We start from the raw sequence: 226,867 nt of genomic DNA, 5'->3' as shown, positions 1-226,867 counted from the left end.
CGAGCACAGCTCCTCCGACCCGCACCCCGCGGGCACGGTCGAACTCCTCCATGTCACGGCCGGGGAGCTGACCCTCACCGTCGACGGCACGGAGTACCGCGTCCCGGCCGGCGCGAGCGCCTCCTTCGAGGCCAACACGTCCCACACGTACGCCAACACCGGCGACGTGCCGATGGAGTTGGTGATGGCGGTCTCGGTGCCGCCCGTCCCCTGAGCTGCCCGGCCGCCCCCCCGCCTCGCGGCTGTTAGCGTGCGGCCATGCGCGCACCCATCGGACACTTCGACACCGCCATGCCCGCTCCTGACTGCCTGGACGAACTGACCCGCCCGGTCGCCGACGCCGTACGCGACTGGCGCGGCAGCGTCCCCGCCGACCGGATCGTCTACGTCGACACCGATCCGCAGTGGGCCGACACCGCCGTCTTCGTCGAGCACTACGGCCGCGAGCTGCTGGAGCAGTCGGCCAACTGCGTGGTCGTCGCGGGCAAGCGGGGCGGCGAGAGCACCCTGGCCGCGTGCGTCGTGCTCTCCACCACCCGGGTCGACGTCAACGGCGTCGTGCGCCGCCGGCTCGGCGCCCGCAAGGCCTCCTTCGCGTCGATGGAGACCGCGACGGGGGAGACCGGCATGGAGTACGGGGGCGTCACCCCGATCGGACTCCCGGACGGCTGGCCCGTGCTGGTGGACTCGGCCGTCGTCGACCTGCCGTACGTCCTGGTCGGCAGCGGACGCCGGCGCGGCAAGCTGCTGGTGCCGGGGAAGGCGTTCGCCGAGCTGCCCGGAGCGGTGGTGCTGGAGGGTCTGGGCGTGGCCTGACGTCAGACGGTCACGTGGTGGGCCAGCGGCAGATGCGGGTCCGTCTCGCCCGGGGCGGGCGCCGGATCCGCGTGCACCAGGGCCGCGGTGAGCCTCGGCACGGCGTGCAGCAGGGCGTGCTCGGCCTCGACGGCGACCGCGTGCGCCTGCCGGACCGTCGCCTCGCCGTCCACCACGACCGCGACCTCCGCGCGCAGCCGGTGCCCGATCCACCTCAGCCGCAGCTCGCCGACCTCCCGCACCCCCGCGACCTCCCGGAGCGCCCGCTCGGCCCGGTCCACCAGCGCCGGGTCGACGGCGTCCATCACCCGCCGGAACACCTCACGCGCCGCGTCCCGCAGCACCAGCCCGATCGCCGCCGTGATCGCCAGCCCCACGAGCGGGTCGGCGAGCCGCCACCCGAGCGCGGACCCTCCGGCGCCGACCAGCACGGCCAGTGACGTGAACCCGTCCGTACGGGCGTGCAGACCGTCGGCGACCAGCGCGGCCGAGCCGATCGCGCGGCCCACCCGGATCCGGTACCGGGCCACCCACTCGTTCCCCGCGAATCCGGCCACGGCGGCGACGGCGACGGCCGGGACGTGCGCCACGGGCCGCGGGTCGAGGAGCCGGTCCACCGCCGCCCATGCGGCGAAGGCCGCGGACGCGGCGATCGTCAGCACGATCGCGATGCCCGCGAGATCCTCGGCGCGCCCGTATCCGTAGGTGAAGCGGCGCGTGGGGGCGCGACGGCCGAGCGCGAAGGCGATGGCCAGCGGTACGGCGGTCAGCGCGTCCGCGGCGTTGTGCACCGTGTCGCCGAGCAGCGCCACCGACCCCGAGACGGCCACCACGACCGCCTGCACCAGTGCCGTCCCGCCCAGCACGGCCAGCGACACCCACAGGGCGCGCATGCCGCGCGCGCTCGACTCCAGCGCGGGGTCGAGTTTGTCGGCGGTCTCGTGGGAGTGGGGGGTGAGGAGGTGGGCGAGACGGTGGCGGACCGAGGGACGGTGAGGGTGTTCGTGGTGATGGTGATGGTGGTGATGCCGGTCGCTCACGGGGTTCCCCTTCCGGTGCGCTGGAGGTGGACGGACGGCCGCCCACAGGGCCATTATGTGCGTATGAGCGCACGCATGCACCTATCACCTGCGCAGCATGCGCACCCGCGCAGTCCGGGCGAGGAACAGTTCGCGCTCGCCGCCGAACTCCTCGCCCTGCTCGGCGACCGCACCCGCCTCGCGCTGCTGCACGCCCTGACGGAGGGGGAGGCGGACGTCACGACCCTCACGGCGGCGTGCGGGGCGGCCCGGCCGGCCGTCAGCCAGCACCTGGCCCGGCTGCGGCTCGCGGGGCTGGTGAACACCCGCAAGGAAGGCCGCCGGGTGGTGTACTCACTGCGCGACGGGCATCTGCGCCGCCTCGTCGACGAGGCGCTGAACGTGGCGGACCACCGGCTCAGCGACCGGCCGCCGCACGACTGACACGTGCCCTAGTAGCGCGCCGCCGTACCCAGGTACTGCTCCGCGAACGCGGCTGCCGCCGCCGGGGAGGTGAACAGGCGCCGCAGCCGGGCCAGCGTGGTGCCCGCGCGGTAGGGGTCGCCGGAGGCGGCGCCGTGGTAGATGTCCGACAGCCACTGCGAGAACTCCTGGTAGTCCCACACCCGCCGCAGGCACGCCGCCGAGTAGCCGTCCAGCCCGCCCTCGTCGCCCTCGGTGAGCCGTGCGGCGAGCGCGTCGCCCAGCAGGAAGGCGTCGTGCAGGGCCAGGTTCATGCCCTTGGCCGCGATCGGCGCGGTCAGGTGCGCGGCGTCGCCCGCGAGGAACAGCCGCCCGGACACCACGGGCTCCACCACGTAGTCGTGCATGTCCAGCACGCGCTTCTCGATCAGCCGCCCCTCCGTCAGCGGTGGCGCCCCCGCCGCGCCGAGCCGCTCCCGCAGCTCGGCCCAGACGCGCTCGTGTCCCCAGCTGTCCGGGTCGTCGCCGGGCGGGCACTGGAGGTAGTAGCGGGTGACCTCCGGGCCGCGGGCCATGTGCCCGGCGAACCCCCGCGGATGGACGCCGAACACGACGCAGTCGGAGGACGGCGGCGCCTCGGCGAGCAGCGCCAGCCAGCCGATGCCGTAGTCGTGCCGTGCGATCCGGGCCCGCCCGGACGGCAGCGCGTCCCGGGTCACCCCGCGAGCCCCGTCGCAGCCCGCCACGAACTCGCAGTGGATCACCCGGCGTTCGTCCGTCTGCGGGCAGAGGTACGACACCGACGGCCGGCCGGTGTCCAGGTCGTGCAGCCGGACGTCCCGCACGCCGAAGCGGATGTCGCCGCCCCGGGTGTCGGCGTACTCGCGCACCAGGTCGGTCACCAGCAGCGGCTGGGGGTACACGTAGTGGTGCCGGCCCGTCAGGTCGGTGTACGGGAACCGGTGCCGTTCACCGTCGAAGCGGAACTCGCACCGGGTGTGCGCCTGCGCCCGCGTGAGCAGGTTCCCGGCCAGTTGGCGCCGCCCGAGTTCGCGTACCGCCCACTCCTCGACGATCCCCGCTCTCGGTCTCGTCTCGATGAACTCCCGGCTCTCGGTCTCCAGGACCACGCAGTCGACGGCGGCGGCGCGCAGGATGTTGCCGACGGTGAGTCCGGCGGGACCGGCGCCCACGACGACGACCGGGCGGCGCTCGGCGGACGGGGCGTCGGCGTGGGGGGAGGAGGGCGTCACCCGGGCATTATGACGGTGTCCCGTCAGCCACGGCTGGGAGCCGTGACGGACGGGACACCGTAGGGGCGTACAGGGGCCGGGTCAGTGCGCCGGAGCGTCGGTGACCACGACCTCCTCGATGCTGCGCTCGATCTCCTCGGGCTTCGAGGCGGTCGCCTTGGCCCAGTAGTAGATGCCCAGGGAGAAGGCCGCCACCACCAGGATGTCCCACCACAGGGGGATGTGACCCTGGCCGCCGAAGCCGCCCTGCCACGAGATCAGGCCCAGGCCGACCAGGTAGGCCGGCAGCCACTGCGCGGCGCGGAAGTCGAGCCGGGGCGCGTCGGGCAGTTCCTTGCTGGTGGCGTACCAGGCGTAGCCGCCGAGCAGCACGTAGCCGAGGACGATCGCGAAGGCCAGGCGCCACAGGGTGTCCCAACCGGCCCAGTAGATGATCAGGTTGGCGACCACGAAGGACAGCGGGGAGATGACCTTGCCGCCGGGCAGCCGGTAGGGGCGCTCGTGGTTCGGCAGGCGGTCGGCGAAGACGCCGTACGCCAGCGGCGCACCCGCGTACATCAGGACGCTCGCCGAGGTGATGAAGCCGACCAGCTCCTGCCAGCTCGGGAACGGCAGGAAGCAGACCACACCGGTCACGAAGGACATGATGAGGCCGAACCACGGCACGCCGCGCGCGTCGGTCTTGGCGAACGCCTTCGGCGCGTAGCCGTTCTTGGCCAGGCCGAAGGAGACGCGGGAGGTGGCGGTGGTGTAGATCAGGCCGGTGCCGCCGGGGGAGATGATCGCGTCGACGTAGAGCACCCAGCCCAGCCAGCCCAGGCCGACCAGGGTCGCCAGGCCCGCCCACGGGCCGCTGATGCCCGCGAAGTCGAGCTTGGCCCAGCCGTGCGCGAACGAGGCGTGCGGCAGCGCGGCGATGAACACGACCTGGAGCAGGATGTAGATCACCGCGCCGATCGCGACGGACCCGAGGGTCGCCCGCGGCAGGTCCCGCTTCGGGTTGCGGCTCTCGCCCGCCAGCTGGATCGCCTGCTCGAAGCCGAGCAGCGCGAAGATGATGCCGCTGGAGCTGATGGCGCCGAGGACGCCCTTGGCGCCGAACGGCGCGAAGCCCTCCGAGGTGAAGTTCGACCCGTGGAAGTTGCCGGCGGCGATGATGAAGATCGCGCCCAGCGGGACGGCGATCTTCCACCAGGTGGCGGCGCTGTTGGTGTGCGCCAGGGCGCGGACGCCGAAGAAGTTGACGCCGACGAAGACCGCCATGAGGACGACGGCGGTGAGCAGACCGCTGGCCGTCAGCGTGCCGTCGGTGTGCTGAAGGCCCTGGGCCCACTTCCAGTGACCGGCGTAGCCGATCATGGCCTCGACCTCGATCGGGGCGACGGTCGCCGCCTGGAGCCAGGCGAACCACCCGAAGGACATGCCGGCCAGGCCGCCGAACGCGTAGTGCGGGTAGCGGGCCGTGCCGCCGGCCACGGGGAACATGCCGCCGAGTTCGGCGTGCACCAGCGCGAGGAGGACGATCGCGACCGCGCCGATCACCCACGAGATGATCGCCGCGGGACCGGCCACCACGACCGCCTTCTCGGCGCCGTAGAGCCAGCCGGAGCCGATGATGGAACCCACGGAGGCCCACATCAGTCCGATCAGCCCGACGTCCCTCCGTAGACCGCTGGAGTCCTTCGTGGCTTCCGGCACAGCATGGTCGACATTCACCATGTCAAGTGGCCTCTCAGTTTCTGAACGCAGGTTTAACGAGCAATGCCGCCATAGATTAGGGATGCGTTCGAAACAGCAAAAGACTACTTACGAAGTTTTGACTCTTCACCTGGAACGTTGCGGGTCCAGTCTTTGCACAGGTCAGACGGTGCCACGGAATGTTCGTATTCAGACACGGAATGTGAGAAGAGAGTAAGACACCTCAAGACGGCAGGCGCAGCCGGGGAATTTCGATCGCCGGGCACCGGTCCATCACCATCTCCAGTCCCGCCGCCCGGGTCCGCTCGTACGCGGCCTCGTCGAGCACTCCGAGCTGGAACCAGACCGCCTTCGCGCCCTTGGCGACCGCCTCGTCGGCGACCGGCCCGGCGAGGCCGCTGTTGACGAAGACGTCGACCACGTCCACCTCGAACGGGATCTCGGCGAGGGAGGCGTAGCCGGGCTCGCCGTGCACCGTCTCCGCCATGGGGTGGACGGGCACCACACGCTTGCCGAAGCGCCGCAGCACCTCCGCGACGCCGTACGCGGCCCGGCTCCGGTTCGACGAGAGGCCGACGACGGCCCAGGTGTCACCGAGCTCGGACAGGATCCTGCGGATGGTCGCTGCGTCGCCGTACACGTCCGGCCTCCTCGGGCCTCGGGGTGGGTGTCCTCGGCGAAAACGGCGTCCGACGGGCGGTGATTCCCACCGGACTGTCCGAAAGACCCGCCCGGGTGCCCGGTATACCCGCCACAATGTCCCGGATCGCGGCCAAGTGCCTGCATACGGCCGTCCGTCCGCCTACGCTCGGGCCGTGCTGCGCATCATCGACTCCCGCACCGGTGAGCCCGTCGAGGCCGCTCCCGCCCGGCGGGGCCTGACCCGGGTCCAGGCGCACGCCTCGGGCCTCGACGCCTCGGCCCTGCGCGTGCTGCTGGTCGCCGACGTCCTCGTCCGCGCCCTGGAACTCGGCGGCCACCCCGTCTGGGCCATCCTCACCGGAGCCCGGCAGCAGGCGGAGCTCCGCGCGGCCGCCACCACCCTGGGCGTCCGCCCCTTCGAGGACGGCCAGGACCTCGCGGCGGGGCTGGGCGAGGCGCAGGTCATCCACGTGGCGCAGCAGCGGGCAACGGCGGCCGGCGGATCCTCGGCCGGCGGGTCCTCGGCCGACGGGGCCGTCCTGGTGGGGGTCGCTCCGGTGACCGCGCCGGGGCACGGAACCGGACCCGCGGCGCGGACGGCGCCCGGGGGAGACGCCCTGGAGGGCGTCTCCGATCCCGCCGTCCTGCGCCTGGCCCTGCTCGCCGCGCCCCACGCGACGTCCCTGCGGCTCGACGCGGACGCCCTCGACGAGGCGGGCCGCGACCTCGCGCGCTGGCGGCGGGCCGTCGCCGGCTGGGCCAGGAAACCGTCGCGTCCGGTCCCCGAGGAGGTGCGCGGGCGGCTGCGCACCGCCTGGGAGAACGATCTGGACGTACCCGGCGTGCTGCGCGTGCTGCGCTGGGTGGAGGCCGAGCCGGGCCTGCCGGACGGTGCCCGCTTCGAGACGTACGCCTACGCCGACCGGCTCCTCGGCCTCGACCTCGTGCGCGATCTCGGGAGCCTCGCATGACGGCCCGCGCGGGAGCCGGCCCGCTGCGCCGCCTGGTCGTCCTGCGGCACGCCAAGTCCGCCTGGCCGTCGGGCGTCCCCGACCACGACCGCCCGCTGGCACCGCGCGGCCGCCGCGACGCGCCCGCCGCCGGCTGTGCCCTCGCGGCGGCCGACCCGCTGCCCGACCTCGCCCTGTGCTCCACCGCCGTACGCGCCCGCCAGACCTGGGAACTCGCCTCGGCCCAGTGGGGCACCCCGCCCCCGGTCCGGTTCGACCCGCACCTGTACGCGGCCCACGTGCCGGAACTGCTCCAGTCCGTGCGCGAGGTGCCGCCCGAGGTCGCCACCCTGCTCCTCGTCGGGCACAATCCCGGCCTGGAGGAACTGGTGCTCGAACTGGCCGGGGAAGACCTGGACGACGCCCTGGACCGGGTCCGCACGAAGTTCCCGACCTCGGCCATCGCGGACCTCACCTGGTACGGCCCCTCCTGGCGGGACCTGACCCCCGGCGCGGCCCTGCTGACCTCGCTGACGGTGCCCCGGGGCAAGAAGGGCTAGGACCTCCGGGCGCGGGACCTCCGGCCGCGGAACGCCCGTGCGGCTGCGCATAGGCTGGCCGGATGCAGGACGAGTACCGCACAGTCGCCCGCGCGGGCGTGCACGAGACCGAGGTCAACCGCTCCCGCTTCCTGTGCGCGCTCGCCCCGGCGGCCACCGAGCAGGAGGCCCAGGAGTTCGTCGCCGCGGTCCGCAAGGAGCGCGCGGACGCCACGCACAACTGCTGGGCGTACGTCATCGGAGCCGACGCCTCCGTCCAGAAGGCCAGCGACGACGGCGAACCGGGCGGCACGGCCGGCGTGCCCATGCTCCAGATGCTGCTGCGCCGCGACATGCGGTACGTCGTCGCCGTCGTCACCCGTTACTACGGCGGGGTCAAACTGGGCGCGGGCGGCCTCATCCGGGCCTACGGCGGCGCGGTCGGCGAGGCCCTGGACGCGGTCGGCACCCGCACCCGGCGCCGCTTCCGGCTGGCCACGGTCACCGTCGACCACCAGCGGGCCGGCAAGGTGCAGAACGATCTGCACACGGCCGGACGCGAGGTGCGGGACGTGCGCTACGGGGAGGCGGTCACCATCGAGATCGGCCTGCCGGACGCCGACGTGGACGCCTTCCGCGCCTGGCTGGCCGACGCCACGGCGGGCACGGCCGCGTTCGAACTGGGCGGGGAGGCCTACGGGGACGCGTAACGGACATTTCCGGCTGAATGGCAGCTGATGCGGACGGAATTCGATGTCTGTGGTGGATCAGTGGCCGACAGGCGTTAGCGTGGTGGCTGCTGACGACGAGCCGGAGCGTTTTCTTGAGATTGCTGCACACCTCCGACTGGCATCTCGGCCGGGCGTTCCACCGGGTGAACATGCTCCCCGCCCAGGCCGAGTTCATCGGTCACCTCGTCACCACCGTGCGGGAGCGCGACGTGGACGCGGTCGTGGTGTCGGGCGACGTCTACGACCGGGCGGTGCCCCCGCTCGCCGCGGTCGAGCTGTTCGACGACGCCCTGCACCGGCTGGCCGAGCTGGGCGTGCCCACGGTGATGATCTCCGGCAACCACGACTCGGCCCGCCGGCTCGGCGTGGGGGCCGGGCTCATCGGGCGCGCGGGCATCCACCTGCGGACCGAGCCGTCCGCCTGCGGCACACCCGTCGTGCTGGCCGACGCCTTCGGCGACGTCGCCTTCTACGGGCTGCCGTACCTCGAACCGGCCCTGGTCAAGGACGAGTTCGCGGTGGAGAGGGCAGGCCACGAGGCCGTCCTGGCCGCCGCCGTGGGACGGGTCCGCGCCGACCTCGCCGCCCGCGCGCCCGGCACCCGTTCCGTCGTCCTCGCGCACGCCTTCGTCACCGGCGGCGAGGCCAGCGACAGCGAACGGGACATCACCGTGGGCGGGGTGGCCGCCGTACCGGCCGGGGTCTTCGACGGCGTCGACTACGTGGCGCTGGGACACCTGCACGGCTGCCAGACCATCACCGAGCGCGTGCGCTACTCGGGCTCCCCGCTGGCGTACTCCTTCTCGGAGGCCGACCACCGCAAGAGCATGTGGCTCGTCGACCTGGCCGCCGACGGCTCGGTCGCCGCCGAGCGCGTCGACTGCCCCGTGCCGCGCCCGCTGGCCCGCATCCGCGGCGGCCTGGAGGACCTGCTCGCCGACCCCCGGCTGGCCCGGCACGAGGACGCCTGGGTGGAGGCCACCCTCACCGACGCGGTCCGCCCCGCCGACCCCATGGCCCGTCTCACCGAGCGGTTCCCGCACACCCTCAGCCTCGTCTTCGCCCCCGACCGCGCCCCCGACGACCCCGCCGTCTCCTACGCCCGGCGCCTCGCGGGCCGCAGCGACCAGCAGATCGCCGAGGACTTCGTCGCCCATGTGCGCGGCGCGGGGCCCGACGAGCACGAACAGACCGTGCTGCGCGAGGCGTTCGACGCCGTGCGCGCCGAGGACGCGGTGCGGGAGGTGGCCCGGTGAGGCTGCACGGGATCGACATCACCGCCTTCGGGCCGTTCGGCGGGTCCCAGACGGTCGACTTCGACGCCTTGTCCGCCGCGGGGCTGTTCCTGCTGCACGGACCCACCGGGGCGGGCAAGACCTCCGTCCTGGACGCCGTGTGCTACGCGCTGTACGGCGCCGTGCCCGGCGCCCGGCAGGGCCATCAGGGCATGAACCTGCGCAGCGATCACGCCGAGGCGGGCACCCGTACCGAGGTCCGCCTCGAACTCACCATCGCCGGACGGCGGTTGGAGATCACCCGGCAGCCGCCGTGGGAACGCCCCAAGCTGCGCGGCAAGGGAACGACCGTCGACAAGGCCCAGACCTGGCTGCGCGAGTACGACGCCACGGCCGGCGCCTGGAAGGACCTCAGCCGTTCCCACCAGGAGGTCGGCAACGAGATCGAGCAGCTCCTCGGCATGAGCCGCGAGCAGTTCTGCCAGGTCGTCCTGCTGCCCCAGGGCGACTTCGCCCGCTTCCTGCGCGCCGACGCCGAGGCCCGCGGCCGGCTGCTCGGCCGCCTCTTCGACACCCGGCGCTTCGCCGAGGTCGAGAAACGCCTCGCCGAGCGCAGAAAGGCGACCGAGGCCCGGGTGCGGGAGGGGGACGCCGCGCTGCTGGCCGACGCGCACCGCATGCAGCAGGAGGCCGGCGACGCCATGGAGCTGCCGGAAGTGGCCCCCGGCGAGCCGGGCCTCGCCGAGGCCGTCCTGGCCGCCGCCGCCGTGGCCCGCAGCACCGCCCGCGAACGGCTGACCCTCGCCCACTGCCGTCTCACCGCCGCCGAGTCCGCGCAGGCCGCCACCGACCGCGCGCTGACCGAGGTACGCGAACTGGCGCGGCTCCAGGGCCGGTTCGCCGAGGCGCGGCAGCGGGCCGTACGGCTGGAGGAGCGGGCCGGAGCCCATCGCGAGGCGCAGGAGCGGATGGAGCGGGGGCGGAAGGCGGAGGGGGTGGCGCCGGCGCTGGAGCTGCGGGAGGCGGCCGAGGCCGGGCACCGCGGGGCCGCCGCCGCCGAGGCCCGCGCGCGTGCGCTGCTGCCGGAGACCTTCGCGGGCGCCGGCGTGACAGGGCTCGCGACCGCCGCCCGCCGGGCCGCCGAGGAACTGGGCGGCCTGGAGTCCGCGCGCCGGGCCGAGCGGAGGCTCGCCGAAGTCCTCGAAGAGCGCGGGCGCCTGGACCGGCAGGACCGGGACGACGAGGACGTCCTGCGCGAAGCCGAGGGCTGGCTCGCCGACTGGGACGCCGCCCGCGCCGGGCTCCAGGCCCGTATCGACTCCGCCCAGGAGGCCGCGACCCGCGCCGAACAACTCGCCGTACAGCGCGAACCCGCGCGCCGGCGGCTGGAGGCGGCGCGGCTGCGGGACGAGCTGGGCCGGGACACCGACGAGGCGCAGCGGGCGGCCCTCGCCGCCGAGCACCGGGCCCTGGAAGCGCGGGCGCACTGGCTCGACCTCAAGGAACAGCGGCTGAACGGCATCGCCGCCGAACTGGCCGCCGGTCTCGTCGACGGAGAGCCCTGCGCCGTCTGCGGGGCCACCGAACACCCGGCGCCCGCACGGAAGTTCGCGGGGCATGTCGACCGCGAGGCGGAAGAGCGCGCCCTGGCCGCCCTCCAGCGCGCCGACGAACAGCGCGCCGGTGACGAACGGCGCCTCGGCGTCGCACGGGAGGCGCTGGCCGCCGCCACCGCCGAGGCCGGCGACACCCCCACCGTGCAACTGGCCGCCCAGGCCGACGAACTGGAGCAGGAGTACACACGGGCCCGGCGGGCCGCCTCCGCCCTGCACGCGGCGCACGAGGAACTGCGGCTGGCGGAGCAGGAACGCGAGCGCCGCCTGGCCGACCGGCAGCAGGCCAGGGTCCGCGCCGCCGAACACCTCACCCGGCGCGAGGCCCTCGACCGCGAAAGGGCCGCCCTGGAGCAGGAACTGGCCCGGGCCCGGGGCGGTGCCGACAGCGTGGCCGCCCGGGCCGCCCAGCTGGAGCGGCGGGCCGCGCTGCTCACCGACGCCGCCGACACCGCGCGCGCCGCCGATGACGCCGCCCAGCGCCTCAAGGACGCCGACGCCCGGCTCGCCGACGCCGCCTACCGCGCCGGCTTCGACACCCCGCAGGCCGCGGCCGCCGCGCTGCTCGACGGCGCGGCCCACCGGGAGCTGCAACACCGCCTGGATGCCTGGCAGTCCGAGGAGGCCGCCGTACGGGCCGTGCTGGCGGAAACCGACACGGCGGCCGCCGCCCAGCGGCCGCCCGCCGATCCCACCGCGGCGGAGGAGTCCGCGCAGCGGGCCGCCCGGCGGCTGCGCGAGGCCGCCTCCGCCTGCGACGCCGCCGCCCGCTGCTGCGCCGAGCTGGACCGGCTCTCCGCCCGCGCGGCCGACGGCGTACGACGGCTGGCGCCGCTGCGCGAGGAGTACGAGCGGGTGGCCCGCCTGGCCGCCCTCACCGCGGGTACCTCCGCCGACAACGAACGCAGGATGCGCCTGGAGTCGTACGTGCTCGCGGCCCGTCTGGAACAGGTCGCCGCCGCCGCGACCGTGCGCCTTCAGCGGATGTCCTCCGGCCGCTACACGCTCGTGCACTCCGCCGACCGCAGCGGACGCGGCCGCAGCGGGCTCGGGCTGCACGTCGTCGACGCCTGGACCGGCCGCGAGCGGGACACGGCGACACTGTCCGGCGGCGAGACGTTCTTCGCCTCCCTCGCGCTCGCCCTCGGCCTGGCGGACGTCGTCACCGACGAGGCCGGCGGGGTGCGGCTGGACACCCTCTTCATCGACGAGGGCTTCGGCAGCCTCGACGACCAGACCCTCGACGAGGTCCTCGACGTCCTCGACTCGCTCAGGGAGCGCGACCGCAGCGTCGGCATCGTCAGCCACGTCGCCGACCTGCGCCGCAGGATCCATGCGCAGTTGGAGGTCGTCAAGGGCAGAACGGGATCGGCGCTCCGGCAGCGGGGCGTCCGCTGAGGTCAGTGCCCGAGCGGACGCCTGGGCAGGGGTGAGGAGTACACGACGCTGGTGGTCACCGAGCCCAGCGCGCCGATCCGCCCCGAGAGCTCCTCCAGATGGGACATCGACCGCGCGGCGACCTTGATGACGAAGCAGTCGTCGCCCGTGACGTGGTGCGCCTCCAGGATCTCCGGTGTCGCGGCGACCAGGTCGTGGAACGGCTTGTAGTTGGCGTTCGGATACCTCAGCCGCACGAACGCCAGGATCGACAGACCGAGACGTTCGGGGTCGACGACGGCCGCGTACCCCTGGATGACGCCCGCCTCCTCCAGCCGGCGCACCCGCTCGGTCACCGCGCTCGGCGACATGGAGACGGCGCGCGCCAGCTCCGCGTAGCCGGCGCGTCCGTCCCGCTGGAGGATCTCGAGGATGCGCCAGTCGGTGGCGTCCGGGGAATACACGGCCATGTCGGATGGATAGCAGAGGAAACCCCGGCCGATCAAGGGGAAGGGCGTGGATCCTCACTTCAGGAAGCGGGCCAACCGCCATAGATTTTCAGTCATGACCACCGTGACCAGCATGACCGCCGACACCGCCCACACCGCCGACACCGCCCACACCGCCGTGAACCCCGTCCTGCGCGTCGCCCCGGCCGCCCCGGCCACGGCCGCCGCCCACTTCCGCGCGAGCCTCGCCTTCCACGCCGACGTCTCCGACGTGGCCGCCGCGCTCGCCGCCGGCGGCGAGCCCGGGTTCGTCGTCCTCGACTCCCGCTCCACCGAGTCCTGGGACCAGGGCCACGTCCCCGGCGCCGTCCACCTCCCCACCGCGCTCATCGCCGAGCAGGCCGGGCAACTCCTCGACAGGTCCGTGCCGGTGGTGACGTACTGCTGGGGCCCCGGCTGCAACGGCGCCACCCGCGCCGCCCTCGCCCTGGCCGAACTCGGCTACCAGGTCAAGGAGATGCTCGGCGGCTTCGAGTACTGGGTGCGCGAGGGCTTCGAGTTCGAGACCTGGCAGGGCCGCGAGCACCGCGCCGCGGACCCGCTGACCGCACCGGCCGCGGGGAACTGCGGCTGCTAGGTTCTCTGCCCATGGCGCGATACGCGGATCCAGGCGCGGTGGAGTGGGTGGAGTCGGGCGGCGGCCCGCTGGTGGCGGTCCCGGAGGCGGTGCTGCCGTTCTGGGCGGGCGCCGACGGCGAGGACCTGGCCACGGACTACGACCGGGCCTGCGAGGTCGACGGGCACGTCGGTCTGCTCCCGGTCGGTGACAGCGCCGCCCTGGTCCTCGGCGACGAACCGGCGTCCACCTCCTTCCTCCCCGACCACGGCACCTTCGTCCGCTGGTGTGCCGCGGGCTCCGAGGACGAACTGCTGGCCGGTGTCCCCGCCGCCCTCGACACGGCCGTCTGGGAGCACGAGGTCCGCTGGGACGTGCCCGGCCCGGTCCTCCTCTTCGACTCGGCCTGGCCGGGCGCGGAGACGGACCGGACCGAACACCTGCGGGTCCCGCTGGAGCCCGGCCGGTACGCGGTCCGCGCCACCTACGCCAAGCCGGGCCCCGAGACCTGGCTGGGGCTGGTGCAGTTGCAGCGACTCGTGAGGTGACGAGCGGTGCGCCCCGGACGTCGCCGCGGCCCCGGGAAGGTCAGAGCCGGGACACTTCCTCCAGCAGGTCGTCGAGGCCCAGCGAGCCCTGGGAGAGGGCCGCCATGTGCCAGGCCTTGAGGTCGAACGCGTCGCCGTGCCGCTCGCGGGCGTTCTCCCGGCCCCGCAGCCAGGCCCGTTCGCCCAGCTTGTAGCCGATCGCCTGGCCGGGAATGGTCAGGTAGCGGGTCAGCTCGCTCTCCACGAAGTCCGCCGGGCGGCTGCTGTGCCGCAGGAAGAACTCCTGGGCCAGCTCCGGCGTCCACCGCTCACCGGGGTGGAACGGCGAGTCCGCCGGGATCTCCAGCTCCAGGTGCATGCCGATGTCCACGATGACCCGCGCGGCCCGCATCATCTGCGCGTCGAGGTAACCCAGCCGCTCCTCGGGATCGGAGAGGTGACCGAGCTCGTCCATCAGCCGCTCCGCGTACAGCGCCCAGCCCTCCGCGTTGGCGCTGACCCCGCCCACCGAGGCCTGGTAGCGGGAGAGGTCGTCGGCCACGTGCGTCCACTGCGCGAGCTGGAGATGGTGCCCCGGGACACCCTCGTGGTACCAGGTCGAGACCAGGTCGTACACCGGGAACCGGGTCCGGCCCATCGTCGGCAGCCAGGTGCGGCCCGGGCGCGTGAAGTCCTGCGACGGGGCCGTGTAGTACGGGGCCGCCGCACCGCCGGGCGGCGCGATGCGCGACTCCACCTGCCGCACCCGCTCGGCGAGTTCGAAGTGGGTGCCGTCCAGCTCCTCGATCGCGCGGTCCATCAGGCCCTGGAGCCAGTCGCGGACCTCGTCGACGCCCTCGACGTGCCTGCCGTGCTCGTCCAGGTGCGCCAGCGCCACCCACGGCGTCTCCGCGCCGGGCAGGATCTTCTCGGCCTCCGACCGCATCTCGCCGAGGATGCGGTGGAACTCGGTCCAGCCGTACGCGTACGCCTCGTCCAGGTCGAGGTCGGTGCCGTTGTAGTAGCGCGCCCAGCGGGCGTAGCGCTCGCGGCCCACCGTGTTCGGGGCGCCCTCGACGGCCGGCGCGTACACGTCCCGCATCCAGTCCCGCAGCTCCACCACGGCCGCGGTCGCCGCGCGGGCGGCCTCGTCCAGCTCCGTGCGCAGCGCCTCGGGACCCGCCGCGGCGAAGTCCTCGTACCAGCCGCGACCGTTGCCGTCCGTGTCCGACCACTCGGTGAGCTGCTCGACGAACGTGGCCGTGGGGCGCGGCGCCGCGTACAGCTTGCGTTCCAGACCGAGCGCCAGCGACTCGCGGTAGCCCGCCAGCGCGGCCGGCACCGCGCGCAGGCGCTGGGCGATGGCCGCCCAGTCCTCCTCCGTCTGCGCCGGCGTCACGGTGAACACGTCCCGCACCGCGTGCCCGGGCGTGTGCATGTTGCCGACCTCGCGCAGGCCCTCCTCGGCCTCGTGCACCGCGAGCTGGGCGGTGAGCCGCTCGCGCAGCAGCCGTGCGCAGCGGCGCTCCCGGTCACTGTCCGCGCCGGGGCGGCGCTCGGCCTCGTCGAGCCGCGCCAGCGTGTCGCGCGCCAGCTTCGCCCGGGCCTCCTGACCGGCGGGCGAGAGGTCCGGCAGCCTGCTCGAACTCTCCCTGTCGCCGAGGTAGGTACCGATCACGGGGTCCAGGGCGATGAGCTCGTCGACGTAGGCGTCGGCGACCTCGCGGGGCAACGGGCTCTTGGTCTCAGACATGCGGCCCATCCTCGTACGGACCGATCCCGGCGTCACCCCGATTCAGCTGTCGGCGTGCCGGGCGGCAGCAGCGGTCCGCAGTCCCACTGCTGGAAGATCAACCGGGTCTCCACACGGGCCACTTCGCGCCGCGACGTGAACTCGTCCAGGACCAGCCGTTGCAGATCCGTCATGTCCGCGACCGCGACATGCACCAGATAGTCGTCCGGCCCCGTCAGGTGGAACACCGTCCGCGACTCCGGCAGCGCCCGGATCCGCTCCACGAACGGCCCCACCAGCTCCCGCCGGTGCGGTCTGACCTGTACCGACAGCAGCGCCTGAAGTCCGCGCCCCAGCTTCGCCGGGTCGAGCCGCAGCTGATGGCCGAGGATCACCCCCGACCGGCGCAGCCTGGTCACCCGGTCCAGACAGGTCGAGGGCGCGACACCGACCTGCGCGGCGAGGTCGCGGTAGGTGGTCCGGGCGTCGTTCTGCAACAGCCGCAGCAGATGCAGATCCACCGGATCCAGTACGACGGATTCGGCCATGGCCCGAACGTAACACGGAGTACGCAGCCGGAGAACCGTTCGGTGTTCACCCTTCCGCCCATGGACTCAGCGAGCATCCGCGCGCACGACGACGCGCGCACCACGTCAAGGCCACTCGCCACGTCGAGGGCACTCGCCACCGAGGCCGTGCACGCCGGTCGTGACGACCTCGCCCGGCAGGGACTGCACGCCCCGCCGATCGACCTGTCCACCACTTACCCGTCCTACGACAGCCGCGCCGAGGCCGCCCGCATCGACGCCTTCGCCACGGACGGCGCCGAGCCCGTCGGCCCGCCGGTCTACGGGCGGCTCGGCAACCCGACCGTGGCCCGGTTCGAGACCGCCCTGGCCCGGCTCGAGGGCACCGAGGCCGCGGTCGCCTTCGCCAGCGGCATGGCCGCGCTCAGCGCCGTCCTGCTCGCCCGCGGCGCGACGGGCCTGCGGCACGTCGTCGCCGTACGTCCCCTCTACGGGTGCAGCGACCACCTGCTGACCGCCGGTCTGCTCGGCACCGAGGTGACCTGGACCGACCCGGCCGGGATCACCGACGCGCTGCGCCCCGACACCGGACTGGTGATGGTCGAGTCACCGGCCAACCCCACCCTCGCCGAACTCGACCTGCGCGCGATCGCCCATTCCTGCGGAAGCGTGCCGCTGCTGGCCGACAACACCTTCGCCACGCCCGTGCTGCAACGCCCGGCCGAACACGGCGCCCGGCTGGTGCTGCACAGCGCCACCAAGTACCTCGGCGGGCACGGTGACGTGCTGGCGGGCGTGGTGGCCTGCGACGAGGAGTTCGCGCGACGGCTGCGGCAGGTCCGGTTCGCCACCGGCGGGGTCCTGCACCCGCTGGCCGGCTACCTGCTGCTGAGGGGGCTGTCGACGCTGCCCGTGCGGGTGCGGGCAGCCTCGGCGAACGCCGCCGAGCTGGCCCGTCGCCTCGCGGCCGATCCGCGGGTGGCCCGCGTCCGCTACCCGCGCATCGGTGGCGCGATGGTCGCGTTCGAGGTGCACGGCGACCCGCACGAGGTCATCGCGCGGGTACGGCTGATCACGCCCGCCGTGAGTCTGGGCAGCGTCGACACCCTCATCCAGCACCCGGCGTCCATCAGTCACCGCATCGTCGACGCCGAGGACCGGCGGGGCGCCGGTGTCGGCGACCGGCTGCTGCGGATGTCGGTGGGTCTTGAGGACGTCGAGGACCTGTGGGCGGACCTGGACCGGGCCCTCGGGGAGCGGTCCGGGCATCCGGCTCCGGCGGGACACCGGCAGGCGGTGGGCTGAGCCGCGCACCGACGCACGGCCCGGCGGGACGGGCCGTGCGTCGGTGCATGGGGCGGCCGGACGTCAGTCCCGGGTGATCCGCTCCCCGGACGGCCGGTGTGCGGCCTCGCCGTCGTACGGCAGGCGCGAGACGACCGGGGTGGCGTCCAGACGGACGGTGATGACGAGCGTGCCCTCCTCGATCTGGTAGTCGAGGGGGAGGTCCAGCGCGCGCATCGCGGCGACCATGCCGGTGTTGGAGGCCTGCGTCACCGCGTACACACTCGCGCAGCCCGCCTCGACCGCCATGCCCACCAGCCGGCCCAGCAGTTCGCCGCCGATGCCGCGCCGCTGCCACTCGTCCTCGACGAGCAGCGCGACCTCCGTCTCGTCGCCGTCCCACAGCAGATGGCCGAGGCCGACGACGCGGCCGGACGCGGTGTGCACGGCCAGCGTCCGCCCGAAGCGGGGGCTGAGCAGGTGGTTGAGGTAGCGGTCGGCGTCACCGACCGGGCCGTGGTACCGCATGCCGAGGGTCCGGGCGGAGCAGCGCTCGTGCATCGCCTTCGCCGCCTTCAGGTCGCGGGTGTCGGCCCGGCGCACGGTGATGGCGTTGCCCTCGGGCAGCGTCAGCACGTCCTGGCTGCGCGGGATCCGCGGACCGAGCCGGGCGTCCAGCTCCACCAGCGCCCGCGCCCGCGCGAACTCCGTCGGCGTGAACGGCAGATACGGCCGCTCCACGGTGATCACTCCGCCTTCCGGCGCCCGCAACCGCATGACGGTCTCCTCGAGCACCCCCTCGACCGGTACGACCTTCGGGCCGCGCCCACCGCCGACCGGGGTGGCCGGCAGCGAGCGGATGGTGCACCGGCCCAGCAACTGCCGCAGCGCGAGCGGCAGTTCCGCCGCGTCCAGCGCCGTGCGGGCCGCGAGACCGAGCACCCGGGTCGGCGCGTCCACCAGGTCGTGCGCGTCCGCCCGCTCGATCCAGGTGCTCGTGCCCCCGGCCAGCGAGACCGCCCGGCTGATCCCGGCCCCCGCTAGCTCGCCGGGGCCCCGCAGCAGGAACTCGTCCACCGTGCCCTCGGCCAGCGGATGCGTCTGGAGGCTCAGGATGTCGACCCCCTGTCCAGCCAGCGCCGTGCACAGCCGGGCCAGCGAGCCCGGTTCGTCCTTCACCGTCGTCCGCATCCGCCACAGCGCGGTGGACCCGGCCACGGTCTCGGGTGTCGCCGCGGGCCCGCGTGTCGCCGCGTGCTCGACGGACGGCCCGGCCTGCCGCACCTCGGCGGACGGCCGGGCACCGGTATCACCGGCCGGCGGTGCGTGCCCGTGGCGCCGTGCCCACCAGGTGTGGAACCCCGCGGTCGCGGCCAGCGCGATCGCGGAGATCACCAGCAGCGCCGGGCCGTCCGGCCCGTGCCCGACCAGGTTGGCCACCCCGTCCGCCACCGCGACGGCCGTGAACAGGGCGGCGAGCTCGACGAGGTCCCTCCGCCAGTGGTGCACCGGACGTCCGTCCTTCGCGCGTGTCACATCAGACATGTCTCGAGTCATGCAGCCACTGTGAAGGAACGGTGTTGCGTGATCACGAACGCTTTGTGACTGATGGGTAAAGCATGCTTCCGTCCCTTTTCTTGCATTTTCTATGACTCCTCATGCGGCTGCCTCCGCCGCCAGCGCTCCCCGCAGCCGGCGCGCCTCGCCGATCAGCCGCGATGAGCCTCGCCGGGTGGCGAGCCGGTCGAGGTGGGGCACGGGGTCGCAGGCCCCCGTCCGCTCGGCGCAGTCGGCGGCCACGGCCAGCAGATCCCCGAGCCCGCGGGCCGGCACGGTCCCCGCCGGGCCCGATGTCGCCAGGTCGGAGAGCAGTACGGGCAGGGCGTGGCGGAGTATGGACCAGATCGTCGCGTTCGCCCCCGTGGCCGCCGCCGAACGCGCAGCCTCGGCCAGCCGCACCGGCTTCACCGCCCCGCGCCGCACCAACTGCCCGAGGTCCGCGCCGAGCCGAGCCGGGTCGAGCTGCCCGCGCGCGGCGAGCACCAGCAACGCGTCCACGGCGGCGAGCCGGTCCTCCGCATGCCGTGCGCCCAGCCCGTACGCCAGGCACAGGTGCACGCTCTCACCCGCCTCGCCGCCGGACTCGGCGAGCGGGGGGAGGACGCCGGCGGGGCCGCGGGTGTCGCCCGTGGCCGCTCGGGAGAGGTCTTGCACGAGCCGCGCGGCCACCAGCTCGCGCCGTTCCGGGAGGACGGCCGGCCAGTGCAGGTGCAGATCCTGGTTCCAATGGGAGCAGTACCAGCGCTCGCCCGACGACGTCACCGGCCGTCCGAGTCTCTGAAACGCCGGCGGGAAGCCCTCCTGGAGCAACGGGAGTTCACCGACCTCGAGCAGAATCCGCGCCCCCGCCGTCGCGCGTCTGTACGTGGGCAGGGCCGGGTCGGGCGAGCTCAGCCAGCGGGCGAGCCGGGTTCCTTCCGGTGTGCCGAGTGCCGCCGCCCGTTCCGCCGCGGGCGCCGCTGGTTCCGTCCGCCGCACCCGCAGCAGGGCCTGGGCGAAGTCGGCCTGCGAGACCCGGACCCCAAGACGCCGATAGGCGTCCAGACGGTCGACGAGCTCGTCCGGTTCGATTGCTCCCGTGCTCCAGGTGGGTGTCGACAGCAGCAGGGGAAGCGGGTCGGTGCGGAGACGGTGAGCCACCTCCCGGAGGCGGGCTTCGAACGGTCGGGACAGAGCGCTGTGTACGCAGGGGCAGTCGGCGGCTCCATGCAGGGCCGCCGTGTGAAGCGTGGCGGTACTCACTTTCCCCCTCAGTGTCACGAGGAGGAGATCGAGGCCGTACTGCGCGTCGGGAAAGCCCTGCCTGGCGCTGAAGTACGACTCGGTGTGGTGCCGGTGTTCCGCAGCCACGGTGTCCCACCACCGCCGCTCGATCACCGGCTCGAGCGCCTCCAGCAAGGCCTCCCGGTCCCGGTACGCATGGCGCACCAGGCCGTCCACTGTCCGCTCGTACGCGGTCACGTCGTCGTCCGACGCCAGCAGCGCCCCTGTCTCCTCGGCGAGTTCGACCGCCGACTCCGGCACCGGTGCGAGACGGACCGGCGCGGGAACGGGCGGGAGCACCTCCTCGTACACGGTCGGCGCCCGACGGATCTCGGCGATCCCCAGCGCGCGCATCGCCCGGCCGCGCAGAGCCGGGCTCAACTGCTCTGCCTGCTGGGCGATCTCGCCGCGGGCGATGGCGGTGCCGAGCCGTTTCGCATGGCGCTCGACCAGCTTCAGCGCCCGCTCCTGCACCTGGCTGTCCTCGTGCCCGAACACCTGCGCGGCGACGGGCAGCAGCTCGGCCGCGGCGGACGGGTCGCGGGACAGCGCCTTGCCGAGCAGCACGAGCTGGGTCCGCACCAGCTTCTTCTCGGCGCGGAACAGCACGCCCTCGGAGGCCTCGGCCAGTTGTCGCGGGGTCAGCTCCCCGTCGAGTGCGAGGGCCGCGAGCACGGACTGGGCGTGGGAGGCGACGGGTGAGACGGCGTCGCGGGCCAGGGCCGTCCAGTCGGCCGTTCGTGCGCACTGCTCGTCCCGGGTCAGTTCGAGCCGGACCAGCAGCGGGAGGAACACCCGGTGGTCGGTGGGGCCGCCGCCGCGCAGCAGCCGGGCGACACAGGCGTCCACCATGGTCCGGCGGTCCAGCGTTCCCGCCCGGGTGAGCTCCGCGAGGGCGTGCTGCCAGGAATCCGGTCCGGCGCCGAACATCCAACCGATCCCGCGCAGGTCGCCGAGGTCGAAGAGGGCGGCGACGAGCGGGACCAGGTCCGGCTCGCCACGCAGCCGCTCCACCACGCTCTCGCCCCGCCAGGTGGCGGCGATGTGTCCGACCCAGCCCCGCACATAGGCGTCCGTCGCCGGGACGTCGCAGCCCGACCGGTGCACCAGCCCGCACATCAGCTCGTACGGCACGGCCGCCGTCACGGGCCGCCGCGCCAGCCGGTTCGCCACATCGGCCAGCCACCCGTTGTCCCGGCCCTCCAGCACCCGCAGCAGCACCTTGGGGGACGCGGGCGACCAGCGCATGTCGGCCGCGGCGATCCAGCTCGCCGCGGCCGCCGCCCCCGTGTGGCAGGCAGCCCCGGCCGCGTGCAGCGCCGGGTGGACGCGGCGGGCCGTGCCCTCCCAGGGAGCGGCCCGCAACTTCTTGCGCAGCGCCTGCAACTCGGGCAGGCAGGCCCGTCGTTCGGCGTCCGGCATCCCGCCGAGCACATACACGACCTCGGCCGACCGCCCGGCCCGGACCGCCTCCATCAGCGTGTTCACCGCACACCCCCGCCGGCTTCCGTCACGTCCCGCTCCACCGCGGCGCCCCGCCGCACCATCCGTACCGCCAGGGCGTGCTTGCACGGCCCTCGCCCACCCCGGTACTTCGCCCACCACAGACAGCTGCAACGGAGCACCTCCGCCTCCTCGCGCACCCGGTGCGCATGCCCGTCCTCGCCGGTCACCGTCCCGAGGGCACCGTCCAGGACGACGGCGCCGGCGGCGACCAGCGCGCGAGCCGAACGCAGCCGCGGGTTGTGCCGTTCGACGCGCCCGGCGTCGTACGGCAGCTCCCGGTGGAAGTAGGCCGCCTCCGCCGTGTCGTAGCCGACGCGACCCGAGGTGCCGAGCCTGACCAGGGCCGCCCTGACCCGTTCCGGCGTCAGCCCCGAGGCGGCGGCGAGGCCGCCGACCTCGATGCGGGGCTCCCAGGCCAGCAGCACCTCGATGAGCTCCGCGTCCTCGGCGGCCTCGTCGGTGGCGAGCGCGTCCAGCACCCCGCCCTCGCCGGAGAACCCGCGCGAGGCGTCGGGCGACAGCGTCAGGGTGAGCCGCATGCCCGGCAGGACGACCTCCCAGGCACCGGCCGTGGCCGCGGCCGAGCCGCCGGTGACCGCCGGGCCGTACACACGCAGGGCCGTGGCGTGGCGCAGCACCCGCTGGAGCGCCGCCAGGCGCTCCGGACCGGGCAGGCACACCGCGCCGGGCACCGCCCGTGTCGTCGGGCGCAGCCCACGTCCCGCGGGAACCACCCAGCGCGGGCCGCTCCCGGCGCCCCTCGGCCCGCCGCGGGGCAGGGACCGCAGGAACCGGACCGCCTCGGCCGCCGGCAGTTCGGCGCGCAGATCGAACCCGGCCGCTATGACCTGCGCCTCCGCGAAGCCGCGCAGCCACCGGTCGGGGAGCGGCACCTTCTTCTCCACCACCGGACCGTCCAGTGTGGTGACCGCCAACTCCTCCGGGCCCACCCGGAGATGGAGCGGATCGCCGGCCCCGATCCGGGCCAGGGCCTCGCGCAGCGGGTTGTTGACGTCGACGTTCGTCGTGCCATGGCCCACCTCACCGCCGTCGAGGCCGGTCCCGAGGACATCCAGACGCGCGTACACCCCGCCGCAGCCGGAGAAGGACTCGAAGCGCAGCCGGTCGCCGTTGCCCGTCACCACCGGGTCGAGCGAGGCCCGCAGCTGCGGCTGGTAGTACCGGGCGGCCGCCACGTCGGCCACCGCCAGCAGCCCGGCGGCGGCCACCTGAGGCGCGGTCAGGAAGCCCGCGAAGAACCGTGGATGGTCCTCGGTACCGGTGGGCGTCGCACCCCGGGAGGTCTCCAGCCCGAGGCGGGGTCCGCCCGCCGCGGACTCCAGCACGGAGGGTCGCCGATAGGCCACGGCCTGTAGAGATCGCGTCATGGCAAAACCGTAGAGGCGACCACTGACAATCGGCTCCGACCTGCGAAAACGCTTGCCAAGGCGGCGAATTGGGGCCGGAAAAGCGCGCCGCGCACCGGGGGATGACTCCGGTGCGCGGCACAGGGGAAAAGCGTACGGGAGTTACTGGCCGACCCGGCCCGGCTGCAACACCTGCGTGAACAGCACGGTGCCGTCGTACTCCCGCAGCCGCACCGTCAGCTCGCCGCTGCCGCCGTCGATGTCGACCTCGCCGAAGAACTGGTAGCCCTCGGCAGGTGACACGTTCGAGGCGGTCGGCGCCTTGACGAACACCCGGTCGGGGCCGAACGTGCCGTCCAGCGCGTTCGCCGGGAAGGCACCGGCGTTGAGCGGGCCGGAGACGAACTCCCAGAACGGCTCGAAGTCCTTGAACGCGGCCCGCGACGGGTCGTAGTGCTGGGCCGAGGTGTGGTGGACGTCGGCGGTCAGCCACAGCGTGCCGGTGATCCGCCGGTGCTTGATGAACCGCAGCAGCTCGGCGATCTGGAGCTCGCGGCCGAGCGGCGCGCCCGGGTCGCCCTGCGCCACGGCCTCGAAGTTCGCCTTGCCCTCGACCGGGTCGGGCACGACCAGGCCGAGCGGCATGTCCGCGGCGATGACCTTCCACACCGCACGCGACCGGCCGAGCTCGCGCTTGAGCCACTCCAGCTGCTCGCGGCCGAGGATGCCCTGCGGGTCGGTGCTCTGGTTGTCGGGCGAGTTGGCGTTGCGGTACGTGCGCATGTCGAGCACGAACACGTCGAGGAGCGGACCGTGGTGGTGGACGCGGTAGATCCGGCCGTCCGGGCGTCCGCTGATCGTGGAGATCGGGAAGTACTCGGAGAAGGCCTGCCGCGAGCGCAGCGACAGGTCGTCGAGCTTCGTGCCGGCCGGGTAGGGGGTGCCGGTGCCGATGACCTCACCCGGGTACCAGTTGTTGCGGACCTCGTGGTCGTCCCACTGGATGACGTTCGGCACCTGCGCGTTGAACCGGCGCAGAGCGGCGTCCAGCAGGTTGTAGCGGAAGTTGCCGCGGAAGTCGTCCAGTGTGACCGCGACGTGGGACTTCTCGGCGCTGGTGATGTTGCGGTACAGGCTGCCGTCGGGCAGGGCCTGCGTCGACGGGATCACGCCGTCGGCGTAGATGTTGTCGCCGCTGCACAGGAAGAAGTCCGGGTCCACCTTCGCCATGGCGTCGAAGATCCGGTAGCCGCCGATCGACTCGTTGATGCCCCAGCCCTGCCCGGCCAGGTCGCCGGACCAGACGAAGCGCACGTCCTGGCGCCGCCGGTCGGAGGCGGTGCGGAAGGTGCCCGCCACCGGCGCGCCGGTGCGCCGCGGGTCGTCCGGGTCGGCGAGCAGCACGCGGTAGTGGATCTGCTCGCCGGACGGCAGTCCGCGCAGCCGGGTGGTGCCGGTGAAGTCGGTGCCGGCGCCGAGCAGCGGGCCGTGCCATCTGCGGGGGTTGCGGAAGGACTCGGTGGCCGACGTCTCGACGATCATGCGGGCCGGCCGGTCCGAGCGCACCCACACCAGACCGGAGTCGGAGGTCACGTCGCCCGCCTGCACGCCCCAGTCCGCCTCGGGCCGCCCGGACAGGGCGAAGGCCGGTGCCGCGCCGATGGCGGTGGGCAGGGTCAGGGCCGCCGACGCGGCGAGGGAGCCGCGCAGGACGCTGCGGCGGCCGGGGAAGGGTCGGTGGGACATGCGGGGCCTCCAGGGACGGGATCCGGCCAGTGTGCAGAGCCACAACTACTGGTGCGCCGCAGCGCGCACGGAAACCGCAAGTGAACAACTGGCCGCCGGCGGAGGGGAACCGGCGTGCGATTCCGGAGCCCGCCGCTGCGTCGTCCCGTGGCCCCGGCTCCTCGGTTCTCAGCCGGCCAGGGCCTCCGCCATCAGCTGCACGCCCTCGCGGATCCGCGTCGGCGACAGGTGGGCGTACCCGAGGACCAGCCGCACCACGCCGTCGTCGGCGCGCGCGTGCGTGCAGTCGCTCAGCGGACGCACCGCGACACCGGCCGCGGCGAGCCGCCCGGTGAAGAGCTCCTCCGGCCCGTACCGCTCGGGCAGTTCGGCGATGGCGTGCAGGCCCGCGGCGATCCCGGAGACCCGCGTCCCCGGGAAGTGCTCCGCCAGCGCGGCGACCAGGACGTCGCGCCGCTCGCGGTAGGCGCGCTGGCAGCGGCGCAGCTGGCGGTCGTAGTCGCCGCGTTCCAGGAACCGGGCGAACAGCGCCTGGTCGAGGACGGGGTGGCCCAGATCCATGGTCCGTTTGCGTTCCACCAGCTCGTCGGCCAGCCAATGGGGCACCAGCAGCCAGCCCAGCCGCAGCCCGGGAGCGAGGGACTTGCTGACCGAACCCGTGTAGGCCACCCGGTCGGGGTCGAGCCCCTGGAGGGCGCCCACGGGAGCGCGGTCGTAGCGGAAGTCGCCGTCGTAGTCGTCCTCCAGGACGACACCGTCCACGGACCGTGCCCAGTCGAGCAGTTCGGCGCGGCGCCGGGCGGAGTAGGCGATTCCGGTGGGGTACTGGTGGGCCGGTGTCGTCGTCACGGCCCGTACGCCCGAGGCGCGCAGCGGCCCGATCGCGAGGCCCTCGGCGTCCAGGGGCAGCGGCACGGTGTCCAGGCCGGCCGAGGCGTACAGGGCGTCGTGCTGCGGGCTGCCCGGGTCCTCCGCGCCGATCGAGCGCATCCCGCGCGCGTGGAGCGCGGCACCGAGCAGCGCGGTGGCCTGGGCGACACCGGAGACCACCACGATCCGCTCCGGGTCGGCGACCACGCCCCGGCGGCGGGCCAGCAGCTCGGCGAGGGTCGTGCGCAGGCGCGGCAGTCCGCGCGGGTCGGGATAGCCGAGCTCGTGGTGCGGCAGCTCGGCCAGGACGGCGCGCTGCGCGGCGGCCCAGGCGGCACGCGGGAACAACGACAGATCCGGCGTCCCGGGGACGAAGTCCGTACACCCGCCCGGGGAGCGCGGCGCCAGGTCGCGCGCGCGGGGCGCGGCGGACCGCACGGCCTCGCCCACCCAGGTCCCGGCGCCCCTGCCGCTGCGCAGATAGCCCTCGGCGGTCAACTGCTCGTACGCCTCCGTCACCAGTCCCCGCGACACCCCTAGGTCGGCCGCGAGGTCCCGGCTCGACGGCAGGCGCGTGCCCGCCGCCAGGCGGCCCGAGCGGATCGCCTCGCGCAGCGCCGCCTGGAGCGAGCGGCCACGCGCGCGTGCCGGCGCAGAGGCGGCCGGGAGCAGCAGCTCCCACGCGGCGGAGCCGACCAGCCCGCCCGGATTGGTCCCCGATGTCGTCATGGCACTGGACCTTAAACCGGACCGCACGGCTTCCTAGCGTCGCCTTCATGAACGCCACCACCACCCGCGGCGCCCTGCTCGCCGCGTTCGCCTGCGTCCTCGTCGGCGGTTCCTTCACCGCCAACAGCGTCCTCGGCGACTACCCCTACGCGGGCGGCCAGTTCCTCCGCTACGCCCTGGCCTGTGTGCTGCTCCTCCCGCTCACCGGCCGGGGCGTACGCGCACCGCTGCGCGGGCTCGCGCCCCGCCAGTGGGTCCGCCTGGGGCTTCTCGCGGCGGTCGGCATGGTCGGGTTCAACCTCGCCGTCATCGCCGCCGAGCGCAGTGCGGAACCAGCGGTCCCGGGGGTCTTCGTGGGCTGTGCGCCCGTGGTGGTGGCGGTGGTCGTGCCGGTCCTCGACGGGCGTCGTCCCCAGCGAGCCGTCCTGCACGGGGCGTTGCTCGTCGCCGTCGGCGCGTTCACCGTCCAGGGGTGGGGGCGCGCCGACGGCGCCGGGATCGCGTTCTCCGCCTGCGCCCTGGCCGGCGAGGTGGGCTTCGCCGTCCTCGCCGTGCCGGTCCTGCGACCGCTCGGGCCGCGGCTGCTGTCCGCCACGGTCTGCGGTGTGGCGGCCGTCGAGGCGGCCGTGGCCGGAGTCGTCCTGGACGGCGGAGGCTGGCTGCGCCGCCCCGACGGCACGGAGGCCGCCGCGCTGCTGTGGCAGGCGGCGGTCGTCACGGTCGTCGGCTTCGTGTGCTGGTACATGGGCATGCAGCGGATCGGCGCGGAGCGGGCCACGCTGTTCTCCGGGCTCATCCCGGTGGCCGCCGCCTGCACCGCGCCGCTCGTCGGAACAGGCTCCTACGGGGCCGCCCAGGCCGCGGGCAGCGCCCTCGTGGGTGCCGGCGTCGCCCTGGGCTCCGGTGCGTCGGCCGGGTTCCGCCGCCGGTCAGCGACTGCCGTCCAGGATGACGCGCGCGACCAGCGCCGGGTCGTCGTTCATCGGGACGTGACCGCAGCGGGGCAGCCGCACCAGCCGCGCCTTGGGGATGATGCCCTTGGCCCGGACACCCTGGCGGGGCACCAGGAGCCGGTCGCTGGAGCCCCAGGCCACGGTGACGGGAAGGCCGGGGAGGTCGTCGGTGAACCGGACCCCGCTGCCGGACCGGAGGGTGTCGTCGAACCCGGTGGCGTTCGCCAGCGCCAGCGTCTCGGCGACCACGGCGTCGGGTGAGCGGCGGGTGGGGCGGGCGTAGATCGTGCTCGTCAGCGCCACCCGGCCGACCGCCGTGCGGGCCGCCCGCTCGACCAAGGGCAACGGGAGCCGCCGGGAGATCTGGCGCATCGCCAGCAGGATGCCGAAGGCGTAGCGCCGCTCGGCCGCGGACCAGAACCCGGCGGGCGACAGGGCCGTGACGGACCGTACGAGCTTCTCGCGGCCGAGTTCCAGGGCTATCAGGCCGCCGAGCGAGTTGCCCGCGACATGCGGACGCTCCAGTTCCAGCGCCTCGCAGAACGCGCGGAACACGGCGGTCGTGGTGGGCAGGTCGTACGCCAGGCCCTCCGGGAGGGCGGGGGACGCGCCGAAGCCGGGCAGGTCGACGGCGATCACCTCGCGCTCGGTGGCGAGAACGTCCACCACCGGGTCCCAGGCCTGCCGGTGGTGGCCGATGCCGTGCAGCAGGAGCAGCGGTTCGCCGCTGCCCACGCGCGCGTAGGAGACGGTGACGGTCCGCGGGCCGTGCGGGGAGGGGACCGGGAAGGAGACGGTGGCGGACATGGTGCTGCTCCTCGTCTGGTACTCGCTGGACGCCGTGGGTAGACAGCCTGTCAGCAATTGCTACCGACGGGTAGCCCCCAGTACCCCCTATCTCTTCCCCGCTCGGAATCCGGCGGTCAACGGGCTCTGCGCAGCTCCACGTTGAAGTCCGGGTGCCCGAGCGTCCGGTACAGGTTGAGCCACAGCGGGAGGTACATCTCCAGGGCCCGTGCCGACCGGATGCCGCCCAGGTCCAGCACCCGCTCCGCCGGCCAGCCGAACTCCCCGAGCAACGACGTCACCTGCTCCTTGGCGCCGTTGTCGTCCCCGCAGACGAACAACTGGTGCTCGCCCGGCACCCGGCCCGGATCGACCATCACCTGGCAGTTGACCGTGTTCAGCGTCTTCACCACGCGCGCGTGCGGAAAGGCCCGCTGGATCTGCTCGCCCACGCTGTCCGACTCGACGGGATCCAGCCGCGGCTGCCCCTCGTCGAAGGCCAGGGGATTCGACACGTCCACGATCACCTTGCCGTCCAGGTTGCCCGCGCCCGCGGCCCGCAGCGCCTCCAGCGCCACCCGCCCGCCCACCGCGTTCACCACCACCTCGGCGGCCCCGGCCGCCTCCGCGAACGTGCCCGCGCGCGCCAGGACGCCCGCGCCCCCGGCCCACTCCAGGCCGGCCGGATTGTCCTTGCCGCGCGATCCGAGAGTCACCTCGTGCCCCAGCGCCACCAGCTTGCCGGCCAGGGTGCGGCCCACCTCGCCCGTCCCGAGAACCGCGTACCGCATCGGCCCACCTCCCGCGTCCGTTCCGCCGACCGTCGGCGGCCCGCCGAGCATTCTGGCCGGGACACGTGACGGACGGGCCGATTCCGTGCGGACGGCAGGCAGCGCTCCCCGGCCGGGCGATCGGCCGAGCGGACGGCCGAGCGGACGGCCGAGGGCTCAGCCGCGTCCGATAACGCCGTGTGAACGCTTCGCGGTGGACACCTCCGCGTTCCCCATGCGCACCAGGATTGGTCTTGACCAAGGGTGAGGGCCGCCTTATGGTCGCAGATAAGTGCAACAACCTTTAATAAACAAGGGCGCTAAAACGCCGCGGGCCACGGCGATTGCGGAGGACAGGGTGGGGACCACGCAGCTGGAATCGGTGCCGGAACCGAAGTACTGGCACCTCAAGACCGTGCTCAGTGAAGCACTGGACTCCGAGTTCGCCGTGGGCGAGATCCTGCCGAACGAGCGCGACCTCGCCGCCCGGTTCGGCGTCGCCCGCGCCACGCTCCGCCAGGCCCTCGAACAGCTCGAACTGGAAGGACGGCTCCAGCGTCGGCGCGGCGTCGGTACGACCGTGGCACCGCCCCGTGTGGGGGTGGCCGTCGGCACCGAGCAGCAGGCCTGGCCGGGCGCCCCCGGTGACGCCTGGCAGCCCGTCGACTGCGCGGAGGCCGAGCCGCCCGCAGCCGTCGCCGCCGCCCTGGAGACCGGCCCCGACGAGGCCGTGCACATCGTGCGCCGCTCCCGCGTGTCGCACGGCCAGCCGGTCGCCGCCGAGCTGCTCTACGTCCCGGCGTCCTCGGTCCCCGACCTGTCCGGGATCGACGCGCCCTCCGGGCCCGCACACGCGCGTGCCGTACTGCGCGAACTCCAGCACCTGGAGCTGGAGAGCCAGGACCGCGCCGTGGAACTCGGCTCGGCCCGCGCGGACGACGCCAGGGAACTCGACCGGCTCCCCGGTGCCCCGGTCCTCGTCGTCACCACCCGCTTCGTCGCCCAGGGCCGCACCACGGCGCTCTCCGTCGCCACCTACCGCGCGGACACCTGCCGGCTGACCTTCGCCGACTCCGGCGGGGTGGAGATACACCACGGACCCGAGCGCCAGGCCTCCTAGCCCCCGGGCGGACACCGAGCCGGCTGCCGAAGCCGCACGGCCGCACAGCCGCACCCGTCGCGCCCCGGAACCCCTCCGGGGCGCGACGCACACCGCCCCGTCAGCCCGTCAGCCCGTCAGCCCGTCAGCGCCGGGCCGTGACCGTGCTCTCCACCGCGAACAACTGCTCCTCCACATGATCGAGAGCGAGCCGCAGCGCACCCGTCGCCACGGCAGCCTCCCCAAGGAGGGACAGCGTCACCCTCGGCGGGCGCAGGCAGTAGCGCGCGAGCTCACGCCGCAGCGGTTCCAGTACGCCGTCCAGCCCGGCCGCCCAGCCGCCGATCACCACCAGCTCGGGATCGAGCGCGAGGACGAGCGCCGCGACGTCGTGCACGAGCCGCTGGATGAACCGGTCGACGGCGGCCCGGGCCCGCTCGTCGCCCTCGCGCGCCAGCGCGAACACCTCGGCGACCGCCTGCTCGTCCAGCGGATGCAGCGGCTCGTGCGTGGTGGACAGCAGCGTCTCCGGCGTCGCCTCCCGGCCCAGCAGATGCAGCGCGCCGATCTCCCCGGCGCCCCCGCCGTAGCCCCGGTGCAGCCGTCCCCCGATCAGCGAACCGGCACCCGGGCTCAGTCCGGCCAGCACGAACACGACGTCGTCCGACTCGGTCGCGGCGCCCTTCCAGTGCTCGGCGACGGCGGCGGCGTTGGCGTCGTTCTCCACCAGGACCGGGCACTTGAAGGAGCGGCTGAGCCGTTCGCCCAGGCGCAGTCCCGTCCACTGGGGCAACGCGGTCCCCAGCCGCACCCTGCCGTCGGCCTCCACGATCCCCGGTGTGCCGACCCCCACGGCGCGCAGCGAGCCGCGCGCGACCCCGGCCCGCCGCAGCAGCTCGGCCACCGTGGTGCGCAGCCGCTCCAGACGCTCGTCCGCGTCGGCCGTCTCCGAGATGTCCTTGGCCTGGGAGCCCAGGATCCGCCCGTCGAGGTCGGCGAGGAGCGCGGCGACGCGGTGCGCCCCGATCTCCAGGCCCAGCAGATGTCCGGCCTCGGCCCGGAACCGGAACCGCCGCGCGGGCCGCCCCTGCCGCCGGGCGGCGCCCTCCTCGGCCGCCGTCTCCACGACCAGACCGGCCTCGATGAGCCCCTCGACGACGCCCTCGACGGTGGGCCGGGACAGCCCCGTCACCCGGGTGACCTCCGTGAGCGTCGCGCAGTCCGTGGCACGCAGCGCGTGCAGCACCACCGCGGAATTGATCCTGCGCAGCAGCGAGGGATCCCCGCCGGTCAGCCGCCCCACCGTCCGTCCTCCCAGCTCGTGCCCCGTGTTGGGCGGATGGTACTCGGCAGGCCCGACCTCGGCGAGAGCCGGGCGCCCGCGTTCCGGGCGGGCCCTCGGATCAGCCCGGAGCGACGAATCCCGACTCGTAGGCGGCGATCACCGCCTGGGTGCGGTCCCGCGCCCCCAGCTTCGCCAGTACGGCGCTGACGTGCGACTTCACCGTCTCCGTCCCCACCACCAGCCGGCCGGCGATCTCCGCGTTCGACAGCCCCCGCGCCATCAGCCGCAGCACCTCCGCCTCCCGCTCGGTCAGCCGGGCCCGCTCCATCACGGCCCGCGCGGCACGGTCGCCGCCGTCGCCGTGATCGCCGTAGCGTGCGGCGAGCTGCCGTACGGAGGCGGGGAACAGCAGCGACTCGCCCTCGGCGACGAGGCGTACCGCGTGCACGATCTCGGCGGGCCGGGCGCGCTTCAGCAGGAAGCCGTCGGCGCCCGCCCGCAGCGCCTCGTACACGTACTCGTCGTTCTCGAAGGTGGTCACCACGAGGATCTTCGGCGGGCTGTCGACGGTGTGCAGCACCGCGCGTGTGGCCTCGATGCCGTCCAGCAGCGGCATCCGTACGTCCATCGCGACCACATCCGGCCGCAGCTGACGGACCAGCGGGATCACCGCCGCGCCGTCGGCCGCCTCGCCGACGACCTCGATGTCGGGCTGAGCCTCCAGCACGGCCCGCAGACCCGCGCGGACCAGGGGTTCGTCGTCGACGAGGAGAACGGTGACCGGCATCCGGCCAGCGTAGATCAGCGCAGCGGCAGCTCTACATGCACCTGCCAGTCGCCCTCGTCCGGGCCGGTGTGCGCGCGACCGCCGAGCAGGGCCGCGCGCTCGCGTATCCCGCGCAGACCACTGCCCCCGTCGGTGTCCGGGACGCCGGCGGTGAGCGGATTGCGGACCTCCAGCCCGAGGTTGCCGCCGGTGACGTCGACACGGACGCGGACCGGGACCGCCCCCGCATGCCGCAGCACGTTCGTCAGCGCCTCCTGGAGGATGCGGTAGCCCTCGCGGGAGACGGGGCCGGGGACCGTCTCCAGGGGGCCGGTGAAGTCCGCGTCGACCTTCGCTCCGGAGGCGCGGGCGGACTCCAGCAGACGATCCGCGTCCGTCAGGGCCGGGCGGCTGCTCACGGGCCGCCGCGACTCCCGCAGGATGCCGAGCACGCGTTCCAGATCCTCCAGCGCCGCCCGGCCGGTCTCCTCTATGGCGTCCAGGGCGCGGTCGGTGAACTCCGGGTCGCGGGCCGCGCGCGCCGCGCCCGCCTGCACCACGGCGACGGTCAGCGCGTGCCCGATCGAGTCGTGCAGCTCGCGCGCGATGCGCGTGCGCTCCAGGAGGAGCTCGGTGCGCTCCTCCAGTGCGGCGATGCGTTCGGCGGGGGAGGGGCCGAGGAGACGGCGCGCGAGGGCGGTGACCAGCTCGCCGAGGCCGACGACGACGGCGTACAGGGCGATCATGGGCAGCGGGGCGAGCAAGGCGTAGGACCAGTGGGGCTCGGAGATCGGCAGCAGGGGGTTGTTCGTGGGCACGCGCCCGAGCGCCGCTCCGGTCAGGTCCACGGCGAGGAGCGGCAGCCAGACGGTGGCGTAGCAGGCGGCGACCGAGAGCGCCATCCGCGTCTCCAGCCACAGCACCGTGCGGAAGCGGTCCCGCCATGTCGCCGACGGGGCCGTGGAGATGCCCGAGTCCTCCTCACCCGGCGTCAGCAGCAGGTGGGCCTGCACGCCCTCGCCCCTGCGCACGCCCGGGATCAGCAGCCCCACCGGAACCAGCATCAGCGCGGGCACCCACGGCGTGGCCGAGTCGATGAAGATCCACACGCTGACGATCAGCATCGGCACCCACAGGTGCAGCAGACGTGTGTACGTCGTCCCCCGGAGCAACGGGCGCAGAAGGCGGGCCATTTGGTCATCGTGCCAGCCGTCACCGACAGCGGACCTCCCCCGCACGGGGGAGACGATCTCCACCGGCGGGGGAGGCCCCGGCCCCCGGCCGGCGGCGAGGCTGCTGCCATGACCAGCATCGACGTCCAAGACCTCACCAAGGAGTACGGCACCCGGCGAGCCGTGGACCACCTGACCTTCCGTGTCCTCCCCGGCCGCGTCACCGGCTTCCTCGGCCCCAACGGCGCCGGAAAGTCCACCACCATGCGGCTCGTGCTCGGCCTCGACCGCCCGACCTCCGGTTCCGCCACGATCGGCGGCCGGCCCTACGCCACCCTCCGCGAACCCCTGCGCCAGGTGGGCGCCCTCCTCGACGCGCAGGCCGCGCACTGTTCCCGTACCGGCCGCGACCACCTGCGGGCCCTGGCGGCGAGCAACCGCATCTCCCCGCGCCGGGTCGACGAGGTGCTGGAGGAGACGGGGCTCGGCTCCGTGGCCCGGCGCCGCGTGCGGACGTACTCCCTGGGCATGCGCCAGCGCCTCGGCATCGCGGCCGCGCTGCTCGGCGACCCCGAGGTGGTCCTGCTCGACGAGCCGTCCAACGGTCTCGACCCCGAAGGCATCGTCTGGATCCGCGAACTGCTGCGCCGCCTGGCGGCCGAAGGGCGCACGGTCCTGGTCTCCAGCCACCTCATGAACGAGACCGCCTCCTTCGCCGATCACCTGGTCGTCCTCGGACGGGGCCGCCTGCTGGCCGACACCCCGGTAAAGGACTTCATCCACGCGCGCGTGCGGCCCCGGGTACGACTCCGCACGACCGACGGCACGGCCCTCGGCGGCCTGCTGGACCGGCACGGGTACGACGCCTCCCACGGCGAGGACGGGGCGTGGACCGTGCGGCACACGCGCGTGGAGGACATCGGGCGTCTGGTGTCCGAGGCGGGCCTGCCCGTCCTCGAACTCACACAGGAAGAGGCCACCTTGGAGCAGGCCTACCTCGATCTGACGTCCACCGAAGCCGAGTTCGCAGCAGCCCGCCGGGAGGCCTGACCATGTCCTTCGCATCCGCCCTGCACGCCGAGTGGCTCAAGATCCGTACGCTGCGTTCCCTGATCGGCAGCCTGGGCGCGGTCCTGGTCGCCACCGCCGCCTTCTCCGCGCTCGCCGCGGCCGACGCGGACGACACCGACCCGCTGTTCTCGGTCTACTTCGGCGTGAGCTTCGGGCAGATCGCGGCGATCGCGTACGGCACGACGGCCGTGGCCGCCGAGTTCCGCGGCGGCGCGCTGCGGCTGACGCTGGCCGCGGTGCCCGACCGGCGGCGCTGGTTCGCGGCGAAGACCACCGCGATCGCGCTGCCCGCCCTCGTGGTCGGCCTGATCACCGGCCTGGTGACCTTCGCGGTGGGCAAGGCCGTGCTCGGAGCGGGCACGACGGCCGGGCCGACCTGGGGCGAGGGAATGCGCGGCGCGGTCGGCTGCGGCGTCTACCTCACGCTGATGGCGCTGTTCGCCGCCGGACTCGCGGCCGTGCTGCGCAGCGGTGTGGCGACGCTGAGCACCCTGATTCCGTTCCTCCTGATCGTGTCCTTCGTGGTCGGCGATGTCTCCGGCGGCGCAGCGGACTTCCTGCCCGACCGGGCCGGGCAGGTGGTCCTGCACAGCGACTGGGACGGCAGCCTCGGACCGTGGACGGGGCTCGCGGTGACCGCGCTGTGGACGGCGGGGGCGTTGCTGGCGGGGGCGTGGAGCGTGGGTCGCCGGGACGCCTGACCCCGCGCCAATTGTCGGTGGGGCCCGGTTTACTGGATCCCATGAACATCGCACGGCACATCGCCCTCATCGACGAGTTGTGCTTCCGCCCGTTCGCGGTGGAGCACGACACGTCGGGCGTGGGAGAGGAGGGGCCTGGCTATCACGTGGTGGTGTTAGAGAGCGGCCACGGCGGCTGCGGGACGCGGGCGGCGATGGTGGAGCAGTACGAGAAGTACCGCGACGCTCTCTATGAGCGGTTCGCGTCCCGTTGGGGAGAGACCGCTCCCTGGAACACGCAGACCACTCTGCTGCGGACCGGGCAGGAGGAGATACCAGAGCCCTGGGCCTCGGTGAGTGCCCGCGCCCGAGTGGCCTACCTCTGGGAAGCGGAGGGGACGGGCCGTTGGGTCGCGGTCTTCGTCGCCGACCGGGACGAGGCCGACGACGTCCAGCTGCTGGCCGTGGTCACGGAGATCGACCCGCCGTGACCCGTCAGGCCTGCGCTGCCACCCGCAACCGCGCGAACTCCTCCGCCATCGTCTGCGCCGTCCAATGCGCGTTCAGCCCGCTCGGGTTGGGCAGCACCCACACGCGCGTGTCCCCGAAGACCCGCTCCTGTGCCCCCACCTGGGCCTTGGGGTCGTCGAACGCGGCCCGGTACGCGGTCACGCCCACCACGGCCAGCCACCGCGGCCGCAGACGTGCCACCTTGGTCGCCAGCAGGCGCCCGCCCTCGCGGTACTCCTCGGCGCTCAGTTCGTCGGCCCGCGCCGTCGCCCGCGCCACGACGTTCGTGATCCCGAGTCCGTACGACAGCAACTCCCGCTGCTCCGACGGCTTGAAGAGCCTCGGCGTGAAGCCGGACAGATGCAGCACCGGCCAGAAACGGTTGCCGGGGCGGGCGAAGTGGTGGCCGGTCGCGGCCGTCATCAGGCCGGGGTTGATGCCGCAGAACAGCACGTGGAGGCCGGCCGCGACGACGTCCGGTACCAGACGGTCGCGGGCGGCCTCCAACTGCTCGGCGGTGAGGCGCGTCAGAGGATCGCTCCCGGGGTGTAGCCCGCGGCCGCCGGGTGCTGCTTCACGATCTCCTCGATGCGGCCGACGATGATGCCGACCTGGTCGGCGGCGGCGCCCGTGAAGGACAGCTTGTCGGCCATCAGCGCGTCCAGCTGGGCGCGGTCGAGCGGGAGGCGCTCGTCGGCGGCGAGCTTGTCCAGCAGGTCGTTGCGCTCGGCACCCTGCTCGCGCATCGCCAGCGCCGTGGCGACCGCGTTCTCCTTGATGGCCTCGTGGGCGACCTCACGGCCGACCCCGGCCCGCACCGCACCCATGAGCACCTTGGTCGTGGCGAGGAACGGCAGGTAGCGGTCCAGCTCACGGGCGATCACCGCCGGGAAGGCGCCGAACTCGTCGAGGACCGTCAGGAACGTCTCCAGCAGGCCGTCCAGGGCGAAGAACGCGTCCGGCAGCGCGACCCGGCGCACCACCGAGCAGGAGACGTCGCCCTCGTTCCACTGGTCGCCCGCCAGCTCGCCGGTCATCGAGGCGTAGCCGCGCAGGATGACCATGAGGCCGTTGACGCGCTCGCAGGAGCGGGTGTTCATCTTGTGCGGCATGGCGGAGGAACCGACCTGGCCGGGCTTGAAGCCCTCGGTCACCAGCTCGTGGCCCGCCATCAGCCGGATGGTCCTGGCCAGCGAGGACGGCGCGGCGGCCAGCTGCACCAGCGCGGTCACGACCTCGTAGTCCAGCGAGCGCGGGTAGACCTGGCCGACCGAGGTGAAGGCCTGCGAGAAGCCCAGGTGACCGGCGATCCGCCGCTCCAGCTCGGCCAGCTTGCCCACGTCACCGCCGAGCAGGTCCAGCATGTCCTGCGCGGTGCCCACCGGGCCCTTGATGCCGCGCAGCGGGTAGCGGGCCAGCAGCTCCTCGACCCTGCCGTACGCCACGAGCAGCTCGTCGGCGGCGGTCGCGAAGCGCTTGCCGAGAGTGGTGGCCTGCGCGGCCACGTTGTGGGAGCGGCCGGCCATGACCAGCTCGCCGTACTCGGCCGCCAGCTTCGCCAGCCGGGCCAGGACGGCCACCGTGCGGTCGCGCACCAGCTCCAGCGAGAGCCGGATCTGGAGCTGCTCGACGTTCTCCGTCAGGTCGCGGGAGGTCATGCCCTTGTGCACCTGCTCGTGCCCGGCGAGGTCGTTGAACTCCTCGATCCGCGCCTTCACGTCGTGCCGCGTGACCTTCTCGCGCTCGGCGATCGAGGCGAGGTCGACGGTGTCGAGGACGCGTTCGTAGTCGGCGAGAGCCGCGTCGGGAACCTCGATCCCGAGGTCCTTCTGGGCCCGCAGCACGGCGAGCCAGAGCTGCCGCTCCAGCTTCACCTTCTGCTCGGGCGACCAGAGCGTGGCGAGCTCGGCGGAGGCGTAGCGTCCGGCGAGGACGTTCGGGATGCGGGGCTTGGCGGGCGCAGAAGTCACGTGTACGGATTCTACTGGCGATTCGTGCAGGCCAGCGCCACGGCCCGGTTCGGCGGAAGCTACGAGACCCGGGTCACATCGGCGGCATCGCCGGTCTCGGCCAGCTCCGCCAGCACATCCGCGTGGCACGGCTCGGGCGCGCACCAGCAGGCCAGTGTCCGTCCGCGCAGCTCGGCCACCTGGTCGAGCAGCTCGGGCCGCTCCAGCAGATACGCCCGGTACATCGCCATCACCTCGGCCCGGGTGCCGTCCCGTTTCCTCTTCGGGGTGTCGTAGGAGAACGGGTTGTACAGCGGGTGCCGGGGCAGGTCCCAGCCGCCCATGGTCCAGCGGCGCCCGACGTAGACGACGTCCGCGGGGGCGTGTTCCAGCCGGGGGCCGAAGTCGTGGATCCGGCCCCTGACGTTGATCACCCGGGTGGCCATGGAACGGACGTTACGCCGCCGGGCCCTCGTACGGCAGCAGCTCGGGGCGCTTCGCGGGGCGGCCGTCGCCGGAGGAGCGGCCGGTCAGGCGCCGCCCTATCCAGGGCAGCAGGTACTGCCGGGCGAACCGGACGTCCGTGACCCGCCGGGTGACCCAGCCGGGGGGCATGGTCGCCGCCATCGGGGTCCGCCACTGAGGGTCCTCGGCCTCGTGGCCGAGCATCTGCCAGACCGCCTCGGCGACCCGGCGGTGTCCCTCCGCCGTCAGGTGCAGCCGGTCCACGTCCCACAGCCGCGGGTCGGCCAGTGAGGGCGCCCCGTACAGGTCGACCACCAGCGCGCCGTGCCGTTCGGCGAGCTCGTCGACACAGGCGAACAGCTCCTCCATGCGCGGCCGGAACCGCTCGAGGACCGGGCCCTGCCGGCCGGGGCTGCGCATCAGCACCAGCTGCCTGCACGAGGGCGCAAGCCGCTCCACGGCCTCCGTGAGCAGACCCCGGACCCGTCCCATGTCGCACTTGGGCCGCAGCGTGTCGTTGAGACCGCCGACCAGTGTGATCACGTCGGCGCCCATCGCGGCCGCCACGGGTACCTGCTCGTCGACGATCTGCCCGATCAGCTTGCCGCGCACCGCGAGGTTGGCGTACCGGAACCCGGGGGTGCGGGCGGCCATCCGTGCGGCGAGGAGGTCGGCCCAGCCCCGGTAGGAACCGTCGGGGAGCAGGTCCGACATGCCCTCGGTGAAGGAGTCGCCGACGGCGACGAGGCTGGTGTGTGCGGGGTGGGGTGCGGAATTCGTCTGCATGGCGACAGCGATGGTATCCCGGCCCCATACCCGCCGGTCGGTCGCCCTCGACCGACCGGCCCGCCGCCCGGCACCGTCACGCGGGCTGTCCGAACAGCTGCCGCAGTACGTCCTCCATCGTCACCAGCCCGGCCAGCCGCCCGTCCGTGCCGAGCACCGCCGCGACATGCGTACGGCTGCCCCGCATCGCGGTGAGGACGTCGTCGAGGGGTGTGACCTCGCGTACCCGGGCGATGGGCCGCATGTCCCGCAGGCGGAACGCCATGTTCTGGGGCGAGGCGTCCAGCGCGTCCTTCACATGCAGGTAGCCGACGATCCGGCGCCCCTCGTCCACGACGGGGAAGCGCGAGAAGCCGGATTCGGCCGACAGGCCTTCCAACTGCTCGGGCGTGACGCCCACGCGCGCGTACACCACCCGCTCCAGCGGGACCACCACGTCCCGCACCGGGCGGCTGCCCAGCTCCAGCGCGTCGTGCAGCCGCTCCTGGGCGCGGTCGTCGATCAGGCCGGCCTCGCCGGCGTCCTTGACGATCTCCGCGAGCTGGGCGTCGGAGAAGGTCGCCGAGACCTCGTCCCTGGTCTCGACCCTGAGCAGCTTCAGCAGCGTGTTCGCGAAGGTGTTCACCGTGAAGATCACAGGGCGCAGGGTCCGGGACAGCGCGACCAGGGGCGGGCCGAGCAGCAGCGCGCTGCGTACGGGTTCGGCGAGCGCGATGTTCTTCGGCACCATCTCGCCGAGCAGCATGTGCAGATACGTGGCGAGGGTCAGCGCGATCACGAAGGAGACGACGTGGCCCGCGCTCGTGGACACGCCCAGCGCGTGGAACACCGGTTCCAGCAGGTGCGCGATGGCCGGTTCCGCGACCACACCGAGGACCAGCGTGCACAGCGTGATGCCGAGCTGCGCCGCCGCCAGCAGCGCGGACACGTGCTCCAGCCCCCACAGGACGCTCCTCGCACGCCGGTCGCCCGCTTCCGCGTGCGGCTCGATCTGGCTGCGCCGCACGGAGATCAGCGCGAACTCGGCGCCCACGAAGAAGGCGTTGACGACCAGTGTCGCCAGTCCGATCAGCAACTGGACGGCGGTCATCGCACGGCCTCCCGGTGTTCGTCGTCGAGCGGCGCGTGCAGCAGCACCCGGGCGGCCCGGTGCCCCGAGTCGTCCACCACGTCGAGCCGCCATCCGGCGACCTCGACGTGGTCCCCGTTCTCGGGTATCCGCCCGAGCGCCGTCGCCACGAGCCCGGCCAGCGTCTCGTAGGGTCCGTCCGGTACCCGCAGGCCCACCCGGGCGAGCTGGTCGGTGCGGGTGGCGCCGTCCGCCGAGAACAGGGCGCGGCCCTGCTCGTCGGCCCCGGCCGGCGCCAGGTCGGGCGTCTCGTGCGGGTCGTGCTCGTCCCGTACCTCGCCGACGACCTCCTCGACGATGTCCTCCAGGGTGACGACGCCCGCGGTTCCGCCGTACTCGTCGATGACGACGGCCATGGTGTTCTTGCCGGAGAGCCGGTCCAGCAGCCGGTCGACGGTGAGCGACTCGGGGACCAGAAGGGGTTCGCGCATCAGCTGTGCGACGGAGCGGTAGGTCCGCTGCTCGGCGGGGACGGCCAGGACGTCCTTGATGTGGGCGCTCCCGACGACCGAGTCGAGGCTGTCGCGGTAGACCGGGAACCGGGACAGCCCGGTCGCCCTGGTCGCGTTCGCCACGTCCTGGCAGGTCGCCTGGACGTCGAGGGCGACGACCTGGACGCGGGGGGTCATCACGTTCTCCGCGGTGAGGTCGGCCAGGTTCAGGGTGCGGACGAACAGCTCGGCGGTGTCCGCCTCCAGGGCGCCCTGCTTGGCGGAGTGCCGGGCCAGCGCCGCCAGCTCCTGCGGTCCGCGCGCGGAGGCCAGCTCCTCGGCGGGCTCCACACCGAGGCGGCGCACGACGCGGTTCGCCGTGTTGTTCAGATGGGTGATGAAGGGGCGGAAGGCGGCGCTGAACCAGCGCTGCGGGTTGCCGACCCGTTTCGCCATGGCCAGCGGTGAGGAGATCGCCCAGTTCTTGGGCACCAGCTCGCCGACGACCATCAGGAACACCGTGGACAGGGCCGTGCCGAGCACCAGCGCGAGCGAGCTCGCCGCGGACTGCGAGATGCCCAGCGCTCGCAGCGGTCCGGCGAGCAGCTTGGCGATGGACGGCTCGGACAGCATGCCGACCACCAGGTTGGTGACCGTGATGCCGAGTTGCGCCCCGGAGAGCTGGAACGTCAGGCTCCGTACGGCCTTGAGGGCGCCGACGGCACCGCGCTCGCCGCGTTGGGCGGCCCGCTCCAGCTCGCCCCGTTCGACCGTGGTCAGCGAGAACTCGGCCGCGACGAAGGCGCCGCAGGCGAGCGACAGCAGGATCGCCACCAGCAGGAGGAGCACTTCGGTCATCGGGTCACCTCCTTCCCATGGTTGTACAGGGCAGGAAGCGGCGCGCGGTGTCGCCGACCGGGAGGCTCGCCCATGGGCGCGGACTCACAACCTTTCATGCAGGGTCGAGTGATCCTCCAATGGTAAAGGATAGGCAAAAGAATGTGGGGGGTGCGCTCAGCCGGCGGTGAACGGCTTCACCCAGCGCCGCCATTTCTCCTCGGGCGCGTATCCGGCGGCCCGCCAGGCGTGGTGCGCGGTCTCGTTGCGCACCAGCACCATCGCGTCCCCGCGCCGCCCGCCGAGCCGGACGAACCGCTCCTCCGCGGCGGCCAGCAGCGCCGAGCCGATGCCCAGCCGCCGCCGCTGCGGGTGCACCGCCAGCCGGTACAGATGGCAGCGCCAGCCGTCGAAGCCGGCGATCACCGTGCCGACGAGTTCCCCGTCCTTCTCGGCGAGGATCAGCGCCTCGGGGTCACGGAGCACCAGCCGTTCGACACCGCTCCGGTCGTCGCTGATGCTGGTGCCCTCCGCGGCCGTCTTCCAGAAGGCCAGCACCGCGTCGAGGTCGTCCGGTCCGGCGGCCCGTATATGCAGGTCAGTCATGCGATCATCACACCACCGCTGGCGTGGCGGCCCCGTGAATTCCAGCATGCGGACGGCCGCCGCGCGCCTACTCGCCGCGCAACTCCTCGATCACCGGCGCGAAGTCGTCCATGTACGGCTCCAGCACGGTCAGGTACGAGAACCCGTACCGCTCCCGCTGCGCCCGCACCCGCGCGACGATCTCCCGCAGGGTGCCGACCAGCACGATCGGCAGGGCGAGCGCCTCGTCCGCGGTCAACTGCGGCTGGCGGTCGAGGAGTGGCTTGATCACGGCCTCGGGGTCCTCGGTGACCTTCACCATCTGCACGAGCAGGTTCAGTTCGGCCGGCTCCGCGCGGCCCGCCGCGAGCTCCCGGTAGCGGGCCACGCGCCCGTCGAGCTCCTCGGGCGTGAGCGGCGCGATCTTGCCCTCCGTACTCCCGGCGACCACTCGCCCGGCCGTGAACGCGGCGATGTCGGCCCGCTCGGCGGTCAGCCGCAGCACCCGGTCGCCGTTGCCCCCGATCAGCAGCGGTACCCGCGACTGCGCGGGCCTGGGCCGGTGCTCCGCCGAGCCGAGCAGGCGCTCCAGCTCCGCCACGGTGCGGGCGAGGTGGTCCACCCGCTCGCCCGGCGATCCGAACGGCAGGCCGGCCGTGTCGTGCTCCGCCTGCACATAGCCGGTACCGAGCCCCAGTTCGAGACGGCCGCCCGTCAGTGCGTCCGTGGTCGCCACCTCGCGGGCCAGGAGCGCCGGGTTCCAGAAGCCCGCGTTGAGCACGAAGGTGCCCAGCCGCGGCCGCTCGGTCGCCGCGGCGGCCGCGACGAGCGCCGGGAACGGCGCCACCCAGCCGAGGTGATCGGGGACGTGGATCACGTCGTACCCGAGTTCCTCGGCGCGGCGGCACTTGGCGCCCCACTCCTCGGCCGAGGCGGGAGTGAGCAGGTTGACTCCGAAGCGGAACGGACGCGGCATGAACTCTCCTCGGCAGCGGGCGACTTGGGCCTTCGCCGCGATTCCATCACTCGTGCGCGATGGCCGCCAGCACATTCATGCGGGATGCACGCAACGCGGGCAGCAGGGCGGCCACCACGCCCACCACCGCCGAACCGATCACGACGGCGACGATCGTGCCCCACGGAATCGCCAGCGCGGTCATGCCCTGGAGGGCCAGCACCTGCTGTATGCACACGCCCCACACCAGGCCCAGGGTGAGCCCCAGCACCGCGCCGAACACCGCGATCACCACCGACTCCAGCCGGATCATGCGGCGCAGCTGCCGCCGGGCCAGCCCGATGGCGCGCAGCAGGCCGATCTCCCGGGTGCGCTCCACGACCGACAGGGCCAGGGTGTTGACCACGCCGAGCACCGCGATGACGATCGCCAGCCCGAGCAGCGCGTACACGAGATAGAGCAGCACCGCGATCTGGTCGTGGACCAGCTTCTTGTAGTCGGCCTGGTCACGGACCTGCACCTGCGGATACGGCTCGAGCGTCCGCTCCAGGCGCGAGCGCAGCTGGTCCGTGCTGGTGCCGGGGGCCTTGTCGACGTACAGCGCCGCGTCCTGGCCGTCGGGCACGTACTTCTCCGCCGTGGTGATGCCGAAGAACAGCCCGCCCTGCATGCCGAAGCCGGAGCCGCCCTGGTCGGTGAGCGCGCCCACGGTCATGTCGGTGGTCCGGCCGCCCGGGAACTCCACCGGGACGGTGCTCCCCAGGCGGACGTGGTGGTCCTCGGCGAAGTTCACGTCCATGCCGAGGTGCCCGTCGGCCAGCGCCGCCGCGCTGTCGCCGCCCTTGTAGGTGACGTGGGCGACGTCGTCCACCTGCGGGTCGTACCCGGAGGCGGACGTCTTGACCCGCTTGCCGTCCGGCAGCCGTACCGCCACCGGCACGAACCGCTGGCGTACGACGAGACGCACGCCCTCGGTGGCGCGCACCTTGTCGGTGATCTCCTTGGTGAACGGCTGGAAGTTGCCGTTCTGGACGGTGAAGTCGGCGCCCAGCGTCTTGTCGATCTGCTGGTCGAACGACCGGGACATCGAGGCGCTGGCCACCGACATCCCGCCGACCAGGGCCAGACCCACCATGAGCGCGGCGGCGGTGGCGCCGGTGCGGCGGGGGTTGCGCAGGGCGTTGCGCTGGCTCATCCGGCCGACCGAGCCGAACAGCGCCGGGAACGCGCCGCCCAGGACGCGGATCACCGGCCGGACCAGCAGCGGCCCGGCGATGACGGTGGCGACGAGGGTCAGGACGACGCCGAGGCCCAGCAGGGAGGCCGCCGAGGCGGTCTTCGTCGCCGCCGCGCAGCCCACCAGCGCGGCCACACCGGCCGCTCCGACGACGCCACCGACGACGGCGCGCGTCTTCAGCGGCCGTCCCACCCCGGCGATCTCGGCGTCCGCCAGCGCCGCCATCGGCGAGACCCCCGCCGCGCGCCGGGCGGGCAGATACGCCGCGACGAAGGTGACGCCGACGCCGACGACGTACGCCGAGACCGGCGTCGGCCAGCCGATGACCATCTCCGTCGCCTTGAGGTTCATGCCGAACGCGCTCATCAGTTTGATCAGCCCGAACGCCAGCCCGATCCCGGCCGCGAGGCCCAGCGTCGAGCCGACCAGGCCGAGCAGCACCGCCTCGGTCAGCACCGACCGCCGCACCTGCCGCCGGTCGGCGCCCAGCGCCCGCAGCAGGCCCAGTTCGCGGGTGCGCTGGGCGATCAGCATGGAGAAGGTGTTGACGATCAGGAAGATCCCGACCAGGACGGCGATCCCGGCGAAGCCGAGCATCACGTACTTGATCACGTCGAGGAAGCCGCCGAGGGCGGCGGCGGCCGACTTGGCCTGTTCGTCGGCGGTCTTCAGGTCGTACGGGCCGCTGCCGGTCACCCGGCCGACCCGGCTCTTCAGCTCGGCGTCGCTCACGCCTTTCGCCGCGTCCACGGAGATGCTGGTGGCACGGTCGGGGGAGCCGAGCAGTTCCCTGGCGGCGACCGCCGGGTCCAGGAAGACCAGGGCCGCGCCCGGGTTGGTGGTGGTGAACGTGGCGATGCCGACGACCTTCACCCGGAAGGTGCCGGGTGCGGCCTGCACCGTCAGCGTGTCGCCGATGCGCACGTGCTTCTTGTCGGCGGTGTCCGCGTCGAGCAGCGCTTCGTCCGCGCCGTGCGGGGCGTGACCGGAGGTCAGCTTCACCGGGCTGCGGTGGGTGACGTACCAGTCGGTGGCGATGGTCGGGGCGCCGGTGGTCGGCCCCACGGACTTGTTCCGGCTGTCGACCACCACGATGTTCTGCACGGACACGTCGGCATGGGTCGCGGCGACCCCGTCGGCCTTCGCGACCCGGGCCGCGAGCGCGGTGGGCACGGTCTGGACCGCGCCGGTCGGCACGGACGACTTGAGGTCCTCCTTCGGCTCCACCGTCACATCGGCGGAGGTGGAGGCGAAGAGCCGGTCGAAGGTGCGGGTGACCGTGTCGGAGAAGATCAGGCTGCCCGCGACGAACGCCACGGACAGCACGACGGCCAGCGCGGACAGCAGCAGCCGCCCCTTGTGGGCGAGGAAGCTGCGGAGGGTCGCCTTGAGCACCTGGTCAGTCCTCCCCGGCGCCGTCGCGGTCGAACGGGCCGCGCGTGACGTCGAAACGCTTCATCCGTTCGAGCACCGCCTCCGCCGTGGGCTGTTCCATCTCGTCCACGATCCGACCGTCGCCGAGGAAGAGCACCAGGTCGGAGTGGGCGGCGGCGCCCGGGTCGTGGGTCACCATGACCACGGTCTGCCCCAGGTCGTCGACCGCGTCGCGGAGGAACCCGAGGACCTCCAGCCCGGCCCGCGAGTCGAGGTTGCCGGTCGGCTCGTCGGCGAAGATCAGCTCCGGCCGGGAGGCCAGCGCCCGGGCACAGGCCACGCGCTGCTGCTGCCCGCCGGACAGCTGCGCCGGCCTGTGCTTGAGCCGCTCCCGCAGCCCCAGCGTGTCGATGACCTGGTCCAGCCACTTCTCGTCGGGCTTCTTGCCCGCGATGTCCATGGGCAGGGTGATGTTCTCGGCCGCGTTCAGCGTCGGGATGAGGTTGAACGACTGGAACATGAAGCCGATCCGGTCCCGCCGCAGCCGGGTCAGCTCGCGCTCCTTCAGCCCGGTGATCTCGGTGTCGCCGAGCCACACCTGACCGGCCGATACCGTGTCGAGCCCCGCCAGGCAGTGCATCAGGGTGGACTTCCCGGAGCCCGAGGGCCCCATGACCGCGGTGAACCGGCCGCGCTCGATGTCCACGTCCACCGAATCCAGGGCGAGCACGCTGGTCTCGCCCGAACCGTACGCCTTGGTCAGCCCCCGGGCGCGGGCGGCGGTCCCGTCGCCGGGCGCCCGGCCGGGCGCGTGCTCCGTAGCAGGTGTGGACAAGGCCGCCTCCTCGCTCGCCTGGACCTCGTGACTCCTAGTCCCGGCCGAGCGTAGTGTGACGGGGCGCACACCCGGTATCCCCCATGGGGCAGAGCGGGTCTCCGCCTCAGGTCGCACCCCGGCTACCGGTGTAAGGGGCACTCTCCACCCGGGGGAGGAGAGCCGGGGCGGCCCGCCCCAGGGGCCCGAGCCGTCAGCCGGGCGATCACCGCTCCCCGGGCCGCCAGGCGGTACCCAGCACACAGTACGAAGTGGGCAGCCTCGGCCCCTTCTGAGGCATCAGCACCTCGCGGTACGGGCCCAGCTCGAACCCGGCCGCCCGCAGCGCCGCGACCGGCTCGCGGGACAGATGACAGCCGCCGTTCAGCACCGGCCACACGGTCCCGTCCAGGGCGCGCTGGGTGAGCGTCATCGCCCGGCCGCCGCCCCGGCCGTGCTCGAAGAACCGGACCTCCCCGCCGGGCCGCAGCACCCGCCGCACCTCGCCCAGCGCACGCGGCACGTCCCGGACGCTGCACAGCACCAGCGACAGCACGACCGCGTCGAAGGCCTCGCTCTTCACCGGCAGCGCCTCCGCCGCACCCGGCACCACGTCCACCGGCACCTCCGCGCGCAGCGCGGCCCGCACCGCCAGCTGCCTGAGCATGCGCTCGGGTTCGATCGCGACGACCTCCGCGACCGCACCCGGATAGTGCGCGAAGTTCAGACCGTTGCCCGCGCCGATCTCGATCACCCGCCCGGACAACCCGGCGAGCATCCGCTCCCGTACCCCGGCCAGGCCCAGCCTGGTCTCGGCGCACGCGCTGACGCGGGCGTAGTAGCGGGCGAAGAGCGGGTGGTGGACGGCATCCCGTGCCACCTTGCCGGAGCCGATGGAGCGCAGCCGCATGGAGACCTCCCGGAGAGGACGGGCCTACGGGGATTGTCCCCCGTACGGGCCCGTCGCACCCCCGCGTCCTCGCACGGCTCCGGGACACGGCTCGTTCCAGGACACGGCTCTACGAGATGAAGTCGCGCACCTGCTCGTACACGCCGTGGTCGTCGTTCATGTCGGTGTGCGAGATGCAGCCGACGTCCACGTTGGTCGCTCCGCTGAGCAGCGCCGAGGAGTTCGGGACGACCGCCGCGTCGCAGTCCGACCAGTAACTGGCGTACGACACGCTGCCGGGCGTCTCGTCACCGGAGTTGAGCGCGGTCAGGAAGGAACTGCCCGTCTGCATCTCCTTGCAGGACGTGTACAGCCACCCGCACAGGGAGGCGACGGAGGTGCCGTGGTTCACCCCGGCGACCGACACGAAGTCGTCGACGTAGGACGTCCCGCCGAGGTTCTTGAGGTAGTAGCGGCCGCCCAGCGCGCCCATGGAGTGGACGACGATGTCCACCTTCGAGGCGCCGGTCTTCGCCAGCACGGACTTCACCTCGGTGGCCAGCTGTTGGGCGGTGGTGGCGTTCGACTGAGTCCAGTCGTACGACCATGCGAACAGCTGCGAGGAGGAGTAGCCGTCGGCCTCGAAGTCCGCGACCCAGTCGTTCCAGCTGCTCGCCGAACCGCTGAGCCCGTGCACGAACACGACCGGGTTGTGACTCGCCGCGTGGGCCGGGGCCGCGGTGAGGGGGAGGGACAGCAGGAACGATGCGGTCACCGTCGAAACGGCCGTGGCGATACGACGCTTATGGCGTTGCATGAAGCCTCCTGAAACGGTGGGGTCGCCAGGAGTGTCGGGAAGGGTCTACGCGCGCCGCATCGGCGAAGTCGCCAGTCTTTACGAGTCAACTGACCCGCCAGTAACATCGATGGTGTGGTGACGCCGGTGAACCCCCCACCTCTGGACCGCACTTCGCCACCGCCGCTCCCCGACGCGGGGCCCGCCCCGTCCGCGGGCGTCCGCGCGCGGCTGCGGCACGTCGCGTACGGCGATCCCCGCGCCGTCGCCGAACTCCTCCCGCGCCTGACCGAACGGCAGGCGGCAGGCCTCGACCCGCTGCCCACCGGGCCCGCCGCCGTCGCGCCCCGGCTGCTGCGTGCCCACCGCCAGGAGATCCGCTCCCTGCCCGACGACACCCGGCTGCTGCTGCTCCTCGCCGCGGCCGACCAGCATCCGGTCGCCACCCACGCCTTCCTGCGCGCCGTCGCCGCGGCCCGTCTCGACACCCGGCCGCTGGAGGCCGCCGACGTGCCGGGCGTCGCCCACGCCACCCTCGACGGGGTGGAGTTCCGCGACGCCTGGACGAGGATCGCCGCGTACGAGGCCGCGTCCCCGGCGGACCGGCGCGAGGCCCACCGGCTGCTCGCCCGGGTGCTGAGCGGCAAGGGTGAGGCGCCCCGCCGCTCCGGGCACCGGGCCGCGGGCGCCCTCGGCCCCAGCGCGCGCCTCGCCGCGGAACTCCGCACGTCCGCCGACCGGGCCCGGGCCGCCGGCGACACGGCCCTGGCCGGTGCGCTCGCCGAACGCGCCGCCGCCCTCTGCGCCGACCCGGGAACCCGGACCCGGCTGCTGGCCGGCGCCGCCGCCGACGCCTGGCGCACCGGCGACGCGGACCGGGCCCGCACCCTGGCCGCCCGCACCGACGACCCCGCCCTGAACGGAGCCCTCGCCCTGCGCGCGGGCAACGCGGCAGAGGCCTTCGACGCACTGCTGACGGCGGCGATCCGGCACGGACGAGCGGGAGTTCCGGCCCAGTACGGTGCTGCGAGAGCCGGGCGGGGCAGCGCGGGCCGACTGGTCGGGTACGACAGCGCACGGACCCCGCTCCAGGAACGTGGCGCGGGCCGGGTGGGCGAGGTCGTGGAGTTGCTGGCCCTGGTCACCGAGGCCGCCGTCTACACCGGGGACCTGCGGCGGTGCCGGGAGGCGTTCCTCGTCGCCCACTGGCTGGGCGTGCCGCCGCCCGGCGCGCTCGGCGGGCTGGCCGTCGCGGTGGAGGGCCGCTACGAGGACGCCCGGGACCTGCTCAAGCGGACCGCCGGACGGTGCGGGCCGGGCGGCGACCCCACCCTGCTGGTCCACGCCGGCATCGCCGCCCTGATGCTCGGCGACCACACCCGCGCCGCCACCGCCACCCTCCGCGCGGCCACCGCGGCCCGGACCCGGGGCACGCTCGCGACCGTCGCGCAGGCCATGGAGTTCCGTGCCTACGCCGACTTCTGGACCGGCCGCTCCCGCGCCGCCGAGGCCGCCGCCCGGGAGGCGCTGGAGCTGGCGTACGCCACCGGGCAGGACAACGGCGCCTGCCATCTACGGGCCGCCCTGGCCATGTTCGCGGCGGTCACCGGCGACGAGGAGGCCTGTCGCGAGCACGCGCGGGCCGCCCGCTCCGACGCCCTGGCGCGCGGACTGGGCCTGCCCGCCGCCCTCGCCCAGTGGGCGCTCGCCTTCCTCGACCTGACGGGCGGCCGCTTCCCCGCGGCGGCGGCCCGGCTGCGCGCCCTCGCCGGTTTCGGCCCCGGCCACGGACACCGCGCCATCCGGCACCTGGCCACGCCGCACTACGTGGAGGCCGCCGTCCGCACCGGCGACACCCGCGTCGCGCGCGCCGCCCACGCCGACTACCACCGCTGGGCGAGCGCCGTCAGCAGCCCCGACGACCTGGCCCTCAGCGCCCGCTGCCGGGCCCTGCTCGCCCCCGGCGCCGAAGCCGTCGACCACTACCGCACCGCCCTCGACCTGCATGCCCGCGGCACCCGGGACTACGAACGTGCCCGCACGGAGCTGCTGTTCGGCGGCGCGCTGCGCCGGCTGCGCCGCCGGAGCGAGGCCCGGGACCGGCTGCACAGCGCCCTGGAGGCGTTCGAGTCCTTCGGCGCCCCGCACTGCGCGGCCCGCGCCCGCGAGGAACTCCGCGCTCTCGGAACCCCGTTGAGCCCAGCGCCCACCCCGCGGACCGACCCGACCGCGCGACTGACGGCCCAGCAACTGGTGATCGCCCGCATGGCCGCCGAGGGCGCCACCAACCGCGAGATCGCCGACCGCCTCGCCCTCAGTCCCCGCACGATCGACCACCATCTGCGCGGGGTCTTCGCCCGGCTGGACATCCGGTCGCGGATCGAACTCGTACGGCTGCTCGGGGACGACGCCCCCGGCAGCCGTTGAGGCACCCGCTCAGGGAGCGTGGCGCACCCGGAACGCCTCCGCGTCCCATGTCCCGGCCAGCCGCGGCGCCAGCCAGCCCGGCGCCATCGCGACGAACTCCTCGGGCGGCAGCGCCCCGGCCCCGGCGGGCAGCGCGCCCAGCAACGGGACTCCCGCGGCCTCCGGGAGATCGGCGAGATTGCAACGGCAGGCCAGGTCGGGGGAGCCGGGCCAGCTGCCGATCACCACGCCCAGCAACTCGATCTCCCGGGAGCGCAGCTCGCGCGCCGTCAGCTCGGTCGTGTTCAGCGTGCCCAGCCCGGCCGAGGCGACGACCAGCACCGGCGCGTTGAGCAGCCGGGCCGCGTCCGCGAGCGTGCCGCCCGCCGCGTCGAACCGGACGAGCAGCCCGCCCGCTCCCTCGACCAGCACCAGATCGTGCTCCGTGGCCAGCTTGGCGGCGGCCTCGGCCACCTCGTGCGGATGCACCGGCGCCATGCCCGCCCGCCGCGCCGCCGTGCCAGGAGCCAACGGCTCCGGATACCTGGCCAGTTCGGCCGTCGTCACGGCTCCCGCGAGCCGCGCGACCTCGTCGGCGTCCCCGCGCTCGTCGGGCCGTACACCCGTCTGCGCGGCCTTCAGCACGGCGACCGACCGCCCCGCCGCCACCGCGGCCGCCGCCACCGCGGCGGTCGTGACCGTCTTGCCGACCTCCGTGCCCGTGCCCGTGATCACCAGTACCGGCATCTCATCCCTCCCGCGCCGCCGCGCACACGGCACGCGCGATCCGCGCCACGTCCGCGTCGCCGGTGACGTACGGCGGCATCGTGTAGATCAGGTCGCGGAAGGGCCGCAGCCACACGCCCTCGCGCACGGCGGCCCCGGTGGCCGCCGCCATGTCGATCTCGTGGTCCAGCTGTACGACCCCGATCGCGCCCAGGACCCGTACGTCCCTCACACCCGGCAGCCGCGCGGCCGGAGCGAGCCCGTCGCGCAGACCCGCCTCGATCCGCTTGACCTCCGCGAGCCAGTCCTGCCCGAGCAGCAGTCCGATGGAGGCGCAGGCCACGGCCGCCGCCAGCGGATTGCCCATGAACGTCGGCCCGTGGGCCAGCACCGGCACCTCGCCCCGCGAGATGCCGTCGGCCACGCGCGCGGTGCACAACGTCGCCGCCATCGTCATGTAGCCGCCGGTCAGGGCCTTGCCCACGCACATCACGTCCGGGGTCACGGCCGCGTGGTCCGCCGCGAACAGTGCGCCGGTGCGCCCGAAGCCGGTCGCGATCTCGTCGAACACCAGGAGCACGTCGTGCGCGTCGCACGCCTCGCGCAACGTGCGCAGATACGCGGGGGAGTGGAACCGCATCCCGCCCGCGCCCTGCACCACCGGCTCCACGATCACGGCGGCCAGCTCACCGGCGTGCCGCTCGATCAGATCGTGCAGCTGGCCGGCGTAGGCGTCCTCGTACTCCGCCGGCGGCGCGTCCGCGAACACCTGGCGCGGGAGCACCCCGCCCCACAGCTCGTGCATCCCGCCCTCGGGATCGCACACCGACATCGGCTGCCAGGTGTCGCCGTGGTAGCCGCCCCGCCAGGTCAGCAGCCGACGCTTCTCCGGGCGGCCGAGCGAACGCCAGTACTGGAGGCACATCTTGACCGCGACCTCGACCGACACCGAACCGGAGTCGGCCAGGAAGACATGCTCGAGCCCCTCCGGCGACATGTCGACAAGGAGCTTCGCGAGCCGTACGGCGGGCTCGTGGGTGAGCCCGCCGAACATCACATGGCTCATCCGCCGCAGCTGCGAGCGGGCCGCCTCGTTCAGGACCGGGTGGTTGTAGCCGTGGATCGCCGACCACCACGAGGACATGCCGTCGACCAGTTCACCCGAGCCGTCGGCGAGCCGGAGCCGGACCCCGCTCGCCGACTCCACGACGAGCGGCTCGACACGCCCGGGCATCGGACCGTACGGATGCCACACGTGCCGCCGGTCCAGCTCCAGCAGCTCCGGCACGCTCGGGCCGGACAGGTCAGGCATTGGGCGCGAGGTCCGTTCCGGCACCCCGGCGGCGGACGGCGACGAGGTCGGTGCGGGCCTCGCCCGTCACCGTGGCGGACGCGGCCGTACCGCAGACGCCGCCGCCCTCATGGGAGCCGCAGCCCGCGTCCGCGTGCGACCCGCAGCCGGCCTCCGCGTGCGACCCGCACCCCGCCTCCGCGTGCGAACCGCAGCCGCCCCCGGCCGTCGCGCGGTGCTCGGGCAGCGTCACCTCACCGGCGCCCTCCACCTCGAACCCGGCGTCCGCGATCATCTCCAGGTCGGCCTTGCCCGCCTGGCCCTCACTGGTCAGGTAGTCGCCGAGGAAGATGGAGTTGGCCAGGTTCAGGGCCAGCGGCTGCATGGTGCGCAGGTGCACCTCACGGCCGCCCGCGATGCGCACCTCGACGTCCGGGCAGACGAACCGGACCATCGCCAGGATGCGCAGACAGCGCTGCGGGGTGAGGTGCCACTCCGTGGCGAGCGGCGTGCCCTCCATCGGGATCAGGAAGTTCACCGGCACGGAGTCCGGGTCCAGCTCGCGCAGCGAGAAGACGACGTCGACCAGGTCCTCGTCGCTCTCGCCCATGCCCGCGATGAGACCCGAACAGGCGGACAGGCCGGCCGCGTGCGCCTTCTGCACCGTGTCCACCCGGTCGGCGTACGTGTGCGTGGTCGTGATGTCCGCGTACGTCCCCTCGGAGGTGTTGAGGTTGTGGTTGTACGCGTCCGCGCCCGCCTCGCGCAGCCGCTCGGCCTGGCCGTCGGAGAGCAGGCCGAGGCAGGCGCACACCTCGACCTCCTCGTTCTGCTCCTTGATCGTCCGGATCGTCTCGGACACCCGGTCCACGTCCCGGTCCGTCGGGCCGCGCCCGCTGGCCACCAGACACACCCGCTTGGCACCCCCGGCCAGGCCCGCGGCCGCCGCCTTGGAGGCGTCGCCGGGCTTGAGCCAGGTGTACTTGAGGATGTCGGCCTTGGAGCCGAGCCGCTGGGAGCAGTAGGAGCAGTCCTCGGGGCACAAGCCGGACTTGAGGTTGACCAGGTAGTTAAGTTTCACGCGCCGGCCGAACCAGTGCCGGCGCACCTTGCCGGCCGCGGCCACCACATCGAGTACGTCGTCGTCGGAGGTGGCCAGTACGGCGAGTGCTTCCTCGCGGGTCGGCAGCTCGCGCCGAAGCCCCTTGTCCACCAGCGTGTTCAGCAGGTCCATGAGGTCCGATCCTGTCCTACGTGACCGCTCCGGGCCAAGGAGAGTTTGCACAACGGAGACTGGTTGCTCGTGTGGGTATTGCCACATCCTGGGCGGCTGGGCGTCCGGCTAGTGTCTGTCCACTGCCTACAAAATCCCCGGAGGAGCCATGGCGTTCGGCTGGATCGACGACCAGGCGGAGCTGCGCCGCCGCGCCGGACTGGTACGCACCCTCAGGCCCCGGGTCGCCGACTCACCGCTCCTCGACCTCGCGAGCAACGACTACCTGGGTCTGGCCCGTCATCCCGAGGTCACCGAGGGGGCCGCGACGGCGGCCCGGACCTGGGGCGGCGGCTCCACCGGTTCCCGGCTGGTGACCGGCACCACGGAACTGCACACCGAGCTCGAGCGCGAGCTGGCCGAGTTCTGCGGCTTCGAGGCGGCCCTGGTGCTCTCCTCCGGCTACGCCGCCAACCTCGCGGCCGTCACCACGCTCGGGCCGCACGGCTCCCTGATCGTGTCCGACGCGGGCAACCACGCCTCCCTCATCGACGGATGCCGGCTGGCCCGCGGCACGACCCAGGTCGTCGGGCACGCCGACCCGGACGCGGTCCGCAAGGCCCTGGACACGCACGAGGGGCCGGCGATCGCCGTCTCCGACACGGTGTTCTCCGTCGACGGGGACGCGGCCCCGCTGGCCGCGCTCGCCGAGGCGTGCCGGGCGCACGGTGCCGGGCTGGTCGTGGACGACGCCCATGGCCTGGGCGTCCTGGGTGACGGCGGCCGGGGAGCCCCGTACGAGGCCGGGCTCGCCGGCGCAGAGGACGTGGTCGTCACGGTCACCCTGTCCAAGTCGCTGGGCAGCCAGGGCGGTGCCGTCCTCGGGCCGGCCCGGGTGATCGACCACCTGGTCAACGCGGCACGGACGTTCATCTTCGACACGGGCCTCGCGCCCGCCGCGGCGGGCGCGGCCCTGGCGGCCCTCAGGCTGCTGCGCCGCGAGCCGGAACGGGCGACGAGGGCGCGTGAGGTGGCCGCCGAACTGCACGCACGCCTGACGGCCGCGGGGCTGGAGGCGGTGCGTCCGGACGCCGCTGTCGTCTCCGTGCGTGCCCCGTCCCCGGAGGGGGCCGTGCGCTGGGCGGCCGACTGCCGGGCGGCAGGCCTGGCCGTGGGCTGCTTCCGTCCTCCTTCCGTGCCCGACGGCATCTCACGGCTCAGGCTGACCGCCCGAGGGGACCTCTCCGGGGCCGAGATCGAACGCGCTGTACGAGTGATCGGCGAGACGCGACCATGAGTCGGCGTGACACGGCCGTGCGCCGCCTGGACGGAATCTGATCGGAACCGATCAGAAGGTCATCGGAGCGTGGCGAGGAACCCCGCCCAGCTCCCGGGGGAGAAGAGCAGCGCGGGGCCGGCCGGATCCTTGGAGTCGCGCACGGCGAGCAGTCCGGTCCAGGGACCGGAGTGCGGCCTCGCCGTCTCCACGCAGTTGTTCGCTCCGGTGCTGTAGCTGCTGCGCAGCCACCGCACGTCGTGCAGCTCGGTGCTGGAAGGTACGTTCCGAGGCAGTGCAGACATGGTGCCTCCTTACGCGCCGTCACTTATCCCGGCGATGTAATCCAACGAGTCCTCGGGTGAAAGGGCGTGGATCTGAAGGGAGTTGAAGGCCTCCGAGTAGGCCCGGAGGTCTTCTTTCCGTTCGAGGTAGAGGCTACTCGTCAAGTGGTCGAGAACAACCACATCCAGATCAGAAGTGCGCGGAAATGAGAAGATAACGAAAGGGCCGGTGATACCGATATGCGCCCCGGCGGAGAACGGCAACACCTGGAGGCGCACTTGCGGCAGACGTGCCGCCTCGGTGAGCCGCTGAAGCTGCCGCGTCATCACGTCCGGCCCGCCGACCTCCCGCCGCAGCACTCCCTCGTCCAGGACGGCGCTGAGCTCCAGCGGTGGATCCGACCGCAGCACGTCCTGCCTGGCCAGCCGCACCTCCACCAGCGCGTCCAGCCGCTCCTCCATGTCGTCGGCACCCTCGCCCACGGCCGCCCGGGTGACGGCACGGGCGTACTCCGGCGTCTGCAACAGCCCCGGGACCACCGATGTCTCCAGGGTGCGCATCCCGCTCGCCTGCGACTCCAGGCTGATGAAGTCACGGTAGGTGGGCGGCAGGACCCCCCGGTAGGCGTGCCACCAGTGGTGCCGGCCGCCGCCTTCGTCCGATCCCGCCAGCACCATCAGCAACTCACGAAGCTGGCCGTCCGTCACTCCGTAGGCATCCAGGAGTAACCGCACATCGGCCGATTTCACCCCGCTGGCGCCCGTCTCGATCCGGCTCACCTTCGACTGGTGCCAGCCCACCAGACGCGCGGCCTCACCGCTGGTGAGGCCGGCACCGGTGCGCAGCGTGCGCAGTTCGTCGCCCAGTTTCCGGCGGCGCACCGCGGGACCGTTCTGCATGGGCCACTCCTTACTCGCCATTACTCCTTACGTGCCACTCGAATACGGTCTGCCGTCGCAGAGTTCACCGCTTCGAGCGACAGATATATGCATATCTTGGTGGATCCCACCCGCTGGCCGGCGCGCTGATGGCAGTCTGGCGATGAAGCACCAGTCCGGGACCGTACTCGAACCATCCGCTCCGTGTCGGACTCCGGTCCCGTGGGAAAGGGACGACGTCGTCATGGCAGACCATCTGGAAGCATCCGTCACTCTGCCGAGCGATCCCGCTTCGGTGTCCGCGGCCCGCACCTATGTCGTGGGCACCCTCGCGGAGTGGGGCCTTCCATCGGACACCGACGTGGCCGACACCATCCGGCTCATCGTCTCCGAACTCGCCACCAACGCCGTACAGCACACCTTCGGGCAGTCACCCACCTTCACGGTGGACCTCGTGCTCGACTGCGACGAACACCTGCGCATCGGTGTCACCGACAGCCATCCCCGTCTCCCGAGGAGACTCCCCGCGGCCGTGCAGCAGGACAACGGACGCGGCATGGTCATCATCCGCTGGCTGACCGTCGAGTGCGGCGGCAGGCTCAGGGTGCGGCGGACCCGCGAGGGTGGCAAGACCGTCCTCATCGAGCTGCCGTGGGCGGTGCCGGCCCGGCCGGTCACGGCAGCGGGGCAGCAGGAGCCCTAGGGCCGGTGCGGGGCGCTCCGGCCCCGCACCGGCCCCGACACGGCGCCGTACGGCCACGCACGGCCCCGGGGGTGGCCCTGCACCCGGAGCCGTGCGAGGCGTGACGGCCGGTCAGCTGACGCGGCCGTACCAGACGCTCCTCGTCCAGATCTTCTGCAGCTTCACCACGTCGCCCGTCTTGGGGGCGTGCCAGATCTTCCCCTTCCCGGCGTAGATGCCGACGTGGTAGACGTACGACCCCGAATGGAAGAAGACCAGGTCTCCGGCCTTGCGGTTCTTGGCCGAGATGTGGTGGGTCTTGTTGTACTGCTGGGCGGCCGTCCGGGGCAGGCTCTTGCCCGCCTTCTTGAACGAGTACAGCGTGAGCCCGGAGCAGTCGAACCTGCGCGGCCCGGTGGCGCCCCACTTGTACGGGGAGCCCTTCTTCGAGGCCGCGATCTGGAGCGCCTTCGTCGCCGGGGTGGCGGCAGCGGCGTCGGGGGCGACACCGGGTACCGCTATCGAGCCGCCGACGGCGGCGATGGCGAAGGCCGAGGCCGTACCGGCCCGGACCATGAGCGACGGGACACGATTGAGCGCAGTCATGCGCAACCCTTCGTCAGCCGCCTGTGAAGGATGACCTGTCGGATTCGGGCTGGCGAAGTTGCCCGGCCGCGTTGCCGCGGCTTCACCCCAAGGGCTGCTCGGAGGCGAACAGATGTCCGCTCCGGCGACCCGTCTTGCTTGGGTCCTCCACTCCTGCCGATCCACTCCTGTCGACCGGTCATCCGGGCGGCGGCAGGACTCGGCGTCCGCTCGGATCGCCCCGCCGTTGTGGCGGGGGCTTGTCGTCAGACAGGGATCTTCGCCCACAACTGTCTGAAAATCCCAACGGAACCAGGGATTTGTGGTGTTACTCACCACTCGCCCGTTCGGGTGGACAGGTGTGCGTTCGAGCCGCTGACGGGACAGCCGCGCACCCTCCGACCAGGGCGGAAGCCTCTCCCGACGCTCATCGGCCGGGCGGTTCGCGCAACTTCGGAGACCCTGGAAAAGGATGCGCAGCTACTCCGAACGTGGGTACGTCTTTTGGGCCGTTTCGACTCAGACCCGAGCCCGCAAGCGTCAACCGGCGCCGTCCGGGGGCACGGTGACGCGTGCGGTACGGCGCTCGCCGTCCAGCACCCTGAGCGCCCGGGCCAGGGTGGCCGCGTGCAACTCCGTCTCTCCCCGCTGGTGCATCAGCGTCAGCGCGTCGCGCAGTTCCACCGCCTTGCGCACCAGCGCCTGGGCGGCCCGCAGTCCACGGTAGGTGTCACCGTGCTGCGCCGGGTTGATGCGTCCCAGCAGGTCGACCACGTCCAGGTAACGGTTGATCAACTCGCCCTCGGCGCGGGTCAGGGCCGGCAGCGGCGGCAGTTCCGGTGGCAGCATCGGCGGCTCACCCCGCGTCCGGAGCGGCGGTGCGCGAGGCCCTGCTGCTGGGAATGATCCCGTCCACCAGCCCGTGCTCCAGCGCGCCCCGGGCGTCGAGCATCAGATCCCGTTCGAGGTCGGCGTGGACCTGCTCCGGGGCACGGCCGGTGTGGTGGACGAGCAGTTCCTCCAGCAGGCCGCGCATCCGGGTCAACTCCTCCGCCTGGATGAAGAGGTCACTCGGCTGACCCTGCGTCGGCTCGGGCAGCGCCGGCTGCTGGAGCACCACCCGCGCGCCCGGCAGGGCGAACCGCTTGCCCGGCGTACCGGCCGCGAGCAGCACCGCCGCGGACGAGGCAGCCTGCCCCAGGCAGATCGTCTCCACGTCGCAGCTGATGTACCGCATCGTGTCGTAGATCGCCGTCATCGCGCTGAACGAGCCGCCGGGGGAGTTGATGTACAGCGAGATGTCCCGGTCGGGCGCGTCGTGCTCCAGGTGCATGAACTGCGCCATGACGTCGTTGGCCGAGGCGTCGTCGACCGGTGTCCCGAGGAAGACGATCCGCCCCTCCAGCAGCTTCGAGTACGGATCGAGCGTGCGGTGACCGGTGCTGGTGCGCTCGGTGAACTCGGGCAGGACGTAGCGGGCGAGCGGTCGGGTCATGGCATACCCCTCCTCACGGCAGAGCCGTCTCCGGTGGACCGGCATCTGTAAGAAATGTACAGGACGTACGTGACGTTATGATGGGGGTATGGCCTACGAGATTCCGGTGACGCAAGCCAGGGCTGAACTCGCCGACCTGATCAACCGCGTGGTGTACGGGGGTGAACGCGTCGTCGTGACACGGCACGGCAAGCCCCTCGTCGCCCTCGTCTCCGCCGCCGACCTGGAGCGACTGGACGCCCTCGACCAGCCGGAGGACGAGCAGATGATCAGCTCCGTCTCCCGCGTCCAGGAAACCGCGTCCGCTCCCGGCGAACGCCGACGCTTCGGCATCGCGGCGGAACATCGGGGGCACGACCGCGCCTAGGGGCTGCGAAAGTCCCGTTGTCCGCCCGATGGGCGAGCCCGGCGCCCGCCGCGATGGGGGTGCCCCTGCACGCGAGTGTGATCGAGTGTGGGGGAGGCCTGGTGCCGCAGGCTGTGCGTGCTCTGGGGCCCCCGCCGACGGCTGGGGGAGGGACTCGCGCAGCCGGCCCTGGCGGGGCGTGGCCGGCGCGTCGTCAGCCGACGGGGGTGAGCGTCCTGTCGACGTGGGGCTCGCTGCTCGCGGCCCGTGTCCTCAGCGCCCCGCCGACCAGTACCGCGCCCAGGCCGAGCGCCGCCCACCAGGTCAGGGTGAGGGTCGGCACGGTCGCCGCCGCGCCGTCGAAGAAGGACACCGAGCGCAGCAGCGTGGCCCCGGCGCCCGGCGGCAGCCACTGGCCGATCGTCCCGGCCGGCTCGGGCAGCATCTCGGGAGCCGAGGAGGCTCCGGAGAACGGGTTGCCGAACAGCATGACCACGCCCGCGGCGACACCTGTCCCCGCCCGGCCGACCAGGGCCGCCAGTCCGGCGACGGCGGCGCTCACCGCCAGCGTCGACAGCGCCAGCGCCGCGGCCTCCGTCCACCAGTCGCCCGTGAGCACCCCCAGCCAGCTGTCCGCGATCCCGGCCGCCGCGACGCCCACCAGGGCGGCGGCCGCGACCAGTGCGCCCGCCGCGCGCGCCCCGCGCAGACCCAGCAGGGTCACCGCCGAGCCGGCCGCGATCCCCGCCATGGCGAGCGGCAGCACACTCGCCGTCAGGGCCGCGCCGCGCGGGTCCTGTGCGGGAGCGGCGACGACGTCGACGGTCCGGATCGCCGTGCCGTCCGCGGCGGCCCGCTCCGCCACCGCCTGCCGGAGGAACTGGGCGACGACCGGGCTCGCGGCCGACGCGGTCAGGAGTTCCGGGCCCTTGGGGGTGACGACCACCGCGCCGTACACGGACCGGTTCTCGATGGCGTCCCGGGCGGCGGCCTCGTCCGCGTAGTGGTGGACCTCGAAGGCGCCGTCCCGCTGCCGCAGTTGCCGCTCCACCGGAGCCGTCGCGGCGGCCGGGCCGGCCACCCCGACCGGCAGGTCGCGAGGTGCGGTACGGGCGGCCGGCCAGGCGAAGGCCCACAGGGCGAGGGTCGCCAGGACGGGGGCGAGGACGACGGCGGCGATCAGACGGCGGGCGGGCGCCCTGGTCGGGGCGTCGGAGGCGGTCGGCATGGGTTCTCCCGTTAAAAAGAAGGATCGTTCGTTTTAGGGCGGCCACCACCGTGCGCGCCCCGGTGAGGGCTTGTCAAGAAGGAACGTTCGTTTTACGTTGTGGACCATGGCTCGCGTATCCCAGGCCCACCTCGACGCCCGCCGCCGCCAGATCCTCGACGGCGCCGCACTCTGCTTCGCCCGCAACGGCTTCCACGCCACGTCCATGCAGGACGTACTGAAGGAGGCCGACCTCTCCGCCGGCGCCGTCTACCGCTACTTCAGCGGCAAGGACGAGTTGATCCGGGCGATCGTCGGCGAGGTGCTCGAGGTGCTGCGGGAGACCTACGAGGGGGCGGCCGTGGAGACCCCGCCGCCCCTGCCCGACGTACTGATCCCCCGCGCCCTGCGGCAGCTCAGAGAGGTCAGACCGGGGCTGCTGGAGGGCGGGGAGTGGGTCTTCCCCCGGCTGATGGTCCAGGTGTGGACCGAGATCCTGCGCAATCGCGAACTGGCGGACCTGGTGCACGTGGGGTACGACCGTGTCCGGGTCGCCTGGACGAGGCTGGTGGAGAGCTACAAGTCCGCCGACCTGATCGCCGCCGATGCCGACGCGGACGCCATGGCCCGGGTGCTGATCGCGCTCGCGCAGGGATACGCCGCACAGCTCGCCGTCATCGGCAACCTGCCACCGGGGACCCTGGAGGAGGGGCTCCGGGCGCTGATGAGCATGCGGGACCCGCGCCCGGCCGTCTGACGATCAAGCCTGTCCGACGATCAGAGCCTGTTTAACGTGCCGGAAACCCGGTCCAACTAGCCTGCCGCTCCACGCCACCAGGGACTTCGGCCCGTGGCCGCGGCAACCGGACCCCGCACGGTCCGGAGCGAGGACTGTGAGGTGGGACGTGCAACTGACCCCGCACGAGCAAGAGAAGCTGCTGATCCACGTGGCGGCCGACGTGGCCGAGAAGCGCCGGGCCCGAGGGCTCAGGCTCAACCACCCGGAAGCCGTCGCCCTCATCACCTCGCACCTCCTCGAAGGCGCGCGTGACGGCCGTACCGTCGCCGAACTCATGTCCTCCGGGCGCAAGCTGCTCACCCGGGACGACGTCATGGAAGGCGTCCCCGAGATGATCCACGACGTCCAGGTCGAGGCCACCTTCCCGGACGGCACCAAGCTCGTCACCGTCCACGACCCGATCGTCTGAGGGGCCGTCGATGACTCCCGGAGAGATCCTGTTCGCCGACGGCCCGGTCGTATGCAACGAGGGCCGCGAGGTCACCCGGATCACCGTCCTCAACGCCGCCGACCGGCCGGTCCAGATCGGCTCCCACTACCACTTCGCCGAGGCCAACCCGGGCCTGGAGTTCGACCGTGCCGCGGCGCGCGGCAAGCGCCTGAACGTCGCCGCCGGCACCGCCGTGCGCTTCGAGCCCGGTATCCCCGTCGACGTCGAACTCGTCCCGCTCGGCGGCGCCCGGATCGTGCCCGGCCTGCGCGGGGAGACCGGAGGTGCCCTGGATGCCTGAGATCTCCCGCGCCGCCTACGCGGACCTGTTCGGCCCGACCACCGGTGACCGGATCCGGCTCGCCGACACCGACCTGCTGATCGAGATCGAGGAGGACCGTTCAGGCGGTCCCGGACTCGCCGGTGACGAGGCGGTCTTCGGCGGCGGCAAGGTCATCCGCGAGTCCATGGGCCAGTCGCGCGCCACCCGCGCGGAAGGCACCCCCGACACCGTCATCACCGGTGCCGTCATCGTCGACCACTGGGGGATCGTCAAGGCCGACGTCGGCATCCGCGACGGCCGGATCACCGGGATCGGCAAGGCCGGCAACCCCGACACGATGGACGGCGTCCACCCCGACCTGGTCATCGGCCCCGAGACGGAGGTCGTCGCGGGCAACGGGCGGATCCTCACCGCCGGCGCCATCGACGCCCACGTCCACTTCATCTGCCCGCAGATCGCCGACGAGGCCCTCTCCGCCGGCATCACCACGCTGGTCGGCGGCGGCACCGGCCCGGCCGAGGGCTCCAAGGCGACCACCGTCACCCCCGGCCCCTGGCACCTGGCCCGGATGCTGGAGGCGATGGAGGCCTACCCGCTCAACATCGGCTTCCTCGGCAAGGGCAACACCGTCTCGCACGAGGCGATGCTGTCGCAGATCCGCGGCGGCGCGCTGGGCCTGAAGCTGCACGAGGACTGGGGCTCCACGCCGGCCGTCATCGACGCCTCGCTGACCGTCGCCGACCGCACCGGCATCCAGGTCGCCATCCACACCGACACCCTCAACGAGGCCGGTTTCGTCGGCGACACGCTCGCCGCGATCGCCGGGCGCGGCATCCACGCGTACCACACCGAGGGCGCCGGCGGCGGGCACGCGCCGGACATCATGACCGTGGTCTCCGAGCCGCACGTGCTGCCCAGCTCCACCAACCCGACACGGCCGTTCACCGTCAACACCGCCGAGGAACACCTCGACATGCTGATGGTGTGCCACCACCTCAACCCCGCCGTCCCCGAGGACCTGGCCTTCGCCGAGTCCCGGATCCGGCCGTCGACGATCGGCGCCGAGGACATACTGCACGACCTGGGCGCGATCTCCATCATCTCCTCCGACTCCCAGGCCATGGGGCGGGTCGGTGAGGTCGTCCTGCGGACCTGGCAGACCGCGCATGTGATGAAGCGCCGGCGGGGCGCGCTGCCCGAGGACGGGCGGGCCGACAACCGGCGCGTGCGGCGGTACGTCGCCAAGTACACGATCAACCCGGCGCTCGCGCAGGGGCTGGCTCGGGAGATCGGCTCCGTGGAGAGCGGGAAGCTCGCCGACCTGGTGCTGTGGGAGCCCGCCTTCTTCGGGGTCAAGCCGCACCTCGTCCTCAAGGGCGGCCAGATCGCGTACGCGCAGATGGGCGACGCGAACGCGTCCATCCCGACGCCGCAGCCGGTACTCCCGCGGCCGATGTACGGGGCGATCGGGCGGGCGCCCGCCGCCAACTCGTTCAACTTCGTGGCGCCGCTCGCCGTCGAGGACGGGCTGCCGGAGCGGCTGCAACTGGGGAAGCGCTTCGTCGCCATCGAGTCGACGCGGGGGGTGACCAAGGCGGACATGAAGGAGAACGACGCGCGGCCTCGTGTCGAGGTCGACCCGGACAGCTTCGCCGTGCGCATCGACGGGGAGCTGGTCGAGGCGACACCGGCCGCTGAACTGCCCATGGCCCAGCGTTACTTCCTCTTCTGATGTCCAGGGCAGCGCTTCTCGTCCTGGCCGACGGCCGGTTTCCCGCCGGGGGGCACGCGCACTCCGGCGGGGCCGAGGCGGCCGTCAAGGCCGGGCGGCTCTGCGGGGCCGCGAGCCTGGAGGACTTCTGCCGGGGGCGGCTGCACACCGTCGGGCTGGTGGCGGGTGCGCTCGCCGCGGCTGCCGTGCTCGGGGTGGATCCCGGGGAGTTGGACGCGGCGGCGGACGCGCGGACTCCGTCGCCCGCCTTGCGGGGGGCTGCTCGGCGGCTGGGGCGGCAGATGATGCGGGCCGCGCGGGTGGCCTGGCCGGCCGGGGAACTGGACGCGCTGGCGCGGGAGTTTCCCAAGGGTGTCCATCAGCCTGTGGTGCTGGGGGTCGTCGCGCGGGCGGCGGGGCTGGGGGCCTTGGACGCGGCGTACTGTGCGGCGTACGAGAGTGTGAGCGGGCCCGCTACGGCGACGGTGCGATTGCTGAGTCTCGATCCGTTCGATGCGACGGGGGTGCTGGCACGGCTGGCGCCGGAGGTGGACCGTGTCGCGGACCGGGCGGTGGAGGCGGCTCGGCGAGCGGCCGAGGAGGGGGTTGACGTGTTGCCCGCGTCGTCGGCGCCCTTGTCGGAGGTCGGGGCGGAGTGGCATGCGGCCTGGCCTGTGCGGTTGTTCGCGTCCTAGGTGTCTCGCCCCCGCCGCCCCTGCCCTTTCCCGTCCCCAGGGGCTCGCCCCTTCGACCCCACTGGGGGCTGCCGCCCCCAGACCCCCGCTTCGGCCTGAACGGCCTCGTCCTCAAACGCCGGACGGGCTGAGAGTGGCTGGACCGGGCTGAAAAGCACACCGGTGCGAACGTCTGGAGCCGTTTCCATGCATCTTGACCACTCCCACCCTCACGCGACCCCCGCCCTCAGCGCCGACGCCCACCGCCCCGACGGTGCCCGTCGTGCGCTGCGGATCGGGCTCGGGGGGCCCGTCGGGTCCGGGAAGACCGCCACTGTCGCCGCGCTGTGCCGGGTGCTGCGCGATGAGTTGTCGTTGGCTGTCGTCACGAACGACATCTACACGCGGGAGGACGCCGAGTTTCTGCTCAGGGAGGCTGTGTTGCCGCCGGAGCGGATCGCGGCTGTGGAGACGGGTGCCTGTCCGCACACCGCGATCCGGGACGACATCTCCGCCAACCTCGAAGCCGTCGAGGACCTGGAGGAGGAGGTGGGGCCGCTGGATCTGATCCTGGTGGAGTCCGGTGGGGACAATCTGACCGCGACCTTCTCCAAGGGGCTCGTGGACGCGCAGATCTTCGTCATCGATGTCGCCGGGGGCGACGACATCCCGCGCAAGGGCGGTCCGGGGGTCACCACGGCCGATCTGCTCGTGGTGAACAAGACCGACCTCGCGCCGTACGTGGGCTCCGACCTGGCGCGGATGGCCGCCGACGCGAAGGCGCAGCGGGCCGAGTTGCCGGTGGTGTTCCAGTCGCTGAGGAGCGCGGCGGGCGTGATGGATGTGGCCGAGTGGGTGCGCGGGCGGCTTGCCGCGTGGGCCGCGTGACCGCGACCGGGGTGCGGGCCACCGCGCGGATCGTCGCCCGGGACGACGGGCGGGGCGGTACCGCGCTGCCCGTGCTGGAGGGGGAGGGGCCGCTGGCGCTGCGCCGGACCCGGGGGAGCGGGGCCGGGGCGCGGGTCATGCTCGTGGGCGCGATGAGCGGACCGCTCGGCGGGGACCGGTTCGCCGTTCAGGCCGAGGTGGGGGAGGGCGCCCGGCTGCACGTGGGGTCGGCCGCGGCGACCATCGCGCTGCCGGGGCAGGGGAAGGGGGAGGCCCGGTACGACGTCCGGCTCCGGGTGGCCGAGGGGGGCGAACTGCGCTGGCTGCCGGAGCAGTTGATCTCCGCGCGGGGCAGTGAACTGTACGTCACCACCCGCGTCGATCTCGCGGCCGGGGCCCGGCTCGTGCTGCGCGAGGAGCAGGTGCTGGGGCGGGTCGGGGAAGAACCCGGGCGGCTCACCAGCCGTCTCACGGTGCGGATCGCCGGACGGACCGTGCTCGACCAGGAACTGGCCTGCGGGCCCGGGGCCCCGGGCGGCTGGGACGGGCCCGCCGTGCTGGGGGGACGCCGCGCCGTCGGACAACTCGTCGTGGCACGACCGGAGTTCGTGCGGGAGCCGGTGGCGGCGCGGATGCTGGGGGAGGGGGCCGCCGTGGCGCCGCTCGCCGGGCCCGCCGTACTGGTCACCGCCGTCGCGGCCGACGCTCTGCGGCTGCGGCGGGTACTGGACGAGGCGGACGAGGCGTGTTCCGCCAACGGGACGTGATCATCCGGTTATCGGATTGGTAAAGAAGGTCAACGACCTCTGTTCTCAGGTGGCTCACAGCCGCGAGGATCCCCGTGACCATTCGCAGCAACGTACGGGGAGGGGCCCACTTGAGGGACATCAGACCGAAGAAGCGTGTGCTGGCGCTCGGTTCGGCCGGAGCGCTCGTCACGGCGACCCTGCTCGCCGGCGCCGTCTCGGCGCCCACGGCCGGTGCGGCCGAGCGGCACGGTCAGGACCGCGAGGCCCGCGGTGCCGCGATCGCCGCGGACCGGGCCGCCAAGGCCGGGATCGACTGGCAGGACTGCCCCGCCGACTGGGGGTTCGAGAAGCCGATCCAGTGCGGCTGGGTCTCCGTACCGGTGAACTACGCCGAGCCGAACGGCAAGCAGATCAAGCTCGCAGTCGACCGCATCGGCAACACGGGGACGAAGGAGGAGCGCCAGGGCGCGCTCGTCTACAACCCCGGCGGCCCGGGCGGCTCCGGCATGCGCTTCCCGCGCCGGGTCACCACCAAGAGCCCCCTGTGGGCCAACACCGCGAAGGCGTACGACTTCGTGGGCTTCGACCCGCGCGGCGTCGGCCACTCGGCACCCATCTCCTGCATCGACCCGCAGGAGTTCGTCAAGGCGCCCAAGATGGACCCGGTGCCGGACACCGAGGCCGACAAGACCGCGCAGCGCAAGCTGGCCCGTGAGTACGCCGACGGCTGCTACGACCGCAGCGGCGGCATGCTGCCGTACATGACCACGCCGAACACCGCCCGCGACCTGGACGTCATCCGTGCCGCGCTCGGTGAGAAGAAGCTGAACTACCTCGGCGTCTCCTACGGCACCTACCTCGGCGCCGTCTACGGCACGCTCTTCCCGGGCCACGTCCGCCGGATGATCGTCGACAGCGTGGTCAACCCGTCCCGCCAGAACATCTGGTACCAGGCCAACCTGGAGCAGGACATCGCCTTCGAGGGCCGCTGGAAGGACTGGGAGGACTGGGTCGCCGCCAACGACGCCAGCTTCCATCTCGGCACCACCCGCGCCGCCGTCCAGGCCAAGTGGCTCCAGCTGCGCGCCACCGCCAAGAAGAACCCCATCGGCGGGGTCGTCGGCCCGGCCGAGCTGATCTCCTTCTTCCAGAACGCCCCCTACTACGACTCCTCGTGGGTGCCGACGGCGACGGTCTTCGGCAAGTACTTCGCGGGTGACACCCAGGCACTGGTCGACGCCGCCGCCCCGGACCTGTCCGACACCGCGGGCAACATCACCTCGGAGAACAGCAACGCCGTCTACACGGCCGTCGAGTGCACCGACGCCCAGTGGCCCACCAGCTGGCGGAAGTGGGACCGCGACAACACGCGGCTCAACAAGGACTACCCGTTCATGACCTGGGCCAACGCATGGATGAACCTGCCGTGCGCCACCTGGCCGGTCAAGCAGCAGACCCCGGTGCACGTCAAGACCCACAAGGGCCTGCCGCCCGTCCTCATCGTGCAGTCCACGCGTGACGCCGCCACCCCGTACCAGGGTGCCGTCGAACTGCACAAGAGCTTCAAGGGCTCCCGCCTGATCACCGAGAAGGACGCGGGCTCCCACGGCGTGACCGGCCTGGTCAACCCGTGCATCAACAACCGGGTGGACACCTACCTGCTCACCGGCAAGCTGGACACCGCGGACGTCACCTGCGCTCCGCACGCCACGCCCAAGCCGTAACCGCATCCGCCACGGCGACGAGGGGCGGCCGGATCTCCGGCCGCCCCTCGGTCGTGCGGTGTCAGCTCAGCGGCAGCCGCGGGAAGCGGCGTTCCTTCTCCGCCCGGGCCGCGGCCTGTTCCGCCTTGACGACGGCCGCGTACTGGTCGACGTACTCCTGCTCGGACAGCGTCAGGATGGCGTACATGATCTCGTCGGTGACCGCCCGCAGGATGGCCTTCTCGTTCTCCATGCCCGCGTAGCGCGAGAAGTCGAGGGGCTTGCCGAAGCGGATGACGATGGGGTGGACGTGCGGGACGACCCGGCCCGGCGGCTGTGCCTCGAAGGTGCCGATCATCGCGCAGGGAATGACCGGTACCCCGGCCTTCATCGCCATCACCGCGACTCCGACCTTGCCCTTGTAGAGGCGGCCGTCGTGCGAGCGGGTGCCCTCGGGATAGATGCCGAGCAGTTCCGCCTTGCGGAGCACGCCGAGGCCCTCGCGGATCGCGGCCTGGCCCGCGTCCTTGCCCGAGCGGTCGACCGGGATCTGGCCCGCGCTGCGGAAGAAGAACGCCGTCAGACGGCCCTTGACGCCCGGTCCGGTGAAGTACTCGGCCTTGGCGAGGAAGGTGATGCGCCGTTTGAGGATGGCCGGCATCAGGAAGTGGTCCGCGAAGGACAGATGGTTGCCGGCGACGATGGCCGCTCCGGAGGACGGCACGTGCTCGAGGCCTTCGATGCGGGGCCGGAACACCAGTCTCAGCAACGGCCCCAGCAGCACGTACTTGAGCAGGCGGTAGAACAAGGGGTCGCTCCTCACTCTGACGGATCCGCTCAACCGCCGCGTTCCAGCAGGTCAACCGGCGCGTTGTGGGGTGTCAGTGTAAGTGGCGACGCAGGTGTGCGGAACGGGGCCCGGCCGCATCGACGCCGAACCCGTTCCGGCATCCTGACGGATGGTCAGGCCGGTCAGTAGGAGGAGCTGCCCGAGGAGCCACCCCCTCCGCCGGAGGTACCGCCACCGACCGTGATGTCCGCCTTCATCCCGAGTCCCTTGTGCCCGTCCACCGGACAGTACAGCTCGTAGGAGCCCTTTTTCAGCATGACCCTGAGCTGCGCCGACTGGCCCGGCTCGAGATCATGGGACAGCCGTGTTTCGCCGCCCGGCCCCTCGATCTCCAGCGAGTGCACGGTGTGCCCGCCGTTCTCGGCGACAAAGGTGTGGTCACCCGCCTTGAACGTCTTCGACGACAGGGTCAGCTTGTACTCGGTCAACCGCACGGTCACCGTCGTACCCGCCGCCTTGCCGGCCTGCGGCGGGGTGGCCGCGGACCCGGTTCCCGCGCCACCCGACCCCGAGTTCCCACACGCCGTGAGCACAGCGGCCAGCGCCAACGCGCACGCCCCCGCCGCCGCTCCGCCCCGGCCGGGTGTCACAGCCATGGCCGGTCCTCCTCGGTCAGCGTCGTGAAAAGTCGGCCCCGGCCGAGACCGGTTCGCGGTGCGACCTGTACGGCAGTCCCGGTCGGGCACCATGGGCGATCCGGACGCCCAGCCAGGCGAGGAACGCCAGGACGAAGAGTCCCTCCACGAGCAGGGACAGCGGGCCGTACGGAGACTCCCAGCCGGGCTCGTAATAGCCCGCCGGGAGGCCGACGGTGCGCGACAGCGCAAAACCGAGGATCATGCCGAGGCTGACCAGGGTCCCGGTCAGCCAGGCGGCCAGCGGGCGCTTCATGACGACGAGCCCCGCCGCCACCGCGAGCATGACGGCGCTGCCCACCGCGAACAGGACGCCGATGTAGAACATCTCCTCCAGGTGGTCGGGGACGAGAAGCGTGTGCAGCACCGTATTGCCGACGGCGCAGCACACGCCCAACCCCGTGAAAGTGGCTTCGGCTGCATGGGTATGCATCGCGCCCCCAGGTGTTCCGTACATCAGTTTGTCGGGAGGGGACGTTTTGTCCCCTGTCAACTGATACGGACAGCAGCCCTCGACGGATTGCGGTTTCCGTGAACCGCGGAACCGGGAACCTCAGTTCTGCCGTACGAGCACCCGCTCCAACGCGCCCAGCGCGGATCGCAGTTCCTCGGCCGTGATGGTCAGCGGCGGAGCCAGCCGGATCGTGGAGCCGTGGGTGTCCTTGACCAGGATCCCCTCCCGCATGAGGCGCTCGCTGACCTCGCGGCCGGTGCCGATGGCGGGGTCGACGTCGACGCCCGCCCACAGCCCGCGCGAGCGGAAGCCGGCCACGCCCCGGCCGACCAGATCGGCCAGTCCGTCGCGCAGCACGACGCCCAGCTCCGTCGCCCGGCGCTGGAACTCGCCGGTCTCCAGGAGCTCGACCACGGCCGTGCCGACGGCCGCCGCGAGCGGGTTGCCGCCGAACGTGGAGCCGTGCTCGCCCGGCCGCAGCACACCGAGCACCTCGCGCCGGCCCACCACGGCCGACACCGGCACGATCCCGCCGCCCAGCGCCTTGCCGAGCAGCAGCACGTCCGGGACGACGTCCTCGTGCTCGACCGCGAGGGTGCGGCCGGTACGGCCCAGGCCCGACTGGATCTCGTCCGCGATGAACAGGCAGCCCTTGCGGCGGGTCAGCTCACGGACACCGGTCAGATAGCCCTCGGCCGGGATGACGACCCCGGCCTCGCCCTGGATCGGCTCGATCAGCACCGCCGCCGTCGTCTCGTCGACGGCCTCCTCCAGCGCGGCCAGGTCGCCGTACGGGACGATCCGGAAGCCCGGCGCGAAGGGGCCGAAGCCCGCCCGGGCCGTCTCGTCGGTGGAGAAGCCCACGATCGTCGTCGTACGGCCGTGGAAGTTCTCCGCCGCGACCACGATCGTCGCCCGGTCGGCGGGGACGCCCTTCACCTCGTACGCCCACTTCCGGGCCACCTTGATGCCGCTCTCCACCGCCTCGGCGCCGGTGTTCATCGGCAGCACCATGTCCTGGCCGGTCAGCTCCGCGAGCCGCTCCGCGAATCCGGCGAGCCGGTCGTTGTGGAAGGCGCGGGAAGTGAGCGTCAGCAGGTCCAGCTGGCGGTGGGCGGCCTCGATCAGCGCGGGGTGGCGGTGCCCGAAGTTCAGCGCCGAGTATCCGGCGAGCATGTCGAGGTAGCGGTTGCCCTCGACGTCCTCCACCCAGGTGCCCTCGGCCCGTGCCACCACCACGGGCAGGGGGTGGTAGTTGTGCGCGAGGACGGGCTCCTCCGCACGGATCAGGTCGGCGGACGTGCGCGTGCGCGCGGGTGCGGTCATCAGCGGATCTCCTGGGTGCAGCACTTGATGCCCCCGCCGGCCTTGTGGAACTCCGACAGGTCGACGGGGACGGGGACATAGCCGTGGGCGGCGAGGCGCTCGGCGAGGGCTTCGGCGCGGGGCGCGATGAAGACGTTCCGGCCGTCGGACACGGAGTTCAGGCCGAACGCCATCGCGTCCTCCCTGGTGGCGAGCACCGCGTCCGGGTACAGCCGGCGCAGCACCTCCCGGCTGCCCGCCGAGAACGCCTCCGGGTAGTAGCAGATGTTGTCGTCGTCCAGCACGAACAGCGCCGTGTCCAGGTGGTAGAAGTACGGGTCCACCAGGGTCAGGGCGATCACCGGGTGGCCGAGGAACTCCTGCGCCTCGCGGTGCGCCTCGCGGGTGGTGCGGAACCCGGTGCCGGCGAGCACGTAGCGGCCCGTCCACACCAGGTCGCCCTCGCCCTCGGACACGGACTCGGGGCGGTACACGTCGTAGCCCGCCGCCTTGAACCAGGTGTCGTAGTGGGTCGACTCGGGGCGCCGCTCGGGAGCGTGGAAGAGGGAGCCGAAGACCCGGCCGCCGACCACGAGCGCCGCGTTCGCGGAGAAGACCATGTCCGGCAGGCCCGCGACCGGCTCGACCGAATCGACGCTGTGACCGTGGGCGCGGTAGGCACGGATCAGCGCCTGCCACTGCTCCCGGGCGAGATCCACGTCGACCGGCCGGTCGGGATGCATCCAGGGGTTGATCGCGTACTGCACCGCGAAATGTCTGGGTTCACAGACGAGAAAGCGCCGAAGGCGCGGCACACGGCTCTCGCGCACAGAGGGTTTCCTCCGGTTTCCTGCGTGTCACTGAGGGGTGACTCAACGGTAGGAAGGGAGGAAGACGGACGACAAGGAAGAAAGACTGCGTGTCTGAGCAGCATCGTTGCGTTCTTCTGGGGCGATACGCAGGAGTGGTGCGCATGCACGGGGTCATTCCGGTGCCGCGTGGGTGGCTCCCGCTTCCGGGCTTTCCGGGAGGAGATGGGACAGCACCATCACGCTGATCGTCTTCCGGATGAACGGTTCCGTGCGGATCCGCTCCAGCACCTCCTCGAAGTGCCCCACGTCCCGCGCCCGCACGTGCAGCAGCGCGTCCGCGCCGCCCGTCACGGTCATGGCGGCCGTGATCTCCGGATGGTTGCGGACCACCTCCGCCAGGCGCCTCGGCGGCGCCGCCCCCTCGCAGTACACCTCCACGTACGCCTCCGTGCGCCAGCCCAGCGCCGACGGCTTCACGGTGGCCGTGAACCCCGTGATCACCCCCGTGTCCCGCAGCCGGTCCACGCGCCGCTTCACCGCCGTGGCCGACAGCCCGATCGCCGAACCGATCTCGGCGAAGCTGGTCCTGGCGTTCGCCATCAGCGCGGTGACGATCTTCCGGTCGAGCTCGTCGAACGGGGCGGTCCTGCTGTTCATGTCGGCACTGTATCCAGCGGGAACGTCCACGCCCGGCACATGTCCAGGCATGCGGATTGCTCCTAGACTCCACGTTCATGCTGCGCGCCCTCGCCGTCGACGACGAACGCCCCACGCTCGAGGAACTCCTCTACCTGCTCAACGCCGACCCGCGCATCAGCAGTGCCGAAGGAGCGGGGGACGCCACCGGGGCGCTGCGCCGCATCACCCGCGCCCTGGAGTCCGGGCCGGCCGGGCCCGACGCCATCGACGTGGTCTTCCTCGACATCCAGATGCCCGGCCTCGACGGCCTGGAGATGGCCCGGTTGCTGACCGGGTTCGCCCGGCCGCCGCTGGTCGTCTTCGTCACCGCCCACGAGGACTTCGCCGTACACGCGTTCGATCTCAAGGCGGTCGACTACGTACTCAAACCCGTCCGCAAGGAACGCCTGGCCGAGGCCGTCCGCCGGGCCGCCGAACTGCGTGGCACCGCCCCGCCGATCCCCGTGCACGAACCCGACCCCGACCAGATACCCGTCGAACGCGGCGGCGTGACCCGCTTCCTCGCCGTCGACGACATCACCCACGTCGAGGCGCACGGCGACTACGCCCGGCTGCACACCGACCGCGGCAGCCACCTCGTCCGCATCCCGCTGTCCACCCTGGAGGAACGCTGGCGCGCCCGCGGCTTCGTCCGCATCCACCGCCGCCACCTCGTCGCCCTGCGCCACATCGGCGAGCTACGCCTGGACGCCGGCACCGTGTGCGTCCTGGTCGGCGGCGAGGAACTCCAGGTGAGCCGACGGCACGCCCGCGAGCTGCGGGACCTTTTGATGCGCCGGACCGCGGGGTAGGGAGGCGCAGTGGAGCCCACCGAACGCCGTGTCACCGTCACCGGACCGCCCCGCCGCATGCGCAGGGCCTCCGGCTACTACCGGCCGCGCACCGAGATCGACGAGCTCACCACCCTCGGCCACACCTACGTCCGCTCCCTGATGCGCACCCAACTGCGCGCCGCCCTCACCGGATTCGCGGTCCTCGTCCTGCTCGTCGGCCCGCTCCCGCTGGTCTTCGCGGCCGCCCCCGACGCCCGCCGCCTCGCCTGGGCGGTGCTCGGCTTCTGCCTGTACGCGCCGCTGATCCTGCTCGCCCGCTGGTACGTGCGCCGCGCCGAACGCAACGAGCGCGACTTCGTACGCCTGGTCGAAGACCGATGACCGGCGCAGACCGATGAACTCCGGTTACGCCGTCCCCGCCGTCGCCCTCGTCGTCGTCGCGACCGTCCTCGTCGGCGCCTTCGGCCTGCGCATCTCCCGCACCACCTCCGACTTCTACGTCGCCTCCCGCGCCGTCGGACCCCGCCTCAACGCCGCCGCCATCAGCGGCGAGTACCTCTCCGCCGCCTCCTTCCTCGGCATCGCGGGGCTGGTCCTCGTCCAGGGCCCGGACATGCTCTGGTACCCGGTCGGCTACACGGCCGGCTACCTCGTCCTGCTCCTCTTCGTCGCCGCCCCGCTGCGCCGCTCCGGCGCCTACACCCTGCCGGACTTCGCCGAGGCCCGGCTCGCCTCGCAGGGTGTGCGACGGCTGGCCGGGGCCTTCGTGGTCGGCGTCGGCTGGCTGTACCTGTTACCCCAGCTCCAGGGCGCCGGGCTGACACTGGCGGTGCTCACCGGGGCTCCCGACCCGCTCGGCGGGGTCATCGTGGCCGTGGTCGTGGTGGCGACCGTCGCCGCGGGAGGCATGCGCAGCATCACCTTCGTGCAGGCCTTCCAGTACTGGCTCAAGCTCACCGCCCTCCTCGTCCCCGCCCTCTTCCTCGTCCTCGCCTGGCAGGCCGACGGCGGCCCGCGACCCGCCTTCGCGGAACCCGCCACCTTCCGCGAGCAGCGCACCGTCCTCGTCGACGACACCGTCGACCTCCGGCTCGACAGGCCGCTCACCATCACCGTCCGCGGCACGGTCGACGGCCGCCCCCACGACGACACCCGGCTCCGCCTGCCCGCGGGCACCCACCGCATCGAGGGCGGCACCCGGCTCACCTTCGCCCGGGGCACGTCCGTCCCCGCCGCCGACCGGGGCGGCAACGGCGGCATGTCCACCTCCCTCGCGACGAGCCGCGAGGAACGCCCGCTGTACGCCACGTACGGGCTGATCCTGGCCACCTTCCTCGGCACCATGGGCCTGCCGCACGTCGTCGTCCGCTTCTACACCAGCCCGCACGGCGGCGCCGCCCGCCGCACCACGGTCGCCGTCCTCGCCCTGATCGGCGGCTTCTACCTGCTGCCGCCGGTCTACGGCGCCCTCGGCCGCCTGTACGCCCCCGAGCTCACCCTCGGCGGCGACGCCGACGCCGCGGTCCTGCTGCTGCCCGGCCGCATGATCGGCGGTGTCGGCGGCGACCTGCTGGGCGCGCTGGTCGCGGGCGGTGCCTTCGCCGCGTTCCTGTCCACGGCCTCGGGGCTGACCATGGCGGTCGCCGGGGTGCTCACCCAGGACGTGCTGCCCTCGCGGGGGGTACGGCACTTCCGGCTGGGCACGGTGCTCGCCATGGCCGTGCCGCTGGCGGCGAGCATGCTGGTGGGCGGGCTGCCGGTGGCGGACGCCGTGGGGCTGGCGTTCGCGGTGTCGGCGTCCTCCTTCTGCCCGCTGCTCGTCCTCGGCATCTGGTGGCGGCGGCTGACCCCGCCCGGCGCTGCCGCGGGCATGCTGGTGGGTGGCGGCTCGGCGTTCCTCGCCGTCGCCGCGACCATGGCGGACTTCCCCGGCACCGGACCGCTGCACGCCCTGCTCGCCTGGCCCGCCCTGTGGTCCGTGCCGCTGGGGTTCCTCACCATGGTGCTGGTGTCCCTGGCCACCCCGGCCCGGGTACCGCCCGGCACGGCGGCGATCCTCGCGCGCTTCCACCTGCCCGAGGAACTGCGCGCCGAGGTGACGGCGTGAGCGGTTTCCTGGCGGGGCTCTGTGTCGCCGTGCTGCCGCTGCTGGCGGCCGGCTTCTGGCTCGGACGGCGCACCGCCCGCCCCGGGACCCTCGGCGATCTCGGCACCCCCGTCGAGCACGCCACCTTCCAGACCCTGCACACCGCCACGCTCGCCGCGCCCCCGCTGCGGGCCGGGCTCACCGAGGAGACCGCCCGCAAGTCGGTGCGCGGCCTGCGCACCCTGCTCGGCACGGACGCGCTGTGCCTCACCGACCTGGAGGAGGTACTGGTCTGGGACGGAGTGGGCGGTCACCACCGCGCGGAGGTCATGGAGCGACTGGCGGGGCCGCTGGAGACCGGCCGGGGCGAGGCCTTCCGGCTCAGCTGCGCCACCCCCGACTGCCCCGTCCGCTGGGCCGTCGTGGCGCCCCTCACCGTCGACGACCGGGTGCACGGCGCGCTCGTCGCCTGCGCCCCGCGAGAGTCGGCGGTCCTGGTCCGGGCGGCCGGCGAGGTGGCCCGCTGGGTGAGCGTCCAGCTGGAGCTCGCGGACCTCGACCGGTCCCGGACCCGGCTCATCGAGGCCGAGATCAAGGCCCTGCGCGCCCAGATATCCCCGCACTTCATCTTCAACTCGCTCGCGGTGATCGCCTCGTTCGTGCGCACCGACCCCGAACGGGCCCGCGAACTACTGCTGGAATTCGCCGACTTCACCCGCTACTCGTTCCGCAGGCACGGCGACTTCACCACCCTCGCCGACGAACTGCACGCCATCGACCACTACCTGGCGCTGGTCCGGGCCCGCTTCGGCGACCGCCTCTCCGTCACCCTCCAGATCGCCCCCGAGGTGCTGCCGGTCACCCTGCCCTTCCTGTGCCTTCAACCCCTCGTGGAGAACGCCGTCAAGCACGGCCTGGAGGGCAAGGCCGACGCCTGCCACATCCAGATCACCGCGCAGGACGCGGGCGCCGAGGCGCTGGTCGTCATCGAGGACGACGGCGTCGGCATGGACCCCGGCCTGCTGCGCCGCATCCTGGCCGGGGAGGTCGGCCCCTCGGGCGGCATCGGCCTGTCCAACGTCGACGACCGGCTCCGCCAGGTCTACGGCGACGACCACGGCCTCGTCATCGAGACCGCGGTCGGCGCGGGCATGAAGATCACCGCGCGGCTGCCGAAGTACCAGCCCGGCGTGCACTGAGGACCGCCGGGCGTGCACCGAGGATCACCGGACTCGGACTCAGGGGCTCTGGGTCACGATCATCGCCAGCGTGAGCAGCCCCAGCACGACCCAGCCGAACCACAGCCAGCCGTTGCTGCCGAGCGCCACCGTGTAGGCCGTCACCACGACGAGCCCGCCGACGGTGAGCACCCCCATGGCCTTCGTGGAACCGTTCGTGGAACCGGGCATCGCACCAGCCTCCTCAGGGTCCATGCCCCCATGGTGCCCCGAACGGCCCGGCTACGGCATACCGATGACTCAGCTCTCGCGCGCGTTCAGTGAGGCCAGATAGGCGTTGTACGCCTCCAGTTCCTGGTCCCCGTTGCGGTCGGCGGCCCGGTCCTTGCGCTTGGCCTGCCGCTGCTCGGAGCCGTACCACTGGAACAGCAGCGCGATCAGCACCAGCACGGACGGGATCTCGCTGAACGCCCAGGCGATCCCGCCGGCCGCGTTCTGGTCGGACAGCGCGTCGATGCCGAGCGAGGCGGGCGGGTTCCGGAACGTCTCCACCATCGGCGTCGAGGCCATCATCAGCGCGATCCCGAAGAACGCGTGGAACGGCATGCCCGCGAACAGCTCCAGCATCCGCAGCAGGTACCCGGGCCGGTGCGGCCCCGGGTCCACACCGATGATCGGCCAGAAGAACACCACACCCACCGCGAGGAAGTGCACCATCATCGCGACGTGCCCCGTCTTCGAGCCCATCAGGAAGTCGAAGATCGGCGTGAAGTACAGCGCGTACAGGCTCGCGATGAACAGCGGGATCGTGAACACGGGATGTGTGATCACCTGCATGTACCGGCTGTGCAGCAGTACCAGCAGCAGCTCGCGCGGACCCTTGCGGCCCTTGCCCGCGACCGGCAGCGCGCGCAGCGCCAGGGTGACCGGGGCGCCCAGCAGGACCAGGATCGGCGACAGCATGCTGATCACCATGTGCTGGACCATGTGCACGCTGAACATGACCATGCCGTAGTCGTTCAGCCTGGTGCACATCATCAGCCCGATGGTCAGCACACCCACGGCGTACGACACGGTCCGGCCGACCGGCCAGGCGTCACCGCGCCGCCGCAGCCGTACGACGCCCCACCCGTACAGCCCGAGCCCCACCAGGCAGGCAACGAGGAAGAACGGGTCCGCCGACCACTGAAGACCCCGCCCCAGCGTGAACGGCGGCAGATCCATGACCATGCCGTGCCCGCTGTGATCCATCCGCCGGCTCCTGATTCGTGGGGGTTGTACGCGTCTGTCCGCCCCCAAGAGTAGAACCGCCCCCGGTCACGTCCGCGACCGGGGGCAGAGAGGTCCACTCGGACCGGAACGTCACAGAACGCACTCCGCCTCGTCGTACCGCTCCGAGGGCACGGTCTTCAGCGTCTTCACGGCCTCGGCCAGCGACACCATCACGATGTCCGTACCGCGCAGCGCGGTCATCTTGCCGAACTCCCCGCGGTGCACCGCCTCCACCGCGTGCCAGCCGAAGCGCGTGGCCAGCACCCTGTCGTACGCGGTCGGCGTGCCACCGCGCTGCACATGTCCGAGGATGACCGGCCGCGCCTCCTTGCCGAGCCGCTCCTCCAGCTCGACGGAGAGCTGCCGGGCGATCCCGGCGAAGCGCTCGTGGCCGTAGATGTCCTTGCCGCCCTCGTCGAACTCCATGGCACCGGGCTTCGGCTTGGCGCCCTCGGCCGCCACCACGATCGCGAACCGCTTGCCCGCCTCGAACCGCTCGCCGACCTTCCGGGTCAGCTCGTCGATGTCGAAGGGCCGCTCCGGTACGACGATGGCGTGCGCGCCGGCCGCCATGCCGGAGTGCAGCGCGATCCAGCCGGTGTGGCGGCCCATGACCTCCACGATCAGCACACGCTGGTGGGACTCGGCGGTGGTCTTCAGCCGGTCCAGGGCCTCGGTGGCGACGCCGACGGCCGTGTCGAAGCCGAAGGTGACGTCCGTGACAGCGATGTCGTTGTCGATGGTCTTCGGCACGCCCACGATGGGCAGGCCGCTGTCCGACAGCAGGCGGGCCGCCTTCAGCGTGCCCTCACCGCCGATCGGGATGATCGCGTCGAGACCGAGCTCCTCGACGTGCCCCTTGGCCCGCGCCACACCGTCCCTCAGGTGCTCCGGACGGACCCGGGAGGAGCCGAGGATGGTACCGCCGCGCGCCAGGATGCCGCCTACGGCGTCGAGGTCGAGCTTGAGGTAGTCGCACTCCAGGAGGCCCTTCCAGCCGTCCCGGAATCCGATGACCTCGTCGCCGTGGTCGGCGACGGCACGGTGCACGACGGACCGGATGACGGCGTTCAGGCCGGGGCAGTCGCCGCCGGACGTGAGGACACCAATGCGCATAGCCCGAATACCTTCTAGACGTGGGCCGGGGACCGGACCACGCTGTCCGGCTGGAACCCGGCCACCCTACCGGCGTGTGGGGGTGGCTCCGTAGCAGGCGTCCGCCTGCTGGACGTGCCCGCACATGTGAGCGGACAGGCTGTCAGGCGGGCCTGCGGACAACCTTGACGGAGGGCGCTTGAAGGCGACTTCAGTACCTCTAGACCGGGCCTCGGGACTACCGGAGCGGGAACCGCCTAGGCGGGCTGCTGCGCGGCCGCGATGCGCTCGTTGCGGAGCGCCTCGTACCACCGGTCGTCGATCGGCGGCAGCGCGTTGACGTCCAGCGCCAGCTTCAGCAGCAGGTCTGCGATCAGCGGGTTGCGGGCGAGGGCGGGCCCGTGCATGTACGTACCGAAGACGGTGTCGTTGTACGCGCCCTCGGTGCCGTCGCCGGTGCCGTTGCCCTTGCCCAGGCGGACCTGGGCGAAGGGGCGGGCGGTGGGGCCGAGGTGGGTGATGCCCTGGTGGTTCTCGAACCCGGTCAGCTGGGGCAGGCCCAGGCGCGGGTCGATGTCCGCGAGGACGTCGCCCACGCACCGCTCGCCCTCGTTGCGCACCGTGGTGACGTCGAGCAGGCCGAGGCCGGGCTCCCGCTGGCCGAGGTCGTTGACGAACTCGTGGCCGAGGATCTGGTAGCCGGCGCACACCGCGAAGACGATCGCGCCGTTCTGCACCGCCTGGTACAGGTGCCCGTCGCGGCGCAGCCGCTCCGCGGCGAGCCGCTGGGGCCGGTCCTCGCCCCCGCCGATCAGGTAGATGTCGCCGGAGGTCGGGATCGGCTGGTCGCTGCGCACGTCGAGCCGCGCCACGTCCAGACCGCGCTGCCGCGCCCGCCGCTCGATGACCAGCGCGTTGCCCTGGTCGCCGTAGGTGCTCAGCAGATCCGGGTAGATCCACACCAGCCGCAGTTGGTTGTCGCTCATCAAGTGATCGTCCTTCGTGGTCAGTTGCCGACGCGGCGGCGCAGGTCCTGGAACGCGGTGTAGTTCGCGATGACCTCGACCCGGCCCGGCGGGCACATCTGCACGGCCTGGTCCAGGTTTTCGCAGACCTGGAAGTGCTGGTTCGCGACCTCCAGACGGACCGCGAGGTCGAGCTTCCGGTCGCCGATGACGAAGATCGGGTGGCCGGTCAGCCGCGTGTAGTCGACGTCCCACAGCCAGGAGGTGTCCGTGCCGTCGGCGCCGCGGGCGTTCACGGAGAGGATCACCGGGGCGGGCGGCGGGTCGATGAGCGAGAACGTCTCCAGCCAGCCGGCCGGGTTCTTCGCCAGCAGCAGACGCAGGTCACGGCCCTCGAACTGCACGACGTCGTAGCGTCCGGCGACCGCCTGCACCTGGTACATCCGCTCCAGGGCGACCTGCGGCGGCACCCCGAACACGGCGGCGACGGCCGCGGAGGAGGTGGCGTTGGCCTTGTTGGCGCGGCCCGGCAGCTGGAGGTGGATCGGCCAGGCGGAGCCGTGCGGGTCGAGGACGTGGTCCCCGGACAGCGCCCAGCTCGGCGTCGGACGGCGGAAGCCGCACTCGCCGCAGAACCAGTCGTCGCCCGGCCGCTGCATCACACCGCCGCAGGACGGGCAGGACCAGGCGTCGTCCTTCCACATCTGCCCGGCCGCGACCCAGATCACATTGGGGGAGGAGGACGCGGCCCACACCACCAGCGGGTCGTCGCAGTTGGCGACGATCACGGCCTTGGTGCCGGCCAGGCCCTCGCGCCAGTTCTCGGCGAGCATCCGGGTCTCGGCGGCGCGGTCGAGCTGGTCGCGGGAGAGGTTGAGCAGCGCGATGCACTTCGGGTCGGTGTCCCGGGCCACACCGGCCAGGTACTTCTCGTCGACCTCGATGACGGCGAACTTGGCTTCCGAGCCGCCCGCCAGCGCCGAGGTGATGCCGGCCGGCATGTTGGCGCCGAGCGCGTTGGACACGACCGGGCCGGCCGCCCGCAGGGCCTCGGCGATGAGCCGGGTGGTCGTGGTCTTGCCGTTGGTCGCCGAGACCAGGACGACGTCCAGGTGCTGGGCGAGCCGGGCGAGGAGGTCGGGGTCGAGCTTGAGTGCCACCCGGCCGCCGATCACCGATCCGCTGCCGCGCCCCGCGGCGCGGGACGCCGCCGCGACCGCCTTGCCCGCGGTCACCGCCAGCTTGGCCCGCGGCGTGAGCGGGTCCGAGTTGCCTGCCATCAGTTCTCGATCCTCCTTGCGTACGCGCCGCGCCTGAAGCCAACCGGCAACGTGGTGAGGCCTCAGCCTATCGAGATCCACTCACGTGCCCGAACCGCGGCCCACGTCTGCGCGGCGGGTATGGGCCGAAGGAACCGTACCCTTGCCGCCATGCGACAAGGTTTCATCCCGGGCGCCCGAGGGCGGGTCCGGCCTCTCACCCTGCTCGGCGACCCGGTACTGCGCGAGCCGTGCGGGGACGTCACGGACTTCGGCCCCGAGCTGTCGGCCCTCGTGGAGGACCTTTTCGCCACGATGTACGCGGCGCAGGGTGTGGGCCTGGCCGCGAATCAGATCGGGGTGCCGTTGCGGGTGTTCGTCTACGACTGTCCGGATGACGACGATGTGCGCCATCTGGGACATGTGGTGAACCCACGGCTGGTGGAGGCGGACGGTGTGGTGATCCGGGGCCCGGAGGGCTGCCTGTCCCTGCCGGGGCTGGAGGCGGGGACGGAGCGGTACGACCACGCGGTCGTCGAGGGCGGCACGGTGACCGGGGAGCCGGTCACCGTGCACGGCACGGGGTTCTTCGCCCGGTGCCTGCAACACGAGTACGACCACCTGGAGGGCAGGCTGTACGCGGACCATCTGACGGGCCGGCGCCACCGCAGGCTGATGCGACAGGTGGCGCGGGCGTCGTGGGGGAGATGACCGGACCGGGACGGACCGGTGCGGGGGTCTCAGAACCCCGGACCGCCGATCTTGTCCCCCGCCGCCGCCAGGCGGCCCCACAGCAGGTCGGCCAGGCTGCGCACCAACTCCGCGCGGGAGCACGGGCGTTCACCCAGCCACCAGTCGCCCGCCGCATGCATCATCCCGACGATCCCGTGCCCCCACACCCGGGCCAGCTGCTGACCTCCCGGGCCCAGGTCCAGCCGGTCCTCGATGACCTGGGCCAGCTCCTCGCCCATCCGCCGCAGCAGCGGAGCCGAGTGCTTGCCGACGTCGAAGCCCTGGTCGCCGCCCTGACCGCCCTCCGAGGGGTGCATGAGGAAGCGGTACACCTGGGGCCGGGCCTCGATGGCGGCGAGGTAGGTGTCCAGCGTGGCCTCGACCCGCTCCCGCCGTTCCGCGGGGGCGTCCAGCGCGGCCCGCAGCGAATCGAGCAGGGCGTCCGTGTGCCGCTTGGCCAAGGCGGCGTAAAGGCCGCCCTTGTCGCCGAAGTGGCGGTACAGGATCGGCTTGGTGATGCCCGCCTCCGCGGCGATGGCGTTCATCGAGGCCTGCGGGCCGTCGCGGAGCACCACCCGGTCGGCGGCCTCCAGCAGCTCGCGCCGTCGGCGGTCGGCTGATCGCTGCTGATCGGTCCGCTGTGTGGTGTCCATGTGCTCTCCCCACCCGTGCTGATTCGGTGACGCCAGCGCAAACTAACACTGAAGATGCCCCTGACATCGAACGGGATGCCGAGGAGCTGTCTGGAGTTGACTTTTCCTACCGACGGGTAACAGACTCCTGTTACCGCTAGTAACACGCACGTGCCGCCGCTGGAGGGGACATGGCCGAGTTCACCATGGAGCTCAACGACGAACAGAAGGAGGTCCGGGACTGGCTGCACGGCTTCGCCGCCGACGTCATACGGCCCGCGGCCGCCGAATGGGACGAGCGTGAGGAGACTCCCTGGCCGGTCATCCAGGAGGCCGCGAAGGTCGGCATCTACTCCCTCGACTTCTACGCGCAGCAGTACTTCGACCCCACCGGGCTCGGTATCCCGATGGCCATGGAGGAGCTGTTCTGGGGTGACGCGGGCATCGCCCTGTCCATTGTGGGCACCGGCCTGGCCGCCGTGGGCGTTCTCGCCAACGGGACCGAGGAACAGATCGGCACCTGGATCCCCCAGATGTACGGCGACGCCAATGACGTGAAGGTGGCCGCCTTCTGCTCCTCCGAGCCCGACGCCGGCTCCGACGTGGCCTCCATGCGTACGCGCGCGGTGTACGACGAGGCCAAGGACGAGTGGGTGATCAACGGCACGAAGACCTGGGCGACCAACGGCGGCATCGCCAACGTCCACGTCGTCGTCGCCGTGGTCGACCCGGAGCTCGGGTCCAAGGGCCACGCCTCCTTCATCGTCCCGGCGGGCACGCCCGGTCTCTCCCAGGGCCAGAAGTTCAAGAAGCACGGCATCCGCGCCTCGCACACCGCCGAGGTCGTCCTGGAGAACGTCCGTGTCCCCGGCTCCTGCCTGCTCGGCGGCAAGGAGAAGCTGGACGAGCGCTTCGCCCGGGCCCGGGAGCGGGCCAGGCAGGGTGGCGAGCGAGTGAAGAACGCGGCGATGGCCACGTTCGAAGCCTCGCGGCCGGCGGTGGGCGCGATGGCGGTGGGCACCGCCCGGGCCGCGTACGAGGTCGCCCTCGACTACGCCATGACGCGGGAGCAGTTCGGCCGCCCGATCATCGACAACCAGGGTGTCGCCTTCCAGCTCGCGGACATGCGGACGCAGATCGACGCCGCCCGGCTCCTCGTGTGGCGGGCGTCCTGGATGGCGGTCAACGGCAAGCCGTTCACCGCGGCCGAGGGCTCGATGTCGAAGCTGTTCGCCAGCGAGACCGCGAAGACGGTCACCGGCCAGGCGATACAGATCCTCGGCGGCAACGGCTACACCAGGGAGTACCCGGTGGAGCGCATGCACCGCGACGCCGCGATCTACACCATCTTCGAGGGCACGAGTGAGATCCAGCGCCTGGTGATCGCCCGGACGCTCGCCGGGATGCCGATCCGGTAGCGCCGTGGTTCACCGGTGCCGCAGGGGCGTGAGCTGCTCGATGTCGTAGCGCTTGCGCAGCGCCTCGATCGCCTCGTGGTCCGGCGGCCCCCCGTCCCCCAGGATCTCGAGCAGCTCCTCGAAGTAGCGCTCGTGGTCCGGGGGAGGGGAGGCCTGGAAGAACATCCGCGCCGGCGCCTCCGTCGGGTTCGCGAACGCGTGCGGGCACCCCGGCGGTACGACGATGACCGTGCCCGGGGTCGCCCGGACCACCCGGTTGCCCGAACCCGACTCCCACTTCTGCCAGTTGTCGGGGGTGCGGACGCGTGGCTCGAAGGCGAGGACGTCCAGCTCGCCCTCCAGCACGTAGAACAACTCCTCGCTGCGGGAGTGCACATGGGCGCCCACGTCGAAGCCCGGCGGGACCTCCACCTCGAAGGTGGAGGCCGTCCGTGAGTGCGTGCCGGTCACCTTGAAGGTCACGCGCTGGGCCGGGGTCTGCACCACCCGGCCGTGGCCCGGTGGCACCAGCAGCCCCTCGGTCGCCGTCATCGCAGCCTCGCCTCGTCCTCGGTCATGCCGCGCCTTCGTCCTCGAAGCTCCAGCGGCCCAGCGTCATCTCCGCGGTGATGCCGGGGCCGAATCCGGCCAGCAGCCCGCGCGCCCGGTGCTCGGCGCCGCCCTCGTCGAACAGCCTGCGCAGGGCGTCCAGTACGACGGCGCTGGCGATGTTGCCGTACTCGGTGAGCGTGGCCCGGCTGAAGCGGAACGCGTGCGGTTCGACCTCCAGGAACGTGCTGAGGTCGTCGAGTATTCGGGGACCGCCCGCGTGGATGATGTAGAAGTCCAGGTCGGACGCGTCCCAGCCGTGCGTGCCGGCCAGGGCCTGAAGGGCCGGGGCGAGTGGCTCCATGGTCGCCGGCACCCGCTTGTCCAGCAGGAAGTGGAAGCCGGTGGCCCGGACGTCGTACATGATCCAGTCCTCGGTCTTCGGGATCAGGTACGAGCCGTTGCGCTCGAGCTCCACGCCGGTGCCGCCCCGGCCGCGGACCACGGCGGCGGCGATGCCGTCACCGAACAGGCCGTTGGAGAGCAGCGATCCGACGCCGAGGTCGGTGGGCTGGTAGCAGAGCGAGCAGAACTCGCATGCCACGATCAGCGCGTTGGCCTGGGGGTAGGCCGTGCAGAAGTCGTGGGCCCGGTTGATCGCGGCGCCACCGGCGGCACAGCCCAGCTGGGCTATGGGCATCTGCCGGGTGGTGCTGTCGAAGTCCATCTCGTTGATCAGCCATGCCGTGAGCGAGGGCATCATGAAGCCGGTGCACGAGACGAAGACGATCACGTCGATGTCGCTGGTGAGCAGCTCCGCGTCGTCCAGCGCGCGCTGGATCACCGCGGGGACCCGGGCCTTGGCCTCGGCCTCGTAGAGCTTGTTGCGCTCCTCGAAGCCCGGGTGCTTCAGGGTTTCCTCGATCGGCTGCACGATGTGCCGGGTCTTCACGCCCGTGTTCTCGATCAGCCGGAGAGCGAGCGGCAGCTGTGGGTGGTCCGCGTGACGGGAGCGCGCCAGCTCCAGCGTCTCCTCCATCGTGATCACGTACTCCGGAACCGACACCGAGGGTTTGCACAGAGTCGCCATGAACCGTGCCTGCTTTCGCCGTCCGGCGGGCTTTCACCCACCGGTCAGAAGGTGGTTCACCTCAGGGGGTGGTCCATCCACGATCACCCGAGTGAGCGACGATCTCGCGTCGGACTACTCCAGACCGGTGACCCCCTGCCCTACGGCGCACCCCCGCTGCTGTGGGCGATACACGCGACATCGATCCGATCGGCCAGCTTCGCCAGCTCGATGGTCAGCGCGGCAACCGTGTCCTCGTCGAGGCCGTCCTCCCCGGCCTCCACGAGACGCAGCCACCGCCCACCGACCGTCCGCAGCAACTTGCTCACTTCGGAGGCAGCCACCTGCAAGGTCCCGCGGTCGTCGACGATCAGAGGCAGAGTCACTTCGCGGTTCACAGACGGGATGGTAGTCGTGCAACCGTCATGCACCCTGCCAAACGGTCGTGATGTTGCAGAACTCCCGGATTCCGTGCCCGGACAGCTCACGTCCGTACCCCGACCTCTTCACACCACCGAACGGAAACGCCGGGTGCGACGCGGTCATGCCGTTGACGTACACACCGCCGGCCTCCAGGTCCCGGGCGAACCGGTCGACCTCGGCCTCGTCGCGCGTCCACACGTTCGAACTCAGTCCGAACGGCGAGTCGTTGGCGATGAGCACCGCCTCGTCCAGGTCACTGGCCCGGTACAGGGTCGCCACCGGCCCGAACGCCTCCTCGCGGTGGATCCGCAGCTCGCGGGTGATGCCGGCGAGGACGGTCGGCGCGTAGTACCAGCCGGGCCCCTCCGGCCGCAGGCCGCCGCACAGCACCTCGGCCCCGCCGCGCCGGGCGTCGTCGACCAGTTCCTCCAGATCGGACCGCCCCTGCTCGCTGGCGAGCGGCCCCACCTCCGTTTCCTCCTCCAGCGGGTCGCCGACCTTGAGGGCCTTCATGCCCGCGACGAACCGCTCGGTGAAGCGGTCGTAGACGTCGGTGTGCACGATGAACCGCTTCGCCGCGATGCAGGACTGCCCGTTGTTCTGCACCCGCGCGGTCACCGCGACCTCGGCGGCGCGGTCGATGTCGGCGGACGGCATCACGACGAACGGGTCGCTGCCGCCCAGCTCCATCACCGTCTTCTTGATCATCTCTCCGGAGGTGGAGGCGACCGCCCGGCCCGCGGGCTCGCTGCCGGTGAGCGTGGCCGCCTTCACGCGCTCGTCGCGCAGGATGTCGTCGACCGCGCCCGAGCCGATCAGCAGGGTCTGGAAACAGCCCTCCGTGAAGCCCGCCCGGTGGAACAGGTCCTCCAGGTAGAGGGCGGTCTGCGGGACGTTGGAGGCGTGCTTGAGCAGGCCCACGTTGCCCGCCATCAGGGCCGGGGCCGCGAAGCGGATCACCTGCCACAGGGGGAAGTTCCACGGCATCACGGCGAGCACCGGGCCGAGCGGCCGGTAGCGCACCCGGACGCGGGAGGCCCCGGAGTCCTTCACGTCGGACTCCGCGGGCTCCTCGTCCGCCAGCAGTTCCTCGGCGTGCTCGGCGTACCAGCGCATCGCCCTGGCACACTTCGCGGCCTCCGCGCGGGCCTGCTTGACCGGCTTGCCCATCTCTGTGGTCATGACACGGCCGATCTCCGGCTGGTCCTCGTCGAGGACGTCGGCGGCCCTGGTCAGCAGACGGGCGCGTGCCGCGAAGGGCGTCGTCCGGTAGGTGCGGAACGTGGCCTCGGCGAGCTGGAGCCGGCGCTCCAGTTCTTCCTCGCCCATGGCCTCGTACGTCTTGAGCGTCTCACCGTTCGCCGGGTTCACCGTCGCGATGGGCATGGCTGACCTCCCTCGGAGCAGGGCTTGATACGACCTTCCCGCGCGGCGGTCGGCGCCGCAACGCGGAGCGGACGTGTCCGTCCGGGCGGGCCGCGGGGCGGCTCACCTGGGGTCCGAGTGCTCCGCCAGCCGGTCCAGAAACGCGGCCTGTGCCGTGACGATCAGCGCGCGGGCCCGGTCCAGGCCGAACCACCGCACGCGGTCCAGCTCGGGGAACTCCTGGCGGCGGCCCGACCTCGGCGGCCACTCCATGGTGAAGGTGCCGGGCTCGATGGTCTCCGGGTCGAGGTCGGCCTCGACCGCCCAGGCCGTGACGATCTTGCCGCCCGTCTGCCGGACCTCGCCCAGCGCCACGGCCTCCCCGTCGGGCGGCGGCAGGCCCAACTCCTCCCGGAACTCCCGGCGGGCGGCGTCCCAGGCGGGTTCTTCGGGCCCGTACTCGCCCTTCGGGACGGTCCAGGCGCCCGCGTCCTTCTTGCTGTAGTAGGGGCCGCCCATATGCCCGAGCAACACCTCCAGGCCGCCGTCGATGTGCCGGAACAACAGCAGTCCGGCGCTGCGCCGGGGCGCGGTCGGGCTCACGGCCTCACCTCCGGGTGCGCGGCCAGCAGCGTCTCGACGGTGTCCGCCTCCTCGGGGCGCTTGTCGTCACGGTAGCGGACGACACGGGCGAAACGGAGGGTGACGCCGGCCGGGTAGCGGGAGGAGCGCTGGAGGCCGTCGTAGGCGATCTCCACGACGAGTTCGGGGCGTACGGTCACCCCCCAGCCGTGCTCCCGGACCGCCAGCCCGGCGAGCCGCTCGGTCTGCCAGGTGAGCATCGCGTCGGTCATGCCCTTGAAGGTCTTGCCGAGCATGGCGAAGCCGCCGTCCGGGGTACGGGCGCCGAGATGCAGGTTGGACAGCTTGCCGGTGCGCCGGCCGTGGCCCCACTCGGCGGCCAGGACGACTAGGTCGAGCGTGTGCACGGGCTTGACCTTCAGCCAGGACGCGCCGCGCCGGCCCGCGCTGTAGGAGGCGTCGAGAGCCTTGAGGACCACGCCCTCATGGCCGCGGGCGAGGGTGTCGGCGAGGAACCGTTCGGCCTCGGTGACGTCCTGCGGCCCGGACACCAGCGTCCGGCGCACCCGCATCGGCTCGGGCACCAGCCGGGCCAGCTCCGCGTGCCGCTCGGCGAACGGCAGGTCGAGCAGGTCGCGGTCGCCGACCGCGAGCGCGTCGAAGAAGACGGGGGAGACGGGCACCTCCTCGGCGGCCTTCGCCACGTCCACCCGTGAGCCGACCCGGCCCGCCGTCTCCTGGAAGGAACGGGGCCGCCCGGCCGCGTCGAAGGAGATCACCTCGCCGTCCAGGATGAACCGCTCACCCGCCAGTTCCAGCGCGGCCGAGGTCACTTCGGGCAGCCGGTCGGTGATGTCGTCGAGGGTGCGGGTGACCACCCGGATCGTGGCCCCGTCCCGGTGGACCTGCACGCGGATGCCGTCCAGCTTCTCCTCCACCGCGCAGGCGCCGAGCTTCCCGACCGCCTCGGCGACCGACGAGGCGCTGTGCGCGAGCATCGGCAGCACCGGCCGGCCGACGGTCAGCCGGAAGCGGTCCAGCGCCCCGGGCCCCTCGGCGAGCAGCGCCTCGGCGACCGTCTGGAGCGAACCGGCGAGCATCACCGCCCGCCGTACGTCCGCCGCGTCCGCGCCGGTCGCCCCGGCCAGCCCCTCCACGGCGACCGCGTCCAGGGCGCCCTGCCGTACCTCGCCGGTGATCAGCCCGAGCAGGAAGCGCTGCTCGTCCTCGGTGGCCGCGCCCATCAGCTCACCGACGAGCCGCGTCCGTTCCGCCTGCGAGCCGGGCCCGGAGACCTTGCCGAGTTCGGTGAGCCGGGCGTCGGCCTCGGCCACGGTGAGGGACGGCTCGGCGGCGGGCGGGACGCGGCGGGAGAGCACCTTCCAGCCGACCCCGAGCCGTCCCTGCGGCAGCCGTCCCGCGAGATACGGGATGACGATCGGCACGTCGTCCGCCTCCGCCTCCCGGAACAGCTCGGCGAGCAGGGCGGTCTTCCGGGACCGCGCCGAGGTGGCGGCGACCTCGCGGGACACGTGGGCGAGCCGGGACAGCAGCATGCAGCCATGGTGCTACGGGGCCGCCGGGGCTACACCCCCACGGCCGCGTCCAGATCGGCGAACAGCAGCTCGCCGTTGATCGCCGCGCCCGCCCGGTAGCCCCGGCCGGCCGCGTTGATCACCTGCTCCGCGAACCCGCTCGCGTTGCCCGCCGCCCACAGTCCGGGCACGGTCGTCAGGCCGCGTTCGTCGATCACCGGGTAGCTGCCGAAGGGCGTCTCGGTCAGCTCCGCGCCCAGCGCGGCCAGCAGACCGGTCTGCGGCACGGCCCGGGGCGCGACGAAGAGCACCTCGCGGTCGTGCACCGACCCGTCCGCGAGCCGGACGCCGGTCAGCCGGTCGTCGTCGGTGAGCACCTCGGTCACCTCGCCGCGCACCGTCCGGACCCCGGCCGCCGCCAGTCTGCGCAGGTCGTCGTCGGTGAGGAGCTCCTCGGCGACCTCGTGCAGGAACAAGGTGACGTCCTTGGACCACTGGCTCACCATCAGCGCCTGGTGGACGCTCATCGGCGTGCCGGCGAGGACGCCGAACGCCCGGTCGCGCACCTCCCAGCCGTGGCAGTAGGGGCAGTGCAGCACGTCCCGGCCGAAGCGCTCGGCGAGGCCCGCGACCGGCGGCAGCTCGTCCTTCAGGCCGGTGGCGACGACCAGCTGCCGGGCGTGGACGGTCCGCCCGCTCTCCAGCCGCACGGTGAAGCCCGTCCCCCTGGTGGCTTCCACCGCCCGGTCCCGGACCAGTTCCACGCCGTACCGCGCGGTCTCCTCGCGGCCGACGGCCAGGAACTCGGCGGGCGGCATGCCGTCGCGCGACAGATAGCCGTGCATGTGCGCGGCGGGGGCGTTGCGGGGCTCGCCCGCGTCCACGACCAGGGTGCGGCGCCGGGCCCGGCCGAGGACCAGGGCGGCGGACAGGCCGGCCGCGCCGCCTCCGACGACGACGACTTCGTAGGTGTTGTCCTCGTGGGTGTTGTCGCTGTTCTCGGTCATGGGGGGACGGTCACACCCGACCTGCCACGTTGACAAACCTTGTTGCCGGTTCTGCAATAACGGCCATGACGACCGATGACGTACTGGCCGAGGTGGGCCCGAGGCTCCGGCGTATCCGCAAGGAAAAGGAGGTGACCCTGGCCGCGCTCTCCGAGTCGACCGGGATCTCCGTCAGCACCCTCTCCCGGCTGGAGTCCGGTCTGCGCAAGCCCAGCCTCGAACTGCTGCTGCCGATCGCGCAGGCCCATCAGGTGCCGCTGGACGAACTGGTCGGCGCGCCGCCGGTGGGGGATCCGCGGGTGCGGTCCGAGCCGATCGTGCGGTACGGGCGCACCCACTGGCCGCTGACCAGGCAGCCCGGCGGGTTGCAGGCGTACAAGGTGCTGGAACCGCAGCGGGAGCCGGCCCCGGACCCGCGCACCCACGAGGGCTACGAGTGGGTGTACGTGCTGTCCGGACGGCTGCGCCTGGTGCTGGGCGAGCACGACGTGGTGCTCACCGCCGGGGAGGCCGCCGAGTTCGACACCCGGGTGCCGCACTGGTTCGGGTCGACGGGGGAGGGCCCGGTGGAGTTCCTCAGCCTGTTCGGTCCGCAGGGGGAGCGGATGCACATACGGGCGCGGCCCCGGAAGGCGTGACGCACGTGACTGTTCCCCGATCGGCAAGCGACCGCTTAGTATGCAGTCGACCCCGTCGGACGAAGCAGTCGTGTGGAGGCACCCGCATGCAGGCATGGCAAGTGCACGAGAACGGCGAGCCGAGCGAGGTGATGCGGCTGGCCGAGGTGGAGCGGCCCACGCCCGGCGACGGCCAGGTCCTGCTGAAGGTGCGTGCCGCCAATATCAACTTCCCGGACGTGCTCATGGCCCGGGGCCACTACCAGGTACGCCCGCCGCTCCCCTTCACGCCGGGCGTGGAGATCTGCGGCGAGACCGAGGACGGACGGCGGGTGATCGCCAACCCCGCGCTGCCGTACGGCGGGTTCGCCGAGTACGCCGTCGCGGACGCCGCCGCCCTGCTGCCCGCGCCGGACTCGCTGGACGACGCCGAGGCCGCCGCCCTGCACATCGGCTACCAGACGGGGTGGTTCGGCCTGCACCGCCGGGCCGGGCTCGAAGCCGGTGAGACGCTGCTGGTCCACGCTGCCGCAGGAGGGGTCGGCAGCGCGGCCGTGCAGCTCGGCAAGGCGGCCGGCGCCACCGTCATCGGCGTGGTCGGCGGCGCCGACAAGGCCGCCGTCGCCCGCGAGCTGGGCTGCGACGTCGTGATCGACCGGCGTGCCGAGGACGTCGTCGCGGCGGTCAAGCAGGCCACCGGCGGCCGGGGCGCCGACGTGATCTACGACCCGGTCGGCGGTGAGGCGTACGCGCAGTCCGCCAAGGCCGTCGCCTTCGAGGGCCGCATCGTGGTGGTGGGCTTCGCCAGCGGCAGCATCCCCAGCCCGGGCCTCAACCACGCCCTGGTGAAGAACTACTCGATCCTCGGCCTGCACTGGGGCCTGTACAACACCAAGAACCCCAAGCTCGTCCAGCACTGCCACGAGCAGCTCACCGAGCTGGCGGCCCGGGGCGCGATCAAGCCCCTGGTCAGCGAGCGGGTGCCGCTGGCCGGCGCGGCGGCGGCCGTGCAGCGGGTCGGTGACGGGGTCACCATCGGCCGGGTCGCCGTCGTGCCGTCCCTGGAGAACGGAGCCGCAGCATGACCGACGCAGCCGAACTCAAGCGCCGCACCGAGGAGTTGCTGGCCGCGCACCCGCCCGCCGGCACCGACCGGCTGGACTTCCTGCGGGCCCGGTTCGACGCGGGGCTCGCCTGGGTGCACTACCCGGAGGGTCTCGGCGGGCTGGGCGCGCCGCGATCCCTTCAGGGCGTGGTGGACGCCGAGCTGGAGGCCGCCGGCGCCCCCGACAACGACTCGCGCCGCAACGGGATCGGGCTCGGCATGGCCGCGCCGACGATCCTCAAGTACGGCACTCAGGAGCAGAAGCAGCGGTTCCTGCGGCCGCTGTGGACGGGCGAGGAGGTCTGGTGCCAGCTGTTCAGCGAGCCGGGCGCCGGGTCCGACCTGGCCGCACTGGGCACGCGGGCGGTGCGTGAGAGCGACGAATGGGTCGTCAACGGGCAGAAGGTGTGGACGTCCGGCGCGCACAACTCCCGCTGGGCCATCCTCATCGCCCGCACCGACCCGGACGTGCCCAAGCACGCCGGCATCACCTACTTCCTCTGCGACATGACCGACCCCGGCGTCGAGGTCCGCCCGCTGCGGCAGATCACCGGCGAGGCCGAGTTCAACGAGGTCTTCCTCACCGACGTCCGCATCCCCGATGCCCATCGCCTCGGCGAGGTCGGCGACGGCTGGCGGGTCGCGCAGACCACGCTGAACAACGAACGCGTCGCCATCGGCGGCATGCGGCTGCCCCGTGAGGGCGGCATGATCGGCCCGGTGTCCAAGACCTGGCGCGAACGCCCCGAGCTGCGCACCCACGACCTGCACCAGCGGCTGCTGAAGCTCTGGGTCGAGGCCGAGGTCTCCCGCGTCACCGCCGAACGCCTGCGCCAGCAGCTCGTCGCCGGCCAGCCCGGCCCCGAGGGCGCCGGCATGAAGCTCGCCTTCGCCCGCCTCAACCAGGAGATCAGTGGCCTGGAGGTGGAACTCCGCGGCGAGGAAGGCCTGTTGTACGACGACTGGACCATGCGCCGCCCCGAGCTGGTCGACTTCACCGGCCGCGACGCCGGCTACCGCTATCTGCGCTCCAAGGGCAACAGCATCGAGGGCGGGACCACCGAGGTCCTGCTGAACATCGTCGCCGAGCGCGTCCTGGGCCTGCCCGCCGAGCCGCGCACCGACAAGGACGTCGCGTGGAAGGACCTGTCCCGATGACAACACAGCCCGATCTGCTGTACTCGGAGGAGGAAGAGGCGCTGCGGGCCGCCGTACGGGACCTGCTCGCCGACCACTGCGACGCGCCCGGTGTCATCGCGCGTACCGAGTCCGACACCCCGCACGACCTCAAGGCGTGGAAGGCCCTCGCCGAGGGCATGGGCCTCGCGGGCCTGCTGGTGCCCGAGGTGCTGGGCGGTCAGGGCGCCACGCACCGTGAGGCCGCCGTGGTCCTGGAGGAGCTGGGGCGCGCCGTCGCCCCCGTGCCGTTCCTCACCAGTGCCGTCGTCGCCACCGAGGCACTGCTCGCCTGCGACGTCGCCGACGACCTGCTCGCCGAACTGGCGTCGGGGCGCAGGACCGCAGCCCTCGCCGTCGCGCTGCACGTCGCTCCGGGCGGCGCCTTCAAGGCCGTACGCCACGAGGACGGCCCCCTGTACGGGGAGCTGACCGGCATCGCGGACGCGGCGGACGCCGACGTGCTGCTGGTGCCGGCCGACGACGGCGGGCTGTACGCCTTCGACGTCCGCGCCGACGGCGTGACCGTCACCCCGCAGATCTCCTTCGACCTCACCCGGCCGCTCGCGACCGTCACCCTCGACGGGGCGGTCGCCCGCCGGATCGGTGACGCCGAACCCGCCGTACGCCGCGCCCTGCGCGCCGGGGCCGGGCTCCTCGCCTCCGAGCAACTGGGGCTCGCCGACTGGACGCTGACGGAAACGGTGCGCTACCTCAAGGAGCGCAAGCAGTTCAACCGGCCCGTCGGCGGGTTCCAGGCGCTCAAGCACCGGCTCGCCCAGCTGTGGCTGGAGGTCGTCAACCTCCGTGCCGCCGCCCGCAACGCGGCCGACGCGCTGGCGACCGGCGAGTCCGCAGAGGAGGCGGCCGTGGCGGTCGCCGTGGCCCAGGCGTACGCGGCGCCGGTCGCCGTCCACGCCGCCGAGGAGGCGCTCCAGCTCCACGCCGGTATCGGCATGACCTGGGAACACCCCGTCCACCTGTACCTGAAGCGGGCCAAGGCCGACTCGATCGCCTACGGCACGGCGGGCGCCCACCGTGCCGCGGTGGCCGAACTGGTCGACCTGCGCGCTCCCTGACGTACACGAGGGAAAGCCCGCCCCACCTGGGGCGGGCTCTTTCGTGTGCCCCGCGGGGAGGCGGTGAACGCCCAGCGGCAGTCAGGCCAACTCCTGTCAGGCACAGTCTCTTCGGTGGCCGGTGGACCTCATACTCACTGAGGTCCACACGGCCCTCACAGGGAGGCATGACATGGCCCTCACCACCCGTCGCAGAGCCCTCACCACCCTCGGCGCCGCCCTCGCGGGTTCGCTCGCCCTGCCCGGCGCGCAGGCACTGGCGGCGCAGCGGAAGCACGGCCCGCGTCCGCTGTGGCGTGCCCACGCGCACAACGACTACGAGCACCCCCGCCCCCTCTTCGACGCCCTCGACCACCGCTTCGGCAGCGTCGAGGCCGACATCTTCCTCGTCGGCGACCAGCTGCTCATCGCCCACGACGCCACCGAGCTCGACCCGTCCCGCACCCTCGAGTCCCTCTACCTCGACCCGCTCGCCGCCCGGGTGAAGGCCAACCACGGTTCCGTGTACCGCGGTTGGCGCCGACCGGTGCAGCTCCTCATCGACATCAAGACCGAGGGCTCCTCGACGTACCTCGAACTCGACCGCCACCTCCTGCGCTACAAGCACCTGTTCACCACCTACGCCCACGGACGTGTCCACCCCGGGCCCGTCACCGCCGTGATCTCCGGCGACCGCGCCGCCCGCACGCCCATGGAGGCACAGAGCGTCCGCCGGGCCTTCTACGACGGCCGGCTCACCGACCTCGGCAGCGCGGCGCCCGCCTCCTTCATCCCGCTGATCAGCGACAACTGGACGCTCAACTTCAGCTGGCTGGGCGACGGCCCGTTCCCGGACGCCGAGCGGCAGAAGCTGCGGAGCATCATCACGGAGGCACACGCCCACGGGCAGCAGGTCCGGTTCTGGGCCACCCCCGACACGGCCGGTCCGGCGCGGGACGCGCTGTGGACGGAACTGCTCGCCGCCGGCGCCGACTACTTCAACACCGACGACCTCGCGGGACTGGAGGCGTTCCTGGACGCCCACCCGAACTCGTAAACATCACACGAACGGGGGACATGTCGGCTCGCGGGGCGAACCCTCCGCTACGCCACACTTGCGGGCGAAAGCCGCGATGTGGATGTGGCGGAGGAGGTTCGCGATGGCCGTTTCGATCTCTGTGGTGCTGCTGTTCCTGATCATGGCGGTGATCTTCATTCGCAATGGCGCACTGAAGATCTCCCATGCCCTGGTCTGTGCCCTGCTCGGCTTCTACCTGGCCAGCACGAGCATGGCCCCCACCATCCACAGCGGGCTGGCCGCGACCGCCGAGCTGGTCGGCAGCCTGCGGCCATGAGCCGTCCGCGCGTCACGGCGCCGAGAAGACCCCGATGCCGTTGGGCACGGGGCGCTCGGCGCCACCGCTCGGGTGATTGCGCACCGACACCGTGTCGGCCCCCGGCTCGCGCGCGACCAGCTCGGTCGAGCCGCCACCGTCCAGGCTGAACGCGTCGACCGAGCCCAACGCCCGCATCTCGTCGGCCACTTCGGCGATCGTCAGACCACTGCGGTAGGCCGGCGCGCCGTCGAGCGCCAACAGCAGCAGCCGGCGCCCGCCGCCCGCGATGCCCACGGCCGTGCGTACGGCCGAGGTGACGCGGTCCAGCCCGGGCAGCGGCTGCCCGCCCCGCAGCACCGGATAGCCGCCCAGCGCGAAGCGGTACCGGACCCCGGATCCGGACGCCACCAGCCGGTACCGCACGGTCACCCGCTCGCCCGTGGACAGCTTCCGCAGCCGCTGCGCGCCCGCCTCCCGGCCGACCAGCACCGTGGTGCCCGCGGCGATGGGACCGCTGCCGGGCTTGTCGGAGGCGGACAGCACGCGATTGTGACGGACCGTCACCTCGTAGGTGTCCGTGCTGCACGGGGCCGCCCGGTCGGTGTCCGTGCCGCAGGTGGCGCGGACCCGGGAGGCGCTGCCCCACCGCGCGGTGAACGCGCCGACGGAGTCCACCGGCAGCGCGTACTGGTTGAGCCCGCCGAGCGGCAGCCGGCCCCCGGGCGTGCCCACGGAGCCTTCGAGGCGGAGCCGGTCCAGGCGGGCCCGCCGGTCGGTGCCCACGCCGAGGACGTCCTCGGTGGTCGTGCCGGGCGGCAGCGCGGGGCCGAACCGCTGTCCGGCCGGGACCGCCGCCTTGAGCACCCGGCCGTGCGCGATCGCCGGTCCCACCGTGGCGCCGGTCGCCTCGACGCCCGGGTGCTGGGTCTCGGTGATGTTGAAGAAGTCGCCGTTGACGCCCGCGACCGCGCCCGCCGTGTCGGCCAGCTGGGAGACGGGGGCGCGGGCGGCCACCGCGCCCGGGTGGAGCAGGTCCAGGTGTACGTGCTTGTCGCGCAGGTCCACGGTCAGCAGGTGGGCGTGGGTCATGCCCTTGGCCGCGGGAAGGTCGAACTGCTCGTAGGTGACACCCGGCGCGATCTCGGTGCCGGTGCCCCGTACGGCGGCGGCCGGTGCCGCCCCCGTCAGGGCGGCACCGGCCAGCACACCGAACGCCGTGAGAACCGTGCCGACCGCTCTGCCCGCCGCGTACCGTTTCCGACGACGCGTCACTGTCCCCCCTGATGTCTCGTCAAATGTCCCAGGACTCAGGGGAAGTGCACCAGACCGCGGTGTCCGGCGCGGTCGCTACGCGTCGACTACGCGAGAACGGGTGAGAAAACGCACCCCCTCGGGTGCCTCCAGGGAGAAGCCGCTGCCCCGTCCGGGCACCACGTCCACGATCAGCCGGGTGTGGCTCCACACCTCGTGCTGGCTCCTCGACATCCAGAAGGTCACCGGCTCGTCGACGCCCTCGACCGTCAGTTCGGCCAGCAGCACGTCGGAGTCGCCGGTGCGGAACTCGCCGTCCGGGTAGCACATGGGCGCGCTGCCGTCGCAGCAGCCGCCGGACTGGTGGAACATCAGCGGCCCGTGCTCCGCGCGCAGCCGGCGCAGCAGATCGGCGGCCTGCGGGGTGAGTTCGACGCGCGGCGCTGTCTTTTCCTGGTCCATGGTCACCGTCCCGGAGCCTGGGAGTGCTGGCTGACGCCCCAGTCTCACGGCTCGTCGGGCAGGCGTCCAGGGGCGGTCCGCGCGTGCTCGGCCACCGCGATCGTTCCCTGGGCCGCGGCGCACAGGGTCTCCCGGCCCTCCGCGTCGGCCGTGAACACGTCGCACCGGCAGACCGCGAGGGTGCGACCGGCCCGGACCACTTCGGCGCGGGCCCGCAGGAGCGTTCCCCGGGCCGGGCGGAGGTAGTCGATGGTGTAGCCGGCGGTGATCAGCCGGGGGCCGAGCACGGAGCCCGCGGCGAAGGTCAGGGTGTTGTCCGCCGCGTATCCGAGGACTCCGCCGTGCACGAAGCCGTACTGCTGGAGCAGTTCGGCCCGGATGTCCAGTTCGAGCTCGGCCGAGCCGTCGCCGAACGCCGTCAGCCGGGTGCCGAGCAGCACGCTGAAGGGCTGCCCGGCCAGGGCCTTCCGGGCGTGTTCCAGGTCCAGGGTCTCCACGGTCTCCCTCGCGGTCCGGTTTTTCACTTCACTAGTGAAGTCAGGCTGGCGCGGGCACGGTCCGTCTGTCAAGATCGGCCCATGTCCGAGCCGCCCGACCAGCGACTGTTCTTCCTGTTGCAGCGCGCCGCGCACCAGTTGCGCACCGCCGCCGACCGGCGCTGCCTGGCCGCCGCGGGGGTCACCACGGCCCAGCTCGGCGCGCTGTACGCCGTGCGCGACACACCGGGGGCGACCCAGGGGGAACTCGCCCGCACGCTCGGCCTCGGGGAGCCCGCCGTCACGGCGCTGGCCCGGCGGCTCACCACGGCCGGGCTGGTGGCCAGGAACCCGCACCCGCGCGAACACCGGGCCGTCGCCCTGGAGCTGACCGACGCCGGAGAGGCCGCCCTGACCGCCGCGCAGCCCGAGGTCGACCGGTTCAACGCCGAACTCCGCGGCCTGCTGGGGGACGACGGGTTCGGCCGGACCGCCGCCGCACTGCACCGCCTCGCGGACTGGGACGCCTGAGCGCCCGTACCGAGTCAACCCCCGGGCGGCGGAACCGGCTTCGTCCAGTCCGGATCGGCCCACCGGGCCCCGTCCGCGGGGCCGGGCAGGTCCGGGCGGTACCCGGGCTCCCGTTCCCGGCGGAGCCGGACGCTCGCGTGGAGCACCGCGTCCGCGGGCACGGGACGGGAGCGCCGGCCCGCAATGGTCCATAGCGGGCCGTTGGTGTGGACGGCGGCGGTGGCGAAGTCCTCGGTCAGGGCGCAGGTCCTGGTGTAGGCGCCGGGGCGGAACAGCAGATCACGTGTGACGCCGTCGGTGATCCACTTCAGGGCGATCGTGGAGAGCAGCGGCTCGCCCTCCTCGTGCACGAACGTGCCGCCGACGTCGGAGTGCACCCCGGCGAACCAGACCTCCTCGACCGTGCCCGGCCGGGGCGTCACCAGGTACTCCCGGAAGGGCCGGCGCCTCTCGTCGAGGGACACGGCGTGCCGGACACGGGCGGCGTTGGGCAGCAGGCGCGTGTACGGCCAGCGCAGGTCGCCCAGGCGCAGCAGACCGGCCGCCTTCACGGTGTCCCAGACGCCGAGGCAGGCGACCGGAAGGGCGTGGTGCGAGACCTGCCGTGGATCGTTCCGCTTGACCTCCGCCCACAGCGGCTCCAGTTCGGTCCGCCGGCAGAACGCGTGCGAGAACCGCGCGACCTCCCGCTCGCTCTCGCCGATGTCCTGGTTGAAGGCGTACTTCGCCACGGCGTAGGGCACCAGGTTCTCCGCGCCGGGGCGCATCAGTCCGGGCTTGTTCAGCATGCCCACCAGGGCCCGGGCGGTGTAGGCGCCGCGGCTGAAGCCGAAGACGTACACCAGGTCGCCCGGCTGCCAGTGCCGCATCAGATACGTGTACGCCTCGGCGAGGTTGGCCCGCAGTCCGGTGCCGAACGCCAGACCGCAACCGCGGGACAGCGCCCGCCCGGCCGGCCCGTGCGCGGTGGCCGAGGACATGGTCCCGACCCCGGGGTCGTAGTAGAGCAACTGCCGCGCGGGATCGTCGGCCTCGAACATCTCCAGCAGCCGGACCACGTTGGTGGGATGGCTCGCGCCCACCTGGTTTCCGGTGCCGTCGAGGCAGACGACGATCCTGCGCGGCATCGCGGGACCCCGGTCAGCCGGCGCGCCGGCCGGATGCGGAGTGCTGCCCGGGAGCGATCTGCCGCGCGAAGGCCTCCAGCGCGACCGGGCTCTCCGGTGGCAGGACGGCCATCTTGCCCTGTTCCTCCGCCTCGGCCAGGGCGTGCGCCGCCTCGCTGCCCTCGGGCACGAAGGCCAGCCGTACATGCCCGTCACCGGAGCCGCGCCGGTCCACCGGGGCCACGGCACCGTGGGTTCCGTCGGGCAGGGTGACCCACAGCTGGAAGTCGTCGAACCGGATGTAGTCCGCGCCCTTCACCGGCCACGGGTAATGGTGCTCACCGGGCGGCACGGTGGGCAGGATCGCCTGGTGGTTGGCGTGGCTCAGCGGCACGCACGAGTTGAACAGGGAGTCGGTCCACGCCTCGACGCCCTTGGCGTCCTTCACCGGGGTGCGCAGCAGTTCCTCGGCGCCGTCGTACCCGAGTTCCGCCAGCGCGGGCAGGGTCAGCGGGAAGGCGTCGACGAGTTCGGCGGCCTCCTGCCGGAGCCGGTCCACCTTCGCGGGGTCGGCGCAGAACTGCATGCTCCACTCGATCCCGACCCGGGCGCGGTACATCCGCCAGCCCCGCGCTCCCTTCACCCACAGGCTGCCCCCGTGGTGCATCTCCCAGTGGTCGGCACCCACCGGACGCGGCCCGTACGGCAGTTCCTCGTCCGTCGCCTGGGCGAGGATCTTGTGCGCCGTCCGCTTCGCGGCCTTGAAGAAATCGGAGTCGAAACGCGGTGGGTGGTCGACGAGACGAATCTTCCACGGATGGTTCTCGGACTCGACGCCGCCCGGCCGTACGTCGGCCATGACTGACCTCCTCGGCAGAGTCCCCCTGCCTCCATCGTGCGCCGCTCACCGGCCCGCCGCGACTCGGCCGGAAGGGTCATGTGCCGGTGCCGAGCGGCCGGCGCTGCGCGGCACAGTGCGCCACGTACAGCCGTACCGCGTCGTGCAACCGGTAGCGGACCCCGCCGTCCCGTCCGGCCTCGGCGACATGGATCATCTGGCGGTGGAGCAGGTCCTCGAGGAGGTCGACGGCGAGGTCCGGGGACGGCGTCACCCGGGCCAGCATGTCGTCCACGCCGAAGTCGCCCCGCACGGGCTGGAGTCGGCGCAGCGACTCCTTGAGCGGGGGCGGCAGCAACCGGTGGTAGGCGGTCACGCTCGCCCGCAGGGACAGGTCCCCGACCCGCAGGAACGGGACGCGGGCCCGCTCGTCCGCGAGACGGTCCGCGAGGTCGCGCAGGGAGCGGTGCGGCCGGGCCGTGAGCCACAGACCGGCGATGTGCAGGGCCAGCGGCAGCCCGGCGCAGGAGCGCAGGATGCTCAGGGCGGCGGACCGTTCCGCCCGGGTGCGCGCGATCCCGACCAGGTCCTCCAGGACGCGGTGGGCGTCCGGTTGCGCCAGGGCACCGACCTGGTGACGTAACTGCCCGGGAAGCGCGGGCAGTTCGCGCCGCGCGGCCACCAGGACGGCGCTGCGCGCCTCGTCCACGAGCAACGGGCGGACCTGCGCCTCGCTGTCGACGTTGTCGAGGACGACAAGGACGCGGCGCCTGCTCAGCGCGTCCCGCAGCCGGGCGGCGGCCTCCTCCGCGCTGTCCGCGGTCGACGCCGCGCCGAGGGAGCGCAGCACGCGGCGGACGAGGGTGTCCGAGGTGAAGGGGAGGGAGGAGGCGGGACTCAGGTCCACGAAGACCTGCCCGTCGGGGAAACGGGAGCGCACACCGTGGGCGGCCCGCAGGATCAGCGAGGTCTTGCCCGCGCCGGGCGGTCCGACGACGACGGCGGGCCCGCTGGTCCCGCGGCCGTCCTCCCCGCAGAGCCGGCCCTTCAGGGAGGTGATGAGCCCTTCCCTGCCGGCCAGCCGGTGACGGGGCGCCGCGGGGAGTTCCGCGGGCACCGGGCCGGCCGGACCGCAGGGGCGCGGCGACCTCAGCAGCCGTGCGGGCGGCAGGCCGAGGGCCCGGGCGAGAAGGAGCAGGGACTGTGTGCGGGGGCGGGCGGTGTGGGCGGTCTCGAGGTTGCGGATCGCCCGCACACTCAGTCCCGAGCGCTCCGCCAGTCCCTCCTGCGTGAGGCCCAGCGCCTCACGCGCGTCGACCAGAGCTGCCGCGAGCGTCTCCGGGTTCGGCGTTTCGGTCACGACAAGCCCATCTTGTTGTGCGGTCCCGGTCGGGGGTGCGTCAACCGTGACCTGTTGCTGTGCGGTCCCGGTCGGTTGCTGTGCGGTCCCGGTCGGGAAATGGGTCAACCATGTCCTGCTGTTGTGAGGTTCCGGTCAGGGCCGGCGTCAGTCGTGTCCTCGGTCCGCGGGACGCATCAGCGCGGCCACGAACTTGTACCGGGAGCCGCGGTACACCGAGCGGACCCACTCCACCGGGGTGCCCTCGGCGTCCCGCGAGTGCCGGGAGAGCAGCAGCATCGGCAGTCCCACGTCGGTGACCAGGAGCCCGGCCTCGCGCGGTGTCGCCAGCGAGGTCTCGATGGTCTCCTCGGCCTCGGCGAGACGCACTCCGTACACCTCGGCGAGGGCCGTGTACAGCGAGCCGCAGGTGGTCAGCGACTGTCTCAGGCCCGGGAAGCGGCGCGCGGACAGGTGCGTCGTCTCGATCGCCATGGGCTCGCCACTCGCCAGCCGCAGCCGTTCGATGCGCAGCACCTTGTCGCCGACGCCGATCCCGAGCAGTTCCGCGAGTTTCGCGTCCGCGGCGACATGGCCGATGTCCAGCATCTGCGAGGCGGGGTCGAGGCCCTGGGCCCGCATGTCCTCGGTGTGCGAGGTGAGTCTGAGCGTGCGGTACAGCTTCGGCCGGGCGACGAACGTGCCCTTGCCCTGGATGCGGTCCAGCCGTCCCTCGCCCACGAGTTCCTGCAACGCCTGCCGGACGGTGGTGCGTGAGGTGTCGAACCGTACCGCGAGCAGCCGTTCGGCCGGCATGGCCGAGCCGGGTCTCAGGGCCTCGGTGATCTCGAGGATCTGCTGCTTGATGCGGTAGTACTTCGGCACGCGCGCGCTGCGACCGGGCGCCCCGCGGTGCTGGACGCTGCTGGCGTCGATGGTCATGACCTGCCTTCCCGGCTCACTCGGCGGTCTCCCGTTATAGCCCCCAACTGCCCTATGGTCTAGTCCAACCAGAGGGGCGCCGCGCATGCCGCGCACGCGGTCCGCCGGCCGTCCGGTGACTTTCTCGTAACGGACCGCACGGCTTCCCGAACCACCCTTGACACCCCTAAAGGTCTAGGCCAAGCTCCACCGTACTGGTCTACACCATTAGTGGCCAGGTCCCGAGTCCCACGTGCGGCAGCGGCATACGCAGGTCACGGCAGGGGGCGTGGGGGGTCAGTGGCATCCCTGAGGAGGGTGGCGTGAAGCGCAAGCTGATAGCCGCGATCGGTATCGCAGGCATGATGATCTCCGTCGCGGCGTGCGGCGGCGACGACGGCGACAGCGGCAAGAACGCGGGACCGGACAGCTTCAAGGGCCAGACGCTGCGGGTCTGGACGATGGACGGATCCGCGCCGGCCCAGTGGACCAAGGACGTGCAGGCCGCCTTCGAGAAGAAGACCGGCGCCAAGCTGAAGTTCGAGATCCAGAAGTGGGACGGGATCCAGGAGAAGATCACCACGGCCCTCTCCGAGGACAACCCGCCGGACGTGCTCGAGGTCGGCAACACCCAGACCCCGGCCTACGCGGCCACCGGCGGCCTCGCCGAACTCGCCGACCTCAAGCAGCAGATCGGCACGGACTGGACCCCGTCCGTCTCCCAGTCCTCCGTCTACGACGGCAAGCAGTACGCCGCGCCCTGGTACTTCGCCAACCGCGTCGTCATCTACAACAAGAAGATCTGGGCCAAGGCCGGCATCAAGTCCACGCCGAAGACCCGCGACGAGTTCTACAAGGACCTCGAGGCCATCGGCAAGAAGACCGACGCCGACCCGATCTACCTGCCGGGCCAGAACTGGTACTTCTTCGACGGCCTGACCATCGGCCAGGGCGCCGATCTCGTGAAGAAGGACGGCGACAAGTACGTCTCCAACCTGGCCGACCCCAAGGTCACCCAGGCCATGGAGATCTACAAGAAGTACGCCTCCTACTCCACGGCCCCCAAGGACAAGGACGAGGCCACCCCGCAGCAGGCCGAGGTGTTCGCCAAGGGCAAGACCGGCGCCTTCATCGGCATGGGCTGGGAGGCCGGCACCGCCGTCACCGCCAACAAGTCCATCGAGAAGGACCTCGGTTACTTCACCATCCCCGGTGAGACGGCCGACAAGCCCGAGGGCGTCTTCCTCGGCGGCTCCAACCTGGCGGTAGCGCAGGGCAGCAAGAAGCAGGCGCTGGCCAAGGAGTTCCTGAAGATCGCCCTGAACGACAAGTACGAGGGCGAGCTGGCCAAGCTCAACGGCGTCATCCCCAACAAGGCGTCGCTCCAGACCAACCTCAAGGGCAACGCCGTGGCGGAGGCGGCGGCCCCGGCGGCCGCGGCCGGCGGCACCACCCCGCTGATCCCCGAGTGGGCCTCCGTGGAGAACACCCCGAACCCGATCAAGTCCTACATGACCGCAGTGCTGAACGGTAAGTCCCCCGCGGACGCCGCCAAGCAGGTGGAGGGCGACATCAACAAGCGTCTGGCCCAGCAGAACTGATGACCCGCGCCGGGGGCGCCGCATGTCGCCCCCGGCTCATTCGTGTCGTTCGTACGGCCGGTACCACTCATACGGCCGGTACGGCCATGGAAGAGATGGCAATTCATGTCAGTGCAGACCGAAGGCACGGACACGGCCGGGGAGCCCGCTGTCCGCAAGGCCGGGGCGCCGGTGCCCCCGAGGGGTGAGGCACGCGGGGCCGGCCGCCCGGCCCGGCGCGGTGCCGCCGCTCCCTACCTGCTCCTGCTGCCCGCGCTGCTGGCCACACTGATCCTGCTCGGCTGGCCGCTGGTGAAGAACGGCATGCTGTCGTTCCAGAACCTCAACCCCCGGCAGCTCATCCAGCACCTCACCGAGTGGAACGGCGTCGAGAACTACAAGTCCGTGCTCAGCGGCTCGGACTTCTGGCACGTCGTCGAGCGCTCCGTGGCGTTCACGGCGGTCAACGTCGTGCTGATCATGCTGTTCGGCACCCTGATCGGCCTGCTGCTGGCCCGCCTGGGCAAGAAGATGCGGCTGACGCTGTTGCTGGGGCTCGTCCTCGCCTGGGCCATGCCCGTCATCGCGGCCACGACCGTCTACCAGTGGCTGTTCGCCCAGCAGTTCGGCGTCGTGAACTGGGTGCTGGACAAGCTCGGCTGGCACTCCATGGCCGACTACAACTGGCTCGGCGGCCAGTACTCCACCTTCTCCGTGGTCATCCTGCTGATCGTCTGGCAGTCGATCCCGTTCGTGGCGATCAACCTCTACGCCGCCACGACCACGATCCCCAAGGAGCTGTACGAGGCCGCCGCGCTGGACGGCGCCGGCGCCTGGAAGAGCTTCACCTCGGTGACCTTCCCCTTCCTCAGGCCGTTCCTGTACGCCACGACCTTCCTCGAGGTCATCTGGGTCTTCAAGTCCTTCGCCCAGATCTTCGCCATCAACTCCGGCGGCCCCGACCGGCTCACCGAGACCCTGCCCATCTACGCCTTCGTCGAAGGCGTCGGCAACCAGCACTTCGGGGTGGGCGCGGCGATCTCGTTCCTCACCATCCTGGTGCTGCTCGTCATCACCTCGTACTACCTGCGCATGGTGCTCAAGCAAGAGGAGGACGAGCTGTGAAGCGCTCACTCTTCGGCCGTATCTGGCCCAACGCGACCGCCCTCGTCCTCTTCGTCGGGTTCGCGTTCCCCGTCTACTGGATGTTCGCGACGGCGTTCAAGCCGGCCGGCGACATCATCGCCGACAACCCGGTGTGGTTCCCGACGGACATCACGTTCGCCCACTTCACCAAGGCCGTGCACGCCGACCACTTCTGGACCCTGGTCGCCAACTCCGTCATCGTCACGGTGTGCTCGGTGGTCTTCTCGCTCGTGATCTCGCTCTTCGCGGCCTTCGCCCTGGCCCGGATGCGGTTCAAGGGGCGGCGCGGCCTCATCGTGACCTTCATGCTGGCGCAGATGGCCCCTTGGGAGGTCATGATCATCGCCATCTACATGCTGGTCCGTGACAACGACATGCTCGACAGTCTCGTCCCGCTCACCGCCTTCTACACGATGATGGTGCTGCCCCTCACGATCCTGACCCTGCGCGGCTACGTGGCCGCGGTGCCGAAGGAACTGGAGGAGTCGGCGATGGTCGACGGCTGCAACCGCGTCCAGGCCTTCGTGCGGATCATCTTCCCCCTGCTGGCGCCCGGCCTGATGGCCACCTCGCTGTTCGGCTTCATCACCGCGTGGAACGAGTTCCCGCTCGTCCTGATCCTCAACAAGAGCATCGAGAAGCAGACCCTGCCGATCTGGCTGTCCCAGTTCCGCACCGCCTTCGGCGACGACTGGGGGGCCACGATGGCGGCGTCGACGCTGTTCGCGCTGCCCATCCTGATCCTTTTCATCGTTCTCCAGCGCAAGGCCGTCAGCGGCCTGACCGACGGCGCCGTGAAGGGATGACACCCCCGATGACCACACTCGCCACCGGCAAGGACACGCTGACCCGCGACGCGCTCGCCGTGTTGCAGCCGGGCTTCGCCGGCACCATCGCGCCGGACTGGGTGCGCCGCCGACTCGGTGAAGGGCTGGCCTCCGTCGCCCTGTTCGGCCGTAACGTCGCCAGCCAGGAACAGGTCACCGGCCTCACCGCCCAGTTGCGGGCCGAGCGGGACGACCTGCTGGTCGCCATCGACGAGGAGAGCGGCGACGTCACCCGCCTCGAGGTCCGTACCGGCTCCTCCTTCCCCGGCAACCACGCCCTAGGCGCCGTCGACGACCCGGACCTCACCCGAGGTGTCGCCCGCGAGCTGGGCCGCCGCCTGGCCGCGTGCGGCGTCAACTTCAACTGGGCGCCGTCCGCCGACGTCAACGCCAACCCCGACAACCCGGTCATCGGCGTACGCTCCTTCGGCGCCGCCACCGACCTGGTCGCCCGGCACACCGCCGCCTACGTCCAGGGCCTTCAGTCCACCGGCGTCGCCGCCTGCACCAAGCACTTCCCCGGCCACGGCGACACCAACGTCGACTCCCACCACGCCGTGCCGCGCATCGACGTCGACGCGGACACCCTGTACGAACGGGAACTGGTGCCGTTCCGCGCGGCCATCGAGGCCGGCACCCGCGCCGTCATGAGCGCGCACATCCTCGTCCCCGCCCTGGACGCCCAGCACCCCGGGACCCTCTCGCGCCGCATCCTCACCGAGCTGCTGCGCGGCGAGCTCGGCTACGAGGGGCTGATCGTCACCGACGGCATGGAGATGCGGGCCATCTCGGGGACGTACGGCCTGGAGCACGGCGTCGTCCTGGCGATCGCGGCGGGCGCCGACGCGATCTGCGTCGGCGGCGGACTGTGCGACGAGGGCACGGTGCTCAAGCTGCGGGACTCGCTCGTCGCCGCCGTCCGCTCCGGCGAACTGCCCGAGGAGCGCCTGGCCGACGCCGCCGCCCGGGTACGGCGGCTGGCGCGCTGGACCGCCGAGGCGCGGCGCGATCCTCAGGCCGCGGCCGAACCCGCCCCGGAGATCGGCCTGGTCGCGGCACGCCGCGCGCTGACCGTGACCCGCCCGGGCCCCGCCGCACCGCTCACCGAGCCGGTGTACGTCGCCACCTTCAACCCGGCCGCCAACATCGCCGTGGGGGACGAGACGCCCTGGGGCATCGGCGCCGAGCTGGAGCGCTCGCTGCCGGGCACCACGACCGGCTCCTTCACCGGCGCCGACGCGGGCAGCGCCGCCCTCGAGGCGTCGGGCGGCCGCCGGATCGTCGCCGTGGTCCGCGACGAGCACCGGCACGACTGGATGCGCGCGGCCCTGGACGTCCTCCTCGCCGCCCGCCCGGACACCGTCGTGGTCGAGATGGGCGTCCCCCAGGCACCGCCGCGCGGCGCCCTGCACATCGCCACGCACGGCGCCGCCCGTGTCTGCGCCGTGGCGGCGGCGGAGCGGGTGGTCGCGGGCTGACGACGCGGTACCGAAGAGCGCCGGCGGGGCTTCGTGCCCGCCGGCGCTCACTCATGTCCAACGGCCGACGCTTCCTCAGTGGTGCGGTTGCGGGCGGGCGCCGCCCTGGAGGCGTCGGGCGACCGTGGGGTCGTCGCGGTGGTCGAGCGCGTCGTCGCGGGCTGACGACGCGGTGCCGAGAGTGCCGGCCGGGCTTCGTGCCCGCCGGCGCTCACTCATGTCCAACGGCCGACAGGCTCCTGCACCGTTGCGGTTGCGGGCAGCGCCGCCCTGGGCAAAGCCACGCACGGCGTCGGCCGTGTCTGCGCTCACCTTTGTTCAACGACCGGCACTTGACAGGCAGTTGGCGGCAATTCGGCCATGATTCGTTGAATCGGGAAGTGGTCTAGTCCAAGGTGAGGGCACGTCAGTTCGATCAACCCGGAGTCGCCGTATGCCGACGCCTGACCGTCACCGCCACCTCTTCCGAGCGGCATCGGACCGCCCCTACTTCAGCGCGGACGGCGAGACGTACCTCGCACAGACGCCCCTGAGAGACATCGAGAAGCCACGGCCGCTGCGCGTGCTGTCCGAGGCGGACCTCGCCTTCTGGCAGACGTACGGCTACGTCGTCGTCCGGGACGCCATCTCCCCGGGCGCCGCCAAGAGCCTGCTGGAATTCGCCTGGGAGTTCCAGGGACTCGACCCCGACCGCCCCGAAACCTGGTACGAGGAGCGGGAGTTCCGCTCGGACCTCGACCGCGACCTGCACGTCTACGGCTTCGTCGAGGCCTACCACCACCAACTCCTGTGGGACAGCCGCCAGACCGAGCGGGTCCACGGCGCCTTCGCCGACGTGTGGGACTGCGAAGAGCTGTGGGTCACGCTGGACCGGCTCAACCTCAACCCGCCCAACCGGGGCACCCGTTCGCGCTCCCTGATCGAACCCACCGCCGAGGGCTTCGACATCGAGCTGCACTGGGACGTCGACACCACCCTCGGCGTACTCCCGCAGCGCGTCCAGGGCATCATCGCCCTCACCGACACCCGCCCCGAACTCGGCGGCTTCCAGTGCGCGCCCGAACTGTTCCGGCAGTTCGACGAATGGCGGGTGGCCCAGCCCGCCGGCCGCGACCCGATCCGCCCCGCGATCGACCGCTCGGAGTTCCCCGTCGTACGGCCCGACCTCCAGGCCGGCGACCTGCTGATCTTCAACGGACTGCTGGCGCACGGCGTGGCACCGAACCTCTCCGACAACGCTGTCAGAGCCGTCCAGTACCTGTCGATGATGCCCGCCCTGGAGGAGCACACGGACCTGCGCGCCTCCCGCGTCGAGTCCTGGCGCACCCTCAGCACCCCCGACTGGAACGCGACCCTGCTCGGCGACGCCCGCGAGCCCGAGGCCCTCCGCTACGGCCCCGCCGTCCTCGACGGCCTGGGCCGCAAGCTCCTCGGGCTGGACTCCTGGCACGGACAGGGGGACGAGCGGTGAGCCCGGGGACCGGCACGCACCGGATCTGCCTCGCCCTTCCCACCAACCGCGCCTGCGCCCCGACCCTGGCCGCCGTCGCCGAGGAGGCGGCCCACGCGGCCCGCCACTTCGACGCCGAGGTGCATCTGCTGGTCCTCGACTCCTGCGACGAGCCGACCCGGGCCGAGCACGCCCGCGTCCTGGCCGCACTGCCCCCGGTGGCGGGACGGACCATCCACCACCTCGACGAGGCCCGGCAGCGGGACTTCCTGCGGGAGGTGATCCACCGGACCGCTCCCGCCGACCCGGACCGGATGCTCGACCTCATGCTCCCGTCCGGCGTCTCCTACGGAGCCTGCACCAACCGGGCCTTCCTGATCGCGAGCGCGCTCGGCTGCCGGTCGGTGCACCGCCGGGACTCCGACAGCGCCTACCAGGCGGCGGACGGCGAGCCGGTGTTCCCCGTGCACCACGAACTGCCGTCGCTGGGCATGCGCGCCGCCGAGGCCGCGCCGGGCGTGTCGGAAACGGACCTCGACCCCGCGCATGCCGACCGCCCGGTGTCACTGGCCGGCGCCTCCTTCATCGGCGAACTCTCCGTGGACATCGGCGAGATACAGCGCCTCGACGATGACCTCTACCACGAGGTGGTCGGCCTCTGGGCGCCCGGTGACTGGTCCGAGGAGCGCAAGCGGGACCTGGTCGCGGAGTCCTTCAAAGGCGCCGGCACCGACCCGTTCACCGAGGACCACTCGACACTGACCCTGGTCGACCCCATGCGGGTCGACATGTGCAACATCGCCCTCCACCACGAGGTGTACGAGCGGGTGCCGTTGCCACCGGCCACCGACACCATCGGCAGCGACTACTTCCTCCTCCACCTCGTCCACGACGCCACGCTGCCCGGGGTCCTGCACAACCGCCACATCGAGAACTTCCACACCCCGGAACGGCGCACCGACTCCGGCTTCCTCGCCTACCAGACGCGGTTCGTGAAGTTCCTGCTGTCGATGCTCTACTTCCACCACGTCTACGACCGGATGGCGGAAGCGGGCGCCGCCCTCCTCGACGACCGGCACCGCGTCCGGGCCGACGCCGTCGTGGGCTTCCTGCGGGAGAGCACCCGCCTGGACCGGTCCGAGAACGTGTGGCGGCTGGACCGTGTCGACAACGCGTACCGCAAACTCGGCGGCAGATACGCGGCCTTCGCCGACCTGCTGGCGACGCGCCGCGAACGACTGCTGGACGAGGCCGGCCGGGACATCGAGGACTTCGCCCTGCTGATCGAGGCCTGGCCCTCGCTGGTCGACGCGGCGCGGGCGACCGGGCTCGGGGACGCGAGCGGGGAGACCGGACCCGGGGGCGCGGACCGGTGAGCGGGGACATGTCCGCGCCGCTGTCCGCCGCGCTGTCCGCCGCCTCCGAGGACACCGTCGTCTTCGACCAGCTCGGGATCGAGGCCCAGTACGACGCCCTCGTACGGGAGTTGCCCGGTGCGGCCATCCGCTTCGCCGTCAAGGCGTGCCCCGTCGACGAGGTGCTGACCTGCCTCGCCGACCGGGGTGCCGGCTTCGACGCGGCGAGCCCGGCCGAGATCACGCAGGCGCTGCGGACGGGCGTAACCGCGGACCGTGTCCACTACGGCAACACCGTCAAGTCCGACACGGCGATCGCCGAGGCGCACCGGCTCGGCGTCCGGACCTTCGCCACCGACAGCGTGCAGGACGTGGCCGCGATCGCCGCCCACGCGCCGGGCGCCCGGGTGTTCTGCCGCCTCGCCACCAGCGGTGAGGGAGCCCTGTGGGGCCTGAGCCGGAAGTTCGGCTGCTCACCGGACGACGCGGTACGGGTGCTGACGGCGGCTCGGGACGCCGGCCTCGTACCGGCGGGCCTGTCCGTGCACGTCGGCTCCCAGCAGATGACGGCCGAGGCCTGGCAGGACGCCTTCGACACCCTCGCCGAGGTGCTCGTGGCACTGCGCGGGCGGGAGATCGTGCCGGACCACGTCAACCTCGGCGGCGGCCTGCCCGCGCTCGGCTACCTCGACCGCTGGGGCCGCAGGCTCGAACCCCCGCTGGACAAGATGTTCACCGTCATCCGCGAAGGCATGGAACGACTGCGGGAGACCGCCTCCGCCCCGCTCGACTTCGTCATGGAGCCCGGCCGTCACCTGGTGGCGGACCACGGCGCCGTCCGGGCCCACGTGTACCGGATGACCGCACGCCTGCGACCGGACGGAGCCGCCGACCACTGGCTGTACCTCAGCGTGGGGAAGTTCAACGGGCTCTACGAGATGGACCAGTTGGGCTACGTGCTGGCCTTCCCCGGCCACGCGGGGCGGAACGAGACGGAGTACGTCGACGCCGTCGTCGCCGGCCCCACCTGCGACAGCGACGACACCTACGGAGCCGGACACCACCGGGTGCGCGTGCCGGGCGACCTGGCCTCCGGCGACCCGGTCTGGATCCTGTCCGCCGGCGCCTACGCCACCAGTTACATGGCCCAGCACTTCAACGGCTTCCGCCCGCTTCCGTACGACGTCGCACGCATCCGCCCCGTCGCCGGCGCCGACTGGCCGGCCGTGGCCGCCCTGGAAGCCGCCGCGTACGCGGACTGCTCGCTCTCGGAGGGCCAGGACGCGCTGGAGTCCAGGGGCCGCAGCTCACCGGACACCTGCTTCGTCCTGGAGCTCGGCGGCCGGATCGCGGGCTACGTACTCGCCCTGCCCTACCCGAGGTTCCGCTACCCGGACCTCACCAGCCCCGAGGACACGGTCTTCCGCTCCAGCAACCTCCACCTGCACGACCTCGTCGTCGCCGAGGACCTGCGGGGCCGCGGACTGGGCACCCGGCTGCTGCGCCGGCTGACGGCCACCGCGGGCGCGAGCGGCTTCGAGCACATCTCGCTGATCGCGGTCGGCGGCATGGAGACCTACTGGCAGGCCCACGGCTACCGGCCCCACCGCGAGGCCGGCCCCCCGCCGGGCTACGGCAGCGACGCGGTGTACATGTCCACCGGGCTGCGTACCAGCGGCCCGCACGACGGCGAGGAGCCGGGCTGATGCAGATCACGCAGATGCTGAAGCACAAGCCACCCGCCCACGACGGATTCCGCCGCGAGAAATGGGCGATCGCGGCCCTTTTCTGCTTCCTCGGCTTCCAGTACGCCACCTGGGCCTCCCGGCTCCCGGCACTGAAGACCAGGCTGGACCTGACCGAGCAGGAACTGGGCCTGCTGCTCATGGCCTGCGGCGCGGGCGCCGCCGCCTCCTTCCCGCTCGTCGCGTTCCTGACCCGGCGACTGGGCTCACGGCGCCTGGCGCTCGGCTCCGCCCTGTGCCTGGCCGCGCTGCTCCTGGCCCTGTCCGTGGCGCCGAACTACCCGACGGCGCTGCTGGTCGTCTGCTGCGACGGCGTCGCCGTCGGCTGCCTGAACGTCGCCATGAACGCGCAGGGCGCCGCGCTGGAGACCAAGTACGGCCGCACCGCCATGTCCCAGCTCCACGCGACCTTCAGCGCCGGACTGCTGGGCGCGGCGCTCCTGGCCTCCGGCGTCAACACGGTGACACCGTCCGTCACGGCCCACTTCGCGGCGGCCTCCGTCCTGCTGCTGGCGCTGCTCGGCTGGGCACGGTCGCGGCTGCTGACCGACGGGCCGCCGGAGCAACGGCCACAAGAGCCGAGGGCACGCCGCTCCGGACTGACGCCGCCGTCCCGCATGACGTTGTGGATGGGCTGCGCCATGGCGTTCGGCACCATCACCGAAGGCGCCATGAACGACTGGTCGGCCCTCTACCTGAAGGACGTCGTCAAGGCCTCACCGACCGTCGCGCCGCTGGGCATCGCCGTCGTCTCGGTCATGATGCTGCTGGCACGCGTGTGGGCCGACCGCTGGCGCAGCCGCTGGGGCGACGGCCGGGTCGTCCGCGTCGGCGGCGCCGTCGCCGGCCTCGGCCTGGCCCTCGCCCTCGCGGCCGGCGGGGTAGTGCCCACGCTGGCCGGTTTCGCCTGCGTCGGTCTGGGGGCGGCCGCGATCACCCCCTGCGTGTACGTCGCCGCGGCGGCGCACGGCCCGGACGCGCTGGCCCTGGTCGCCGCGATGGGCACCACCGGCCTGCTGGCCGGCCCCGCCCTGATCGGCTTCATCGCCGGCGCCGGCGACCTCACCCTCGGCATGTCCGCGGTCGCCGCCTCGGCCCTGATCGTGTCGCTGTGCGCGCTGCGGATCCGGTGGGGGGCCGTTTCACCGGACGCAGCTCGTGGCGCCGGGGCCCGGCCCGAGCCGCTGCACGGGAGTTGACGCCGGGCGCCCGGCGGTGGGCCGCCGACGTCGCCAGCGGCCGTCCGGGTCGTCTTCCGCGGGAGCGGCCCGCGACCGGAACTCCTCGTCGTGGCTGGACGAGCGCAGCCGCACGATCCCGGGTGGCAGATGCTCGTAGAAGCAGAGCGCCGTGCCGGGCCGCAGCCTGCGCAGGACCGGTCTCCCGACGCCGTCCAGGCCGGCGCCGTCCAGGCCGGCGTCCGGGGCGGCCGCGAGGGGATCCTCGCGCAGCAGTTCGTTGACGAGCGCGGAGGTCTCGGGATCACGGTTGCCCGACAGAACCAGCAACGCCGAGTGGTTGTTGGCGATCGTCCTGGCCTCGTACACGTTGAATTTGGCGATCATCTGAGAGATGTCGTGGAACACCGTGACGAGCTGGACCCCCGTGCCGGCCGCGGTGGTCGCCAAGGTGTCCAGGTTCCTCAGCGGCGCGATGTTGCCCGCCTCGTCCAACAGGATGAGCAGCCGGTGGGAGGCGCCCGCGGCGTGCCGCTCGTACGCCTCGTGCAGCACCCGGCGGATCAGCCCCACGAACAACGGTGCCAGAACCTCCTGGTCGTCGGGCGGCGCGCACAGGTACAGGGTGTGGGACCGCCCGTCGAAGAACTGGTCGACGTCGAACAGGGAGCTGCGGGCCGAGCGGACGGCACTCGACTCGTAGACGGACAGGGAGGTCATCAGCGTGCCGTAGATGCTGCTGAGCGTGCGCTCCTCGAGGGCCTGCATCCCGGACCAGGCGAGCCGGCCGGCCGGGTCGCCGGCATCCAGGTAGTTCTCCACGGCGAAGACGTCCCGGCTCTTGACCCACTCGTAGACGTCACCCATCGTGCCGCCGGACACAGCCGCCGCGTGCAGATGCGGTGCCAGCAACTGCGCGGCCAGGTTGTACCAGAAGTCCGACTCGCGCAGCCCGCCGGGCTTGGAGCCCACCTCCGTCAGCCAGTGTGCGGACTGGACTGCCCCGCTCCAGTCCCGCGAGTCGGGCAGCGGGTTCCACTGACAGGTCGCCGGCCCTTCGTAGAGCTTGCCGGTGGGCTCGAATATCTGCGCTCGGCCCAGACCGGCGCGGTGAACCATGGTGCTCGCGATCACATCGGTGCGGACGGAGGTCACCAGGGCCGGACCGTCCCAGTCCAGAAGGGTGGGAATGACGACACCCGTGGTCTTGCGACTGCGCTGGGGCCCGAGGACCAGGACCGGACGGAACGGGTAGGCGGCGACGGCAGTGCCGCCGTAACCACCGATGACGACGCTGTTCGGCCGTCCGGCGTGCTCGGCCAGGGTGCTGAGGTCCTCCGGCGGCGCGGGGGCGGGGGGCTGCTTCGGTCCCTCGGGCTGTGCGGCGCACTCCGGCGCGGACGGGCCGGGCCCGGGGGTCGGCAGGGTCCGGTCCCTGGCCTGCCCCAGCCGCAGGGCGACCGCCTCCGCGAACAGCGCCTCGTGGTCCCTGACACCCACCTTGCGCAGCGTTCTGGACAGACTCTCCAATGCCTCCGCCAGATCCTCCCGGTAGGCCGGGTCGTCCAGGGCCAGAGTGCGCAGGAAGTCGACGACGAGCGTGTCCGCCACCACTTCCTCGGCCTCGTGGCCCAGGGCCGCGTGGGCGGCGGAAGCGGCCTGCATCAGTCCCAGGACCAGCCGGGCTCCGTCCGGCCAGGTCACCATGACCCGGCGGCCGATCCGCTGCCCCTCCTCGGCGAGTTCCGTCACCTGCTCGAACGCCTCGTGAGCCAGACGCAGCAGGACGATGCCGCACATGAGGGTCAGCGCGAGCGGCGCCCCGAACGAGGAGAACTCCGGGTCGGCCGAACGGCACACGTCGATCGCCTCGGTCAGCAGGGCGTCGGCGTGCTGCCAGTCGACGTCCTCCAGGACTCCGGCGGCGGTGAAGAGTGTCTGGGCGAAGTAGTGGGAGTTGCCGTCCGGATTGTCGGCGACGAGGTCACGGGCGAACTCCACCGCGTCGCGCGCCAGCTCGGCCGCCTCCTGCGCGTTCTCCTCCTTCCCCACGGCCGCCAGCATCAGCATGGCGTTGATCTGGATGGGCAGGTAGGCGCTCGCGTTGTCCTGCGTCAGCTCCCACGCCCACTCCGCCGCGGTGATCAGCTGGTCGACCGCCTCAGCCGCCCGGCCGTCCTCGAGGAGGATCGGTCCGGCCAGCAGGTACACCGACAGCAGCGGCGTGGTGAACATCGACTCGTACCGCGTCGAGAGGCCCTCGTAGATCTCGGTCGCCGTGCGCACCGCGTCGACCGCGGTCGTGAGGTCCTTGCGGGCCCAGGCCACGGTGGCCACGGCCGTTTCCACCATGGCCCGGAGGTGCTCCAGCTCTCCGGAACTGTGCGTCATGTAGTCGGCCGCCCGGCCCCGCGCCGCCAGAGCCGCTTGCCACCCGCCTTCCAGGTCGCCGTGCGAAGTCCGCATCGTGGCCAGCATGCACTCGGCTCCGACGAGTTCGGAGAGCCCGTCGATGCCTCCGGAGCGGTCGGTACGGGCCCGCAGCAGTTCGACCGCACGCTCGATGCCGGCCAGTGGTTCCGGACGGCCGGCGATGCCGAGCAGCACGGCCTGGGACATCAGGGCCGAGGCGACAGCCAGGTCACCGTCGGGCGCTTCGTCTTCCCACAGCTCCTCCAGGATGCGCACCGACTCGTCCATCGAATCCAGGGCCTTCGGCAGATCCCGTACGTTCACCAGGGTGAGCGCCAGTACGCCCAAGGCCTTGGCCAACTCCTCGCGGACCTCCGGTCCGTCGTCCGCGTGGGCGCGCAACAGGTCCACGGCCTCCTGCGCCAGCGTGCGGGCCTCCGCGACCCTGCCGACCCGCAGCACCGCGCGTGCCTGTGCCGAAGCGCCGCTCAGCAGCGGTACGGGAGGCTGACCGTCGGCCACGAGACGGGTGGCGCCCAGGGAAGCGCCTTGTTCGACCGCGTGCACTTCGTGCGGGTTGCGTACTCCGCGGTGTTCCAGGAGGGCCCGGATCACGCGTGCCTTCCGGATCGTCTCGCCGACCGAGTCCAGGTGTTCTTTGGCCTGTTCGTGCAGCGTGATGGCCAGGTCGGTCAGTTCGGGCCACCCGACCGGGAAGACGGGGTCGGACCGGCGCAGCAGTTCCGCGGCCGCCTCGGGCACCGGAGCGGCCGCGAGGGCCTCGGCAAGAGTGCGGGCCAGCGAACCATGAGGGCCCGACGCGGTCGCGGCCCGGTCGCCGTCGGTGCGCCGGGTGGCCAGGGCGACCGCCTCGTCCACCAGGGTCGACAGGTGGAGTTCGAGCAGCCGGCGCAGTGCCTCGTGGCTTCGGCCGGAGGAGGACAGGACAGGACTCGTCGTCATCCGGCGCAGCACCTGGATGCTGCGAACCCGCTGATGCGGTGTTGAGCAGTGCCGGAACACGTGCGACAGGCGCTCGGGCGCGAGCAGGTACCGGCCGATGAGGAACTCCCCCAGGAGGTCCGGCTGCACCGGTGAGAGGTACTCCTCGTCGACGCCCGCGTACAGCTTGTGCAGCACCTGTGCCGCCCGTTCGCATGTGTCCTCGGAGGCTTCGGCCAGTGCTTCGCTGCCGCTCAGCAGCATCGCCGCCTCGTGCCGGTCGGAGGCGCCCGCCAGGGACGCCAACGCCACCAGTTCACCGGCGTCTTCCTCCTCGAGGCCCGGCTCGATGGTCCGGAACCGGTGCTGCCAGTAGCGTTCCCACTCCCGGTCCAGGAGACCCTGGAGCAGCCGTTCGGCGAAGGTGGGTGGTGCGGCGGGCGGAGCTCCGGGCGGGCACGTGGCCGGCGGGGGGTGCGGTTCCTCGGCGGTGGACCGCAGGTCGAGGAGCGCCCGGATGTGAACCAGCAGCGGAAGCCCGAACTCCTCGTCCTCCAGGTCCGGCTCGGATTCCGGCAGGGGCACGCCGAGCCGGACGGCGAACGTACCGGCCGCGGCCTCGTAGTGGCGCCTGCGCGTCTCCGCGTCCAGCGGGCGATGGGCCAGGTCGACAGTGAGGTCCGGGAGGCTGCGGCCCAGCTGCACATGACTGCGGAGCCTGTTCATCCAGGGCCCCTCGGCACTGCGGGCCAGGAGCAGGATCCGTACCCGGTCGAGGGGCTCCGGACGGAGGCGGGTCAGTGAGGTCAGCAGCCTTTTGATCTGCGGTACCCGGGCTTCGGCGTAGTCGAAGATCAGCAGCAGGGGACGGGTGATCTGCAGCCGCCGGGCGTGCGCTGCCTGGGACACGGTGACCAGTCCCGCTCTCCAGCCGTCCGCTCTGGCCACGAGGTGCAGTTCGTCGGCGAGCCTGCTCTTGCCGCACCCGGCCGGTCCGTGGACGAGGGCGACCCGCAGTCGGTCCGGGGCGTCGAGGAAGTCGGTGCGCAGCTGGGCGAGTTCCGCACGGTCGATGAAGGGCACCAGCGCGTGCCGGGCACTGGTGAGTTCGGCCAGAGAGTGGGGGAGCCGCTCCTCGACCAGGGGGCTCAGCGGGGAGGTCGGCGAGCTGATCTGGATGGCGAGCCGGTCGTCGACGCGGTACCGGGCCAGTTCGGCCAGACCGGTGGCGGGCGTGTGCCTCCACGCGGCGGGCAGGCAGGCGGCGAAGTCGGGATCCGTCTCGAGCGCCGAGTGGAGGGCTACCGCCTGGAGCCTCCCGTCGAAGTTGGCGTTGTCCTGGGTCACCACCCCGACCAGGTAGGTGCCGTCCGCGAGCACCGGGGACCCGGACATTCCCGCCCAGGGACTGTGCTGTTCGAGCCGCCGGGGCAGGGCGGAGCGCACGTTGATCGACAGGAGGGAGGGATCGGCGATGGGGGGCAGCAGTTCGCCGGGCACCCATTCGGGCAGCCTGGTGCTGTCCGGCTGCCGCTGGGCGCGGGGAAAGCCGGCCAGTTCGACCGATGTGATGCCTGCCGTTCCGTCCCCGTCCGGTATGCCGAGCAAGGGTGTGACCACCCCGTCGAAGCCGGCGCCACGGCTTGGGGAGTCGTCCTCCTCGTCCGAGCCGGCGTCGTCGGACAGGCGCAGTACGGCCAGGTCGAGGTGTCGGTGCCGTCCCGCCACCGTCACCGGCGTCCAGGGGGTGTCCTGTCCCGGGCGGCGTATTTCGAGAACGGCGTCCGTCCGGCCGGGGGTGGCATCGTCGGCGGTGGCGGGGGCGGCGTCAGCGACGCAGTGAGCGGCCGTCAGTACGGTCCGACCGTCCACCAGGTATCCGGTACCGGCCCGCACCAGGGGCTGCTCACCTTCCTGGGGCCGGACCTCCGTCCTTCTGATCAGCACGAGTTGACGGGTGAGGAGAGTCATACGAGTTCCTGCGCATCTCGGTCCGGCCGGAGCAGCCATCTGCGGGAGTAGTAGTCGGTGAAGGTGACGGCGAAGTCGATACGGTCGTCGGCCGCGCAGTCGCCCGGCAGGCGGTAGCGCAGGTCACGTGACTTCCGCGCGGGTACGTACGCCACGTGACACGTGCCGCCGGCCTCGTCATTGACGAGGAGTTCCACCTGGCAGTCGGTGATCGGATCCTCGCTGAAGTTCGTGATCGTCGCGAAGACGAATCCGCCGAGCCCGCTCCTGCCCGCGCCGGGGAAGAACCGTTCGACGTTCGTACGCACCCGGAGGTACTGGCGTTTGCGGTCCTCGAAGCGCTCCATCGACTCCGTGAGCGTCTCGAGCCGCTCGAGCGCGTCGTCCAGTACGGTGCGGAGCTGCTCCAGATCCCCGGTGATTTGTTTGAGAGTCTTTTCCTCTTCCTTTTCGTACCGCTGCACGGTACGGACCAACGTCGCGATCAGGTCCTTTCTTGCGGCGAGCGCTTTTTGAAAGAGCACGGTCACGGAAAGGAAGATCACGAAGGTCCACTGCATTTCTGCGGATATCACGGGCGCCCCCCTGCGCACCGACCGGAAGTCTGTGTGTCCGGCCTTCGGAACGATCCGCTACATCTCGTCGTCCACCGCGGTGGGTCCGGTCGGACCGCTGGAATTCAGCTTCAGGGTGATCTCGTGCGTGGCCTTGCGGCCGCTCTCCCGTTTGCCGTCGGAGTTGACGAGGCCGAACCGCAGACCCCCGTTCAGCCCCCGGGTCCGCGACAGTTCCACGCCGAACACGAGTGTGATTTCCCCGACCGTGAATCGCACGCCCTTGTCTCCGGTGGTCGCCAACCGGAGTTGCGCTTCCGCGATTTGATCACGGAGAAGAGTGATGGCGTCGGCAAGATCCAGAGCGTCTTGCAGCGCGTTATCCGTGTTGTTCATGTCCCCCCTTGCCAGTCCTGCTCGCGTACCCTACCCAGGGAGGTACTCGTTCACCCTGAAGGCGGTGAATTCCTGACATGGCGAACCGCGCCACATGTTGGGGGAGTGACGACTACTGCTGATGAATCGCGGAAAGCGTTCCCTCGGGTGTTCCACGTCGAGCACCCGGTGGTGGCCGGTGTTCCGTGCCGGCGATCTCGCGCGGCCACGTGGGCGGGCAGGCCGTCACCGACTCCTCCTGCGCCGGCCGGTGAGGGTCAGGTGGTCAGCCCACCCGCGGCGAGACGATCACTCATATCGCTCACCAATCCCTTACCGGAACGCTCGGCCTTGACGACGAGCGCTTCGAAGGCCCTGAGGCGACGGAACGTCTCGGCGTACGCCGTCTGCCTCTCCAAGGGAAGCTGCAACACCTGGAGACGCCGGATGTCGACCCGGGACGAACTGGAGGCGTGGGTGCCTGCCTGGCGCCCGTTGGCCGGTGCGCGCAGACAGCCGGCGAGGAAGTGGGCGTCCAGCTTCTCCGGGTCCACCCGCAGGGCGTGGAGCTGAGGGCCCAGGGCCACCGGTGGTCCTTCGTGGACCCACGCCTTGAAGGCCCGGATCACTCCGGCGACCACGACGTCACCTTCCTCGGCGACGGCGTGCGCCGAGTCGGCGGGCAGTACTCCGCCGGGAGCGCCGTCGTGCAGCAGGTCCGCGACGGTGAGGAGCGGCACGGTGGCCCCGCGAGCCGGTGTCACCGACTCCAGCGGTTGTTGTCCGGCTCGCAGTGTCAGGGCGCCGGCTTTGACCAGGTCTCCCACAGTCGCGGTGGTCTGCGGGGCACCGGCCTCGAAGCCGAGCACGGAGAGGTGCCGCGCGTGATCGGCCAGATCGGTCAGCAGCGATCCGAACTCGTCCCAGTTCGCGAGGAGTTCCTTGCTGGTAGGTTCCGCCGTCGATGCGGTGTAGCGCCCCGGGGTGACGTCCACTTCGTCGTCCAGCAGATCCAGCAACGGGACTCGGACCGCTCCCTCCGGCGGGTCCTGGCCCGGGTGGTCGAGGGTCGCCATCGCGGTGAGGACGAATGAGCCGAGAGAGCCCCAGTCGGGGCTCGGCTCGCGTGAACCGGGTCTTGCGAAGCGTGTGGCATCCACCAGGAGAGCGTCCTGGCTCGGGGGAGCGGCAGAGCCGTCCGCCGCTGCCTGGAGGATCCACAACTGCAAGGACACACTGTGCGGTTGGGCGCTGCCCGGAGGCAGGGACACAACCGCCCGGAGCGCTCCGGTGCGCAGCAGCGAACCACGGATACGGCGGCCCGCCTTGCGCGACGCGACCGCCGGAGGAAGAACGACCACGGCGGACCCACCGGGCTTGAGGTGGGAGAACAGGTGCTGCACCCAGGCCAGTTCGGGTTCGGTCCGCGGGGGCAGCCCATGGGTCCAGCGCTGGTCGGTGGCGAGCTCCTCGTAGCCCCAGTCGCGTTCGTTGAACGGAGGGTTGCAGAGTGCGATGTCGGCCTTTATACCTCCGAAAGGATCCTCCCGCAGCGCGTCGGCCGTGGCGACACGGGTACGGATGTCACGGTCCTCCGTGACGAACTCGAGCCGGGCGGACGCCAGCGCGGCCAGCGCGGCGTCCAGTTCGCAGGCGAGCAGCTCCAGGCCCGGACGGCCGTACTCCTGCGCGGTCGCGGCGGCCAGGTGTCCCGTACCGCACGCCGGATCGAGGACGGTGAGTCCGTCCTTCTCCGGGCCGATCCGGACGGCGAGGGCGATCCGGACCATCAGTGCGGCCAGTTGCGGCGGCGTGGTGCTGAGCTGCCGGACATGGGTTTCCAGCCACCGTTGCAGCAGGAACTCGAAGGTCTCGCGCGGCCCCTCCGCCCGCCCCAGTTTCGCCGCCTCGGCCACCAAGTCCCGGGTCTGCGCGGAGAGTTCGGGATGGGCGATCCGTGCCTTGGAGGAACGCATCCGGCGAGCCGCCTCGGCGACGGCCAGCCCCGACTCGTTCCTGCTGCCCAGCGCCTCGAAACGCGGCCAGAGGAGCTCCCGACCGCCGATGTCCCTCAGCTTCCCGTTGTCCCGCAGCCACTGTTCGACCTCGCCCAGCGAGAACTGCGGGCTGACGTCGGTGCCCCCGATCCGCATGGGGAAGGAGTCGTGGCGGCGGCGCCAGTTGCTCACCGCGGCTCGCCCGACACCTGCGATCCGGGCGATCTCGGCCAGGCTGACGGGTACGGCGTCGGGGGTACTCATCGATCGGTCTCCGAGTCACTTGCGGCTGGGCTGGTCGGCGTCCCCAGTCGCCGTACTGCTGGGAAGGCTACTACCCTCATTGACTTTGTTCACAGAGGTCGCGTTCCACTGTGATGTGTGGGAAATGTGGAGGCCAAGAAAGATGCCGGGTCTCGCGCCGGGATTGGTGCTCAGTGACCGCTATCGCCTGGAGTCGGGACTGGGGCAGGGCGTGATGGGGCAGGTGCGGCAGGGAGACACGGGCGGCCGCGCGCCTGGATCATCCGAACGTGGCGACGGTCCGTCGCCGCTCAGCTGTGCTCGGGACTGTCCGCCGTCCATGCGGCCGACCTCGTCCACCGTGACCTGAAGACGCAGAACATCATGATCCGGCGGGACGGCATCGTGAAGATCCTGGACTTCGGACTGGTCAAGCTGCGTGACTTCCGCGTCGCCCACCGGATTTCGCAGGGCCTCCCCACCAATCAGGTAACGACAACTCCGCCAGCGGAACTCGCGTCAGCAACTTCTGCCGACTGAGCCGCGCCTCCGTGTGCTGGTCGATCGTCTCCTCGCTCAGCGGCGGGCAGTGCTGCGCGAACAGTGCCCGCGCCCGACCCTCCGTCTGCAACAACCCCGGCACGACTCGACCGGGGCGACTTGCTCCAGGGAGTAACCGATGGCCTCCCCGAGCTGCTGCTGGTTCAACCCGCCCGCTTCCGCGGATGCTGGAGGAGCACGCCGTACGCCGACCACACGCCAGGCAGATCCGGCGCCTCCTCCTTGGCCTTCAACGCCCGCCCGCTCCGCCCGTCCCGTACCGCCTTCACGCGCCCACGCCCGTCCGTCCCGAAGTGCATCCCGCTCCACGCCCCCACCGGGTCATGTTCAACGCGGCCCGGATCAACGGGGACACGATCAGAACCCGTACAACGCCCGTACAACCAAGAAGACGGCCAGCCACCCACCCCGTACGACGACACCGACGTACGGCCGTCGTACCTGGTCAGCGGACCATGCATCCGCCCGTCCTGACCCGGTGACACGGCATCAGCCCACCGACGAGGCCCCGCCGCCCCGTACCCCCACCCACCACCTGGCCCTGCGCTTCAGCAACACCAGACGCGGCGCCCGCCTGGCCCGCCAACTCGCCGTTCAGCAGTTCACCGAGTGGACCAGCCTCCCGCACGACTCGGACCCCGCCCGAACCGTCGCCCTCGTCACGGCCGAACTCGCGGCCAACGCGTTCCGCCACGGCAGCCTCCCCGGCCGCGACTTCCGCCCGGTGCTGCTCCTCCTGCCCAGCGCCCTCCGCATCGAAGTGACCGACACCCGCCCTGAGTGCCTGCCACCGCGTACGACACCACAGCCCGCCGACGAGACGTCGGGCCGAGGACTGCTTCTCGTACAGGCGTACGCGGACCGCTGGGGTTCGTAGCGGCTGCCCCCTCGCCGGGCACAGTTCCGGCCGGAGCCTCCGCGACGCCGACGAAGGACACCGTCAGCGATTGGCGTAGTGCTCCGCCAGCTTCTCGATCTCCCGGGTCCACAACACCACGTCGTCGCCCGCCCGCTTGTACGGCGCACGCCCGGCCAGCTTGAAGAAGCCACCGGACGGCCAGCCGCTGTCCTTCAGCACCACGAGGGCCGACAGCAGGGGCAGCGATCCGTCCGGGCTCTCCCGGACCGAGGCATCCTCCAAGAGGTAGGGCATGGGGCCGTCGTGGGCGGGGACGTGATGACCGAGCCGCGCCAGTTCGCTGCTGAGGTCGCCGTACGGAATCGGCGCCGCGCCCTGGCGTGCCCGTGAACGAAGGATCTCGATCACGGCCTCCAGAGCCTGTTCGTACTCCGGTGTGCCCTTCTGCATGCGCCCTCCCGGCCTCGGACACCGACGAATGCTGAACCTATGCCACCGGCCGCTCGACCGCGGCCCGAATGCGGGAAAATGACGCTCGCCCCTTGTGAACTCAGTGCATGGATCACCATACTGACGTCGATTAAACGTCGCCCGCCCTCTCGGCAGGCAGGCGCGCGTGGCCCGGGGGAGATTCGTGAACGGCTCAGACAGCAGACTCGTGCAGACCGCGGTGATCGGGAGCCGGAACTCCGGACGCGCGATCATCCTGCCGACGGACGCGGACGAACTGACTCGCTGGCGCCGAAGCCACCCCGCCTACACCTACTGGTGCGGCACCCAGCTCGGTGGTTGCGGAAACGAGCTGTCGGACCGTCTGTACCGCGACAAGGTCTGCCACTTCGCTCACCGGCCCCACACCTCCTGCCACCGTACGGCGACCGGTGCGGCCAGCGCGGACCACCTCTTCATCAAGGACGACCTCGCCAGATGGACCGGACGCAACAGGCTGAAGGGGCGGGCCACGGCACGCGACCTCGGTTCCGGCCCCGGAGACGCCGTCGACTTCCGGGTCGGCGCGGCCGGACAGCAGCATGTGCGTTTCCAGTTCAGCAGGCTCGCGCACGCCGAGTGGCAGCGGGCCCGCCGGCGGCTCTCCAGTGAATCGGCCACCCTCGACTGGGTCTTCGGTCCGGGCACGGCCCAACCGGAGACCATGGAGGAGCTGTACGACGAGTACGGATACCTGCTCCGCTTCCGCTTCGAGACGCATGGTGCGGTACGGCGGATCCGACTCAGGGCGGAGGACCCCCGGCGCAGCACCGACTGGGTGCCCCTGGACGACTGTGCGATGACCCCTGCGGGACTCCGGATCCCGGGAGTGGAGCCGCGCCGCCGCTCGGGTACCGCCCCGGCCGCCGAGGCGCGAGCCGGGCGCGGGGCGGCGCCGGTGCAGCGGTCCCGAGAGGAGCAGGTGCTCGCGCTGAAGGACGCACTGGTGAGCGCCGCGAGGTTCCGGACCCGGCCCACCTGGGAGGCGCTGACCCGAACCGCCGGAAGCGACCTGCTCGGGCTGTCCGTCCCGGACCGCGTCGGTCTGCTGGTCGCAGTGGAGCGGACCGGCGGCGGTGAGGGCAGTCCGCTGCTGTCGGCGCTGATCAGGACCGGGGAGAGCGACCCGCCGGCCTACGTGGGGGACGTGGTCGCCGCTGTCGGGTGCGAGGTTCCCGCGACGGCGGCGGTACTCAAACGGTGGTGCCAGCGTGAGGCGGACCGGGCGTTCGCCGTGTACGGGGTACCGTCCCGTACGGCCCCGCCGCGGCTGCCGCTCACCGCGGACGGTCAGCTCGGCGCACAGCACAGTGCGGAGCCCGCTCAGCGCCAGACCATCGTGCACGTCCAGGGCGGCCTGGTTCGACAGCCCGCGGCCCGGCCTAAGCCGGAGCGCCTCGCCGGTGCTCCCCTGCTCCGTGACACGGAGATTCGGCACGCCCTGCGCAGCGCACGGCAGAGACGCGGCCCCAGGCCCAGGTACGCCGCGGCTCTCATGACGCGGGCGGAAGAGGCACTGACGAGACTGCCGGAACCGCAACGCACCGAGCTGGTCGCCGAGATGGCTACGACCCGCCGCTGGCTGGACAGCCGACCGGACACACCGGCACGGAAGCCGAGGCGGAGCCGACGCTCCAAGGAGACGGGGGACGCGAAGAGGATCGCGGCGGCGAAGAAGTCGGAGCGAGCGAAGAAGACGCAGCGGGGGAAGAAGGCGAAGAACCCTTTGCAGGGTGCACGTCCCCTGCCCGGAGTCGGCGACGCTCCACCGAAGAAGAGGGCGAAGTGAGCGCCGTTTCCACCGCGAACCACCGCCCCCGGGGCCTCCGGAGCCGTGCGGGCCCGGCGAATCCGGCTGAGATCACGGCGGGAAGCTGCAAGGAGTTCCTCGTCCAGCGGCGCACACTCATGGCCGCGATCATGCGGGACTGCTTTCAAACACTCTGATACCGGGGGCGATGACATGACTCTCTCTGCTTACGAACAACAGGAGTGGGACAAACTCCAGAAGCGAAAGGCGGCTTCCCTCGGCAAGGAGGCGAGGAGGATTCTTCCGCAGTCGGCCCGGGACCGACTCGCCTCGCTCGGCCAGAAGGTGAAGAGCGCCCCGGGCGCCGACAAGGTGGCCGCCGCCTACAGCGGAGCGGCAAGAGGTCTCGGCAAGGCTGTGGGAGACACCGCAAGCCGGACCGTGAGCAAGAAGCGTGTCGTCGAACAGTATCGACGTGCCGGACACGACGTCGCCGGGTTGGACGAGATCAGTGAGCTCGACCTGCGGGTCGTCGACGAGGTCACCAGGCACAACCTGCTTCGGTACGGCCACGCGCTCTCGGCAGCGGCAACCGGCCTCGGCTCCGCCGCAGCCGTGACAGGCGGCGAGTTGCTCGTCGGCGCCGGAACAATCGCCGGCGCGGGTGCGGGTGCCGCACCCGGATTCGGAACCGTGGCCGGGGCGATGGCCGCCGACACTGCGATGATGCTCGCCCTCTCCGCTCGAACGGTCGCCGCCACAGCTCTCTACTACGGCTACGACCCAAGCGATCCCGAAGAGGAAATCTTCGTGATGTCCGTGATCGCTCTGGGAATGTCCACGGGCACATCGGCGAAGACGGCCGCTTACGCCGAACTGTCTCAACTCACCCAGTTGCTGGTGAGGAACGCTCCTTGGGCCAAGTTGAACGAGAAGGTTCTCACCAAGATCGCCCAGTCCTTCGCGGCGAAGTTCACGCAGCAGCTACCGAAGAAGAAGCTCGGGCAGTTCGTGCCCATCGCCGGCATGGCTGTCGGCGCGGGGCTGAGCTACATGCTCATCGATCGGATCGCCGTTTCGGCGCGCGACGCGTACCGCGAACGTTTCCTGATCGAGAAATCGGGCGGTGACCTGACCGGTGACTTTGACTTCAGCGACGCCGACCTCGCTCAGGACGATGACGCGATCGGCGTGATCGAACTGCTCCGGGAGGAGGATGCGCTGCCGACGTCCACCTCGTCCGACTCCATGGACCAGCCGGACAACTGAGCTCGGTGGACCGCGAGCCGGGCACAGGGCTGGCCGTTGCGGAGGTGGGCGGGTGTGAGCAGGGCCTGCCGCGGACGGCCGGTCTCGGTCAGGGGTGCGTCACGGTGAGGCATGAGGGCCTTTCGGTTGGCCTCCGTCACCAACCTCCGTGGACAGAAGACCTAATCCTCCAGACGAATCGGCATCAGGATCGAGAAGGCCGGCTCTTCTTCGGGCCGGCGGATCGCGAGCGGAGCCGTGGGGGCGCCGAGGTCCAGGATCAGCTCGTCCCGATCGCCGGCGGCGAGCGCGTCCAGCAGGAACTCCCGGTTGACGCCGATGTTGTCCCGGTCGTCGTCACCGTCCTCGCACACCGTCACCGTGCCGTCGTCCGCCATCCTGAGCACGCTGACGTCCCAGCGCTCGCCGTCCTGCTCGCGCAGCTGCCTCGCGCGGACCGGACCGGTCTCCAGCGCCTCGCGGAACGCGGCCACATCGACGAGGGCCCGGCGGCCGGCCGGCAGTTGGACCAGGCGACGGTAGTCGGGGAAGTCGTGGTCGAGGCACTGGCCGACCGTCTGACGGTCGCCGGACTCCAGCGACACGCGGTCACCGTCCACGGCGAGCCGCACCGGTTCCTCGCCCTGCAACAGCGCCCGCATCGCATCGGCGAGGGGCAGCGGCACGACGGCCTGCACGCGGGGGCCGTCGTACCCGGTGGTGGCGGCCCGGGCGACGGCCATCCGGTAGCGGTCGGTGGCAACGAGGTTCAGTCCCTCGCCCTCGATGTCGAACAGGACACCGGCGAGCATCGGCAGCTCCGGGTCCGAACCAGCCGCGAAACGGACGGCGTCCAGTGCGGCGGCCAGTTCCGGCGCGGGGACGGACAGCTGGACGGTGGCGGTGCGGATCGCAGTCATGGGGTTCTCCCTGTGCTCGAGTAGTGCTCGGAGCGTGGAGAACTCGCTGCGCGCATCGGACAGGCCCAGTTCCAGGCGACGCAGGTGCGCCTGGAGGAGCCCCCGCACCAGTTCCGTGTCCGTGCTGGACCAGCCGGCCAGTACCAGCCGGATGTCCGCCAACGGCATACCGGCCCGGCGCAGACGGGCCAGCACTCGGGCCTCCTCCAGCTGCCCGGGGTCGTACCACCGGTAGCCACTGACCGGGTCCACCCAGGCGGGGACCAGCACACCGGCGCGGTCGTAGAACCGCAGCGCACTCACGCCCAGTCCACTGTCCCGCGCCATCTCCCCGATGCTGCGCATCTCGCTCTCCACACCCGGAACTCTGCTCCCTCGACAAGGTCGAGGGTCAACCTCGGCCACGACCGGGGATGTGCCACTCAGGCCGGACAGCCGGCCTGCGTGGTGGCCGTGCCCCAACGGACCATCATGTAGTGGGAGCCGCCGATCTCCGCCACGGCGTAGCGGGAGTACGGCCAGGCGCTTCCCGCGCTCTCCCGCTCACTCACGAGAGCCCGGCACGCCTCTCCGGCGGCCATGTCCGCCCAGGACTCGACCTGCTGCTCGTTCCACTGCACGTAGTCCGACCAGACGTACATCGCCGAGTTGGCGGGGTCGAAGCCCACCTTGATCTGCCCGTTGCCGAGCACACGATCCGTTCCCAGCGTCTGACGCATCCCGTTCGTGCCCGCGATGATCTTCCTGGCGGCGCCGTCCGCGACCCTGATCTCCGCCTGGTCGGTGCTGGGGATCATCGCCTGCCCCAGGCCGTCGTCGTCCGGCTGCCAGTCCTGCGAACCGTCCGTGTCCTGCCCGCTGCCGTTGTCGGCGGCCGACTGGCAGCCGGTGTCGGCGACGAAGTCGTCCTGCCAGGTCACCTGGGGATCCTGACCCTGTTCCTGCTTCACCATGACGTACGTGCGGTACGGCAGGTCGGGGTGCAGGCGGAGCACGACGTCCCGCAGTGTCATGCACATCAGCCTGGCGATATCCGTCTCCGCGTAGAGCGACCCCTGTTCGTCGGAGGCCAGCCGGTACGAGAGGTAGACCTCGCGGCGCGACTCGTGGAACCGCACGGTCTCCGGTGTGAAGTCGGCGCCGTCGCCGAGGTACTGGGCCTCCACGCCCTCGTCGTGCAGAACCGCGCGCGCCACGTCGTGCTCGCCCGCGCCCTGGGCGGCTCGCGCCTCCTGCCAGCTCGCCGCGTTCGCCTCGCCGCTGCCGGAGACCTGTTGCTTCGCCGCCGGGTCTGCCTTCGCGGTGCTCGCGGAGGCCTGCGCGGACCTGGTCGAGGCGGGCGGCGACGCCGCGGACGTGGAGGGGCGGTGGCCGTTTCCGGTGTCGCCGGGCAGCAGCGCCGCCACTCCTCCGGCCAGTCCGCCGACGACGCCTGCCGCCAGGACGAGGGCGCCGGCCAGTCGCTTCTTCGTACGGCCCCGCTCCCTGGGAACCTGCCACGTGGGGTCCTCAGCGGGTGGTACCTCCCAGACTGCCGTGATCATGTCCACGGCCGTCGCCGGCACTGCGTCGTCACCAGTCACCTGGGTAACCTGAGAGGCCAGCAGCGCCGTGCACTCCTGGGCCGCTTCGGCGGCTGACGGGCGGTCACCCGGTTCCTTGGCCAGCGCCTTCTCCACGATCCGGCGCAGTGCCGCGGAGACACCGTCGAGGTCGGCGTCGCCCGACATCACGCGGAAGGCCACCACGTCAGGTGCGCCGGCCCCGAAGGGCAGCCGTCCGGTGGCCGCATAAGCCACGAGCGCTCCCCACGCGAACACGTCACCCGCCGACCCCGCGCTGCCCTGGCGGTACTGCTCGGGACTGATCCAGCCGGGGGTTCCGGTCATGACCCCGGTCCGAGTCACACTCGTGCCGTCGGCTGCGTGCGCGATGCCGAAGTCCAGCACCCGGGGGCCGGCAGCCGTGAGGAGGACGTTCTGCGGTTTCACGTCACGGTGCACCACTCCCACGGCGTGAATCGAGGCCAGCGCCTGTGCCGTGGCGGCCGCGAAGGCGTACAGGCTCCCGCCCGTGAGCGGGCCGTGAGCGAGTATGTGCTTGTTCAGCGTCGGCCCCGGAACGTAGGTGGTGGCCAGCCACGGTGTCGGCGCGTCAGGATCGGCGGCGAGCAGCGGGACCAGGTGCGGTCCGGTGACGCGGGAGGACAGTTCCACCTCGCGCCGGAAACGAGCCCTGAACTCCGGCTCCTGGGCTTGCTCCGGATGAATCACCTTCACCGCCACGCGCGTTCCGTCGGACGCGACTCCGGCGTGGACGGTGCCCATGCCTCCGGCGCCGAGGCGGCCGACGATGCGGTAGGGGCCTATGTGGGAGGGGTCGCCGGGTCGCGCCGGCTGGACTCTTCCGGTGGGGCCGTTCTCACTCACGAACTCTTCCTTGAACTGTGGGTGGCCCGAGGTCCGGGACGGTACGGCCGGAGTCTTCACTGTCAGCGGTCCCCTCCCCGGCCATCGGCCGAGAATTCTTGTGAACTCAGTGCATGAACAGCATACTGGCGGCGTTCATGTCACCTGATCCGCTTCGCCATGGGAACGAGCCCGGACGCGGCGTGCAGGGGGGGAGAGTGGAGACCGTGCGCGTTGATGAGGGTGGAGCCGCCAGGGCGAGGTTCCTCCAGTTGGGATGCAGTCCCGATGACGCCGACGTTCTGGTGCGTGCGGGAATCGATCCTGACATCGTCGGCACTCATGCCCGTGACGCCGTGAGTTTCGCTTCCGCCGCCGTCCACCACGGTCTGGCCGACCCCAACCGCTATCTGGAGGCCGTGGGCGGTGACGCCGACGAGGCCTGGGAGGCGTGGGCGAAGGACTCTGTGGAGGGCCCCTGGTACGAAGGGGACGACGAAGACGATGACGACGACGCCGTCCATGGCTGGCTGAGTGCCCACATCGGCGGCGTCGCCCCGGGGGAGTACACCATCGAGCTGTACGACGATCTGGGAATGCCGGGTAACGCCACTTACGTGGGCGCCCTGAGGTTCTCCCTGCCCGTCACGGTCGCCGCCGAGTCACCGAGCGACCGGGATGCCCGTGTCATCAAGGCGGCCACCGAAGAGATCGCCGACTACGGATACATCCCGGGTTCCGACTTCTACGGCAGCGGTGACAGCTTCAGCGTGCAGGTCCGTGCGAGTGATCGCGCCCTGGAGTGGGTCGAGGAGCAACGGCCGCCGGCGGAAAAGCTCGAGCTGCTGCTTGCCGGGCTCCAGGGCCTGCTGGACGAGCCGGCGACCGTTCGCACAGGCCGCGGCCGGCCGCGCATCGAAACCACCCCGAAACCGCGACCGGGCCTGCCGGACCGGGCCCTGGAAGCAGACGCAGGGACCTCGATCCTCGACTGGGACGACCGGGAGGCGTTCCTGGAGGCGCTCGCCGCACAACAGCCGGACCGCGTTGTGGTCGAGCGGTACCAAGGCGGCTGGGCCGGGCGCCTTGACGGAGCGGAAGACCTGGAGCATCCCGGTCTGCGCGGCCTTGAGGAGGCGCAGGCCGAGGCGGCGCGGCGCGAGGGCGAACTGAGCGGCTTCTCAGCCGTGTTCCGCTCCGGCGCCGAAGCGCACCGCTACCGGATCCAGGCCGACTGGGCCGAGGAACTGGATCGGCGCCTGGAGGTGTGGGAGCAGGACGTGAGGGCCGTGCGGGAGGAGCAGGCCCGGTTTCCCCACCTTGAGCAGTGGGGAACGCGTCTGTGCGAGGCCCTTCTGGACGACGAGCAGTTCCTGGCCGCCCAGACGACCCCGGCCCAGGACCGTCGGGGCGCGGACCTCGCGCGCAGCATGTTCGGCTCCGACTGCCCCGTGAACTCCGTCTACATCCGGCGCGCCCTCGCCCAGGCACGGGCCGGGCGGGCCGACCTCCTCGTCGAGCGGCGGCGGACACGGTGGCGGGCTGATGTTCCGGCCTGGGCGGCACGACTGGCCGCCTCGGCGGACTTCCAACGGGGCACGACCGCGGAACGTGCCATGCTCGCCAGTAATCTCCTGTACGCGCACCATCCCGAGGCCGACACCCCCGAACTCGTCCGCCTGCTTCGCACGGCGGCTGCCGACCTCCTGGCCTGACACGGCACGACGGCCCTCGGGTCACCAGCCGGGGTAGCGGTCCCACCAGTGCGGGTCCCAACCGGCGCTGTACTCGCTGCCGCTGGGGGAATCGGTGAGCTGGGCGACGAGGTCGCGGGCCAGCGTGTCCAGTACCCAGGCCAGCTCGTGGCGGCTGACCAGTTCGACGGGCAGCGCCTCAGCGCCATGCGCGGCTCCGAGCAGCGCCCCCGCCACGCATGCCACCGAGTCGCCGTCCGGAGCCTGGGCGGCGAAGCGCAGGGCGGCGTCCACCTGGGCTCGGTCGGGGAAGGAAGCGGCGACGTACAGGCCGCCGAGCAGGGCCGAGGGCGCGGTGGGGTCCGGGGCCAGGTTCGCGAGCCGTGCCGGGTCCGCGGGGTGGTCGTCGGCCTGCTGGAGCGCCGCGTGAAGCCGTTCGCGCTCATCGGGTGTCTGGTCGGTGCCAGCAAGAGCATGGAGGCCCTCCAGCAAGGCCTGCTGCACCTGTGACTGTGGGCCGAAGAGGCTCGCCTGCATGTGCGGATCACTGGTCAGGCAGTGGCTTGTCAGCACAGCCGCATGAGCTGCCGCGGTCTGTGCGGCTGGGTCTCCGTGGGTGAGGGCGGCGAACTGGCGGGCCTGCTCTGTCCAGTACCCCCGGTCATGGCCGGCGATCGCCACGGCGACGGGCAGGGCACGGGTGAGCGCGTGACAGCCGCGGCTGCTCGTGGTGGGCCTCTCCACCGTGCCTTGCTCGATCCCGGACAGGGCGGTCACGGTCGCCGGTGCCGAACCGCGGCGCTGTGCCAGCACCGGCACCTCGGCGAGCCAGCCGTCCGGCCACGCCGTGCCGCCGCCGGCTGGGGCCCAGCGGCGCCGTATCCGCTCGGCCTCGATGCCCTGGAGAGCCGCCCACCGGCCATAGGCGTGCCACACCACCGACGGGGGATGGCAGAGGCCCTTGTGAGCGCCGCGTACGAGAGCGCGGATCGTGCCCTCCGCGGTGAAGCAGGCCAGCTGGGTGCTCACCCCGGCGCGCAACGGGCCGTCGGCCGGCAGCCTGCCCCGGGCGGCGCCGAGCGTGTCGCCCAGCGCCATACCGAGCAGCATTCCGCGCACCCGGGACAGTGCCCTCTTGTCTGCCAGGAACCCTGCCTTGCGTCCCTCGTGGGTGTCGCGCGCTGCCGGTTCCTCCCGAGCGGCTGCCGCCGCCGTCAACTCGTATACGGCATCCTGTAGTTGAGGATGCTCCGACAGCTGCCAGCCGCCCACCAGCACCTCGCGCAGTTCCTTCAGCGCGGTCTCGGCGTCTGCGCCGGTGGCCAGGTGGCTGTACACGGCGGCGACGGCCGGGGTGCGGCTCTGGCCGGCCGCGCAGTGGAGCAGGACCCGCTTGCTGTCGCGGCGCAGCCGCAGCACCTCACGAGCGGCCTGGTCCACGACATAGTGGAGGCTGGCGTTGTCCCCGTCGCGGTCCACCAGCCAGACGCGCACATGCTCCACGTCGGCCCGGCGCAGAACGGGCTCCGTGCCCATGCGGCACAGGGACACCACCGCGTGGACGTCGACCGGCTCCGCGCCCTGGAGCAGGGCCAGGTTGCCCAGCAGTACGCCGGAGTCGCGCGGGTGGGGGACGGCGAGGCCGCGGGGCGAGCCGGGCGGAAGGGGCATACGCGCCACGGATGGCCAGCCGTCGCCGTCGTCGTGTCCGCCCTGGGCGGTGAGTACCGCGAGCCGGACCAAGTCCGGAGCGGTGAGACCGGGCCAGCCATGGACGGCCCGCTGCCATTCCAGCGGGATGCCGGAGCAGCCCCAGCGCGCGCCGAGCAGGGCGCCGGCGATCGCCGCGACGGTGTCCGTGTCCGTACCGGCCCGGACCGCTGCCTCAAGTGCGAGTCGAAGGTGCTGGGCCGGGAAGACGCCCTCGGCGGGGTTCGACTCGGGGACCGGGATGCGGCTGATCGCCGACCAGGCGGCCTGGAGCGCGTGGACGACCCAGCCGTTGCGAGAGAAGTGGTGCGGCGGATGGGCCTCCGCCTCGTCCAGCCGCCGCGCCCACAGTCCTCGGCGTTCCGCGGGCAGCAGGTCGAGGCCGGCACGCACCCCGTCGAAGGTTCCGTGCAGGACGGCGGTGCGGATGCCGGAGCACCACAGCACGCAGGCGTCGGCACAGTCCGGGTCCGGGTGGGTGAGCGCGCTGACGGCGACGGCGGCCTCGGCCATCACGGCAGCGTCCCCGAGGTGGGCCAGGGCGACGATTCCGGTGCGCATCAACGAGCCGTTGCCCGCGCTGCGGTCGTTCTCGGCGGTGAATCCGCGGGCCGTTTCCAGCAACGCCTCGCCCGGCGCTCCGGGTGCCCGGGCGGCGGTGTTCAGGACGGCGTCGGTCTGGGAGCCGACGTCACTGGCGCCCTCGCTCAGCCAGTGCTGGAAGTTACCGGCCACCCCGTCGAGAGCCTGGGCGCTGCGCAAGTCGGCTCCCGTCGCTGCCACCTCGGCGATGCAGACCTGCATCTGGGTGTCGTCCGAGTACTCGCCGGGCTCGTACGGTCCAAGGCCGCCGCCGATCATCTGCGGCTGCTGGTCGTTCCTCAGTGTCGCCTGGAACTCGTACGGCACGCCCAGCGCGTCGCCGACGGCCGCGCCCAGCAGCACGCCTGCGGCACGGTCGGTGCCCCGCGCGTCCAGGCGGGGATTGGGTACGTGCTTGCTGGCCATGAGGGCTCCAGACGGTCGGCGGGCGCGCGGCAGAAAGGCCGGACGGCTGATGGGCGAGGGGGACGGTCCCGTTCGGGGCCACCGGTCAAGGGCACAGCCTCCGGCCGAAGCTGACGACATGTCTTCGGTGACTGACTGTGCGCCAGCGTGGCACACCGGTTCCATTATCGTCAATTAGACGATAGATGGTTGCAGGCGAGCGCCGGCGTGGAACGATTTCTCCTATGACGGCCGATCAGGTTCCGGAGAAGCCGGGGGCCCAGCTGAGTCGCAGGCCGGCGCTTTCCGCCAGTGCGGCCCAACGGGCCGTAGACGGGGGTTTCTCCAGTACCAGCATCGGATGTATGACGGTACGGGGGTACACGGTCACGCAGCGCGGCCGCCCTGGCGTTGGTGAACGTGGTGAGCAGGATCCGGTCACCCTCGCGGCCGGTGCGCAGCAGATGCCGTACCCGGTGCAGCGCGACGACGGTCTTGCCGGTGCCGGGACCACCCGTCACCTGGGCCGGTCCGTTGAAGCCGGGGTGGTAGGCGAACCGGCGCTGGGCGGGGTGGAGGAAGACGCGCCAGCGGGTGAAGTCCTCGGTGAGGATCCGCTCCAGCTCCCCGGGGCCGGTGACCTCCACGATGCGGTCGGGCGTGTTGAGAATCGTCTCGCTGAGGGTGACGGCCGGCCGGTCCTGAGCCGTGCGTACCGTCTGCCCGCGCGGAGCGATCAGCTGCTCCCAGACGTCCTCGGCCGAGTAGTCGGCAGCCAGGTACTCCAGTACCTCGTACTGGTCGGCGGGCATCATGGGCGGCGCCAAGACTGTCAGGTCGTCGGCCGTGACGCACACGCGCGCCAGTCGCAGGACCTGCTCGTCGATGCCCAGGTCGCGCAGCACGGTGTCGGAGTGCTCGGCGAACAGACGCGCCGGGGTCTCGACCGCCTTCGTCTCGAAGTAGGTCTCCATCTGTTCGAGGGCCTCGACATTGCGCACCTCCAGGCCGCCGGTGGCGCCGTTGACCGAGTAGGCGCGCTTGCAGGTCCAGTTGATCGCCTCGTCGTGCGGTGCGACCCGAAGCAGCGTGTACAGCTCGCTGCCGTCGTCCGGGGCGAGGAGGACCCCCGGCAGAACCTGGTGACGCGGATCGTGCGGATCCGGCGGTCGCGCGCCCCTTCGAGCTTCTCCAGATGCATCCCTTTGCCGGCATGGAGCTGAGGCACGGTCAGGCTCCGGAACATCTGGATCGCGTCGTTGACCTCCTTCTGGACCGGTCTCTGCAAGGAGATCAGATCCGCGACGAAGTCGTCGGAGAGGGCGAGACGGGGCATGGGCATCCTCGGGTCGCGGGCGGGCGGGGGCGAACACCACAGCCTGGAGACTGATCGGGACGGCCGGTCACGGGCACCTTGCGGCACGCGTGACCAGTCAGGAGCCCCACCGGCCCACCGGCCACGGCGTAGGGATGAAATCCATTTCACCGACGGGTAGGGTGGATATCCACACGGTGAAAGGACACGGATACCCCGTGGTGACGATCCAGGACGTGGCGCGAGCTGCCGGAGTATCCCCGGCGACCGTCTCGCGCGTCTTCAACGGCGGCAAGGTCACAGCGGCACGCGCCCTGTCCGTGCGCCAGGCCGCGGAGGCGCTCGGCTTCTCGCCCAACCGGTTGGCGCGGTCGCTGCGCACACAGCAGTCCAGCGTGATCGCCCTGATCATCCCGGACATCGAGAACCCGTTCTTCACCTCGCTGGCCCGCGGTGTCGAGGACGCCGCGCAGCGCACCAGTCTCTCCGTCGTCCTGTGCAACTCCGACGAGGACACCGGCAAGGAGCGCCGCTACCTGGAGGTGGCGCTCGGTGAGCAGATGGCGGGCGTGATCGTGGCGGCGGCCTCCCAGGACGAGACGGACCTGGGGCCGTTGATCGCCCGTGGCGTGCCCGTGGTCGCCGTAGACCGCCGGCCGCGCGACGCCGAGGTGGACGCGGTCAGGGTCGACAACCAGCACGGCGGCGAGGTGGCCACCCGCCACCTGCTGAAGGCCGGCTACCGCAGGATCGCCTGCGTCACCGGACCCGAGGGGGCCTCCACCTCCGAGGAGCGCCTGGCCGGCTACCGCGAGGCGTTGCACGCCGCACGGGGCGAGGCCGTGGCCGACAGCGCCTACGTACGGCACGCCGACTTCCGGGTCGAGGGCGGCCGGGCGGCGATGCGCGAGCTGCTGGCGCTGCCCGAGCCGCCCGACGCCGTGTTCGTCGCCAACAACCTCATGACGATCGGTGTCCTCGACGCCCTCGACGAGGCCGGCCTCACCCCGCCCGGCATCGGTGTGCTCTCCTTCGGCGACGTTCCCTGGGCGTCGCTGGTACGGCCCTCGCTGACCGCCGTCGAACTGCCCTCGTACGATCTGGGGCGCACCGCGGCCGATCTGCTGCTCCAGCGCATCGACGGCAGCACTTCGCCGCTCCAGACCGCGGTGCTGCGCACGAAGCTCCAGGTCCGGGAGAGCACGGCCGGTCCCGCCGGGGACTGACAGCCTGTCCCGCGGCGGACGGCGAACGCGGGGTCGCACCGGTCACTCGGCCGGTGCGGCCCCGCGTTCGCGTGCCGGGGCTACTTGATGCCGGACGTCTTGACCGACTCCACGATCTGCCGCTGGAAGACGAAGAACAGGATCAGCATGGGCAGCGCGGCCACGGTCGCCGCGGCGAGGATGTAGTTCCAGTTGGAGCCGTACTGCGTCTGGAACGAGGCGATGCCGAGCTGGACCACCGTCAGGGCCTGGTCGTTCGTGGCGACCAGCGGCCAGACGAAGGCGTTCCAGTTGGCGAGGAAGAAGAAGATCGCCAGGGCCGAGAGGACCGGTCGGGAGACCGGCAGCACGATGTTCCAGTAGACCCGCCAGTGGCCGCAGCCGTCGATGACTGCCGCCTCCTCCAGTTCCTTCGGCAGCCCCAGGTAGAACTGGCGCAGCAGGAAGATGCCGAAGGCGTTGAAGATCGCCGGGATGATCAGGCCGGCATAGCTGTCGAGCAGGCCCAGCTGACGGGCGACCAGGAACAGCGGGATCAGCACCACCGGCGCGGAGACCAGCAGGGTCGCGAAGATCGCGCCGAAGAGCTTCTCACGGCCCGGGAAGCGCAGCCGCGCCAGCGCGTAGGCGGCCATCGAGTGGAAGAACAGCGCCGCCACGGCGATCACCGCGGAGATGAAGAAGCTGTTCCACAGATAGCGGCCGAACGGTACCTCGGTGAAGACGTAGACGAAGTTGTCGAAGGTGAAGTCCCGTGGGATCAGGTTTCCGTCGGTGACGGTGGCACGCGTCTTGAAGGACGACGTGACCATCCACAGCACGGGAAAGATGCTGATCAGCGACAGGACGACGGCCAGGACCGTCAGTCCGGCGCGTGCAGCCGGCGGCCGGCGCCGGCCGGCCTGCGGCTGTCGAGTGCGGAACCGAAGTCGTCGACGGCCTCCTTCTCCATGTACGGGGTGAGGTCCGCGAGGACGCCGCCGTTGTAGTACCGCAGGAAGTCGCCGGGGGAGAGCAGGAAGATGTCCGGGCCCTGGCCGGTGGCGAAGGCGGACGGCAGCTTGAATCCGTTGAGGTAGGTCGGTGTCGGCAGGTGGACGAGGTCGATCCGCGCCTTGTGGGTGGCGTTCCACTTCGCGACCATGTCGACGAACCACTTGGACTGCGCGTTGAGTGCCGGGTCGGGCGAGCGCTGGGGTCCGTAGAAGTTCCAGAACTGGAGGTTGCCCCCCTTCGCCTGGGCCGTTCCGCAACCGGTGAGCAGGGCCGGGGATGCCACGGCCGCCCCGGTGCCCGCCATGGCGGTGAGGAAGCGGCGGCGTGAGGTGCCGAGGGAAATTGCCTGGCGCCCGGTTTCGTTGCCGTGCTGGAGCATGCGTGCGCTCCCGTCGGAGTGGGATGGGGCTGGGCAGAGCGGATCCTGGGGGGCGGGTCTGGACGGGGCGGCCCCTCGCGGCGAGGGGCCGCTTCGCCCGGGGAACGGATCCGGGAAACCGGCGCGCTCCGCGGCGGCCGGTCCCTCGAAGCGACGCGCCGAGCGGCGGTCAGTCGACTTCGAGCGTGAGCAGGTCCGGCGCGGCCGGACGGGACGCGGAGACCGGAGCGTCCAGGTAGAACAGCGAGGTGCTGGCGATGTCGTCGCTGGTGTGCCGGTAGCGGTGCGGCAGACCGTTGCCCTGGCCAGGACCGATGCCGAGGCTCTGCACGGTGACGCGGAGGTCCTGCGAGAAGCGGATGGGGTCCAGGACGTGCCAGCGGTACATCCCGAACCGCTGCTGGCTGCTGTACAGCCCGTCCGGGCGCAGGATCTGGTTCAGGCCCAGGTACGGGGTGGTGTAGGCGGTGTAGCCCTGGCCGGGGACGTCGAAGTTCCAGGCGCCGCCGAAGTAGTCCTCGGTGCCGGTGCCGCAGATCGTCGGGAACTCGTCGTCGCCGTCGAGGTGGAACTTCAGCTCGCCCTCGCCCCACCAGCCAGGACTGTTGACGCCCCAGGCGATGTAGGTCCCCACATAGCTGCCGGCACCGGTGACACCGTCGAGCAGGGTGTGCACCTCGCCGAACGGGACCGGGTGGCTGCGGCGCCACTGGGCGTGGAACCAGGAGGCGTCCTCATCGACCTCGTCCAGCTCGTAGTCCACCTGGTAGTAGAGCGTGACCTTCTCGGCGGTCAGGTTCGAGCGGGACCTCGACGGCCGGCTCCTCCTCGTCCTCCCAGTACATCCGCAGCAAAGTGCCACGCCAGGCCTTGTGCGGGTCGGTGGTGCACCACAGGTGGCGAATGGTGCCCGGCCCCTCGATGTCGGCGAGCACCGCCGTGGTGCCGGGGGCGATGTCGATGCTGGGGGAGATCTTCCAATCCGGCCCCAGCCTGCTCGCCGCCACCGTCCCGGTGCCCTCGGTGGCACGGCCGCCGCCGGACTTCGCGCCGGTGAAGTTCTCGGCGCTGATGGAACGGCTCACGGCACGCGTCCGGCGGGACAGGCCGTCGAGTCCAAAAGCCGTCATAGTGCCTTGCCCTCGCGTCTGAAATCCTTTTCACCGGAAGGTAGGGCCGGCCTCGGAAGGTGTCAAGAGGTCGGGCGTACGGGTGCTTTCAAGGGCGGGAGGGAGGTGGCGCAATGCCTGTTATTTGCGGTATTTACGCCCAAAGCGACCACTTGCGTGCGCACTCTTGACGTTGAAATCGATTTCTGTCAGCGTGCTCACCATGCTTCGCAACGCAGTCATCGGTGTGGACATCGGCACCTCGAGCAGCAAGGGCGTCCTCGTCGGTCTCGACGGCGCACTGATCCGCTCGGCCGTACGGGAGCACACCCCCGCAAGGCCGGGCCCCGGCCGCTTCGAGATGGACGCTTCCGTGTGGTGGCGCGAGTTCGCCGAACTCGCCCGGCAGCTGACCGCCCCCGGCGACACCACCGTGATCGCCGTCGGGGTCAGCGGCATGGGCCCCTGCGTCCTGCTGACCGACGAGTACGACACCCCGCTGCGCCCCGCCGTCCTGTACGGCGTGGACACCCGCTCGGTCCACCAGATCGAACGCATCGAGGCACGGCTCGGGGCCGACGAGATCATCCGCCGCGGCGGCTCCGCCCTGACCACCCAGGCCGCCGGGCCGAAGATCGCCTGGATCGCCGAGGAGGAGCCGGAGCTCTACGCGCGAGCCCGCCGCCTCTACATGCCGAGCTCCTGGCTGGTCAGGAAGCTCACCGGGGCCTATGTGCTGGACCACCACTCGGCCAGCCAGTGCACCCCGCTGTACGACACCCTCGCGGGCGAGTGGTACGCCCCCTGGGCCGCCGAGGTGGCCCCGGGCATCGATCTGCCGCGGCTGCAATGGTCGGGCGAACAGGCCGGCACCCTCACCGTAGAGGCCGCCCGCGCGACCGGCCTTCCCGTCGGCATCCCCGTCACCACCGGCACCATCGACGCCTGGGCCGAGGCCCTGAGCGTGGGTGCGCAGCACACCGGTGATCTGATGCTTATGTATGGCACCACCATGTTCCTCATCCACACGGTGCCCAAGCCGCTCACCAGCCCGTCCCTGTGGGGCACGGTCGGCGCGCTGCCCGGCACCCGCAACCTGGCCGGCGGCATGGCCACCTCCGGCGCGGTCACCAACTGGCTGCGCGACCTGTTCGCCGGCGGCGACCACACCGAACTCACCCGCCTGGCCGCCGAGTCGGGCCCCGGCGCCAACGGCCTGCTGATGCTCCCGTACTTCTCCGGCGAGCGCACCCCGGTCATGGATCCCGACGCCCGCGGTGTCATCGCGGGGCTGACCCTGTCCCACACCCGCGGTGACCTCTACCGGGCCGCACTCGAGGCCACCGGTTTCGGCGTCCGGCACAACATCGAGGTCATCGAGGCGGCCGGCGGCGACATCCGCCGGGTGGTCGCCGTCGGCGGCGGCACCCAGGGCGCCCTGTGGACACAGATCGTCTCCGACATCACCGGCCGTCCGCAGGAGCTGCGCACCACCACCATCGGCGCCAGTTACGGCGGCGCGCTGCTGGCGGCACAGATCGTCGGGGACGCCTCCATCGACGACTGGAACCCGGTGCGCGAGACGGTGACGCCCCGCACCGAGCACACCGCTCGCTACGACGAGTTGTACGCCCTCTACCGGCGGCTGTACCCGCAGACCTCGGAGACCGTCCACGCCCTGGCGGCACTGCAGGAGCGCTGACCCCTGCCTGCGGTCACGCAGGCCATCACCAGGTGCGGGTGTGCCCGCCCCCGTCTGCCGCGGGCACACCCGCACGCCGGTGCACACCACCGGCGCCCCACACCCACCCACGCCACCGCGACCGCCGGACCCGGCCGACGGCGCTGCCGCCGCGCACCCCACCGCACCAGACGGAACGACCTGCCGACGGGGATGGCCCCCCAGCCTGCCGACCCACCGGTCCCCACCCCCGGGACCGCACGCACACCCAACGGAGCCCCCATGACCGCCTACGCCCTGCCCGAGCCCCACCAGCCACCCGCCGCCCTGCCGCACACCGTCTACACCGTGACCAGCGGCGACCTGCGTCCCTCCGCCAACATCACCTGCTGGCCCACTCAGGAGAAGCTGGAGAGCGACCTCGCCGCGGCCCTCACGGACCTCGGCTGGGAGGTCCGACGCGGCCACGCCGTCGACGAGAGCAAGGGACACGGCTTCATCGACAGCCAGCGCGCCGGCATCGAGGTCTTCAAGGACCTGCCCGTGGACGCCCCGCTGATCGTCGTCGAGGCCGTCTGGCAGTACAGCCACCACGTCCTCGCCGGCCTGCGCAGCCACCGGGGCCCGATCCTGGTCGTCGCCAACTGGAGCGGTGAGTTCCCCGGACTGGTCGGCCTGCTGAACCTCGCCGGCAGCCTCACCAAGGCGGGGCGCGACTACTCCGTCCTGTGGAGCCCCGACTTCACCGACGACTGGGCCCGCGACGGCCTGCGCACCTGGCTCGAGACGGGCAATCTCGACCACGACACCACCCACGTCCGGGCCCTGCCGGCCCTGCCCCAGGACCCCGAGACCGAACTCGGTGTGGCCCTCGCCCGGCAGCTGCGCGAGGAGAAGGCGATCATCGGCGTCTTCGACGAGGGCTGCATGGGCATGTACAACGCCATCATCGACGACGAGTTCCTCAACCCCCTCGGCATCTACAAGGAGCGCCTGTCGCAGAGCGCCCTGGTCGCCGAGATGCAGAAGGTCTCCGACGACGAGGCCCAGGCGGTCCGCGCCTGGCTCGACCACGCAGGCATGAGATTCCACACCGGTACCGACGAGGCCACCGAACTCACCGACGCGCAGCTGATCAGCCAGTTCAAGATGTACATAGCCGCGCTGCGCATCTCCGACGACTTCGGACTCGACGCGGTCGGCATCCAGTACCAGCAGGGCCTCAAGGACACCGTCCCCGCGAGCGACCTCGCCGAGGGCCTGCTCAACAACGTCCAGCGCCCGCCGGTGCTGAGCCGTGACGGCGCCCGCGAGCTCTACGCCGGCGCGCCGCTGCCGCACTTCAACGAGGTGGACGAGGGTGTCGCCGTCGACTCCCTCGTGACCAACCGCATCTGGACGGCGATGGGTCTCGACCCGGCCACCACGCTGCACGACATCCGTTGGGGCGAGGACTACGAGGGCCGGTTCGTCTGGGTCTTCGAGATCTCCGGCTCGGTGCCCGCGTCCCACAACGGCGGCTACCACAAGTCGTACAGCATGCGGCAGCCCCCGATGTTCTTCCCGCTCGGCGGCGGCACGTTGAGCGGTGTCTCCAAGCCCGGCGAGATCGTCTGGTCACGCGTGTTCCTGATGGACGGCCGCCTGCACGTCGACCTCGGCCGCGCCACCTCGATCGAGCTGCCCGAGGAGGAGACCCAGCGGCGGCTCGACGCCACCACTCCCCAGTGGCCGATCATGCACGCGGTCCTGCACGGCGTCTCCCGCGACCAGTTCATGGCCCGCCACCGCGCCAACCACCTCAACGTGGCCTACGCCCCCGACGCGGCGACCGCCGACAAGGCACTGCGTGCGAAGGCCGCTCTCTTCGCCGAGCTGGGCGTCGAGGTGCACCTGTGCGGAGACGTGGCGCTGTAGCAGGCACCGCGGGCGCGGGCGCCATGCCCGACGCGTGCGCCCGCGCCGAGACTTCGCGGTGCTCCGCCCCCCTTGCTCCCCGCACGGGCGGAGCACCGCGAACCAGCACGTGAACGACTGAGCAGAGCCTCGACCCGGGCGCCACCGCCGGCGCTTCCCGGTCACGAAGCGGGGCGCAGTGACCCTCCGCCCTGCAAGGCGTACGTGCGGCCGCCCAGGTCGTCGTTCGCGCCGAGAGTGGGGTCGTACGTGACGGTGTGACCGTTTCCGGCGATGTTGGCGATGGTGTCGCCGGAGATTCCGCCGGGGTCGGAGAAGGCGGTGATCGCGGAGTCGGCGGTGACGTTCCAGCTGCTGCCGGCGTCAAGAGTCAGCGCGGTACCGATCGCTCTGCCGGACAGGGCCGTTCCTCCCGTGAGAGCGACCGAGGCATTGCCGCCACCCGTGGCGACCACGTCTCCGGTCAGTTCCCCGCCGAGCGCGGTGAGAGTGGCTGTGCCGCCGTTCAGCACGGTGAGGAGGCGGCCGTCGGCGGTGATCGCCGCGCCGTCCTGGACGGTGAGGGCCGCGTTGGTGCCGTCGACGCGGAAGGCGTCGCCGCCGCCCGCGTCCAGCGAGCCGCCCCGGACCGTCACCGTGGCGGAACCGCGCAGCGTGCCGCCCGCGCTGTTGAAGGCCCGGATGCCGCCCGCCGCGCCGGTGGCGGTCACGTGGTCGAGGGTGAGGGCGTTGGCGCCGTCCACGGTGGCCGCGTAGTCCTCCGCCGAGTCGATCGTGGTGCCGGAGGCGATGAGCGTTCCGGTGGAGGCGAGGGCGGGCGATGAGGGGCCGGTGGCGGTGGCGGTGCCGCCGGTGAGGGTGAGCCGGGCGTCGGCCAGCGTGGCCGCCGCGGCGGCGGACTGCTCCCCGGTCGTGCTGACGTCGACGTCCCGCAGGCTCATCGTGGCGCCGAGATTGGCGTCGGCACCGTTGGAGTAGCTCCCGGAGGTGGTGACACGGCCGCCCGTCACGGACAGGGCCGAGCCGTCGTTGGTGACGAAGACCCCGCCGGCGCCCGTCCCGTCCGTGACGACCTCGCTGTCGGAGAGATCGATCACGGCGCCGTACTCGGCGAGCACCGCGGCGTTCTGGCCGTAGACGCGGCTGTTGCCGAGATCGGTGGTGTCGCCGGACTTGGTGACCGTGGAGCCGCCCAGATCGAGGGTGCCGCCCGAGACCAGTACGGCGTTGATGTCGGCGGCGGTGGTGCCGTACTGCCGGCCGGTGAGGGAGACGGTGCCGCGGCTCTGGTTGTACGTGCCCGGTGCCGCGTCCCGGGCCACGGCCGGTACGGCGCCCGGGAGCACACTCAGGGCGCCGACGAGCAGACCCATGGCGGGGACGGTGGTGCGTAAGGGCCTGGGGAGCAGGTGAGCCACGGCATGTGCCTTTCTTGTCCCCGCGCGGGGACGGAGAGCCGAAGGAAGCGGGCGTGCGCGTCGGTCACGCCCACCCCGGTCACGTGATCGAACACGGTGATTCTTCCAGCCGAGGCCGGCCCCACCCACGGCCCGGCGGCAACAACAGACCGCTCAGCTATCGACGTTCGGCATGGCAGCCATCCGGCATGGGCATAGCTCCTCTCCGGACAGGGGCTGAGTCGGCAGCACCCGGAATCTGCGCGGGACGGCGTCCTCCCACGATGGCGGTGCCGCCCGAGGACGGCGGCACCGCCGGCGCGCCGTTGGTGTCTGGAAGAAGCCGAGCGTCTTCGGCGAGTACGGCACCAGGAGGTTCTTCGTCTGCTGGTGGTACACAGCTCGCGGCGTCAGGCCACCGCGGCGCTGGTGCCCTGAGGCAGGCCGTAGAGGCCGGGGATCGGGACCGATGCGATCGACACCCGGTGGCCGTCGCCGGCTCGCATCGACTCCAGTACGGCGTCCGACACGGCCGCGGTCAGGTACCCGTCCCACGCCGTAGCCAGCCCGAACTCCGAGGGATCGCGCCCGGTTTCGAGCGACGACACCCAGGCCCGAAGCTCACCGCGATATGCCTCGGCGTACTTCAGCGTCGCGTCGGGCGGCAACCGGGTGCCGAGTGCCCGGTCGTGGCGGACCGTCGTCGGCGCGGCCGTGTGCAGTTCTCGGGTGCCTTCCTCGCAGACGAGCTCGCAGCGGACCTCGTAGCCGTACTTGGCGCTGACGAAGAGCTCAAGCGTCGTGAGGACCCCGTCCTCCGTTTCGAGCAGGACGAACTGCGGATCCTGACGGGCCGTCCTTGTCGAGCTCCTTCCGCCGTGCCAGGGGACCGACTTGATCCCGCTGCCCAGCAGCCAAGGGACGAAGTCGAACTCGTGCACGGCCGAGGCGTTGATCGTGTGCTCGGATCCACCGGGGTAGGCGTCCACGTTCCGGTGGACGCAGTGCAGCATGAGGGCCGGCCCGAACTCGTCGGAGGTGACCGTCTGCCGCAGCTCCACGCACCCCGGGTCGAACCGCCTCATGAACCCGAGCGTCACACGGGCCCGGTTGGCCGTCCCGGAGAGGGAGGCTTCGAGGTCCAGCACTTCCAGACATTCGGCCGCGGTCGGCGCGAGCGGCTTCTCGCACAGCACCGGCTTGCCCGTCCGCAGGGCCGCGAGAGTCAGCGGGACGTGGAATCGGTCCGGTGCCGCGATGATCACGGCGTCGACGGCGGCGTCGGCTATCGCGGCTTCCGGGTCCTTCACGTACCTGGCGGTCGCCGAACCGGTGACGCCGACGCACTGCGCCGCCCGATCGGCGTCGATGTCGGAGACGACAGCGAGATGCGCGCCCTTGATCTCCTGCTCGATCCGCCGGGCGCGGTCTTCACCCATAGGTCCGGCGCCGATCACGGCCACTCCAAAACTCACAGCGCTTTCCTTTCGAGCATTGCTTCACAGGACACGAGCAAGCTCGTGTTCCAGGGCGTCCAGTTCGGCTCCGCCGGCCATCAGCCGGGTGAGCTCGTCCACGGCGATGTCCGGCTTCTCGTACAGGCTGAGGCTTGTTCCTCGCTTCAGCAGGAGGAACCTGTCGCCGACCGGATAGGCGTGGTGGGGGTTGTGGGTGATGAACACCACCGCCAGTCCGCGGTCTCGCGACCCTGGCCACCGGCCTCGGGCCGGAGGCATTCATCCCGCCGACCTGGCGGCACGATCTCTCCCACGACAGCGGTGCTACCCGCCCCTTGGGGCACACACGCTGCTGCCGGCGCAGCCTTCACCACCGCGCTCGCCGACGCGCATGAAAGGCTCGATTCAGTGAGAGGAAGGCCTCACTCCAACCTTTCAACCTCAGCGGCACCCCCAATAACTGCCTTGTCGGAGCAGGGGAGTTGGTGTGTAGTGACCTCGCACATCATCGTCCAAACGGGAGAAGAGAGTGATCAGAATCAGACGCCTGCTGGCGTCGATGACCGCCGCCGGAGTCGCGTGCATGCTGAGCGCGGCCCCCGGGGCCGCCGCAGGGCAGCACCACGCGACGGCGCCGGGCGCCGCGTCGGCGATGGGCGCCGCGTCGGCGATGGGCGTTTCGGCACTGTCGTTCAGCTCCAAGTCGGTCGACGCCACCTCAGGGTCGGCCACCATCGAACTGAACTGGACTATGACCTCGTCCAATCCGAACGCCTCCGGCTTCGGTGGCGACATCCACATGCGTCGGATGAACCCGAAGACCGGCGCCTACATCGGCACCGAACTCGCCGTCGGTTTCGACTCCCAGGGTTCACCGTCCGGCGACGTCACCATCAAGGCCGGTTCCACCCCCGCCTCGACTACGTACACATGGACCATCCCCGTCCCGCAGTACGGAGCCACGACGAAGACGACCTGGGCGGTCGAGGAGATCCAGGGTGGTGACGGCGCCGGCGACTCGATCGACTGGACCGCGCCCCAACTGTCCGCGTTCCCACGCACCTTCATCGCCGGGACCATGGTGGACCAGGGCTCTCCGAGCCTCGACCAGATCGCCCTGGCACAAGGTATGCAGGCCACCGTCTACGAAGCCCCCGGCCAAGGTGCCACGCTGCGGTACCAGCTCGACAGCCAGGAGAACAAGTCCGGCGTGTATGGCGGAACGGTTGTGGTCACCGGCCCGGGCGGCCGTACAGCCCGCGGATCGTTCGCCATCGGCTGGGACTGGAGCGAGGGCTACCAGGGCTGCGGCTACATCGACTGGAAGCAGCGGCAGGTGCTCGACTGCGCCGTGCCCCTGTCGTTGCCGGCAGGCTTGCCAGAGGGCGACTGGAAGGTCACGGAGGTGGACCTGACCAGCAACGCCGGAGTCACCCACGCCTACACCGGGCTGTCCGAAGCCGCGGTGCACGTGACCTCCGACAGTGTTCTGTCGGCGACTGGCTTCGCCTTCACCCCGAGCCAGATCGACAGCTGGCACTCGCCCATCGCGACCGCACAGCTCTCGCTGCGGCCCTCAGGCGCCCTGGGCGGGGTCAGCTCCGTCCAGCTGACGAACTGGGGAAACAACGCCCATCAGTGCACCCAGCTGTCCACCACCCCGACTGTGCAGGCGGACGGCACGGTCACCGTGCCGGTGCGCGGGCTGCGAGGCCAGTTCAGCTGCCGGCTCACCGGCCTGATCATCACCGACGGTCACGGCGACCAGGCCGTGTACGGTTCATCGCTGGGCGCCCCGGACATCGATGCCACACTGACCAACACCCCTGACACCGTGTTGCCCACAGTGGACACGGTCACCATCACCCCGGATACGGTCGCGGCCAACGACACCCGGACATGGATCAAGCTGACGATCGACGTGTCCGCCTCCACGGCCGGGGTGAACGGCCTCGACCTGTACCTGGTCGACGCCTCCGGGCACGCCGACCCGATTCTGAGCGGTGGTGTGTCCACCACCTTCTCAGGTCCGATCGATGAGTACTTCACGCTGCCGCAGGGCACCGTACCCGGCCTGTACACCATCGGCTTCAGGCTCCAGGACCAGGGCAACAAGATCGTGAGCTACGGCCTGCCCGGCAGCAGCAGCCAGCCGATGCCCGGTGGACCGGTCACCCTTAGAGTCACCGACCCGGCAACCGCCGGCTGACCATTCGGGACAGGCTCCAGGGTTTCACCTGTTCTGTCACGTCAGTGCGAGGGGCAGGAGAGTGGACCGAGAGCAGGCACGCAATAGGGCCCACAGCGCGCTGGAACGCTTGCTGCCTTCTTCCCCACCGAACTGCCTGACGAGATCACCACTTCAAGGCCTTCGGCACTCCGGCAACACGCTGGTCTCGATGGCTGAGGCCAGCACGCTGGAGTCGACGATGTGCGGGAGTCGCAGCGGCTCGCAAACTGCGCAGACCAGTCAGTACATGATGGGCGACCGTGGCCACGTGAGCGTTCGTCGGCCGGGGCCGCGATCCGCGAGGGTGGCGGATAGGCCCAGGACAAGGGGGCGCTGAGCCTGCGCGGACCCTGACCACACATGTCGAACCAAGCCCACACACGCCTGAGGTCCGGTTCAGCTAGAGGCCCATCCTGAACCGGCCCTTCCCTCTGTGCCCCCGGCGGGATTCGAAGTCAGGCCGTGGGGTTTTCGGCGGGGAGCGGCGGGCGTACAAACGGGGTGCATCGCTCGTTACAGGCTCCCATGGCATGGAAGTTGCGACGTGCCTCAGTGAGACTCAGCAGGCCGTTTGGACCACCTCGAACCCGGTCTGCGTCGTGGTCGTCCTGCCCGTCGTCCTCCCAGAAGCACACAGGACAGATCTCAGATTCGCCCCGCTCGTCGAGCGTCAGGAAGCCGCAGCAGGGGCAGCGGTACGGGCCATCCTCGGGCTTCCCGCTGAAGTGTCGGGCTGTGTGCAGGGGCGTTCACCAGCGTTCTTGAGCGGCTGGCGCGCGGACGGTATCGGGCTCCAGGCCTCGTCTGAATAGCTGCAATGGGGCTGAATAAGACAGAAACTGAGACAGACTGGCGAGCAACTATGCCGCGGACTCGCCTTCGACTTCATAGGCCGTGCCGATCACATGGTCCATAACGACCCGTGTGTACTCCCACAGGGCTGCCAAAAAGTCCGTTACACCGAAGGCGCGGCCATCGGGCGTGACGACGTGGACTTGAACCGTGATGTTGTACCGCCCCTGAATGGACTTGATACGGCCGCTAGTGCCGCGGCAGGCAACGTTTGCCCGTCAAGGAGCGGCGTCCGGTGCGTGCTCTCGGCGTGCCGGGTGCGAGCCCTCGTACTGGATGTACTTGGGCTTGTGCCCGGTGCGGCGAGAGTGCGTGCCGGGCGTCGCGACGGGGCGAACGTTGCCTGTCGCGGCACTAGTCCCCGCCCCCTGCGGATCACGCTCTACGGCTGGACTTCCAGGTCACGCTGGTACCAGGTGCCCGACTTACCGCCGAGGTCGGCCGGGTCGGCCGGTCCAACCGGGACGAACCCGGCCTTGGTCAGTACCTTCTGGGACGCGACATTGCCGCGGGAAGTGGCCGCCCGCAGTGTCCGCAGCCCGTGCCGAGCCGCCGCCAGCCGACACAGCTCCCGGACGGTCGCGGTAGCCACGCCGCGGCCGGCGACGTGCTGCGCGACCCGGTAGCCGAGTGCGGCAGTGCCGTCTTCGAAGTCGTACAGGTTGAACCGGCCCAGAACCGAGCCATCCTCCGCGACGAGCACGTAGAAGGCGCAAACGCCGGCCTCTTGCTCAGCCAGCAAGGCGCTGTGCCGGTCGGTGAACCGGCCGAAGAACTCGTCGCCGCGGTCGGAGACCGAGGCAGCGAAGTAGGCACGGTTCGCCAGCTCGAACGCCAAGACCGCCGGGGCATGGCCGGCATGCAACCGTTTCAACTCGGGCACCGTCCGACTCTACCCAGGTGGTTCGTTGTTCCGGTCATGGTGGGGATGGATTGGGAGTAAGGACGTTTTTCGACTCGCTGCTCAGAAGTGCGCCCAGAAGGGCGCCTGCCGGGCATCCGCCCTGGTCAGGCGCCCTTTTTCTGCGTCTAGAAGAAGCCCAGCTTCTTCGGCGAGTACGAGACCAGAAGATTCTTCGTCTGCTGGTAGTGCTCCAGCATCATCTTGTGCGTCTCGCGGCCGATTCCGGACTGCTTGTAGCCGCCGAACGCCGCGTGCGCCGGGTACGCGTGGTAGCAGTTCGTCCAGACGCGGCCCGCCTGGATCGCGCGGCCCGCGCGGTACGCCGTGGTGGCGTCGCGGGTCCACACGCCGGCGCCGAGGCCGTACAGGGTGTCGTTGGCGGTCTTGATGGCGTCGTCGAAGTCGTCGAAGGAGGTCACGGAGACGACCGGGCCGAAGATCTCCTCCTGGAAGATCCGCATGCGGTTGTCGCCCTCGAAGATGGTCGGCTGGACGTAGTAACCGCCTTTCAACTCCCCGTCGTACTCGATGCGTTCACCGCCGGTGAGGACTTTGGCCCCCTCCTGCCGGCCGATGTCCAGGTAGGAGAGGATCTTCTCCAACTGGTCGTTGGAGGCCTGGGCACCGATCATCGTGTCGGTGTCGAGGGGGTGGCCGGGCTTGATCTGCCGGGTGCGGGCGACAGCGGCGTCGAGGAACTCGGCGTAGTTGCCGCGCTGGACGAGGGCGCGGGACGGGCAGGTGCACACCTCGCCCTGGTTGAGCGCGAACATGGTGAAGCCCTCGAGGGCCTTGTCGCGGAAGTCGTCGTCGTGGGCCCAGACGTCGTCGAAGAAGATGTTCGGTGACTTGCCGCCGAGTTCCAGTGTGACCGGTTTGATGTTCTCGGAGGCGTACTGCATGATCAGCCGTCCCGTCGTGGTCTCCCCGGTGAACGCGACCTTCGCCACGCGCGGGCTGGACGCGAGAGGCTTGCCCGCCTCCACGCCGAAGCCGTTGACGATGTTGACCACGCCCGGTGGCAGCAGGTCCGCGATCAGGCTCATCCAGTAGTGGATGGAGGCCGGGGTCTGCTCGGCGGGCTTGATGACGACCGCGTTGCCCGCCGCGAGCGCCGGGGCGAGCTTCCAGACCGCCATCAGGATCGGGAAGTTCCAGGGGATGATCTGCGCGACGACCCCGAGCGGCTCGTGGAAGTGGTACGCCACCGTGTCGTCGTCGATCTCGCCCAGCGAACCCTCCTGCGCGCGGATCGCCCCCGCGAAGTAGCGGAAGTGATCGATGGCCAGCGGGATGTCGGCGGCCAGCGTCTCACGCACCGGCTTGCCGTTCTCCCAGCTCTCGGCGACCGCCAGCGGTTCGAGGTGGGCCTCCATGCGGTCGGCGATCTTCAGCAGGATGTCGGAGCGCTCCGTCACCGACGTGCGTCCCCAGCCGGGAGCGGCCGCGTGCGCCGCGTCGAGCGCCCGCTCCACGTCCTCCGCGGTGCCGCGGGCGATCTCGGTGAACGGCTGCCCGTTGACCGGCGAGGGGTTCTCGAAGTACTGCCCCCGGGCGGGCGGCACGTACTCGCCGCCGATGAAGTGGTCGTAGCGCGCCTGGTAGGAGACGATCGCGCCCTCGGTGCCGGGCGCCGCGTAACGGGTCATGCTGGTCTGCCTCCCGATGAAGCGCTGCCCGCCGTTGGGCAGCTTCCCGCGCGAGGCTAGGAACCGGAACGTTGCGAGGACGTTGCGCGGCCCGTCAGCGCGCTGCCCGACGGGCCGGAGACGCCGGTTCCGCCGTCAGCTCCGACTCCAGCGCCGTGAGCCGCGCCCGTACCGCCGCCGTCGGTCGTACCGCCACGAGCGCCCGCCACACCTCGAGGTCCTCCTCGCCCCAGGGAGCGTGCGCCCAGTCGGCCAGCAGATCAGGGTCGCGGCGGGCGATCAGCGCGGCCCGCAGCCCGTCGGCCAGGCGCCGCCTCAGCCGTACCACCGCAGGCGCCTGCGAGGCGGGCAGCAGCGGGCCCGCGTACGCGGCCGCGGCCGCCGTCACCGAGCCCGCCCGCAGCCGCCGTTCGGCGACGGTGACATCCGACTCGACCGGCGCCGTCAGCCGGTACGGCCGGGACGCGAGCAGCCCCGGGCCGAGCAGCCTGCGCAGCCGGGCCAGTTCGGCGCGCAGTGTCACCGGCGGCACCGACTCGTCCTCGTACAGTGCGCACAGCAGTTCGTCGCCGGTCAGCCCCTCGGGATGGCGGGCCAGCAGCACCAGCAGTTCGCTGTGCCGGCGGCTGAGGACGATCCGGCGGCCGTCCAGCCGGAGCGTGGCCTCGTCCCGGCCGAGCGCGGTCAGCGCCGGCGCCTCGTCGGCGGGCCCCGGCGGCGCGAGCAGGGCGAGCTGCGACTCGGCGGCGCGCGCCACCGCCTGTACGAAGCCCAGGCTGTGCGGGTGTGCCAGCCCGTCCCCACCGGTGATGTCGACCGCGCCGAGCACCCGGCCGGTGTACGGATCGTGGACCGGCGCGGCCGCGCAGGTCCACGGCTGGACCCGCCGGATGAAGTGCTCCGCCGCGAACACCTGCACCGGCCGGTCCACGGCGACCGCCGTGCCCGGCGCGTTCGTCCCGACCGCGGTCTCCGCCCAGCGCGCGCCCGGGACGAAGTTCATCCGGTCCGCCCGGCGCCGGGTCGCCGGATGACCCTCGACCCACAGCAGCCGGCCGTGCGCGTCGCACACCGCGAGCAGATGCTCGCCGTCCGCGGCGAACGGCCCCATCAGCTCGCGGACCAGCGGCATCACCCGGGCCAACGGATGCTCCGCCCGGTAGGCGCCCAGGTCACCGTCGGTCAGTTCGACGCTGGCGGTGCCGTCCGGACCGACGCCGGCCCGTGCGCTGCGCCGCCACGAGTCCGCCACCACCGACCGCACCGGCCGCGGCACGGTGCCCGCCGTGGTGAACGTCTCGTGCGCCCGGCGCAGCGCCCGGACACGCTCGGCGGGGTCGGCCCCCGGCTCGAGGGCCATCCAAGGATCGGTCAACGCGGCCTCCCGGACGACGATGCGGCTGGGGACATCGTCACTCGGGGTGGTGACCCGGACAACCGGTCAGGCGAAGTTGACCAGTCTGATGTAGCGCACCCAGTCCCAGTTCGGCCCCGGATCGGTGTGGTCTGTCCCCGGTACCTGGTAGTGGCCGATGATGTGGGCCCGGTCCTTCGGGATGGCGTACGTGTCGCAGACCGCCGCCGTCAGCTTCGCCGACTGCTCGTACAGGGCGTCGGTGAAGTAGGCGGGCTGGTCCACCCAGCCCTCGTGCTCGATGCCGATGCTGCGGGTGTTGTAGTCCCAGTTCCCGGCATGCCAGGCGACGTTCGCCTCGCGCACGCACTGCGCGATGTGCCCGTCGGCGGAGCGCACCAGATAGTGCGCGGACACCGCCTTCTGCGGGTTCTGGAAGATGGCCAGGGTGTCGGTATAGGTCTCCTGGGTGACGTGGATGATCACGCGGTCGATCGTGTAGGTGCCGGGTCGGCCGGACACCGTGTAGTTGGAGCTGGTCGCCGGCTGCCACTCGGCGCTCGGGTAGTCGACGGTTTCGGCCTCGGCACCGGCCCGCGTGGCGGGAAGCAGCGCGTAGGGGACGGCCGCGAGGGCCGCGCCCTTGAGCAGGTGTCGTCTGGTGGGCAGTGATCTGTGCCGGTCCATGCTGGGGTTGCCTTCCGGAGTGGGGGGTGGGGGAGCGGGCTGCGGAGTCGGGTCACGGTCGGTCGCGGAGGACCGCGGCCGTTTCGCGCAGCCGTGCGTGCGGCCATTCCTCGCGGATCTTGGCCACGCACGTGTAATCGGTGTCGCACACGTTGGCCAACGGCGATTCGACCGCCCGGGTTGCGAACTGATACGCGTCCAGCCCAGCGAACCCGTAGCCACCTCGCGCAACACGACCGCGTCGCGCCGCCGCCCGTCAGACGTCTCCCCCGACATGTGTTTCCCCCGTCCGGATGTGTCCCCTCGTCCGCCTCTCCACGCCGTCACCTCGAGCCGCTGGCGGCTGCGCCTCGCGTGAATCACGGTACGGCGCTTGCCGGTTGGGCAGAAGGACGCCGGACTTTTCCGTGGATGACGCAGGAGTTGGGGACAACTCCGCCACTCGATCGAGTGAACTTGTCCCGGGACTCGGCCGGTTCCGGCCCTGTGACGGTCCTGTGACCGGAGGAGTGGCTTCCACCACAGCCCGCCGAGGTGGCGTACTGATCCACTCGGCGGATGCGTACCGCCCCCGCCATCGTGTCGGCTGCCGTCGCCGGCGTCCTGCTGCTGCTCACCTCGTGCTCCCGGGCCACCGGTCTCGCGGTCCCGTCTGACGGTCCCTCGTGCGGTGCGCGACTCTCCTCGGGACCGGCCGCGACCGCCGAGCCCTCCGCCGGCGCGACCGGCGATGTCCGCATCGACGACCCGGGCGGCGACGGCACGCACGACTGCGTCCGGTTCCAGGTCACCAACCACGCGACGAAACCGTTCACGTACACCATCGGCTTCGCCTTCGTCTCCGACGCCGGGGCACCGTCGGCCGACACGTACCGGATCGTGCCGAACGTCCGGCCCGGCCGGACGGTGACCGGCACCGTCGGTACGAGCGACCTGCCGCCGGGTGCGCGGGGCTGGTCGGGGGTGCGCATCACGAAGGTGCGCGGCGTGCCCGTCGACGAGGCACCCGCTCCGGGCGGTCCCTGCCCGTCCTCGGGGCTGCGCCTGTATGCCGACGAGGGCGATGCCGCCATGGGCCTCCGCGTGGTGGGCCTGCACCTGGTGAACTGCGGGCCCCGGCCCCAACGGCTCACCGGCTACCCCCGGCTGAGCCTCCTGGACGAGGACCACCGTCCGGTCGACGGGGTGCGGATCCTGCGGGGCGGCTCGGCCATCGCGTCCGGCACCGGCGCGGACGGCCCGGCCCGGCCGCTCTCCCTGAAGCCGGGCCAGAGCGCGCACGCAGGTCTGGTGTGGCGCAACACCGTCCTGTCCGGCACCGCGGTGAACGTCCCCTACGTCAGGGTCTGGGCGAAGCCGGGCGCCTCGCCGGTCATGGTGACACCGGAGCTGGACCTGGGCACCACGGGGAAGGTCGCCGTCGGTCCCTGGAAGCGGGACGCCTAGGGACTTTCGCAACAGGCCTTAGATGAGGGGCTCACCCTCCCGCAGGCAGACGACGGTGCCGGACAGGGTCGCCCTGCGCAGCGCGATGAGGGTGGGGAGACGCGCGGTGAGCGGTGTCTCGGCCAACTCGTCGACGGCGAACAGCCCGTAGCCGTCGTGCTCGAGGCTGAGCCGGACGCGTGCTTCGTCGTCGAGGGTGCCGCCGTGGAAGTAGCAGTCGAGAACCGGTCCGGTCCCCAGGACGTCCACCCGGTGGTCGACACCGATGAGAGTGGGGATCGCCCCCAGTTCGATGCCGGTCTCCTCCAGCATCTCCCGTCGCGCCGCCGCCCACGGATCCTCGCCGTGGTCGACCATTCCGCCCGGCAGCCACCATGTCCCTGCTGTCGGCTGGCCGGGCCCGTACCGCAGGAGCAGCATGCGGTCGCGGGCGTCCATCATCACGATGCAGGAGGCCAGAAGTGCCTGCGGCTGGGTCTTGACCCATTCCTCACGAGGTATCCATGCCGCCACGTGTGCCCCCTCGCTCCTCCGCTCCGCTTCGCTCCTCAGCTTCGTTCCGCCACCGCCGCCGGATCGTCCAGGACGGCGCGTATCACCGAGTGCGCGGCGCCCAGCAGCGGTCCTTCGGGGCCCAGGCGGGACACAGACACCGGGCAGGCGGGTCCCGCGGTGCGGCTCGCCAGTTCGGTCTCCAGGGAGGGCAGGAGCCAGGGCGACAGCCCTGCCAGCGCGCCGCCCAGGACGACGGAATCGGGGTCGAGCAGGTTGACCGCCCCGGTCAGGGCTATACCGAGGGCCGTGCCGGCGTCGCGGAGCGCCCGCCGTACGTCCGCGTCCCCCTCCTCGGCCCGCCGGGCGAGCAGCCCGACGAGGTCCTCACCCGGTTCGAGCCCCGCCGCGCGCAGAACCGCTTCCTCACCGGCGTACTGCTCCAGGCAGCCCCGCCCGCCGCACGGGCACCGGGGTCCGTCCGGGCGGACCGGCACATGCCCCAGTTCGCCCGCGAATCCCCGTGTCCCGCGCAGCAGTCCGCCGTCCACGACGACCGCGGCGCCGATGCCGATCTCCGCCGACACGTGCAGGAAGTCGCCGGGTGTGTCCGCCCCGAGCCAGAGCTCCGCCAGCGCACCGAAGTTGGCCTCGTTGTCCACGGTCAGCGGTATGCCCGTGGGCAGCAGGGCTCCGAGGTCGGCGTCGTGCCAGTCGAGGTTCGGGGCGCGTACGACCGTGCGGGCGTCCCGCGCCACCAGGCCGGGCACGGCGACCGCCAGTCCGGCGGGCCACAGGCCTTCCCGCTCCGCCTCCGCGACGACCCGGCGGACGAGCGCGTCGAGCTCCTCGAGCACCGGTCCGGGCGCTCGGCCACGGTTCGCGCGGTGCCGGACGGCCCGGACCCGTACCTCGCCGCGCAGGTCGACCGCGCACACCGCGAGGTGGTCGACGCCGACCTCCGCCCCGATCCCGGCCGGCCCCCGCCCGCTGACCGCGAGCGCCGACCCCGGCCGGCCCACCCGGCCGGGGCGCTCCGGACCCAGCTCGTGCAGCAGTCCCCACCGGACCAGCTCGTCCACCAGTGTCGACACCGCCGCCCGCGTCAGGCCGATGCGCGAGGCGACCGCGGCGCGCGAGAGCGGCCCCTCGGCGTTGACGGCGTGCATCACCCGGGCGAGGTTGCGGCGGCGCATGCCCTGCTGTGTGTCCGGCAGAGCCCGGCCAGGGCCGGCCGGGCGGGCCTCGTGCAGCGGTGCGCTCATGCCTCCCCCAGTCCTCGGTCCGTCTTTCCGTTCAGTGTGTCGTTCCGTCGGTGCGCCGGCCCGTTTCCGAGCCGCCGTGGTCCGGACGACGGACGGTCAGCGGCCGTCCGTCCCCCGCTCCAGCAACGGCGCCGCGTCGGAGAGTACCCCGGCGATCCGGGCCAGCGTCTCCTCGTCCCGCTCCACGGCGTCCAGCACCGGTCCGGCCGTGGTGTTCCAGCGGCGGGCGACCGCGGCCGGGTCCTCACCCGTCAGCAGTCCGGCCGCCTGCGCCGCGGCGCCGAGCGCGACCAGCTCCCGGGCCTCGGGCACCTGCACCGGCCGCCCCGACAGACGCCGGACCGTCTGCTGCCAGGCCGCGCCCCGGGCCCCGCCGCCGATCAGCAGCAGCGGCTCGGTGCGGTCCGCGTCCTCGTCGAGCACCAGGTCGAGCGCGCCCAGCAGGGAGTGCACGGCACCGTCGTACGCCGCCTGTAGGAGCTGCCCGCCGGTCGTGTCCTGGCGCAGGCCGTGCAGCAGGCCGGAGGCGTTCGGCAGGTTCGGGGTGCGCTCGCCGTCGAGGTAGGGCAGGAGCGTCACGGAGGTGCCGGGCTCGACGGCCTCACGGTCCAGGCCCAGCAGGGCCGCCACGCGGTCGACCGCGAGGGTGCAGTTCAGGGTGCAGGCCAGCGGCAGCCAGTCGCCGTGGGCGTCGGCGAATCCGGCGACGGTGCCGCTCGGGTCGGCCGGACGGTGCCTGGAGACGGCGTACACGGTGCCCGACGTGCCCAGACTGAGCACCGGCGTGCCCGGGCGCAGCCCCAGGCCAAGGGCTGCCGCCGCGTTGTCGCCGGTGCCGGGAGCGACCAGGGTTCCCTTGGAGAACGGCAGGTCGTGGCTGTCGCGGACCGTTCCGGCCACCTCGCCCGGCCGCACCACTCGCGGCAGCAGTGCCGGGTCGAGGCCCACGTGCGCGAGGATCTCCTCGTCGTACGCCTCGGTCCCGGACGCCCACCAGCCCGTCCCCGAGGCGTCGCCGCGGTCGGTGGTGCCCTGCCCGGTCAGGTGGCCGGTGAGGTAGTCGTGGGGCAGCCGTACGGCCGCGGTGGCGCGGACCGCGTCCGGCTCGTGCTCGGCGAGCCAGGCCCACTTCGTGACCGTGAAGGACGCACCGGGCACGCTGCCGGTCCGCTCCGCCCAGGCCTTCGGGCCGCCCAGCTCCTCTACGAGCCGGCGGGCCTGCGGCGCCGAGCGCACGTCGTTCCACAGCAGCGCCGGGCGCACCGGCTCACCCCGGGCGTCCAGGGTGACCAGTCCGTGCTGCTGGCCGCCGATCGACACCGCGGCCGCCTCGTGGGCCGCGTCCCCGCACTGGTGCAGCGCCGTGCACAGGGCTTCCCACCACTGGCGGGGGTCGCTCTCCCGGCCGGCGCCGGAGGAGACCGTGTGCGGCGCCTGGCCGCTCGCCACGATCCGCCCGGTGGCCGCGTCGACGACCAGGACCTTGGTGGACTGGGTGGACGAGTCCACCCCGACGACGAGCGGACCCTCGGCTGCTGACATCGGGCTCTCCCTCTTTCCGCGGCTCGCGGGATCTGGTCTCGAGATCCGACCTCGAGAACATCTTGTCCCTTCCCAGGGACGCGAGCGCATACTAATTTGTAAATCGCCATGACGAAATAGTCGCAAGCGAGCCAAGCGAGCAAGGAGCCGCGGCATGAGCTACCAGCCCACCCCCGAGCACAGGTTCACCTTCGGCCTGTGGACCGTCGGCTGGCAGGGACGGGACCCGTTCGGCGACGCCACGCGCCGCGCCCTCGACCCGGTCGAGACGGTGCAGCGCCTGGCCGAACTGGGCGCCTACGGTGTGACGTTCCACGACGACGACCTGATCCCCTTCGGGTCCTCGGACACCGAGCGCGAGTCGCACATCAAGCGCTTCCGCCAGGCCCTGGACACGACCGGCATGACCGTGCCGATGGCCACCACCAACCTCTTCACGCACCCGGTCTTCAAGGACGGCGCGTTCACCGCCAACGACCGCGACGTGCGCCGTTACGCGCTGCGCAAGACCATCCGCAACATCGACCTGGCGGTCGAGCTGGGCGCGAAGACGTACGTGGCCTGGGGCGGCCGGGAGGGCGCCGAGTCCGGCGCCGCCAAGGACGTGCGCGTCGCCCTCGACCGTATGAAGGAGGCCTTCGACCTCCTCGGTGAGTACGTCACCTCCCAGGGCTACGACCTGCGCTTCGCCATCGAGCCCAAACCGAACGAGCCGCGCGGCGACATCCTGCTGCCCACCGTCGGCCACGCGCTGGCGTTCATCGAGCGCCTCGAGCGGCCGGAGCTGTACGGAGTCAACCCCGAGGTCGGCCACGAGCAGATGGCCGGGCTGAACTTCCCGCACGGCATCGCGCAGGCCCTGTGGGCGGGCAAGCTCTTCCACATCGACCTCAACGGCCAGTCCGGCATCAAGTACGACCAGGACCTCCGCTTCGGCGCCGGTGACCTGCGGGCCGCGTTCTGGCTGGTCGACCTCCTGGAGAGCGCCGGTTACGACGGTCCCCGCCACTTCGACTTCAAGCCGCCGCGGACCGAGGACCTCGACGGCGTGTGGGCGTCGGCGGCCGGCTGCATGCGCAACTACCTCATCCTGAAGGAGCGTGCGGCCGCCTTCCGTGCCGACCCGGAGGTCCAGGAGGCGCTGCGCGCCTCGCGTCTGGACCAGCTGGCCCAGCCGACCGCCGCGGACGGCCTCCAGGCGCTGCTCGCCGACCGCACGGCCTTCGAGGACTTCGACGTGGAGGCGGCCGCCGCGCTGGGGATGGCCTTCGAGCGCCTCGACCAGCTGGCCATGGACCACCTGCTAGGGGCGCGCGGCTGAGCGCACACACGCGCGCGTAACCGGTGACGCGTACGCGAGCGTGGCGCTGACCTTCCCGCGCGCGGAATGCTCCGGAACAGTGCGGTCCATGGTGTGAGCCGGTGTCAACTTCCGTGCGCCGGTCGCCCGATTAACCGCATGAGGCGATGGTGGACGGTATGACCACACCATCCGTACCGCCTCCGCCGCCCGGACCGCCGGGCGGCGGTTTCGGACCGCCTGCCGACAGGCCGGGCCCCGGCCCGCGGAGGCGCCGGGGTCCGCTCTTCGCCGTCCTGGCCGTACTCGCGGCGGCCGTGGCAGTCCTCGCCGTCGTCCTGATGGCCTCCGGGGGTGACGGCTCCCCGGACGACCAGCGGCCGGAGAGCACGGCCACTTCCAGCGGCTCCGCGTGGCCCTCGTCGGGTCTGCCGACTGAACTGCCCAGCAGGCTGCCGTCGGGCCTGCCCTCCGGGCTGCCGAGCGGTCTGCCGTCGGGGTTCCCCAGCGTGCTGCCGAGCGAGGTGCCGAGCGATGTGGAGTCGCTCATCACCTCGCTCCCGGACCTGCCCTGAGACCGGCTGCCCGTCAGATGCCGTCGGGCAGCCGGACGTACGTCACCGTCGTCTCGACACCGCTGTCCACCAGCCGGCCCTGCGCGTCGAAGGCGCCCGCGCCGTCCGTCATCCCGAAGTCGTTGTCGTTGATGAGCGCCAGCGTGTCGTCGTCCACGCGCGCGATGCCCTCGATCTTCCCGGGCACTCCGGCGACCTTGCCCAGGTCGACGACGAGGCGCTTGGTGAGCACTGGGACGCCCGCGGTCGCCGGGTCGTCGAGCTGCTCCAGGGACGGAGACGTCGTGTCGTCGTCCCAGGGACCACCGAGGATGTCCGACTTTCGCTGGAGCTTCACCAGCTGGAGCCGGGCCGCCTTGTCGGTGCGCTCCTCCACCAGGAGCCGGTCACGGCCCACGGCCACCACGGAGGAGATCTTGAGCTCCGACGTGTCGTCCTCGCTCGGGTCGACCACGTTCACCGGGTCGAACCGGTAGGCGTACTCGGCGGTGGCCGCCTTCTTCCTCGGCGAGAACCGCAGCAGCCGGGTCGTCCGCGACGCGTCCCCGGCGTCCGCGTCCGGCAGCGAGAGCGGGCTCTGCAGCGCTATCACGAGATCACCGCCGGGCAGCTGGGCCAGCCCTTCGAAGCCGCGATTGATCTTCCGGTGCAGCAGCACCGACGGCAGGGCCTCCACGACCGGGTAGTCCGTGCCGGTGAGACCGAGCCCTCGGGGCACGTAGCGCGTGAGCACCTTCCCGCGCGCGGAGACGTGGATCAGGGACGGGCCGTACTCGTCGACGAGCCAGAAGGTGCCGTCCTCGGCCCGCACGATCCCCTCGGTGTCCAGGCCGTTCGGGTTGTACGACAGCTGCGTGGCGGCGTCGTAGGTGTACGGCGCCTCGTCGCGGCCCTGCTGGTTCGGCAGCCCGGTGACGGGCTTTCCGGAGGATGTGGTGATCGGGACGGCGTCGATCACCTTGACGGTGTCGCCGGACACCCAGACCTTCACGATCGCCGGGTCGAAGCCCGGTAGCGGGAAGGTGCGGCGCTTCTTGCCGGCGACCTTGATCTGGCCGTTGGGGCCCCGGTCGGAAACCGTCCAGTACTCGCCCTTGCGGCCCGCCGGATAGATGTCGCTGCCGATGCCGCCGAGGTCGATGCCCCGGTCGTCGTCCACGCTGCCGGGCAGCAGCCCGTTGCTGAACGCGCCGAGGGGGATGTCGCCGAGCGTGGCCGTGCGGGTGACGTACGCGTCCCCCGAGGGTGCCGCCGCGGCCGTACCGGCCGCCACGAGAGCGGCCGCCAGGGCCAGCGGCAGACCGGTCGCGACGGTGCGGTGGACGCGGCTCCGGCTGGTGGTGTGCGGGGACATCCTGCCTCCTGGTGGGCAATTTCGCTGACGCGGCCAGATTTGGGCCCACGGCGAAACCGTGCACGGCCGGCAGGTGAACACGGGGCGTCGCCCACTCGTCGGCTTGCGCGGGAAGGCGGTGGTTATCGGCTTTCGGGGGAGACGGTCCTCAGGGGTGCGTAAGGGCCGGGCCTCAGGGACGTCTCAGGGTTACGGTCTGGAACCGTGGGAAGCGCGGGCCCGTTCTCACATCAGAGAGCGGCAGTGGCCGCAGAGGAGGCGACGCTCATGTCGAACAACGCGAAGATCGCCGCAGGAGGTGTGGCGGTCGGGCTCATCCTGCTGATATGGCTGCCCTGGTGGGTCTCGTTCCTGATCGTCCTGGGAGTGCCGGCGGCCGCGTACCTCGCGCTGGATCCCTCGCAGCGACGCAGGCTGCGCCGCGTCACGCGCAAGGAGATCGGCCGCTGAGGCGAGTCGACCACAGTGCCGTCCCCGGGCCGGCCGACGGTCCGGTCCGCGGACGGCGATGAGCCGAAGGCCGCAAATTCACTTGCGCCGTTGATCACCGGAGGACCACGATGACGGCCATGACGTATGGAAAGGAGGCCCAGCGACTCCACGGTGAGCGCTGATGGCCGGACACGAGGCGTCGCAGACGCCGTCCCGACAGCCCCTCCCTCCGCAGGCGCCGCTGACGCCTGCCTGGCTGAGGGCCCACTTCGATCCCCTGCCGTTCCCGGAACGCATGAGTGCCCTGGCGCGCTACGCCCGCACTCTCACCCCGGACGCCTACGAAACCCTGCACCACGCCCTGGACACCGGCGACCGCGACGAACGGCACACCGCGCTGTTCCTGGCCGTCGTACGGCGTGATCTGGAACGAGTGGCCGATGCCCTTGCGGATCCCCTGCTCGGGCGCCGGGCCCGCGCGGCCGCCATCCGGCTGCCGGTCCCCGAACACGCCCTGGAACGACTGGCCCTGAGCGAGATCAGGGCCATCCGTCACGACACTTTCCGGCTGCTCAGGCTCAGCCGTCGGCACGCGCTCGCCGCCCGGCTGCTGCCTCGCGTGCACGAGCGGCACGGGGTGCGTGACGCGGCCGCGTTGCTGCCCGCGTGCCCCGCCGAGACCGCGGCGGCCTGGCTGAGCCGCTTCGATCCCGCCCAGGGTGTTCTCAACTCCCTCGCCCGCACCGCACCGAGAGCCGTGGCCGGGTATCTCGCCGCACGGTTCGAAGGGTGTCCGCGGCAGGCGAGGCACCGCTTCATGACCCGGTACCGCGCCGTCGCCTCGATCGCCGCCCATCGCGATCCCGGCACGGCACTCCTGCTCATGGAACGGGCGCCGGCCCTGCTCACCTCCCCGGGGGTCCTCTCGGCGCTCCGACGACCCGCCGAAGCGGCGGCCATCCTGCGCGCGGCGGAACCCGACGAGGACGGCCGGCTGCCCCAGCACTCCGTACCCGCCGGGCCACTACCGCCCTCCGTACGGCGGGCACTGCGCGAACTGCCCGCCGAGGACCTAGCGTTCCTGGCCGAGCGCTGTCCGGCCACCGGCAGCCGCATGCGCGGCCCGGAACGTCGTGAGGTCACCCCCGACGGGCTGCTGGCGCTCCTGCCGGCGGCGGACCGGCGAAGTGTCGCCGAGCGCCGGTTCCCCGGCGGCAGACGGCTGTGGAGCGCCCCGCTCAGCCTGTTCGCCGCCCTCACCCCCGCCGACCGCGCGGAACTGCTCCGGCCCCGGCTGGACCGCCACAGCAACCGCCCCTGGATCCAGGCCCGGCTGGCCGCGGCCCTGCCGCTGGCCGACGCCGAACCGGTGCTACGGGAACTGACGTCGAACCACCGGTCCCACCACCGGGCCCCGGCCTGGCCGGCGCTGCTGGCCTGCGCGGAACTCGAGGGGGACCCCGATGAGTTCGCCCGGATCGCGGCCGACTGCGAACGCGCCTGGCACGACCAGGCGGACGTACGCCGCTGGACCCTGGAGCAACTCGCGGGTGCCGCGCCGCGGCTACTGGCCGCCCTGCCCGAACGCGTGCTGCGCGACGCCGTGCTCACCACCGTCCAGTCGCGGGACACGACACCGGCCTGCCTGGCCGCCGCCGAGCGGCTGCTGCGCCGCGTCGTCGAACAGGCCGCACGGGCCGGCCTGCGCGACCGCGCCACTCATGTGGCCGGACTGCTGGGCCAGGTCGTGCTCGCGGCGCCGCACGCCCGCGCGGTGACCGCCCTGAGCGTCGACGAGGAGGCGGCCCGGGCCATCTGGGAGGCCACCTCCGGACCGGCGCGGAACCGGCCCGACGTCACCACGGCGCTCGCCGAACTCCTCGCGCACCGGCTCGCCGCCCTGCCCGCCCTGGACTCCGCGGCCCGACAGGTCGCGCTCACCTGTGACGACCCGGAACTCGCCGCCCGTGCCGCGGCGGTCTGGGTCCGGCCGAAGCACCTGCGGGAGAGGCGCTGCGCCGAACTCGTCGCCCTGGACGCCACCTTCGCGACCCTGCCGATCGTCCTGCGGACCCTCGCCGTCCGGCGCACGGACCTCCTGGACACCGTCCTCGCGGCCGCGCGAGAACGGTTCACCGGGCGGGTACGGCCCCGCCCGGCGCCCTGGGCGCCCAAGGTGCACCCTGGGGCCATGGGCCGGTGGCTGCCCGGCCAGCGGGACGCGTGGGCCGAGCACCTCGCCCGCGTGGCCGCCGACGAAACCGCGCCCCTGCGCACCCGTGCCGACGCCGCCGCCCTGCTGAGGGATCCCTGGCGGCTGACGGCACTGGCACGGGAGGCTCCGCAGCCGGTGGCCGCGGCGGCACTCACCGCCCTCGGGGACGCCGACCAGGCCACCGACCGCACGCCGGAGGCCGCCCGCGCCGAACTGCGGGACCTCCTGCTGCGGCACGCCGCGACCGGAGGAGTGCGCGGACGGGCCGCACTGGCCGCGCTGCGGCGGCTCCTGGAGCAAGTCCCCGACCGCGACGCCGTGGCCCTGCTGGCGCCCGTCGCGGCGGCCACCGACGCGCCCGTGGGCACGCGCAAGGAGGCCGTCCGCGCCCTCGGCGCCCTGGACGGCGCGTTCGAGGCTCTCCTGGCCGCCTGGGACGCTCCCGGACAGCACCCGGACGTCCGGGCCGTACTGGCCCGCGTGCTGCTGCCCGACATCGACCGCTCCGGCGTTTCGGACCGGCTGCGCGCGGCGGCCGACGAACCCGCCGTACAGGACGCCGTCGTGCACGCGCGCGTGCAGGCGGTCCCCGGCACCAAGGGCGAGCCGTACAGGGCGTTCCTCGTGCGGCTCGTCGAGGAGGGTGGCGAGGACGCCGTGGTGGCCGCCTGCCGGGCGCTCGCGGGCTGGCTCACCCCCGAGGCCACCGACGCCCTGCGCGCGCTGTCCGAGGTGATGGCGGACCCGGACCGGCCGCACCGGGTCTGGCAGGCGGCGGCAGAGCAGTTGATGTTCTTCCCGCCGGGACCGGCCGCGGAAGCCGCCGCCCGCAGCGCATTCGACGCCATGGCCGAGCGGGTCCGCGCCGACGATCCTGAAGCACGCGTCGAGGCGTTGCGGCGCCTGCACCAGTGGTGCGAGGCCATACGGCAGGGCCTCGGACGCGGCAAGGCCCTGCATCTCCTGGACGGTCTGGCCGGCACGCTGGAGTCCGTCGGGCTGCAGACCGACGCCGCACGCCTCAGCTGGGAGGCCGCGGTGGAGGCCGTGCGCCACGGACTCCATGAGGAGCACCGGTGGAACCGTTTGGCGCGGTTGTGCGAAACGAGCCCGGGACGCATCCCTGGCATCACCGACTACGTACCCGTGGACCTGGACCGGCCGCCCACGCGCGCGGCCCTGCTCGCCGCCGCTCGCGGTCTGCGCACGCGTGCGACGGCCGCGTCCGGGGCGCTCGCCCTGGCGCTGGTCCGGGTCGGCGGTCGCAGAACGGACTGGGCGGAGCCGTGGCGGGCCGAACTGGCAGCGCTCAGGGCCCACGAGGACCCGGACATCGCGATGGAGGCCCTCCTGATCGACCCGGACAGGAGCGGGTGACCCGCACCGCCGTCGGCACCTGGCACGGCGCCGACGGCGTCAGTTCGGCCGTACCGCCAGCTTGTCGAGTGCCTCCAGCAGACCGGGCAGCTCCGGGCCCCGGCCCACCGGCAGCACCTCGCCCGGTTCGTCGTCGAGCAGCACGAAGGCCATGTCATCGGTGCGGGCCACCATCGACCAGCCCGGGCCGTCCGCGCGCAGCGTGCGGGCGTCCCCCGGCGCGAACGACGAGCGGACCCTGCCGAGCGGCGGTGGCGTGTCCACGTACGCGCGAGCTTCGGCCAGGGCACGCCGGATGCCGCGGTGGCCTTGGGGCGGTGTGTCCGCCCCGCCGCCGTCCTGCGTGTCCGCTCCGTCGTCACGCGCGTCCCCTGGGCCGTCCTGTGCCGGTCCGGAGCCGTCCGGTGTCGGGAAGTCGGCATCGTCGATCTGCCCCCGCCACATGGCCCACTGGGAGGCGATCTCATCGGCGCCCAGACGCCGCTGGGCCGGGCCCCAGGAGGTGGTGTCCGGCGGGGTCAGCACCGGCCGGTCCACGGCGTCGGGGCCGGGGTCGTGTGGCGCGGGCACGTTCGGAGCGGCGACGGCGACCGCCAGGGGCCAGCCGGGCAGAGCGGCGACGACCGTGCGCTCGTCGGGCGACAGCTCGTACTCCATGCCGCAGTCCCAGGAGGCGATCGCGACGGCGACCAGCGAGACGTCGTCGATGACGACCGTCCAGCGAGCGCCGTCGCCGTCCTGGCCGAGCACCAGGCCGTAGCCGTCCGCGTACGGCGCCAGGCCGAGCGCGGCGCACGCCTCCGGATAGTCGTCGCCCAGCACGCTCGGAAACTGCGCCGGCGTCAGCAGCACAGCCGTGAGCACGTAGAGCGCATCGTCCGCGGCGGCGACGGCCTCCTCTTCCGTCCCAGGCATCCCAGCCTCCCCAGTGGTTCGTCCAACGGCGCGCACCCTAGTGCGAGGGGAACGCCGTTGTCACGACTGCCACCACGCGGAGCTGCAGGTATCCACCTGGACGGGGCGAAATGCCGCTCGCCGGGCTCGGATCAGGCCACAGGCAGCCCCAGCAGGTCACGGGCCACCTTCCGCGGTGACTCGTCGCGTTCCCGGGCCAGCGCCATGACGGCCCGGCACGCCAGCTCGCTCACCCCGAACGACAGTGCCTCCGGCGACACCCAGGACGCGGCCTCGTCGATCCGGTCCTGGTCGTCCTCCGCGCGGGCCGACACATAGGCGGCCGCGGCATCGAACAAGTTGTGTGTGCGTTTTTCACCGTCCCCACCCGTCTCCGCGCGCCCCGAGACGGCCGGCCGGGCGATCTTCTCGCGGATCCTGCCCCACATGCGGACCACCTTCCCCTGAGTGGCGTCTCTTGCTGATCGTCCATCCGTCGTTGCTCAACGTAGAGATGGAGCCGCGGTGGCAAAAGAGGGACAACGCGGTGAAGCGGCCTTCCCTCCTCGCGCGTACCCCGCTACGCGCGGCGGCTGCCGAGCCTGTCGAGTGAGGCAAGGGTCTCGCGCAGCCAGGCGAGTTCCGCCCGGCTCGTGGCCCGGGCGACGGTGAGGATGCCGCGCCGGAACGGATCGTCCAGCTCCTCCGCGCGCAGCGGCCGGTCGCCGTCGTAGAAGAAGCTGGCCGGCTCCTCCAGGAAGGCCAGTCGGCGCCGCAGCACCTCGGCCTGCGCGGCCGGGTCCTCGAGGTGCCGGAGAAACGCGAGCACCGTGAACCAGCGGTTCTCGTCGGTGATGTCGCGCGGGGCCGGTTCGGCGAGCCTGTGCCGCAATTCGCGCCTGCCCTCCTCGGTCAGCGTCAGCACGTGGCGCGGCGCGGCCACGGAGCCCGGCTCGGTGGCACGCGCCAGCAGGCCGGCCTTCTCCAGACGCTTGATCGCGGGGTACAGCGTGCTCTCGGCGATGGGCCGTACATGGCCCGTCAGCGCAGCGATGTGCTTGCGCAGGACGTAGCCGTGCAGCGGGGCGTCGTACAGGAATCCGAGGATGGCGAGCTCCAGCATGCCCGCATTCTCTCCCAGGTCCGCTGTATGTCGTAGCGCTCGTATATCCGGTGGCGGGTATATCTGTTCCGTAATACATCGTGACCGAGGTATTGTCGGATGCGCCGACCGCCGCCGCGGCTGTGACCAAGGAGGACCTGATGAAGCACGCCGAGTTCGATGACAGGGGAAACCGCGTCCGCTGGACCGAGACCCCGGGTGCCGAACCCGCGCGCGTGTACCTGCACGGGCTGGGGGCGGCCTCGGCCGTGTACCACGCGCACATCGCGGCCCGGCCCGAACTCGCCGGCCGGCGCAGCCTGTTCGTCGACCTGCCCGGGCACGGCGTGAGCGACCGACCGGAGGCCTTCGGCTACACCCTGGAGGAGCACGCCGACGCCGTGGCGGCCGCGCTGGACGCATCGGGCGTGACGGGAGCCGAGCTGATCGGGCACAGCATGGGCGGCGCCGTCGCACTCGTGCTCGCCCACCGGCGGCCCGACCTGGTCTCCCGGCTCGTCCTCACCGAGGCCAATCTCGACGCCTTTCCGCCGGCCGCCGCGGGCAGCAGCGGAATCGCCTCGTACGAGGAGGAGGACTTCGTGGCGGGCGGGTACGCGCGCGTGCTGGAGAGGGTCGGCCCGCTGTGGGCGTCGACCATGCGGCTGGCCGACCCGCGCGGACTGCACCGCAGTGCCGTCGGCCTGAGGCGGGGCTCGGACCCCGTGATGCGCACCATCCTGGAGGGGCTGGGGATCGAGCGCGTGTATCTCCAGGGCGAGCTGAGTGGTGAACTGCCCGGCAGGGAGCGGCTGGAGGCGGCGGGGGTGCGCGTGCGGACGGTGCCGGCCGCCGGCCACAACATCATGTTCGACAACCCCGACGCGTTCGTGGCGGCGGTCGCGGGGACGGATTTGCCCCGTGCCACAGCCTGAGGCCGGGCGACAGGAGCTATCCCTCGCGGACCGCCAGCGCCAGGAAACGGGCGTCCTCGTCGACGTACGACCTCATGCGCCATCCGGAACCGGCCAGCAGTGGCCTCAGATTGCCCTCGGCGCGCAGGTCGTCCTGGGTGATGCGACGGCCCTGGCGGTCTGCCAGCGCGGCCCGCCCGATCGGGTGGAACAGAGCCAGGGTGCCGCCGGGCCGCACCACGCGCGCCAGTTCCCGGAGGTTCTCCGACGGATGCGGCAGGTGCGCGATCAGGCCCGCGCCGAACACGGCGTCGAACGACCGGGACCGCAGGGGCAGCGCGGCGACGTCGGCCAGCAGCAGTCGCGCGTGACGATCCCGCCCCGCCCGTACGGCGGCCCGCAGCATCGCCGGTGTCAGGTCGACCCCGATGACGACGCCGGACGGCCCCACGGCCGTGCGCAGCGGCGGCAGAGCGCGTCCCGTGCCGCAGCCGGCGTCGAGCACGTGGTCGCCGCGGCGCAGCCCGAGATCGGCCACGGCGGCCGCGTAGGCCGGGCCGTCGTCCGGGAACCTGCTGTCCCAGTCGTCCGCTCGGGCGGTGAAGAACTCCTGGACGTGTGTGTGATCGTCGCTCATGGTGCGCATGATCCCTCACTTGTATGGAGGGGCGCCCTGCGCGCATGTTCGAACGTGACGCGATCGTTCCGGCGCACGTCTGTGCCAGATTCCGGCACCTTTCGAAATGCGCCCCCTTTGTACGCCCCTGCCGGGGCTAGCGTTCCGGGGCCATGGGACACCTGGACCACGCCTCCCTCGGCTGGCTGACCCCCGCGCTGTCGTACGTGATGGCCTGCATCGGCGCCGCCCTGGGACTGCGCTGCACCGTCCGCGCGCTCGGCACCACCGGCCGGGCGCGCCGCAACTGGCTCGTCACCGCGGCCTCCGCGATCGGCACCGGCATCTGGACCATGCACTTCGTGGCCATGCTCGGCTTCAGCGTCAGCGGCACCGACATCCGCTACGACGTGCCGCTGACCATCCTCAGCCTCCTGGTCGCCATGATCGTCGTCTGCGCCGGCGTCTTCGCCGTCGGCTACAGCCGCGACCGCACCCGCGCCCTGCTGCTCGGCGGCCTCACCACCGGGCTGGGCGTGGCGAGCATGCACTACCTCGGTATGGCCGCGGTGCGGCTGCACGGCGACGTGACCTACGACCCGGTACTCGTCGGGGTCTCCGTCCTGATCGCCGTGGTCGCCGCGACGGCGGCCCTGTGGGCCGGGCTCAACATCAAGTCGCCCATCGCGGTCACCGTCGCCTCGCTCGTCATGGGAGCGGCCGTCAGCAGCATGCACTACACCGGCATGTTCGCGGTCCGTGTGCACGTCACTCCCTCCGGCGAGGTCCTGCCCGGGGCCACGGCGATGCAGTTCATCTTCCCCCTCGCCGTCGGCCTCGGGTCCTACCTCTTCATCACCTCGGCCTTCGTCGCCCTCTCACCGACCGCCGGGGAACGCGAGGCATCCGCCTCCGCCCAGCGTCCGGTGCACAACCCGGCCGGCTGACCGGCCTCCCGCCGCAGAGCGGGCCCACGACCCACTTCCGAGCGAGAAGGCCATGCGTACACCCCGTAGGACCACCCCAGGCGCCCAGACGCCGTCCCCGCCGCCCGCGCGCGGCCGTCGCGCCCATGCCGGACGACCCGCCGACGAGGACCCCGACGACACCCTCGGCCAGGCCCCGGACGGCGCTCCCACGCGCGCGGCACGCAGGCGGCTCCGGCCCCGGACCGTACGGGCCAAGGTCGTCTGCCTCCTGATGGTGCCCGTCGTGTCCCTGCTCGCCCTGTGGGCGTACGCCACCGTCAGCACCGCCCAGGACGTGTCACGACTGCGCCGGTCGCAGCGCGTGGACGCGGAACTGCGCACCCCGCTCGCAGACGCCGTCACCGCCCTCCAGGCCGAGCGCGCGGCCGCCGTGCGGTACGCGACCGATCCGGCCACCGGACAGGGCGGCGAACTGCGGACCCTCGCCGGCCGCACCGACCGGTCCGTGGCCCGGCTGCGGCTCGGTGACGACAACACCGTCGCGGACAGTGAGGAACTGCCCTCCGGTGTCGCACAGCGCCTGGACGCCTTCGTCACCGGGGCCGAGCACCTGGGCCCACTGCGCACGGCGGTGCTCGACCGGCGCGCCGGCTGGGAGGAGACGTACGGGCAGTACACGCGGACCATCAGCAGCGCCTTCGGAGTGGACGGCGCCCTCACCGGCATCCAGCAGGCCGACCTCGGCTCCGACGCGCGCGTGCTCCTCGAGTTCTCCCGCGCGCAGGAGGCACTGGCACAGGAGGACGTCGTACTCGCAGGCGCCCGCCTCGCGGGCGGTCTCACGGGCGAACGACTGCGGCTGTTCACCGGCGCCGTCGACACGCGCCGCACACTCACCGACACCGCCGTCGCCGACCTGCCCGATGCCCAGCGCGGCGCCTGGCAGAAGCTCGCCGCGAGCGGCGCCTACACCAGCGTCGGCACCCTCGAGGACAAGATTCTGGCCGCCGGCCGGGGCGTCCGCGCGGTCGACGCGGCTCCGGCAGCCGACTGGGAGACCGCCCACGCGCGCGTGCGGGACGGAATGCGGGCCATCGGAACCGACGCCGCGAGCACCGTCGCGGGCCGGGCCGATCCGTACAGCCGCGGCCTGCTCACCCCGGCCGGCGCCGCCGTCCTCTTCGGCCTCGCCGCAGTCGCCGCCTCGCTCGTCATCTCCGTACGGATCGGACGCGCCCTCGTGGTCGAGCTGGTGGGCTTGCGCAACGGCGCACTGGAGATCGCCCGCCGCAAACTTCCCGAGGCGATGCGGAGACTGCGCGCCGGAGAGGACATCGACATCCGGACCGAGGCCCCTCCGGAGCCGCCCGCCGAGGACGAGACCGGCCAGGTCGCCGAGGCCCTCAGAACGGTGCACCGCGCCGCCCTGCGCGCCGCCGTGGAGCGAGCCGAACTCGCCAGCGGCATCTCCGGGGTCTTCGTCAACCTCGCCCGCCGCAGCCAGGTCCTGGTGCACCGCCAACTGAGCCTGCTGGACAGCATGGAACGCCGCTCGGACGACCCTAACGAGCTCGGCGACCTCTTCCGGCTCGACCACCTCACCACCCGCATGCGACGCCACGCGGAAAGCCTGATCATCCTCTCCGGGGCGGCGCCCGGACGGGCCTGGCGCATGCCCGTCGCCCTCACCAACGTCGTACGCGCGGCCGTCTCCGAAGTCGAGGACTACGCGCGCGTGGAGGTGAGGCAGCTCCCCGAGGCATCCGTCGTCGGCGCCGCCGTCGCCGACCTCACCCATCTGCTGGCCGAACTCGTGGAGAACGCCGCCCAGTTCTCACCACCCCACACGCGCGTACGTGTCACGGGCGAACCCGTCGGCAACGGCTACGCCCTGGAGATCGAGGACCGCGGCCTGGGCATGGGCCCCGAGACGCTCGCCGAGGCCAACCGGCGCATCGAGCAGTCCGAGGCGCTCGACCTGTTCGACAGCGACCGCCTGGGCCTCTTCGTGGTCAGCAGGCTCGCCGCGCGGCACAGCGTCAAGGTGCACCTGAGCACCTCGCCCTACGGCGGCACCACCGCCGTGGTCCTGGTGCCCACCGCCCTGCTGCACAGCGGCGCCGCGGAAGCCGCCGACCGTTCGGCGGCCGGCCCGGAACCGGCCGAGCACCCGGCGTACGCGCGCGTGTCCGGCGTCCGCTCACCCCAGGAGGCCGCGGCCGTGTCCGCCGACCGGCCCGTCCTCGCGGCCACCGGCCGGCCCCCGGCAGAACCCGCGTCCGAAACCCCACCCCCGGGAGTCACCACCTTGCGGCTGCACCGCCCCCCGAACGACTCCGAGGGCTCCGACGACCTCCCGCGCCGGACACGGCAGGCGAGTCTGGCACCCCAACTGCGCGAACACCGCCCCGAGAAGCCGTCCCCGGCCCCGGACGCGCACAGCGAAGACCGGCGCACCCCCGAACTGGTGCGGGACCGCATGGCGGCCTACCGCGACGGCTGGACGCGCGGCGGCGGCAGGCGACCCGGCCGCGGAGCCGCCCCCGGTCCCGAAGCGGGCAGCGACAGCAGCGAAGGAGACCTCGCATGATCCAGGACCCGAGCATGAGGGCCGCCATGGGGATCCCCCCGCTCGAGCGAAGCCGAGAGCGGGGGAGGTCCGGCGAACTCGACTGGTTGCTGGACGACCTGGTGACCCGCGTGGGCGACGTACGGCACGCCGTGGTGCTGTCCAACGACGGCCTGGCCGTGGGCGCCTCCACCGGCCTCGCGCGCGCGGACGCCGAGCACCTCGCCGCCGTCGCCTCCGGCTTCCACAGCCTCGCCAAGGGCACCGGGCGGCACTTCGGAGTCGGCGGCGTCCGCCAGACCATGGTGGAGATGGACGACGCCTTCCTCTTCGTGGCCGCCGCCGGAGACGGCTCCTGCCTCGCCGTCCTCACCGCGGTCACGGCCGACATCGGACTCGTCGCGTACGAGATGGCACGGCTGGTCAGGCGCGTCGGCGAACACCTGTACACGGCCCCCCGGGTCGCCGCGCGGCCGCCTGCCGCCGGATGAACGGAGAGGGCGGTCGGCACAGATGACCGAGGACACCGCGGACGCCTCGCGGGAGCAGGGCAGCCAGTGGTACGACGGCGAGGCCGGACCTCTCGTCCGTCCCTACGCCATGACCGGCGGCCGCACCAGACCCGGCCCCACCGGAGTGCGCTTCGACCTGATCGCACTCGTCACACTCGACCCCGGCGGCCTTCCCGCCGACGGTGATCCCGCGCTCGGCCCCGAGCACCACACGCTCGTCGACCTGTGCCGCACGGAAACCCAGTCGGTCGCCGAACTCGCCGCGGGCGCGGACCTTGCCGTGGGCGTGATCAGGGTGCTGCTGGGCGACCTGCTGGACCTGGGTTGCGTCACGATCAGCCGCCCGGTACCCCCTGCGCAATTGCCCGACGAACGCATTCTGCGCGAGGTCATCGCGGGATTGCGGGCGCTGTAGATGACAGTTCACCACCCACCGCACCCATGCCGCGCCGTCGGCCGCGACTCCCACCCCCGAGAGAAGTGATCATGGTCTCCGAGCACCCCGACGCCACGGACGGCGGGACGTCCGCCCTGGCGCTGAAGATTCTGGTCGCCGGCGGATTCGGCGTGGGCAAGACCACCCTGGTCGGCGCGGTCAGTGAGATCCGCCCGCTGCGCACCGAGGAACTGCTCAGCGAGGCCGGGCAGTTGGTCGACGACACCGACGGTGTGGACCAGAAGGTCACCACCACCGTGGCCATGGACTTCGGCCGCATCACCATCCGCTCAGACCTGTCGCTCTACCTCTTCGGCACACCGGGCCAGGACCGCTTCTGGTTCCTGTGGGACGAGCTGTCACAGGGTGCCCTCGGAGCGGTGGTCCTGGCGGACACCCGGCGGCTGGAGGACTGCTTCCCGGCCGTGGACTACTTCGAGCACCGGCACATCCCGTTCGTCGTGGCCGTCAACTGCTTCGCCGGCGCCCGCGCCTACGGTGCCCACGACGTCTGCCGCGCCCTCGACCTCGACCAGGGCACGCCCGTGGTCCTCTGCGACGCCCGCGACCGCGACTCGGGAAAGGAGGTGCTGATCCGGCTCGTCGAGTACGCCGGGCGGATGCACACCGCCCGGCTGCTCGACTCGGTGGGCTGACCCGCCGACGGCGGCCTCAGCCCGTCATGTCCTTCACCGCCACCACGTGGTCCACGGTGACGCGGACCAGGAGCTCGCCCGGAACGCCGTTGCGCGCACCGAACTCCTCGGCGCGTTCCTCACCCATGTACCGAGCGGCGATCCGGGTCGCCCAGTCCCGGACCTCACCGAGGTCCTCGGACAGCCGGGCGCGGCCGCTCAGCGTCACGAAGTGGAAGGGCGGCCGGTCGTCGTCCACGCAGAGCGCGACACGCCCGTCACGGGCCAGACTCCGCCCCTTCACGGTCTCCTTGCCCGTGTTGAAGACCACTTCGTCGCCGTCCAGCAGGAACCAGATCGGCGCCACGTGCGGACTGCCGTCGGCGCGCACAGTGGACAGTTTGCCGGTGCGGGTGCCCTCGGAGACGAACGCCCGCCATTGCTCATCGGTCATCTTCTGTGCCATGCCCCCATCCTCCTTGCCCGGACGGCGGTCGTGGGGAAGGCTGGCGGGGAAGTTCCTCCAGCCAGGGGGGAGACGTCACACGGGGAGAGACGGAAGATGGCGCAGAACCAGGGACTCGGGTGGCTCCTGGACGACCTGACCGGGCGCGTGGAACAGGTACGGCACGCGCTGGTCCTGTCGAACGACGGTCTGGTGACGGGCGCGAGCACCGGCCTCCGCCGCGAGGACGCGGAGCACCTCGCCGCCGTCGCGTCCGGACTGCACAGTCTGGCCAAGGGTTCGGGACGCCACTTCGGCGCGGGCAGAGTCCGCCAGACGATGATCGAGTACGACGACGCCGTACTGTTCGTCACCGCGGCCGGCACCGGCAGCTGCCTGTGCGTGCTCAGCGGCGCCGAGGCCGACATCGGTCAGATCGCCTACGAGATGACGCTGCTCGTCAACCGCGTCGGCGAGCACCTCGGCGTGGACGCCCGACAACCCGGACGTGAACCCAAAGAAGACCTCTGACCTGCGAGTTCACTCGCCCGTACGGAGTTATCCACAGGCTTGCCCCGAGATTCGCCGGACCGGCTACGGTTTTTTCACGGCGAGCGCGGACGGCGCGAGCCACCGACTCCACGGGGGAGACGACCATGTCGGGCAACACCATCGAGGCCCCGCGTCACCTGACCTGCACGCCCAGCCGTGCCGCTCGCGAACTCGGCCTCAAACGCGGTGAATTCGACCTAGCGGTACACCTCGGCCGGATCCGTACCGTGCCCGACGAGGGAGGAGGCGGGGGCCGCCGCGTCGACCGGGCCGAGATCGAGCGCCTGCGCGGGCAGGACGGATTCCCGGAGTCGTTCCAGGAGAGCGTCAGGGCTGTGGGCACCACGGAGGGCGCGGCGCTGATGGAGGTGTCGGCTGCCAGGTTCACCCGGCTCGCCCGCCTCGGCCTGGTGGTACCGGTCAAGTTCTATCTGAACCGCTACCGTGCCGTGGTCTGGCTCTATCTGGCGGAGGAACTGCGGAAGTTCGCGGCGGACGAACGGAACGCCCGCCTGCTGACCGGCCGTACGCCTCAGGATCTGCGCGATCGGCTGGAGGACGGGCTGGACCTGCGGGCCCGCACCTGGCGCGGACGTCACCTCGGATTCCTGCTGCGCCAGGCCGGCGATCCGTGGGAGCGCGCCGGCGCCGTGGCCGCCTTCCTCGACCCCGTGCACATCTCGGACGTGATCAAGGACCCCTACGAACGGGCTCATGTGAACCGGTTCCGGCCGGGGCCGCCCGCCCACGGCGCCCCGGGCTCGCCCTCGGCGGATCTCGCCGAGCGGATCATGACGGCGGACGACCCGGACGAGGTCGGCTGGCTCCGCAGCGATCTGGCGCAGACGGTCGACGAGGCTCGTGCCCACCGGTCCGCCCCGCGGCCGACGCCACGCCAGGCCGTGCCCGCACGACCCCCGGCCCCGCCCGCATCACATCCGGCCCCGCCCGCACCGCACTCGCCCCCACCCCCGCCCGCACCGGACGCGGCGTGCTCGCCGAAGCCGTCACGCGGACTCCGGGGCTGGCTGCGCCGCAGAAGCCCCCGGCCCACGGAGCACTGAGCAGCGGCCACCTCGGCTACAGCGACCGCAAGGACCTGAACAGCCCTTCCTGGACGACCGACACGAGGAGGCGCCCCTGTAGGTCGTAGATCCGGCCGCGGGCCAGACCGCGGCCCCCTACCGCGATCGGGGACTCCTGGTCGTACAGGAACCACTCGTCCGCGCGGAACGGCCGGTGGAACCACATCGCGTGGTCCAGCGAGGCCATGTCGAAGTTCCGCGAGCCCCACAGCGGCTCGACCGGGATGCGGACCGCGTCCAGGAGAGTCATGTCGCTGGCGTAGGTGAGCGCGCAGGTGTGCACCAGCGGGTCGTCGCCCAGCGGGCCGACCGCACGCATCCACACCGCGCTGCGCGGCTCGGCGCCCTCGATCTCCTCGGCGTGCCAGCGCAGCCCGTCGGCGTAACGGATGTCGAAGGGCTGGCGGCGCGCCATCCGCTCCAGCTGCTCGGGCAGTGCGCCCAGGTGCTTGCGGATCTCCTCCGTGACCGTCGGCAGGGATTCCGGGTGCGGCACCTCGCGGGCCGGCGGCAGCTGGTGCTCGAAAGGTCCTTCCTCAGGCTTGTGAAAGGAGGCGGTCAGATTGAAGATCGTGCGGCCCTGCTGCACCGCGGTGACCCGGCGCGTCGTGAACGACCGGCCGTCCCGGACCCGTTCCACCTGGTACACGATCGGCACGCCCGGGCGGCCCGGACGCAGGAAGTACGCGTGCAGCGAGTGCACAGGACGGTCGCCGTCCGTGGTGCGCCCGGCGGCGACCAGCGCCTGGCCTGCCACCTGCCCGCCGAAGACCCGCTGGAGGGACTCCTGCGGGCTCAGTCCACGGAAGATGTTGACCTCGATCTGCTCCAGGTCGAGCAGGTCGACGAGTCTCTCGGCCGGATTCGTCATGGGTGGGAGTCTCCTGTGGTCACAGCTGGCCGACATCGGTGACGCGGACGACCGCACGGCCCTCCGCGTCGGAGGCCGCGAGATCGACCTCCGCGCCGATGCCCCAGTCGTGGTCGCCATTGGGGTCGTCGAAGATCTGGCGGACGCGCCAGAGTTTGTTCTGCGGGTCCTCCTGGATCACCAGCAGCTTCGGACCGCGGGCGTCGGGACCGGTGCCGAGGTCGTCGTACTCGTCCCAGTACTTGTCCATCGCCTCGCCCCAGGCCTCGGCGTCCCAGCCCGAGTCGGCGTCCAGCTCACCCAGTTCGTCGACCTTGTCGAGGGCGGCGAGCTCCACGCGGCGGAACATCGTGTTGCGGACGAGCACCCGGAAGGCACGCGCGTTGGTGGTGACCGGCTTGACCTCGTCGGCCTTCTCCTGAGCCTCCTCGGCGGTCATCTCCTCCGGGTTGGCCAGCTGCTCCCACTCGTCCAGCAGGCTGGAGTCGACCTGGCGCACCATCTCGCCGAGCCATTCGATCAGGTCCTGAAGGTCCTCCGACTTGAGGTCGTCCGGAATGGTGTGGTCCAGGGTCTTGTAGGCGCTCGCCAGGTAGCGCAGCACGATGCCCTCGGTGCGAGCCAGCTCGTAGAAGGACACCAACTCCGTGAAGGACATCGCCCGTTCGTACATGTCGCGGATCACGGACTTCGGCGACAGCGGATGGTCGCCGACCCAGGGGTGGCTCTTGCGGTACGTGTTGTACGCGTGGAAGAGGAGCTCCTCCAGGGGCTTGGGGTAGGTGACGTCCTGGAGGCGCTCCATGCGCTCCTCGTACTCGACGCCGTCCGCCTTCATCGCGGCCACGGCCTCGCCGCGCGCCTTGTTCTGCTGCGCGACGAGGATCTGACGCGGGTCGTCCAGGGTGGACTCCACGACCGACACCATGTCGAGGGCGTAGGACGGCGACTCGGGGTCCAGCAGCTCGAACGCGGCGAGCGCGAACGTGGACAGCGGCTGGTTGAGGGCGAAGTCCTGCTGGAGGTCGACCGTGAGGCGGACGATGCGGCCCGTGGGGTCCGGCTCGTCCAGCTTCTCGACGATGCCGCCGTCCAGCAGCGAGCGGTAGATCGCGATCGCCCGCCGGATGTGCCTGAGCTGCTGTTTGCGCGGCTCGTGGTTGTCCTCCAGGAGACGACGCATCGCCTCGAAGGCGTTGCCGGGCCGGGCGATCACCGACAGCAGCATCGTGTGCGTGACCCGGAAACGGGACGTCAGCGGCTCCGGCTCGGAGGCGATCAGCTTCTCGAAGGTGTTCTCCGTCCAGGCGACGAAGCCCTCCGGCGCCTTCTTGCGCACCACCTTGCGGCGCTTCTTCGGGTCGTCGCCCGCCTTGGCGAGTGCCTTCTCGTTCTCGATGACGTGCTCGGGCGCCTGCGCGACCACGAGCCCCGCCGTGTCGAAGCCGGCCCGGCCGGCCCGGCCCGCGATCTGGTGGAACTCACGGGCGCGCAGGGTGCGCACACGGCTGCCGTCGTACTTGGTCAGAGCCGTGAACAGCACCGTGCGGATGGGCACGTTCACGCCGACACCGAGCGTGTCCGTGCCGCAGATGACCTTCAGCAGACCGGCCTGTGCCAGCTTCTCCACCAGGCGCCGGTACTTGGGGAGCATGCCGGCGTGGTGGACGCCGATGCCGTGGCGGACGTACCGGGAGAGGTTGCGGCCGAACTTCGTGGTGAAGCGGAAGTTGCCGATCAGCTCGGCGATCTGGTCCTTCTCCTCGCGCGAACACATGTTGATGCTCATCAGCGCCTGCGCCCGCTCCACGGCCTGCGCCTGGGTGAAGTGCACGATGTACACCGGCGCCTGCCTGCTCTCCAGCAGGTCGGTGAGCGTCTCCGTGAGCGGGGTGAACTTGTACTCGTAGGAGAGGGGGACCGGGCGGGTCACCGAGCGGACCACCGACGTGGGGCGGCCGGTGCGGCGGGTGAGGTCCTGCTCGAAGAAGGAGACGTCGCCGAGCGTGGCCGACATCAGGACGAACTGCGCCTGCGGCAGTTCGAGCAGCGGGATCTGCCAGGCCCAGCCGCGGTCGCCCTCCGCGTAGAAGTGGAACTCGTCCATGACGACCTGGCCGACGTCCGCGTCCTTGCCGTCACGCAGGGCGATGGAGGCGAGCACCTCGGCGGTGCAGCAGATGACGGGCGCGTCGGCGTTCACGGAGGCGTCGCCGGTGAGCATGCCGACGTTCTCGGTGCCGAAGAGCTTGCACAGCTCGAAGAACTTCTCCGACACCAGCGCCTTGATCGGGGCCGTGTAGAAGGTGACCTCGTCCCGGGCCAGCGCGGCGAAGTGGGCGCCCGCGGCGATCATGGACTTGCCGGAGCCGGTGGGCGTCGACACGATCACGTTCGCACCCGAGACCGCCTCGATCAGCGCCTCCTCCTGGTGGGGGTAGAGCGTGAGACCGCGCTCCTGGGCCCACGACTCGAAGGCTTCGTACAGGGCGTCGGGGTCGGCGGTCGGCGGCAGCTGATCGATGAGGGTCACGCACCCATCTTGCCTGGCCTTCCGGCCTATGAGGGAATCGGCTGCGAGCAGGAAGATCACGGCAGCTACGCTGTGTCGCCGACGGAGCGTCATCGCACCCGGTCAACTGGACAGCGGCACACGAGGAATGGGGCGGGCAACGGCCATGATGGGACCAGCACACTCACTGTCGGGGGCCGCCGCCTGGCTCGGCGTCGGAGCGGCAGCCGCCGCGGCGGGCCACCCGATGCCCTGGCCGGTGCTCCTGGTCGGCGCGCTGATCTGCGCCGGTGCCGCGCTGGCTCCCGACCTCGACCACAAGGCGGCGACCATCTCGCGTGCCTTCGGGCCGCTCTCCCGCTGGATCTGCGAGATCGTGGACAAGCTGTCGTACGCCGTCTACAAGGCGACCAGAAAGCAGGGCGACCCGCGTCGCTCCGGCGGGCACCGGACGCTGACGCACACCTGGCTGTGGGCGGTCCTGATCGGCGGGGGCTGCTCGGCGGCGGCGATCACCGGGGGCCGGTGGGCGGTGCTGGCGATCCTGTTCGCGCACATGGTGCTGGCCATCGAGGGTCTGCTGTGGCGGGCGGCCCGTGGTTCGAGCAGCGATGTCCTGGTCTGGCTGCTGGCCGCGACCAGCGCGTGGATCCTGGCCGGCATCCTGGACAAGCCGGGCAACGGTTCCGACTGGCTGTTCACCGCGCCCGGGCAGGAGTACCTGTGGCTGGGGCTGCCCGTCGTGCTGGGGGCGCTGGTGCACGACATCGGGGACGCGCTGACCGTCTCCGGCTGCCCGATCCTGTGGCCGATCCCCGTGGGCCGCAAGCGCTGGTACCCGCTGGGACCGCCGAAGGCGATGCGGTTCCGGGCGGGCAGCTGGGTCGAGCTCAAGGTGCTGATGCCGGTGTTCATGCTGCTCGGCGGAGTGGGCTGCGCGGCGGCGCTCAACGTCATCTGACGGGCTCAGGTCATCCGACGGGCCCAGGTCATCCGACGGGCTCAGGCCGGCTCGCCGCCCCCGCTCGGAGTGGATCCGCCGCTGGACCCGGCGTCCGCCCCGCCGTACCGGCGCTCGAAACGCGCGACGCGTCCCTCGGTGTCGACCGTGCGGGCCTGGCCGGTGTAGAAGGGATGACTCTCCGAGGAGATCTCCACGTCGACGACCGGGTACGTCTCCCCGTCGTCCCATTCGATGGTCCGGTCGCTGGTCGCGGTGGACCGGGTCAGGAAGGCGTACCCGGCGGCGCGGTCGCGGAAGACGACCGGGTGGTAGTCGGGGTGCTTGTCCTGCTGCATGGCGGCTCCTCGCACGGGGCGGTCGGCAGGCGTGCTGCGTCGGGCTCAGCCGTAGGTGTCCTCGTCCACGATGTGCATCGCGGCCTCCTCGGCGGAGGCGGCGGCGCCGTCGATGCCGACGTCGGTCGCGACGAGGGCGGCCTCCTCGTCCTCGTGCGCCCCTTCGTCGGGGGCCACGAGACGGCCGGAGCGGAGGTCGCCGACCTCGTTGTCCAGGGGTTCGCCGTCGGTGTCCTCGACGTCGCCGATACCGTCGCCGTCGGGGGCGGTGAGGTCGGGCATCTCCTCGGCCAGGCGCTCGTCCAGGGTCTCGCCCTGCCGGCGCTCGCCCGCCGTCACGCCCGCGTGCTCCACCGCCCACGGCCGCTCGGGAGGGGACCAGCCGCGGTCCAGAGGGTCGTCGACACCGTCGTCGACGAGTGTGTCCTCCGCGTCGAGCAGTCCCGCGTCGTCCTGGATCTCGGACGCATCGGGCTGGTATACGTCATCTCCCCATCCGTCGGTGCTGTCCACGGGTACCTCCAGCTGCTGGGCACGGCTCGTTCTCACCGCGTCCGGCGACGGCCCGCCGGGATGCGGGGCACAGGACTCACCCGGCGTGAACCGGACGGTGACCCGACGGTTCCCGGGCGCTCCCCAAGCCGGTGCCAATCTCCAGCCTTCCACCCCGGTTCGGCACCGCGCAACGGCACAGGTCGCGGCCCGAGAGTGCACACCCCGGCCCCGGCCCCGTGCCGTCCGCCGACAGCGCGCACGGCCCCGCCGACCGTGCCCCCGGCCGCCCTGCCTCCCGCGCGATCACCCGTGCCAGGAACGCCACAGCGCCGCGTACGCGCCGTCCGCCCCGACCAGCTGATCGTGGCTGCCCAGCTCGCTGATGCGGCCGTTCTCCACGACGGCGATCACGTCGGCGTCGTGCGCGGTGTGCAGACGGTGGGCGATGGCGACCACCGTGCGGCCGTCGAGGACGCGGGCCAGGGAGCGCTCGAGATGCCGTGCCGCGCGCGGGTCCAGGAGCGAGGTCGCCTCGTCCAGGACCAGCGTGTGCGGGTCGGCCAGCACCAGCCGGGCCAGCGCGATCTGCTGGGCCTGCGCCGGGGTGAGCGCCAGCCCGCCCGAGCCGACCTCGGTGTCCAGGCCGTCGTCCAGCGCCCGCGCCCAGCCGTCGGCGTCGACCGCGCCCAGGGCGGCCCACAGCTCGGCGTCGGTGGCGTCGGTGCTGGCCAGCAGGAGGTTGTCGCGCAGGGAGCCGACGAACACGTGGTGCTCCTGGTTGACGAGGGCGACGTGCGAGCGAACCTGCTCGGCGGCCATCCGGGAGAGTTCGGCACCGCCCAGGGTGATCCGGCCTTCCCGGGGAGCGTAGATGCCCGCGAGCAGCCTGCCGAGCGTGGACTTGCCGGCCCCCGAGGGCCCCACGAGAGCCAGCCGGGTGCCGGGCGCGACCTCCAGCGACACCTTGCGCAGCACGTCGACGCCCTCGCGGTAGCCGAAGTGCACCCCGTCAGCCCGCACGTCGCGTCCGTCCGGGTCCGGCGCGGCGTCCCCGGCGGCCGGCTCGATGTCGCGCACGCCGACGAGGCGGGCCAGCGACACCTGGGCGACCTGCACCTCGTCGTACCAGCGCAGGATCAGGTTGACCGGGTCGACGAGCATCTGCGCGATGAGAGCACCCGTGGTGAGCTGCCCCACCCCGATCCAGCCGTGCAGCACGAAGAACCCGCCGACCATGAGGACCGAGCCGAGGACCGTGACATGGGTGGCGTTGATGACCGGGAAGAGCACGGACCGCAGCCAGAGGGTGTAGCGCTCCCAGGCCGTCCATTCCTTGATCCGGCGCTCCGACAGGTCGATGCGGCGCTCGCCGAGGCGGTGGGCCTCGACGGTGCGGCCGGCGTCCACGGTCTCGGCGAGCGCGGCGGCCACGGCGGCGTACCCGGCGGCCTCCGAGCGGTAGCCGGAGGGGGCCCGCTTGAAGTACCAGCGGCACCCCGCCACCAGCAGTGGCACGGCCAGCAGCACGGCGGCGGCCAGCGGCGGCGCGGTGACCACGAGCCCGCCGAGCAGCAGTACGGCCCACACGACCCCGATGGCCAGCTGCGGTACCGCCTCGCGCATCGCGTTGGCGAGCCGGTCGATGTCCGTGGTGATACGGGAGAGCAGGTCGCCGGTGCCGGCCCGCTCCAGTACTCCCGGCGGCAGCCCGACCGACCGGACGAGGAAGTCCTCGCGCAGGTCGGCCAGCATCCGCTCGCCGAGCATCGCCCCGCGCAGCCGTACTTCGCGGACGAACACCGCCTGGACCGTCAGCGCGAGCACGAACAGGCCGATGGTCAGGCCCAGGTGCAGTTCGCGTGCCCCGTCGGAGACCCGCTCCACCAGTCCGCCCACCAGGTAGGGACCTGCCATGGAGGCCACCACGGCGACGGTGTTGACCGCGATCAGGATCCCGAAGGCGCGGCGGTGCCGGCGGAACAGTTCGGCCACGTAGGCGCGTACGGTCGCCGCGGCGCCGACGGGCAGGGTGGTGGCCGTCGTCGGGGCCGCCGGGTCGTAAGCCGGTGGCGCGACGCCGATCATGCGCTCTCCTCGATCTCTTCCAGTGCGCCCCGCAGGGCGGCAGTCTCGTCGTCGGTCTCGCGGGTCACGACGGCCCGGTACCGGGGCTCGGTGTGCACCAGCTCGCGGTGCACACCGACCGCCACGACCTCGCCGTCGTGCACGAGGACGACCCGGTCCGCGTGGTCCAGCAGCAGTGGCGAGGAGGTGAGAACCACCGTCGTGCGGCCGGTCCGCAGCCCGCGCACCCCCTCCGCGATCCGTGCCTCCGTGTGGGAGTCGACGGCGGAGGTCGGCTCGTCCAGGACCAGCACCTCGGGGTCGGTGATCAGCGACCGGGCCAGCGCGAGCCGCTGGCGCTGCCCGCCCGAGAGCGAGCGACCGCGTTCGGTGATGCGGGCGTCCATCGGGTCGGTGGCGTCCAGGGATCCCTGGACGAGGGCCTCCAGGACATCTCCGCACTGCGCGGCGGCCAGCGCCGCCTCCGCCGCGACGGCACCGGACGCCGGCACGTCGAGCAGCTCGCGCAGCGAACCGGACAGCAGTACCGGGTCCTTGTCCTGTACGAGGACGGCGGTGCGGGCGCTGTCCAGGGGCAGCTCGTCCAGCGGCACCCCGCCGAGCAGCACCGAAGGGCCCGGCTCGGTGGCGTGTCCGCCCAGCCGTTCGGCGAGCCGCCCGGCCGCGTCCGGGTCCCCGCAGACCACGGCGGTCAGCCGGCCGGCGGGCGCGAGCAGACCGGTTTCCGGGTCGTACAGCTCACCGGCCGGAGTCTCCGCCGCGCGCGACCCCCCGGCGTCCGTGGCGCGTTCCAGGGACAGCACGCGCGCGGCCCGTTTGGCCGACGGGCGCGAGAAGGAGTACGCCATGGCGATCTCCTCGAAGTGCCGCAGCGGATAGGCGAGGATCATCACCGAGCTGTAGGCGGTGACGAGTTCCCCGACGGTGATCCGGCCCGCACGGGCCAGGTGGACGCCGTGCCAGACGACCGCGATCAGCAGCAGCCCGGGCAGCAGCACCTGGATCGCGGCGATCAGGGACCACATCCGGGCGCTGCGCACGGCAGCCCGCCGTACCTCCTGGGAGGCGCTGCGATAGCGGTCGAGGAACAGCTCCTCGCCGCCGATGCCGCGCAGCACGCGCAGGCCGGCGACGGTGTCCGAGGCGAGTTCGGTGGCCCGCCCCGCCTTCTCGCGCTGCACGTCGGCGCGCCGCGTCGCGCGGGGCAGCAGCGGCAGCACGGCGAGCGCCACCACGGGCAGACCCACCGCGAGCACCACGCCGAGCGCGGGCTGGTAGAAGAGCAGGGCGACGCAGACCACGACCACCGTCAGCGCGGCCGCGGTGAAGCGCGAGACCGCCTCCACCAGCCAGCCGATCTTCTCCACGTCACCCGTGGAGACGGCCACCACCTCGCCGGCCGCGACCCGTCGGGTCAGCGCGGAGCCCAGCTGTGCGGCTTTGCGGGCCAGCAGTTGCTGGACGCGGGCGGCCGCCGTGATCCAGTTGGTGACGGCGGCCCGGTGCAGGAAGGTGTCGCCGACGGCGATGCCCGCGCCGCACAGCGCCATCAGCCCGCCGGTCAGGGCGAGGCGCGTACCGGAGCGGTCGACGACGGCCTGCACGGCGAGTCCGACGCAGAACGGCAGCGCGGAGACGGAGACGAAGTGCAGCAGGCCCCAGGCCAGCGACTTCATCTGCCCGCCCAACTGGTTCCGCCCGAGCCACCACAGGAATCGGGGACCCGAACGCGTGTCGGGGACGCCCGGGTCGGGATACGGAAGGTCTTGAATTTGCATGGCGTATGACGTCCCAGTGGCTTGTGTCGGGGGGAGTCGGGGGAGTCTGGGGGAGAGAGAAGGCAACAAACCGTGAAAGGTTCGCGTCGCAGCGTGGTCGAAAGCAAACGGTTTTCCAGGAGGGCGATGCGGGTGTGATGTCCGGAACCCTGCGCTATCAGCGGGTACGGAGTGTCACCATGGTCCAGTGCAGACGAACGGCGTGCGGCGCGCGACGGTCCTGGTGGCGGCGCTCGGAACCTTGCTGACTTCCCTGACCGCCCTGGCCGCCCTGTCATCTTGTGGCTCGGCGAATGACGGCGGAGCCCGGACCGCCGGGGACCGAGGATCCGCCGGTGACCGAGGAGCCCCCGCCCGGAGCTGGCATGGCAGCCCGGCCGCTGTCGGCACCACCCGCTTACCGGGCGTCGGCGAGGGGCTGCATCGGCGGATCCCCGCGGACTCCGGCCAGGTCGTGGTCGTCTACGGCCGAGGCAAGGACTCGGCCGACGCCACGCTCGTGCTGTACACCAGGCGGGCCACCGGCTGGGAACGGACGCGCAGTTGGCCGGCGCACAACGGCAAGAAGGGCTGGACCGTCGACCACCGCATGGGGGACAACCGCAGCCCCGTCGGCGTGTACACGCTCTCCGACGCGGGCGGTGTGCTCGACGATCCCGGTGCCGGACTGCCGTACACGCGGGACCAGTCGTTCGCGGCCCCGCGCCAGTGGGACGAGTCGCACTGGCACGACTTCGACTACGTCATCGCCATCGACTACAACCGCATCAAGGGCACCCCGCCGAACGACCCGGCCCGTCCCGAGGGCGAACGGAAGGGCGGCGGCATCTGGTTGCACATGGACCACGGCAGTGGCACGTCGGCCTGCGTCAGCGTTTCGAAGGAGGCCATGGAGTACCTGCTGCGCGCGCTCGACCCGGCCCGGCATCCGGTCATCGTCTTGGGGGACCGGGCGGACCTGACGGCCTGATCCGCGCGGGCCTCATTGCGGCCGGGCCCGACTCCCCGTAGAACACCGGCCATGAGAAGCCGGATAGTCATGTCCATGCTCGCCGGGTTCACCCTCCTGGCGGGCGTCCTCCTGGGAGCGGCTCCCGCCCGATCCGCCGACGTCCCCGCCGAGTTCGGCACGGACTGGCACGACCCCGTGACCGCCGCCCCGCCCGTCACCGCACCGCACACCAGATCCTGCCGCGTCACCCTCGCCGAGGCGCAGTTCCGGGACTTCACCCCGTACAAGGGCACCTACACGCCCCCGAAGGGATGCGGCGACCGCTGGAGCAAGGTCGTGCTGCGGCTCGACGGCAAGGTGAAGGGCCGTCAGTACGACCGGCTCGGCTATCTGCACGTCGGCGGCGTGGAGATCCTGCGTACGTCGACACCGGAGCCGTCGCCGGACGGCATCGAGTGGTCCGTGGAGAAGGACGTCACGCGCTACAGCTCCACCTTCCGCGAGCCGAGGGACGTCGACATGCTCATCGGGAACGTCGTCGACGACACGTACACGGGCGTCATCGACGTCAAGGTCACGCTGACCTTCTACGCGGGCCGCCCCGCCGCCACCGTCCCCGACCGCGTCCTCACCCTCACCGACACGGACGCCGGGACCACCCTCACCACCCCGCGCAACAGCGAGCGCGTCGTCGCCGAGGTGTACGCCACCGGATCCGGCGGCGGCTGCGAGGAGTTCTGGTACCTCGCAGCCCCCGACCCTTCGCCGTACTCCTGCAAGGCGGCCGGCGGCCCCTACCGCGAGGTGCAGGTCAAGGTCGACGGCCAACTGGCCGGAATCGCCGCGCCGTTCCCGCACGTGTGGACCGGCGGCTGGTCCAACCCCTTCCTCTGGTACGTCGTCCCGGGCCCGCGCGCCTTCGACGTGCGGCCGGTCGAGTACGACCTCACGCCCTACGCGGGCATCCTCGACGACGGCCGCCCGCACCGCGTCGAGGTCTCCGTGGTCGGCGTCCCCGCGGGACAGACGGGCTGGAGCGCTCCCGTGAACGTCCTCGTCTGGCAGGACGCGGGCCGGGCGCACGTCACCGGCGGGCTCACCGTGCACAAGGAAGGTGATGTCAGGAACTCCTCGACCTACACGCCCGGTTCGGACCACCGCGTGGACACCGACGCCGGTCACCGGCTCACCGTCGCCGGATACGTCGACACCTCGCACGGCCGTGTGACGACCACCGTCGGCCGGACGCTGGCCAGCACCTCCGTGCACCGGTGGACCGACGGCGAGACGACGGACGGACTCGACGCCACCTGGACGGACGACGAGTCGGTCACGATCGACGGACGCGGACTCGCCCGGACGACGCACACGCACCGGACGTACACGATGAGCGGCACCACCGCGACCGGTGCCGACAACCGGCTGCGCACGGTGCTCACGCTCGGCGACCGGGCGGCGGTGGCCGAGACCCGCGGCGGCAGGCGCACGGCGTGGTCGCGGCTCGACGACACGTACACCGGCGACGCCACGTACACCCTCGACGTCCCGCGCGACCAGCGCCACGCGGTCGGCACGACGAGCGAGCGCTACCGGCTCCACGGCTCGGGCGGCTGTTACGACCGCTCCCTGACGGCCGTCCAGGGGGTGCTGACCGAGGACGACAGCGGCTGCTGAGCCGTCTTCGGAAGGCCGTGGGCGGACTCGGCCACGGCCTTCCGGCCGCTCGGTGACGGTCGTGTGGCGCCTCGCCCTCGGGTGCGAGGCGTTCAGCAGCGCCCGGCCGTCGCCCCGTCCACCAGTGTGTCCAGCAGGTCGCCGAGCACCTCGCGCTGTTCGTCCGTCAACGGCGCGAGGATCTCCCGCGCGGCGGACCGGCGTGCGCCGCGCAGTTCCTCGAGGGCCTTGCGACCGTCCTCCGTCAGCTCTATCCGGGTGACCCGCCGGTTCGTCGGGTCGGCCACCCGGCGCACCCTGCCGCTCGCCTCCAGCCCGTCGACCAGGGTGGTCACCGCGCGGGGCACCACCTCGAGGCGCTCCGCGAGGTCGGCCATGCGCGGCGGAGAGCCGTAGTGCGCGAGGGTGCGCAGCAGCCGCGACTGGGCCGGGGTGATGCCCAGGTCGCGCTGTTCCAGATGGCGCTTCTGGATGCGGTGCACCCGTCGCGTCAGCCGCAGCAACTGCTCGGCGAGCAGGCCCTCGGGGTCGGGGGTGGTCATACGGGAACAATATCAGGATGCCGTTCATTGTGAGTATAGGTAACAATGACCTGAGAACCGTCAGTCGTCGTCGGCCGGTCCTGAAGCGGTCCCGCCGCCGACGCCCGCTCACCTCCGTAGGAGCCCATGCATCCCGACCGTGAAACCTCCTGGACCCCGCCTGCCGACGCCAGGGAACAGCCCCGGCAGGTGCGTCGCATCCTGAAGCTCTTCCGCCCCTACCGCGGCCGGCTCGCGATCGTCGGCCTGCTGGTCGGCGCCTCGTCGCTGGTCTCGGTCGCCACGCCGTTCCTCCTCAAGGAGACCCTCGACGTCGCGATCCCCGACCGCCGCACCGGACTGCTGAGCCTGCTCGCGCTCGGCATGATCCTCAGCGCCGTCCTCAGCAGCGTCTTCGGCGTGTTGCAGACCCTGATCTCCACGACCGTCGGCCAGCGCGTCATGCACGACCTGCGCACCGCCGTCTACGGCCGCCTCCAGCGCATGTCGCTGGCCTTCTTCACCCGCACGCGCACCGGCGAGGTGCAGTCCCGCATAGCCAACGACATCGGCGGCATGCAGGCCACCGTGACCTCCACCGCGACTTCGCTGGTCTCCAACCTCACCAGTGTGGTCGCCACGATCGTCGCGATGGCCGCCCTCGACTGGCGCCTCACCCTCGTCTCGCTGCTCCTGCTGCCGGTGTTCGTGTGGATCAGCCGCCGCGTCGGCAACGAACGCAAGAAGATCACCACCCAGCGCCAGAAGCAGATGGCCGCGATGGCCGCCACGGTCACCGAGTCGCTCTCCGTCAGCGGCATCCTGCTCGGCCGCACCATGGGCCGCGCCGAGTCCCTGACGGCGTCCTTCGCCGGGGAGTCCGAGCGGCTGGTCGACCTGGAGGTGAAGTCCAACATGGCCGGCCGCTGGCGGATGGCCGTCATCACCATCGTCATGGCCGCCATGCCCGCCGTCATCTACTGGACCGCCGGAGTGGCCCTCCAACTGGGCGGCCCGCAGGCCTCGCTCGGCACGATCGTCGCCTTCGTCTCCCTCCAGCAGGGCCTGTTCCGCCCGGCCGTCAGCCTGCTGTCGACCGGCGTGCAGATCCAGACCTCGCTGGCGCTGTTCCAGCGCATCTTCGAGTACCTCGACCTGCCGATCGACATCACCGAACGGGAGCGGCCCGTCCACCTCGACCAGGTCAAGGGCGAGGTCCGCCTCGAAGACGTCGAGTTCCGCTACGACGGCAAGGGCAGGCCCGTCCTCGACGGCGTCGACATCACCGTCCCGGCGGGCGGCAGCCTGGCGATCGTCGGCCCGACCGGCGCGGGCAAGTCCTCGCTCGGCTACCTGGTGCCCCGGCTGTACGACGTCACCGGCGGCCGCGTGACCCTGGACGGCGTCGACGTCCGCGATCTCGACTTCGACACCCTCGCCCGCGCGGTCGGCGTCGTCTCCCAGGAGACGTACCTCTTCCACGCCTCCGTCGCCGACAACCTCCGGTTCGCCAAGCCGGACGCCACCGACGAGGAACTGCACGCGGCGGCGAAGGCGGCCCAGATCCACGACCACATCGCCGCCCTGCCCGACGGCTACGACACGGTCGTCGGCGAGCGCGGCCACCGCTTCTCCGGCGGCGAGAAGCAGCGGCTGGCCATCGCCCGCACCATCCTGCGCGACCCCCCGGTGCTCCTCCTCGACGAGGCGACCAGTGCGCTGGACACCCGTACGGAGGCCGCCGTCCAGGAGGCCATCGACGCCCTGTCGGCCAACCGGACGACGCTCACCATCGCCCACCGCCTGTCCACTGTTCGGGCCGCCGACCAGATCGTGGTGCTGGACTCCGGACGCGTGGCCGAGCGGGGGACGCACGAGGAACTGCTGGAGCTGGACGGGCGGTACGCGGCCCTGGTCCGCCGGGACGCGCAATTGGAACCGACCAGCTGAAGATATGTCGGTATTAATCCATATATGCGGTGATTGTGACGGTATGCCAGCTACCGTGCCCGCATGCAGACGAACACTCCGCCACGGAGAACCACCCGACTGACACGCCGGGGCCGTATCGCCCTCGTCGTGACCGGCGCCGTCCTGGCCGGCACCGCCGTGGCGGTGCCGCTGCTCAGCCTGCACGACGAAATCAGCACCACCCGGACCAGGAGCCTGGTGATCCCGGAAGGCTCGCGCGCGAACCAGGTCTACGAGGCCGTCGACAAGGCACTCGCCCTGCCCGCGGGCACCACCAGGAAGTCCATCGGCAAGACCACCCTGAAGCTGCCGAACGAAGCCCAGGGCAATCCGGAGGGCTATTTCTACCCGGCGACGTATCCGATCCGCGAGAAGGCGACCCCGCTGTCCCTGCTCCAGTCCATGGTCGACACCGCCAACCGGAGGTTCAACGGGGCGCCGGTCGCCGCCGGTGCGCAGCACCACGCGATGAACGTCTACCAGACGGTCATCGTCGCGAGCATCGTCCAGGCCGAGGCCGCCTCCAAGGACGAAATGGGCAAGGTGGCCCGGGTCATCTACAACCGGCTCGAGCGCGGCATGCCGCTGCAGATGGACTCCACCATCAACTACGCCCTGGACCGCAGATGGGCCCGGACGACCACGGACGACACCCGTATCGAGAGCCCCTACAACTCCTACCAGCGCATGGGTCTGCCCCCCACGCCGATCGACAGCCCCGGCGCGGAGGCGATGCACGCGGCGCTCAGCCCGGAGCCGGGCGACTGGTTGTACTTCGTCACCGTCAAACCCGGCGACACGCGCTTCACCACCGACTACGCCGAGCACCAGCGCAACGTGGCCGAGTTCAACGCGATCCAGCAGAACGAGACGCTGCCGTCGAGTCCGGGCCGGTCCCCTAGCTCCTCGCCGAGCGCGCCCGCGCAGCAGCCCCAGTTCCCGCAGTCCCCCCAGTGAGCGGGCGTGTGGTCACGCGGCGACGGGCTCCGCGGCCAGCAGCCTCCTGATGTCCCGCACGGCCGCGCGTCCCGCCCGGTTGGCGCCGATGGTGCTGGCCGAGGGCCCGTACCCGACGAGGTGGATACGCGGGTCGTCGACCGCGCGCGTCCCCTCGACCCGGATCCCGCCGCCGGGCTCGCGCAGCCGCAGCGGCGCCAGATGCTCGAGGGCGGGGCGGAAGCCGGTCGCCCACAGGATGACGTCGGCGGCCACCTTTCGCCCGTCCCGCCACTCCACGCCAGCCGGGGTGACGTGGTCGAACATCGGCAGCCGGTCCAGGACGCCGTCCCGCAGCCCCTGTCGGACGGCGTCGTTGAGCGGCAGTCCCGTGACCGAGACCACGCTCCTGGGCGGCAGTCCCTGCCGCACCCGCTCCTCGACCAGCGCGACCGCGGCCCGGCCCGCTTCCTCGCCGAACGGCCCCTCACGGAAGACGGGCGGCCGCCGGGTCACCCAGGTGGTGGCGGCCGCGTACGGGGCGATCTCCAGCAGGTGCTGGGTGCCGGAGGCGCCTCCGCCGACCACGACCACCCGCTGCCCGGCGAACTCCTCGGGTCCCGCGTACTGCGCGGTGTGCAACTGCCGTCCCCGGAAGCTCTCCTGACCGGGGTAGCGCGGCCAGAACGGCCGGTCCCAGGTGCCGGTGGCGTTGATCAGCGCCCGTGTCGACCACGTACCGTCCGAGGTCTCCACCAGCAGTCGCCCGTCCTCGCCCTCGCGGACGGCACGTACGTCGACGGGCCGTCGCACCCGCAGGTCGAACGTCCGCTCGTACGTGTCGAAGTACTCCCCGACGACCTCGGCCGACGGCCGCGCCGGATCGGCGTCCGTCAGTTCCATTCCCGGCAGGGAGTGCATCCCGTGCACCTTGCCGTACGTCAGCGACGGCCACCGGAACTGCCAGGCGCCGCCCGGAGCGGGGGAGTGGTCGAGCACGACGAAGTCGCGGTCCGGCTCGAAGCCCGTGCGCCGCAGGTGGTAGGCGCCGGCCAGACCCGCCTGTCCGGCGCCTATGACGACCACGTCGACCTCACGCGTGTTGTTCACGTTTGGACGAACATCGAGGTGGCTGGGGATCTTCCCGGACGGGCGACCGGTGACGTGTGAAACCCGGCCCATGGGTCAGGATGGGGGTATGCCAGATGCCTTCACCACGCGAGTGCAGCAGGTCGCCACCGGTTCCCGGGAGCGGGTCGTGGACCTCACCCGCGACTGCGAGGCCTTCCTCGGCGAGGTGGCGGCCGGCCGTGACGGCCTCCTGAACCTCTTCGTCCCGCACGCCACCGCCGGCATCGCCATCATCGAGACGGGCGCCGGCAGCGACGACGACCTCCTGGCCGCCCTGCACACCCTGCTCCCCGCCGACGACCGCTGGCAGCACCGCCACGGCAGCCCCGGCCACGGCCGCGACCACGTCCTCCCCGCGCTCGTCCCCCCGCACGCGACCCTGCCGGTCATCGGCGGACGGCTGGAACTGGGCACCTGGCAGTCGGTGTGCCTGGTGGACACCAACAGGGACAATGCCAACCGTCAGGTGCGGCTGAGCTTCCTGGGCTGAGCGAGATCGGCAACGTGAGGGCCCGTACGACGGGTTGGTGGCCGCAGCCGTGGACCGGCTAGGCCGCAACGTCGTGGACTGCCTGAACACCGGCTCCCGCAAACAATGGATGTATGGGTTTGGGTTTGGCGAAAAGAATGAGACAGGGAGCGCACTGAACCGGGCGACGTGAAACGCACCGCGGCTTGTTGGGCGGCGGCGTCTCGACGTCGCCGCCGCCCCCAACACCAGGTCGGCTCCGCGACGCCCTTTCGGGCAGGCGCAGGAGACCGAAGGGAAGCGACGTGGGGGTACGGCCGCGGTCGCGAGGGGAAATTTCCTCCCGCTGCGTGCAACCTTCCGGGGGGTGTGTACGTCTTGAATACGGCAGACGTATGCCGGACTTTCTGACTTCGATTTTGTCTTCAATTTCTTCGCGGGCGCTGGCACGTAAATAAATCAGACTATACGATTTATGCATGCATGACCCGGAAACGCGGTCGGTTCAGAAAGACGGGAAAAGCATGCTGCGTCGCGTTGCCATTACCGGGAGATCTCTCCTCATGGTCGAAATGATGGCGGAATCACTCAATCGGGAGGGGGATATTGATGTGGTGGCGTGCGTCAGCGGCTACCACAAGCTGATCGAAGCCGTGGAGCGCACGGATGCGGACGTCGCGCTGATGGACCCGGACAGGATGGACGGGGACTGCCTGACGACGACCGGTGAGTTACGCAAGATACGTCCCCTGTGCGGGGTGGTACTGACCGTGGAGACTCCCACGCGGACCTTCGTGGACCGCGCCCTGCGAGCCGGAGTGCTGAGCATCGTCCCCAAGAGCGCCGGACTGCGCAGACTGATCGAGTCGGTGCGCGGTGCCGCCTCAGGGCAGGTGGTCATGGATCCGCGGCTGTTGTCCGCCGCAGGCGCGGAAGGTGGTCCGTTGACCGACCGGGAGGCGGACGTACTGCGGCTCACTGCTTCGGGAGCGTCGGTCAAGGAGATGGCGGAGGAGCTTTACCTGTCGACGGGAACCATCCGTAATCTGGCCTCGGCGGCGATCAAGAAGCTCGACGCCCGCAACCGCTACGACGCGGTGCGCATAGCGACCGAACGATGTTGGATCTGACCGGCTGACCAGCAGAGGCATCCGCCGATTCCCGGAGGTGGGTCGTCCCCGGGAACCGGCGGCGGCGCTCACTGTTCGCGGCAGAACTCGTCGATGGGATAGCCGACATGGCGATCGGCCGTGGGCAGGTGGCCGAGGATCCTGTCCCCGGGGCGCAGTTCCGTGCTGTTGAGCACCGCGCCCCCCGGACCGAGCACTCTGACGTGCCAGTCGTCCTGCAGGATGAGGTTCACCGTCTGCCCACCCGGCGCCACCGCGTCGACGGAGATCAGCGGCCGGGTCTCGATCTTGACGCCTCCCACGCTGACCACACGGGTACGCCCCTGCGTGTCGACGGCCAGCACCTTGCTGCCCGCGACCAGTTCGCTCAGGTACTGGGTACGGCCATGGCTCGACACCGTGTAGGAGTGGATCGCGCCCGCGTTGACCCTGAACGGCCTCGTCGGCATGTAGGGCAGGGGATGGGTCTCGCTGACGCAGAGGACCATTCCCTTCGAGTGCGAGCCGACCAGAATGCCCTCGTCCTTTCCGAGGTAGCTGCAGGTGTCGACGCAGGCCCGTTCGCCCATGCCGATGTGGGCGGTCGCCGTGACCTCCAGTTCGACGAGCGGGATCTCCCCGGTGGCCGGCCCGGCGGCCTGCTTCAGTGAGAACCGCCGGTGCGAGATCTCCGAGCTTGCGTATGTCAAGCCAGCACAGCTTGTTGTCCACCACGCTGGTGTCCCCCTGTCGTGTGGTCGAATTCCCCGGCCGGCAAACGGTGTACGAGCCGCGCCACCCGCCCGGCCATCCGCTGCGGGTCCGCGGACTGGAAGATGTTGCGCCCCATCGCGACGCCCAGCGCACCGCCGGCGAGGACCTCGCCGACGTATTCGAGGACGCCCTCCTCAGTGGTCCGTGGCGGCCCCCCGGCGACGAGGATCGGGACGGGGCAGGCCTGGGTGAGAGCCAGCAGGTCGGGCATGGCACCCGGGAAGGACGTCTTGATCAGGTCGGCCCCGAGATCGGCCGCGATCGTCACCGCATGGGCCACGAGCACGGGATCGTGCGGATCGGCGACGCGTGGTCCGCGGGGATACATCATGGCCATCAGCGGCAGGTTCCAGCGGTCGCAGGCGTCGGAGACCCTGCCGAGGTCGGCGATCTGCCGGCGCTCGTCGTCGGAGCCCAGGTTGATGTGCACGCTCACCGCGTCCGCGCCCAGGCGCAGCGCCTCTTCCACCTCGGTGACCATGTACTTGGCGTCCGGGTCCGGCGCCTGCGCCGTGCTCGCGTTGAGATGGATGATCAACGACATGTCGGCGAACCGTTCCGGACGGATGTGCCGGACGCTGCCCTTGTGCACCACGATCGCGTCGACCTGGTGTCGGACATCACCCACGCCGCCGGCCCGGTCCGCCGCTGGGCCCTCCACGACCGTCCGGAGCTGCGTACCTGGGCCTCGGACCGGCTCACGGTGCTCGGCGACGCCGCGCACCCGATGCTTCCCTTCATGGCGCAGGGCGCGAACCAGGCCGTCGAGTACGCGGTGGAACTGGCCGCGCTGCTGGCCGGCGCCCGCCGCGACGACATCCCCGACGTGCTGGCCCGGTACGAGAGGGCCCGCGCACCCACGTACGGCAGCCGTTCAGCAGGGCTCCCGGGCTCATGCGGACGCCATGCACTGGCGGCGGGCCTGACGGGACTGCGCGAACGAGCCTGGCTCTACGGCCACGAGGCGGGGACCGTCAGCGAGGGGAGAACGCGCGGCTGACATCGGGCCCGGGGTGTCGGAGAGCGTGACTCGCTGGTGTGGGCGAAGTGATCCCCGGTGTTATTCAATGAGATGTGCGGTCAGGGGTCTCCTGGCCCCGTCGCACGGATCCGAGTACGGCCCCGGCGCTGTGCCGGGGGTTGCTGAGGGAGCCGCATGGACTCCACACCCTCTCCCTCGTCCTCTTCGGCGTTCGACCTGGTCAGCGGCGCCTTGGGGCGCTACATCCCACGCGGTGGAGCGGCAGCGGCCGCTGGTGCCGGCGCGCAGGGAGACCGCACCACCCGCCAACGTGTACCCGACAACCCGGCAGCCGGCCGCCAGGATCAGATTCTGGGCGCGGTCAACCTGGACAAGGACCTGAAGGTCACCCGCTGCAATCTGGACGCCCCCGTGTTCGCGGGTCTGGGGGCCGTGACCGGGAGCCCCTTCGTCGATCTCCTGCCCCCCGGGGACGTACCGACGGTCACACGGCGGTTGCGGCAGGTCCTGGAGACCGGCGAGGCGCACGTCGCCCGGATCCAGCGCCTGCGGCGCGGCGACGGTTCGGAGCTGGTGGTCTCGCTGAGCATCCTGCCCGCCGCGGCGCCTCAGGAAGGCCTGACCGTCTCGGTGATCGCCATGGCCACGAGGCTGCACCTGTACGCCGCCGAGACCGCGATCGGCACCTCGCTGGACATCGGCGAGACCGCGCAGTCGCTGGCGGAGTCCCTGCTGGCGTGGGGAGACGTGGCCGCCGTCGACCTCGACTTCGCCGTGTGGACGGGCGAGGGAGTCACCGGGCAGGCGCAGGGGCGCATCCGGCTACGGCGGGCGGCCCTCGTGCCGGACCGCGCGTGGCCCGAGGGCTATGTGACTCCGGGCGACGATCTTCCCAGCGACGCGAGTCGCCTGCTGGCGCAGGCGGTACGACGGGACGACGCCCCGCAGGCCATCGTCATACCCGACCGGGAGTCGGTCGAGCGGGTGCTCGGCAGTCCGCGCGTGATGCGTGCCCTCGTGCCCGGTGACCGGTCGGCGGGTGTCGCGTGCATACCGCTGGTCCTGGACAGCGCGCCGCCCGTGGTGCTGGGCGTGGCGGAGGTCTGGCGGCGGGCGGACTGCCCCTTCCGCGACAGCGAGCTGTTCGACCTCCAGGAACTGGTGGCCAGGACCGCCCATCACGTCGACCTGGCCCGTCAGCACCAGCGCGAGCACACGCAGGTGCTGGCATTGCAGCGCAGGCTGCTGCCCCGGGCCGGCGGCGACACCATCGAGATCGCCAGCGTCTACCAGCCCGCCACCCCGGACAGCGCGGGCGTCGGCGGCGACTGGGTGAACAGCTTTCCGCTGCCGGACGGCCGTACCGCGCTGGTAGTCGGCGACGTCGTCGGGCACGGCCTGGGTGCCGCTGCAACGATGGGCCAGCTGAGCATGGAGGCCCGTGCGCTGCTGTCCGCGGGTCTGGCGCCCGACGAGGTGCTGGAGCACCTGGACGAGACCGTGACGCTGCTGGACGAACCGGAGGCCGGGCTGGCGGCCGGCTACAGCGCCCTCGGGTCGACCTGCTGCATCGCCCTCTACGACCCGGTCAGCCACGATGTGGCGCTGTCCAGCGCCGGCCACCTCCCTCCGGTCCTGGTGCCCCCGGACGGGCGCGCGGGCCCGCTCGCGGTCCGTCCTCACCCCGGCCTGGGCGCCGAGTTCGCGCTGCGGGAGCCGTTCGAAGTGCACACGTTCGGCGCTCCCCCGGGTTCCCTGCTCGCCCTCTACACCGACGGCCTGGTGGAGGATCCGGCCGTGTCGATCGACGAGGGCATCAGCAGGCTGGCGGACGCGGTGTCCACCGTGCATCCCTGGGACGCGCTGCCGCAGGCCGCACGGCGCGTCGTCTCCGTGCTCGCGCCCGCTCACCAGCGCGACGACGTGACCCTGCTGCTCGCGCGCATGATCGGCTACCGCAAGTGGGACACCGCGACCTGGCGGCTGCCCGCCCGCTACGACGCGCCCGCCCGTGCCCGCGCGCAGGTCTCCGCGCTGCTGCGGCAATGGGGCAGCAGGGACGACACCCGGGACACCGTGCCGCTGCTGGTCAGCGAGCTGGTCACGAACGCGGTGCGCTTCGCCACGGGTCCGATCACGGTACGGCTGATCAGGTCAGGTCACGGTCTGCTGTGCGAGGTGGGCGACACCGGCAACGGCAACCCACGTCTGGGCCGGGGCGGCCTCCTCGACGACGGCGGTCGTGGCCTGCACATCGTGCACAGGCTCACCACCCGGTGGGGGGTGCGGTGGACGGACACCGGCAAGGTGGTCTGGGCGGAAGTCGCGAGGTGACGCGGACGGCCCCTTCGCCGGTACGGGGGGCGCGGGCTCGCGCTACAGCCATTCCCCTTCCAGGGCGGTGGCGGTGAGACCCGGTGCCGCGGCGTACAGGACGGCGCGACTGCCCGGCTTCTGCCCGGCGTCGTGCGCCCGCCGCATGATGTCGAACACGGCGGCGCCTCCGCGGTTGCCGCTGGTGTAGCTGTCCCGGCTGTGGTCCAGCAGCCCCGACGGCCACGCGTCGGGCATCGTCTGCTCCATGTACTCCAGCACCCGGGTACCGCCGGGGTGCGCGAGCAGCACGTCGGGGTGCCAGGAGTCGGGGTGGTCCTGGTAACGGAGGCGCAGCCACTCCCACATCGCGGTGACCGTCTCCTGCACGGCGCGCGGCCCGCGCCGGTCCATCACGAAGTGGGTGCCGTCCGCCCGCGTGTCCAGGCGGTGCAGGTCCTGGGTGCCGGGCAGGGTGTGGTGCCAGGCGGCGTCCAGACGCAGCACCGACTCGCGGCGCCGGCGGCCGGTGACCACCATGGCGACCGCGGTGTCGGCGAACAGCAACCGGACGATCAGGGACTCGAGCGTGTCGTCCGCGGGCTGGTAGGTCGTGCTCAGCGCCTCCGCGATCACGACCAGGACCACCCGGTCGGGGTCCGCGGCCACGAGATCCGCCGCCAGCGCCAGGGAGCGGGTCCCCGCTATACAGGCCCACTGCGTGGCCGGCAGCAGCATCACGTCGTTGCGGAGCCCAAGCTTGTTGGCCAGGGCGATGTCCAGACCCGGCAGGGCCGGGGTGGTGGAGTGACTGGTGATCAGGCAGTCGACGTCCGCGGTGTCCAGCGCGGCGATCTGGAGCGCCCCGCGCGCCGCCCGCTCCCCGTAGGACTGCACGGCCTCCCAGGCCGGCGCGGTGCGCTCCTGGACGGTCTGGGGCGCGGGTATCGCCTCAAGTGCGGCGATCACGCGGTCCACGTCCTGCTGGGCGAACCCGTCGCGTGCCAGCGCCTCTTGGGCCGGCCCGATGCCGACATCCCGCAGGCCGCCGCCGTTGCCGGGCGCGACGGCGGTCTCCAGCGGCAGCATCCACCCGCGGGTCTCGATGCCCGTGCCGGCCGCGATGCCGTCGATCCGCGGCGCCCACGCCGCGTGCGGATGCCGGTCGCGCACCTCCGCCACGATCTGGCTGGTCCGAACGGCGTGCTCGCCGTGTATCACGGCAGGAGGACAGAGGTAAGCGGACATGATGGGGCACCTTTCCGAGGGGGAAGGGGGGAACGGGCGGTAATGTCGCGAATGCTGTGGCCTGGGTCACTTTGAGAGTTCGTGCCCAAGAGGTTGCCGTTAGGCTCCACTTCGGGAGTCGGTATCCGCAGCGAGCATGGACGATAAATGGACATTTCCGCTGTGATGCAGGCAACTCGGGCAGCTTTTTAGGTGCGTGACACGGCACACATAGCTGAAACAGGGGCCCTCGGAGCGGTTGCGCAAGCCTTGCCTGACGCGTCGTCGGTCAGGACGTCCTTGCCTCGTTCCGCGAATGGCGCGACCGACGGTGGAATTCGCCCGTGCGCGGGCCGCCGCGCGCGGGGTGCCGACCGGGCGCGCGCCCGCGGTGCAGGTGTCGCGGCTCAAGGCCGCGGGCGCGGTGGTGCTCGGTGTGGCGTACGACTTGATGCTCCGCCGCGCGCCACGAGCTCCACCGCTACGGCTGGGGGCGGGTCTTCGCCGAGTTCGACGCCGTGGTGTGTCCGATCACCCCCCACTCCCGCGTTCCCGCACGACCGTGGCGCGCTGCCGGGTGTCTGACGACGCTCTCGCTCACCGCGCCGTGCGGGAACGGCGGTCGTCAGCGGCGCGGACGCTCCAGGGTGAGCAGCAGGCCCTCGACCGCACCGGGTCCGATACGGCCCTTGACGTCGGCGGACGTGATCGCCTTGAGGGCCCAGCCGTCCTCGGCGTGCTTGTTCAGAACCTTCTCCAGCTTGTCGCTGTCCAGTGCGTCTCCGATCAGTGACTCGCGGAAGGTGACGACCTTGTATTCGAGTGCGTAGGGGTTGCTCATGGCTGGGGCCTTCCCGTGGACGGGTGGATGGACTGCCTGACAGAACGCGGGACAGCCAATCACCGTTCGGTGTCGTCCCACACGGCGGGGTGGGGGTCATGCCATGGGGGAGGGGAGGGCAGGGGTTCGTCGTGTCAGCGCTGCGCCGGCGCGTCCCAGCGGACGCGCAGCGCCGGGGGTTTGCGGAAGACCAGGCCTCGGGGCGCGCCGGGCGAGGACGGGTCGAGCCGCAGGCCGGGGAGACGGTCGAGGAGCGCGCGGAGGCAGGCGCGGGTTTCCAGGCGGGCAAGGTGGGCGCCCAGACAGAAGTGCGGGCCGTGCGCGAAGGCCAGCTGGAGGCGGGAGTTGTCCCGTCGCAGGTCGAAACCGTCGGGGTCCTGGAAGGTCTCGGGGTCGCGGTTCGCGCCGGCGAGCGAGACGACCACCAGATCACCGCGCCGCACGTCGGCCCCGCCGATCGTCACATCGGCCGTTGCGTAGCGGTCCACGACCGCCGCTGCGGGTTCCAGGCGGAGCGATTCCTCGATCGCCGCGTCGAGCAGGTCCGGATCGGCGCGCACGAGGGCGAGTTGACCCGGGTGTGCCAGCAAGTGCAGTACGACGTTGGCGATCATGCCCTCGGTGGTCTCGATGCCGCCGAACATCAGCACGGCGGCGTTGGCGACCACCTCCGGCAGTTTCAGGCGCTTGCTCTCGGCCGCCGTGACCAGCAGCGACGCGTCGCCTCCGGCTGCGACCGTCGCCTCGACGCTGCCGCGCAGCCGGTCGTACGCCGCCGCCCCGGCGGGGTTCGCCGGCAGCCCGGCGGTGATGTCGGAGACCGCGCTCACGATGGCGTCGTACCAGGACAGCACCGCCTCGGCGTCCGCGCCGACCAGGCCCAGGGCTTCGGCGACGACGGCGACGGCCAGCGGCCCGGCCACCTCCCGGCGCAGTTCGGCGCTGCCACGCGGCCGGATGCCTTCCACGAGCCGGGCGGCTTCCTGTTCCACGAATCCGGTGAACCGGTCGTGTACGTCCTGCGCGCGGAACGGGTCGGTGAAGGGGCTGCGGTGCCGCTTGTGCTCGGCGCCCTCCACGGAGAGCATGCTCTGACCGACCACCTGGGCCGTGGAGAAGCGGGGGTCGTCCACCGTGAAGGTCGTCGCGTCGCGCATCACGCGCAGTGCGAGATCCCGCCGGGTCACCAGCCAGCCGCCGAGCACGGGGAGCCACGAAACCGGTTCGTGGGCGCGCAGCAGGGCCAGCCGCGGGTGGGGGTCGTCCTCCAACTCCGTGAGCGTGGTCGCGGAGCCGAGCGGAAACCGGCCCGCTGTCACCATGGAAGCTCCCTCTGTTCCCGTTCCTGGGGTTCCGGTCTCTTTTCCCGGAGCCCACTCAGAGCGTATGCGTCTCCAGTGGTGTGTTGTGGCTAGCCGCTGAGGTAGGCGAGTTCGGGGAAGTGACGCCGGTAGGCGTCCAGCAGGCGTTTCGCGACGGCGTACGAGTCGATCAGCGGGTGGATCGTCAGCGCCCTGAGCGCGTGGGCGCGGTCCGCGGTGGTGGCGGCGTGGATCACCGCCCGCTCGGCGGCCTTGACCGCGTACACCAGGCCCTGGCCGTGGTCGGGCAGCGGGGCTCCGGCGATGGGCCGGGCGCCGTTGGCGTCCACGTGGCAGGGGACCTCGATCACCGCGTCGTCGTCCAGGGCGGGGATCCGGCCGCGGTTGCGGACGTTGAGCACGAGAGTGGTGCGCTCGTCCAGGGCGATGGCCCGCATGAGTGCGAGGGCGACCTGTTCGTATCCGCCGGATTCCAGGTCGCAGGAGTCCCGCTCGCCCATGCCGACGGCGTCGCGGTTCTCGGCCATGTAGGTGGTCTCGCGCTCCAGGCGGGTGGCGTCCCACGCGTTCCAGGCGGCGCGGGGAGCGGGTGGGTCGACGGCGACGGTGCCCAGGGAGTCGTAGAAGCGCTGCTGCTGCGAGTGGAGGAAGGCTCCGCGCGTCTGGTCGGCGGCTCGCGCGGAGCCGACCGACTCCCGGTGGAAGTAGTAGTAATGCAGGTACTCGTTGGGCAGCGCGCCCAGCGTGCGCAGCAGGTCGGCGCCGAAGAGCTTGCCCTCCTCGAACGAGGTCAGCGCGGCCTCGTCCGCGAACAGGGACGGCAGCAGATCCCGGCCGTCGGCGTACAGGCCGCACAGCCAGCCGAGGTGGTTCAGGCCCACGTAGTCCAGGCGGGTGCGGGCCGGGTCGACGCCGAGCGCGCCGGCCACGCGCCGGCCGAGGCCCACCGGAGAGTCGCAGATCCCGAGCACACGGTCGCCCAGGCGGGCGGTCATCGCCTCGGTGACCATGCCCGCGGGGTTGGTGAAGTTGATGACCCAGGCGTCGGGTGCCAGGGCGGCGATGCGACGGGCGATCCCGAGCGCCACCGGGATGGTGCGCAGCCCGTAGGAGATGCCGCCCGCGCCGACGGTCTCCTGGCCCAGCACGCCTTCCTCCAGGGCGATCCGCTCGTCCGCCGCCCGGCCGGCGAGCCCGCCCACCCGGATGGCGGAGAACACGAAGTCGGCCCCGGTGACCGCCTCGTCCAGGTCGGTGGTGACGGTGACGGCGGGCGGGTCGGGGTGCCCGGCCGCCTGGTCGGCGAGGACCCGGCTGATGGTCCTCAGCCGTGAGGCGTCCAGGTCGTACAGGGTCACGTCGGTGACGCGTCCTTCGCCCCGGTCGCCCAGCAGCGCCCGGTAGACCAGCGGGACCCGGAAGCCCCCGCCGCCCAGGATCGTGAGTCTCATACTTCGACCACCTCAACTCCCGCCTCGCGCAGCCGATTGCAGGTCTTCTCGTCCCCCGGGGCGTTGGTCACCACGATGTGGAGCTCCTCCGGGCCGCACACCCGGGCCATGCCGGTGCCGGGGAACTTGCCCGCGTCCGCCAGCAGGACCACCTGGGCGCTGGCGGCGATCATCGCGCGCTTGACGGGGACCTCGACGGCGGTGGTGTCCAGTACCTGTCCGTCGGGGCGGATCCCGCTGGTGCCGAGGAACAACCGGTCGGCGTGGACCTGCCGCAGGTTGTCCTCGGTGAGGAAGCCGACCAGCGAGCGGTACTCGCGCCGGACCACTCCGCCCAGCAGGATCAACTGGACGTCCTTGTCGTCCTGGAGCTCCTCGTAGACGGCCAGGTTGCTGGTCATCACCGTCAGGGACCGGCCGTGCAGATGGCGGGCCACACGGTGGGCCGTGGTGCCGATGTCGAGCAGCACGGTCTCCCCGTCCATGACGAGGTTTGCGCACCAGGCGGCCAGGGCGTCCTTCGCCTCGGCGCGGATGCCGGCCACGTCGGCGAACGGGTCGTCCTCACCCACGACGGGGGCGGCACCGCCGTAGACCCGCTTGAGCAGTCCCTCGTCCTCCAGTTGCGCCAGGTCCCGCCGGATCGTGGCCTGACTGGCCCCGATCTTCTCGGCCAGGGTGACCACCGTGGTGGGCCCGTCCGCGCGCAGGACGCGCAGGATCAGCTGATGTCTTCGGTCAGCGAGCATGCGGCAGACCATACTCGCGAACTCGCCAAACTCAAGCAAAGTCGCGCACGAATGTCTTGATACCTGCTTGACCCTTGTCAAACCCGCGCACCGGGTGCACTCTCTTGCGTAATTCGGAGCCCAGGTCCGGACCCCGCTCCGGTCGGCCGAAGCGGACGAACGGTGCATTACGCCATCCCGGACGCGTCGGCACCCTCTGGGAGGACCAGGTCACACACCCCGGGTGGCCGAAGAGTTCCCACCACGCCGATGCTCTTCGGCCACCCGGCCCACGCCGCGCCCCTCCGCGGCCCACCACTCACAGGTCCTGTCGGACATGCCGGACACCCCGAACCCGCCGCAATCTAGGAGAAGATCGTGGACCTTTCCCGCAGACGATTCCTTCAGGCCGCCGCGCTCACGGCCGCCGCGGCCGGCGCCACCGCGGCGTGCGGCGGCGCCTCCGGATCCAGCGGCGGCAAGCACAGCAAGAACCTGACCCTCTGGTACTGGTCCGGAGGCCTGAGCGACGAGGTCGTCGCGGACGCCAAGAAGCACTTCTCCGACATCACCCTCAAGACGGCCGTGGTCGGCGGTGACTTCAAGACCAAGCTGCTCACCGGCCTGCGGGCGGCCCAGTCCGCCCCGGACATCACCGGCGTCAAGGGCGAGGACATCGCCTCCTTCCTGCCCAACGCCGACCGCTTCATCGACCTGAACACCCTCGGCGCGGACAAGCTGGCCCCGCAGTACCTGTCATGGAAGCTGAAGCAGGCCACCACGCAGGACGGCAAGCTCATCGGCTTCCCGATCGACATCGGCCCGTGCGCCACGTTCTACCGCGAGGACCTCTTCGCGAAGGCGGGACTGCCCACCGACCCGGCCAAGGTCTCCTCCGAACTGTCCACCTGGGAGGACTACTTCAAGGCCGGCGTCGAACTGCACAAGGCCGTGCCCAAGACCTACCTGATCAACAACATCGGCTCGGTGTTCTCGATGATCATCGGTCAGGGCACCCAGCGGTTCATCGACGAGAACAACAAGTTCATCGGCGACCAGGACCACATCCGCACCGCCTGGACCACCGCCGTCAAGCCCTACACCCTCGGCATCGACGCCAAGATCAACGACAACACCTGGAACGCGGCCATCAGCGGCGGCACCCTGGGCACCGAGCTCGGCGCCGCCTGGCACGCCCTGGACATCAGCAACGCCGCGCCGGGCGGCAAGGGCAAGTGGCGGGTGGCGAGCCTGCCCGGCGGACCGTCCAACCTCGGCGGGTCCTTCCTGGCCATCCCCGCGACCAGCGGCAACCCCGAGGAAGCCTTCAAGATCATCAGCTGGATCCTCAGCCCTGAGAACGAGGCCCGGGGCTTCACCGACGCGGCCCTCTTCCCGACCGCCCCGGCCGCGTACAAGCTGCCGGCGCTGACCGGCGGCGACCCCTACTTCGGCGGCCAGAAGACCATCGAGATCTTCGGCCCGGCGGCCCAGAAGATCCCCACCGCCTACGAGGCCCCGGCCGACGCGGCGGTGTCCGCGCCCTACTTCAGCGAGCTGACCAGCATCGAGGCCAAGGGCAAGGACCCGGACAAGGCATGGAAGGACGCGGTCAGCCAGGCCAAGCAGATCGCCCAGCGGCAGGGAGTGAAGTGAGATGTCGTCAAGCCCGGTAGCCGGCCCGGCCCCCACCGGACCGACCTCCGGATCCGACACCGGAGCCACCGGAGTCAGCGGAGTGGCCGGAGCCGTCGGAGTCACCGGCCGATCGGCTTCCGACCGCCGCGCCGGCGGTCCGGGGCGGCACCGCCGCCGGATCCGCCCGGTGTCGGCCGGGGCCCGGCCCCGGCCGCGGCGGCGGGTCGCCAGGTACTGGCCGCAGTACCTGGCCATCTCGCCGTACTACCTGATCTTCTCGGTCTTCATGCTCTTCCCGGTGATCTACACCGTATATCTGGCGTTCCAGAAATGGGACGGCATCGGGGAGATGCACTTCGTCGGGTTCCAGCAGTTCCGCTTCCTCTGGGATGACCCGGTGTTCTGGCTGTCCATCCGCAACACCCTCGTCATCTGGGTGCTGTCCACGGTGCCGATGCTCTTCCTCGCGCTGGTGCTGGCGGTGCTGGTGAACTCCACCAAACGGTTCACCGCCTTCTACCGGGTCGCCCTGTTCATCCCCAGCATCACCTCGCTGGTGGCCATCGCGATCTTCTTCGGCGCGATCTTCAGCAACAACTTCGGCCTCATCAACGCCATCCTCAGGGCCCTGCACCTGTCGGCCGTGCCCTGGATGAGCAACGAGTGGACGATCAAGCTGGTGATCGCGGCGCTGATGACCTGGCAGTGGACGGGCTACAACGCCATCATCTACCTCGCCGGCCTACAGGCGATCCCCTCGGAGGTCTACGAGGCCGCCACGATGGACGGGGCCGGCCCGGCGAGGGTCTTCTTCTCCATCACGATCCCGCTGCTGCGCCCCATCATCCTGTTCACCGTGGTGATCTCCACGGTCACCGGCTTGCAGAGCTTCACCGAGCCACAGGTGCTGTTCGGCAGCGAGGCGGCGACCAACCCCAACTCCGGCGGGCCCGGCCAGGCCGGTCTGACCACGCTGCTGTACTTCTACCACCAGGCCTTCGACAACAACGACTTCGGCTACGGGGCCGCGATCGTCTGGGCCTTCTTCCTGCTGATCCTGCTCATCGTCGTCATCAACTGGCGCCTGGTGCAGCGTAAGGAGCGACGGTCGTGAAAGGCCTGAACAGCTTGAACCGGAAGCGCCTGCGAGGGCTGAGCCTCCATGCCGTCCTGATGACCGGCGTCCTCATCTCGGTGTTTCCGTTCTACTGGATCGTCGTCATGGCCACGAACACCTCGCAGGACATCTACCGTTACCCGCCGAAGCTGTGGTTCGGCGACAACCTGCTGACCAACCTCCATCACCTGTTCGACCGGATGAACTTCTTCGGATCGCTGTTCAACACGGTGATCGTCGCGGTCTGCACGACGGCGCTGGTGCTGTTCTTCGACTCCCTCGCGGCCTTCGCCTTCGCCAAGTACGAATTCCCCGCCAAGAAGTTCCTGTTCGGCGTCCTGCTGTCGATGTACATCCTGCCGACCCAGCTGGCGATCATCCCGCAGTACGAGATCATGGCCCAGCTGGGCTGGCTGGGCACGCTCAAGGCCCTCATCGTGCCGGCCGCCGCCAACGCCTTCGGCATCTTCTGGATGCGCCAGTACACCAGCAGCTCAGTCCCGGACGAACTCCTGGACGCCGCCCGCATCGAGGGCGCCGGCTTCTTCCGCCTCTACTGGCACGTGGTGCTGCCGTGTGTGCGGCCGGCCCTGGCGTTCCTCGGCATCTACACCTTCATCGCCGCCTGGAACGACTACATCCTGCCGTTGGTGATGCTGGTCAACCCCGACCGCCTCACCCTCCAGGTGGCGCTGGCCCAGCTGTACGCCGGACACTCCACCGACTACAGCATGGTGATGTCCGGGGTGCTGCTGTCGGTCATCCCGCTGGTGATGGTCTTCACCTTCTTCGCCCGCGGATTCATCGCTGACGCCACCAAGGGCGCCTTGCGCTGAGGGGCGGGCGCGCGGTGCTGTCTCACGCACCCCACGCCGCCGCGCACAGCGCCCGGTCCACCTCCTCGGTGTAGAGGGCGGCGGCCAGCCAGGCGCGGGCGAAGCGGGCCGTGTCGGCCGGGAGCAGGCGGCCGAAGGGGTCGCGGGTGCGGTCCGCGGCGGCGGACCGGAGCTCGTCGAGCAGGTCGCCCGCCGTCGGCAGGCCGTGGTGGCTCAGGCGTCGGCCGTCGCCGTCGCCCTCCCCGGGGAAGGCCAGCACCCGGCGCCCACCGGAGGCCGCCTGCTGGACGCGGCGGCGCAGCAGGTGGAGCGGGGCTTCGTCCGGGGCGGGGACGGCCGGTTCGGCGGGCGGGGGCGCCTCGGTGGGCAGGTCGGCCTGCTGGAGGCGGTCGAGGCCGAGGTCCACGTGCGTGCCCGGACGCGTGGGGTGTTCGGCGGCGAGCAGCAGGGCGCGGGGCTGCGGGGCCGGTGTGAGACGGGCGACGATCCGAAGCCGGCTGCCGCGGGCCGTGGCCAGCAGGCGGAGGTTGTCGCGGTGGGGGAGCGCGGGGTGGTCGTGGGCGGCGGCCAGCCGGAGTGCGCGGCCGTCGCAGTCGGCCAGCAGGCAGTCGCCCGCGGCCTCGCGGACCTTGCCCTTGAGGGTGACGTCCAGGAAGAGCAGGTCGTGGTCGTCGTTCAGGGCCCGCCCGACCTGGTCGGCGACGGGCACGGCCCAGAGCCGGTCCAGGGGCTCGTCGCTCCAGCCGGCGCCCGACGCGCGAACCGCCCGTACCGCGGCACCCGCGCCCAGCCGCCCCGTCGGCGAGACGGTGGCCCCGGACACCGCGAGGCCCGCCCGTGACAACTCGCGGTGGGTCAGGGCCGTGTCGCCGATGCGCACGGCACGGTCCGCCGCGCCCACGGCCCGCCCCGAACCGCCCGGGGCGACGTCCGAGACCGTGCACAGACGGCCGTCGGCGTCGGCGGTCCAGGTGACGGCGCCCGCGTAGCCGGTCGTGGTGAGGACGGGTTCGGAGAAGAGGCCGTACAGACGCAGCGAACCGTCCGGGGTGTACGGCTGCCGCACGGTGCCCCGCAGGGCCGCCAGGTCCGGGCCGGTGGCGGACGGCAGGCGGTGCGTGACGGACAGGGCCTCGCGCAGCGCGGCGACGAGGTCGGCGAGGCGGTACGCCGGATCGGCCGAGCGGGCCGCGCGCACCGCCGTGACCGTGGAGACCGCCGAGGCGGCGGCCCGGGGCAGGCCCGCCAGCCGTGCGGTGTGCGCGGCGCGCAGCAGTTCCGCCTGGAGCACCGCGCCCGCGCCGTCCGTGCCCGCGTCCAGCACGGCCGCGGACGCGTCGTGCACGGCGCGTGCGGCGGCGCGTTGGCCGGTGGTGGCGGTTTCCGGTTCCGCGCGGGTTTCCGGTTCGGCGGGGGTTTCCGGTTCGGCGGGGGTCTCTGATTCGGCGGGAGTCTCTGGTACGTCGGTGGTCTCTGCCTCGGCGGCGGCGTCGGCGATCGGTGCCGCCGACGCCGCCGCGGCGCGGTGCAGACAGGCGGGGGCCAGCAGGCATCCGCAGCGGATCGCGTCCGCGCTCGTCACCGAGCCGCCGGGGGCGTGGAGTTCGAGGTGGGTGTCGTCGTCGACGGCGATGCGCACGGTGTCGCCGTCGACGACGGTGGGCCGGGCGGCGAGCTTGGTGACGCCCGCGTCGAGCCGCTTGCGCAGCCGGGGCGACAGCGCCCCGACGAGCTCGGCGGTCACGCCCGGGGCGACCGGTGGGAGGTCCGGGTTCATGCGATCTTCTCCCCTACCCAGCGGGCGAGTTCGAGCGGGCTGAGGGCGGCGACGGGCATTCCCGCGGCGACGAGCTGTCCCGCGACGCCGGTGGAGTACCTGGGCCGGCCGGTGTCGTCGAGGCTCGCGCAGCCCAGGACGTGGCAGCCGGCCCCGACCAGGGCGCGGACCTCGGCGAGCAGCCCGCCGAGCGGGTAGCCCTCCTCGAAGTCGCTGACGACCACGACGAGGGTGCGGGACGGCACGGTCACCAGTTCGCGGGCGTGCCGCAGCCCCGCCGCGATGTGCGTCCCGCCGCCCACGCTCACCTCCAGCAGCAGCGACAGCGGGTCCTCGACCTGGCCGGTGAGGTCGATGACCTCGGTGGAGAACGCCAGGAAGTGCGTGGACAGGGTGGGCACCCCGGCCAGCACCGAGGCCGTGAGGGCGGCCCAGACCGTGGACGCCTCCATGGACCCGGACACGTCGGTGACCAGGATCAGCCGCCAGTCGGCGGCCCGCCGGGCACGCGTGCGGAAGACGGGCCGCTCGGGGACGACCTGGACCGTGCCGTCCGGTCCGCGCCGCGCGGTCGCCAGGTTGGCCCGCAGCGTACGGGGCAGGTCGAGACCGCCGCCCGGGCGCCGGCTGGGGCGGGGCAGCGCCGTGCCGTGCAGGGCGGGCCGCAACCGCGTGGCCAGTTGCCGGGTCAGGGCGTCGACCAGACGCCGCACGAGCGGCCGCAGCGCGGCCAGCCGGGCCTCGGGCAGCCCGCCCGCATGCCGCAGCACACTGCGCAACAGGTCGACCGAGGGCCGTACGGCCTCGGGGTCGAGCTCGGCGAACACGTCCCGCCGGCCCGCCGCGGCGGCCGCCGCCAGCACCTCTTCCCGGATGCCGGGCCCGAACAGCGCCGCCAGTTCCTCCGACCACTCCCGCACCCCGGGATACGGTGCCTCCCGCCCGCCCCGCCCCCCGCCGGTGAGGTCGCCCCGGCTGCCCTCGCCGCGTCCCCTGCCGTACAGCTCGTCCAGCGCGGTGGCCAGGGCGGCGGCCTTCCGGGGCAGTTGGTCCTTGCGGCGGCCCAGCAGCAGACGCCAGCGGTCGGCGGGGGCGAGCCGGTCCGGCTCCCCGTACGTGTCAGGGGAGGCGGCCGCTCCGGTGACGGACCCGGCGGTGACGGGCCCGGCCTCCTCCCGCCGGCTCGTGGGCGGCGGCAGCAGCTCCATCGTCCGCAGCAGCTCGCGGGCCGCCAGGTCCGCGCGCGTCCAGGTGGCGAGGGCCGCGGGGTCGATGTCGCCGGTGTCCGCCAAGTGACCGGTGTCCAGCCGCTCTTCCACCGCGGCCAGCAGGCGGTCGCGGGCGGCCGGGCTGAGCGTGTCGAACCCGCCCCGCAGCGCGGGCAGCCGGTCGAGGAAGTCCTGGTCGCCGAGCTCCGACACACGGGTGAGCAGGGGCTCCAGAGCGGGAGGCGCGGCCTCCAGCAGCTGCCCGGCGGCGGTCAGCAGTCCGGTGAGCCGGGCGGCCAGCGCGGACCGGGACTCGGGATCGCAGGCGGTGTCCACCCAGGAGGCCACGCGCCGGCCGAGCACCCGTGCGTCCTCGTGCCCGAGCAGCACGCGTACGGCCCCGGCGGCGCCGCGCATCAGCGGGGAGCCGTCCGCGGCCAGGCGGGCGAGGGCGTCGGTGAGCCGGATTCCGCCCAACTGGTCGGCGCGGTGGGCGAGGGCCAGCAGGGCGTGGGCGTCGGCCGGATCCTCCGACCCGGTGAGCCCGTCCACCTGGCGCACCGCGGCGGCGGTGAGCAGCTCGGCCACGGCCACCGCCCGTGCCGTGCGCTCCTCGTCGGGGCCGAGCCCGGCGACGTGCCCGGCCCGCAGCCGGTCCGACAGTGCCAGTCCGGCGAGGAGTTCGGGCAGGGTGCCGGTCTGCGGCAGCACCTCGGCGGTGTCCGCGAGCCGCTCGTCCGCGAGACCGGGCAGCCCGCACTCCGCCGCCTGCTCCAGACCGCGCAGGGCCTGCGCGGCGGTGGGCCCGCCCTCGGCCCGCTCGGCGTGCCGCCGCTCGCGGAGCAGTCCTTCGGCGGCCTGGGCCGGGGTGACCCCGCGCACCCCGGCCGTGGCCAGCATGGCCGCGGTGGCGGGCGTCCAGCGCACCTCCCAGCGGGAGGTCAGCGCCTCGGCGCCGCCCGCGCCGACGACATCCTTCGCCTCCGCGTACGGCACGCCGCACACCGTCAGGCGGCGCAGCAGGAGTTCGCGCCGGCGGTCCGGATCGGAGCGCAGCGGGTCGAGGCGCAGATCCCGGGCCGCACCGGACGGACCGGCCTCCGGCCCCGGCAGGCCCAGCGCCGACAGCTCCGCCTCCACGGCGGGGGCGAGGCCGCTGCGCGGCGCGCCGGGTGCGGGGCGCCCACCGCGCGTGCCGACGAGCACCCGCTCCATCGCCTGGGCGACGGCCCGGCCCCTGCCGTACGGCTCGCCCTGCGCCAGCACCGTCTGCACCGCCTCGACCAGCTCGCCCCGGCCCGCCGCGGGCAGACCGCGCAACCGCGCGAGGTCTCCGGCGAGCCGGGTGATCTCCCGCGCGTCCGCGGGCCCCGACGGATGACCGAGGGCACGCAGCTGGGCGCACACCCGAACGGCCGCCCGGGTCAGCGCCTCCTCCAGCGCGGCCGGATCCCCCGCCGCCTCGAGGACCAGGTGCTGCCACTCCGGATCGCGGATGCCCGCGGGGTAGCCGGAGCGTTCGTCCAGCAGGGCGTAGGTGTAGGGGATGAGCGAGGTCGTCCATTCGGGGCCGGCACCGCTCTCGACCGGGGCCGCCGAGTGCGGCCCGGTCCCCTCGGGCGAGGACACCAACGCAGGTGCGTGGAAGGCACCGACGACCACGGCCGCCCGCTCGCCGTGCGCCGTGGCCTCGGCCAGGCGGGCGCGCATCCATCGCTCGCGCCGCAGGTCCACCTCGGGAACCCCGCCCGAGGCCGCCGCGTCCTCGCGCAGCGCCCACCCCGTGAGCAGCGCGGCCCGGCGCACCGCCTCGGGCGGCGAGCCCGGCGCGGTGGCCTCGACGAGACGGTCCCACAGGTCGTCGCCGGGGCGGCCGGTCAGCCGCGACCGCAGGGCCACGGCGAGACCCGGCCCGCCGGCCGCCGCTCCCCGGTCCCGCCGGTCCTCGCCCCACGCCCGGTCGGCCAGCGGCAGATCGCAGGCGAGGACCGGGATCTCGTGGCGGGCCGCCCAGCGGACGGCGGCCAGTTCCGGGGAGAAGTCGGCGAAGGGGTAGAAGGCCGGGCCGTCTCCGCCGCCGCCGGGCGCGGCGGCGAGGGCGACCGGGGCCCGGGTCTCCTCGTGGCCGAGCCAGGGCAGCCACTCCTGGAGTTCGGCGGGGAGTTCGACGAGCAGCACGTCCGGCTTCGCGGCGTCCAGCAGCGCCGGCACGACCGCGGCCAGGGAGGGCGCGTGGTGCCGTACGCCGATGAGGTAGGGCGCCGCCGGGTCGGTGAGAGCCGCGAGGGCCTCGTCGGGGGAGGGGGAAGGGGAGGGAGAGGCGGGCACGGCCGTCAGCCCTCCAGGACCGTGCGCAGGTCCCACAGGGTGCGCCAGGTGGCGGAGCCCTGCTCGGCGCGGCGCCGCACGGGTCCGTCCCAGTAACCGCGCAGCCGGGCCGCGTCGGCCGGGTCGTCCTTGCGGACCACGCCGAGCAGATGTCCGGGCAGCAGCCCGAGCACGTCGCGGTCCCCCGGGAAGTAGGCGGCTGCCAGCCCCAGCGCACCCGCGACGGACACCGCTTCGGCGGTGCTCATCACCGTGGAGGGCCGCTCCACCTCCCAGCCCTCCGCCGACCGGCCCTCGCGCAGGTCACGGAAGGCGGTGACCAGGGCCTCCAGGACGGCGTCGTCCACCTGGAAGGGCACCCCGGCCCGTTCGACGGCGGCCCGCGCCTGCCTTCGCACCAGCGCGGTCTCGGCGTCGAGGTCGGGGATCGGGCCGACCGTCTCGAAGTTGAAGCGCCGCTTGAGCGCGGCGGACATCTCGGAGACGCCCTTGTCCCGCAGGTTGGCGGTGGCGATGAGGTTGAAGCCCGGCGCGGCGTGCGCGAGGGCGTCCTCGGTGCCCGTCAGCTCGGGGACCGCGATGCGCCGCTCGGAGAGCAACGACACCAGCGCGTCCTGTACTTCGGGCAGGCAGCGAGTGACCTCCTCGACCCGTCCGATGGCCCCCCGGCGCATCGCGGCGAGCACGGGCGAGGGCACGAGCGCCTCCCGGCTGGGCCCCTTGGCGAGCAACAGGGCGTAGTTCCAGCCGTACTTGAGCTGGTCCTCCGTCGTGCCCGCGGTGCCCTGCACGACCAGGCCGCTGGTGCCGCACACGGCGGCGGACAGCAGCTCCGACAGCATGGACTTGGCGGTGCCGGGCTCACCGACGAGCAGCAGGCCGCGCTCACCGGCGAGCGTGACCACGCACCGCTCGACCAGCGCGCGGTCGCCGACGAACTTGCCCTCCACCACCAGCCGGCGCGGCACGCCCTCGGGCGCTTCCGCGTCGTCGGGCAGCCGCAACGCCCGGCCGTCGCTGCCCATGACGAACGTGACGACGGCGCGCGGGGTGAGCCGCCACGCGGGGGGACGCGGCCCGTCGTCGTACGCGGCGAGGAAGGCCAGCTCGGTGGCGTACCGGTCCTCGGGCGGGACGATCTGCCGGGTGGCGTCGGGGACGAGGGTGGTGGTCATCGGCGCTGGTCCTCAGGGGCAGTGGTACGGGTGGTGGTCAGGGGAGTCGTGGTGTTCGAGCCGGGGCTGCTCATCGGCTGCCCGTCGTGGGCGCTCATCGGCGGCGCCCCCCGCGCGTCGCCCGCGTGGTCAGCTCCTCGTACGCCGGAGCGTCTCCCGCGCGTACCCGGTCCCAGGCGCGGGCGAACAGCTCGGGCACCGGCAGCGGAGGTACGGCATGGCCGTTGCGGGAGACCGGGTAGAGCCCTTCCTTCCAGGTCTCCACCGGCAGCGCCGGGGACTTGAGGTCGTGCCAGCCGCACGGCAGGAACAGGGTGCGCCCGGCGCGCGGCCGCTTGGCCTCCACGACCAGGTCGGTCGCGGCCAGCTCGGCGCGGGCCTTCTTCAGACGGGCGGGCTTCCAGCCGGTCCAGCGGGCGCGGTTGCGGTCCGTGGGGTCGGGCAGGGCCAGCAGTTGCAGGTAGAGCGCCGCCGCGTCCTCGCTCAGCCCCTGGGTCCGCGCGACCTCGGCGACCAGCGCGGGCACGCTGAGGGTGGGGTCCTGGGCGTGGCCGGTCGGTCCGTCCGCCTCGACACCGGCCGCGAGGGCCCGGTCGAGCTCGTCGCCGAGGATCGTCCGCAGGGCCCGCAGGCCGTCGCCCCGCGCGGGGCCGACCAGGCCTTCGAGGAGCAGCAGGACGTCGTCGTCCGGGCCGGTGAGCGCGGCCGGGCGGACCCGGACGTTCTCGCTGTCGCCGTACCAGGGGCACAGCACGAGTGCCTCGGCGACCGGGGTGCGCCCGTACGCGTCCGCGCCGCCGGTGGCGGGCAGCCCGTACGCCTCGCGGAGTCCGACGGCGGTCGGTCCGCCCTTCTCCGCCCAGGAGACGTCCAGATCGAGCAGCAGCTCCGGGTCGGTGAGCCGGCGGCGCAGCGCGGCCAGGCCGTCCGGCAGGGCGGCGCGCAGCGGATGCCCGTACGGCAGGTGGTAGGCGAGCGTGGACAGGGCGGCGACGGCGCCGGTCAGGTCGTACCGGCTCGGGATCGCCGTCGGGTCGGCCCAGGCCAGTTCGCCGTCCTGGTCGGGGCGCTGGACGGTGGTGCGGCTCAGCCAGGGCGTGTGCCCGGGGTTGAGCACCGCCTCGGCGGCACCGGGGGTCACGGGGAGCTCGGCGGCGAGCTCCTCGGTCAGGCGTACGAGCGTGCCGTGGCGTTCGGCCCACAGCCGGCCCGCGGCCTCGGTGTCCGGCCCCGAAGCCCACAGGCCGGCCGGGTCCTCGGGCAGCAGGGCGGCGACGAGCGCGGCACGGTCGTCCGCGCCGAGCGAGGCCAGCATGCCTTTGCCGAAGTCCACCTGACGCGGCTTCAGCCCGATGGTGGTGAGCACCTCGGCGTCGGGACGGTCGGGCAGGCCGGCGAGCAGCACGGTGGCCTGCACGGGGCCCAGACCCTGGCGCGTCGCGGCGGCCAGCGCGGCGGGTGCCTCGGCCTGCCAGGGCACCGCGCCCTTGTCCCGGATCAGCCGGGTGAGGGTGGCCAGCCGGTCGGTGGAGATCTCCGGCGTGTGCCGGGTCTCCCTGTCCAGCGTGAAGTGGGCGACGGCGCCGAACGCGCCGGTCGGGTCGTGGTCGAGGGCCAGCCAGTTGACCCGGTCGCGCTGGGCGTCGATGCTCTGGCAGCCGAGGACGACCACGGTGCGGCCCTCGCGGCGCAGCACCTGGCCTGCCCGCTGCTCCTTGTCGTGCGGTTCGCTCAGCACGATCTCGCGGAGCGTGTCCCCGCAGGCGGTGACGAGCGGGCCCTCGGTCATCGCCTCGAACAGCAGGAGCAGCGCCTCCCGCTCGGTGCCGGGCAGGGCGGCCGAGGCGGCGCGGAGGGCGAGCGGGCGCAGCACGGACAGCAGAGGCGTCCACACCATGCCGATGCCGGGGATCGTGTGCTCGTCGCTGCGCCAGCCGTCGCCGAGCACGGCGAGCCGCTCGCGGTCGGGCAGTTGCTTGCCGTCGGCGGGGCCGCCGGACAGCACGTGGTTCACCGACCGGACCTGACGCAGCACGCTCCACCGCTGCCCGCCCCACCACGAGCCCAGGCGGGCGAGGCCGGCGGTGGCGACGTGCAGCGCTTGGTCGTCGCCGAGTTCGGGACCGTAGTCGGCGAACATGCCCTCGGTCCGCCGGCGGTCCGGCAGCGGCCGCTCCACGGGCGGTGCCGCGAAGGCGGCGGCCGACTCGGCGATCCGCAGCGCCGTACGGACGAGGGCGGCGACGCCGATGAGCATCCGCTCGTCGGCGAGGCCGGGCAGGGCGCGGGACACGGCCTCGCGGGCGACCTCTTCGGCGGTCGGCACGCCGAGCCCGCCGTCGCCGCCCGGGCCATGGGTGATGCGCTTCCGGGCCTCCGCCTCCCGCTCCCGCCGCTCGGCCAGCGCCGCGGCCGTGACCCGCTGCACCTCGTCGACCTGCTCGTCGGTCAGCGCGCGCAGCACGGCCGACGACCGCTCGTCCCGGGGGCGCAGGGCGTGCCAGAAGGCGATCGGCGGCACGAGCCGGGTGCCCGCGGCGAACTCGCCGCCCTGTTCGAGCGGTGACACCCGGCCGAGCATGCCGGTGTCCGAGGTGTCGTCGCCCGCGAACAGGGCGAGCTTCGGGAAGACCTGCGCGACCACGGGCTCGGCTCCACCGGGCAGCCTCAGCCCGCCCAGCGGAACACGGCGCCCGTGCCCCCGCTCGGCGGCCAGGGTGACGGTCCGGCCGTCCGGGGTGCCCGCGGTCGTCACCGCCTCGGGCCCCTGCCCCTCGGTACGCACCCAGCGGCCCAGGACCGTGCCGTCGGTGCCGAACGGGCTGTTCTCCAGGCCCGGTCGCAGCGGCAGCACCTCGCAGTGGGCCGGCACCAGGGACGCGTCCTCACGGATGCCCGACTGGAGGAAGACGGGAAGTGAGGCCCGGCCGTGCGTGCCGGTGGCCGGGTCGTACTCGAGCCACACCGTCTGCCGGCCCTGCCTGCCCTGCCGCCAGTACGTGGTGCCGTCGCCGATGACGGCACGGCTGGGCGGCAGGACGGTGTCGCCGGCGTGCAGGGTGCGCCCGCCGGTGGCCCGGCCGCCGTCGGGCAGCGGGATCGAGGGCGTGTCGGTGTCGTGGCTGGACCAGTAGCCGGTGATCTGCTCGCCCGTGAGCGGGAACACCTCGGCCGGCCGGGCGGACCAGTAGCCGGACTGCTTGCTGCCCTGCCGCCACATCACCAGCAGTTCGCCGTCGGTGTAGCGGAACCGGGGGCGCTGCCAGCGGTCGAGGTCGTCGGGCAGGCGCAGTTCGTGCTCGAGCAGGATCTCCTCGGGGCCGACGACGACCGCCTTGCGCCGGCGGGCGAGGATCAGCGCGGGCCAGGCCTCGGTGACGGACAGCGTGTCGTCCTCGCCCTTCCTGGGCTTGCCGTCGAGCAGCCGCAGCCCCTCCTCCAGGGCGGGCCAGCCGAGTTCGTCGAGGATGCCCGCGCGCAGCGTCCGGCCGAGCAGCGGCGCGACCGCGTGGCGCGCGATCCGGGCGACGGCGTCGGGGCTGACCTCCCGGGCGACGGCACGGAAGGGCCGCAGCCGGTCGAGGGCCGCACGGGCGCCGGGCAGACCCACCGCGCGCGTGAACTCCCCGGCCGCCTCGTCCAGCCACTCGCGCAGCACGTCACCCAGCACGGGATGGGCGGCCAGGGCGGTCATCACCTCGGACGTCGCCCGCTGCCCGTTGCCCAGCGTGCCGATGGCCCGGTGCAGCAGACGCCGCAGGCGCGGGTCCGCCGCGGTGGCGGTCAGATCGCGCCTGCCGGGCGCGGTGGTGTCGGGCAGCCAGCGCTCCAGGGCCAGGTACACGTCCACCCCGGCGCCGGGCACGGCGAGCGGGACGTCCTCCGCCGCGCACAGGTCCAGCAGGTCGAGGTCGGCCCCGGCGTGCCAGCGCCCGGTGAACAGGTCGACGGGCCGTCCGGCGGCGCGCAGCCTGGGCGCCATCCGCTCGACGAGCGCGAGGGTGGCCGGGGAGCGGCGGGTGTAGGCGCTGCCGTGCTTGCGGTGCAGCGCCCAGCGGCCGAGCCAGTCGGCGGCGTCGACGCCGGGCCCCGCGTCGGCCGCGTCGGCCGCGTCGGCGTTTTCTCCGGTCAGCAGCCGGTCCGCGCCGCTCTCCGCCAGCAGCGTCAGCCAGAACTCGTCGTCCTCGACGTCCCGCCCCAGCCCGGCCGGCATGATCTCCAGGAGCCGGGCCCGGATCGCCGGCCGCTGTTCGGCGAGGACCGGCAGGGTGGCCCGGTAGGCGGTCCAGAAGGAGGCGGGCGCGCGGACGGCGGCGGGCGAGGCGAGCAGGTCCGCGAGGAGGTCGCACTCCTCGGCGACGCGGGGCAGCCCGGCCGCCTTGATCAGACCGCGCGCGTCCTGCGGCAGCGAGGCGTACGGCGGCATCCCGGCGGCGCAGCGCTCCACCGACAGCTGCCGGAACTGCGCCCACGCCGCGGCCGGGTCGAGCCGGCGCGCGAGGTCCTTCACATGCTCCTTCAGCGCCTTGACCGTCAGTGCCCCGGCGAAGGCGAACTCCAGGAACACCGCCCGCTGCCGCTCCTCGTCGACGGCCAGCGCGTGCACCCGCTCGGCCTCGCGGGCCTTGCCGAAGAAAGCGGCGGCGTACGTGGTGTTCTCGTGCTGGAGGAAGACCCGGGCGGCCTGCTCGTAGAAGGTCGGCAGGAAGTGCGGCACGGCCCGGCCGAGCCGTACGCCGAGCGCCTCGAAGCCGTCCTTGGCGTTGCCCGGGCGGGACTTGGCCTGGCGGGCGAGCCGCTCCACGTCCTTGACCAGGGCCAGCGCGTGGTGCCCGTTCGCCGGGTCGTTGACCAGTGCCCAGGCGGGGAAGCCCAGGGTCTCCCGGCGCACCTGCCCGACCTCGGGCGTCTCCGGCTCCCGGGTCAGGCCGAGGAACTCCAGCGCCAGGTCCTCGGCCTCGCCGAGGGTGCCGGGCACGAGCCGGACCACCTGACGGTCGTCCAGGGCGGGGTGGGTGTAGGTACGGACGGTCAGGGTGTCGGCGTCCTCGCGGACGGTGCTGCCCGGGGGCAGGACGGCGCCGGAGTCCAGCAGCGCGGCGACGGTGGTCTCGTCGTAGGTCGTCATGCCGCCTGCTCCTCGTCCTCGATGTCGCGTCCGGCGTACAGCGCGGCCGCCATGCGCATGCCCTCCGACCAGGCGACCGGCCCGACCTGACCGAGCTTCAGCGCCCGGCCGCCGGTGTCGGTCCACATCAGCGGTCCGGTCTCGGTCTCCTCGTAGCCGTCGTAGTCGCCGATCCACACCCGGGCCTCGATCCCGCGGCCGTCCTCCAGCACGGAGCACACCGCGTTGCCCCCGCGGACGCGGTAGCCCAGCTGGGTGGCCCGGCCGTGCAGGAAGCGCAGCTCCTTGAAGGATCCGCCCGCGTACTCCTCGACCTGCGTACCGTCGGCGTCGACGGCGGCCGGGCGGGGGAACACCTCGCGGAAGAGCTGCTGGGCCCGCTGCTCCACGCCGAGTTCGACCGCGAACTCGCGCAGCTCCTCCAGGTCGTCGAGGAGCACCGGGTGCGGGATGCGGACGAGTCCGGGGGCCATGCGCACGGTGTCGCCGTCGAGGTCGACCAGGCCGAGGCCGCGCCCCGCGTCGGCGTCCCGCAGGAATCCCGCGACCGTGCCGTCGGCGCCGGTGACCACGAGGTCGCGCAGGGCGGCCTGCCAGGCGGGATCGGGCCACACCCGGGCGATGACGGCGAGGGGCACCGGAAGCGAACGGACCATCCACTTCTCGACGTCGGCCAGGCACTGCCGCTCGTGCCGCTCGAGCCACTCGACGAGCTGCCGCAGTCCCACGACCGCCGGTTCGTCGGCGAGTTTGGCGGGGACGGACTTCAGCCGCCGCCCGGACGCGTTGCGGCACACCACCTTTCCGGCTTCCAGGGCGACCTCGTAGTCGCCCGCCCGCACCCACCCCATACGTGCCTCCCCGCACCGCAGTGATCAAGTGACGGGAACTCTAGGACAGGGCACTGACAACGCCGTCCGGGCGGGGTGGTCACCAGCGGGGCAGCCGTGGCTCGTAATCCGGGTGGAGCCTGCGCATGTACCCGGTGTCGTCGCGGTCGCGTACGCCGGAGTCCACGTACAGCCGGTGCAGCCGGTCCAGGGCGTCGTGGTCGAGCTCCACCCCGAGGCCCGGGCCGGCGGGGACCCTGACCTCGCCGTCGCGCAGTTCCAGGGCGCCGGGGAGGATCACGTCGTCGGCCGAGTTCCACGGGTAGTGGGTGTCGCAGGAGTGGTCCAGGTTGGGGATCGCCGCGGCGACGTGGGTCATGGCGGCGAGGCTGATGCCCAGGTGCGAGTTGGAGTGCATGGACAGGGCGATGCCGAACGCCTCGCAGACGGCGGCCAGTTCGCGGGTGCGGCGCAGTCCGCCCCAGTAGTGGTGGTCGGTGAGCAGGACCTGGACCGCGTCCTGTTCGACCGCGGGCCTGAGGTGTTCCCAGGCGATCACGCACATGTTGGTGGCGAGCGGCAGCGGCGACTCGCGGGCGACCTCGGCCATGCCCGGGATGCCGCCGGTCGGGTCCTCCAGGTACTCGAGGACGCCGTCTAGTTCGCGGGCCACGTACCTCGATGTCTCCACCGTCCAGGCCGTGTTGGGGTCGAGGCGCAGCGGCTGTCCGGGGAAGGCCTCCGCCAGTGCCCTGATCGCGGCGATCTCCTCGTCGGGCGGGAAGACACCGCCCTTCAGCTTGAACGAGCGGAACCCGTACCGCTGTTGCATGAGCCGTGCCTGCTCGACGATCCCGGCGGGGTCGAGGGCCTCGCCCCAGTCGTCCCGGACGGCCGCGCGGCCGTCGAGCGCGGGATGAGCGTCGTACTTGTAGAAGAGGTACGCGGCGAAGGGCACGGAGCCGCGGACCGTGCCGCCGAGCAGGTCGCCGACCGGGCGTCCGAGGAGCCTGCCCTGCGCGTCGAGGCAGGCCACCTCGACGGCCGAGGTGGTCCAGCCGCGTTCGTGGGAGCTGGGCACGGCGGGCAGCAGGGCGGTGTCGATCGCGGCGGCCACCGCGGTCGTGTCGAAGACGTCCATGCCGACGACGGTCTTCGCGGCGGCCCGGAGCCGCTCCAGGCGGGCCTCGCCGCCCGGTGACTCGCCGAGGCCCACGGTGCCGTCCTCCAGCACCAGTTGGAGGACGATGCGCAGCGCCAGGGGTTCGTGCACCCCGCCGGAGTTGAGCAGCGGCGGGTCGCGGAAGGCGATCGGGGTGACGATCAGTTCGCGGATACGGGTCGTCTCCGTGGTCATGCCCGCAGCACCTCCGTTTGTGTATATGAATGCACTTCACACATCTAAATGAGCGGCCAAGCTATGGACCACTTCATCCGTATGTCAAGACATGGCCGCGAGGCTTCACGGGTGTCACACGGACAACACGACGCCCCCACCGCCGGGTGATCGGCGATGGGGGCGTCGGTGAAGGGAGAGCCGGAGCGCTCGGTCTCAGGGGCGCGGGCGCTCGGTGCCTTCGGCGTTCTTCTTCTTGATCCGCGCCGTCTCCTTGCGGACCTCCGCCTGGGTGGCGCGCTCCTTCTCCAGCCACTCGGGGCCGGCCTGCTTCAGCGCCTCGATCTGCTCGGTGGTGAGCGCCTCGGTGACCCCGCCGCGCGCGAGACCCGCGATGGACACGCCCAGCTTCGCCGCGACCACCGGGCGGGGGTGCGGGCCGGTGCGGCGCAGCTCCCGCAGCCACTCGGGCGGATCGGTCTGGAGCTGGTTCAGCTCGGCGCGCGTGACCACACCCTCCTGGAACTCGGCGGGGGTGGCGGGGAGGTGCACACCCAGCTTCTTCGCCGCCGTGGCGGGCTTCATCGTCTGGGTGGTCTGCTGCGACTTCATGAGGTCAAGGGTATCGGCCGGGTGGGGGACGTCCGAACACGGCCGGTAACCTGGCGGACGTGACAGACTCGCAGGAATCACCGTCGTTCCGGCTCGCGTACGTCCCCGGAGTGACTCCCGCCAAGTGGGTGCGGATCTGGAACGAGCGCCTGCCCGACGTCCCGCTCGACCTCCTCCAGGTGACGGCCACCGAGGCGTCCGACGCGCTGCGGACGGGCGCGGCGGACGCGGGATTCGTACGGCTGCCGGTGGACCGTACGGTCTTCAGCGCGATCCCCCTCTACACCGAGACCACGGTGGTCGTGGTCCCCAAGGACCACCTGATCACGGCGGCCGAAGAGGTGTCCCTGGCCGACCTCGCCGACGAGGTCCTCTTCCACCCCCTCGACGACGTCTTCGACTGGGACAGCCCGCCCGGGGAGCCCGCCTTCGAGCGCCCCGCGACGACCGAGGACGCCGTCGAACTCGTCGCCGCCGGCGTCGGCCTCCTCGTCGTCCCCCAGTCGCTGGCCCGTCTGCACCACCGCCGCGACCTCACCTACCGGCCGGTCGTGGACGCCCCGCAGTCGAGCGTCGCCCTGTCCTGGCCGGAGGAGGCCACCACCGACCTCGTCGAGGACTTCATCGGCATCGTCCGCGGCCGCACCGTGAACAGCACGCGCGGCCGCACCGCCCAGCCCGAGACCCCGCCCAAGCGCAAGCGTCCGGACCCGGCCGCCGCCAGGCAGAAGCCCACAGCCGGCAAGGCGGCCGGCCGCAACCCGAAGAGCCGTTCCGGCGGCGCGAAGACCCCGAAACGGGGAAAGCCACGACGGCGGTCGTGACCGGCGAGCCCCACAGCAGCCTGCCCGCGCGACCGGCTCACCGGCCCGCGGAACGCTCGCCCTCCCACAGGTCCGCCATGGCCAGCACCAGCGCGATCAGCACGAACCCGAGAGCGGTGGCCAGACCCAGCTCCAGCGCCCCGGCGACCTGCCCGTGGCCCGCGAGGTGGGCGAAGTACACGGAACCCACGGCCGCGATGCCCGCCGCGGACCCGATCCGCTGCCCGGTCTGCAGCACGCCCCCGGCGGCACCGGCGCGGCGGACCGGGACGCGGCCGAGAGTGAGCGTGGTGTTGGGGGAGACGGTCAGCCCCGAACCGATCCCGGCGACGAGCAGCGGCAGCGCGGCGGCCAGGGCCACGTCCCGCTCCGGGAGGAACTCCACGGCCGCGACGGCCCCGAGCAGCCCCAGCGCCACGGCGCACAGCCCGTGGACCACCAGTATGCGGCCGTAACGGACGACCAGCCGCCCTCCGGCGAGGGCGGCGACCGCCGAGCCGACCGCGAACGGCGTCGCGGCCGCCCCGGCGGCGAGCGCGCTGTAACCGAGGCTGTTCTGGAGGAACAGCGTGTAGACGAAGAAGACCGAGGTGAAGCCCGCGAAGTACACGAGGCTCAGCAGCGCACCCAGGGAGAACGACGGCCGGGCGAACAGCCGCAGATCCACCAGCGGCGCCCGTCCGAGCCGTCCCTGCCGCCGCTCCCACATCCAGAACGCCACCAGAAGCAGCACGGCCACGGGAACGAGCGCCCACTTGCGCCGTCCGGGCCACTGCTGTTCCTGCACCAGGGGCAGCATCAGCGTGAGCGCACCGGAACCCAGCAGCAGCACGCCGCGCACGTCGAATCCCTCCTGCGGGCCCACCCGCGGCGGGGTCCGGGGCAGTAACCGCAGCGCCGCGGCGAACACCGCCACGCCGATCGGCAGATTGACGTAGAACACCCAGCGCCAGGCGTCGTCGCCGCCGGACGCCTGGATCAGCAGGCCGCCCGTCAGCGGACCGACCGCGGTGGAGACGGCGACGACGCTGCCGAACATGGCGAACGCCCGGGCCCGCTCGGCGCCCTGGAACATCTGCTGGATCAGCCCCGAGCTCTGCGGCGCGATCATGCCCCCGGCCATGCCCTGGAGCAGCCGGAACATCACCAGCCAGCCGGCGGCCGAGGACAGCCCGCACGCCGCCGAGGCCAGCGTGAACAGGGCCACCCCGATGAGGAAGGTCTCCCTGCGGCCCCGCAGATCCCCCAGCCGGCCCGCCGGCACCAGCATCAGGCCGTACGTCAGGGCGTACCCGGAGGCCACCCACGACAGGTCGGCCTGATCGGCCCCCAGCCCCTGCTGCATCGACGGCAGGGCCACGTTCACGATCGACGTGTCCAGGAGGGTCATGAACCCGGCGGTGAGGCACACCCCGAGCGCCAGCCAGCGCCGGTCATCGACGCTCGGCTCGGACGACCGTGCCTGGACTGTGGTCATGGCGCCACGCTGGCATGCCCGGCCGTCCACCGCACGGGGAGCGGGGCCGGTCAGGTGGTCGCAGCCCGCCCAGGTGAAGTCCCGGAGACCGAGCTATGCGCGGGTGGCCCTGCCCACCGACTCCACCAGCGGCAGCAGCCGGTGCGCGACGCGCTCGCGCAGGGCCACCTCCGTGCGGGTGCGCACCACACCGGGCAGGCTGATCAGCTTCTGGATCACGTCCTCCAGGTGCTCGTTGTCCCGCGCCACGACCCGGGTCAGCAGATCCCCGCCACCCGTGATCGAGAACGCCTCCACGATCTCCGGTACGGAGGCCAGCGCGTCCCCGACGTCGTCCAGGTGGCCCTGGGTGACCTCGATGTGCACGAACGCCAGCACCGGGTGGCCGAGCGCGGCGGGGGAGAGCGAGGGGCCCGTCCCGGTGATCACGCCGTCCCGTTCCAGACGGTCCAGGCGGGCCTGGAGCGTGCCGCGGGCGACCCCGAGGATGCGGGCGTACTCGCGCACACTGGTGCGCGGCTGCTCCAGCAGCAGCCGCAGGATGCGGGTGTCGAGCTCGTCCACGGTCATGATGTACGACTGTACCAATGGCTCAGCGATGCCCGGTCGGCGTATACCGCGCGACCTGCGCCGATGGCCTCGCGGCGAGCACGGGAAGGGGATCTGTGTTGGGCCAATGGCTCAGTGACGCAGCCAACACTTGAGCCAGTGACCTCGTTGATGCTCTCATGGGCGTGTCGATGGCGCTGCGGGTCTCCGCGGCGCCTTTTGTGTGCCGGTACGTCAAGGGGTGGGAAGCAGTGCTGAAGAGGGTGTTCATGGCTCCGGACCCGGGGCGGCTGCGGCTCAGGTTCGCCGCGCGGGCCGTGCTCGGCATCGGACTGGCGGTCATGGTCTGCGGTCTCGCCGGACACTCCCTCGTGGGCGCCGTGACCGGCGGGCTCGCCGCGCTGCTCACCCTGTTCACCGTCACCGACGCCACCGTGCGGGGACAGGCGGTCACGACGGCGCTGCTGCCCGCCGTGGGCCTGCCGGTGCTCGCCGCGGCGGCCGGACTGCACGACCACCCGGTGGCGCGGGACCTGGCCTTCCTCGCGGTGGTCGGGGCGGGCGTGTACGCGCGCCGTTGGGGGCCGCGGGGCCACAGCCTCGGCGTGTTCGCCTTCATGACGTTCTTCGTGGCCCAGTTCCTGCACGCGACCCCGGGGCAACTGCCCGAGCTGTACGCCGCGGTCCTGCTGACCGTGCTCACCGCGGCGGCGGTGCGCTTCGGGCTGTGGTGCTACGAGCGGCGGCTGCCCCCGGCCCCGGTGCCCGCCGCACCCGGCGGCGGCGGACTGGCCCGTGTGACCACCCGGCAGGCGATCCAGGCGACCGCCGGCTCCGCCTTCGCCCTCGTCGTCGGCCAGCTGGTGTCCGGGCAGCGCTGGTACTGGGCCGTCGGCGCCACCTGGTGGATCTTCGTGAACACCGCCTCACGCGGCGAGACGCTGGTCCGCGGCTTCCGCCGGGTCCTCGGCACGTTCATCGGCATCGCCCTGGGACTGCTGGTCGTCCTCCCGCTGCACGGGGCGCCGCTCCCCACCGCCGTCCTCGTCGCCGCGTCGGTCTTCGGCATCTTCTACACCGCCGCCGTGTCCTACACCTGGATGATGCTCTGGGTGACGCTGCTCGCCGAACTCCTCTACGGCCTCCTGGGCGTCCTCAGCCCCGGCCTGCTGGCCCTGCGCCTGACGGAGACCGGCGTCGGCGCCGTCGGTGCCGTGCTGGCCGTCCTGCTCGTGCTGCCCGTCACCACCCACACGACCACCGACGCCTGGATCCAGCGAGCCCTGCGCTGCGTGCACACCTGCACGGCGGAGGCCGCGGCCCGCCTCGCGGGTGACGGGACGGCGGACCCGGCGCTCCGCGTGGCCGAACTCGAGCGGCTGCTCGGCCGGGTACGGCTCTCCGTCGCGCCGCTCGTGCATCCCCTGAACCCCATGCTCGGCCGCAAACGGCGCGCCCGCCGGGTGCTCGCCCTGCTCGACGACTGCGCCCGGGAGATCCGCGGCCTGGTCGTGGTCGCCGCGGACCCGGAGGCCTCCCACGACGCCCGGCTGGCCGCCGCCTGCTGGCGCGTGGAGGCGGCCGTCGAGGCGCTTACCGAGGGCGGCACCGGGCACGTCACCCAACCCGCCGAACCGCCCGCCGAGCCCGCCCTGGCCCACCTGCACGGCCTGGAACGCGCCCTGTCCGACCTGGCCGAGCCCTTGCGGACCCCGCCGGGGGCGGGGCTGGTCGGGGCCTGAGGGCGCCGCGCCACGGTCCCCTCTTGGTCTAGACCGCTGGGGATCGACTGCTACCGTCGGGCCCAGCGGGCATGCGCGGGCGCGGCGAGAAAGGGGCAGCGGTGGCAGAGGGCGGCACGCGGCGGCGGAGGGCGTTCATCGGGTCGTTCACGGCGGCGGGCGGGCCCGGGATCGTGATGGCGGCGGTTCATCCGGAGAGCGGTGCGCTGAGCCTGCTCGGCAGCGTCGGCGGCGTTCCCGACCCGTCGTACCTGGCCCTCGCACCGGGCGGGGACACGCTCTACGCGGTCAGCGAGACCGCCGAGGGAGCGGTGGCCGCCTACCGGGTGCACGGCGAGCGGCCCGAGCTCGCGGGTTCCCCGGTGCCGGTCGGCGGCAGCGGGCCCACGCACCTCAGCGTCCACGACGGCCACGTCCTGACCGCCAACTACGGTTCCGGCAGTGTCACCGTCGTCCCCGTGCGCGCCGACGGCACCCTTGAGGCCGCGCCCTCCGGACACCTCCAGCACACCGGTTCCGGCCCGCACCACAAGCGCCAGCGGGGACCGCACGTCCACCAGGTGCAGTCCGCCCCCTGCGGCCGCTGGGCCGTCAGCGTCGACCTCGGTACGGACTCGGTCCGGGTGTGCACGCTTCGGCGGGGCACCCCGGCGGTGCACCGCGAGTTCGCGCTGCGCCCCGGTTCCGGCCCCCGCCACCTGGCCTTCCATCCGGACGGCCGGTACGCCTACGTCGTCAACGAACTCACCCCGACCGTCACCGTCTGCCGCTGGGAGGGCGACAGCGGCTCCCTGCAACCGC

Annotated in this window: 200 protein-coding genes, 8 pseudogenes and 1 riboswitch (2 of these 209 cut by a window edge); of the genes and pseudogenes, 87 read left to right on the top strand and 121 right to left on the bottom strand. The window is 72.2% G+C overall.

Annotation, left to right across the window (positions count from 1 at the left end; translation table 11 throughout):
* Together ABZ915_RS16140 and ABZ915_RS16135 are read left to right on the top strand one after the other, a co-directional pair.
* Positions 1-214, top strand: the 3' end of a protein-coding gene (locus ABZ915_RS16140) for an XRE family transcriptional regulator (RefSeq protein ID WP_361802191.1). Its footprint begins 359 nt before the window's first position; only the last 214 of its 573 coding nucleotides appear in the window; its start codon lies beyond the left edge, outside the window; its stop codon occupies positions 212-214.
* Positions 215-258: 44 nt separating this feature from the next.
* Complete coding sequence (locus ABZ915_RS16135; protein WP_361802188.1) at positions 259-816, top strand: YbaK/EbsC family protein; 558 nt, start codon at positions 259-261, stop codon at positions 814-816.
* Positions 817-818: 2 nt separating this feature from the next.
* Here ABZ915_RS16135 and ABZ915_RS16130 read toward each other — a convergent pair whose 3' ends face one another.
* On the bottom strand, positions 819-1,856 hold the full coding sequence (locus ABZ915_RS16130; RefSeq protein ID WP_361802185.1) for a cation diffusion facilitator family transporter: 1,038 nt from the start codon (positions 1,854-1,856) through the stop codon (positions 819-821).
* A gap of 63 nt (positions 1,857-1,919) precedes the next feature.
* On the opposite strand from ABZ915_RS16130, the gene ABZ915_RS16125 reads away from it, so the two are divergent.
* A complete protein-coding gene (locus tag ABZ915_RS16125) occupies positions 1,920-2,279 on the top strand; it encodes a metalloregulator ArsR/SmtB family transcription factor (RefSeq protein ID WP_361802182.1) in 360 nt (119 codons plus the stop codon).
* Between the two features lie 8 nt (positions 2,280-2,287).
* On the opposite strand, the gene ABZ915_RS16120 is transcribed toward ABZ915_RS16125, so the two are convergent.
* The 3 genes from ABZ915_RS16120 to ABZ915_RS16110 all read right to left on the bottom strand — a co-directional run bounded on the left by ABZ915_RS16120 (position 2,288) and on the right by ABZ915_RS16110 (position 5,849).
* Entirely contained in the window at positions 2,288-3,511 is a 1,224-nt protein-coding gene (locus tag ABZ915_RS16120; protein ID WP_361802179.1) for a 4-hydroxybenzoate 3-monooxygenase, read from the bottom strand.
* A gap of 81 nt (positions 3,512-3,592) precedes the next feature.
* Positions 3,593-5,230, bottom strand: a complete 1,638-nt coding sequence (locus ABZ915_RS16115) for an APC family permease (RefSeq protein ID WP_361802176.1) — start codon at positions 5,228-5,230, stop codon at positions 3,593-3,595.
* A gap of 202 nt (positions 5,231-5,432) precedes the next feature.
* Positions 5,433-5,849 carry a CoA-binding protein gene (locus ABZ915_RS16110; RefSeq protein ID WP_361802173.1) on the bottom strand — a complete coding sequence of 139 codons (417 nt, stop codon included), beginning with the start codon at positions 5,847-5,849 and terminating at the stop codon, positions 5,433-5,435.
* A gap of 175 nt (positions 5,850-6,024) precedes the next feature.
* Between ABZ915_RS16110 and ABZ915_RS16105 the strand changes: the two genes are divergently transcribed.
* From ABZ915_RS16105 to ABZ915_RS16085, 5 genes are all read left to right on the top strand, one after another.
* On the top strand, positions 6,025-6,822 hold the full coding sequence (locus ABZ915_RS16105; RefSeq protein WP_361802170.1) for a hypothetical protein: 798 nt from the start codon (positions 6,025-6,027) through the stop codon (positions 6,820-6,822).
* A complete protein-coding gene (locus ABZ915_RS16100) occupies positions 6,819-7,361 on the top strand; it encodes a histidine phosphatase family protein (RefSeq protein WP_361802167.1) in 543 nt (180 codons plus the stop codon). The genes ABZ915_RS16105 and ABZ915_RS16100 overlap by 4 nt, the downstream gene beginning before the upstream one ends.
* Positions 7,362-7,423: 62 nt before the next feature.
* Positions 7,424-8,050 (top strand): YigZ family protein, encoded by a 627-nt coding sequence (locus ABZ915_RS16095; RefSeq protein ID WP_361802164.1) that lies wholly within the window; start codon positions 7,424-7,426, stop codon positions 8,048-8,050.
* A 113-nt stretch (positions 8,051-8,163) separates the two neighbouring features.
* Positions 8,164-9,327 (top strand): exonuclease SbcCD subunit D, encoded by a 1,164-nt coding sequence (locus ABZ915_RS16090; RefSeq protein WP_361802161.1) that lies wholly within the window; start codon positions 8,164-8,166, stop codon positions 9,325-9,327.
* Entirely contained in the window at positions 9,324-12,317 is a 2,994-nt protein-coding gene (locus ABZ915_RS16085; RefSeq protein ID WP_361802158.1) for an SMC family ATPase, read from the top strand. Before ABZ915_RS16090 ends, ABZ915_RS16085 begins: the two co-directional genes overlap by 4 nt.
* Positions 12,318-12,319: 2 nt before the next feature.
* On the opposite strand, the gene ABZ915_RS16080 is transcribed toward ABZ915_RS16085, so the two are convergent.
* The gene (locus ABZ915_RS16080) at positions 12,320-12,766 is read right to left on the bottom strand and encodes an Lrp/AsnC family transcriptional regulator (protein WP_361802156.1); all 447 of its coding nucleotides are present in this window, start codon (positions 12,764-12,766) and stop codon (positions 12,320-12,322) included.
* A 112-nt stretch (positions 12,767-12,878) separates the two neighbouring features.
* Between ABZ915_RS16080 and ABZ915_RS16075 the strand changes: the two genes are divergently transcribed.
* Positions 12,879-13,382, top strand: coding sequence for a rhodanese-like domain-containing protein (locus tag ABZ915_RS16075; protein WP_361802485.1), 504 nt, complete (start codon positions 12,879-12,881; stop codon positions 13,380-13,382).
* A gap of 11 nt (positions 13,383-13,393) precedes the next feature.
* Positions 13,394-13,909 (top strand): immunity 21 family protein, encoded by a 516-nt coding sequence (locus ABZ915_RS16070; RefSeq protein WP_361802153.1) that lies wholly within the window; start codon positions 13,394-13,396, stop codon positions 13,907-13,909.
* A gap of 40 nt (positions 13,910-13,949) precedes the next feature.
* On the opposite strand, the gene ABZ915_RS16065 is transcribed toward ABZ915_RS16070, so the two are convergent.
* Both ABZ915_RS16065 and ABZ915_RS16060 read right to left on the bottom strand, forming a co-directional pair.
* Positions 13,950-15,641, bottom strand: a complete 1,692-nt coding sequence (locus ABZ915_RS16065) for a DUF885 domain-containing protein (RefSeq protein ID WP_361802150.1) — start codon at positions 15,639-15,641, stop codon at positions 13,950-13,952.
* A gap of 32 nt (positions 15,642-15,673) precedes the next feature.
* Positions 15,674-16,168 (bottom strand): Lrp/AsnC family transcriptional regulator, encoded by a 495-nt coding sequence (locus ABZ915_RS16060; RefSeq protein WP_361802147.1) that lies wholly within the window; start codon positions 16,166-16,168, stop codon positions 15,674-15,676.
* A 60-nt stretch (positions 16,169-16,228) separates the two neighbouring features.
* On the opposite strand from ABZ915_RS16060, the gene ABZ915_RS16055 reads away from it, so the two are divergent.
* Positions 16,229-17,452 (top strand): PLP-dependent transferase, encoded by a 1,224-nt coding sequence (locus ABZ915_RS16055; protein ID WP_361802144.1) that lies wholly within the window; start codon positions 16,229-16,231, stop codon positions 17,450-17,452.
* Between the two features lie 63 nt (positions 17,453-17,515).
* Here the strand turns inward: ABZ915_RS16055 and ABZ915_RS16050 are convergent, their stop codons facing one another.
* From ABZ915_RS16050 to ABZ915_RS16030, 5 genes are all read right to left on the bottom strand, one after another.
* Positions 17,516-18,988, bottom strand: coding sequence for a GNAT family N-acetyltransferase (locus tag ABZ915_RS16050; RefSeq protein ID WP_361802141.1), 1,473 nt, complete (start codon positions 18,986-18,988; stop codon positions 17,516-17,518).
* A 99-nt stretch (positions 18,989-19,087) separates the two neighbouring features.
* A complete protein-coding gene (locus ABZ915_RS16045) occupies positions 19,088-21,742 on the bottom strand; it encodes a DUF6493 family protein (protein WP_361802138.1) in 2,655 nt (884 codons plus the stop codon).
* Positions 21,739-23,148 (bottom strand): SWIM zinc finger family protein, encoded by a 1,410-nt coding sequence (locus tag ABZ915_RS16040; protein ID WP_361802136.1) that lies wholly within the window; start codon positions 23,146-23,148, stop codon positions 21,739-21,741. The genes ABZ915_RS16045 and ABZ915_RS16040 overlap by 4 nt, the downstream gene beginning before the upstream one ends.
* Positions 23,149-23,289: 141 nt before the next feature.
* Positions 23,290-24,873 carry an alkaline phosphatase D family protein gene (locus ABZ915_RS16035; protein ID WP_361802133.1) on the bottom strand — a complete coding sequence of 528 codons (1,584 nt, stop codon included), beginning with the start codon at positions 24,871-24,873 and terminating at the stop codon, positions 23,290-23,292.
* A gap of 168 nt (positions 24,874-25,041) precedes the next feature.
* Entirely contained in the window at positions 25,042-26,472 is a 1,431-nt protein-coding gene (locus tag ABZ915_RS16030) for a PLP-dependent aminotransferase family protein (protein ID WP_361802130.1), read from the bottom strand.
* Between ABZ915_RS16030 and ABZ915_RS16025 the strand changes: the two are divergent.
* Positions 26,463-27,308: pseudogene (locus ABZ915_RS16025) on the top strand (DMT family transporter); the annotation flags it as partial. The gene ABZ915_RS16030 and the pseudogene ABZ915_RS16025 sit on opposite strands and share 10 nt — an antisense overlap.
* Before the next feature lie 93 nt (positions 27,309-27,401).
* On the opposite strand, the gene ABZ915_RS16020 reads toward ABZ915_RS16025, so the two are convergent.
* Positions 27,402-28,232 carry an alpha/beta fold hydrolase gene (locus ABZ915_RS16020; protein ID WP_361802127.1) on the bottom strand — a complete coding sequence of 277 codons (831 nt, stop codon included), beginning with the start codon at positions 28,230-28,232 and terminating at the stop codon, positions 27,402-27,404.
* A 116-nt stretch (positions 28,233-28,348) separates the two neighbouring features.
* Positions 28,349-29,002, bottom strand: coding sequence for an NAD(P)-binding domain-containing protein (locus ABZ915_RS16015; RefSeq protein WP_361802124.1), 654 nt, complete (start codon positions 29,000-29,002; stop codon positions 28,349-28,351).
* A gap of 337 nt (positions 29,003-29,339) precedes the next feature.
* Between ABZ915_RS16015 and ABZ915_RS16010 the strand changes: the two genes are divergently transcribed.
* Positions 29,340-30,101, top strand: a complete 762-nt coding sequence (locus ABZ915_RS16010; RefSeq protein ID WP_361802121.1) for a GntR family transcriptional regulator — start codon at positions 29,340-29,342, stop codon at positions 30,099-30,101.
* A gap of 124 nt (positions 30,102-30,225) precedes the next feature.
* Here the strand turns inward: ABZ915_RS16010 and ABZ915_RS16005 are convergent, their stop codons facing one another.
* From ABZ915_RS16005 to ABZ915_RS15995, 3 genes are all read right to left on the bottom strand, one after another.
* Positions 30,226-31,383 (bottom strand): ROK family transcriptional regulator, encoded by a 1,158-nt coding sequence (locus tag ABZ915_RS16005; RefSeq protein ID WP_361802118.1) that lies wholly within the window; start codon positions 31,381-31,383, stop codon positions 30,226-30,228.
* Between the two features lie 100 nt (positions 31,384-31,483).
* Positions 31,484-32,152 (bottom strand): response regulator transcription factor, encoded by a 669-nt coding sequence (locus tag ABZ915_RS16000; protein ID WP_361802115.1) that lies wholly within the window; start codon positions 32,150-32,152, stop codon positions 31,484-31,486.
* Between the two features lie 14 nt (positions 32,153-32,166).
* Positions 32,167-33,324: a histidine kinase gene (locus tag ABZ915_RS15995; protein ID WP_361802112.1), complete on the bottom strand. Its 1,158-nt coding sequence runs from the start codon at positions 33,322-33,324 to the stop codon at positions 32,167-32,169.
* A 108-nt stretch (positions 33,325-33,432) separates the two neighbouring features.
* Between ABZ915_RS15995 and ABZ915_RS15990 the strand changes: the two genes are divergently transcribed.
* Genes ABZ915_RS15990 through ABZ915_RS15980 form a run of 3 tightly spaced genes read left to right on the top strand, consistent with a single transcriptional unit; the run spans position 33,433 to position 35,545 of the window.
* Complete coding sequence (locus ABZ915_RS15990) at positions 33,433-34,353, top strand: ATP-binding cassette domain-containing protein (RefSeq protein ID WP_361802109.1); 921 nt, start codon at positions 33,433-33,435, stop codon at positions 34,351-34,353.
* Positions 34,354-34,355: 2 nt separating this feature from the next.
* On the top strand, positions 34,356-35,075 hold the full coding sequence (locus ABZ915_RS15985) for an ABC transporter permease (protein ID WP_361802106.1): 720 nt from the start codon (positions 34,356-34,358) through the stop codon (positions 35,073-35,075).
* Positions 35,076-35,116: 41 nt separating this feature from the next.
* Complete coding sequence (locus ABZ915_RS15980; protein ID WP_361802103.1) at positions 35,117-35,545, top strand: hypothetical protein; 429 nt, start codon at positions 35,117-35,119, stop codon at positions 35,543-35,545.
* Positions 35,546-35,549: 4 nt separating this feature from the next.
* Here the strand turns inward: ABZ915_RS15980 and mug are convergent, their stop codons facing one another.
* The 12 genes from mug to ABZ915_RS15920 form a co-directional block, all read right to left on the bottom strand.
* The gene (gene mug / locus ABZ915_RS15975) at positions 35,550-36,095 is read right to left on the bottom strand and encodes a G/U mismatch-specific DNA glycosylase (RefSeq protein WP_361802482.1); all 546 of its coding nucleotides are present in this window, start codon (positions 36,093-36,095) and stop codon (positions 35,550-35,552) included.
* The gene (gene purB, locus ABZ915_RS15970; RefSeq protein ID WP_361802100.1) at positions 36,092-37,534 is read right to left on the bottom strand and encodes an adenylosuccinate lyase; all 1,443 of its coding nucleotides are present in this window, start codon (positions 37,532-37,534) and stop codon (positions 36,092-36,094) included. The genes mug and purB overlap by 4 nt, the downstream gene beginning before the upstream one ends.
* A gap of 59 nt (positions 37,535-37,593) precedes the next feature.
* Positions 37,594-37,959: a DUF4326 domain-containing protein gene (locus ABZ915_RS15965; RefSeq protein WP_361802097.1), complete on the bottom strand. Its 366-nt coding sequence runs from the start codon at positions 37,957-37,959 to the stop codon at positions 37,594-37,596.
* A 10-nt stretch (positions 37,960-37,969) separates the two neighbouring features.
* Positions 37,970-38,764 carry an SGNH/GDSL hydrolase family protein gene (locus tag ABZ915_RS15960; protein WP_361802094.1) on the bottom strand — a complete coding sequence of 265 codons (795 nt, stop codon included), beginning with the start codon at positions 38,762-38,764 and terminating at the stop codon, positions 37,970-37,972.
* A gap of 76 nt (positions 38,765-38,840) precedes the next feature.
* Positions 38,841-39,854, bottom strand: coding sequence for a hemolysin family protein (locus ABZ915_RS15955; RefSeq protein WP_361802091.1), 1,014 nt, complete (start codon positions 39,852-39,854; stop codon positions 38,841-38,843).
* Positions 39,851-41,182 carry a hemolysin family protein gene (locus ABZ915_RS15950; RefSeq protein ID WP_361802088.1) on the bottom strand — a complete coding sequence of 444 codons (1,332 nt, stop codon included), beginning with the start codon at positions 41,180-41,182 and terminating at the stop codon, positions 39,851-39,853. Before ABZ915_RS15950 ends, ABZ915_RS15955 begins: the two co-directional genes overlap by 4 nt.
* Before the next feature lie 156 nt (positions 41,183-41,338).
* Complete coding sequence (locus ABZ915_RS15945; protein ID WP_361802085.1) at positions 41,339-41,815, bottom strand: GNAT family N-acetyltransferase; 477 nt, start codon at positions 41,813-41,815, stop codon at positions 41,339-41,341.
* Between the two features lie 19 nt (positions 41,816-41,834).
* Positions 41,835-42,722, bottom strand: a complete 888-nt coding sequence (locus ABZ915_RS15940) for a TIGR03621 family F420-dependent LLM class oxidoreductase (RefSeq protein WP_361802082.1) — start codon at positions 42,720-42,722, stop codon at positions 41,835-41,837.
* 46 nt (positions 42,723-42,768) lie between these two features.
* Positions 42,769-45,333: an ABC transporter permease gene (locus ABZ915_RS15935; RefSeq protein WP_361802079.1), complete on the bottom strand. Its 2,565-nt coding sequence runs from the start codon at positions 45,331-45,333 to the stop codon at positions 42,769-42,771.
* Between the two features lie 4 nt (positions 45,334-45,337).
* Positions 45,338-46,147, bottom strand: a complete 810-nt coding sequence (locus tag ABZ915_RS15930) for an ABC transporter ATP-binding protein (protein ID WP_361802076.1) — start codon at positions 46,145-46,147, stop codon at positions 45,338-45,340.
* A 205-nt stretch (positions 46,148-46,352) separates the two neighbouring features.
* Positions 46,353-47,036 (bottom strand): class I SAM-dependent methyltransferase, encoded by a 684-nt coding sequence (locus ABZ915_RS15925; RefSeq protein ID WP_361802073.1) that lies wholly within the window; start codon positions 47,034-47,036, stop codon positions 46,353-46,355.
* A 109-nt stretch (positions 47,037-47,145) separates the two neighbouring features.
* Positions 47,146-47,832: a triacylglycerol lipase gene (locus ABZ915_RS15920; RefSeq protein ID WP_361802070.1), complete on the bottom strand. Its 687-nt coding sequence runs from the start codon at positions 47,830-47,832 to the stop codon at positions 47,146-47,148.
* Positions 47,833-47,949: 117 nt separating this feature from the next.
* Here ABZ915_RS15920 and ABZ915_RS15915 point away from each other — a divergent pair, with 117 nt between their 5' ends.
* The gene (locus ABZ915_RS15915; protein ID WP_361802479.1) at positions 47,950-50,238 is read left to right on the top strand and encodes a LuxR C-terminal-related transcriptional regulator; all 2,289 of its coding nucleotides are present in this window, start codon (positions 47,950-47,952) and stop codon (positions 50,236-50,238) included.
* A 9-nt stretch (positions 50,239-50,247) separates the two neighbouring features.
* Here the strand turns inward: ABZ915_RS15915 and bioD are convergent, their stop codons facing one another.
* The 3 genes from bioD to bioB are packed head-to-tail and all read right to left on the bottom strand — an operon-like array spanning position 50,248 to position 53,468.
* Positions 50,248-50,964, bottom strand: a complete 717-nt coding sequence (gene bioD / locus ABZ915_RS15910; protein WP_361802067.1) for a dethiobiotin synthase — start codon at positions 50,962-50,964, stop codon at positions 50,248-50,250.
* Between the two features lies 1 nt (position 50,965).
* The gene (locus ABZ915_RS15905; RefSeq protein ID WP_361802064.1) at positions 50,966-52,255 is read right to left on the bottom strand and encodes an adenosylmethionine--8-amino-7-oxononanoate transaminase; all 1,290 of its coding nucleotides are present in this window, start codon (positions 52,253-52,255) and stop codon (positions 50,966-50,968) included.
* Positions 52,248-53,468, bottom strand: coding sequence for a biotin synthase BioB (gene bioB, locus ABZ915_RS15900; protein ID WP_361802061.1), 1,221 nt, complete (start codon positions 53,466-53,468; stop codon positions 52,248-52,250). The genes ABZ915_RS15905 and bioB overlap by 8 nt, the downstream gene beginning before the upstream one ends.
* A 148-nt stretch (positions 53,469-53,616) precedes the next feature.
* Between bioB and ABZ915_RS15895 the strand changes: the two genes are divergently transcribed.
* Positions 53,617-54,744, top strand: a complete 1,128-nt coding sequence (locus ABZ915_RS15895; RefSeq protein ID WP_361802058.1) for an 8-amino-7-oxononanoate synthase — start codon at positions 53,617-53,619, stop codon at positions 54,742-54,744.
* A gap of 59 nt (positions 54,745-54,803) precedes the next feature.
* Here ABZ915_RS15895 and ABZ915_RS15890 read toward each other — a convergent pair whose 3' ends face one another.
* Positions 54,804-55,028: a DUF397 domain-containing protein gene (locus ABZ915_RS15890; RefSeq protein ID WP_361802055.1), complete on the bottom strand. Its 225-nt coding sequence runs from the start codon at positions 55,026-55,028 to the stop codon at positions 54,804-54,806.
* Between the two features lie 9 nt (positions 55,029-55,037).
* Positions 55,038-55,907 (bottom strand): helix-turn-helix transcriptional regulator, encoded by an 870-nt coding sequence (locus ABZ915_RS15885; RefSeq protein ID WP_361802052.1) that lies wholly within the window; start codon positions 55,905-55,907, stop codon positions 55,038-55,040.
* Positions 55,908-56,130: 223 nt separating this feature from the next.
* Here ABZ915_RS15885 and ABZ915_RS15880 point away from each other — a divergent pair, with 223 nt between their 5' ends.
* Positions 56,131-56,589, top strand: coding sequence for an ATP-binding protein (locus ABZ915_RS15880; protein ID WP_361802049.1), 459 nt, complete (start codon positions 56,131-56,133; stop codon positions 56,587-56,589).
* Positions 56,590-56,700: 111 nt separating this feature from the next.
* Here ABZ915_RS15880 and ABZ915_RS15875 read toward each other — a convergent pair whose 3' ends face one another.
* From ABZ915_RS15875 to ABZ915_RS15865, 3 genes are all read right to left on the bottom strand, one after another.
* Entirely contained in the window at positions 56,701-57,174 is a 474-nt protein-coding gene (locus tag ABZ915_RS15875; protein ID WP_361802046.1) for a C40 family peptidase, read from the bottom strand.
* Positions 57,175-57,177: 3 nt separating this feature from the next.
* A riboswitch (cyclic di-AMP (ydaO/yuaA leader) is annotated at positions 57,178-57,389 on the bottom strand.
* A 304-nt stretch (positions 57,390-57,693) separates the two neighbouring features.
* Positions 57,694-58,002, bottom strand: coding sequence for a hypothetical protein (locus ABZ915_RS15870; RefSeq protein WP_361802043.1), 309 nt, complete (start codon positions 58,000-58,002; stop codon positions 57,694-57,696).
* Positions 58,003-58,009: 7 nt separating this feature from the next.
* The gene (locus ABZ915_RS15865) at positions 58,010-58,648 is read right to left on the bottom strand and encodes an ATP-dependent Clp protease proteolytic subunit (protein WP_361802040.1); all 639 of its coding nucleotides are present in this window, start codon (positions 58,646-58,648) and stop codon (positions 58,010-58,012) included.
* Between the two features lie 88 nt (positions 58,649-58,736).
* Between ABZ915_RS15865 and ABZ915_RS15860 the strand changes: the two genes are divergently transcribed.
* Positions 58,737-59,015 carry a type II toxin-antitoxin system Phd/YefM family antitoxin gene (locus tag ABZ915_RS15860; RefSeq protein WP_361802037.1) on the top strand — a complete coding sequence of 93 codons (279 nt, stop codon included), beginning with the start codon at positions 58,737-58,739 and terminating at the stop codon, positions 59,013-59,015.
* Positions 59,016-59,208: 193 nt separating this feature from the next.
* Here the strand turns inward: ABZ915_RS15860 and ABZ915_RS15855 are convergent, their stop codons facing one another.
* Positions 59,209-60,222, bottom strand: coding sequence for an ABC transporter permease (locus ABZ915_RS15855; RefSeq protein WP_361802034.1), 1,014 nt, complete (start codon positions 60,220-60,222; stop codon positions 59,209-59,211).
* A gap of 106 nt (positions 60,223-60,328) precedes the next feature.
* Between ABZ915_RS15855 and ABZ915_RS15850 the strand changes: the two genes are divergently transcribed.
* From ABZ915_RS15850 to ABZ915_RS15815, 8 genes are all read left to right on the top strand, one after another.
* On the top strand, positions 60,329-60,958 hold the full coding sequence (locus ABZ915_RS15850) for a helix-turn-helix domain-containing protein (protein WP_361802031.1): 630 nt from the start codon (positions 60,329-60,331) through the stop codon (positions 60,956-60,958).
* A gap of 148 nt (positions 60,959-61,106) precedes the next feature.
* Positions 61,107-61,409, top strand: a complete 303-nt coding sequence (locus ABZ915_RS15845) for an urease subunit gamma (RefSeq protein WP_361802028.1) — start codon at positions 61,107-61,109, stop codon at positions 61,407-61,409.
* Positions 61,410-61,419: 10 nt separating this feature from the next.
* A complete protein-coding gene (locus tag ABZ915_RS15840; RefSeq protein WP_361802025.1) occupies positions 61,420-61,731 on the top strand; it encodes an urease subunit beta in 312 nt (103 codons plus the stop codon).
* Positions 61,724-63,445 (top strand): urease subunit alpha, encoded by a 1,722-nt coding sequence (locus tag ABZ915_RS15835; protein ID WP_361802022.1) that lies wholly within the window; start codon positions 61,724-61,726, stop codon positions 63,443-63,445. The genes ABZ915_RS15840 and ABZ915_RS15835 overlap by 8 nt, the downstream gene beginning before the upstream one ends.
* Positions 63,445-64,119, top strand: a complete 675-nt coding sequence (locus ABZ915_RS15830) for an urease accessory UreF family protein (protein ID WP_361802019.1) — start codon at positions 63,445-63,447, stop codon at positions 64,117-64,119. Before ABZ915_RS15835 ends, ABZ915_RS15830 begins: the two co-directional genes overlap by 1 nt.
* A gap of 186 nt (positions 64,120-64,305) precedes the next feature.
* Complete coding sequence (gene ureG / locus ABZ915_RS15825; protein ID WP_361802016.1) at positions 64,306-64,986, top strand: urease accessory protein UreG; 681 nt, start codon at positions 64,306-64,308, stop codon at positions 64,984-64,986.
* A complete protein-coding gene (locus tag ABZ915_RS15820; RefSeq protein ID WP_361802013.1) occupies positions 64,983-65,753 on the top strand; it encodes an urease accessory protein UreD in 771 nt (256 codons plus the stop codon). The genes ureG and ABZ915_RS15820 overlap by 4 nt, the downstream gene beginning before the upstream one ends.
* Positions 65,754-65,863: 110 nt before the next feature.
* The gene (locus tag ABZ915_RS15815) at positions 65,864-67,459 is read left to right on the top strand and encodes an alpha/beta hydrolase (RefSeq protein WP_361802010.1); all 1,596 of its coding nucleotides are present in this window, start codon (positions 65,864-65,866) and stop codon (positions 67,457-67,459) included.
* Positions 67,460-67,520: 61 nt separating this feature from the next.
* Here the strand turns inward: ABZ915_RS15815 and ABZ915_RS15810 are convergent, their stop codons facing one another.
* The 6 genes from ABZ915_RS15810 to ABZ915_RS15785 all read right to left on the bottom strand — a co-directional run bounded on the left by ABZ915_RS15810 (position 67,521) and on the right by ABZ915_RS15785 (position 72,151).
* On the bottom strand, positions 67,521-68,246 hold the full coding sequence (locus ABZ915_RS15810; protein WP_361802007.1) for a lysophospholipid acyltransferase family protein: 726 nt from the start codon (positions 68,244-68,246) through the stop codon (positions 67,521-67,523).
* A 164-nt stretch (positions 68,247-68,410) separates the two neighbouring features.
* On the bottom strand, positions 68,411-68,884 hold the full coding sequence (locus ABZ915_RS15805; protein ID WP_361802004.1) for a cupredoxin domain-containing protein: 474 nt from the start codon (positions 68,882-68,884) through the stop codon (positions 68,411-68,413).
* A gap of 16 nt (positions 68,885-68,900) precedes the next feature.
* Entirely contained in the window at positions 68,901-69,356 is a 456-nt protein-coding gene (locus ABZ915_RS15800; protein ID WP_361802001.1) for a hypothetical protein, read from the bottom strand.
* Between the two features lie 120 nt (positions 69,357-69,476).
* Positions 69,477-70,703 (bottom strand): ornithine--oxo-acid transaminase, encoded by a 1,227-nt coding sequence (rocD, locus tag ABZ915_RS15795; RefSeq protein WP_361801998.1) that lies wholly within the window; start codon positions 70,701-70,703, stop codon positions 69,477-69,479.
* A complete protein-coding gene (gene ddaH, locus ABZ915_RS15790) occupies positions 70,703-71,512 on the bottom strand; it encodes a dimethylargininase (protein WP_361801995.1) in 810 nt (269 codons plus the stop codon). Before ddaH ends, rocD begins: the two co-directional genes overlap by 1 nt.
* A 153-nt stretch (positions 71,513-71,665) precedes the next feature.
* Positions 71,666-72,151, bottom strand: coding sequence for an Lrp/AsnC family transcriptional regulator (locus tag ABZ915_RS15785; RefSeq protein WP_361801992.1), 486 nt, complete (start codon positions 72,149-72,151; stop codon positions 71,666-71,668).
* Between the two features lie 77 nt (positions 72,152-72,228).
* Here ABZ915_RS15785 and ABZ915_RS15780 point away from each other — a divergent pair, with 77 nt between their 5' ends.
* Genes ABZ915_RS15780 through ABZ915_RS15765 form a run of 4 tightly spaced genes read left to right on the top strand, consistent with a single transcriptional unit; the run spans position 72,229 to position 76,251 of the window.
* Positions 72,229-72,984, top strand: coding sequence for a LytTR family DNA-binding domain-containing protein (locus ABZ915_RS15780; protein WP_361801989.1), 756 nt, complete (start codon positions 72,229-72,231; stop codon positions 72,982-72,984).
* 57 nt (positions 72,985-73,041) lie between these two features.
* On the top strand, positions 73,042-73,347 hold the full coding sequence (locus ABZ915_RS15775) for a hypothetical protein (protein ID WP_361802476.1): 306 nt from the start codon (positions 73,042-73,044) through the stop codon (positions 73,345-73,347).
* A gap of 13 nt (positions 73,348-73,360) precedes the next feature.
* The gene (locus ABZ915_RS15770) at positions 73,361-75,073 is read left to right on the top strand and encodes a cation acetate symporter (protein WP_361801986.1); all 1,713 of its coding nucleotides are present in this window, start codon (positions 73,361-73,363) and stop codon (positions 75,071-75,073) included.
* On the top strand, positions 75,070-76,251 hold the full coding sequence (locus tag ABZ915_RS15765; protein ID WP_361801983.1) for a histidine kinase: 1,182 nt from the start codon (positions 75,070-75,072) through the stop codon (positions 76,249-76,251). Before ABZ915_RS15770 ends, ABZ915_RS15765 begins: the two co-directional genes overlap by 4 nt.
* A gap of 39 nt (positions 76,252-76,290) precedes the next feature.
* Here the strand turns inward: ABZ915_RS15765 and ABZ915_RS15760 are convergent, their stop codons facing one another.
* The 5 genes from ABZ915_RS15760 to ABZ915_RS15740 all read right to left on the bottom strand — a co-directional run bounded on the left by ABZ915_RS15760 (position 76,291) and on the right by ABZ915_RS15740 (position 80,842).
* Positions 76,291-76,461 (bottom strand): hypothetical protein, encoded by a 171-nt coding sequence (locus ABZ915_RS15760; protein WP_361435722.1) that lies wholly within the window; start codon positions 76,459-76,461, stop codon positions 76,291-76,293.
* Positions 76,462-76,530: 69 nt separating this feature from the next.
* Positions 76,531-77,481 (bottom strand): cytochrome c oxidase assembly protein, encoded by a 951-nt coding sequence (locus ABZ915_RS15755; RefSeq protein ID WP_361801980.1) that lies wholly within the window; start codon positions 77,479-77,481, stop codon positions 76,531-76,533.
* A 111-nt stretch (positions 77,482-77,592) separates the two neighbouring features.
* On the bottom strand, positions 77,593-78,618 hold the full coding sequence (locus ABZ915_RS15750; RefSeq protein WP_361801977.1) for a 6-phosphofructokinase: 1,026 nt from the start codon (positions 78,616-78,618) through the stop codon (positions 77,593-77,595).
* A gap of 236 nt (positions 78,619-78,854) precedes the next feature.
* Positions 78,855-79,583, bottom strand: coding sequence for a glutamine amidotransferase (locus ABZ915_RS15745; protein ID WP_361801974.1), 729 nt, complete (start codon positions 79,581-79,583; stop codon positions 78,855-78,857).
* Between the two features lie 20 nt (positions 79,584-79,603).
* Positions 79,604-80,842, bottom strand: a complete 1,239-nt coding sequence (locus ABZ915_RS15740) for a MurT ligase domain-containing protein (protein ID WP_361801971.1) — start codon at positions 80,840-80,842, stop codon at positions 79,604-79,606.
* 150 nt (positions 80,843-80,992) lie between these two features.
* On the opposite strand from ABZ915_RS15740, the gene def reads away from it, so the two are divergent.
* A complete protein-coding gene (gene def / locus ABZ915_RS15735; protein ID WP_361801968.1) occupies positions 80,993-81,532 on the top strand; it encodes a peptide deformylase in 540 nt (179 codons plus the stop codon).
* 29 nt (positions 81,533-81,561) lie between these two features.
* Here the strand turns inward: def and ABZ915_RS15730 are convergent, their stop codons facing one another.
* Positions 81,562-82,206, bottom strand: coding sequence for a TetR family transcriptional regulator (locus ABZ915_RS15730; RefSeq protein WP_361801965.1), 645 nt, complete (start codon positions 82,204-82,206; stop codon positions 81,562-81,564).
* 170 nt (positions 82,207-82,376) lie between these two features.
* Between ABZ915_RS15730 and ABZ915_RS15725 the strand changes: the two genes are divergently transcribed.
* Positions 82,377-83,603, top strand: a complete 1,227-nt coding sequence (locus ABZ915_RS15725) for an acyl-CoA dehydrogenase family protein (protein WP_361801962.1) — start codon at positions 82,377-82,379, stop codon at positions 83,601-83,603.
* 9 nt (positions 83,604-83,612) lie between these two features.
* On the opposite strand, the gene ABZ915_RS15720 is transcribed toward ABZ915_RS15725, so the two are convergent.
* The 7 genes and pseudogenes from ABZ915_RS15720 to ABZ915_RS15690 form a co-directional block, all read right to left on the bottom strand.
* Positions 83,613-84,134: a cupin domain-containing protein gene (locus tag ABZ915_RS15720; protein WP_361801959.1), complete on the bottom strand. Its 522-nt coding sequence runs from the start codon at positions 84,132-84,134 to the stop codon at positions 83,613-83,615.
* Positions 84,135-84,156: 22 nt separating this feature from the next.
* Positions 84,157-85,227: pseudogene (locus tag ABZ915_RS15715) on the bottom strand (type III polyketide synthase); the annotation flags it as partial.
* A 134-nt stretch (positions 85,228-85,361) separates the two neighbouring features.
* Positions 85,362-85,598, bottom strand: coding sequence for a DUF6213 family protein (locus ABZ915_RS15710; RefSeq protein WP_132854892.1), 237 nt, complete (start codon positions 85,596-85,598; stop codon positions 85,362-85,364).
* A gap of 25 nt (positions 85,599-85,623) precedes the next feature.
* A complete protein-coding gene (locus ABZ915_RS15705) occupies positions 85,624-87,009 on the bottom strand; it encodes an NADP-dependent succinic semialdehyde dehydrogenase (protein WP_361801956.1) in 1,386 nt (461 codons plus the stop codon).
* A 102-nt stretch (positions 87,010-87,111) separates the two neighbouring features.
* Positions 87,112-87,591, bottom strand: a complete 480-nt coding sequence (locus tag ABZ915_RS15700) for an NUDIX domain-containing protein (RefSeq protein ID WP_361801953.1) — start codon at positions 87,589-87,591, stop codon at positions 87,112-87,114.
* Positions 87,588-89,126 (bottom strand): ATP-dependent DNA ligase, encoded by a 1,539-nt coding sequence (locus ABZ915_RS15695; RefSeq protein WP_361801950.1) that lies wholly within the window; start codon positions 89,124-89,126, stop codon positions 87,588-87,590. The genes ABZ915_RS15700 and ABZ915_RS15695 overlap by 4 nt, the downstream gene beginning before the upstream one ends.
* Positions 89,127-89,155: 29 nt before the next feature.
* Positions 89,156-90,112 (bottom strand): NAD(P)/FAD-dependent oxidoreductase, encoded by a 957-nt coding sequence (locus tag ABZ915_RS15690; RefSeq protein WP_361801947.1) that lies wholly within the window; start codon positions 90,110-90,112, stop codon positions 89,156-89,158.
* A gap of 65 nt (positions 90,113-90,177) precedes the next feature.
* Here ABZ915_RS15690 and ABZ915_RS15685 point away from each other — a divergent pair, with 65 nt between their 5' ends.
* The 6 genes from ABZ915_RS15685 to ABZ915_RS15660 all read left to right on the top strand — a co-directional run bounded on the left by ABZ915_RS15685 (position 90,178) and on the right by ABZ915_RS15660 (position 95,423).
* Positions 90,178-90,750, top strand: coding sequence for an XRE family transcriptional regulator (locus ABZ915_RS15685; RefSeq protein ID WP_361801944.1), 573 nt, complete (start codon positions 90,178-90,180; stop codon positions 90,748-90,750).
* 86 nt (positions 90,751-90,836) lie between these two features.
* Positions 90,837-91,814, top strand: coding sequence for an NADPH:quinone oxidoreductase family protein (locus ABZ915_RS15680; RefSeq protein WP_361801941.1), 978 nt, complete (start codon positions 90,837-90,839; stop codon positions 91,812-91,814).
* The gene (locus ABZ915_RS15675) at positions 91,811-92,992 is read left to right on the top strand and encodes an acyl-CoA dehydrogenase family protein (RefSeq protein WP_361801938.1); all 1,182 of its coding nucleotides are present in this window, start codon (positions 91,811-91,813) and stop codon (positions 92,990-92,992) included. Before ABZ915_RS15680 ends, ABZ915_RS15675 begins: the two co-directional genes overlap by 4 nt.
* The gene (locus ABZ915_RS15670; RefSeq protein ID WP_361801935.1) at positions 92,989-94,089 is read left to right on the top strand and encodes an acyl-CoA dehydrogenase family protein; all 1,101 of its coding nucleotides are present in this window, start codon (positions 92,989-92,991) and stop codon (positions 94,087-94,089) included. The genes ABZ915_RS15675 and ABZ915_RS15670 overlap by 4 nt, the downstream gene beginning before the upstream one ends.
* Before the next feature lie 172 nt (positions 94,090-94,261).
* Positions 94,262-95,125 (top strand): phosphatidylinositol-specific phospholipase C/glycerophosphodiester phosphodiesterase family protein, encoded by an 864-nt coding sequence (locus tag ABZ915_RS15665; protein ID WP_361801932.1) that lies wholly within the window; start codon positions 94,262-94,264, stop codon positions 95,123-95,125.
* Between the two features lie 103 nt (positions 95,126-95,228).
* Positions 95,229-95,423 carry a hypothetical protein gene (locus tag ABZ915_RS15660; RefSeq protein WP_132854882.1) on the top strand — a complete coding sequence of 65 codons (195 nt, stop codon included), beginning with the start codon at positions 95,229-95,231 and terminating at the stop codon, positions 95,421-95,423.
* A gap of 12 nt (positions 95,424-95,435) precedes the next feature.
* Here the strand turns inward: ABZ915_RS15660 and ABZ915_RS15655 are convergent, their stop codons facing one another.
* The 3 genes from ABZ915_RS15655 to ABZ915_RS15645 all read right to left on the bottom strand — a co-directional run bounded on the left by ABZ915_RS15655 (position 95,436) and on the right by ABZ915_RS15645 (position 97,642).
* Positions 95,436-96,677, bottom strand: coding sequence for a phosphodiester glycosidase family protein (locus tag ABZ915_RS15655; protein ID WP_361801929.1), 1,242 nt, complete (start codon positions 96,675-96,677; stop codon positions 95,436-95,438).
* A 75-nt stretch (positions 96,678-96,752) separates the two neighbouring features.
* Positions 96,753-97,118: a DUF779 domain-containing protein gene (locus tag ABZ915_RS15650; protein ID WP_361801926.1), complete on the bottom strand. Its 366-nt coding sequence runs from the start codon at positions 97,116-97,118 to the stop codon at positions 96,753-96,755.
* 44 nt (positions 97,119-97,162) lie between these two features.
* Positions 97,163-97,642, bottom strand: a complete 480-nt coding sequence (locus ABZ915_RS15645; RefSeq protein ID WP_361801923.1) for a PaaI family thioesterase — start codon at positions 97,640-97,642, stop codon at positions 97,163-97,165.
* Between the two features lie 54 nt (positions 97,643-97,696).
* Between ABZ915_RS15645 and ABZ915_RS15640 the strand changes: the two genes are divergently transcribed.
* Positions 97,697-98,125, top strand: a complete 429-nt coding sequence (locus ABZ915_RS15640; RefSeq protein WP_361801921.1) for a MarR family winged helix-turn-helix transcriptional regulator — start codon at positions 97,697-97,699, stop codon at positions 98,123-98,125.
* 14 nt (positions 98,126-98,139) lie between these two features.
* Here ABZ915_RS15640 and ABZ915_RS15635 read toward each other — a convergent pair whose 3' ends face one another.
* From ABZ915_RS15635 to ABZ915_RS15620, 4 genes are all read right to left on the bottom strand, one after another.
* Positions 98,140-99,252: a DUF2235 domain-containing protein gene (locus ABZ915_RS15635; RefSeq protein WP_361801918.1), complete on the bottom strand. Its 1,113-nt coding sequence runs from the start codon at positions 99,250-99,252 to the stop codon at positions 98,140-98,142.
* A gap of 13 nt (positions 99,253-99,265) precedes the next feature.
* Positions 99,266-100,090 (bottom strand): DUF6424 family protein, encoded by an 825-nt coding sequence (locus ABZ915_RS15630; RefSeq protein ID WP_361801916.1) that lies wholly within the window; start codon positions 100,088-100,090, stop codon positions 99,266-99,268.
* Positions 100,091-100,166: 76 nt separating this feature from the next.
* Positions 100,167-101,429 (bottom strand): NB-ARC domain-containing protein, encoded by a 1,263-nt coding sequence (locus tag ABZ915_RS15625; RefSeq protein WP_361801913.1) that lies wholly within the window; start codon positions 101,427-101,429, stop codon positions 100,167-100,169.
* A gap of 147 nt (positions 101,430-101,576) precedes the next feature.
* Complete coding sequence (locus ABZ915_RS15620; RefSeq protein ID WP_361801910.1) at positions 101,577-102,350, bottom strand: GntR family transcriptional regulator; 774 nt, start codon at positions 102,348-102,350, stop codon at positions 101,577-101,579.
* Positions 102,351-102,652: 302 nt separating this feature from the next.
* On the opposite strand from ABZ915_RS15620, the gene ABZ915_RS15615 reads away from it, so the two are divergent.
* The 4 genes from ABZ915_RS15615 (at position 102,653) to ABZ915_RS15600 (ending at position 107,360) form a co-directional block, all read left to right on the top strand.
* The gene (locus ABZ915_RS15615; protein WP_361801907.1) at positions 102,653-103,930 is read left to right on the top strand and encodes an extracellular solute-binding protein; all 1,278 of its coding nucleotides are present in this window, start codon (positions 102,653-102,655) and stop codon (positions 103,928-103,930) included.
* A 105-nt stretch (positions 103,931-104,035) separates the two neighbouring features.
* Positions 104,036-105,034: a sugar ABC transporter permease gene (locus ABZ915_RS15610; protein WP_361801904.1), complete on the top strand. Its 999-nt coding sequence runs from the start codon at positions 104,036-104,038 to the stop codon at positions 105,032-105,034.
* Complete coding sequence (locus ABZ915_RS15605) at positions 105,031-105,861, top strand: carbohydrate ABC transporter permease (protein ID WP_361801901.1); 831 nt, start codon at positions 105,031-105,033, stop codon at positions 105,859-105,861. The genes ABZ915_RS15610 and ABZ915_RS15605 overlap by 4 nt, the downstream gene beginning before the upstream one ends.
* 8 nt (positions 105,862-105,869) lie before the next feature.
* Positions 105,870-107,360 (top strand): glycoside hydrolase family 3 N-terminal domain-containing protein, encoded by a 1,491-nt coding sequence (locus tag ABZ915_RS15600; protein ID WP_361801898.1) that lies wholly within the window; start codon positions 105,870-105,872, stop codon positions 107,358-107,360.
* A 75-nt stretch (positions 107,361-107,435) separates the two neighbouring features.
* Here ABZ915_RS15600 and ABZ915_RS15595 read toward each other — a convergent pair whose 3' ends face one another.
* A complete protein-coding gene (locus ABZ915_RS15595) occupies positions 107,436-107,579 on the bottom strand; it encodes a hypothetical protein (RefSeq protein WP_361801895.1) in 144 nt (47 codons plus the stop codon).
* Positions 107,580-107,793: 214 nt separating this feature from the next.
* On the opposite strand from ABZ915_RS15595, the gene ABZ915_RS15590 reads away from it, so the two are divergent.
* The 5 genes and pseudogenes from ABZ915_RS15590 to ABZ915_RS15570 all read left to right on the top strand — a co-directional run bounded on the left by ABZ915_RS15590 (position 107,794) and on the right by ABZ915_RS15570 (position 113,109).
* Positions 107,794-108,831: a phytanoyl-CoA dioxygenase family protein gene (locus tag ABZ915_RS15590; protein WP_361801892.1), complete on the top strand. Its 1,038-nt coding sequence runs from the start codon at positions 107,794-107,796 to the stop codon at positions 108,829-108,831.
* The gene (locus ABZ915_RS15585; protein WP_361801889.1) at positions 108,828-110,186 is read left to right on the top strand and encodes a DUF6271 family protein; all 1,359 of its coding nucleotides are present in this window, start codon (positions 108,828-108,830) and stop codon (positions 110,184-110,186) included. Before ABZ915_RS15590 ends, ABZ915_RS15585 begins: the two co-directional genes overlap by 4 nt.
* 8 nt (positions 110,187-110,194) lie before the next feature.
* Positions 110,195-111,346 (top strand): annotated as a pseudogene (locus ABZ915_RS15580) (type III PLP-dependent enzyme); the annotation flags it as partial.
* 45 nt (positions 111,347-111,391) lie between these two features.
* Complete coding sequence (locus tag ABZ915_RS15575; RefSeq protein ID WP_361802473.1) at positions 111,392-111,871, top strand: GNAT family N-acetyltransferase; 480 nt, start codon at positions 111,392-111,394, stop codon at positions 111,869-111,871.
* Positions 111,871-113,109 (top strand): MFS transporter, encoded by a 1,239-nt coding sequence (locus ABZ915_RS15570; protein WP_361801886.1) that lies wholly within the window; start codon positions 111,871-111,873, stop codon positions 113,107-113,109. The genes ABZ915_RS15575 and ABZ915_RS15570 overlap by 1 nt, the downstream gene beginning before the upstream one ends.
* Here ABZ915_RS15570 and ABZ915_RS15565 read toward each other — a convergent pair.
* The 4 genes from ABZ915_RS15565 to ABZ915_RS15550 form a co-directional block, all read right to left on the bottom strand.
* A complete protein-coding gene (locus ABZ915_RS15565; RefSeq protein WP_361801883.1) occupies positions 113,053-118,413 on the bottom strand; it encodes a type IV secretory system conjugative DNA transfer family protein in 5,361 nt (1,786 codons plus the stop codon). The genes ABZ915_RS15570 and ABZ915_RS15565 overlap by 57 nt on opposite strands.
* Positions 118,410-118,988 carry a hypothetical protein gene (locus tag ABZ915_RS15560; RefSeq protein ID WP_361801880.1) on the bottom strand — a complete coding sequence of 193 codons (579 nt, stop codon included), beginning with the start codon at positions 118,986-118,988 and terminating at the stop codon, positions 118,410-118,412. The genes ABZ915_RS15565 and ABZ915_RS15560 overlap by 4 nt, the downstream gene beginning before the upstream one ends.
* A gap of 57 nt (positions 118,989-119,045) precedes the next feature.
* On the bottom strand, positions 119,046-119,363 hold the full coding sequence (locus ABZ915_RS15555) for a trypco2 family protein (RefSeq protein WP_361801877.1): 318 nt from the start codon (positions 119,361-119,363) through the stop codon (positions 119,046-119,048).
* A gap of 257 nt (positions 119,364-119,620) precedes the next feature.
* On the bottom strand, positions 119,621-121,603 hold the full coding sequence (locus ABZ915_RS15550) for an N-6 DNA methylase (protein ID WP_361801874.1): 1,983 nt from the start codon (positions 121,601-121,603) through the stop codon (positions 119,621-119,623).
* A 279-nt stretch (positions 121,604-121,882) separates the two neighbouring features.
* Here ABZ915_RS15550 and ABZ915_RS15545 point away from each other — a divergent pair.
* Positions 121,883-122,011 (top strand): annotated as a pseudogene (locus ABZ915_RS15545) (protein kinase); the annotation flags it as partial.
* 1 nt (position 122,012) lies between these two features.
* On the opposite strand, the gene ABZ915_RS15540 reads toward ABZ915_RS15545, so the two are convergent.
* Positions 122,013-122,225 carry a Scr1 family TA system antitoxin-like transcriptional regulator gene (locus ABZ915_RS15540; RefSeq protein ID WP_361801871.1) on the bottom strand — a complete coding sequence of 71 codons (213 nt, stop codon included), beginning with the start codon at positions 122,223-122,225 and terminating at the stop codon, positions 122,013-122,015.
* A gap of 396 nt (positions 122,226-122,621) precedes the next feature.
* Between ABZ915_RS15540 and ABZ915_RS15535 the strand changes: the two genes are divergently transcribed.
* Positions 122,622-123,020 (top strand): ATP-binding protein, encoded by a 399-nt coding sequence (locus ABZ915_RS15535; RefSeq protein WP_361801868.1) that lies wholly within the window; start codon positions 122,622-122,624, stop codon positions 123,018-123,020.
* A gap of 63 nt (positions 123,021-123,083) precedes the next feature.
* Here ABZ915_RS15535 and ABZ915_RS15530 read toward each other — a convergent pair whose 3' ends face one another.
* Complete coding sequence (locus ABZ915_RS15530) at positions 123,084-123,452, bottom strand: hypothetical protein (RefSeq protein WP_361801865.1); 369 nt, start codon at positions 123,450-123,452, stop codon at positions 123,084-123,086.
* Positions 123,453-123,636: 184 nt separating this feature from the next.
* Between ABZ915_RS15530 and ABZ915_RS15525 the strand changes: the two genes are divergently transcribed.
* Together ABZ915_RS15525 and ABZ915_RS15520 are read left to right on the top strand one after the other, a co-directional pair.
* On the top strand, positions 123,637-125,280 hold the full coding sequence (locus ABZ915_RS15525; RefSeq protein ID WP_361801862.1) for a hypothetical protein: 1,644 nt from the start codon (positions 123,637-123,639) through the stop codon (positions 125,278-125,280).
* Positions 125,281-125,454: 174 nt separating this feature from the next.
* Positions 125,455-126,510 (top strand): EcsC family protein, encoded by a 1,056-nt coding sequence (locus tag ABZ915_RS15520; protein WP_361801859.1) that lies wholly within the window; start codon positions 125,455-125,457, stop codon positions 126,508-126,510.
* A 161-nt stretch (positions 126,511-126,671) separates the two neighbouring features.
* On the opposite strand, the gene ABZ915_RS15515 is transcribed toward ABZ915_RS15520, so the two are convergent.
* Complete coding sequence (locus ABZ915_RS15515) at positions 126,672-127,754, bottom strand: MerR family transcriptional regulator (RefSeq protein ID WP_361801856.1); 1,083 nt, start codon at positions 127,752-127,754, stop codon at positions 126,672-126,674.
* A 77-nt stretch (positions 127,755-127,831) separates the two neighbouring features.
* Positions 127,832-129,838 carry a serine/threonine-protein kinase gene (locus ABZ915_RS15510; protein ID WP_361801853.1) on the bottom strand — a complete coding sequence of 669 codons (2,007 nt, stop codon included), beginning with the start codon at positions 129,836-129,838 and terminating at the stop codon, positions 127,832-127,834.
* Between the two features lie 335 nt (positions 129,839-130,173).
* Between ABZ915_RS15510 and ABZ915_RS15505 the strand changes: the two genes are divergently transcribed.
* The gene (locus ABZ915_RS15505; protein ID WP_361801850.1) at positions 130,174-131,532 is read left to right on the top strand and encodes a hypothetical protein; all 1,359 of its coding nucleotides are present in this window, start codon (positions 130,174-130,176) and stop codon (positions 131,530-131,532) included.
* Between the two features lie 21 nt (positions 131,533-131,553).
* On the opposite strand, the gene ABZ915_RS15500 is transcribed toward ABZ915_RS15505, so the two are convergent.
* Positions 131,554-134,229 carry an ADP-ribosylglycohydrolase family protein gene (locus ABZ915_RS15500; RefSeq protein ID WP_361801847.1) on the bottom strand — a complete coding sequence of 892 codons (2,676 nt, stop codon included), beginning with the start codon at positions 134,227-134,229 and terminating at the stop codon, positions 131,554-131,556.
* A gap of 368 nt (positions 134,230-134,597) precedes the next feature.
* A pseudogene (locus tag ABZ915_RS15495) lies at positions 134,598-135,544 on the bottom strand (UvrD-helicase domain-containing protein); the annotation flags it as partial.
* Positions 135,545-135,741: 197 nt separating this feature from the next.
* Between ABZ915_RS15495 and ABZ915_RS15490 the strand changes: the two are divergent.
* Positions 135,742-136,749, top strand: a complete 1,008-nt coding sequence (locus ABZ915_RS15490) for a LacI family DNA-binding transcriptional regulator (protein ID WP_361801844.1) — start codon at positions 135,742-135,744, stop codon at positions 136,747-136,749.
* A gap of 80 nt (positions 136,750-136,829) precedes the next feature.
* Here the strand turns inward: ABZ915_RS15490 and ABZ915_RS15485 are convergent, their stop codons facing one another.
* From ABZ915_RS15485 to ABZ915_RS15470, 4 genes are all read right to left on the bottom strand, one after another.
* Positions 136,830-137,561: a carbohydrate ABC transporter permease gene (locus tag ABZ915_RS15485; RefSeq protein WP_361802470.1), complete on the bottom strand. Its 732-nt coding sequence runs from the start codon at positions 137,559-137,561 to the stop codon at positions 136,830-136,832.
* Between the two features lie 50 nt (positions 137,562-137,611).
* Positions 137,612-138,124 (bottom strand): extracellular solute-binding protein, encoded by a 513-nt coding sequence (locus ABZ915_RS15480; protein WP_361801841.1) that lies wholly within the window; start codon positions 138,122-138,124, stop codon positions 137,612-137,614.
* Positions 138,125-138,293: 169 nt separating this feature from the next.
* Entirely contained in the window at positions 138,294-138,887 is a 594-nt protein-coding gene (locus ABZ915_RS15475; protein ID WP_361801838.1) for a glycoside hydrolase family 172 protein, read from the bottom strand.
* A complete protein-coding gene (locus ABZ915_RS15470) occupies positions 138,859-139,254 on the bottom strand; it encodes a hypothetical protein (RefSeq protein ID WP_361801835.1) in 396 nt (131 codons plus the stop codon). Before ABZ915_RS15470 ends, ABZ915_RS15475 begins: the two co-directional genes overlap by 29 nt.
* 202 nt (positions 139,255-139,456) lie before the next feature.
* Between ABZ915_RS15470 and ABZ915_RS15465 the strand changes: the two genes are divergently transcribed.
* On the top strand, positions 139,457-140,935 hold the full coding sequence (locus ABZ915_RS15465; protein ID WP_361801832.1) for an FGGY-family carbohydrate kinase: 1,479 nt from the start codon (positions 139,457-139,459) through the stop codon (positions 140,933-140,935).
* 261 nt (positions 140,936-141,196) lie between these two features.
* A complete protein-coding gene (locus ABZ915_RS15460) occupies positions 141,197-142,831 on the top strand; it encodes a fucose isomerase (protein WP_361801829.1) in 1,635 nt (544 codons plus the stop codon).
* A 161-nt stretch (positions 142,832-142,992) separates the two neighbouring features.
* Here ABZ915_RS15460 and ABZ915_RS15455 read toward each other — a convergent pair whose 3' ends face one another.
* The 3 genes and pseudogenes from ABZ915_RS15455 to ABZ915_RS15445 all read right to left on the bottom strand — a co-directional run.
* Positions 142,993-144,204 (bottom strand): hypothetical protein, encoded by a 1,212-nt coding sequence (locus ABZ915_RS15455; protein WP_361801826.1) that lies wholly within the window; start codon positions 144,202-144,204, stop codon positions 142,993-142,995.
* A gap of 434 nt (positions 144,205-144,638) precedes the next feature.
* Positions 144,639-145,703, bottom strand: coding sequence for a Gfo/Idh/MocA family oxidoreductase (locus ABZ915_RS15450; RefSeq protein ID WP_361801823.1), 1,065 nt, complete (start codon positions 145,701-145,703; stop codon positions 144,639-144,641).
* Positions 145,704-145,727: 24 nt separating this feature from the next.
* A pseudogene (locus ABZ915_RS15445) lies at positions 145,728-145,934 on the bottom strand (sugar ABC transporter ATP-binding protein); the annotation flags it as partial.
* 280 nt (positions 145,935-146,214) lie between these two features.
* On the opposite strand from ABZ915_RS15445, the gene ABZ915_RS15440 reads away from it, so the two are divergent.
* Positions 146,215-147,894, top strand: a complete 1,680-nt coding sequence (locus tag ABZ915_RS15440; protein ID WP_361801820.1) for a hypothetical protein — start codon at positions 146,215-146,217, stop codon at positions 147,892-147,894.
* Between the two features lie 476 nt (positions 147,895-148,370).
* Here ABZ915_RS15440 and ABZ915_RS15435 read toward each other — a convergent pair whose 3' ends face one another.
* From ABZ915_RS15435 to ABZ915_RS15410, 6 genes and pseudogenes are all read right to left on the bottom strand, one after another.
* A complete protein-coding gene (locus ABZ915_RS15435) occupies positions 148,371-148,658 on the bottom strand; it encodes a CPCC family cysteine-rich protein (protein ID WP_361802467.1) in 288 nt (95 codons plus the stop codon).
* A 491-nt stretch (positions 148,659-149,149) separates the two neighbouring features.
* Positions 149,150-149,650, bottom strand: coding sequence for a GNAT family N-acetyltransferase (locus ABZ915_RS15430; protein WP_361801817.1), 501 nt, complete (start codon positions 149,648-149,650; stop codon positions 149,150-149,152).
* A gap of 146 nt (positions 149,651-149,796) precedes the next feature.
* Positions 149,797-151,320, bottom strand: a complete 1,524-nt coding sequence (locus tag ABZ915_RS15425; protein ID WP_361801814.1) for an aldehyde dehydrogenase family protein — start codon at positions 151,318-151,320, stop codon at positions 149,797-149,799.
* Positions 151,321-151,414: 94 nt separating this feature from the next.
* Positions 151,415-152,695 carry a GAF domain-containing protein gene (locus tag ABZ915_RS15420; protein WP_361801811.1) on the bottom strand — a complete coding sequence of 427 codons (1,281 nt, stop codon included), beginning with the start codon at positions 152,693-152,695 and terminating at the stop codon, positions 151,415-151,417.
* Positions 152,696-152,761: 66 nt separating this feature from the next.
* On the bottom strand, positions 152,762-153,361 hold the full coding sequence (locus ABZ915_RS15415; protein WP_361801808.1) for an N-acetylmuramoyl-L-alanine amidase: 600 nt from the start codon (positions 153,359-153,361) through the stop codon (positions 152,762-152,764).
* 52 nt (positions 153,362-153,413) lie between these two features.
* Positions 153,414-153,578: pseudogene (locus ABZ915_RS15410) on the bottom strand (acetamidase); the annotation flags it as partial.
* Positions 153,579-153,919: 341 nt separating this feature from the next.
* Between ABZ915_RS15410 and ABZ915_RS15405 the strand changes: the two are divergent.
* Complete coding sequence (locus tag ABZ915_RS15405; RefSeq protein ID WP_361801805.1) at positions 153,920-154,807, top strand: DUF4232 domain-containing protein; 888 nt, start codon at positions 153,920-153,922, stop codon at positions 154,805-154,807.
* Between the two features lie 18 nt (positions 154,808-154,825).
* Here ABZ915_RS15405 and ABZ915_RS15400 read toward each other — a convergent pair whose 3' ends face one another.
* From ABZ915_RS15400 to xylB, 3 genes are all read right to left on the bottom strand, one after another.
* Positions 154,826-155,320 (bottom strand): NUDIX hydrolase, encoded by a 495-nt coding sequence (locus ABZ915_RS15400; RefSeq protein WP_361801802.1) that lies wholly within the window; start codon positions 155,318-155,320, stop codon positions 154,826-154,828.
* A gap of 35 nt (positions 155,321-155,355) precedes the next feature.
* The gene (locus tag ABZ915_RS15395; protein ID WP_361801799.1) at positions 155,356-156,564 is read right to left on the bottom strand and encodes an ROK family transcriptional regulator; all 1,209 of its coding nucleotides are present in this window, start codon (positions 156,562-156,564) and stop codon (positions 155,356-155,358) included.
* 96 nt (positions 156,565-156,660) lie between these two features.
* Positions 156,661-158,106, bottom strand: coding sequence for a xylulokinase (xylB, locus tag ABZ915_RS15390; protein ID WP_361801796.1), 1,446 nt, complete (start codon positions 158,104-158,106; stop codon positions 156,661-156,663).
* A 154-nt stretch (positions 158,107-158,260) separates the two neighbouring features.
* On the opposite strand from xylB, the gene xylA reads away from it, so the two are divergent.
* Complete coding sequence (gene xylA / locus ABZ915_RS15385; RefSeq protein ID WP_361801793.1) at positions 158,261-159,427, top strand: xylose isomerase; 1,167 nt, start codon at positions 158,261-158,263, stop codon at positions 159,425-159,427.
* Between the two features lie 158 nt (positions 159,428-159,585).
* The gene (locus tag ABZ915_RS15380) at positions 159,586-159,981 is read left to right on the top strand and encodes a hypothetical protein (protein WP_361801790.1); all 396 of its coding nucleotides are present in this window, start codon (positions 159,586-159,588) and stop codon (positions 159,979-159,981) included.
* A gap of 13 nt (positions 159,982-159,994) precedes the next feature.
* Here the strand turns inward: ABZ915_RS15380 and ABZ915_RS15375 are convergent, their stop codons facing one another.
* Positions 159,995-161,335, bottom strand: coding sequence for an esterase-like activity of phytase family protein (locus tag ABZ915_RS15375; RefSeq protein WP_361801787.1), 1,341 nt, complete (start codon positions 161,333-161,335; stop codon positions 159,995-159,997).
* A 267-nt stretch (positions 161,336-161,602) separates the two neighbouring features.
* Here ABZ915_RS15375 and ABZ915_RS15370 point away from each other — a divergent pair, with 267 nt between their 5' ends.
* Together ABZ915_RS15370 and ABZ915_RS15365 are read left to right on the top strand one after the other, a co-directional pair.
* A complete protein-coding gene (locus ABZ915_RS15370) occupies positions 161,603-161,785 on the top strand; it encodes a hypothetical protein (protein WP_361801784.1) in 183 nt (60 codons plus the stop codon).
* Between the two features lie 277 nt (positions 161,786-162,062).
* Complete coding sequence (locus ABZ915_RS15365; protein ID WP_361801781.1) at positions 162,063-165,359, top strand: hypothetical protein; 3,297 nt, start codon at positions 162,063-162,065, stop codon at positions 165,357-165,359.
* Positions 165,360-165,398: 39 nt separating this feature from the next.
* On the opposite strand, the gene ABZ915_RS15360 is transcribed toward ABZ915_RS15365, so the two are convergent.
* The 3 genes from ABZ915_RS15360 to ABZ915_RS15350 form a co-directional block, all read right to left on the bottom strand.
* On the bottom strand, positions 165,399-166,274 hold the full coding sequence (locus tag ABZ915_RS15360) for a hypothetical protein (protein ID WP_361801778.1): 876 nt from the start codon (positions 166,272-166,274) through the stop codon (positions 165,399-165,401).
* A gap of 131 nt (positions 166,275-166,405) precedes the next feature.
* Complete coding sequence (locus ABZ915_RS15355) at positions 166,406-166,702, bottom strand: hypothetical protein (RefSeq protein WP_361801775.1); 297 nt, start codon at positions 166,700-166,702, stop codon at positions 166,406-166,408.
* 131 nt (positions 166,703-166,833) lie between these two features.
* Positions 166,834-167,376: a PadR family transcriptional regulator gene (locus ABZ915_RS15350; RefSeq protein WP_361801772.1), complete on the bottom strand. Its 543-nt coding sequence runs from the start codon at positions 167,374-167,376 to the stop codon at positions 166,834-166,836.
* 140 nt (positions 167,377-167,516) lie between these two features.
* Here ABZ915_RS15350 and ABZ915_RS15345 point away from each other — a divergent pair, with 140 nt between their 5' ends.
* Positions 167,517-168,290, top strand: a complete 774-nt coding sequence (locus ABZ915_RS15345; RefSeq protein WP_361802464.1) for an alpha/beta hydrolase — start codon at positions 167,517-167,519, stop codon at positions 168,288-168,290.
* 16 nt (positions 168,291-168,306) lie between these two features.
* Here ABZ915_RS15345 and ABZ915_RS15340 read toward each other — a convergent pair whose 3' ends face one another.
* On the bottom strand, positions 168,307-168,906 hold the full coding sequence (locus ABZ915_RS15340) for a class I SAM-dependent methyltransferase (protein WP_361801769.1): 600 nt from the start codon (positions 168,904-168,906) through the stop codon (positions 168,307-168,309).
* Positions 168,907-169,058: 152 nt separating this feature from the next.
* Between ABZ915_RS15340 and ABZ915_RS15335 the strand changes: the two genes are divergently transcribed.
* The 5 genes from ABZ915_RS15335 (at position 169,059) to ABZ915_RS15315 (ending at position 173,987) form a co-directional block, all read left to right on the top strand.
* The gene (locus ABZ915_RS15335) at positions 169,059-169,832 is read left to right on the top strand and encodes an MHYT domain-containing protein (protein ID WP_361801766.1); all 774 of its coding nucleotides are present in this window, start codon (positions 169,059-169,061) and stop codon (positions 169,830-169,832) included.
* A gap of 52 nt (positions 169,833-169,884) precedes the next feature.
* Positions 169,885-172,404, top strand: a complete 2,520-nt coding sequence (locus ABZ915_RS15330; protein WP_361801763.1) for a nitrate- and nitrite sensing domain-containing protein — start codon at positions 169,885-169,887, stop codon at positions 172,402-172,404.
* Complete coding sequence (locus ABZ915_RS15325) at positions 172,401-172,874, top strand: roadblock/LC7 domain-containing protein (protein WP_361801760.1); 474 nt, start codon at positions 172,401-172,403, stop codon at positions 172,872-172,874. Before ABZ915_RS15330 ends, ABZ915_RS15325 begins: the two co-directional genes overlap by 4 nt.
* A gap of 22 nt (positions 172,875-172,896) precedes the next feature.
* On the top strand, positions 172,897-173,310 hold the full coding sequence (locus ABZ915_RS15320; protein ID WP_361801757.1) for a DUF742 domain-containing protein: 414 nt from the start codon (positions 172,897-172,899) through the stop codon (positions 173,308-173,310).
* 71 nt (positions 173,311-173,381) lie between these two features.
* Positions 173,382-173,987, top strand: coding sequence for an ATP/GTP-binding protein (locus ABZ915_RS15315; protein WP_361801754.1), 606 nt, complete (start codon positions 173,382-173,384; stop codon positions 173,985-173,987).
* A gap of 16 nt (positions 173,988-174,003) precedes the next feature.
* Here ABZ915_RS15315 and ABZ915_RS15310 read toward each other — a convergent pair whose 3' ends face one another.
* The gene (locus ABZ915_RS15310) at positions 174,004-174,432 is read right to left on the bottom strand and encodes a PPOX class F420-dependent oxidoreductase (protein WP_361801751.1); all 429 of its coding nucleotides are present in this window, start codon (positions 174,430-174,432) and stop codon (positions 174,004-174,006) included.
* 96 nt (positions 174,433-174,528) lie between these two features.
* On the opposite strand from ABZ915_RS15310, the gene ABZ915_RS15305 reads away from it, so the two are divergent.
* Together ABZ915_RS15305 and ABZ915_RS15300 are read left to right on the top strand one after the other, a co-directional pair.
* Positions 174,529-174,942, top strand: coding sequence for a roadblock/LC7 domain-containing protein (locus tag ABZ915_RS15305; RefSeq protein ID WP_361801748.1), 414 nt, complete (start codon positions 174,529-174,531; stop codon positions 174,940-174,942).
* A 125-nt stretch (positions 174,943-175,067) separates the two neighbouring features.
* The gene (locus ABZ915_RS15300; protein ID WP_361801745.1) at positions 175,068-176,027 is read left to right on the top strand and encodes a DUF6397 family protein; all 960 of its coding nucleotides are present in this window, start codon (positions 175,068-175,070) and stop codon (positions 176,025-176,027) included.
* A 16-nt stretch (positions 176,028-176,043) separates the two neighbouring features.
* On the opposite strand, the gene ABZ915_RS15295 is transcribed toward ABZ915_RS15300, so the two are convergent.
* Both ABZ915_RS15295 and ABZ915_RS15290 read right to left on the bottom strand, forming a co-directional pair.
* Complete coding sequence (locus ABZ915_RS15295) at positions 176,044-176,919, bottom strand: acyl-CoA thioesterase II (protein WP_361801742.1); 876 nt, start codon at positions 176,917-176,919, stop codon at positions 176,044-176,046.
* A gap of 19 nt (positions 176,920-176,938) precedes the next feature.
* Entirely contained in the window at positions 176,939-179,452 is a 2,514-nt protein-coding gene (locus ABZ915_RS15290) for a DUF3516 domain-containing protein (protein ID WP_361801739.1), read from the bottom strand.
* Between the two features lie 145 nt (positions 179,453-179,597).
* On the opposite strand from ABZ915_RS15290, the gene ABZ915_RS15285 reads away from it, so the two are divergent.
* Positions 179,598-180,392, top strand: coding sequence for a metal-dependent hydrolase (locus tag ABZ915_RS15285; RefSeq protein WP_361801736.1), 795 nt, complete (start codon positions 179,598-179,600; stop codon positions 180,390-180,392).
* 41 nt (positions 180,393-180,433) lie between these two features.
* Here the strand turns inward: ABZ915_RS15285 and ABZ915_RS15280 are convergent, their stop codons facing one another.
* From ABZ915_RS15280 to ABZ915_RS15265, 4 genes are all read right to left on the bottom strand, one after another.
* Positions 180,434-180,730, bottom strand: a complete 297-nt coding sequence (locus tag ABZ915_RS15280) for a type B 50S ribosomal protein L31 (RefSeq protein WP_361801733.1) — start codon at positions 180,728-180,730, stop codon at positions 180,434-180,436.
* Between the two features lie 45 nt (positions 180,731-180,775).
* Positions 180,776-181,243: a DUF5709 domain-containing protein gene (locus tag ABZ915_RS15275; protein ID WP_361801730.1), complete on the bottom strand. Its 468-nt coding sequence runs from the start codon at positions 181,241-181,243 to the stop codon at positions 180,776-180,778.
* Positions 181,244-181,528: 285 nt separating this feature from the next.
* Positions 181,529-183,310, bottom strand: a complete 1,782-nt coding sequence (locus tag ABZ915_RS15270; protein ID WP_361801727.1) for an ABC transporter ATP-binding protein — start codon at positions 183,308-183,310, stop codon at positions 181,529-181,531.
* Positions 183,307-185,088 (bottom strand): ABC transporter ATP-binding protein, encoded by a 1,782-nt coding sequence (locus tag ABZ915_RS15265; protein ID WP_361801724.1) that lies wholly within the window; start codon positions 185,086-185,088, stop codon positions 183,307-183,309. Before ABZ915_RS15265 ends, ABZ915_RS15270 begins: the two co-directional genes overlap by 4 nt.
* Positions 185,089-185,275: 187 nt before the next feature.
* Between ABZ915_RS15265 and ABZ915_RS15260 the strand changes: the two genes are divergently transcribed.
* Together ABZ915_RS15260 and ABZ915_RS15255 are read left to right on the top strand one after the other, a co-directional pair.
* Entirely contained in the window at positions 185,276-186,058 is a 783-nt protein-coding gene (locus ABZ915_RS15260) for a L,D-transpeptidase family protein (protein WP_361801721.1), read from the top strand.
* 51 nt (positions 186,059-186,109) lie between these two features.
* A complete protein-coding gene (locus tag ABZ915_RS15255; protein ID WP_361801718.1) occupies positions 186,110-187,714 on the top strand; it encodes a peptide-N4-asparagine amidase in 1,605 nt (534 codons plus the stop codon).
* A gap of 92 nt (positions 187,715-187,806) precedes the next feature.
* Here the strand turns inward: ABZ915_RS15255 and ABZ915_RS15250 are convergent, their stop codons facing one another.
* Complete coding sequence (locus tag ABZ915_RS15250) at positions 187,807-188,256, bottom strand: MarR family transcriptional regulator (protein WP_361801715.1); 450 nt, start codon at positions 188,254-188,256, stop codon at positions 187,807-187,809.
* A 126-nt stretch (positions 188,257-188,382) separates the two neighbouring features.
* Between ABZ915_RS15250 and ABZ915_RS15245 the strand changes: the two genes are divergently transcribed.
* On the top strand, positions 188,383-190,185 hold the full coding sequence (locus ABZ915_RS15245) for an ABC transporter ATP-binding protein (protein ID WP_361801712.1): 1,803 nt from the start codon (positions 188,383-188,385) through the stop codon (positions 190,183-190,185).
* Between the two features lie 63 nt (positions 190,186-190,248).
* Positions 190,249-191,163 carry an endolytic transglycosylase MltG gene (mltG, locus tag ABZ915_RS15240; protein WP_361801709.1) on the top strand — a complete coding sequence of 305 codons (915 nt, stop codon included), beginning with the start codon at positions 190,249-190,251 and terminating at the stop codon, positions 191,161-191,163.
* Between the two features lie 12 nt (positions 191,164-191,175).
* On the opposite strand, the gene ABZ915_RS15235 is transcribed toward mltG, so the two are convergent.
* Positions 191,176-192,252: an NAD(P)-binding domain-containing protein gene (locus ABZ915_RS15235; protein WP_361801706.1), complete on the bottom strand. Its 1,077-nt coding sequence runs from the start codon at positions 192,250-192,252 to the stop codon at positions 191,176-191,178.
* Between the two features lie 88 nt (positions 192,253-192,340).
* On the opposite strand from ABZ915_RS15235, the gene ABZ915_RS15230 reads away from it, so the two are divergent.
* Positions 192,341-192,763, top strand: a complete 423-nt coding sequence (locus ABZ915_RS15230) for a secondary thiamine-phosphate synthase enzyme YjbQ (RefSeq protein WP_361801703.1) — start codon at positions 192,341-192,343, stop codon at positions 192,761-192,763.
* A 458-nt stretch (positions 192,764-193,221) separates the two neighbouring features.
* Positions 193,222-193,872 (top strand): response regulator transcription factor, encoded by a 651-nt coding sequence (locus ABZ915_RS15225; protein WP_361801700.1) that lies wholly within the window; start codon positions 193,222-193,224, stop codon positions 193,870-193,872.
* A gap of 68 nt (positions 193,873-193,940) precedes the next feature.
* Here ABZ915_RS15225 and ABZ915_RS15220 read toward each other — a convergent pair.
* Both ABZ915_RS15220 and ABZ915_RS15215 read right to left on the bottom strand, forming a co-directional pair.
* Positions 193,941-194,489: pseudogene (locus ABZ915_RS15220) on the bottom strand (3-dehydroquinate synthase II); the annotation flags it as partial.
* Between the two features lie 68 nt (positions 194,490-194,557).
* Positions 194,558-195,253 carry a 2-amino-3,7-dideoxy-D-threo-hept-6-ulosonate synthase gene (locus ABZ915_RS15215; RefSeq protein WP_361801697.1) on the bottom strand — a complete coding sequence of 232 codons (696 nt, stop codon included), beginning with the start codon at positions 195,251-195,253 and terminating at the stop codon, positions 194,558-194,560.
* Here ABZ915_RS15215 and ABZ915_RS15210 point away from each other — a divergent pair.
* Entirely contained in the window at positions 195,236-195,625 is a 390-nt protein-coding gene (locus tag ABZ915_RS15210; protein WP_361801694.1) for an FAD-dependent monooxygenase, read from the top strand. The two genes, ABZ915_RS15215 and ABZ915_RS15210, sit on opposite strands and share 18 nt — an antisense overlap.
* A gap of 156 nt (positions 195,626-195,781) precedes the next feature.
* Positions 195,782-197,941, top strand: coding sequence for a SpoIIE family protein phosphatase (locus ABZ915_RS15205; RefSeq protein WP_361801691.1), 2,160 nt, complete (start codon positions 195,782-195,784; stop codon positions 197,939-197,941).
* Between the two features lie 42 nt (positions 197,942-197,983).
* Here the strand turns inward: ABZ915_RS15205 and ABZ915_RS15200 are convergent, their stop codons facing one another.
* From ABZ915_RS15200 to ABZ915_RS15180, 5 genes are all read right to left on the bottom strand, one after another.
* Positions 197,984-199,168 carry a type III polyketide synthase gene (locus ABZ915_RS15200; protein WP_361801688.1) on the bottom strand — a complete coding sequence of 395 codons (1,185 nt, stop codon included), beginning with the start codon at positions 199,166-199,168 and terminating at the stop codon, positions 197,984-197,986.
* Positions 199,169-199,772: 604 nt separating this feature from the next.
* Positions 199,773-199,988 (bottom strand): DUF4177 domain-containing protein, encoded by a 216-nt coding sequence (locus ABZ915_RS15195; RefSeq protein WP_053666946.1) that lies wholly within the window; start codon positions 199,986-199,988, stop codon positions 199,773-199,775.
* Between the two features lie 134 nt (positions 199,989-200,122).
* Positions 200,123-201,310, bottom strand: a complete 1,188-nt coding sequence (locus tag ABZ915_RS15190) for a cytochrome P450 (protein ID WP_361801684.1) — start codon at positions 201,308-201,310, stop codon at positions 200,123-200,125.
* Between the two features lie 89 nt (positions 201,311-201,399).
* Complete coding sequence (locus tag ABZ915_RS15185; RefSeq protein ID WP_361801681.1) at positions 201,400-202,761, bottom strand: 6-phospho-beta-glucosidase; 1,362 nt, start codon at positions 202,759-202,761, stop codon at positions 201,400-201,402.
* Entirely contained in the window at positions 202,758-203,510 is a 753-nt protein-coding gene (locus ABZ915_RS15180) for a DeoR/GlpR family DNA-binding transcription regulator (RefSeq protein WP_361801678.1), read from the bottom strand. The genes ABZ915_RS15185 and ABZ915_RS15180 overlap by 4 nt, the downstream gene beginning before the upstream one ends.
* Before the next feature lie 357 nt (positions 203,511-203,867).
* Between ABZ915_RS15180 and ABZ915_RS15175 the strand changes: the two genes are divergently transcribed.
* From ABZ915_RS15175 to ABZ915_RS15165, 3 genes are read left to right on the top strand one after another with little or no spacing between them, the layout of a single operon-like run.
* Positions 203,868-205,145 carry an extracellular solute-binding protein gene (locus ABZ915_RS15175; RefSeq protein WP_361801675.1) on the top strand — a complete coding sequence of 426 codons (1,278 nt, stop codon included), beginning with the start codon at positions 203,868-203,870 and terminating at the stop codon, positions 205,143-205,145.
* Position 205,146: 1 nt separating this feature from the next.
* A complete protein-coding gene (locus tag ABZ915_RS15170) occupies positions 205,147-206,241 on the top strand; it encodes a sugar ABC transporter permease (RefSeq protein WP_361801672.1) in 1,095 nt (364 codons plus the stop codon).
* 59 nt (positions 206,242-206,300) lie between these two features.
* Positions 206,301-207,080 carry a carbohydrate ABC transporter permease gene (locus tag ABZ915_RS15165; RefSeq protein ID WP_361802461.1) on the top strand — a complete coding sequence of 260 codons (780 nt, stop codon included), beginning with the start codon at positions 206,301-206,303 and terminating at the stop codon, positions 207,078-207,080.
* Between the two features lie 22 nt (positions 207,081-207,102).
* Here the strand turns inward: ABZ915_RS15165 and ABZ915_RS15160 are convergent, their stop codons facing one another.
* From ABZ915_RS15160 to ABZ915_RS15130, 7 genes are all read right to left on the bottom strand, one after another.
* The gene (locus ABZ915_RS15160; protein WP_361801669.1) at positions 207,103-208,857 is read right to left on the bottom strand and encodes a hypothetical protein; all 1,755 of its coding nucleotides are present in this window, start codon (positions 208,855-208,857) and stop codon (positions 207,103-207,105) included.
* Positions 208,854-212,393, bottom strand: coding sequence for a DUF5682 family protein (locus ABZ915_RS15155; RefSeq protein ID WP_361801666.1), 3,540 nt, complete (start codon positions 212,391-212,393; stop codon positions 208,854-208,856). The genes ABZ915_RS15160 and ABZ915_RS15155 overlap by 4 nt, the downstream gene beginning before the upstream one ends.
* Positions 212,394-212,398: 5 nt before the next feature.
* Positions 212,399-213,568: an AAA family ATPase gene (locus ABZ915_RS15150; RefSeq protein ID WP_361801663.1), complete on the bottom strand. Its 1,170-nt coding sequence runs from the start codon at positions 213,566-213,568 to the stop codon at positions 212,399-212,401.
* Positions 213,569-213,662: 94 nt separating this feature from the next.
* Positions 213,663-218,696: a hypothetical protein gene (locus tag ABZ915_RS15145; RefSeq protein WP_361801660.1), complete on the bottom strand. Its 5,034-nt coding sequence runs from the start codon at positions 218,694-218,696 to the stop codon at positions 213,663-213,665.
* Positions 218,693-219,547 (bottom strand): DUF4132 domain-containing protein, encoded by an 855-nt coding sequence (locus ABZ915_RS15140; protein WP_361801657.1) that lies wholly within the window; start codon positions 219,545-219,547, stop codon positions 218,693-218,695. The genes ABZ915_RS15145 and ABZ915_RS15140 overlap by 4 nt, the downstream gene beginning before the upstream one ends.
* A 79-nt stretch (positions 219,548-219,626) precedes the next feature.
* Entirely contained in the window at positions 219,627-220,883 is a 1,257-nt protein-coding gene (locus tag ABZ915_RS15135; RefSeq protein ID WP_361801654.1) for a glucarate dehydratase family protein, read from the bottom strand.
* Positions 220,884-221,078: 195 nt separating this feature from the next.
* The gene (locus tag ABZ915_RS15130; protein ID WP_361801651.1) at positions 221,079-221,474 is read right to left on the bottom strand and encodes a DUF5997 family protein; all 396 of its coding nucleotides are present in this window, start codon (positions 221,472-221,474) and stop codon (positions 221,079-221,081) included.
* A gap of 59 nt (positions 221,475-221,533) precedes the next feature.
* On the opposite strand from ABZ915_RS15130, the gene ABZ915_RS15125 reads away from it, so the two are divergent.
* Entirely contained in the window at positions 221,534-222,298 is a 765-nt protein-coding gene (locus ABZ915_RS15125; RefSeq protein ID WP_361801648.1) for a LysR family substrate-binding domain-containing protein, read from the top strand.
* A gap of 37 nt (positions 222,299-222,335) precedes the next feature.
* Here ABZ915_RS15125 and ABZ915_RS15120 read toward each other — a convergent pair whose 3' ends face one another.
* Complete coding sequence (locus tag ABZ915_RS15120; protein ID WP_361801645.1) at positions 222,336-223,775, bottom strand: MFS transporter; 1,440 nt, start codon at positions 223,773-223,775, stop codon at positions 222,336-222,338.
* Between the two features lie 93 nt (positions 223,776-223,868).
* The gene (locus tag ABZ915_RS15115) at positions 223,869-224,345 is read right to left on the bottom strand and encodes an Lrp/AsnC family transcriptional regulator (protein ID WP_361801642.1); all 477 of its coding nucleotides are present in this window, start codon (positions 224,343-224,345) and stop codon (positions 223,869-223,871) included.
* 230 nt (positions 224,346-224,575) lie between these two features.
* Here ABZ915_RS15115 and ABZ915_RS15110 point away from each other — a divergent pair, with 230 nt between their 5' ends.
* Positions 224,576-226,066 carry an FUSC family protein gene (locus ABZ915_RS15110; protein ID WP_361801639.1) on the top strand — a complete coding sequence of 497 codons (1,491 nt, stop codon included), beginning with the start codon at positions 224,576-224,578 and terminating at the stop codon, positions 226,064-226,066.
* A 101-nt stretch (positions 226,067-226,167) separates the two neighbouring features.
* Positions 226,168-226,867, top strand: partial view of a lactonase family protein gene (locus ABZ915_RS15105; RefSeq protein ID WP_361801637.1) — the 5' portion only. 335 nt of this gene lie beyond the right edge of the window; 700 of the gene's 1,035 nt are visible here — the first part of the coding sequence; its start codon is at positions 226,168-226,170; the stop codon falls past the right edge of the window.

It is taken from the genome of Streptomyces sp. NPDC046915, from assembly GCF_040644935.1.
Lineage (GTDB): Bacteria > Actinomycetota > Actinomycetes > Streptomycetales > Streptomycetaceae > Streptomyces.
Note: the sequence above shows the minus strand (reverse complement) of the source record. Positions and strands in the feature narration are given on the sequence as shown.

Excerpts from the sequence above, each read along its gene's own strand:
- ABZ915_RS16135 (WP_361802188.1), top strand. The coding sequence starts at position 259 with ATGCGCGCACCCATCGGACACTTCGACACCGCCATGCCCGCTCCTGAC.
- ABZ915_RS16125 (WP_361802182.1), top strand. The coding sequence starts at position 1,920 with ATGAGCGCACGCATGCACCTATCACCTGCGCAGCATGCGCACCCGCGC.
- ABZ915_RS16115 (WP_361802176.1), bottom strand. The coding sequence starts at position 5,230 with ATGGTGAATGTCGACCATGCTGTGCCGGAAGCCACGAAGGACTCCAGC.
- ABZ915_RS16100 (WP_361802167.1), top strand. The coding sequence starts at position 6,819 with ATGACGGCCCGCGCGGGAGCCGGCCCGCTGCGCCGCCTGGTCGTCCTG.
- ABZ915_RS16095 (WP_361802164.1), top strand. The coding sequence starts at position 7,424 with ATGCAGGACGAGTACCGCACAGTCGCCCGCGCGGGCGTGCACGAGACC.
- ABZ915_RS16080 (WP_361802156.1), bottom strand. The coding sequence starts at position 12,766 with ATGGCCGTGTATTCCCCGGACGCCACCGACTGGCGCATCCTCGAGATC.
- ABZ915_RS16075 (WP_361802485.1), top strand. The coding sequence starts at position 12,879 with ATGACCGCCGACACCGCCCACACCGCCGACACCGCCCACACCGCCGTG.
- ABZ915_RS16070 (WP_361802153.1), top strand. The coding sequence starts at position 13,394 with ATGGCGCGATACGCGGATCCAGGCGCGGTGGAGTGGGTGGAGTCGGGC.
- ABZ915_RS16065 (WP_361802150.1), bottom strand. The coding sequence starts at position 15,641 with ATGTCTGAGACCAAGAGCCCGTTGCCCCGCGAGGTCGCCGACGCCTAC.
- ABZ915_RS16060 (WP_361802147.1), bottom strand. The coding sequence starts at position 16,168 with ATGGCCGAATCCGTCGTACTGGATCCGGTGGATCTGCATCTGCTGCGG.
- ABZ915_RS16055 (WP_361802144.1), top strand. The coding sequence starts at position 16,229 with ATGGACTCAGCGAGCATCCGCGCGCACGACGACGCGCGCACCACGTCA.
- ABZ915_RS16050 (WP_361802141.1), bottom strand. The coding sequence starts at position 18,988 with ATGACTCGAGACATGTCTGATGTGACACGCGCGAAGGACGGACGTCCG.
- ABZ915_RS16040 (WP_361802136.1), bottom strand. The coding sequence starts at position 23,148 with ATGACGCGATCTCTACAGGCCGTGGCCTATCGGCGACCCTCCGTGCTG.
- ABZ915_RS16035 (WP_361802133.1), bottom strand. The coding sequence starts at position 24,873 with ATGTCCCACCGACCCTTCCCCGGCCGCCGCAGCGTCCTGCGCGGCTCC.
- ABZ915_RS16030 (WP_361802130.1), bottom strand. The coding sequence starts at position 26,472 with ATGACGACATCGGGGACCAATCCGGGCGGGCTGGTCGGCTCCGCCGCG.
- ABZ915_RS16020 (WP_361802127.1), bottom strand. The coding sequence starts at position 28,232 with ATGTCCGCCACCGTCTCCTTCCCGGTCCCCTCCCCGCACGGCCCGCGG.
- ABZ915_RS16015 (WP_361802124.1), bottom strand. The coding sequence starts at position 29,002 with ATGCGGTACGCGGTTCTCGGGACGGGCGAGGTGGGCCGCACCCTGGCC.
- ABZ915_RS16000 (WP_361802115.1), bottom strand. The coding sequence starts at position 32,152 with ATGCCGGTCACCGTTCTCCTCGTCGACGACGAACCCCTGGTCCGCGCG.
- ABZ915_RS15995 (WP_361802112.1), bottom strand. The coding sequence starts at position 33,324 with ATGGCCCGCCTTCTGCGCCCGTTGCTCCGGGGGACGACGTACACACGT.
- ABZ915_RS15990 (WP_361802109.1), top strand. The coding sequence starts at position 33,433 with ATGACCAGCATCGACGTCCAAGACCTCACCAAGGAGTACGGCACCCGG.
- ABZ915_RS15985 (WP_361802106.1), top strand. The coding sequence starts at position 34,356 with ATGTCCTTCGCATCCGCCCTGCACGCCGAGTGGCTCAAGATCCGTACG.
- ABZ915_RS15980 (WP_361802103.1), top strand. The coding sequence starts at position 35,117 with ATGAACATCGCACGGCACATCGCCCTCATCGACGAGTTGTGCTTCCGC.
- ABZ915_RS15965 (WP_361802097.1), bottom strand. The coding sequence starts at position 37,959 with ATGGCCACCCGGGTGATCAACGTCAGGGGCCGGATCCACGACTTCGGC.
- ABZ915_RS15960 (WP_361802094.1), bottom strand. The coding sequence starts at position 38,764 with ATGCAGACGAATTCCGCACCCCACCCCGCACACACCAGCCTCGTCGCC.
- ABZ915_RS15955 (WP_361802091.1), bottom strand. The coding sequence starts at position 39,854 with ATGACCGCCGTCCAGTTGCTGATCGGACTGGCGACACTGGTCGTCAAC.
- ABZ915_RS15950 (WP_361802088.1), bottom strand. The coding sequence starts at position 41,182 with ATGACCGAAGTGCTCCTCCTGCTGGTGGCGATCCTGCTGTCGCTCGCC.
- ABZ915_RS15945 (WP_361802085.1), bottom strand. The coding sequence starts at position 41,815 with ATGCTGGAATTCACGGGGCCGCCACGCCAGCGGTGGTGTGATGATCGC.
- ABZ915_RS15940 (WP_361802082.1), bottom strand. The coding sequence starts at position 42,722 with ATGCCGCGTCCGTTCCGCTTCGGAGTCAACCTGCTCACTCCCGCCTCG.
- ABZ915_RS15925 (WP_361802073.1), bottom strand. The coding sequence starts at position 47,036 with ATGCGGCTGCGCTCCATCGGCTCCGGCAAGGTGGCACGGGATGCCGTC.
- ABZ915_RS15920 (WP_361802070.1), bottom strand. The coding sequence starts at position 47,832 with ATGCAACGCCATAAGCGTCGTATCGCCACGGCCGTTTCGACGGTGACC.
- bioD (WP_361802067.1), bottom strand. The coding sequence starts at position 50,964 with ATGCCGGTACTGGTGATCACGGGCACGGGCACGGAGGTCGGCAAGACG.
- ABZ915_RS15905 (WP_361802064.1), bottom strand. The coding sequence starts at position 52,255 with ATGCCTGACCTGTCCGGCCCGAGCGTGCCGGAGCTGCTGGAGCTGGAC.
- bioB (WP_361802061.1), bottom strand. The coding sequence starts at position 53,468 with ATGGACCTGCTGAACACGCTGGTGGACAAGGGGCTTCGGCGCGAGCTG.
- ABZ915_RS15895 (WP_361802058.1), top strand. The coding sequence starts at position 53,617 with ATGGCGTTCGGCTGGATCGACGACCAGGCGGAGCTGCGCCGCCGCGCC.
- ABZ915_RS15890 (WP_361802055.1), bottom strand. The coding sequence starts at position 55,028 with ATGTCTGCACTGCCTCGGAACGTACCTTCCAGCACCGAGCTGCACGAC.
- ABZ915_RS15885 (WP_361802052.1), bottom strand. The coding sequence starts at position 55,907 with ATGCAGAACGGTCCCGCGGTGCGCCGCCGGAAACTGGGCGACGAACTG.
- ABZ915_RS15880 (WP_361802049.1), top strand. The coding sequence starts at position 56,131 with ATGGCAGACCATCTGGAAGCATCCGTCACTCTGCCGAGCGATCCCGCT.
- ABZ915_RS15875 (WP_361802046.1), bottom strand. The coding sequence starts at position 57,174 with ATGACTGCGCTCAATCGTGTCCCGTCGCTCATGGTCCGGGCCGGTACG.
- ABZ915_RS15870 (WP_361802043.1), bottom strand. The coding sequence starts at position 58,002 with ATGCTGCCACCGGAACTGCCGCCGCTGCCGGCCCTGACCCGCGCCGAG.
- ABZ915_RS15865 (WP_361802040.1), bottom strand. The coding sequence starts at position 58,648 with ATGACCCGACCGCTCGCCCGCTACGTCCTGCCCGAGTTCACCGAGCGC.
- ABZ915_RS15860 (WP_361802037.1), top strand. The coding sequence starts at position 58,737 with ATGGCCTACGAGATTCCGGTGACGCAAGCCAGGGCTGAACTCGCCGAC.
- ABZ915_RS15855 (WP_361802034.1), bottom strand. The coding sequence starts at position 60,222 with ATGCCGACCGCCTCCGACGCCCCGACCAGGGCGCCCGCCCGCCGTCTG.
- ABZ915_RS15850 (WP_361802031.1), top strand. The coding sequence starts at position 60,329 with ATGGCTCGCGTATCCCAGGCCCACCTCGACGCCCGCCGCCGCCAGATC.
- ABZ915_RS15840 (WP_361802025.1), top strand. The coding sequence starts at position 61,420 with ATGACTCCCGGAGAGATCCTGTTCGCCGACGGCCCGGTCGTATGCAAC.
- ABZ915_RS15835 (WP_361802022.1), top strand. The coding sequence starts at position 61,724 with ATGCCTGAGATCTCCCGCGCCGCCTACGCGGACCTGTTCGGCCCGACC.
- ABZ915_RS15830 (WP_361802019.1), top strand. The coding sequence starts at position 63,445 with ATGTCCAGGGCAGCGCTTCTCGTCCTGGCCGACGGCCGGTTTCCCGCC.
- ureG (WP_361802016.1), top strand. The coding sequence starts at position 64,306 with ATGCATCTTGACCACTCCCACCCTCACGCGACCCCCGCCCTCAGCGCC.
- ABZ915_RS15805 (WP_361802004.1), bottom strand. The coding sequence starts at position 68,884 with ATGGCTGTGACACCCGGCCGGGGCGGAGCGGCGGCGGGGGCGTGCGCG.
- ABZ915_RS15800 (WP_361802001.1), bottom strand. The coding sequence starts at position 69,356 with ATGCATACCCATGCAGCCGAAGCCACTTTCACGGGGTTGGGCGTGTGC.
- rocD (WP_361801998.1), bottom strand. The coding sequence starts at position 70,703 with ATGACCGCACCCGCGCGCACGCGCACGTCCGCCGACCTGATCCGTGCG.
- ABZ915_RS15785 (WP_361801992.1), bottom strand. The coding sequence starts at position 72,151 with ATGAACAGCAGGACCGCCCCGTTCGACGAGCTCGACCGGAAGATCGTC.
- ABZ915_RS15780 (WP_361801989.1), top strand. The coding sequence starts at position 72,229 with ATGCTGCGCGCCCTCGCCGTCGACGACGAACGCCCCACGCTCGAGGAA.
- ABZ915_RS15775 (WP_361802476.1), top strand. The coding sequence starts at position 73,042 with ATGCGCAGGGCCTCCGGCTACTACCGGCCGCGCACCGAGATCGACGAG.
- ABZ915_RS15770 (WP_361801986.1), top strand. The coding sequence starts at position 73,361 with ATGAACTCCGGTTACGCCGTCCCCGCCGTCGCCCTCGTCGTCGTCGCG.
- ABZ915_RS15760 (WP_361435722.1), bottom strand. The coding sequence starts at position 76,461 with ATGCCCGGTTCCACGAACGGTTCCACGAAGGCCATGGGGGTGCTCACC.
- ABZ915_RS15755 (WP_361801980.1), bottom strand. The coding sequence starts at position 77,481 with ATGGATCACAGCGGGCACGGCATGGTCATGGATCTGCCGCCGTTCACG.
- ABZ915_RS15750 (WP_361801977.1), bottom strand. The coding sequence starts at position 78,618 with ATGCGCATTGGTGTCCTCACGTCCGGCGGCGACTGCCCCGGCCTGAAC.
- ABZ915_RS15745 (WP_361801974.1), bottom strand. The coding sequence starts at position 79,583 with ATGAGCGACAACCAACTGCGGCTGGTGTGGATCTACCCGGATCTGCTG.
- ABZ915_RS15740 (WP_361801971.1), bottom strand. The coding sequence starts at position 80,842 with ATGGCAGGCAACTCGGACCCGCTCACGCCGCGGGCCAAGCTGGCGGTG.
- def (WP_361801968.1), top strand. The coding sequence starts at position 80,993 with ATGCGACAAGGTTTCATCCCGGGCGCCCGAGGGCGGGTCCGGCCTCTC.
- ABZ915_RS15730 (WP_361801965.1), bottom strand. The coding sequence starts at position 82,206 with ATGGACACCACACAGCGGACCGATCAGCAGCGATCAGCCGACCGCCGA.
- ABZ915_RS15725 (WP_361801962.1), top strand. The coding sequence starts at position 82,377 with ATGGCCGAGTTCACCATGGAGCTCAACGACGAACAGAAGGAGGTCCGG.
- ABZ915_RS15720 (WP_361801959.1), bottom strand. The coding sequence starts at position 84,134 with ATGACGGCGACCGAGGGGCTGCTGGTGCCACCGGGCCACGGCCGGGTG.
- ABZ915_RS15705 (WP_361801956.1), bottom strand. The coding sequence starts at position 87,009 with ATGCCCATCGCGACGGTGAACCCGGCGAACGGTGAGACGCTCAAGACG.
- ABZ915_RS15695 (WP_361801950.1), bottom strand. The coding sequence starts at position 89,126 with ATGCTGCTGTCCCGGCTCGCCCACGTGTCCCGCGAGGTCGCCGCCACC.
- ABZ915_RS15690 (WP_361801947.1), bottom strand. The coding sequence starts at position 90,112 with ATGACCGAGAACAGCGACAACACCCACGAGGACAACACCTACGAAGTC.
- ABZ915_RS15685 (WP_361801944.1), top strand. The coding sequence starts at position 90,178 with ATGACGACCGATGACGTACTGGCCGAGGTGGGCCCGAGGCTCCGGCGT.
- ABZ915_RS15680 (WP_361801941.1), top strand. The coding sequence starts at position 90,837 with ATGCAGGCATGGCAAGTGCACGAGAACGGCGAGCCGAGCGAGGTGATG.
- ABZ915_RS15675 (WP_361801938.1), top strand. The coding sequence starts at position 91,811 with ATGACCGACGCAGCCGAACTCAAGCGCCGCACCGAGGAGTTGCTGGCC.
- ABZ915_RS15670 (WP_361801935.1), top strand. The coding sequence starts at position 92,989 with ATGACAACACAGCCCGATCTGCTGTACTCGGAGGAGGAAGAGGCGCTG.
- ABZ915_RS15665 (WP_361801932.1), top strand. The coding sequence starts at position 94,262 with ATGGCCCTCACCACCCGTCGCAGAGCCCTCACCACCCTCGGCGCCGCC.
- ABZ915_RS15660 (WP_132854882.1), top strand. The coding sequence starts at position 95,229 with ATGGCCGTTTCGATCTCTGTGGTGCTGCTGTTCCTGATCATGGCGGTG.
- ABZ915_RS15650 (WP_361801926.1), bottom strand. The coding sequence starts at position 97,118 with ATGGACCAGGAAAAGACAGCGCCGCGCGTCGAACTCACCCCGCAGGCC.
- ABZ915_RS15640 (WP_361801921.1), top strand. The coding sequence starts at position 97,697 with ATGTCCGAGCCGCCCGACCAGCGACTGTTCTTCCTGTTGCAGCGCGCC.
- ABZ915_RS15635 (WP_361801918.1), bottom strand. The coding sequence starts at position 99,252 with ATGCCGCGCAGGATCGTCGTCTGCCTCGACGGCACCGGAAACCAGGTG.
- ABZ915_RS15630 (WP_361801916.1), bottom strand. The coding sequence starts at position 100,090 with ATGGCCGACGTACGGCCGGGCGGCGTCGAGTCCGAGAACCATCCGTGG.
- ABZ915_RS15620 (WP_361801910.1), bottom strand. The coding sequence starts at position 102,350 with ATGACCATCGACGCCAGCAGCGTCCAGCACCGCGGGGCGCCCGGTCGC.
- ABZ915_RS15610 (WP_361801904.1), top strand. The coding sequence starts at position 104,036 with ATGTCAGTGCAGACCGAAGGCACGGACACGGCCGGGGAGCCCGCTGTC.
- ABZ915_RS15600 (WP_361801898.1), top strand. The coding sequence starts at position 105,870 with ATGACCACACTCGCCACCGGCAAGGACACGCTGACCCGCGACGCGCTC.
- ABZ915_RS15595 (WP_361801895.1), bottom strand. The coding sequence starts at position 107,579 with ATGAGTGAGCGCCGGCGGGCACGAAGCCCGGCCGGCACTCTCGGCACC.
- ABZ915_RS15590 (WP_361801892.1), top strand. The coding sequence starts at position 107,794 with ATGCCGACGCCTGACCGTCACCGCCACCTCTTCCGAGCGGCATCGGAC.
- ABZ915_RS15570 (WP_361801886.1), top strand. The coding sequence starts at position 111,871 with ATGCAGATCACGCAGATGCTGAAGCACAAGCCACCCGCCCACGACGGA.
- ABZ915_RS15565 (WP_361801883.1), bottom strand. The coding sequence starts at position 118,413 with ATGACTCTCCTCACCCGTCAACTCGTGCTGATCAGAAGGACGGAGGTC.
- ABZ915_RS15555 (WP_361801877.1), bottom strand. The coding sequence starts at position 119,363 with ATGAACAACACGGATAACGCGCTGCAAGACGCTCTGGATCTTGCCGAC.
- ABZ915_RS15550 (WP_361801874.1), bottom strand. The coding sequence starts at position 121,603 with ATGAGTACCCCCGACGCCGTACCCGTCAGCCTGGCCGAGATCGCCCGG.
- ABZ915_RS15530 (WP_361801865.1), bottom strand. The coding sequence starts at position 123,452 with ATGCAGAAGGGCACACCGGAGTACGAACAGGCTCTGGAGGCCGTGATC.
- ABZ915_RS15520 (WP_361801859.1), top strand. The coding sequence starts at position 125,455 with ATGACTCTCTCTGCTTACGAACAACAGGAGTGGGACAAACTCCAGAAG.
- ABZ915_RS15515 (WP_361801856.1), bottom strand. The coding sequence starts at position 127,754 with ATGCGCAGCATCGGGGAGATGGCGCGGGACAGTGGACTGGGCGTGAGT.
- ABZ915_RS15500 (WP_361801847.1), bottom strand. The coding sequence starts at position 134,229 with ATGGCCAGCAAGCACGTACCCAATCCCCGCCTGGACGCGCGGGGCACC.
- ABZ915_RS15485 (WP_361802470.1), bottom strand. The coding sequence starts at position 137,561 with ATGGTCACGTCGTCCTTCAAGACGCGTGCCACCGTCACCGACGGAAAC.
- ABZ915_RS15480 (WP_361801841.1), bottom strand. The coding sequence starts at position 138,124 with ATGCTCCAGCACGGCAACGAAACCGGGCGCCAGGCAATTTCCCTCGGC.
- ABZ915_RS15470 (WP_361801835.1), bottom strand. The coding sequence starts at position 139,254 with ATGACGGCTTTTGGACTCGACGGCCTGTCCCGCCGGACGCGTGCCGTG.
- ABZ915_RS15465 (WP_361801832.1), top strand. The coding sequence starts at position 139,457 with ATGCTTCGCAACGCAGTCATCGGTGTGGACATCGGCACCTCGAGCAGC.
- ABZ915_RS15460 (WP_361801829.1), top strand. The coding sequence starts at position 141,197 with ATGACCGCCTACGCCCTGCCCGAGCCCCACCAGCCACCCGCCGCCCTG.
- ABZ915_RS15455 (WP_361801826.1), bottom strand. The coding sequence starts at position 144,204 with ATGGGTCTGCTCGTCGGCGCCCTGAGTGTGCTCCCGGGCGCCGTACCG.
- ABZ915_RS15425 (WP_361801814.1), bottom strand. The coding sequence starts at position 151,320 with ATGACCCGTTACGCGGCGCCCGGCACCGAGGGCGCGATCGTCTCCTAC.
- ABZ915_RS15415 (WP_361801808.1), bottom strand. The coding sequence starts at position 153,361 with ATGGACCGGCACAGATCACTGCCCACCAGACGACACCTGCTCAAGGGC.
- ABZ915_RS15405 (WP_361801805.1), top strand. The coding sequence starts at position 153,920 with ATGCGTACCGCCCCCGCCATCGTGTCGGCTGCCGTCGCCGGCGTCCTG.
- ABZ915_RS15395 (WP_361801799.1), bottom strand. The coding sequence starts at position 156,564 with ATGAGCGCACCGCTGCACGAGGCCCGCCCGGCCGGCCCTGGCCGGGCT.
- xylB (WP_361801796.1), bottom strand. The coding sequence starts at position 158,106 with ATGTCAGCAGCCGAGGGTCCGCTCGTCGTCGGGGTGGACTCGTCCACC.
- xylA (WP_361801793.1), top strand. The coding sequence starts at position 158,261 with ATGAGCTACCAGCCCACCCCCGAGCACAGGTTCACCTTCGGCCTGTGG.
- ABZ915_RS15380 (WP_361801790.1), top strand. The coding sequence starts at position 159,586 with ATGACCACACCATCCGTACCGCCTCCGCCGCCCGGACCGCCGGGCGGC.
- ABZ915_RS15375 (WP_361801787.1), bottom strand. The coding sequence starts at position 161,335 with ATGTCCCCGCACACCACCAGCCGGAGCCGCGTCCACCGCACCGTCGCG.
- ABZ915_RS15370 (WP_361801784.1), top strand. The coding sequence starts at position 161,603 with ATGTCGAACAACGCGAAGATCGCCGCAGGAGGTGTGGCGGTCGGGCTC.
- ABZ915_RS15365 (WP_361801781.1), top strand. The coding sequence starts at position 162,063 with ATGAGTGCCCTGGCGCGCTACGCCCGCACTCTCACCCCGGACGCCTAC.
- ABZ915_RS15360 (WP_361801778.1), bottom strand. The coding sequence starts at position 166,274 with ATGCCTGGGACGGAAGAGGAGGCCGTCGCCGCCGCGGACGATGCGCTC.
- ABZ915_RS15355 (WP_361801775.1), bottom strand. The coding sequence starts at position 166,702 with ATGTGGGGCAGGATCCGCGAGAAGATCGCCCGGCCGGCCGTCTCGGGG.
- ABZ915_RS15350 (WP_361801772.1), bottom strand. The coding sequence starts at position 167,376 with ATGCTGGAGCTCGCCATCCTCGGATTCCTGTACGACGCCCCGCTGCAC.
- ABZ915_RS15345 (WP_361802464.1), top strand. The coding sequence starts at position 167,517 with ATGAAGCACGCCGAGTTCGATGACAGGGGAAACCGCGTCCGCTGGACC.
- ABZ915_RS15340 (WP_361801769.1), bottom strand. The coding sequence starts at position 168,906 with ATGAGCGACGATCACACACACGTCCAGGAGTTCTTCACCGCCCGAGCG.
- ABZ915_RS15335 (WP_361801766.1), top strand. The coding sequence starts at position 169,059 with ATGGGACACCTGGACCACGCCTCCCTCGGCTGGCTGACCCCCGCGCTG.
- ABZ915_RS15330 (WP_361801763.1), top strand. The coding sequence starts at position 169,885 with ATGCGTACACCCCGTAGGACCACCCCAGGCGCCCAGACGCCGTCCCCG.
- ABZ915_RS15325 (WP_361801760.1), top strand. The coding sequence starts at position 172,401 with ATGATCCAGGACCCGAGCATGAGGGCCGCCATGGGGATCCCCCCGCTC.
- ABZ915_RS15320 (WP_361801757.1), top strand. The coding sequence starts at position 172,897 with ATGACCGAGGACACCGCGGACGCCTCGCGGGAGCAGGGCAGCCAGTGG.
- ABZ915_RS15315 (WP_361801754.1), top strand. The coding sequence starts at position 173,382 with ATGGTCTCCGAGCACCCCGACGCCACGGACGGCGGGACGTCCGCCCTG.
- ABZ915_RS15310 (WP_361801751.1), bottom strand. The coding sequence starts at position 174,432 with ATGGCACAGAAGATGACCGATGAGCAATGGCGGGCGTTCGTCTCCGAG.
- ABZ915_RS15305 (WP_361801748.1), top strand. The coding sequence starts at position 174,529 with ATGGCGCAGAACCAGGGACTCGGGTGGCTCCTGGACGACCTGACCGGG.
- ABZ915_RS15300 (WP_361801745.1), top strand. The coding sequence starts at position 175,068 with ATGTCGGGCAACACCATCGAGGCCCCGCGTCACCTGACCTGCACGCCC.
- ABZ915_RS15295 (WP_361801742.1), bottom strand. The coding sequence starts at position 176,919 with ATGACGAATCCGGCCGAGAGACTCGTCGACCTGCTCGACCTGGAGCAG.
- ABZ915_RS15285 (WP_361801736.1), top strand. The coding sequence starts at position 179,598 with ATGATGGGACCAGCACACTCACTGTCGGGGGCCGCCGCCTGGCTCGGC.
- ABZ915_RS15280 (WP_361801733.1), bottom strand. The coding sequence starts at position 180,730 with ATGCAGCAGGACAAGCACCCCGACTACCACCCGGTCGTCTTCCGCGAC.
- ABZ915_RS15270 (WP_361801727.1), bottom strand. The coding sequence starts at position 183,310 with ATGATCGGCGTCGCGCCACCGGCTTACGACCCGGCGGCCCCGACGACG.
- ABZ915_RS15265 (WP_361801724.1), bottom strand. The coding sequence starts at position 185,088 with ATGCAAATTCAAGACCTTCCGTATCCCGACCCGGGCGTCCCCGACACG.
- ABZ915_RS15255 (WP_361801718.1), top strand. The coding sequence starts at position 186,110 with ATGAGAAGCCGGATAGTCATGTCCATGCTCGCCGGGTTCACCCTCCTG.
- ABZ915_RS15250 (WP_361801715.1), bottom strand. The coding sequence starts at position 188,256 with ATGACCACCCCCGACCCCGAGGGCCTGCTCGCCGAGCAGTTGCTGCGG.
- ABZ915_RS15245 (WP_361801712.1), top strand. The coding sequence starts at position 188,383 with ATGCATCCCGACCGTGAAACCTCCTGGACCCCGCCTGCCGACGCCAGG.
- mltG (WP_361801709.1), top strand. The coding sequence starts at position 190,249 with ATGCAGACGAACACTCCGCCACGGAGAACCACCCGACTGACACGCCGG.
- ABZ915_RS15230 (WP_361801703.1), top strand. The coding sequence starts at position 192,341 with ATGCCAGATGCCTTCACCACGCGAGTGCAGCAGGTCGCCACCGGTTCC.
- ABZ915_RS15225 (WP_361801700.1), top strand. The coding sequence starts at position 193,222 with ATGCATGACCCGGAAACGCGGTCGGTTCAGAAAGACGGGAAAAGCATG.
- ABZ915_RS15205 (WP_361801691.1), top strand. The coding sequence starts at position 195,782 with ATGGACTCCACACCCTCTCCCTCGTCCTCTTCGGCGTTCGACCTGGTC.
- ABZ915_RS15200 (WP_361801688.1), bottom strand. The coding sequence starts at position 199,168 with ATGTCCGCTTACCTCTGTCCTCCTGCCGTGATACACGGCGAGCACGCC.
- ABZ915_RS15195 (WP_053666946.1), bottom strand. The coding sequence starts at position 199,988 with ATGAGCAACCCCTACGCACTCGAATACAAGGTCGTCACCTTCCGCGAG.
- ABZ915_RS15190 (WP_361801684.1), bottom strand. The coding sequence starts at position 201,310 with ATGGTGACAGCGGGCCGGTTTCCGCTCGGCTCCGCGACCACGCTCACG.
- ABZ915_RS15185 (WP_361801681.1), bottom strand. The coding sequence starts at position 202,761 with ATGAGACTCACGATCCTGGGCGGCGGGGGCTTCCGGGTCCCGCTGGTC.
- ABZ915_RS15180 (WP_361801678.1), bottom strand. The coding sequence starts at position 203,510 with ATGCTCGCTGACCGAAGACATCAGCTGATCCTGCGCGTCCTGCGCGCG.
- ABZ915_RS15170 (WP_361801672.1), top strand. The coding sequence starts at position 205,147 with ATGTCGTCAAGCCCGGTAGCCGGCCCGGCCCCCACCGGACCGACCTCC.
- ABZ915_RS15165 (WP_361802461.1), top strand. The coding sequence starts at position 206,301 with ATGACCGGCGTCCTCATCTCGGTGTTTCCGTTCTACTGGATCGTCGTC.
- ABZ915_RS15160 (WP_361801669.1), bottom strand. The coding sequence starts at position 208,857 with ATGAACCCGGACCTCCCACCGGTCGCCCCGGGCGTGACCGCCGAGCTC.
- ABZ915_RS15150 (WP_361801663.1), bottom strand. The coding sequence starts at position 213,568 with ATGACCACCACCCTCGTCCCCGACGCCACCCGGCAGATCGTCCCGCCC.
- ABZ915_RS15145 (WP_361801660.1), bottom strand. The coding sequence starts at position 218,696 with ATGACGACCTACGACGAGACCACCGTCGCCGCGCTGCTGGACTCCGGC.
- ABZ915_RS15140 (WP_361801657.1), bottom strand. The coding sequence starts at position 219,547 with ATGGGGTGGGTGCGGGCGGGCGACTACGAGGTCGCCCTGGAAGCCGGA.
- ABZ915_RS15135 (WP_361801654.1), bottom strand. The coding sequence starts at position 220,883 with ATGACCACGGAGACGACCCGTATCCGCGAACTGATCGTCACCCCGATC.
- ABZ915_RS15130 (WP_361801651.1), bottom strand. The coding sequence starts at position 221,474 with ATGAAGTCGCAGCAGACCACCCAGACGATGAAGCCCGCCACGGCGGCG.
- ABZ915_RS15120 (WP_361801645.1), bottom strand. The coding sequence starts at position 223,775 with ATGACCACAGTCCAGGCACGGTCGTCCGAGCCGAGCGTCGATGACCGG.
- ABZ915_RS15115 (WP_361801642.1), bottom strand. The coding sequence starts at position 224,345 with ATGACCGTGGACGAGCTCGACACCCGCATCCTGCGGCTGCTGCTGGAG.